Here is a 227,895-nt window from a genome sequence, read left to right as displayed (position 1 = left end):
CACGGGCGTTCTCGATGCCGTTGATGAGCGCGGCACCGTAGCCGCGACGGCTGGCCGCCGAGACGCGGGCACCGAGGCGGAGAGCGATCTCCTGGGAACCGTCCGTGCTGCCGTTGTCGGAGATGAGCACCTCGCCGTTGATGCCGGTGCGGTCGAGGAATCCCTGCGCCTTCCGGATGCAGACCTCCAGCGTCTCGGCCTCATTGAGGCACGGCATGAGGATCGTCAGCTCGATCGTCGTGTTCGGTGCGGGAGAGGTCACGCAGGGCCTTCTTTCTGTTTCCGTGCTGCGGAATGCGAGCGGGACAGCGCCGTGAGGATCTTCTCGACGGTGCTGCGGATCGTACGCGTCTGGACGGCCGTGTCGTACCATTCGCGGGACGTGCGGCGCATGCGGTCACCGCCGGAGGCGACCGTGATGATCGCATGAGCGATGTCGGCGGCATCAGCGGATCGTGCGACGACACCGTTGATGCCGTCGTCGATGAGCTCGGTCGACGCGTTTCCCTCGTCGGCGACGAGGACAGCGGGGGTTCCGTGCGCGTTAGCCTCGACGACCACCAGACCGTATCCCTCGCGGCGCGAGGGGTTCACGAGGCAGAGCGCTCCGTGCATCAGCGCGTCGAGCTCGTCTTCGCTGACGAAACCGGGGAAATCGATCCAGTCGTCGCCCCCCGCAACCGTGGCGGCGCGGCGGACGTCGGCCGTGCTCGGGCCGCTGCCCAGGATGACGAGACGCAGGTCCGGGATGTCGACACGGGCGGCGGCGACCGCAGCGGGGAGGGTCTCGACGCGCTTGTCGGGAATGTGACGGCCGGCGTAGAGCACATACGGGGGCGTCGCTGCGGGCTGGACAGGCCCGGCATCGACCGCGTTGTCGATGAGCCCGGGGCTCACAAGGGGCTCGTTGCGCAGCCCCTCGGCGCGCAGTCGGCGCGCGCTGAGCTGCGAGTGGCAGGTCGCGAGGGGGGTGGCGGCGATCGCCAGGCGCTGCAGTGCCCACGCCACGAATCCGGTGACCCCGCCGGAGTACTCCTGCCACTGTGAGCGCGGCCACACCTCGAGGTAGTCGACGGCGACGCGGGTGCCGGAACCGAGGAGCGCGAGACGGGCGGCGAACACGTTGAACACCGGGAGCCCGCTGACGAGGATCGCTTCGTAGCGGCCACGCCGCCGGACGAGCGTCATGAACAGGCCCGCTGCGAACCGCAGGGCAGCGGGGATCCGCCGCGTGCCATCGGAGTTGTAGAGCGTCAGGCGCGGCGTCACAGTGATGACGTCGAACCGTTCGAGCGGCGGCGCGGACGCGTCCCATTGGCGCGCGGTCAAGTACTCGACTTCGTGGCCGGCGTCGATCATGGCCTCGGCGAACGCGCGGTACTGGCGCTCGCCGCCGCCGGTGGAGAAGGGGAACAGGCAGTCGTAGGCGACGGCGATCCTCGGGTTTCTGATCACGTCGTCAACATCCCTCGATGCGGAACAGGCGCGCGTCGGTACCCTCGGAGTCCACGAGCACCAGGTGCTCGCCGGGGTCGAGATCCTGGACGCCGTCGTACGCCGGGGCGAGGGACTGGTCCATGACGTCATGCCGACCGAAGTCGAGGACGTAGTCGATTCCCAGCCTGTCGACCACCGAGCACACCTGCGGGTCTTCGTCGATGTCCCGCAGGTGTCGGTTCAAGAACAGCAGGTCCTCGGACGGGGATCCGAATACGTGGCGTTCCGTCACTTCTCGCTCAGCGAACGCGAGAGCCAGGGACGCGCCGGTTCGAGGGCTTCCGATGATGAGGGCATCCGGGGGAGTCGTCTCATCCAGGCGTTCGAGCAGAGCCTGCTCCTCCTCGGTGAGGATGGGTGCTTCCTCGGTGTAGGCGTATGCCTCGCGGACCTCTGCGAGCGCGATGCGGGCATTCGGGCCGAGCGCGACCGTCGCCAGCAGGGCGAGCGCGACCGCTCCCGCGAGCTGGCGTGACCAGCGGGGCAGACCCAGCCGTGCTGCGAGGCGGCGCGACGCATCGACGATGACGACGGCGCCCAGCGTCGCTGCGGGGACGGCGGCCAGGGGGATCAGCGCCGCGAGGCGATTCGAATCGTTGTACCAGGGATTGGTCAGGATCTCTCGCACCGGGTGATCGATGCGCAGACCCGAGGCGACGACGAAGAGGAGCACGGCCACGGCGAACGGGAGCACCGAAGGGAGCAGTCGGGGGCGACGGGCGACCGCCACGGCCGCCGCGATCAGAAGCACGGCGATCGTCACCGTGGGTGTGAAACCTCGGGGAGCGACGAGGAGACCCTGCCCGAAGGCCTGCGCCGGGTCCTGCCACGGAGACCACCACGAGTGCTCCGGCGAGGTGCGGAACACGGTCCATACGGCGACCGAGACGAGAGCAAGGCCGGCTGTCACCGACGCCAGCAATACCCAATCCACGCGTGTCGGGTTCGAGACCGCCCGCGCCGTGAGCGAACTCACGACGAAGACGGTGGCGAACGCCAACAAGGCGAGGAACGCGTTCGGGTGGCCGAGGAAGACCCCGCCACCGATCAGCGCCGCCAGAAGCAACGCGCGGACCAGCCCGCCGCGCCGCTCCTCCATGCTCAGCACGACGGCCGCGAGCCCGGCGGGCACCATCGCGTACCCCATGAGGTTCGGGTAGAGGACTCCCCAGTTGAAGAAGAGCGCGGGGAAGGCTCCGAAGCCGGTGGACAACGCCGCGGAAGCGATGAACACCAGGCGTCGCTGACGGAACAGAGCAGCCGAGAGCGCCATCGCGGACGCGGGCCACAGGATGGCGACGATCGCGAGATTCGCGACGTTGACCCCCACGGGAACCGAGCTGCCGGTCAGCTCGACGACGAGCGCCGTGAACGCGTGCCATCCGTTGGGATAGGCCGAGATGTCCGAGGTCGCACCGATCTGGAACGGAGACGCATCGCCGACCTGGGTTGCCAGACCGATGGCGTTGAGGTGAACGATGTTGTCGAAGCGCTGCGCGATGTTGGCGGGTGCGCCGAAGGCGCGGGCGAACAGCACGGTGTTGACGACCGCCGCGAAGGCGAGCGACAGCAGAGCGGTCACGTCGGCGCGGCGCGGCGCGGTCAGCGGATCAGGGCCGGCCAGCCGCCGGAGCAGAACGGCTATGCCCGTGATGACGACCGTCATGACCAGCATGGGCCACACGCCCCACGGAAGTCCCACGAGAGGGGCGACCGTCGCGGCGCCCGCTGCGATCGTCACCGATACGGCCGGTGCGAGCAGCCACCGCGTCGGAGTACGCAGCCCCCATCCCGCGGCTATGACGACGAGGCCCGGGACGATGAGGATCACGACGGCGATGAGCAGTGACGGAAGCACGCTGAACCAGCTACCCATTCGATCCCGTCTCCGTTACTGCGTTAAATTCGACATGTCATCGTAGCCGACGCCCCCTTGGCGCTTACTCAACGCCCGCTGTCTCTCAGGGTCGGTCGCTTAGGCTTGATGATGCCACGCACGGGCTGCGCCCGTCCTGACACGAAAGACGCCCTTTCATGGATCTCCTCATCGTCGGTTCCGGATTCTTCGGCCTCACCATCGCCGAGCGCGCTGCGGCCGCCGGCCGGAAGGTGACGGTCATCGACCGCCGGCATCACATCGGTGGCAACGCATACACCGAGAACGAGCCGACGACCGGTATCGAGGTCCACAAGTACGGCGCGCACCTCTTCCACACGTCGAATGCGACCGTGTGGGAGTACGTCAACCGGTTCACGGCCTTCACCGACTACGTCCACCGTGTGTACACGACCCATAAGGGCGTCGTGTACCCGCTGCCGATCAATCTCGGCACGATCAACCAGTTCTTCCAGGCCGCCTACACGCCGGGTGAAGCTCGCGATCTCATCCACGAGCTCGCGGGTGAGTTCGACCCGAAGAGCGCCCAGAACCTCGAGGAGCGCGCCATCGGGCTCATCGGGCGCCCCCTGTACGAAGCGTTCATCCGCGACTACACCGCGAAGCAGTGGCAGACCGACCCCAAGGAGCTGCCGGCGGAGATCATCTCGCGGCTTCCGGTTCGGTACACCTACGACAACCGCTACTTCAACGACACGTGGGAGGGCCTGCCGGTCGACGGCTACACCGCCTGGCTCGAGCGGATGGCGGACCACCCGAACATCGACGTACAGCTGAACACCGACTTCTTCGACGAGTCCCAGCCGCTGAACAAGGCGGCGACGGTCGGCCAGGTCCCGATCGTCTACACCGGGCCCGTCGATCGCTACTTCGACTACACCGCGGGCGAGCTGTCGTGGCGCACGCTCGACTTCGAGCAGGACGTGCTCGACATCCCCGATTTCCAGGGCACGAGCGTCATGAACTACGCCGACGCCGACGCGCCGTACACGCGCATCCACGAGTTCAAGCACTTCCACCCCGAACGCGCGGACCGCTACCCGACCGATAAGACCGTCGTCGTGCGGGAGTACTCGCGGTTCGCTACGCGCGAGGACGAGCCCTACTACCCGGTCAACACGGCCGACGACCGCAACGGTCTCCTCGCTTATCGCGATCTCGCCAAGGGAGAACCGGACGTCCATTTCGGTGGGCGCCTGGGCACCTACCAGTACCTCGACATGCACATGGCGATCGGCTCTGCGCTGTCGATGTGGAACAACCAGCTGGCGTGAGGGCGCGTACCCATGGTGCGCACGCCCGCAGTAGCAGCGGACGCGATCGGAAGTCGCCGGCGATACGCGGAGCTGCGAGCGTATCGCGCTGACATCGACGGGCTGCGGGCGGTGGCCATCCTCCTCGTCGTCACCTACCACATCTGGTTCGGCCGCGTCTCGGGAGGCATCGACGTCTTCCTCATGCTGTCGGCGTTCTTCCTGACAACATCTTTTTTGCGGCGCGTCGACACGGGACGGGCCGGCGGCACGGCGGCTCGTCTCGCGGCGACTTTCCGCCGGCTCCTGCCCGCGGCGGCGGTGACGCTGCTCGCCGTCCTTCTCGTGGTGCGTGCGGTGTACCCCGCGACGATGTGGCGCGACATCTGGGCGCAGACGTGGGCGTCTCTCGCGTACGTCCAGAACTGGTGGTTGGCTGCGGATGCGGTCGACTACTACGCACGGTCCGAAGCGGTCAGTCCGCTCCAGCACTTCTGGTCGCTCTCCGTTCAGGGGCAAGCCTTCGTGCTCTGGGCTCTGCTCTTCGCCGTCTGCGCTGTGGTGATCCGCCGGACGCGGCGCTCGTCCACGCTCGTCCTCGGCGGCGTGTTCGGCGCGGTCTTCGTCGTTTCGCTGACCTATTCGATCGTCCGCACGGCCACGGCGCAGCAGCCCGCCTATTTCGACACCGGGGCCCGCCTGTGGGAATTCGCTGCTGGATCGCTGCTCGTCGTGGCGCTCCCACACGTGCGGCTAGCGCCGGCGGCCGCCGCTGTCCTCGGATGGGGTGGCCTGAGCGGGTTGATCGCGACGGGTGTGATCTTCGACGTGCAAGGGGGGTTCCCCGGCTATCTCGCGCTGTGGCCGATCCTCTGCGCGGCAGCGGTCGTCGTCTCGGGGGCGACTCCGACGGCCTGGGGGCCAGCGCGCGTCCTCGCCTCGCGGCCGTTCCGCTTCGTCGGTCGCGACGCCTATGCGCTCTACCTGGTGCATTGGCCGATCCTCGTGACGTGGATGGTGCTCCGCGACCGTACGGAGATCGGTCTGTTCGGCGGAGCCTTCCTCCTCGTTCTCTCGCTCGCCTGCGCGCGGGTGCTGACGGCCACCGTCGATGAGCCCATGCGCGCGTGGCGGCGGGGCGCACCGGGGCTGCGGGCACCTTTGACAGTCCTCGCGGTCGCCTCGGCGGCGGTCATCGCGCCGCTGACGGCGTGGCAGGCGATCACGACGCACCAGGTGCGCGTCGCTACCGAAGCGGCCGTGGCCGCCAACCCTGGAGCCCGAGCCCTGCTCACGCAAGACGTCGTGCTCCGCACCACCGACGCCCCGCTGATTCCGCTGCCCACCCAACTCGACGCCGAGTGGGTGCAGCTCGAACGGGAGTGCGCGGGGCCGTTCGCGGCGGAGGACCCGCTCCTCACCGGCACCTGCTTCCAGACGGCGGACGCGGCGCGGTCGTCCGATGTGATCGTCGTGATCGGTGACTCCCATGCTCAGCAGATGACCGGCGCTCTGCTGCCGGTTGCCGAGGAGCATGGCTGGGGCGTCATCACCCTGATTTCGCGGCGGGTGCGCCATGGGGCTGGCCGAGCCCGGGTTCGATCCCGAGATGTGCGGGCGGTGGCGTGAGGCGGCGATCCGGCACGTCGAGTCGATCCGCCCCGACGCGGTCATGACCATCGTGACTCGAGCGGACCCCGGCGAGGAGGACGAACAGCTGCGGCCGGGCATCGTGGAGTTCATCGAACGGATCGACGCGGCCGGCATCCCGCTCGTCGCTGTGCGCGACAACCCCCGCTTCGAGCACGATATGTTCTCGTGTCTTCTGACGGCGGACGAACCGAGCGACTGCGCCGTTCCGCGTTCTCAGTCTCTCGCGGCTAGTAATCCCGCGCTGGAGCTCCCGCACGAGCACCTCGTCCACGTGGACCTCACCGACTGGATCTGCCCCGATGATCTGTGCGAACCGGCGATCGGCAACATCGCGGTCTTCCGCGACGACAACCATCTCAGCCCTCCTACGCGCGCAGCTTGGCGCCCGTCCTCTCACAGCAGCTGGGGAGCGGCCGCTGAAGCGGCTACGGCCGGACAGCGCCCGTAGGATCGAATCTGTGAGTCCTGCCGTCGTCGGCGCCCCCGGATCGCCGCGGCGCTATTTCCACTCGTTGTGGCTGCTGTCGGCGCGCGACCTGCGGGTGCGGTATTCGACGAGCGCGCTCGGATACCTCTGGTCGGTGCTCGATCCACTCGTCATGAGCGGTATCTACTGGTTCGTCTTCACACAGGTCTTCCAGCGCGACGTCGGCGAGACGCCGTACATCGTCTTCCTCATCACGGCGCTGCTGCCCTGGGTATGGTTCAACGCCGCCGTCACCGACTTCACTCGCGCGTTCAACAAGGATGCGCGGCTCGTGCGCTCGACATCGATCCCTCGGTCGATCTGGGTGGGCCGTATCGTGCTCAGCAAAGGCGTCGAGTTCCTCTTCTCGCTGCCCGTGCTCGCGCTCTTCGCGATCTTCGGAGGTGCCTCCGTCACCTGGGGACTCCTGCTGTTCCCTGTCGCCGTGCTGCTCCAGGTGGCGCTGCTGGTCGGGCTCGGTCTGATCGTTGCGCCGCTCTGCGTCCTCTGGGGCGACCTCGAGCGAACGACCCGCCTCGTCCTGCGAGCGCTCTTCTATGCGTCCCCCATCATCTACGGCGTCGCCGACCTGCCCGGCGTCTTCAGGGAGCTCGGAGCGTTCAACCCGTTGGCCGGCATCCTCACGCTCTACCGCGTCGGTTTCTTCCCCGACCAGTGGGACACACTCTCGGTCGTCGTCGGCGCCGTCTCCAGCATCCTCGTGCTCGTCCTCGGGGTGTTCGTCTTCCGCCGGCTCGAACGCCCGGTCCTGAAGGAGCTGTGATGAAGCCGCTCGCCATCGACGTGCGCGACCTCGGCGTGCGTTTCCGGCGCAACCGCCGGGGACGGCGCAACCTCAAGGACCTCTTCGGTGGCTCGTCGCGTCGTAGCCGCCCCGGCGAGTTCTGGGCGCTGCGGGGCGTGACGTTCTCGGTAACCCCCGGGGAATCGATCGGCGTCGTCGGTCGTAACGGGCAAGGCAAGTCGACGCTGCTCAAGCTGGTCGCCGGCGTGCTGCTGGCCGACGAGGGCTCGGTCGACGTCAACGGCGGCGTGGCTCCGCTTATCGAGATCACCGGTGGCTTCGTCGGTGATCTGACCGTTCGTGAGAACGTCCGGCTGACGGCAGGCCTGCACGGGATGTCGAAGGCCGAGGTGAACCGCCGGTTCGACGACATCATCGACTTCGCGGAGATCGGCGACTTTGTCGACACTCCGTACAAGCACCTCTCGAACGGCATGAAGGTCCGACTGGCCTTCTCGGTCGTGTCGCAGCTGGACGAACCGATCCTGCTGGTCGACGAAGTGCTCGCCGTCGGCGACCGCGCTTTCCGCGCGAAGTGCTACAAGCGCATCGACGAGCTGCTGGCCGAGGGGCGCACGCTCTTCTTCGTCAGCCACAACGAGAAGGATCTGCGCCGATTCTGCACCCGCGGTCTATACCTGGACAAGGGTGCACTGGTCTTCGATGGGCCGATCGGCGATGTGCTCGACCGATACAACGAGGATCACAACGCCGGCTAACCGCGCGGATCGGTGCCAAAGATCCGCGCCCAGCTCTCGGTCGAGGTGATCTCGGGCAGCGCGCGTCGGTACTCCGCGGCCAGGCGCGGCCAGTTGCGCCGAAGGCTGGCGTGCAAACGGATGCTGTCGACGAAGAGCGCCCGGAACTTCCTCCGGTCGCGCGTGTAGATGTTCTTGCCCGAGCCGTCGGCCGCGCTCACGAGGGCGCTGTCGTAGCGGGGGATGCGCCACCAGTTCGCATCTCCCTTGCCGAACTCGGCCTCAGGCTGGGCGACGTTCTCTGCAGCGGGTTCGTGGAACCAGTGTGCGACGACGGTGCTGAGGGTGAACCAGCGCAGCGAGAAGCCGGTCGGGCTGTCGAACACGTTCCGACGGTAACGTCGGAACACCTGACGCCCGCGCCGCGAGCGCAGCGGAATCCCCGAGTCGCGGTGGATGACGGTCTCCGGGAACCGTGCTGAGAGAGCGCGAGCCGCAGGCATGGCGGTGGCGATGTTCTCGGCCATGTGGCCGGGACCGCGCAAGACGTCACGCAGCGCACGGTTGCGCAGTGCTACCGGGTAGTACTGCATCATCATCAGGTGCTTGAGGTCGACACGGCGGCTGTGACGGATGAGCGTGCCCCCGCGCTCCGAACGGGAGTGCAGCAGCGCGGCGACGATCCGGTTGCGGGCGTGGAAGTAGGCCTGCCAGTCGATGGAGTCGTCCTTGCCGGCCCAGGAGACGTGCCAGAGCGCGACGCCCGGTAGCGACACCGTCGGGTAGCCGGCGTCGCGAGCCCGCACGCAGTACTCCGCGTCATCCCACTTGATGAATGCGGGCAGCGACAGGCCGATCTCGCGCAGAATCTCCGTCGGGATGAGGCACATCCACCAGCCGTTGTAATCGGCGTCGAGGCGCATGTGGAGAATCGGCGACTGCCGCAGGTTCGTGATCGAGAAGTCGTGTGGCATCTTCTCCTGGAAGAGGTTGCGCCACATGAACGCCTTATCGTCGACCACCTCGGCCCACGCGTGCAGCTTGGGACGGTCGAGGAGGTCGAACATATGAGCACCGACGATGGTCGGTGTTGTCGAGAACCGTCCGAAGACGATCGATCGACGCAGCGATTCCGGCTCGAGCCGGACATCGTCGTCCAGCAGCTGCACGAAGTCGCTCTCGGGGCGCGCGAGGGTCTCGACCATCGCTCGGGCGAATCCGCCCGAGCCCCCCAGATTGGGTTGCCGGATGACATGCAGGGTGTCGCCGAGCGAGTCGGCGGCCTCGGCATAGCCCGTCTCATCGGCGACGAGCTGCGTCCCCTGGTCGATGAGGAAGATGCGGTCGATGAGTTCGAGCACATCCGGGGCGGCGGCGAGCGCCCCGAGCGTCTGAACGCAGTAGTCCGGCTTGTTGTACGTCGTGATGCCGAGGGAAGCCTTGCCGGTTCGTACCGGCTCGTCCGTGGTGGTCCACTCCGCGCCCTCGAAGCGGGCGGCCTCTTCGTCTGCGACTATGTCGAACCAGATCCAGCCGCCGTCGCTGTACTGGTTGAGGACGAGGTCGAAGTGCGACTCCACCGTGCCGACCACCTCGCGCGTCTCGAGGCGCTGGCGCACTCCGCCGCCGTTCGAACGGTAGACCAGGATGGTCGCCGGACCGGAGGTGCGCACCGTGAGCGTGATGTTGCGCACGGACGTCCAGTGCTGCCAGTACGAGGCGGGGAAGGCATTGAAGTAGGTGCCGAACGACACGCGCCGGCCGGGGACGATGCGTGCGCTGTGCCGGTCGATGATGTTCGCGAGCTGCGCGCGTGACGAGACGCGCACGGCCTCCTCGTCGATCTCTGTCCAGGTCTCGGGGTCGACGTAGAGCGGAATCAGATCGGGGTCCCGTTCGAGCGGAAGCACGACATTCTGCAGAACGTGAGGCAAGACAACTCCGAACGACGAAGGGGGGACACGACCTCGTGAGCTTACCGTGCCCGGCTCGGAGGCATCTTCCGGCGGCTCCGATAGGATCGTCCGATGCGGCTCGATGCTCCGAAGGTGTTGATCACGGGTGGGGCCGGTTACATCGGCGCCACCGTCGCGAGCGCCTGCCTCGACGGCGGACTCATCCCGATCGTGGTCGACGATCTGTCGACGGGCCTCGAACGCCACGTCCTGAATCGTCACTTCTACCGCGGCGACATCGCGGATGACGGCGTCATCGACCGTGTGCTCGATGAGCACGGGGACCTGTATGCGGTCATACACTGCGCCGCCCGTGTCGTCGTCCCCGAGTCGGTCGCCGATCCATTGGCCTATTACGCCTCGAACGTGGCGGCGAGCGTCGCGCTGCTGCGGCGGCTGAGCGACCGCGGTATGAGCCGTTTCATCTTCAGCTCCTCCGCGTCCGTGTACGCGGAGGTCGAGGGCGGGGTGACAGAGGACGCCCCGCTGCATCCCGCGAGCCCCTACGCCCGAACGAAGGCCATGACGGAGCAGATCCTGGCGGATGCCGCTGTGGCCGGCCAGATACGCGCGATCAATCTGCGCTACTTCAACCCGGTAGGCGTCGACCCGCAGCTGCGCACCGGCCCCACCTCGCGGCACCCTTCGCACGTGCTCGGTCGCATCATGGCGGCCGCCGAGGAGGGATCCGCCTTCACGATCACCGGCAGCGACTGGCCGACGCGGGACGGTTCCGGGCTACGCGACTTCGTCCATGTCTGGGACCTCGCGCGTGCACATGTTCAGGCCGTCCGCCGGTTCGACGCAATCGTGGACGACGAATCACCCATCGTCACGCTCAACGTCGGCACCGGTACCGGCACCACCGTGCGCGAACTCGTCGACGCCTTCGTACGGGTCACCGGCGTCGAGGTAGACGTCCGCATGGGTGAGCGAAGGCCTGGTGATTCCGCCGGCGCATACGCTGTCGTGGATCGCGCACGCCGGCTGCTCGAATGGCGAGCGGAGCGCACCGTCGACGAGGCGATCGCCGACGCGTGGGCATGGACCCGCGCGCAGGAGGACTAGGGGACTACGCGGCCGGCTGATCCACCAGCGGCTGCATCGGCCGCCACGTGCGGTCACGGGCGATGCGCCGGCCGTCGCGGAGGCCGCGGAAGAGATTCGAGGTGCCTCGCACGGTGCGCTCGACGAGGAAGAGCCGGATGAGCTCCTTGCCGAAGGTCAGCGTCGTCCCGAGGCCGAACAGCACCGGGTTGTAGACGCCCTTCGTCCGGTAGTACTGCTTGATGTGCGCCCGGTTGCGCATGATGTAGTACCGGTAGGCGTCGCTCGAGGCGTTCATGTGGCGGATGCCCATGTCCCACTGGCGGATCTCGCGCGTGCGGCGCAGGACGAATTCGTCGACGATGACCGACGTCGTGATTCGCGAGGCGAGCCAGCCGTAGAGCTGGTCGTCCCAGTAGATGAAGAAGCGCGGGTCGGGCAGTCCGATGCGGGCGACGATGTCGCGGTGGATGAACATGCCCTCGAAGCAGCCGGAGTTCATCTCCTTGTACCCGGACTCGCCGAAACCGGCGGGCGCGAAGGGGATGGGGATGCCCATGCGTTCGGCGATGCGGTACTGCCAGTAGAACTCGCTGCCGTCGTAGTCGTACCGGCGACCCTGAATGCTGCGGAACCGCGGCGCCCAGCGTCCCATCTTGGCGAGCCCGTCGGGCAGCACCTCGACGTCGTCGTCCATGAGCCAGATCCACTCGGACCCGAGCTCATAGGCCACGCGCACGCCTTCGCTGAATCCGCCGGATCCGCCGGTGTTCGTCTCGAGGCGCCGGTACACGAGCTCGGTGCCCAGTCGATCGCGGAACGACTCGACGACCGCGGTCGTGTCGTCGGTCGAGGCGTTGTCGATGATCACCACGCGACCGGGCTTCGGGTCCATCCGGACGACGCTCTCGAGCAGCCGCGACAGAAGCGCGGAGCGGTTGAAAGTGACGACGGCGATGGTCGCCGATGTCGGGTCGAAAACCTGCGCGCTCACCGGCCCGATCCTACCGTGCGATGCCGTGCGTTCCCGTCGAGGTGTCGTCGGGCAGCCCGGCGGCGGGCGATCCCGGCCGCGCGGCGTCCCGGATGTTCTCGCGCCACGACTTCGATTGCCCGGCTCGCAGCGCGCAGAGGACGAGCATCAGCCAGCCGTACCCGTGGAGGGGGAAGCTCTCGAAGAGGGCGTCGACGAGGACCGTCACGAGGATGAGGGGAGTCCAGGCGTAGAGGATCGACCGGCGTTCACTCGCGACGAGCCACGCCCGTCCCAGGGCCAGTCCGGCGAAGGCGATGAAGATGAGCAGACCGACCCACCCGAGCTGGAGCACGACGTCGACGTACGCGTTCAGCGCCGAGTTGTGGCGGTCCCCGAGCGCGAAGTTGATCGCGTTGAAAGGGAAGTCGGTACGCGACCACGGCCCGAACCAGCCCCATCCGCGCACCGGCTCGACGCGAACGAACGAGGCGACCTGGTCCCACAGCTCGGCCCGGATCGAGAAGTCCGTCCCGGCTCCGATCCACGCGATGATGCGCTCGCGCAGCAGATAGCCGACCATCGCGCTGACGATCACGGTGGCACCGAGCACGGACTGGACGGTGCGTCGGAGTGCGTGTCGGGTGCGACGCACGAGGCCGAGTGCCGCCGTCGCGACGGCCGTGGCGACGGCGAGGACGAGGACGGTGGGGGAGTCGGAGAGTGCGGCGAGGAGCGCGGCCAGCACGGCCGAGAACAGCGAGACACCGGTTCGCACCGACACCGTGCGCCACTCGATGTAGAACGTGATCAGTGCCAGGACCGCGATGAAGCCGAGGGAGTTGCGCGTGCCGAAGATGCCCTGAACCGGCCCGAGAGCGGCGATGTCCCCTTCGATGCCGAGGAAGGTGAACGGCATGTCGAAAAAGACACCCGAGAGCAGCTCGAGCAGGAGCGACAGCACCAGCAGCACCCGGAAGACGTCGGCCAGCGCGCGGACCGTCTGCAGGGTGTCGCGCGTGTTCGCTATGACGACGGCGAGGAACGCGATCGCCGCGAGCGCGAGCCAGCCGCTGACGGTCCCGGAGGTGTCTGTCGTCCACGTGACGCTCGCGAGGGCCCAGCCGAGGAACAGCACGAGGGTCGATGGGATGAGGCGCACGAGGGTGAACTCGCGACGGCGGACCAGCAGCACGGCCGCGCCGACCGCGCACAACCCCGCGATCACGGTGAACCAGGTGACCCGGCCCGCGGTGCGGTCGACGAGGTGCTGAGCGAACACCGCGGCGATCGCCGTGTGTGCGAACGCCTGCGCGAACGCCGCGGAGTCGAGGGTGCGGACGACCCAGGAGGCGGACAGCCCGGGCGGGGTCGTCACGCCACGCCTTCGACGGGCGCGCCGCGCTCGATCGGGGCACCGCCCTCGAGGGGCCACGCGGCAGCGAGTGTCGAACGACGCCGGACGGGTGTGCCGCGAACGGAGGCGGGGGCCTGCTTGATGGCGAAGGCGAGCATCACGAGCAGGAACCATCCCCAGTTCAGCAGAGGCGACGACTCGGTGATGCTCTGGACGAGAAGGATCGTCGCCACGAGCGCGGGGATCAGCAGGAGGCGCGACCGCGGTTCCCGCTGGGCGCCGGGGCGGGGGATGCGGCCGAGCGCCAGGAACCATGCGCGCCAGGTGAAGGCGCCGAGGGCGACGGCGAACAGCACCACGCCCACCACCCCGAGCTGCATGGCGACGTCGAACCAGGTGCTGTGCGCTTGCATCACCGTGACGCCGCGGTCGACGATCCAGCCGTCGAAGAAGGGATCCGTGGGCACCCACGGCACCGAGTAGCCCCAGCCGATGATCGGGCTCTCGGCGAATCGCTCGCCCACCGTCGCCCAGATCTCCTTCCGACCGCTGAGGTCGGAGGAGCGTCCGAGCATCTCGAACAGGGCTTCGCGGACGAGCCACAGGGTCGTGATGAGGGCGACGCCCGTGACGGTGAAGACGATGTAGAGGATGCGGCGGGTGCGCGCTGTGCGCGCGCGTCGCATGAGCAGGACGACCACGATGACGATCGCGATGGCGATCGCGCACATCGCGGCAGTGGCCGACGAGCCGCGCCAGAAGCAGAAGGCTGCCAGCAGCGTCCACACCACCAGCGGGCCCCGGCGGCCGGCGCGGGTGTTGATCTGCAACCCGAAGACGACGAGTCCGAGCAGCGCGATGTAGGCGAGCGAGTTCGCGTTGCCGAAGATCCCCTGGATGCGGTCATCCGTGAAGAGCTTGTCGCGAGACCAGAACATGATCGGGTCGCCCGTGAAATCGGGCCCCGGGCGGACGAAGCCCGGGAGGATCGGCCCGCGCCAGATGAGCGAGACCCACAGCTCGAAGGCCAGGGAGAGCGCCAGCATCCACTTCACCGCCGCAGCGATCGCCTCGATGATCTGACGTCCCGTGAGGACGGACGCGACGAAGATGGCCTGCGCGGTGGTCGCGAGCAGCAGCGCCAGCGTCATGGCGGTCGCGCGCGGCCATTCCGTCCACAGCAGCGAGACCACCGCCCACCCGACGTAGGCCAGGGCGAACCACGGCAGGCGGCGCCAGCGGCGGCGGGGTCGCTGAATCAGCCAGATCGCCGCTGACACCGTCGTCGTGACGGCGACCACGACGGCCGAGCCGCCGACCCCGATCGCCATGAGCCAGGCCGTGCCCGCCATCGAGGAGGCGATGATCAGGGTGCACCAGGCTCGCACGAGCCGGAGCGGGAGGCGCCGCGGCGATGAGGTCGTCGCCGCATCCGTTCCGGATTCCCCGCGCGTATGACTGGCCATGATGCTCTCAGATTAGCCGCAGGGGCTGAGAGCCATCACGTACCCCGGAGCGCCTCCGGCTGCTCGGGAAGGCGGTCGCCCTGCTCCGCGTCGAGACGTTGCTCGGCCGGACCGCGCCCGACGAGCGGGGCCTGCTTGATCTTGAACGCGAACAGGATGATGAGGAACCATCCCCAGTTCAGCAGCGGTGCCGACTCGGCGAGCCCCTGGACGAGCAGGATGGTCGCGACGAGGGAGGGAACGAGCGTCAGAGCCGTATACGGGCGATCGGCCACGAGGTCCCACCGGGGCCGATCGACGGCGAAGAACCAGGACCGCCAGACGAACGCCAGCAGGGCGAGCGCGATGAGAGCGACGCCGATGAAGCCGAGCTGGAGCGCGACGTCGAGCCACATGTTGTGCGCCTGCATGACGCTGACGCCGTGGTCGACGATCCAGCCGTCGAACGCCGGGTCCGACGGAACCCAGGGGGTCGAGTAGCCCCACCCGATCAGCGGCCGCTCGGCGATGCGCTCGCCGACGGCGTCCCAGATCCGCTGACGTCCCGTCAGATCGGACGAGCGGCCGAGCAGATCGAACACCGTGTCGCGCGCGAGCCCCACGACGGCGCCGCCGAGGCCGGCGACGACGAGGTACATGACGTAGAAACGCGTGCGCTCGCCGGGGCGGCGCGCGGTGCGCATCAGCAGGATCGTCACGAGCACGACCGCCACAGCGATGGCGCACAGGAGCGCGGTGGCCGAGGCCGCCCGCCAGAAGAGGGAGACAGCGAGCGCCGTCCAGAGCCCGAGCAGGAACCTGCGCGGCGCGCCCGATGCCATTCGCACGATGAAGACGATGATCGCCAGGAGGGCGATGTAGGCGAGGGGGTTGGCGTTGCCGAAGATCCCCTGCAGGCGGCCGCCGTTGAAGAGGTTGTCGCGTGACCAGAGGGTGATGGGGTGGCCGGCGTAGTCGGCATCCGGTCGGACGAAGCCCGGGAGGATGTCACCCCGCCAGATGAGGGCGACCCACAGTTCGAACATGATCGACAGGGCCAGCATCCACTTGAGCGCCGCCGCGACCGCGCGCAGGATCTCGCGCCAGGTCAGCACCGCGCCGACGAACATCGCCTGCACGGTCGTCGATACGAGCAGCAGCAGCGTGAGCTCGGTGGCACCCAGCCACGCGGACCACAGCATCGACATCACGGCCCACGCGACGTAGGCCAGCGCGAACCACGGCAGGCGGCGCCACTGCACCCGCGGCCGCAGAGAGACCCAGAGGACCGTCGACACGAGTCCGGTCGCGACGACGACGACGCCTGCGACCGCCGGGCCGAACGCCATCAGCCAGCTCGTGCCGGCCATCGACGCGGCGATGACGAAGACGCACCACGCCCGCAGGAGGAGATGCCCGGTGGTCTCTCGCGCGGGCGCCGCGGGAGGCGCCGAGACGGGGTGGCGTGAGTAGACGGCCATGGTGCAGACAGGCTATCGCGGCGGCGCGTCCGGCACCCGATCCGACGGTGCCCGCGCTCTAGGCTGGGCTCGTGCTGATTCCGATCTCGAACATCGCCAGAGACTACGCATGGGGCTCCCAGACGCTCATCGCCGAGCTGCAGGGTCGCGAGCCGTCGGGGGAGCCCGAAGCGGAGATCTGGTTCGGTGATCATCCGGGCAGCCCGTCGCGCGTCGACGACGGCACGGGACGCCCGCTTGACCTCGCCCTGTCCGAGGCTGGGCTCGAGCCGCTTCCCTACCTGCTGAAGATCCTCGCGGCGGCGACATCGCTGTCGATCCAAGCGCACCCTTCCCGAGAGCAGGCAGCCGTGGGATTCGCGCGCGAAGAGGCGGCGGGCATCCCGCGGGATGCCGGGGACCGCCTCTACCGCGACGAGAATCACAAGCCCGAGATCATCGTCGCCCTCTCGGAATCGTTCCGCGCGCTGGTCGGATTGCGGCCGATCGCCGACACCCAGCGCCTGCTCGCCGCTCTGGGTGAACGTGCGGGCGTCGTCGCGTTGGCCGCTGCGCTCACGCCGACCGACGCCGAGGACGAGTCTGCGGCGCTCCGCCGCGTCATCGGATGGGCGCTCTCCGGCGAGGCATCGGATGTCGTGACCGACCTCGCCGCTGCGCTCGATCGATCCGTGGGGGCGGGCCGCTCGGACTCGGACTTCGCCGCCGAGACGGCCGTGCTCAGCGAGATCGCGGGTGCATTCCCTGGCGACCCGGGGCTCATCGTGGCGACCCTCATGAATCTCGTCGAGCTGCGACGAGGCGAGGCGCTCTTCGCGCCGGCGGGTGTGCTCCACGCTTATCAGGAGGGCCTCGGAGTCGAACTGATGGCCGCCAGCGACAACGTGCTCCGCGGTGGCCTCACGCCCAAGCACGTCGACGTGACGGAGCTGCTGCAGATCGTCAGCACCGACAGCGGTCCCGCGCCGATCGTCGAGCCCATCGAGGTCGCTCCCGGGGTGTTCGGCTATGACGTCGGCGTGCCGGACTTCCGTCTCGCGCGCGTCGAGACGACCTTCGAGGCGGTCACCGAGATCGCGCTCGCCGGCACGGCGATCGTCCTCGCGACCCGCGGCGACGTCGTCGTCGAAGCGGACGGTAAGCGCGTGGAGCTCGTGCCCGGCACGGCGGCCGTCGTCGCGGCGGCGTCCGTCGCGATCGGCGGCGCGGGGGAGGCATTCGTCGCGCAGCCCGGCGCCTAGCGAGTCGCGACACGCCGATGGAGCGTCGCGAAGCTTAAACATGGGCTTGAGGGTTTACGATCCGCGACTTGACCCAGAGGAATCACACGGGTGTAATTAATGCGAGACACGCGGCTCGCGTGCCGGCCGGCGAGGAGGGGACACGATATGACGGCATACCGTTCGGGCGTTCCCGACAACTGGTTCGTCGATCCGGTCAACCTGGGCGTGCCCGGTGTTCGCCGCGTCGACACCGACGGTGACGACAATGCGCTCGCCTGGCAGACCGACGCGCTCTGCGCGCAGACCGACCCCGAGGCGTTCTTCCCCGAGAAGGGCGGCTCGACCCGCGACGCCAAGCGCATCTGCACGTCGTGCGACGTCCGCGGGGAATGCCTCGAGTACGCCCTGCAGAACGACGAGCGCTTCGGCATCTGGGGCGGCCTCAGCGAGCGCGAGCGCCGCAAGCTGAAGCGTCGCGCAGTCTGACGAGCTCCGGCGGCCGGGGTCGCTGATATCGGCGAACCGCCTCGCCGCTGTCGAGCTCGCTCAGAATCGCCACCTAGGCTTGCTCCGTCATGCCCGCCCGTGTTCATGCGCTCCTGGTCGTGCGTCCCGATGGACGCGCACCGGCGGCCTTCCATCTCACGCGCACGCTCGCCGCGCTGCGCGATCAGACGCGCGCCGTCGACGCATTGACGATCGTGCTGTGCGGCGGCGACGACCGTCTGCGCGCTCTCGCGGAGGAGTCGGGTGCCGAGGTGGTGATCGCCGCGCCGTCCCGAACGGGCTTCGCTGCCGCGCTCCGGCTGGCGTCACGACGTCTCGACGGTGACGCGGTGTGGCTGCTGGCGCAGGACGTCGCGCCCGAGCCGCAGGCGCTGCAGCGGCTGGCCGCCGCCCTCGAGACGGCGCCGTCCGTCGCGATCGCCATTCCGAAGCTCGTCGAGTGGGATGACAACACGCGCATCGTCTCGCTGGGACGCTCGATGACGAGGTTCGGCGCTGCGGTCGGTCTCGCTGACGGTGAGCACGACCAGGGCCAACACGACGGTACGGACGACGTCCTCGGCGGTGATGTGCGCGGCATCCTCGTCCACACCGCGGCGTGGCGGGAGCTCGACGGGCTCGACGATGCCCTCGCCGGTGCCGACGAGGGGCTCGATCTCGGCGTGCGTGTGCGTCTGGCCGGCGGCCGCGTGGTCCTCGCGCCCGGGGCGCGCATCGCCGTCGCGCACGACGGCGTGGCCGGCCCCCCAGCACCGCGGACCACGGGCGCCCGCGCCCGCGTCACGCATGCCGCACGCGTCGCGCAGCTGCATCGGCGATTGGTTTACGCCCCGCCGCCCGTCGTCGTACTGCACTGGCTCACGCTCCTGCCACTGGCGCTCTGGCGCAGCGTCGTCGACCTCGTCGGCAAACGTCCCGCGCGGATCGGCCCGGAATGGTCGGCCGCCGTGACCGTGCTGGTCCGGTTGCGTGCCGTCGCCCGCGCCCGACGTCGGATCGCTCGTCACCGGCGCGCATCCTGGTCGCAACTGGCGTCGCTGCGAGTCAGCTCACGGGTCATGCGGCAGCGTCTCATCGAGGATCAGCCCGCCGGCGACGGTCCGCGTCGGACCGAGCTCGGCTTCTTCTCCGGCGGTGGTGCGTGGGCAGTCCTCGCAGCCCTCGTCGTCTCGATCGCGGCGATGCCCGCGGCATTGAGCTGGCCCTCCATCGGCGGCGGAGCCCTCGCTCCGCTCGCCGCCAACGCGGCCCGCGCCTGGTCCGAGGCGACGGGTGCGCAACGACCGCTCGGGTGGGAAGCGGTCGGCCCCGCTGACCCGTTCAGCGCCGTTCTCGCTGTGCTCGCATCGTTCTCGCCGACGGACCCGTCGCGCGCGCTCGTGGTGCTGTGGCTCCTCGCCCTCCCGCTCGCGGTGCTCGGCGGATGGTTCGCTGCCACGCGCGTCACCGAGCGTGCGGCGCTGCGCATTGTCGGTGCCGCGATCTGGGCACTGGCGCCGATGTTCCTCGTGGCACTGGTCGACGGGCGCCCGGCATCCGTCATCGTCCACCTCGTGCTGCCGTGGCTGGCGTTCACCGCTGCCGGCGCTCACCGTTCGTGGGGCAATGCAGGTACGGCTTCGATCCTCCTCGCCGTCGTCTTGGCCTGCTCCCCGGTTCTGTCCGCTCCCGTCGTGATCATCTGGGTCTTCGCCGTCGTGCTGTCGATGGTGCTCCGGGGCCGGCGCGCGGCGTTCCGGTGGCTGTGGATCATCCTCCCGTCGCTCGCGCTGTCGGCACCGCTCGTTCTCGCGCGGCTCCGCGCCGGAGACCCGTGGTCGCTGCTGGCCGACCCGGGGGTGCCGTGGAGCGGCCCGCGATTCGCCGATGATGTCGTCGGGAGATTCCTGTTCGCCGCCGGGTTCCCTGCGGATGCGGGGTGGGCGGCCTTCACGGGAGCCTCCGGCCCGGTGTGGTGGTTGCTGCTGTTCACCGCGCCTCTGCTCGCGCTCGCGCTCGCCGCTGCCGCGTCGACGCGTCGCTTCGTCGGAATCGTGCTCCTGACCGTCGCGGGTCTCGGAGTCGCGACCGCCTTCGCCGCGGCAGGCCTGGCAGTCGCCATCGACGGGACGACCGCGATCCCGCTCTGGCCGGGCGCCGCCCTCAGCCTCGCGTGGATCGGAGTCGTCGGCGCGGCGCTGTTGACGCTCGACAGCGTGGTGCCGGTTCGAGCGGTCCGGACGGTCGCCGCCGCGATCGCCGTCGCCGGTCTGGTCGTCGCAGCCGTCCCGACGCTGACCGCTCACGCGCGGGATGCCGCGGCCGTCGGTCGCGGCGAGACGAGCACCCTTCCCGCATTCGTGGCGGCCGAGGGGGCGAACACGCCGGGACTCGGAACCATCGTGCTGACTCCCACCGACGACGGTGTCGCGGTCGATGTCGTCTGGGGCGGCAGCGCGACCCTCGGCGGCCAGTCCTCACTCGTCACCGCGCGCACGGAGCTGACCGATGCCGATCGGGAAGCGGCGCAGGTCGCCGCCGACCTCGTCGCCGATACCGCGAACGACGTCGTAGGCGAGCTGCGCGACCACGGTGTCGCGTTCATCCTGCTCGCGTCGAACGGCGACGACGAATCCGCGGCGGCCCGCAGCACACGCCTCGCGGCGGCGACGGCGCTGGGCAGCCGCGACGGCTTGGACGCCGTCGGCTCGACGGACAAGGGCGAGCTGTGGCGCCTGTCCGGTGAGGTGGCTCCCCGGGCGGACGCGCCGGCATCCGCGCGCGCATTCGCCGCCGCAGCGTGGAGCGGCATCGCCGCGGTGTTCGCCATCGCCCTGCTGCTGGCCCTGCCCACGCGGGGCAGCCGATCGGCATCTCGGGCCGCTCCGCGTCTCGTGGGGATACGCGCGCTCCGCAGGAGGGACCGATGACCACGCGAACTGCACTCGTGACCCGTCTCGCGGCGGGAGCCGTGACCGCTGTCGTCATCGGCGGCGGCGTGATCGCTGCCGCTGCCGCGCCGTGGCCGACCCTCACGCGCGAGCCGATGTCGCTCGACGTTGTGCCCGAGGCGGCGCGCTCGGTCGCGGCGTGCGACGGGCCCCTGCTCGCGCTCGGCCGTGACGCGACGGCCGCGAGCGCGATCACCAGCGCCGCGTCGTCGACCGTCGTCGCGGCTGCCGACGGGGCCGAACCCACCGAGTACACCCTCGCTGCTCCCGACCGCGCCGACGACGGCGCGCCGCCGGCGGCCTTCTCGGCAGAGCCGACGGGAGGTCGTCCGACGGATCTCGGCGCGGCGTCGGCCGCATCGCTCGACGAGGCCGACCTGCGCGGACTCGCCGTCTCGGCATGCACGCGTCCCGCGATGGAGTCGTGGCTGGTCGGCGGATCGGCGGCGACGGGCGCCAGCGACCTGGTCCTCCTGACGAACCCGGGCGATGTCGCCGCGACCGTCGACCTCCGCGTGTTCGGCGCCGACGGTATGCAGGAACCCGTCGCGGGCCAAGGCATCGTCGTCGGGGCTCGCTCGCAGCGGGCCATCCCCCTCGCGGCTCTCCGTCGCGGCGAGCAGAGCCCGGTCGTGCAGGTCACGGCCCAAGGCGCCCCCGTCCGGGCCTCGCTGCAGTCGACACTGACCCGCACGCTCATCGCGGGCGGAGTGGACCAGATCGGTGCGAGCGCGCTCCCCGCTCCCCAGCAGGTGATCCCGGCCGTGAACGTGACGGTCGCACCCGACTCCGGCGCTTCGGCCGGAGGGCTCTCGGTGCGCCTGATGGCCACAGCGGCCGACGCAGGCGCGAGCGTCACGGTGCGTTCCGTCGCGGACGGCGGTGTGGTGTCCCAGCAGGATGACATCGCCCTCACGGCTGGCCGACCGGTCGAGCTCGAGGTGACGGGGATGCCCGTCGGCGACTACACGGTGACCGCGACCGCGGATGCGCCTCTCGTGGCGGCGGCATGGACATCGACCGACCTGGCGGCCCCTGCCGACTTCGCCTGGGCGGTGGCAGCGCCGCTCGTCGAGGCCCCCACTCTCGTCGCCGTCGCGCCGGCCCCCGGGCCGACGCTCACGCTGACGGCCGACCGCGAGACCATCGCCACGGTGACGCCGGTGAGCGGCGGAACGCCCCGGACGGTCGAACTCGCCGCCGGGCAGTCGCGGACGATCGAGGTCGAAGCCGGAACGATCTACCGGATCGATCCCGGGGCCGGCGGCATCCGCGGTTCCATCGGCTTCTCGGGCGACGGACAGCTCGGAACCTACCCGGTGGCCGGTTCCGCCGCAGCGGCGGCCGAACTCACCGTCTATCCCTAGGCGTCGGTCAGAGGAAGCGGAAGCGATCGGGCCCGAGATCCCACGGGTCGCGATCGAGGTACTCGGCCGCAGCGCGGAAGACGCAGCTCTCGACCATCATCCGGCGGTGCAGGTCGTCGTTCCGGTGCAGTCGGTTCAAGCGCTCTATCGGCAGGCGGTACAGCACGATCCGTTTCTCGGCGGCGAAGACCTGCCAGCGAGGGATGCCGTCTTCGTCGCTCGCCGCGGGCATCCCGGCGACCTCGAAGCGGACCTCCCGCAGCTCGGGCCAGGCGCTGCGCAGGAACTCAGCAGCGGTGCCCACCGACAGATCGAATCGCTCGGAGCGCGTCTCGAGGGGAGGGAGTGGCGGCCGCACGACGGGGCTCCGGTCATCGCGGCCATGACGGCCGTGCCGCGACGGCCGGTTCCGCCGCGGCGGGACGGGTCGGGAACGACGCCGGATCATGAGGCCATCCTATGCCGCGAGGGGCGGAGGCTCGGCGCGGCATCCGGACGTACGGGGTACACGGCGTTACCGTGGATGCGATGCGCGAGAGACTGTGTTCGAAGGTGGGCTGCGCCCGCGAGGCCGTGACGACCCTCACCTTCGACTACGGCGACCAGATGGCCGCCCTGGGTCCGCTCGGCGGCGGAACGGACCCGCACGCGCACGACCTCTGCGCCATCCACACCGAGCGCCTGTCGGTGCCCAAGGGCTGGGTCGTCATCCGGCACGAGACCCTGCGGGTCTGACCGGGAATCCGCGCGGCGTCCCCTGGGCCGCGCCGACGAGCGCCGCTGCGCGCTCGTCGGTTCGCATGATCGCGGCGTACTCGCGGTCGCGTCGCACCGCCACGACCGCTCGCACGAGCGTCTCCGGGTCCGAGTGCGGCAGGGGTGAGACGAAAGGTGCGATCTCGGCGGCGATCATCGCCGCCGAGCGCGAGCGCGCCCCCGGTTCCATGCCCTCGGCCGAGCGTGCGAACTGAGTCGCCCGTCGGGCGATGCGGTCGGGCAGTCTTCCCACATCGGCCACCTCCGCCCATTCCTGCAGCTGACCGGGGACGGGCCCGGCGGGGGTCGGGAGGCGGGGCGCGCGCGTGCGTTCGCAGTACGTTCCCGCGACCATGTCGCCGAGGCGGGTCGATCGCGGGGTGAACGTCGCGACGATCCCCGCGAGTGCGCCGAAGGTGAACCAGATCTCCAGCACACCGACGAGGGCGCGGATGAAGGCCTGTCGGAATCCGGTGGCGCCACCGTCGGTGCGGACGATGCGACCGCCGACCGCCAGCTTCCCGAGGCTGCGGCCGCGCGTGAGCGTCTCGATCGCCGTCGGGATGACGACGAGCACGAGGACGAGCGCCGAGACGACGAGGATTCCGGACAGGTTCTCGAGGCCGAGGCCCCCGACAACGAAGCCTCCGACGAAGTAGGACAGCAGCAGCAGCGCGACGCCGCAGAGGACGTCGATGAGAGCTCCGAGCGCGCGGAGGAAGAAGCCGAGGGGCTGAACGTCGAGTGCGACCGCCTCGCCGGTGAGGATCTCGTCCTGGGCGATCTGCACCGGGGGAGCGGGCGTGGTCATGGGTACAGTTAAGCAAATGGACCTCGACGCCCTCGTCGCCGCGCGTCGCGCCGAATGGGATCGGCTCGACGCGCTCGGCCGCGCCCGCCGCTTGTCGAGCGACGAGGTCGACGAACTGGTCACCCGCTATCGCGCGGCGTCGGCCGATCTCGCCGACATCAAGACCTCGGCGGGTCGCAGCGTCGAGGGCGATCGGCTCTCGATGATCCTGTCGCGCGCACGTCTGCGGCTGACCGGAGCCCCCGAGAACGTGCTCCGGCAGCTGCCCCGCTTCTTCCTGCAGCAGCTGCCGGCCGCGCTGTACCGCGTGCGCTGGACCACGCTGGCGGTCGCCGTCGGCTTCGTCGTGATCAGTGCCCTCGTCGCCTTCTGGGTCTCGGGCGATCCGGCCGCGGTCGCCGCCCTCGGCTCGCAGGCGCAGCTCGAGCAGTATGCCGAGAACGACTTCACCGCCTATTACAGCGAGAACCCCGCCGCGGTGTTCGCGGGAACCGTGTGGACGAACAATGCGTGGATCGCCGCCCAATGCGTGCTGTTCGGGATCACCGGCCTGTGGCCGGTCATGGTGCTCATGCAGAACGCCGTCAGCATCGGTCAGGCAGCGGCGATCCTCATCTCGTTCGACCGCGGCGACGTCTTCCTGCTGCACATCGCACCGCACGGCCTGCTCGAGCTCACCTGCATCTTCGTGGCCGGGGCGACGGGTCTGCACATCTTCTGGGCGTGGGTCGCGCCCGGGCGGCGCAGCCGCGGCGAGGCGCTCGCAGCCGCCGGCAGATCCCTCGCGACGGTGGCGATCGGACTGATCCTCGCCCTCGCGCTCTCCGGGCTCGTCGAGGGCTTCGTGACGCGTCAGCCCTGGCCGTGGCCGATCAAGATCGGCATCGGTGCACTGGCCCTCGCCGTGTTCCTCGCATACATGCTGGGCCTGGGCCGCATCGCGGCGCGGCGGGGCGAGACCGGTGACCTCACCGAATACGAGGCCGGCACCCCGCGTCTCGTCGCGGGCTGACGAGCGCGTTCACCGCGGCTTAATTTGATCTGATCAAAAATGCCGGATACGATCGGGGCATGACGATCGCGACCGCTCCCGAGGCCATCCGCGCCTTCGGTCTGCGTGTGACCGAGTCCCGCTCCGCCGTCTACGACGCTCTGCATGCGAGCCCCCACGCCAGTGCCGACGAGGTCTATGCGGCCGTCGTCCAGCGGATGCCGCAGACCAGTCGGCAGTCGGTGTACAACGCCCTCAACGACTTCGCCGACGCCGGTCTCGCTCGGCGCATCGAGCCCGCCGGCCGCTCCATGCTGTTCGAGCTGCGCGTCGGCGACAACCACCACCACCTCGTGTGCACCGAGTGCGGCCGGGTCGAAGACGTCGACTGCGCCGTCGGGCACACGCCGTGCCTGCACCCGTCCGACGACCACGGGTTCGAGGTCGCCTCGGCCGAGGTGACCTACTGGGGTCGGTGTGCGGCGTGCGCCGCATCCGCGCCCCCGGCAGCATCCTGATCTTCTCTCTCTCCCGAAAACCCCCAACGGAAGGATCCCCATGAGCGATCGCGACCAGCAGTCCGCGCCCATCGGCGAGGACGTGACCGACACCGACCAGGCGGTCACCCCCATCGACACACCCGAAGACGAGCGCGCCGACGGCGAGACCCGGCCGCGTTCCAACGACGCCGGCGGCTGCCCCGTCATCCACGGCGGCGAGCAGGGACAGGGGCACGGCCACGGATCGCACGGCGGACAGCCTCACCCGACGGTCGGCAACGCCAACCACGTCTGGTGGCCGAACCAGCTCAACCTGCGCATCCTGAAGAAGAACCCCGCCGTGGCCAACCCCGTCGGTGAGGACTTCGACTACAAGGCCGCGTTCGAGTCGCTCGACCTCGCCGCCGTGAAGAAGGACATCGAAGAGGTCCTGACCACGTCGCAGGACTGGTGGCCGGCCGACTTCGGTCACTACGGCCCGCTCATGATCCGTATGGCCTGGCACTCGGCCGGCACGTACCGCGTCACCGACGGCCGCGGCGGCGGTGGGGCCGGCCAGCAGCGCTTCGCCCCCCTGAACAGCTGGCCCGACAACGTCAACCTCGACAAGGCTCGGCGCCTGCTGTGGCCCGTCAAGAAGAAGTACGGCCAGTCGATCTCGTGGGCTGACCTCATGATCCTCGCCGGCAACGTCGCGCTGGAGTCCATGGGCTTCTCGACCTTCGGCTACGCCGGCGGCCGTCCCGACGTCTGGGAGCCGGACGACGACGTGTACTGGGGCCCCGAGACGACGTGGCTCGCCGACGAGCGCTACTCCGGCGACCGTGACCTCGAGAAGCCCCTCGCCGCCGTGCAGATGGGCCTCATCTACGTCAACCCCGAGGGTCCGAACGGCGAGCCCGACCCGCTGAAGTCGGCCCGCGACATCCGTGAGACGTTCGGCCGCATGGGCATGAACGACGAGGAGACCGTCGCCCTCATCGCCGGTGGCCACACCTTCGGCAAGACCCACGGCGCGGCCCCCGACTCGAACCTCGAGGACAACCCCGAGGCCGCGGGCGTCGAGATGCAGGGCCTGGGCTGGAAGAACAACTTCGGCACCGGCCACGGCGACGACACGATCACGTCGGGCCTCGAGGTCACCTGGACGTATCACCCCACCCGCTGGGACAACGAGTTCTTCCACATCCTCTACGCCTACGACTGGGAGCTCATGCGCAGCCCCGGCGGCGGACACCAGTGGCGTCCCGTCAACGGTGCCGGTGCCGACATGGTGCCGCTCGCGCACTCCGACGGCCGCCGCGAGCCGCGCATGCTCACGAGCGACCTCGCGCTGCGCATGGACCCCGCCTACGACGAGGTCTCGCGTCGCTTCAAGGACGACCCGGTGGCCTTCGGCGACGCGTTCGCCCGCGCCTGGTTCAAGCTCACGCACCGCGACATGGGCCCCATCGCCCGCTACCTCGGACCCGAGGTGCCGCAGGAGGAGCTCATCTGGCAGGACCCGCTGCCCGCCGTCGACCACGAGCTGATCGATGACGCGGATGCCGCCGACCTCAAGGCGCGCATCCTCGCGACCGACCTGACCGTGAGCGAGCTCGTCTCGACGACGTGGGCCGCGGCCTCGACGTTCCGAGGCAGCGACAAGCGCGGCGGCGTCAACGGCGCCCGCATCCGTCTCGCCCCGCAGAAGGACTGGGAGGCCAACAACCCGGCCCAGCTGCAGCGCGTGCTCGGCGTGCTCGAGAGCGTGCAGGCGTCGTTCAACGACGGCCGTGCCGACGGCAAGAAGGTCTCGCTGGCCGACCTCCTCGTGCTGGCGGGCAACGCCGGTGTCGAGAAGGCCGCCCGCGACGGCGGCGTCGAGGTGACGGTTCCCTTCCGTCCCGGACGCACCGACGCCACCGCGGAGCAGACCGACGAGCTGTCGTTCAGCCACCTCGAGCCGGTCGCCGACGGGTTCCGCAACTACTACGGCCCGAACGCGTTCCTGCCGGCGGAGCACCACCTGATCGACAAGGCGAACCTGCTGACGCTGAGCGCTCCCGAGATGACCGTGCTCGTCGGTGGCCTTCGCGCCCTGGGAGCGAACTACGACGGATCGTCGTTCGGCGTGTTCACCGAGCGTCCGGGCGTGCTGACGAACGACGTGTTCGTGAAGCTGCTCGACCTCGGCGCCACCTGGAAGCCGCTCGACCCCGGCTCGCACGCCTTCCGCGGCGTGAACGCCGACGGTTCGGAGATCGGCATCGGCACGCGCGTCGACCTGCTGTTCAGCTCCAACTCGGAGTTGCGCGCCATCGCCGAGGTGTACGCCTCGGATGACGCGAGCGAGAAGTTCGTGCGCGACTTCGTCGCCGCCTGGACCAAGGTCACCGAGCTCGACCGCTTCGACCTGCGCTGACCCGCAGCATCCCTGCGAAGGCCCGTCCCGATTCCCCGGGGCGGGCCTTCGTCGTCGCTGCTCGCGCTGGTTCGGGTTCGGGTTCGGGTTGGCAGTTGGGGCCCCAACCTGGGTCTCGTAGGGGCGCGAGCTGCCAGGTGAGCAGGGGCTGCGGGTTTGGGTTGGCAGTTGGTGCCCAAACTTGAGGCTCGAGAGGGCGCGAGCTGCCAGGTGAAGGGGATGCTGCAACGCGGGGCCCGGGGTGGGGCGGGGCTGCGGGTTTGGGTTGGCAGTTGGTGCCCAAACCCGGCTCGGAAGGGGGCGCGAGTTGCCACGTGAGCAGGGGCTGCGGGTTTGGGTTGGCAGTTGGGGCCCCGACCTGGGGCGTGTAGGGGCGCGAGCTGCCAGGTGAAAGGGATGCCGCAACGCGGGGCCCGGGGTGGGGCGGGGCTGCGGGTTTGGGTTGGCAGTTGGTGCCCAAACTTGAGGCGCGAGAGGGCGCGAGCTGCCAGGTGAAAGGGACGCTGCAACGCGGGCACGGGTAGAGCACGGCTGCGGGTTGGGTCAGAGGCGGCCGGCGGCCTTCAGTGCGAGGTAGTGGTCGGCGATCGCGGGGGGCAGCACGTCGGGCGTCGCGCTGAGGGCGGCGCCGCCGGCGCGACGGATCGCCGCCGCGACCGACTCCGAATCACGCGTGGCGTGCGCGATCGCGGCTTCGCGGTAGACGTCCTCGGCGGTACGCTCAGCCGGCGCAGCCTCGGGTGCATCCTGTGCCGACCCGACGAGAACGGTGGCGCGCTCCGTCAACGATGGCAGGGCTCCGAGGAAACCCCGGGCGGCATCGGGGGCGTCCTGCGCGGTCAGCAGCACCACGAGAGAGGGCCGCGACGTCAGCGCACGCACCTCCGTGAGGACGGCGTTCCAGTCGGTGTCGATGAGCGTCGGCTCGACCGGTGCCATCGCGTCCACGAGGGCAGGCAGCAACCGCGGGCCGTCGATGCCGGTGACCCGCGCGCGCCGAGCACGGTCGAACATGAGCAGATGGACATGGTCGCCGGCACGTTGGGCGAGGGCGCTGAGCAGCAGCGCCGACTCCATCGCGGCATCCAGACGGACACCGTCACCCACGCGCGATGCGCTGGTGCGGCCCGTGTCGATGACGATCACGACGTGTCGATCGCGTTCCGGACGCCAGGTGCGCAGCATCGTCGTCCCGGCGCGGGCGGTCGCACGCCAGTCGATGGAGCGGACGTCGTCACCCCGCACGTATTCGCGCAGGCTGTCGAACTCCGTGCCGCGCCCGCGCACCTGGACGCTCGTGTTGCCGTCGAGCTCGCGCAGCCGGGCGAGCCGCGACGGCAGATGCCGACGCGAGGCGAACGGGGGCAGCACGCGCAGCGCACCCGGTGCCGCGATCACCCGCTGCCGCCCCGCGAGCCCCAGCGGGCCGCGGCTGCGCAGCGCGACGAACGCCGAGCGCAGCTCGCCCCGGCGCCGGGGGAGGAGCGGCATGGCGACAGCTCTCCGCTCACCCGCAGGAAGGTCGACGGCGGCGCGCGCGTCGCCGGCACCGGCGGTCGGCTGCCAGCCGTCGCGAAGGAGACCACGGATGCCGCGGGCTCCAGGATTGCGCAACAGGATGCTCGTCTCGACGGGCTCGCCCGCCCGCGCGCGTGAGGGGATGCGACGCTCGATCTCAACGGTGCGCAGCGGTCCGGCGGCTATGACGTCGACGGTGGCGAGGACGAGGCACAGCCCGATCCACGCGAGCGCCGCCCACGCCGCATCGAGCCCCGCCGCGGGGGCGAGCACGACGGGCACGACGCCGGCGGCGACGAGCAGCACGAACAGGCCGGAGAGGTACACGACGCCTCAGATCGGTACGCGGGTCTGCTGCAGCACGGAGCTGAGGATCGTGTCCGCGGAGACGCCCTCGATCTCGGCGTCCGGGCGCAGCTGCAGCCGGTGGCGCCACGCGGGAACGAGCATCGTCTGCACGTGGTCCGGCGTGATCGCCGGGTAGCCGCCCAGCCAGGCCCACGCCTTGGCGGCGGCGAGCAGCGCGGTCGCGGCACGCGGGCTCGCGCCCAGCTGGACCGAGGGGGACTGCCGGGTCGCCCGGGCGAGATCCACGACGTAGCCGAGGACGTCGTCGGAAACCGCCACAGCGGCCGCGGCCTGCTGGGCGGCGCGGATCTCGGCGGCGGTGACGACCGCCGACACGCCCGCGCTCTCGAGGGATCCGGGTCGGAAGCCGTCGGCGTGGCGGCGCAGCACGGCGATCTCGTCGTCGCGCGCGGGCAGGTCGATCACGAGCTTGAGGAGGAAGCGGTCGAGCTGGGCCTCGGGCAGGGTGTAGGTGCCCTCGTGCTCGACCGGGTTCTGCGTCGCGGCGACGAGGAACGGATCGGGCAGCGGACGCGAGACGCCGTCGGCCGAGACCTGGCGCTCCTCCATGGCCTCGAGCAACGCGGCCTGCGTCTTCGGCGGCGTGCGGTTGATCTCGTCGGCGAGCAGCACATTGGTGAAGACGGGTCCGGAACGGAACTCGAACTCCCCGGCGCGGGCGTCGTAGACGAGCGATCCGGTGACATCGCCCGGCATGAGGTCGGGGGTGAACTGGATGCGGGCGGTGTCGAGGCCGACCGCTCGGCTGAAGGTGCGCACGAGCAGCGTCTTGGCGACGCCGGGCACGCCCTCGAGCAGCACGTGTCCGCGGCCGAGAAGCGCGATCAGGAGGCCCGTGACGGCCCCGTCCTGTCCGACGACGGCCTTGCCGACCTCGAGCCGGACGCGGTTCATCGCCTCGCGCAGGTCGCCGGGTGCGGTCTCGCTCATGGGGTGTTCCTTTCGGGACGGACGGATCGGAGGACTGCTGCTTCCACCTCGCGCAGACGGTCGGCGGCGTCGACGAGGTCGCGATCGTTACGGGGGAGGTCATCGAGCAGGATGCCGCGGACGCGCGCGCGATCGTCTCCGATGCGGCTCGCCGCGGCATCGGCGATCGCGCCGGCGTCTGCGGCGCCGAGTCCCAGCAGTCGCGCGATGCGGCGCAACGTCTCGCGGCGGAGCTGGTCGAGCGCGTGCACGGGGTCGGCTGACGCGGCGTACAGGCGTGCCCGCCCCTCGGTGGTCTCGGACGCGCGGACGGTGACGGGCAGATTCTCCGCCACGAGCGGGCCGAAGCGCCGGCCCCGCCAGATGGCGGCCGCGACGGCCGAGGCGACGAGCAGGAGAATCGACGGCGTCACCCAGGGAGGCGTGAGCTCACCCAGCGACGGCGCGGCGGTGAGGGAACCGTCACCGATGGACGGCAGGTACCACACGACAGTGCCGGTGCCGCCCAGCAGATTCAGGCCGAGCGCGGCGTTGCCCTCTTCGGCGAGCCGTTGGTTGACCAGCAGCGCGGTCGCGTCCAGAGCGACGACGGTGTCGGCGCCGCGGTCCGAGACGATGAGGCCGTAGCCGTCGCCGGCCGCGTAACAGGTGCGGTCTGCCCCCTCTCCGCTGAACACCTCGCCCGGCCGGACCGGTCCGCTGACGGCGGCGGCGGGCAGGTCGCACGAGGGTGCGGCGGCTGAGCCGTCGCCGAAGCCGGCACTGCGCGGGTCTCCGAGGAGCACACGCAGATCGCGCGTGCGTGGCTCGAGCAGGACGACGCCGGAGGCGGCATCCCGCAACTCCCGGAGGTCGTCGTCGTCGAGGGGTGCGGTGTCGGCTATCGCGAGCGTCGCGTCGCCGCCCTCGAGCGCCTGGAGGGCTGCCGTGCGGTCGCGGGCGATCTCGACCTCGACGCCGCGATCGCGCAGCAGTTCGGCCAGTGCGCGCGAGCCCTCCGGCCCCGCGGCCTCCGGATCGAGGAGGCCCTGTGCCGGCATGGTGTTGATGCCGGCGATGGCGGCGACGGCGATGCCGGCGACGAGAAGGCCGGCGGTCACCGCCGCCCAGCCGAGCACCGAGCGCGATCGACGGGCGACGGGCGGCGTCGCGACCCCCGCGCTCATACGGGCACCTCGACCCGCGCGCCGGCCAGTCGCTCATCGAGGGCGCGCACGGCGGCGTAGCCCTCGGCTGTTCCCGGGCGTCGAAGGTAGCGAACGTCGTCGAAGGTCCGCGCCACCGCTTCGAGCTCCACGCTCTCTGCCGGGAAGGCGCGCCCCGCCTCAGCAGCGAAGCGATGCACGGTCGTGCCCGGGGCCGGGTCGACGATCGTCCGCTCGGCGAGTCCACGGGCGAGCGCACGCATCCGCAGCACGATGGCTTCGTCCCACGCGCTGCGGCGCGCGGCATCCTCGGCGTCCGAGCGCAGCTGAGCGGCGCTTCTCGTCTCGTCGTCACCGAAGAGCGGCACGCTCGCGCGCGAGCGGACGACCGCGCGGGGACGCCCCCAGATGAGGATCGCCACGGCGACCAGCACCAGCAGCACCACGATCGCGCCGACCGCGAGCCACGGGCCGAGCGTCGCGGGTACCTGCCCGCTGAAGAGAGCCGCGAAGAAGTCGACGACGCCGCGCGCGAAGCGGTCGATCGGGGTGGGCTCGGCTTCCTGGTACGCGGTCTTCGACAGTTCCTCTTCCGCCCATCGACGGGCTTCGTCCGGGTCGGGCGCGATCGGGGTGGCGAAGAGCCTCATGCGCGGTCAGCGCCCGGAGCGGTCCAGTCGGTCGACGACGGGCGGTCCGCCGGTGCGACGGGGGGCTCGGCTGCCGCGGCGGGCTGTTGCGGCGCGGGCGATCCGGCGGGCGGGGACTGAACGGGCTGATAGCCGGGGTACTGTGTGGGCGGCGGCGGGTAGCCCGGCTGCGTGCCGGCATAGGCCCCGGGTGGCTGCCAGCGTCCGTCCATCGCGCGTCCCACGTTTCGCCGATACGGATCGGGCGCGGGCGTGCCGGCATCGCGCTGATCGATGTACGCCGACAGATCGAGGTCGAGTCCCTCGCGGCGCATCCGGCAGTCGATGTAGACGAGCGCGCCGGCGGTCGACTGGACGATGACCGCGATGGTCTGGATGAGGGTGACGAACGCCTGGGCGAACAGCGTGCCGACGAGCAGGGCGATGATCTGGCCGGGTTCGGGGTCGCCGGTCGGAGTGATGACCGATGTCAGCCCCATCGTGACGAACGAGAAGGGCACGCTGATGACCTGCGCGAGGATGCCGAAGCTCATCGAGATGATGACGATGATCCCGAGCGTCGGCCAGAACCGGCCGCGGGTGAGCCGCCAGGATCGCCCGATCGCCCCGAAGACGCTCGCCTGCTCGAGGACGATGACCGAGGGCACCAGCAGCAGCTTCGTGCTCAGCCACAGGCTGAGCGGTATCGCCGACAGGGCCAGGAGGATGGCGAGGACGATCGCCGCCGGCCCCACGCTCACGGCGAGCCCGATGACGCCCGCGGCGAGGACGCCGATGACGACGGCCACGATGAGGAAGACCAGAGCGGAGTATGCGATCAGTCGCCACGCCACCGGCTTCACCCGCCGCCACAGCGCGCCGAGCGTGTGCTTCTCGGCGACGACGGCATGGGCCACCTCGCTGACCACGACGCCTTGCACGAGTACGCCGAGCGCGCCGGAGGCCAGCGACAGCACCAGCGCCGTCGCCCCGCTGATCGCGATGGACCCGGCCAGGACCGTCTCGAACTCGTCGGTGCCGGGGCGCAGCGACGCGAGTCGGCCGAAGGTCGCGAAGCCCACCGCGACGATGCCCGCGGTGGCGACGAGGATCGCGACCGTCTGCACGACCAGCGCGAAGCCCAGCAGCACCTTGGGGTTCTGCCGTAGGGCGGAGAACGAACGGCCCAGGATCACCCCGAACGAGAGTGGATGAAGCGGGATGATGCCGGGACGCGGCGCCGGCGTCCACGCGGGGTATGACGTCACGATGCACTCCTGGAACAGTCGGCTCGGTCGAACCCATCGTGTCACACGAGGGCGCGGCATCCGGAGTCGCGGGTCCGTGGGTCGGGTACGGTGAATACGCGCACGTCGCGCGCGAGCCCGAGCCGAAAGACGAACGCCGCCCATGACTTCTCGCATCCTGGTGGTCGATGACGACACCGCACTGGCGGAGATGATCGGCATCGTGCTGCGCACCGAGGGGTTCGACACCGTCTTCTGCGCCGACGGCGCGGCGGCTGTCGAGACCTGGCGCACCGAGAAACCCGACCTCATCCTCCTCGACCTCATGCTCCCCGGCGTGGACGGCATCGAGATCTGCACGCAGGTGCGTGCGGAGTCGGGCGTGCCGATCATCATGCTGACCGCGCGCACCGACACGGCCGACGTCGTGCGCGGGCTCGAGTCGGGCGCCGATGACTACATCGTCAAGCCGTTCAATCCCAAGGAGCTCGTCGCCCGCATCCGCACGCGCCTGCGCCCCGCGGTCGCGTCGGCCTCCGAGTCGCTGCGCATCGGCGATCTCGTCGTCGACGTCGAGGGCCACGAGGTCCGGCGCGGCAGCGACGCCATCGCGCTGACGCCGCTGGAGTTCGAGCTGCTCGTCGCGCTCGCCTCGAAGCCGCAGCAGGTCTTCTCGCGCGAGATGCTCCTCGAGCAGGTGTGGGGCTACCACTACAAGGCCGACACGCGGCTCGTGAACGTGCATGTGCAGCGGCTGCGGGCGAAGGTCGAGATCGACCCCGACAACCCGCGCATCGTGACGACCGTCCGCGGCGTCGGCTATCGCGCCGGCGCCGTCATCTGACGCTCCGATGCCCATCCGCACCGTCACGACGGCGACGGTCGCGACGCACGGCTGGCGGTCCTGGGGGCGGCGGCTCGCCCGGACCTGGCGACGATCGCTGCGGTTCCGCACCGTCGCGATCACGCTGGGTGCCACGGCGCTGACGATCACCGTGGCGCTGGTGTGGATGTCGCTGGCGATTCAGAACGACCTCTTCGAGTCGCGCACCTCGCAACTCCTCGGAGAGGCTCAGCGCGCGACCCAGTCGGCGCAGGCGACCCTGGATGCCGCCGAGGTCGGGGGCGATGTCGTCGCGGTCGACAACCTGATGGAGAGCGTGCGCACGTCCATCCAGCGGCAGTCCTCGACCGATCGCATCGCCGCCTTCCGGATCTCCTCGGAACCGTCCGCCATCGCGCCGCAGGACTTCGACTCGGCGGGTCTCCCGGCCGACCGCATCAGCGACGCGCTTCGCGCACAGGTGCAGAGCGACGACGAGCTGCAGTGGTGGCAGCCCGTCGGCTTCGCCGTCTCCGGCGGCGGGCAGGTGCCCGGCATCGTCGTCGGGCAGCAGATCGTGCTGCCGGAGGTAGGCGCCTACGAGCTGTATCTCGGGTACGACCTCGCCAGCGAGGCCCAGACGCTCGGCTTCGTCCAGATCACGCTGTGGATCGTCGGCGTGGGGCTGGTCGTCCTCATCGGCGCGATCTCGTGGATCGTGCTGCGCTCGGTCACCGAGCCGATCGCCCAGGCCGCCGAGAGCAGCTCGCGACTGGCGGCGGGAGACCTCGCGGTGCGGCTGCAGGTGCGCGGCGAGGACGAGTTCGCGACCCTCGGACGGTCCTTCAACGCGATGGCCGACAGCATCGAGTCCCAGATCAAGGAGCTGGCGGAGCTCTCGCAGGTTCAGCAGCGCTTCGTATCGGATGTCTCGCACGAGTTGCGCACGCCGCTGACGACGATCCGGCTGGCCTCCGACATGCTGAACGATCGGCGCGAGGAGTTCGATCCGGTGGCGGCGCGCGCCGCGGAGCTGCTGCACGACCAGGTGCACCGGTTCGAGGTGCTGCTGACCGATCTGCTCGAGATCAGCCGTTACGACGCGGGCTCGGTGCAGCTCGAGAGCGAGCCGACGAGCATGACGCAGCTCGCGGAGGATGTCATCGCATCGATGGAGCAGCTCGCGGAGCAGCACGGCAGCGACGTGCGCCTCGTGGCACCCGGGGGCTACTCGCCCGTGGAGATGGACCCGCGACGCGTGCGCAGGATCGTCCGCAACCTGCTGGGCAACGCGATCGAGCACGGCGAAGGCCGACCGATCGTCGTCAGCGTCGACAGCGATGCCCGAGCGGTCGCGATCGGCGTGCGCGACTACGGCCTCGGGATGCGCCCGGCCGACGCCGAGCGCGTCTTCGACCGTTTCTGGCGCGCCGATCCGTCACGCAAGCGCACCATCGGGGGCACCGGCCTGGGGCTCTCGATCGCCCTCGGCGACGCGCGGCTCCACGGCGGCACCCTGGCGGTGTGGTCCGAGCTCGGGCGCGGAACGAATTTCGTCCTCACCATCCCTCGACGCAGCGAGCCGCTCGACGGGCACTCCCCGCTCCCGGTCGATCCCGGTGAGGATGGCGTACCCTTCGACGACCTGGGCCTGACCCAGCCGATCTCCCTTCCTCGTTCCGCGAAAGGCTCGTCGTGATGCGTCTGCGCCCGGTCGCCGCCGTCCTGGGGATGCTGTTCGTGCTGCTGCTCGCGGGCTGCACGGGGCTGCCGACCTCCGGTCCGGTCGTCGCGGGCGCCCCGATCGATCAGGAAGCCGGCTCGGTCGACTTCTCGTTCCTGCCCGACGATCCGCCCCCGGGAGCAACGCCGCAGCAGATCGTCGCGGGCTTCCTCGCGGCCGGGTCGGGGCCTCGGGACGACTGGGGGACCGCCCGGCAGTTCCTCGCACCGGACTTCCGATCGTCGTGGCAGCCGACCGCGCGCGCCACGATCGACCTTCCCGGCGAACGGGTGTACACCGTCGCCGGCGACGGGACCGTCACGGTCTCCATCACCCCTGAGGCCGCGGTCGACGCGTCCGGCGCACTGTCGGTGACCGACGGCGGATCCATGCCGCTCGACTTCGCTCTCGTCGAGGTGGACGGCGAGTGGCGCATCTCGGACGCCCCCGACGGCGTCGTGCTCGACCGTGCCCGGTTCCAAGCGGTCTTCCGCGAATACTCCGTGATGTACTTCGATCGCTCGTGGACGTATCTCGTGCCCGATCGTCGCTGGTTTCCGGCGACCAACGCGGCCACCCACATCACCGAGGCCCTCATCGACGGCGACCCGAGCCCGTGGCTGTCCGGCGCGGTGTACTCGGCGTTCCCCGAGAGCCTCGAGCTCGCGACCCGCGCGGTTCCGCTCGAGGGGGGCGTTGCACAGGTGCCGCTGTCGCAGTCTGCGCTCGCGATCGTGCCCGAGACCCGCAACCGGATGCAGGCGCAGCTCGACGCGAGCCTCCAGTCCGCCGGCATCCGCGGCGCCCAGATGTCGGTCGACGGTGAGCCCGTCGCTGCGCAGGCGGTGGACGTCCGTCCTATCCGCGTCGACGTCCGACCCGCCGTGCTCACCGAAGACGCTTTCGGGTTCCTCTCCGGCTCCGAGATCGAGCCGCTGCCCGGGCTGTCGACCGTCATCCCCGAGCTCGACCCCGAGTCGATCCAGGTGGGGACCGACCGGAGTGCGGCCGCTGTGCGCACGGCCGCCGGTGCCGTCGTGCGCGCGCGCGATGACGCCACCTTCGAGATCGTCGACGAGCGGGCGGGCCTGATCGACCCCACGATCGATCCGCAGGGATTCATCTGGAGCGTTCCCGCCAGTGCGCCGTCGGGACTGACGGCGACCGGGGCGGACGGAACGGTCGTCTCCATCGCGAACGCCTGGCCGGGCGCATCGCAGATCTCGAGCATCGAGGTGTCACGGGACGGAACGCGCATCGCCGCCCTGGTTCGCGACGGCTCGCGCCCGGCGCTGTGGATCGCCGGCATCCTCCGCGACGACGACGGCTCGCCCGTCGGGCTCGGCGATCGTGAGACCGTGACCCAGCTGCCGGGTACGGGCATCGACGCGAGCTGGGTCGACGGTTCGACCATCGCGGTCCTCGCCGAGGACGGCGACGCCGATGTCGTCATCTCGCAGTCGGTGGGCGGGTTCGGCGAGCGGATCACGGCGCCGGCGGGGCCGGTCGCCATCGCAGCGACGAATCAGTTGCGCGCCGTGCGGCTGCTCGACGGCGAGGGCGTGCTCTACGCGCAGAAGGGCCAGGCCTGGCCGACGGTCGCGGGCGGCATCCGGGTGCTCGCCAGCCAACAGGGTTCGCCGCGCTGACTCCTCCCCACCGACCGTGTCGGCGCTCTCTTCCACAACGGGGAGGTTCGGTGCCAGGGGCGACGCGAGCGCCTCGACAGCATGGAAGCGTGCAGCCGATCGCCTCCCGTTCCGAGTCCTGGCGAGAACACCTCGCGGACGCGCTCGACCTCCTGATGCCCGTCTGGTGCGCCGGATGCGACGCACCGGGACGCGCGCTCTGCGCGACGTGCGTCGCGGAGCTCCCGCGACCGCGCCGGCGCGATGCCGACGGTCTCGACGTCCGGAGCCTCGCGCGGTACGAGGGCGCTGCGGCACGCATCATCCGAGCGCTCAAGGAAGACGGCCGCACCGGATTGTGCCGCCCCCTCGGCCGTCTGGTGGCAGGCCTCGTCCGCGATGCGGGGTGGGAGGACGCCGTGCTCGTTCCCGTTCCGCCGTCTCGGGCGGCCCTGCGACGACGGGGGTACGCCGTGCCCGAGATGATCGCACGGCACGGCGACGTCCGCACGGCACGTCGGCTCCGCGTGCGCGGCCGCGTCCTCGATCAGCGCCGCCTCGACCGCGCCGAGCGGCAGCGGAATGTCGCGGGCTCGTTCGTGGCACGGCCCGGGACGACGGCCGCTGTCATCGTCGACGACGTCATGACCACCGGGGCGACGCTGCGCGAGGCGCAGCGTGCGCTCCGCGAGGCCGGCTCACGCGTCGTCGGCGCCGTCGTGCTCGCGGACACGCCCTTGCGGATGACGGTCGGAGATATTCCTGGCGGTTCATGAGTGACATTGCTCGCTCGCCGCACTAGCGTGGGGGAGACCAAGGCGAACGAAGGTCCGCCCTTGAACCGGGCGGACCGGAGCAAGGAGGTCAGGATGGAAACCAGCATCGTCGGCGTGGGAGTCGGGATCACGGATCGCTTCCGCACGGTGGCTGAAGAGAAGTCCAGTCGCATCGAGACGCTCGCACCCCGTGCGCAGCGCCTCGACATCAAGGTCACGCATCACGCCTACCGCAACGGGCGCATGGATGATGAGACCGTCGAACTGACCCTCACCGGAAAGGGACCGATCGTTCGGGCCGAGGCCACGGACGGCGACAAGTTCGTCGCCCTCGACCTCGCGGTCGACAAGCTCGTAGAGCAGGTGCGTCGCGCCAAGGACAAGCGGGTCGACGCGCGGAACCACCCCCGCGGGGCCAAGCTCGACAAGGGAACCGGAGCCCTGGAAGGCATCGACGTCGAACCGGCGTCGGTCGACGTCCTGCGCGCCGTGGCGACGGGCGAGGTGCCCGTCATCGGCGACTCGGCGGAGGAAGAGGACTACACGCCCGTCGTCATCCGCACGAAGGAGTTCGGTGCTGAATGGATGACCGTCGAGGAAGCCGTCGACCGGATGGAGCTCGTGGGCCACGACTTCTTCCTGTTCATCAACGCGCGCACCGACCACCCGAGCGTCGTGTATCGCCGCAAGGGCTGGGACTACGGTGTCATCTCGCTGACCGCAGCCGCCCCGCCGGAGGCCGAGCTGGCGTCCTGACCTGAGGACGACGACGGGGGCGGGTGCCATCACGGCATCCGCCCCCGTCGTGTGCCGGTCGAAACCGGGCCGTCAGTCGAACATGCCGTCGAGCATGCTGCCGATCACGAGACCGCCCAGGATGCCGCCGACCATGTTGCCGCCGCTGCCGCGACCGCCCCAGCCGCCGCCGTATCCTCCGGGGCCGCCCCAGCCGTCGTTCGGGCGCGAGCCGTCGATGTCGCGCTGGGCGAGCTGCAGGGCTTCGCCGGCGAGAGCGGCGCAGCGCCGCGCGTCGGCCAGCGCCTTCTCGCGATCGTCCTCGGAGATCGGACCGACCGGGGCGAGCCCGAGTCGCAGGCTCTCGGCCTCGGCCAGTCGCGTGCGCGCGTCCGCACCGATCCAGCCGCGGTGTCCGGCGATGACGCTGCGCGCGACGGACAACTGTCGGTCGGCGTCGTCGATGGCGTGTCGCACGTGGCTCTCGGGCGGGATCGGGCGGGCCGCCCGCTCGCGGGCGGTGTCGACGGCGACGTCCAGCGCGGCGTTCTTCTCGCGGAGCATCGACAGCTCGGCGAACGGGTCGCCCTTCGAACCGGCGGGGCTGACGCGGGTCAGCGCCTGCTGGAGCTCCGCCATCGCGGTGGTGACCGCCGGGGTCTGCGGTGCCGTCCGCGCGGCGACGAGGTCGTCACGCGAGTCGGCCACGACATCGGCGAGCGTCGACTGCGCTCGCAGCGCTTCGACCTCGAAGTCGTCGACCGCGTCGAGCAGCGTGCGCGCGCGGCGCACCGCTTCGGTCGCCGTCTCCAGCGCGATGTTGGCCGGCCCGCGCTCGCCGGCAGCACGCCGGCGCTCGGCGACATCCGCCCCGTGCTCGGCGAACTCGAGGAGTCCGGCGGCCTCGTCCGCGTTCCCGCTGACCCGGTTGAGCGCGTCGGGGTGATAGCGGCTCGAGACCCGGTCGATGACGGCGCGTGCGGGGTCGATGCGCTCGCGCAGAGTGGCGACGTCGGCGCGGATGCCGGCGAGGATCTCGGGCGCCCGCCGCGCGCGCTCGATCGCCTCCGACAGGGCCGATACACGGTCGTCGAGCAGATCCTGAGCCCACTCGCACAGCTGGACGATGCGCGCGTTGCGCGTGCGCACCTCTTCCGGCGTGTCGGGGATCTCGTCGTGGTTGAGCTGCTTGAGGTGGAACGCCTCACCGAGGTGGTGGCGCACGGCGGCGATGGCCTCGCGCAGAGGAGCCGTGGCCTCCTCGCCGAGCTCGGCCTCGGCGAAGACCATCTCGTCGCTCGTGACGCGCAGGCGCTCGTCCGCCCCGACGAGGGCGATGTCGGCCTCGCGTGCCAGGTTCGCGTCCGCGTCCGCGACGTCCTGCTGTTCCCGCTTGCGTCTGCCCCAGAATCCAGCCATGTTCCGATCCTAGGTCTCGGCGGTCGGCGGAGGAGGGGATGTCGTCGTCTCTCGCAGGCGACGCCAAGGTCACGGGCCGATAACATGGCTCCATATGCCCGTGCGTACGCGCGGGCGCGGCCGACGTGGCGTCGGCGCACCCGACAGATGGAGATCCGCTGTGGCCAACCCTCTCGAGAAACTGCTCCGCGCCGGTGAGGGCCGTGTGCTGCGCCGCCTGCAGCAGATCGTCAAGGCCGTGGGCGCGCTCGAAGAGGACTACGCCCGCCTCACCGACGACGAGCTGCGGAACGAGACCGCCGAGCTCCGCACGCGTCACGAGGCCGGCGAGACGCTCGACCGGCTGATGCCGGAGGCGTTCGCCGCGGTCCGCGAGGCCGCCAAGCGCACGCTGGGTCAGCGCCCCTACGACGTGCAGGTCATGGGCGGTGCGGCCCTCCACCTCGGGAACATCGCCGAGATGAAGACCGGTGAGGGCAAGACGCTGACGGCCACCTTCGCGGCCTACCTGAACGCCATCGCGGGCAAGGGCGTCCACGTCATCACCGTCAACGACTTCCTCGCCTCGTACCAGTCCGAGCTCATGGGTCGCGTCTATCGCGCGCTCGGCATGACGACGGGGACGATCGTCTCGGGTCAGACCCCCGAGGTCCGACGTGAGCAGTACGCGGCCGACATCACGTACGGCACCAACAATGAGTTCGGGTTCGACTACCTGCGCGACAACATGGCGTGGCGCCGCGAAGACCTCGTGCAGCGCGGCCACTTCTTCGCGGTCGTCGACGAGGTCGACTCCATCCTCATCGACGAGGCCCGGACCCCGCTCATCATCTCGGGGCCGTCGTCGGGGGAGGCGAACCGCTGGTTCGTGGAGTTCGCGCGCGTCGCCCTCACCCTCGAACCGGGTGTCGACTACGAGGTCGACGAGAAGAAGCGCACCGTCGGAGTGCTCGAGCCCGGTATCGAGAAGGTCGAGGACTACCTCGGCATCGACAACCTCTACGAGTCGGCGAACACCCCGCTCATCTCGTTCCTGAACAACTCGATCAAGGCGCGTGCCCTGTTCAAGCGCGACACCGATTACGTCGTGATGAACGGCGAGGTCATGATCGTCGACGAGCACACGGGTCGTATCCTCGTCGGCCGCCGCTACAACGAGGGCATCCACCAGGCCATCGAGGCGAAGGAAGGCGTTCCGGTCAAGGCCGAGAACCAGACGCTGGCCACCGTCACGCTGCAGAACTACTTCCGCCTCTACGACAAGCTCTCGGGCATGACCGGTACCGCCGAGACCGAGGCGGCCGAGTTCATGTCGACCTACAAGCTCGGCGTCGTCCCGATCCCGACGAACAAGCCGATGATCCGCAAGGACCAGCCCGATCTCGTCTATAAGAACGAGACCGCGAAGTTCGCGCAGGTAGTCGAGGACATCGTCGAGCGTCACGCGACGGGTCAGCCGGTGCTCGTGGGCACGACGAGCGTCGAGAAGAGCGAGTACCTCTCGCGCCTGCTCGCGAAGAAGGGCGTCAAGCACGAGGTCCTCAACGCCAAGAACCACGCCCGTGAGGCCGAGGTCGTCGCCCGCGCCGGCCGCCTGGGCGCCGTCACGGTCGCGACCAACATGGCCGGTCGCGGTACCGACGTCATGCTGGGCGGCAACGCGGAGTTCCTCGCCGTCCAGGAGATGAAGTCGCGCGGGCTCGACCCCCTCGAGACCCCGGAGGAGTACGAGGCCGCGTGGGACGAGGTCTTCGCGTCGGTCCGCGAGACCGTCGCCGAAGAGGCCGAGAAGGTCGTCGCAGCCGGTGGTCTGTACGTCCTCGGCACGGAGCGTCACGAGTCGCGCCGCATCGACAACCAGCTGCGCGGTCGTTCGGGCCGTCAGGGCGACCCCGGTGAGAGCCGGTTCTACCTGTCGCTGACGGACGACCTGATGCGTCTGTTCCAGTCGGGCGCGGCCGAGGCGATCCTCGCGCGGACGAACTTCCCCGAGGACGTCGCGATCGAGTCGTCGATGGTCTCGCGGGCGATCAAGAGCGCGCAGGCGCAGGTCGAGGCGCGCAACGCCGAGATCCGCAAGAACGTCCTCAAGTACGACGACGTGCTCAACCGTCAGCGTGAGGCGATCTACGCCGACCGCCGCCAGGTGCTCCACGGCGACGACCTGTCGGAGCGCGTGCAGCACTTCATCGAAGACGCCATCAGTGCCGTCATCGACGACCACACGTCGTCGGGCCACACCGAGAGCTGGGACTTCGACGCTTTGTGGACCGAGCTGAAGACGCTCTACCCCGTGGGTGTCACGATCGACGAGGTCGTCGCGGAAGCGGGGAACAAGGGGCGGATCACCGCCGAGGTGCTCAAGCGCGAGCTGCTCTCCGACGCGAAGATCGCCTACCAGAACCGCGAGGAGGCGCTCGGCGAACCCGCTATGCGTGAGCTCGAGCGGCGCGTCGTGCTGCAGGTGCTCGACCGCCGCTGGCGCGACCACCTCTACGAGATGGACTACCTCAAGGACGGGATCGGCCTGCGGGCCATGGCTCAGCGCGACCCGCTCATCGAGTATCAGCGCGAAGGCTACGAGATGTTCCAGTCGATGATGAGCCAGATCAAGGAGGAGTCGGTCGGCTTCCTCTACAACCTCGAGGTCGAGGTGCGCTCCGCCGAGAGCGGCGAGGTCGACGCCAAGGGGCTCACCCCGACGCCCGTCGAGACGCAGAAGCTCGAATACTCCGCCCCGAGCGACACCGGATCGGGCGAGGTCGAGGTACGCAACGACCGCGGTCAGGTGCAGAAGAGCGCCACGGCGAAGGCCCGTCAGCACGCCGCGGAGCAGGAGGCGCCCGCCGACGCACCGCGCGGCGCGTTCGGCCAGAAGACAGGCACGGCCGAGGACGCCGGCGACGCGGGCAACCGCGCCGCACGACGCGCCGCAGGCAAGAAGAAGTGATCCGGCGAGCGGGCCACGCATCGTCGATCGGCCCGCTCGAGCCCCGGATATCCTGATCGGATGAACCGCCGAATCCTCGATCAGTCATCGAAGCTCAAGGACGTCCTGTACGAGATTCGCGGCAGCGCCCTGGCCGAGGCCGACCGACTGGAGGCCGACGGCCACAGGGTGCTCAAGCTCAACACCGGTAACCCCGCCATCTTCGGGTTCGAGGCCCCCTTCCAGATCGTCCGCGACATGATCGAGTCGGTGCCCAACGCGCACGGCTACAGCGACAGCCGCGGCATCCTCTCCGCGCGGCGCGCCGTCGTCTCGCGGTACGAGGAGGTTCCCGGGTTCCCGCACGTCGATCCCGACGATGTCTACCTCGGGAACGGTGTCTCCGAGCTCATCACGATGACGATGCAGGCTCTCCTCGACGAGGGCGACGAGGTGCTGATCCCAGCGCCCGACTATCCGCTGTGGACCGCCATGACGAGCCTCGGCGGCGGCAAGCCCGTGCACTACCTGTGCGACGCGACACAGGGCTGGGAGCCCGACCTCGACGACATCCGCTCGAAGGTGACCCCGCAGACGAAGGCGATCGTCGTCATCAACCCGAACAACCCCACGGGTGCGGTCTACAGCCGCGAGGTACTCGAAGGCATCGTGCAGATCGCCCGTGAGAACTCGCTCCTTCTGCTCTCGGACGAGATCTACGACCGGATCCTCTACGACGAGGCGACCCACATCCCGCTGGCGACGCTCGCTCCCGATCTCCTCTGCCTGACCTTCAACGGCCTCTCCAAGACGTACCGCGTCGCCGGATACCGGTCGGGCTGGCTCGTCATCACCGGGCCCAAGGCGCACGCGAAGGGCTTCCTCGAGGGCATCCAGCTGCTCGCATCCACGCGGCTGTGCCCGAACGTGCCGGCGCAGTTCGCGGTTCAGGCGGCGCTGTCGGGCGTGCAGTCGATCGAGGCGCTCATCGCCCCGTCGGGGCGGTTGCACGAGCAGCGGGATGCCGCATGGCAGGGTCTCGAGAGCATCCCCGGCGTGACCTGTCACAAGCCCGAGGGCGCGCTGTACGCCTTCCCGCGCCTCGACCCCGAGGTCTACGACATCCATGACGACGGCAAGCTCGTCTACGACTTCCTCGTCGCAGAACACGTGCTGCTGGTGCAGGGAACCGGCTTCAACTGGCCCGATCCGGATCACCTGCGCATCGTCACGCTGCCCGAGGCGCGCGTGCTGACCGAGGCGATCGAGCGGCTGGGCAACTTCCTCTCGTCGTACAAGCAGTAGCCCGTCACAGCAGGGCGAGCGACGTCGCGCGCCACCGCCCGTCGAGGCCTTCGAGCCGGAGCGCGACGGCCCGCGTCCGATGCGGAGTGGTGACGACCACCGTGCCCTCGACGACGCCGTCCGCCGGCTCGCACGTGCGGACCGAGACGATCGAGTGGACAGGCCGCGCCGGCGTCACCTGTCGGGCACTGCGTGCACGCGCCGCGAGATTCGCGCGCGTGACGAGAACGCGGAAAGCGTCCTCGCTCAGCCACCGAGCGAGCTGCTCGACCTCGCGCACTCCCGCCAGCACCTCGAGGACCCCGCGGGTCAGGTTGCGGATCAGCGGCTCGGGATCGGGCAGATCTGCCGTCGACGTCGGCTGCGCTGCGAAGTACTCGGCGACGTCGAGCGAGGACCCGATGCGGGGGTACCGGCGGGGCTGGTTCGCGCTCATCGACGTCATCGCACGCTCCTCCTTCCATCGGCTGTGTCAACGCCGACGAGTACAGCACACCGCCGAATCTGGCCGGATGAGAATCCTCCAACCTGTGGAAAGCGCCCTCGGGGTGCGCCGCGTCACCGCTAGCCTCACGGGGTGCGATGGCAGCGGTTCTTCGAGGATCTCGAACACCAGCTCGACTCCGAGTGGGAGGCCGAGCGAGCGGCGCTCGACACCGAGGCCGAGCGGTTGCGACTCTCGCGGCTGACTCTGCGCGAGCGGCTTCAGGAATCGATCGGCGCAGAGGTGACCGTCGATGTGGCCGCCGGTGATCCGATCCGCGGCCGCCTGACGGGGGTGGGAGCCGACTGGGTGGGCCTGGACCGCGCGGACGGCCCCGGTGCCGCCGTCGTGCCCTTCGCCGCTGCGTCGTCGGTCGTCCTCGCGGAACCTGATCTGCTCCGCAGCGCGCGCCCCGCGGGACGCGGCTCGGCGCTGTCGGAACGGATGACGCTCGGGTTCGTGCTGCGTGACCTGGCGCGCCGTCGCGTCCCCGTGCACATCGTGGTCGCGGGCGGAAAGACCTGGGCGGGGACGATCGATCGCGCGGGCGCCGACCACCTCGATCTCGCGCTGCACGACGCAGCTGAGCCGCGGCGACCGAGCGCTGTCACGGGGCACCGGATGATCGCCTACTCGGCTCTGCGGGTCCTGCACCTGCAGAGCGGCCACGGCTGAGAAGTCAGTCGCTGCGGTTCCGCCGCCCCCACAGCTCGGGGAAGCTGGCGACCTGCGACTGCTGCCACAGGGCGGCGCGGCGGGCGTCCTCGACTTGCGCGTCGAGGTAATCCTCGACGCTGGACGACTCGATCCGCCAGCGGGGCGGTGTTCCGACCTTCGCTCCGACGAGACGCCCCTCGACGGCGAGCGCGACCACTTCGTCGACCTCGATCTGCAGCATCTCCGCGACCTGGGAAGGCGTCAGGAAGCGCGCGCTGTCGGGCGTGGCGGGCATGGTCCCATTATCCGCGGGCGAATGTTCGCCCGCTCGGCTCTTGACAGCCCTGTGGACAACCAGCACGGCCGTGGCACCGCCTCGCCCACGATGGTGGCATGGTCGCACGTACCTCGTTCCGTAACCGCATCCGTCGCGCCGACGCACGCGTCATCATCGGCGTCGTCCTCGTGTCGATCTCCGTCGCGGGGGTCTGGGCCGTGGTGTCAGCGGCGCGGCAGACGTCGGCGGTCCTGACCGCGGCGCGGACCATCGTCGTCGGCGAGACCGTCGAGGCTGCCGATCTGCGCGTCGTGGAGGTGGCGCTCGGATCGGCTGACGACATCTATGCCGCACCGGGTGCGCTCGAGCCGGGCGGTGTCGCGACGCGGACGATCCCCGCCGGCGAGTTCGTGCCGCGCGCCGCAGTCGCATCACCGGACGACGTCGAGGTGACGACCGTCGTCGTGCAGACAGCCGGTGCCGTGCCCGGCTCCGTGTCGCCGGGGACCCGGGTCGAGGTGTGGAGTGCGCCGCAGCGCGAGCGAGGGGTCTTCGGTGAGCCGCGCATCCTCGTCCGAGAAGCCACGGTGCGCGCCGTGCAGGCCGGCGACGGGCTCATGGCACAGCAACGATCCGCCGCTGTCGAGCTGGTGGTGGCGCGCACGGACGTCTCGGCCGCGCTCGCCGCTGTCGCGGCCGGTGACGCGGTGTCGGTGATCCCGGCCGCGGGCGGGACGCGCTGATGCGTATCGTCGTGGCGATTCCCGATGCCGCGCCGTTCACGGAGCGACTGCGCGCCGGAGGTTTCACCGAGGTCACCGCGCTCGCGCCCGAGGATGTGGCCGCGGCAGCGCACGACGCGACCTCCGCATGGTCCGCTCCACAGGCGCGCGAGCTATCCGGTACCGCTGCCGTGATCGCAGGCGCGGACGTGCTCCTTCTCGCAGCATCCCGTTCGTGGCTCACGCGCGACGTCGTCGAGTTGTGCGACCGCACCGCGACCAGGATCGTCGCGTGGAGCCGGGGCGCGGCCGAGCATCGAGCGGCCGAGATCCTCGGGGTCGCGGTCGTCGATTCGACCACTGATGCCTTGGACGCCGTCACCGCCGTTCCCGCATCGACTCCGCCCGTTCGGTCGCGCGGGAGGGTGATCGTCGTGTGGGGCGCCTCGGGCGCGCCCGGTCGCACGACGATGTCGATCGAGATCGCTCGCGAGACGGCGCGCGATGGGCGCAGCGTCGCGCTCGCGGACGCGGACGCACACGCGCCCGCCGTCGCCGTCGCGCTGGGCGTTCCCGACGAGGGGCCGGGCCTGGCCGGCGCGTGCCGACGTGCGTCGCGCGGCGAACTGACACCGGCGGAACTGGCTCGCATCGCGGAGCCTGCGGGCGCCGTCGATGTCCTCGTCGGCATCAACCGGCCGGCGCGCTGGCCGGAACTCGGGTTCGAGCGTGTCATGCGCGTCCTCGAGACCTGTCGTGACTGGGTCGACGATGTCGTCGTCGACGTCTCGGCATCGCTCGAACGGGATGAGGCGATCGTCAGCGATCTCGACGGGCCCCGGCGCAATGCCGCGACCCTCGCCGCGCTCGAGTCGGCCGACCTGGTCGTCGCGGTCGCTGCCGCCGACCCCGTGGGGCTCTCGCGGTTCCTGCGGGCTTACCCCGAGCTGCGCGCGACCGTCGGGGCCGTGCCCGTCCACGTCGTCGTCAACAAGCTCCGGGGCGGGCCGCTCGGGATCGATCCACGAGGCCAGATCCGCCGCAGCTTCGAGCGGTACGCTGGGATCGAGCGATGCTGGTTCGTCCCGTGGGACCCGCGCGCCACCGATGCGGCTCTGCTGGCGGCCCGGCCCGTCGGCGAGGGGAACGGCCGAGGCCCCATCCCGGCAGCCGTCCGCCGACTCGTCGGTGAGGCGATCTCGCCCCCGATGCGCGCGGTCGCGGCGTCGCGCCGCCATCGTGTGACGGCGCACGCCGCGTCGGCGGGATCGGCCCCCTAGTCTGGGATGGTGTCGACCCTCAGCGATCTCGTCCATGCTCAAGGACTGTCCACCGACGCCGACGTCGAGTGGCTCCACCGCCTCGCCGGTGACGGTCAGCTGCTGGCCGATCTCGCCTTCGCCGACATCGTCATCTGGGTGCCTACCGCGGACGACTCGTTCATCGCCGTCGCGCACACCCGGCCCGGGGGAGCCGCGACCCTCTTCTACCGCGACATCGTCGGCGATCGCGTGCGCCCGCAGTGGCGCACGCAGGTGAAGGATGCCTTCACCCAGGCGCGCATCGTCGATTCGGCCTCGCCCGACTGGTTCGAGGAGACGCCGACCCGCGTACGCGCGGTGCCGATCGTCCGGGAACGGGCGACCGAGGGGCGCGCCGCGCACGTGGTCGGTGTCCTCACACGACACACGAACCTCGGCGAGGCACGGACTCCCTCGCGTCAGCAGATCACGTTCAACGACTGCGCCGACGACCTGTTCGGGATGGTCGCCTCGTCCGACTTCCCCGATCTGAACGCCCCGACGGCTCCGCGTCGCGGCGCTCCGCGCGCATCCGACGGGCTCATCCGGCTCGACGTCGACGGCATGACCACCTTCGCCAGCCCGAACGCTCTCTCGGCCTTCAACCGGTTGGGCTTCGAGGACGAGCTCGAGGGCGAGCCTCTGATCGAGGTGGCAACGGCGATCCTTCCCAGCAAGCGCGAGTTCGACGAGTCGCTGCCGATCGTGATGGCCGGCCGTGCACCCTGGCGCGCCGACATCGAGGCCCGCGGCGTCACGGTGTCGCTGCGCACCATCCCGCTGCGCGACCACGGCACCCGCATCGGCGCGATCGTCCTATGCCGCGACGTGAGTGAGATCCGGCACCAGGAGCAGGAGCTCATCACGAAGGACGCGACGATCCGTGAGATCCACCATCGCGTGAAGAACAACCTGCAGACCGTCGCCTCGCTGCTGCGTATCCAGGCCCGCCGGACGCACTCCGAGGAGGCGCGTGACGCTCTCACCCAGGCGATGCGCCGGGTGTCGGCGATCGCGGTGGTGCACGACACCCTGTCGGAGGGGCTGGCACAGAACGTCGACTTCGACGAGGTGTTCGCGCGCGTCCTCAAGCTCGTCGCCGAGGTGGCGGCCGCGCCGAACACCCGCGCTCGCACGCGGTCGTCGGGGCGCTTCGGCACCTTGCCGAGCGAGTACGCGACGCCGCTCGCGCTCGCGCTCACCGAACTCGTCACGAATGCCGTCGAGCACGGGCTGGCGGGCACGGAGGGCGATGTCGAGATCGTCGCGGAGCGTTCCGCGGAGCGCCTCGAGGTGAAGGTGCGCGATTCCGGCAGCGGCTTGCCGGAGGGGCAGGTCGGGCGCGGCCTCGGCACGCAGATCGTCCGCACTCTGATCCAGGGCGAGCTCAGCGGCACGATCGACTGGCACACGCTCGTCGGCAGCGGAACCGAGGTGACCATCGAGATCCCGCTGCGCTACATCGAGCGCGACGCGGGCTGAGCGCGTCGCGGGGTCCCCGTCAACGCGCGGACCCCGCGCCGACGTGTCGGCAGCGGGGTCGGGGAGCGGGTCAGGACGCGCGGCGAGCGCGTGCAGCGCGGCGCTTCAGTGCGCGACGCTCGTCCTCGGACAGGCCGCCCCAGACGCCCGAGTCCTGGCCGGTCTCGAGGGCGTACTGCAGGCAGATCTCCGTCACGGTGCAGCGGGCGCAGACGGCCTTCGCCTTCTCGATCTGGTCGACGGCGGGACCCGTGTTGCCCACGGGGAAGAAGAGTTCGGGGTCGACGGTCAGGCAGGCAGACTTGTCGCGCCAATCCATGTGGTGCTCCTTGGGGTGGTGATTCTGTCGGGCCGGACTCGGGTAGTCCGGTACCCTGGTTAAGTGTGCGAGCGGATGCTCGCCCCACTTCGCTGTGGGAGCACACGGCTTGATCTATCGTCCCATAGCCCGGACAGATGAATCAAGGGTGAACTGCGGATTTGCTCGCCGCCGGGCCGTGAATACCGGTATCGCGCGGCTCTGATCGAAGGTCGGATGCCATGGCCCCCACTGCTGTCGAACGTCTCGCGGGAGCCGTGCTCGCCGCAGAAGCCATCGCGTTGCTCGCGGTCGTCGGCTGGGAGATCGTCGCGCTGGTCGGCGGCGACACCATCGACGTTCCCAGCTCCGTCGCCCTCATCGTGTTGACCGCCATCGGTGCCGTGGCCCTCGCAGCATTCGCCGTGTCGGTCTGGCGCCGGGTGTCGTGGGGCCGTTCGGGCGGCATCGTCGCGCAGCTTCTGATCCTGGCGGTCGCCCTTGGCGCTGCCACGGGTCAGTACGCCGACGCCGGCACCGCTGTGCTCATCGCGGTGCCGGGCGTGGTCGGCTTCGTGCTGCTGGTGGCCGCGACCCGGCGTGCAGCACGCGGCCGCGGCGACGCCTGAGTCGTCGAGGCCCTCAGTCGAGACCGAGCAGCGCGCGGACTCGCGCGACGTGACCCGTCGCCTTGACGTTGTAGAGCGCGTGCTCGATCCGGCCGTCGGCGTCGATGACGAAGGTGGATCGGATGACGCCTTCGACGGTCTTGCCGTAGTTCATCTTCTCGCCCCATGCGCCGTACGTCTCGTGCACGGCGTGGTCGGGATCGCTGAGAAGCGGATAGGTGAGCTGCTCCTGCTCGCGGAAACGGCGCAGCTTCGCCTCGTCATCGCGCGAGATTCCGATGACCTCGATGCCCGCTGCGCGCAGCGACTCGACGCTGTCGCGGAAATCGCAGGCTTCCCGCGTGCAGCCGGGAGTCATGGCCGCCGGGTAGAAGAACACGACCGTGCGCCGTCCGCGCAGGTCCGACAGCGAGAGCGTCGAGCCGTCCTGGTCGTCGAGGGAGAATTCGGGGGCGAGGTCACCCGGTTGCAGACGCGTCATGATTCCAGCCTAGAACGGCGAACCGCCGGGTCGACCCCGGCCGAGAAGGTGCCGAGCAGGCGCTGAAGCGAGTCGAGTCGCGCCGGGCCACGTTCTCCCAGCCGGCCCTGCGCGACGGCCTCGACGATCGCGCAGTCGGGCGCATCGGGAAGATGCGTGCAGCCCCGCGGGCACTCCTCGGCGACAGCGGCGAGGTCGGTGAACGCGGCGAGGATGTTGGCGGGGTCGACGTGCCCGAGGCCGAACGAGCGGACCCCGGGCGTGTCGATGACCCAACCGCGCCCCTCGGGGCCGAGATAACGAAGCGATACCGTCGAGCTCGACGTGTGGCGACCTCGACCGGTGACTTCGTTGACGTGTCCGGTCGCCCGCGCGGCTGTCGGCACCAGGGCGTTCACGAGGGTGGACTTGCCGACGCCGGAGTGACCGACGAACACCGTGGCGTGGCCCACGAGCTTCGCGCCGAGCTCGTCGACCGGCATCCGTCCCCGCCCGCTCGTGAGCACTTCGAGGTCGTCGACCCCCTCGAAATGCGCGAGGAACGCGGCCGGGTCGGCGAGATCGGTCTTGGTCACCACGAGCAGGGGATGGATGCCGGCGTCGAGCGCCGCGATGAGGTAGCGGTCGACCAGGCGCGGGCGGGGCTCAGGGTCGGCTGCGGCGACGACGATGACCATCTGATCGGCGTTGGCCACGACGATCCGCTCCACCTGGTCGGTGTCGTCGGCGCTGCGGCGAAGCAGCGTCGTGCGTGGTTCGATGCCGACGATGCGTCCGAGAGTGCCTTCGTCTCCCGACACGTCGCCGACCACGCGTGCCCGGTCGCCGCTGACGATGGGCTGCTTCCGCAGCTCGCGAGCGCGCACCGCGAGCGTGGTGTGCTCGTCGTCGCCGTCCTCGTCGATGAGCACGGTGTAGCGGCCGCGGTCGACACCCACCACGCGCGCCACCTGGGCGTCGCTGTGGGCGGGTCGTCGCTTGGTGCGCGGCCGATTCGCCTTCGGGTTCGGACGCATCGGGATGTCGGACTCGTCGTACTCCTCGTCGAGGTCGTCGTCGCCGCCGAGCCAGCTCACCCGGCGACCTGCGCGTCGGATCCGAGCATCTCTGCCCACAACTGGGGGAACTCGGGCATCGTCTTCGCGGTCGTGCCGATGTCGTCGACCTCGACGCCCGGGACGCGCAGGCCGATGATCGCCCCCGCCGTGGCCATCCGGTGGTCGTGGTGCGCCCGCCAGAGCCCGCCGCGCAGCGGCGTGGGCGTGATGCGGATGCCGTCCTCGAGCTCTTCGGCCGAGCCGCCGAGCGCTCGGAGGTTGCCCACGAGAGCGGCGATGCGGTCGGTCTCATGGCCGCGGATGTGGCCGATGCCGTGCAGTGTGCTCGGCGAGTCGGCGAACGCCGCGAGCGCGAAGAGCGACGGGGTCAGCTCGCTCGCCGCCGACAGGTCGAGGTCGACGCCGCGCAGCTCGCCGGTGCCGGAGACCGCGAGAACACCGCTGCGTCGCGTCACGCGGGCGCCCATCTCGGTCAGGATGTCGACGAGCAGCGCACCCGGCTGGGTCGAGTGCACGGGCCAGTGCGGGATCGTCACCCGCCCGCCCGTCAGCGCGGCCGCGGCCAGGAAGGGGGCCGCGTTGGACAGGTCGGGCTCGATCGTGAGCTCTTTGCCGCGGAGCGGACCGGCGGGGACGAGCCACTCGCGGTCGCTCGGACGCTCGACGTTCACGCCACGGTGGCCGAGGGCCTCGACCGTCATGTCGATGTGCGGCAGGCTCGGCAGGCGGTGACCGTCGTGCACGAGGCGGAGCCCGACATCGAACCGGGGCGCCGCCAGCAGGAGCCCCGACACGAACTGGCTCGAGGCGCTCGCGTCGATCGTGACCTCGCCGCCGCGAACGTGGCCGTGCCCGTGCACGAGGAACGGCAGCGTCCACCGGCCGCCGTCGTCGATGTCGACGCCGAGCTCGCGGAGGCTCCGGATCATCTCCGCCATGGGCCGGTGCAGGGCGCTCTCGTGGGCCGTGACGGTGACCTCGCCGCGCGCGAGTCCGGCGAGGGGAGTGACGAAGCGCATGACGGTGCCGGCTTGCCCGCAGTCGACCACGGCATCGGCCGGTTCCGCCCCGAGCGGCGTCACGACGAGGTCGGGGCCGAAACGGCCCTCGCCGGGCACGGCTTCGATCTGGGCGCCGAGAGCTCGCAGCGCGTCGATCATGCGCGCGGAGTCGTCCGAATGCAGCGGCGCGATCAGGCGCGAGGGAGTCTCGGCGAGGGCCGACAGCACGAGCTCGCGGTTGGTGAGCGACTTGGAGCCGGGCACGGCGACCTCGGCCCGGACGGGGCTCTCAGCGACGGGCGCGCGCCACGGCGCGCCGACGTCGGCGGTGCGGGGGGAATACGCGGCGGTGGTCATGGGTTTCACAGTATCGAACGCCCTCGTGCTGTCGAGGTCGTTGGTCCCACCGAGTGAGAGGAGCCCATGATCGCACTCGCCGATCCTGCGGTCGCGCCGTGGGACGCCCACGTAGACTGGCCGCTGATGGAAGAGCAAGCGGTCACCGATCCGAGCGCCCAGTTCGAGGAGCAGGCGCTCCCGTTCATGGACCAGCTTTACGCCGCCGCCATGCGGATGACCCGCAATCCCGCTGACGCAGCGGACCTCGTGCAGGAGACGTTCGTCAAGGCGTTCGCCTCGTGGTCGTCCTTCACGCAGGGGACCAACCTCAAGGCGTGGCTGTACCGGATCCTGACCAACACCTACATCAACACCTACCGCAAGAAGCAGCGGGAGCCCTACCAGGGCACCATTGACGACCTCGAGGACTGGCAGCTGGGAGGAGCGGAATCCACCACCGCATCCCGGAGCCGCTCCGCCGAGGCTGAAGCGATCGACCACATGCCGGCGTCCGCGGTCAAGGACGCGCTGCAGTCGATCCCCGAGGATTTCCGGTTGGCGGTGTACCTCGCGGACGTCGAGGGCTTCGCCTACCAGGAAATCGCCGACATCATGAAAACCCCGATCGGCACGGTCATGAGCCGTCTGCACCGTGGCAGACGCCTGTTGCGTGACCTGCTGGCCGACTATGCGAAGGAGCGGGGCATCGAGATGCCCCCCACGAGGAGCAAGAAATGAGTGACTGCGGCTGCGAGAAGGCGCGACGCGATCTGGAAGAGTACCTGCGCAACGAGGTCTGCAAGACCGAGCACGCCGACATCCGGGAGCACCTCGAGTCATGCCCGGCTTGTCGCGACGAGGCCCTGGTGTCGCGCACGCTCACCGAGGTTGTCGCCCGAGCGTGCCGGGAATCGGCACCCGAGGAGCTGCGCGACCAGGTTCTGGCGCGTCTGCGGGAGGTCCAGGAGGCCGCTCACGCGTGAGCGCGCTCCGCGCCCGAGCCCGATGACGGCCTGAGCTCGGCCGTGAGAGCAGAAAGGGGCGGACGTTCGCACGTCCGCCCCTTTCGCTACCGCTGCCTCAAAGCGTGAGCGCCTGCTCGATGAGCTTCGCCTGCTCCACGGCGTGCACCTTCGGCGAACCGGTCGCCGTCGACGCCGCCGCAGGCCGGGTGATGCCGCGCACCGAGCGGCCATCGAGCTTGGCGGCGGCTTCGAGGGCGATGAACGGCCAAGCGCCCTGGTTCTCGGGCTCGTCCTGGACCCACACGACCTCGGCGTTCGCGTAGCCCGCGAGGACCGCCTTCAGCTCGTCGATCGGTGCCGGATAGAACTGCTCGAGACGCACGAGCGCGATGGCCGGGTTCGGCTTCTTGTCGAGCTCGGACTTCAGGTCCCAGTGGATCTTGCCCGAGTGCAGCAGCACACGCTTGACCGCGCTCTTGTCGGTGATCGCGCTGTCGTCGATCACGGGCTCGAACTTGCCGCGCTGGAAGTCCTCGACCGGGCTCGTCGCACCGCGCAGGCGCAGCATCGCCTTCGGCGTGAACACGACGAGGGGGCGGCGCGGACGTGCGTAGGCCTGGCGGCGCAGCAGGTGGAAGTACGACGCGGGGGTGGAGGGCCGAGCGACCGTCATGTTGTCCTGAGCGCACATCTGCAGGTAGCGCTCGATGCGAGCCGACGAGTGATCCGGCCCCTGGCCCTCGTAGCCGTGGGGGAGCAGCAGGACGACGCCCGACTGCTGGGCCCACTTCTGCTCGGCCGACGAGATGAACTCGTCGATGACCGACTGCGCGCCGTTGGCGAAGTCGCCGAACTGGGCCTCCCAGAGCACGAGCGAGTCCGCGCGCTCTACCGAATAGCCGTACTCGAACGCCATGGCCGCGTACTCGCTCAGCAGCGAGTCGTAGACGTAGAAGCGGCCCTGGTTCTCGGACAGGTTCGCGAGCGGCAGCCACTCCTGGCCGTTCGAGCGGTCGTGGAGGACGGCGTGACGCTGCACGAACGTTCCGCGACGCGCATCCTGACCGGCGAGGCGGACGTTCGTGCCCTCCATGAGCAGCGAGCCGAACGCGAAGAGCTCGCCCATCGCCCAGTCGATGTTGCCGTTGCGGCTCATATCGTGGCGCTTGTCGAGCAGCTGCTTGAGCTTGCCGTGCACCGTGAAGTTCTCGGGGGCGTTGACGAACGCGTCGCCGATCTGATGGATGACGTCTTCACCGACACCCGTCGTCTCCGGGGCGCCGACGGCCTGATCGATCGGTCCCGACAGGCCCACCGGGCCGGACGCGCCGGTCTCGGCGGCGTGCGTCTCGGCGAACGCGACCTCGAGGCGGTCCTGGAAGTCGCGCTTGGCCTGCTCGTACTCTTCCTCGGTGATGTCGCCGCGTCCGACCAGCGACTCGGTGTAGAGCCGGCGGACCGAGCGCTTGGCCTCGATGAGGTTCGTCATGAGGGGCTGGGTCATCGACGGGTCGTCGCCCTCGTTGTGACCGCGACGGCGGTAGCAGACGAGGTCGATCACGACGTCGCGCTTGAACTCCTGGCGGTAGCGGAACGCGAGCTGCGCGACGTGGACGACGGCCTCGGGGTCGTCGCCGTTGACGTGGAAGATCGGCGCCTGGATCGTCTTGGCCACGTCCGTCGCGTAGACCGAGCTGCGGGCGTCGAGGGGGAGCGTCGTGAAGCCGACCTGGTTGTTGACCACGACGTGGACCGTGCCGCCGGTCCGATACCCGCGCAGCTGCGACATCTGCAGCGTCTCGACGACGACGCCCTGACCGGCGAACGCGGCGTCGCCGTGGACGAGGATCGGCAGCCACGAGAACGAGCCGATCGGGCCGCGGTCCTGCTTGGCGCGCACGATGCCCTCGAGAACGCCGTCGACGGTCTCGAGGTGCGACGGGTTCGCGGCGAGGTACACCGGCAGTTCGTCGCCCTCATCACCGACGAAGGTGCCCTCGGTGCCGAGGTGGTACTTCACGTCGCCCGAGCCGCTCTTCGAACCGATCGCGACGGAGCCCTCGAACTCGCGGAAGACCTGGCCGTAGGTCTTGCCGGCGATGTTCGTCAGGACGTTGAGACGGCCGCGGTGGGCCATGCCGATCGCGGCGCCCTCGAGGCCCGTGCGCGCCGCGCCCTGGAGGACCTCGTCGAGCAGCGGGATCAGCGACTCGCCGCCCTCGAGGCTGAAGCGCTTCTGGCCGACGTACTTGGTCTGCAGGAAGGTCTCGAACGCCTCGGCCTGGTTGAGCTTGCCGAGGATGCGCAGCTGCTCGTCGTGACCGGGCTTCTGGTACTTGACCTCGACGTTGTCCTGGAACCACTTGCGCTGCTCGGGATCCTGGATGTGCATGTACTCGATGCCGATCGTGCGGCAGTACGAGTCGCGCAGAACGCCGAGGATCTCGCGGAGCTTCATGACGCGCTTGCTGCCGAACCCGCCGGTGACGAACTCGCGGTCGAGGTCCCAGAAGGTCAGACCGTGCTGCTCGATCTCGAGGTCGGGGTGCGTGCGCTGGCGGTACTCGAGCGGGTCGATGTCGGCCATGAGGTGGCCGCGCACCCGGTAGGAGTTGATGAGCTCCTGCACGCGGGCCGTCTTGTCGACGCGCTCGGCGAGGTCGACGTTGATGTCGGTCGACCACTGGATGGGCGCATAGGGGATGCGCAGGGCGGCGAAGATCTCGTCGTAGAAGCCGTTCTTGCCGATCAGCAGTTCGTGAACGGTCTTGAGGAACTCGCCCGAGCCGGCACCCTGGATGACGCGGTGGTCGTAGGTGCTGGTGAGAGTGATGGTCTTGCCGATGCCGAGGTTGACGAGCGTCTTCTCGCTCGAGCCCTGGAACTCGGCCGGGTAGTCGAGCGCGCCGGCGCCGATGATGCTGCCCTGGCCGCGCATGAGCCGCGGAACCGAGTGCACCGTGCCGATGCCGCCGGGGTTGGTCAGCGAGATCGTCGTGCCCTGGAAGTCGGCAGCGGTGAGCTTGTTCTTGCGAGCACGGCTGACCAGGTCTTCGTAGGCGGCCAGGTACTCGCCGAAGCTGAGCGACTCGGCGCGCTTGATGCTCGGCACCATGAGCGCGCGCGTGCCGTCGGGCTTGGGGAGGTCGATCGCGATGCCGAGGCCGACGTGCGCGTGCGCGATCACCGACGGCTTGCCGTCGACCTCTGCGTACGAGACGTTCTGGCTCGGGAAGGCCTTGAGCGCCTGGATGAGCGCCCAGCCGATGAGGTGGGTGAAGCTGATCTTGCCGCCGCGCGTGCGCGACATGTGGTTGTTGATGACGATGCGGTTGTCGATCATCAGCTTGGCGGGGATGGTGCGCACACTCGTCGCGGTCGGCACCGTGAGCGAGTCGTCCATGTTCGCCGCGAGGGTCTTCGGCATGCCGCGCAGCGGGGTGACGACATCCTCGCGCTGCTCGACCTCGGCGGCGGGGGTCGTCGGGGCCTGCGCGGGCACCGGCTGCGCGGCGGCGGGCCGAGCCGTCGTGCGCGCGACCGGCTGCGAGCCGACCGTCGGCACCGGGGCCGTCACGGGGTGCGCCGCCGCCGCGGGCTGTGCGGGGGCGGGTTGCGCGGGAGCGGTGCCGGCGGGCTGCGCCGGGGCGGACCCGGCGGGCTGGGAAGCGCCGCCGTTCACGTGAGCGGCGTAGGCCTCGAGCGTCGGCCACCACTCCTTGTCCACCGAGTTCTTGTCTTCGCGGAACTGTTCGTACAGTTCCGCGACGAGCCATTCGTTCGCCCCGAACTCGCCGTCGTTCGAGGTTCCGATTCCGGTCGCCTGGCTGGACACGGCAGATCGCCTGCTTTCATCGGTGAAGATCGGTTCTCACGGCGGTCGTCCGCCGCCGCGCACAGTCTCCTAGGGTAGCCCAGATCAACCGACCGGATGCCGCGGCGACACCCGTGGTATCGCATCGTGATGGAGCCCGCCCGGCCCTCTCGCCGCACGCCCGGCTGTCTGTCGGGTCCGCGGCGTAGCGTATGGAGCATGCGTTTCTCCGGTGCTGAGCCCACGGTCGACCTGACGTACTCCGACGTCTTCCTCGTGCCCCGCCGATCGGCGATCACGAGTCGGCTCGATGTCGACCTCGCCCCCGGCGACGGCACGGCGGCCACGCTGCCGATCGTCTCGGCGAACATGAACTCCGTCACCGGCCCGCGTCTGGCCGCCACGCTCGCCCGCCGCGGCGGACTCGGCGTGCTGCCGCAGGACATGCCGCTGCAGGACCTCGACGCCGCCATCCGGTGGGTCAAGGACCAGCCGGTCGCATGGGACACCCCCATCGTGCTCTCACCGGACGCCACGGTCGCCGAGGTATCCCGCATCCTTCCCGCGCTGGATGGGCACGGCATCGTGGTCGCGGACCCGTCGGCGCCGACGCTGCGTATCGACGACATCACCGGGATCGTTCCCGCGGCCCGCCTGGCCACCGCACTGCCGGACGCCCGCCTGGGCGACCTGGTACGCGACCGTGCGACCGCGATCGACGCCGATGACGTCTCCGGTCCTCGCGCCGCCTTCGACCTCATCGACGCGGCCGATGTACCGGTCGTCGCAATGCTCCATCAGGGTGCGCTCGTCGGCACGCTGTCGCGTCGCAGTGCGCTGCGCACCGCGATCTACCGCCCCGCCGTCGACGGCGACGGGCGTCTCATCGTCGCGGCAGCGATCGGGATCAACGGCGACGCGGCAGCCAAGGCGCGGGCGCTCGCGGCCGCGGGCGTCGATGTGCTCGTCGTCGACACCGCCCACGGGCACCAGGAGGGGATGCTGCGCGCACTGCGCGAGGTCGCGGCGCTCGACCTCGGTCTGCCGATCGTCGCGGGGAACATCGTCACGGCCGACGGCGTCGCAGACCTCGTCGAGGCGGGTGCCACGATCCTCAAGGTCGGCGTCGGCCCCGGGGCGATGTGCACGACCCGCATGATGACGGCCGTCGGACGGCCGCAGTTCTCCGCCGTGCTCGAGACCGCGCAGGCGGCGGCGGAGCGCGGGGCGCACGTCTGGGCCGATGGGGGAGTCCGCTATCCCCGGGATGTGGCGCTGGCGCTCGCCGCGGGCGCGGCATCCGTCATGATCGGCTCCTGGTTCGCCGGCACGATCGAGTCGCCCGGCGAGGTCCAGCTCGACGACGAGGGGCGTGCGTTCAAGGAGTCGTGGGGCATGGCTTCGACGAAGGCCGTCGTCGGCCGGTTCGGGCGCCTCGACGCCTACGAGCGAGCCCGCAAGGAGCTGTTCGCCGAGGGCATCTCGTCGTCGCGGATCTACCTCGACCCGCTGCGCCCGGGCGTCGAGGATCTGCTCGACATGATCACCTCGGGTGTGCGCTCGTCCTTCACCTACGCAGGAGCCGCGACGGTGGCAGAGTTCCACGAGCGCGCGACGGTCGGTCTCCAGTCGGCCGCCGGCTACGAAGAGGGCAAGGCGCTTCCCGTCAGCTGGTAGAGCTCGCCGCCTGCGCCGGCCTCTGGCCAGACGACTCCCATTCGTCGCGCAGTACACCCATGACGACCGAGTCGTACCGTCGGCCGCGTACCTCGCGCGCATCGCGGAAGCGCGCCTCCTCGACGAAACCGAGACGGTGGCCGACAGCGAGCATCCGCTCGTTCCCCGACCAGGTCGCGAAGTCGAGCCGGACGACGGAGGTCGTGCGGAAGAGGTACTCGGTCCAGAGGCGCAGGGCCTCGGTGCCGACCCCGCGGCCGCGCTGGGTCGGGTCGTGGACCGTCAGGCCCATCCGCCGCCAGTCCGAGACCTCCGACTCCCAGTGCCACGAGACCGTGCCGAGCATCGTCGCCGGATCGTCCGCCGTGACGATGACCGCCCGCGTCAGCGGGGCGTGTGCGCCGTACGAGCCGTCGGCGATGCTGGATGCGAGTCGTGCGCACGCGGCATCCACCCCCGCGACGTCGAGCTTCGGGAAGTAGGGGCCGTCCCAGCGATGCCAGTCCTGATGGGGCTGGAGCCACCTCCGGTAGGGCTCTACATCGGCCGGCACGAACGGACGAACCCGGATGCCACGGCTCTCGCCGATGGCCGTGGTGCGGTCTTCCGTTCTCCCCGGCGCGCTCGTCGAATCTGTCATGAGTCGATTGTCGCGGCTGCGCCCGGCGCGCGCCTCGGACAGGCGTAAGATCGGGCGCACGATGGACGACCCTCCTAGTTGCCGACCCTCGCCCCGCCGACCCCGACCGATCGGGGGTGACGCCTGATGGATTTCATCATGCTGGGCGTGGGGCTCCTGCTGACCGTCGGCACCGGTCTGTTCGTCGCGAGTGAGTTTGCGCTCGTCAACCTCGATCGCGCGGACCTCGAGGCCCGCCAGGCGGCGGGCGAATCGCGCCTCTCGATGACGATCGCGGCGCTGCGGATCACCTCGACGCATCTGTCGAGCGCGCAGCTCGGCATCACGCTGACGACGCTGCTCACCGGTTACACGATGGAGCCGGCGATCTCGAACCTGCTGTCGCCGGTCTTCGAGGCGTGGGGCTGGGCCGAGACCGTGTCGCGGCCCGTCGCCGCCGTCGTGGGCGTGTCGATCGCGACGATCTTCTCGATGATCCTCGGCGAGCTCGTCCCGAAGAACTTCGCTCTGGCGATCCCTCGTCAGACGGCGAAGCTCGTCATCCCGTTCCAGACCCTCTTCACGACCGTGTTCCGGCCGGCCGTCACGGTGCTCAACGGCAGCGCGAACGGAGTGCTCCGCTCGATGGGCGTCGAGCCCAAGGAGGAGCTGTCGGGGGCCCGTTCGGCGGAGGAGCTGTCGAGCCTCGTGCGCCGGTCCGCGAGCGCGGGCGTGCTCGAGAAGGACACCGCATCGCTGCTGGACCGTTCGCTCACCTTCGCTCGGCTGACCACGGCCGACGTCATGACGCCGCGCCCGAGCCTGCACGCGGTCGCTGCGGGCGACAGCGTCGAGGACGTCATCCAGCTCGCGCGGCGCACGGGCCACAGCCGGTTCCCGGTCTTCGGTGACTCGATGGACGACATCACCGGAATCGTCCACGTCAAGCAGGCGGTCAGCGTCCCGCGCGAGCGCCGCGCAGACGTTCCCGCCGCCGCCATCGCGGAGGATCCGCTGCGGGTGCCCGAGGCCGTGCATCTCGACGCCGTGCTCAGCGAACTGCGCGCCCGGGGGTATCAGATGGCCATCGTCGTGGACGAGTACGGCGGCACGGCCGGTGTCGTGACGCTCGAGGATCTCGTGGAGGAGATCGTCGGCGAGGTGCTCGACGAGCACGATCGCAACCGCGCCGGGGTGCTGAGGGTCGCCGGCGGCATCGTCTTCCCCGCCGAGCTGCGTCCCGACGAGGTGCTCGACCGCACCGGCATCCGGGTTCCCGAGGGCGACGTCTACGACACCGTCGGAGGGTTCGTGATGAGTGTGCTGGAGCGCATCCCGGTCGTCGGCGACACCGTCGAGATCGAGGACGGCACGCTCACCGTGCAGCGGATGGACGGCAGGCGGGTCGACCGCGTGCGTTTCGAGCCCACCCCGGTGCCCGAGGAGGCACCGACCGCGTCCGCGGTCGAGCCGATGCGACCGGCGCCGCGCCGCGAGGACGGTGATCGTCGATGAACGACTGGGCGGGACTGGCCTGGCTCGTCGTGCTGCTGGCCTTCAACGCGTTCTTCGTCGCGAGCGAGTTCGCCGTCATCTCCGCGCGCCGATCGCAGATCGAGCCCCTCGCCGACAAGGGGTCGCGCTCGGCGAAGACCGCGCTGTGGGCGATGGAGCACGCGACCCTCATGCTCGCGACGTGCCAGCTGGGCATCACGATCTGCTCGCTGGTGATCCTGAACGTCTCCGAACCGGCGATCCACCACCTGCTGGCCGTGCCGCTCGGGCTCACCGGGTGGGGCGAGGCGGTGGTCGATGTCGTCGCCTTCGCCGTGGCGCTCATCGTCGTGTCGTACCTGCACGTCGTGTTCGGCGAGATGGTTCCGAAGAACCTGGCCTTCTCGCTGCCCGACCGAGCCGTGCTGCTGCTGGCGACGCCGCTGCGGTGGGTCTCGCGGCTCTTCTACCCGATCATCGTGGCCCTGAACTGGATCGCCAACCACGCGGTGCGTCTGTTCCGGGTCGAACCGAAGGACGAGGCGACCTCGACCTACACGCTCGACGAGGTCGCGACCATCGTTGCGACGTCCCGTATCGAGGGCGTGCTCGACGATGCGTCCGGAACGGTCGCGGCCGTCGTGGAGTTCACCGACAAGAAGGCGGCGGATGTCGCCGTGCCGTTCGGCGAGTTGGTGACCCTGCCCGAGACCGCGACGCCCGAAGACGTCGAGCGCGCCGTCGCGCGGCACGGCTTCTCGCGCTACGTCATCGTCGATGACACCGAGCAGCCGGTCGGGTACGTGCACCTGAAGGACGTGCTGCGAGAGGCGGAGGATGCCGACGGCGCGGCATCGCGGCCGATCAAGTCCAAGCGCATCCATCTCATGGTGCCGGTCGCCGAGACGACCGACCTCGAGGACGCGCTTGCTCTGATGCGCCGATCGAGCCGTCACCTCGCTCAGGTTCGGGATGCTGAGGGGCGGACCACCGCGGTGCTCTTCCTCGAGGACATCATCGAGGAGCTCATCGGCGAGGTGCACGACGCCACGCGCCGCGCACCTCGCTGGGCCTGAGCCTGGCCGGGTGACGACGCTCGCTCAGCGGCGCCGCGCGCGGACGTACTGGGGCGGCCAGACCGAGGCGTCCTCGCCCAGCTCGTCGGCCGCACGGAGCCCGAAGTGGGGGTCGCGCAGCCACTCGCGGCCGGCCATGATCGCGTCGGCGTCTCCGGCGGCGAGGATCTCCTCGGCCTGCGTGCCGGTCGTGATCTCGCCGACCGCGCTGACGGGCAGCCCGGTGGTCGCGCGGATCTGGCTCGCGAAGGGCACCTGGTAACCCGGTCCCGTGGTGATTCGCTGGTGTGCGACGAGGCCGCCGCTCGAGACGTCGATGAGGTCGGCGCCGCGCTCGTGCGCCCAGGCCGAGACCGTCGCCGTCTCGGCGACATCCCAGCCGCCCTCGGCCCAGTCGGTCGCCGAGAAGCGCACGAACAGCGGGGCGTCGGGAGCGGCGGCGCGAACCGCCTCGACGATGAGCAGCAGGAGCCGGGCGCGGTTCTCGAGCGACCCGCCGTACTCATCGGTGCGCTGGTTCGACAACGGCGACAGGAACTCGTGCAGCAGATAGCCGTGGGCCGCGTGGATCTCGAGCACGTCGAAGCCGGCTTCGCGTGAACGGCGTGCCCCATCGGCGAACGCGGTCACGAGGGCGTCGATCTCAGCGCGCTCGAGCTCGTCGGGCCGGGCGTAGCCGTCGAAGGCGACGGCCGAGGGGGCGAGTGCCTGCCAGCCGCCCTCCGCCTCCGGCACGGTCCCGCGCTCGGCGGCGAACGGCGAATACGTCGACGCCTTGCGGCCCGCGTGCGCGAGCTGGATCGCGGCCACGGCGCCGCGGTCGTGGATCGCCGTCACGATCGGGCGCCAGGCGTCGCGCTGCTCGTCGTTCCAGATGCCGGTGTCTTCGGGGGTGATGCGACCCTCGGGCACGACCGCGGTCGCCTCGGCCATGACGAGTCCGGCGTCGCCCGAGGCGAACTGCGCGAGGTGGACGTGATGCCAGTCGTTCGGCATGCCGTCCTGCGCCGAGTACTGGCACATGGGGGCGACCCAGAGGCGGTTGCGCACCTCGACGGTTCGGATGGTCAGGGGGCTGAACAACTGGCTCACGCCGGGCTCCTTCGGGGCGCCGATAGGGTGGCGCCATGGTCGAGATCCACGAATGGGATGCGCGCGACACGGTCGCGCTCCTGCGCAAGCCAACTGCCGACGACCACAAGTATTCCCGCGGGGTGCTCGGTGTGCGAACCGGATCGCAGGAGTATCCCGGTGCCGCCGTGCTCGGTGTCGAGGCCGCCTGGCGGACGGGCATCGGGATGGTCCGCTACCTCGGCCCCGAGCGTCCCGCCGACCTCGTGCTCCAGCGCCGGCCCGAGACGGTCACGGCGCCCGGCCGCGTGCAGGCGTGGCTGATCGGATCGGGGACGGATGCCGCGACCCGGCCCGCCGCCGAGACCGCACGGCTGGGAGAGCTGCTGCAGGGCGACCTCCCCGTCGTCGTCGACGCCGGGGCCCTCGACCTGGTCCCCGGCGCGACCGCCCCGCTCGTCGTCACGCCGCACCAGAGCGAGCACGCGCGCCTGCGCGGGCTGCTCGGCCTCGACGACGTGACACCGACGTCACTGACCGACCGCATCGAGGCCGCCCGCGAGACCGCGGCCGCGGCCGGGATCACCGTGCTGCTCAAGGGCGCCGAGACCGTCGTCGCGGCCCCCGACGGATGGACCGCCGTCGTCCGGGCCGGCACCGGGTGGCTCGCCACCGCGGGCACCGGTGACGTGCTCGGCGGCATCCTGGGTGCTGTCGTGGCGGCCCGGGGCGCGCAGCACGATCTGGATGCCGCGGCCCTGGCACCGCTGGCCGTCGCGGCGGCGTACATCCACGGACATGCCGGTCGCGGTGCCGGTCCCGGCCCGATCACGGCGCTGGACGTCGCCGAGGCCGTACCCGCCGTGATCCACGTGCTGCTCGCCGGCGGCGACCCGGCCGCCCGCTGACACCACCGGTGGGCCCCAATGGCCTCACCGTAGGATGTGACGGTGTCGAGACGGGGAACGCTGTGGGTCGCGTTCGCGCTCGTCCACGTCGTGGTCTCGGTGCTCGGATTCGTGCTCCCGAATCAGCCGATGGGGGATGTCTACCTCGTCTACGAACCCTGGTCGCAGCGAGCGCTCGCCGGTGAGGGCATCGTCGGGATCGACGACGACTGGGTGTACCCGCAGCTCGCCCTCGTCCCGCTCGTCCTCGCCCACGGGTTCGCGTGGATCGCCGGATACACGGTGGGCTGGGCCATCTTCGTCACGGCTCTGGACGCCGTCGCCTTCGCGGTCCTCGTGGGCCGCGCGCGGTCGCGCGGACGCGTGACGGCGGCGTGGTTCTGGCTCGCGGCGATCCTGCTCCTCGGCCCGGTCGGCCTCTACCGGCTCGACGCCGTCACCGTCGCGCTCGCCGTCATGGGTGGCCTGTGGCTTCGCGGACGGCCCTGGCTGGCCGGCATCCTGCTCGCCGTGGCGACATGGATCAAGGTCTGGCCCGCGGCGATCATCGCCGCCGCGGTCATCGCGCTCCGGCGGCGGTGGGCGCTCGTCGGTGCCGGGCTCGTCGTCTCGGTCGCGACGCTCGCGGCCGTCGTCGCCGCCGGTGGCCTCGACCATGCGCTCGGGTTCATCGGAGATCAGACGGGGCGCGGTCTTCAGGTCGAGGCGCCCGTGAGCATGTTCTACCTGTGGGGGCAGATGCTCGGCATCCCGGGGTTCTTCGTCTACTACTCGACCGAGATCCTGACGTTCCAGGTGACCGGCACCGAGATCGATCCGGTCATCGCGTCGATGACTCCGATCCTCATGATCGGGGTGGGGGCCGTGGCGGTCGTCGCCGCCCTCAAGGTGCGCCGTGGCGCTGCGGTGCGCGACCTTCTGCCCGTCGCGGCGCTCGCGATCGTCACCGTCTTCATCGTGCTCAACAAGGTCGGTTCGCCGCAGTACCTGTGCTGGCTCGTCCCGCCCGTCGTGCTCGGACTGGTCGTCGCGCGCCGCGCCTGGGTGCGACCGGCGATCCTCGTCCTCGTGCTCAGCGCGCTCACCCAGCTCGTGTACCCGGTGTTCTACGGCGAGGTCCTCGCGGCGCATCCCCTCGGCGTCGGCATCCTCACCGTGCGCAACGCCCTGCTCGTCGTCCTCGGCGTCTGGATGGTGGTGCGCCTGGTCCGGGTGCCGGTCCCGACGCCGTCATCCATCCCCGTCTGATCCGGAGGTCCATCATGCTCATCGCCTTCTCCGTCGCTCCCAGCGGCACCGGCAGCAATCCCGACGGCTCGGTGCACGATGCCGTCGCCGCAGCCGTGGCCGTCGTGCGGGCATCCGGCCTGCCGCACCGCACCACGTCGATGTTCACCGAGGTCGAGGGGGAGTGGGACGAGGTGATGGCCGTCGTCAAGCACGCGACCGAGGCGGTCATGCCGTTCGGGTCGCGCGTATCGCTCGTGCTCAAGGCCGACATCCGGCCGGGCTACAGCGGCGAGCTCGACGGCAAGATCGAGCGCCTCGAGGGCGCGCTCGAATCGATTCGACACGAGGGGGAGCGCGGCGCTACGCTCCCGGAGTGACGACGCCCGCCATTCCTCGCCCGACCGCCCGCCGGGCCCTGCTCTCGCTCGCGATCGGCAGCTTCGGCATCGGGATGACGGAGTTCGTCGTCATGGGCCTTCTGCCGGAGATCGCCGGCGAGCTGCTGCCCTCCGTCTACGCGAGCGATCCGGAAGCCGCGATCGCCCAGGCGGGGTGGCTCATCACGCTCTACGCCGCCGGCGTCGTCGTGGGGGCGCCGACCATCGCAGGAGTCGTGGCGAAGTATCCGCGGCACCGGGTCATGGTCTTCCTCGCGCTCGCCCTCACCCTCGGCAACGCGCTGACGCTCGTGCTGCCGACGTTCGAGCTCGTCGCGGCATCCCGGTTCCTCGCGGCCCTGCCACACGGTGCCTACTTCGGCATCGGCGCTCTCGTCGCCGCCGACGTCCTGGGTCCGGGCAAGCGTGCGCAGGGCGTCGCGTTCGTGCTGACCGGCCTCACGATCGCCAACGTCGTGGGTGTTCCGCTCGGCACCTTCCTCGGGCAGCAGTTCGGTTGGCGGGCCGCGTTCCTCGTCGTCGCGGCGATCTTCGCGCTGGCCACCGTGGCGATCGCACTGACCGTCCCGCATCACGCAGGGGAGCCGTCGCGCACCCTGCGCGCCGAACTGCGGGTCTTCGGCATCGGCCAGGTGTGGTTCGCGCTCGGCATCGGGGCGATCGGCTTCGGCGGCTTCTTCGCGGTCTACAGCTACGTCGCGACCCTCGTCACCGAGGCGGCCGGCTCGCCGCAGTGGGCGGTGCCGATCGTGCTCGTCGTCGCGGGTCTCGGCATGACCGTCGGGAACCTCGTCGGAGGCAGGCTCGCCGACAACGATCTGCGGCGCAGCCTTCTGGGCGGCCTGCTCGCTCTTGCGGCGGTTCAAGCGCTGCTCGCACTGACGGCCGGCTGGATCGTGGCGGTCGGCCTGTTCGTCTTCCTGGTCGGGTTCTTCTCGTCGGCGTTGAGCCCGACCATCCAGACGAGGCTGATGGATGTCGCGGGCGACAACCAGTCGATCGCGGCGGCGCTGAACCACTCGGCGCTCAACATGGGCAACGCGTTGGGTGCGGCACTCGGCGGGGTCGTCATCGCCGCCGGGCTCGGGTTCGTCGCGCCGGTCTGGGTGGGGGTCGTCCTCGCCCTCGCCGGGTTCGGGGTCGCGTGCGCGAGCTTCGCCGTCGAGGCTCGTGCGCGGCGGCGCTCGCCTTCGCTGATCGACCGATCCGACGCGCCTGCGCCGACACGCTGAGACGTCAGCTTTCCAGCAGCCGTCGCAGGTGAGCGCCGACGATCGGCGTCTCGATCAGGAAGGCGTCGTGCCCGAAATCGCTCGAGATCACCACCGCCGCCTCGTCGATCGTCGATCGGATGCCGCGGGCGATGCGGTGCTGGCCCTCGACGGGGAACAGCCGGTCGGAGTCGATGCCCAGCACGAGGGTGCGCGCGGTGACGCGTGCCAGGGCGTCGTCGATCCCGCCGCGGTCACGGCCGACGTCGTGCGAGTTCATCGCCTCGACGAGCGTGATGTAGCTGTTCGCGTCGAAGCGTCGCGTGAACTTGTTGCCGTGGAAGTCGAGATAGCTCTCCACCGCGAAGCGTCCGCCGAGACCGAGCGGGCTCTTGCCTGACTGCCACGTGCGCTGGAAGCGCAGGTTCAGCTCGGTCGGGCTGCGGTAGTTGAGCAGAGCCATGCGGCGCGCGAGCGCGAGACCGCGGTGCGGCCCGTCGCCGTCTGCCGCGTCGTAGTACTCGCCGTCCTGGAACCTGGGGTCGATGCGGATGGCTTCGAGCTGGACCGAGTTCAGCGCGATTTGGTCGGCGGTGTTCACGGGCGGGGCGGCGAGGATCGCGAGTCGCTCCAGGCGGTCTGGGTGTCCGATACCCCACTCGAGCGCGTGCATGCCGCCCATCGATCCGCCCACGACCGCGGCCCACACCTCGATCCCGAGGGCGTCGGCCAGCCGGACCTGCGCGGCGACCTGATCGCGGATCGTGAGGTACGGGAACCGAGCCGCCCATTCGTAGCCGTCGGACGAGATCGACGAGGGGCCCGTCGACCCCTGGCAGCCGCCCAGCATGTTCGGGGCGACCACGAACCAGCGGTCGGTGTCGATCGCCAGGCCGGGACCGACGATGTCCTCCCACCAGCCGGCCGTCGGGTGCCCCGGGCCTGCCTCGCCGCGCAGGTGGCTGTCGCCGGTGAGGGCGTGCAGCACGAGCACCGCGTTGTCGCGTTCGGGTGAGAGCTCGCCCCACGTCTCGTAGGCGAGGCGGAAGCTCGGCAGCTGCTCGCCGCTCTCGGTGATGAGCGGACCGAACGCGCCGAAGCTCCGGTGGCCGACGGGGTCGCCGTCGCGCCAGGCGCCCGTGGCGGGCGGGCGTCCGCGCAGCAGGCGCGCATCGGCCTCCGTGATCGGCGCGCTCGGCACCGTGTCCTCGGAGGTCTGCCAGTCCATGTCGCCATTCTCCCGGGTCGTGGCGCACGCTGCTCGCGTGTTACGTCACGACCGGAACGGAGACACCTCGTAGGTCGCGCCGTGCTGGCCCGCGAGTGCGACGGGCATCCCGTCGATCGTCTGGACGAAGCTGCCGGTACGGTCGACGCCGTGCGGCATCCGTCGGTCGATCTCCGGCAGGGTGCCTACCGTCTCGTTCGAGATCCAGACGACGCGGCGGTTCACCCGTTTCCCGAGGGTGCTCACGAGGTCGGCGAAGCGGCGACGTTCGTCGGCATCGAGGTAGAGGAGCACCGCGCTGTGGAAGACCACGAGCGTCGCCTCGGGCGGGCTCTCGGCTGCGACCTCGGGAAGGAGTTCGAGGATGTCGCCGGCGACGATGTGCGGTGGGTCGGCCCGCGCCACCTCGACGGCAGCGCGGAGTCGCCCGATGCGCTCGTCATGGACGGGGCCGGGCCAGATGAGCGTCTCGAGCCAGGCGATCGCATCGGCGTCGCGCACGTCGATCGGGGCGAGGTCGATGCCGGCGCGCCAGACGATGTCGGGAAGGGACTCGGGCACGGCGCCGGGGTTGTCGATGCGGCAGCGCAATAGCGGGCGCGGAGCGGCATCGGGTCCCGCGGGCACGATGGTCCGGGGGTGCTCGCAGCCGGGAGACGAGTACTCGTACGCGTACCGATCGGGATAGAGGCAGAGGCCGGCGGCGGTGCCGGTCTCGAGCAGGGCGATCGGGCCGTCGATGCGCGAAAGGGGAGGTAGGAGGGTGGCGCAGCGTCCGACCTCGTTGGTCTGCGTGCGGCGCTCCGCGGTGATGGCGGCGACCCGGTCCCACTCCGAGATCAGCCGCTCGCGCCAAGCGGCGAACGGCCCGAGTCCGCAGCCGGCCCATCGCGCCGCGGCGAAGACGAGATTCGGCTGGCCGCGCCGCTCGCCCAGGAGCGCGATCCGCTCGGTGAGATCGTCGTCGCCGGCGATGCCCTCGGCCCATTCGGCGTAGAGCGGCGAGCTGCCCCGGGCCCAGTCGGCGAACGCATGGTAGCGGCGGGAGGTGTCGGCGTCCATCGCTTCAGGGTAGATGCGCTGAGCGTCACGATCGTCGCGTAAGATACCGCGAAGCAAGGGGAGTACTTCCGCCTGCGGCGCTCTCGTCATTACGGATCCGACGTCGGATTCCGGGACGCCGGTCCCTCCGGGGATGAAGGAGACCTGGCCGTTCGCTACTGTCGACCCCTTGGAGCCTTCGTGGACATCACTCCGCTCGTGTGGATCATCACCATCGCGGTGACCATCGCCTTCTTCGTGTACGAGTTCTTCGCGCACGTGCGCACTCCGCACGAGCCGACGATCGCCGAATCGGCGCGCTGGTCGGCGTTCTACATCGGCCTCGCGCTCATCTTCGGCGTGGTCATCGGCTTCGTGCCGGGCTGGGGCTGGGTGTTCGCGGGCGAGTACTTCGCCGGTTACTTGACCGAGAAGGCCCTGTCGATCGACAACCTCTTCGTCTTCCTGATCATCATGACCGGCTTCGCGGTGCCGAAGAAGTACCAGCAGAAGGTGCTGATGATCGGCATCGTGATCGCGCTCATCATGCGCGGCGCGTTCATCGCCATCGGCGCGGCGCTCATCGACAACTTCTCATGGATTTTCTACATCTTCGGTGCGCTGCTGCTCTTCCTCGCCTACCGTCAGGCCTTCTCGCACGGTGACTCCGACCCGGCCAACGGCAAGTTCATGACGTTCGTCCGCCGCCACCTTCCCGTGACCGACGAGTACAACAGCGACAAGCTGACGGTGCAGAAGGACGGCAAGCGCTTCGTCACGCCGATGCTCCTCGTCATCATCGCGATCGGCTTCATCGACCTCGTCTTCGCGGTCGACTCGATCCCGGCGATCTACGGTCTGACCAACGAGGCCTACATCGTCTTCACGGCGAACGCCTTCGCCCTGATGGGCCTGCGGCAGCTGTTCTTCCTCATCGGCGGTCTGCTGGAGCGTCTGGTCTACCTCGCGCAGGGCCTGGCGGTCATCCTCGCCTTCATCGGCGTGAAGCTCGTGTTCCACGCGCTCCACGTCAACGAGCTGCCCTTCATCAACGGCGGCGAGCCGCTGTTGTGGGTTCCCGAGATCCCGATCTGGTTCTCGCTGCTGTTCATCGCCGCTACCGTCGCGGTCGCCACCGTCGCGAGCCTCGCCAAGACGCGCGGGGACAAGGCGAAGAACGATCGCGAGCAGGTTCAGGGCGAGCAGATCACGACGGCCACCGACGCCGACTGACGGCGCCGCGAACGACGGATGGCCCCGGCCCCACCGCTCACGGTGGTCCGGGGCATCCGGTCGTTCTGAGGAGGAACGATCAGGCGCGCGCCGCCTCGGCGACGTTGCGCGCGGCCGCGAGGGCCTGCTCGAGGTCGGCCTTGAGGTCGTCGATGTTCTCCAGCCCCACCGACAGGCGGACGAGGCCGGGGGTGACGCCCGTCGTGAGCTGCTGCTCCGGGGTCAGCTGCGAGTGCGTCGTCGACGCGGGGTGGATGACGAGCGACCGCACGTCACCGATGTTCGCGAGGTGGCTGAACAGCTGCAGCGAGTCCACGAACGCGCGGCCGGCGGCGACGCCGCCCTTCAGCTCGAACGACAGCACCGCCCCGACGCCCTTCGGCGCGTAGCGGTTGGCCGCGGCGTACCAGGGCGAGGTCGGCAGGCCCGAGTAGTTGACCGAGGCGATGTCCTCATGGTTCTCGAGCCACTCGGCGATCTCCTGTGCGTTCTGCACGTGGCGCTCGATGCGCAGGGAGAGCGTCTCGATGCCCTGGATGAGCAGCCACGCGCTCTGGGGTGAGATCGCCGCGCCGAGGTCGCGCAGCAGCTGGACGCGGGCCTTGATGACGTAGGCGAGGCCGTCGCCGACAGCCTGCGTGTAGACGGCGCCGTGGTACGAGGGGTCGGGCGTCGTGAGCCCCGGGAAGCGCTCGGAGTGCTCCGTCCAGGGGAAGCTGCCGCCGTCGACGATGACGCCGCCGATGACCGTGCCGTGGCCGCCGAGGAACTTCGTGGCGGAGTGCACGACGATGTCGGCGCCGTGCTCGAAGGGACGGATGAGGTAGGGCGTGGCGATCGTGTTGTCGACGATGAGCGGCACGCCGGCCTCGTGGGCGACGTCGGAGACACCGCGGATGTCGAGGACGTTGATCTGCGGGTTGCCGATCGTCTCGGCGAAGAAGAGCTTGGTGTTGGGCCGCACTGCGCGGCGCCACTCCCCGAGATCGTCCTGGTTCTCGACGAACGTGACCTCGATGCCGAGCTTGGCGAGCGTGTACTTGAACAGGTTGTAGGTGCCGCCGTAGATCGAGCTCGAGGCGACGAAGTGGTCTCCGGCTTCGGCGATGTTGAGGATCGCGAACGTCTCGGCGGCCTGACCCGACGCGACGAGGAGGGCCCCGGTGCCACCCTCGAGTGCGGCGAGGCGCTGCTCGACGACATCCTGCGTGGGGTTCTGGATGCGCGTGTAGATGTTGCCGAACTCCGCGAGCGAGAACAGGTTCGCGGCGTGGTCGGAGTTGTCGAACACGTACGAGGTCGTCTGGTAGATCGGCGTCGCCCGTGCCTTGGTGACCGGGTCCGGTGCGGCTCCGGTGTGGATCTGCTTCGTCTCGAAGCGCCAGTTCTCGGATGCGGACATGCGTGGCTCCATCGGGTCGGGAAGCGGCGACGGTCGCCGGCCTGGGTCGAGCGTACGGAAACCGGGTGTGCCCGACAATGCGCGGGACACGCTGCGTAACCTGACGGCTACGGTGGGAGCATGACGCGACGTGCAGTGGTCACCGGTGCGAGTTCGGGAATCGGCGAGGCGGTCGTCCGCGCGCTGCGGGCGTCGGGGTGGGAGGTCGTCGGCGTCGCCCGGCGGGCGGAGCGCCTCGAGGCGCTCGACGCCGAGGTCGGCTCCGCCTCATTCGCCGCGGATCTGACCCGCGAGGGGGATGTCGCCGCCCTCACCGAGCACCTCGCCGCCTCCGGCGATGTCCACGCCCTCGTCCACGTCGCCGGCGGTGCCCGCGGCACCGACCGCGTCGAAGACGGCGCGGCCGAGGACTGGCAGTGGATGTTCGAGGCGAACGTCCTGTCGGCGCAGCGGCTGACCGCGGCTCTCCTCCCGCTGCTGCGACGCGCCGTCGCGGCGGGCTCCGGCCATGCCGACACCGTCTACGTCACCTCGACCGCCGCTCAGACGGCCTACCCGGGAGGCGCCGGCTACAACGCGGCGAAGGCGGGGGAGTCGATGCTCGTCCACGCGCTGCGGCTGGAGCTGAACGGCGAGCCGATCCGTGTGGTCGAGATCGCGCCCGGCATGGTGCGCACCGAGGAGTTCACGCTGAACCGTCTCGGCGGCGACCAGGAAGCGGCGGACCGCCTGTACGAGGGCGTCGAGCAGCCTCTCGTCGCCGAAGACGTGGCGGATGTCGTCGCGTACGCCCTGAACGCGCCGGGGCACGTCAACCTCGACCTCGTGACGATGCGTCCCGTCGCGCAGTCCGCGCAGCACCTGCTGGCGCGCGGTCCGCTGCGTCCGCGGTCGACCGGAGCCTGACCGCCGGGCGATCAGCCTCCTCAGCCGCGGGGCTGGGCGATGGTCCCGTCCGTGCCGCCCGCGGGCTGCGGAGCGGCATCCTCAGCGTCGGCGAACGCCACGCGCGGCACGACGAACAGCAGGACCGCTGCGACGAAGCCGCCGGCGGCGCAGATGGCCCACACCGTGAGGTAACCGCCGAGGGAGGCGGCGGTCTCGCTCGCGACGACACCCGCGCCGGCAGCCAGCACCACACCGAAGATCGCCGACGAGAACGTTCCGCCGACGGTCTTGGTCGTGTTGGTCATGGCCGACGCCACACCGGTCTGCCCGCGCGGGGCGGCCGCTGCCGCCGCAGCCGGCATCGCGCCGACGAGCGCGCCACAGCCCAGGCCCGCGATGCAGAGGTTGAGCAGAACCTGCCAGAGCTCCCGGTGGAACGGCAGGAAGAGCGCGTACCCGATGCCGACGAGCAGCGCTGCGCCGATGAGGACGACCCGGGGACTCGCTCGGCGAGACGTGACCGCGAACAGTACGGCGCCCACGATGAGCGACACGAGGTAGACCCCGATGATGTTCGACCGGTCGGTGGCGTCGAGCCCGAGACCGTAACCGAGCGCAGGGTCCGTGCCCGCATAGGTCGACAACGGGCCCTGGGCTCCGAGCAGACTGATGCCGACGAGGAACGCGGTGGCCTGCACCGGCCACATCTCCGGGCGGGCGAGCATCCGAATATCGACCGCGGGGTCGGGCTGGCGCAGTTCGAACCGTCCGAAGACGACGAAACCTACGATTCCCGCGAGGAGCAGCGCCCACACCCAGAAGGCCGCGGGGCCGTTCAAGCGGAGGAACGTTAGGGCGCTGGTGACGAACAGCAACGAGACCGCGAGGAGCACGAAGCCACGTGAGTCCAGCTGCCGCCGGCCCGGCTCCGGCTTCGACTCGGGCACCCAGAGCCAGATGACGATCGCGACGAGGGTCACCGCCACCGCCGGCACGATCAGCGTCAACGTCATGTCGCCGGCTGTGGCGGCGTAGATCCGGCCCGCGGCCAATGCGCCCATGATCGCGCCGGCCTGAAGCCCGACGACCAGGAGCCCCGCCGCGCGCCGGGTGAGCGAGACGCCCCGGCTCTGCCGCCTGCCCCGTTCGAAGATGAGCGCGATCTCGAGGGGGAGCCAGACGACGTAGAAGCCCTGCAGCGCCCAGGCGATGAGGAAGGTCCAGAAGGATGCCGCAAACGCGAGCCACCAGGTCGCCGCGGCGGTCAGGACAGCTGCGACCAGCAGGATCCGCTTGTGCCCGTACATGTCGCCGAGCTTGGCCAGCACCGGTACGACGAGCGCCGACAGCAGCAGTTGCGCGGCCTCGAACCAGTTCACGTCCGAGTCGTGGATCCCGAGCTCGGCGACGATGTCACTGAAGAGCGGAACGTAATAGCCCTGCAGGATGCCGCTGACGATCTCGACCAGGATGAACCACCCGATCAGACCCGCGGTGACGCCCAGAGCGGAGGTGCGCAGCGTCGTCGACACGGGGCGAGCATACCGGCACGACCGGCCTACCCTGAGAGGGTGACGCCCCATTCCCTGCCCGAGCTCGCCGCCGCCGGTCTGATGGCCCCCGAGTGGGCCGAGGCGCTGCAACCCGTCGCCGGTGACATCGCGTCGCTGGGTGACCGGCTGCGCGCCGAGACCGCCGCCGGTCGCGGGTACCTGCCGGCGGGCGACCGCGTGCTGCGCGCCTTCCAACGGCCGATGGCCGACGTCCGCGTCCTGATCGTCGGTCAGGATCCCTACCCGACCCCGGGGCATCCGATCGGACTCTCCTTCGCGGTCGACGCCCACGTGCGGCCATTGCCCCGGAGCCTCGGGAACATCTATCGGGAGCTCGAATCGGACCTCGGCATCGCCCCCGCGCCGCACGGCGACCTCTCCGCCTGGAGTGATCAGGGCGTGCTGCTGCTGAACCGAGTGCTGACGGTCGCCCCCGGGGCACCGGCATCCCACCGGGGGTGGGGCTGGGAACGCGTGACGGAGCACGCCATCCGCGCGCTGGTAGCGCGGGAGCGCCCCCTCGTGGCGGTTCTCTGGGGGAAGGATGCCGCGACCCTGCGGCCGCTGCTCGGCGACGCGGCGATCGTGGCGTCGCCGCATCCCTCACCGCTCTCGGCGAACCGTGGCTTCTTCGGGTCGCGCCCCTTCTCGCGCGTGAACGAACTGCTCGTCGCGCGGGGTGGCGAGCCTATCGACTGGCGCATTCCGGAGGCCTGAACCGCCGTCGTCATCGGCGCGAAACGTCTGCGCCGTAGAGTTGCTGCATGCTCGAGGAGGACTCCAACCGCGACCGCCGACGCCTGCCGCGGCACCTGCGCCGTCCGGCCGAAGCCGAACGGCCCTTCTCGTACGAGATCCGGCCGGCGCGCCCGGATGACCTCCCCGACATCCGCGAGATCTACAACTACTACGTGACCAACTCCGTCGTGACCTTCGACGAGAAGAAGTGGTCGCTCGCGCAGTGGCGCGAGAAGTACGACTATCTGACGAAGCTCAAGCTGCCGTTCCTCGTCGCGGTGTCGCCGACGGGGCAGATCCTGGGATACGCACTCGCGTCGCCGTGGAACGGCAAGACCGGATTCCGCTACACCGCCGAAACGTCCATCTACCTCGGTCAGGCGGCCACCGGGAAGGGCCTCGGGCGTGCGCTGCTCGAGGCACTCATCGACGCATGCCAGCAGCTGGGACTGCGCGAGATCGTCGCGGTCGTGAGCGACAAGGGCGCCGAGGCGTCGATCGCCCTGCACGAGCGTTTCGGGTTCGTCGAGGTCGGCCGGATGGGGCGCGTGGGCCACAAGTTCGGCCGGTGGCTGGGCACGATCTACCTGCAGAAGTCGCTGGAGCAGCCGAAGAAGGGGCTGCGCGGGCTTTTCACTCAGAAGTCCGGCTGAGGCCTCACCCCGCGTCGTCGGCATTCGGGTCGGGTTCGGCCGGGTGACCGGTTCGCACCGCCTCGACGAGCGATCGCCACGGTTCGTCGAGGTCGTCGTTCAACTCGGCCTGACGCGTCGTCTCGCTGTCGGTGACGGCGATCCGCCAAAGGAAGCGGTCGGCCCCGCCCGATCCGGTCTTGCCTGCCGGTGCCGACGCGTCGATCTCCTGCCAGGGGCACCGCCCTATCAGCTCGCGCCACCCGTCGCGGTCAGCCGGCGTCGGCTCGACGCGCCACGCCCGGGTCAGGCCGGCGAAACCGCCGGTGCGCTCCACGACGATCCGCAGCTGCGCCGCGGAACCGTCGTCACGGGTGTCAGGCATCCTCCAGCACGCCGACGCCCTGCCATCCGGCACGCACGGCGGCGACCTCCTCCGTCTCCTCACCGTACTCGTCGACGGCCTGGGCGATGGTGGCGGCGGCGAAGGCAGCGAAGTCGGAATCGGGGGAGAGCGCTCCCGAGGTGAGTGTGCGATACCAGATGAGTCCCGCGCGTTCCCAGGCGTAGCCGCCCAGCCGCGCTGCGACGAGGTGGAACGCTCTGTTGGGAATGCCCGAGTTGATGTGAACCCCGCCGTTGTCGCTGGTCGTCACGACGTAGTCGCGCATGTGCCCGGGCTGCGGGTCGCGTCCGAGAACATCGTCGTCGTAGGCCGACCCGGGTTCGGCCAGCGACCGGAGGGCGCGCCCCTGGACGGCATCCGTGAATATGCCCGCGCCGATGAGCCACGACGCCTGCTCGGCGCTCTGGCCGAGTCGGTGCTGCTCGGTGAGCGCGCCGAACACATCGGACAGCGACTCGTTGAGAGCGCCGGACTGACCCGCGTACGTCAGGCCTCCCGAGAACTCGGTGATGCCGTGGGCCAGCTCGTGGGCGATGACGGTCAGCGACCCGGTGAACCCGGTGAACACCTCGCCGTCGCCGTCGCCGAAGACCATGCGCTCGCCGTTCCAGAACGCGTTGTCGTACGCCTCGCCGTAGTGGACGGTGGCCGCGAGCACACCGCCTCGCCCGTCGAGCGAATCGCGGCCGTAGGCGTCGCGGAAGAACGAGAACGTCGCGCCGAGCCCGTCGAAGGCCTCGTCGACCGCGCGATCGCCGGTGGGCGGGTCGTCTTCGCGGCGGACGAGGACGCCCGGAAGCTCTTCGCGGCCCTGCGCGTCGGATACGGCCCGGTCGGCTGCGGCGATGCGCTCGGCGACGAGAGTGCCGCCCGGCTCGACGGAGAGACGCAGCTGCGAACGTCCGGCCAGATCGGACGGACGCGCGGCGAGGGTGGTCCGCGCGGCGACCGCGGCCCGCGCGAGGTGGGGCTCGCGAGCGGAGGCGACGCGGGCGAGGAGGTATGGGGGGATGATCGCGCGCATGGCCTCACGGTAGCGGCGGTCACCGACATCGAGTGCGGAAGGGGACGTCTAGTCCTGCGTGCGATGCGGGTCGATCACGGGCACCGAGGCGAGGAGGCGACGCGTGTAGGCCGCCTGCGGCTGGAGCAGCACCTTCTCGGTGGGGCCCTCCTCGACGATGCGCCCCTCGGTCATCACGATGACCTCGTCGCAGAGGTTCTGGACCACGCCGATGTCATGCGAGACCAGCAGCAGCGTCATCCCCTGTTCCGCACGCAGACGGCGCAAGACCTCGAGGATCTGCGCCCGCACCGTCACATCGAGCGCCGACAGCGGCTCGTCGCCGACGAGGATCGCCGGGCGGTGCGCGATCGCGCGGGCGAGCGCGATGCGTTGGCGCTGACCCCCCGAGAACTCGTGCGGGTAGCGCTCCGCCGCGTCGGCATCCAGTCCGACGTCCGACAGCACCTCGTGGACGCGCGCGCGGCGGTCGCCGGGAATGTCGAGCGCCCACAGGGGCTCAGCGATGATGCGGCCGACGCTCATGCGGGGATCGAGCGAGGCGTACGGGTCCTGGAAGACGATGCCGGTCCGTCGGCGGAGCCAGTGCAGGCTGCGAGCCGACGCGCGGGCGTCCACGGGACGCCCGTCGATCGTCACCGTTCCCGTCGAGGGCGTGTCGAGGCCCAGGAGGAGCCGCACGAGGGTCGACTTGCCCGACCCCGATTCGCCGATGATCCCCAGCGCCGAGCCCGAGCGGACATCGACGTCCACGTCGTCGAGCGCGACGGTCTCGCGTCGTGGCGCACCCGCACCGCCGGCGCGCACCCGATAGCGCTTGCTCAGGCCGCGCGCCGAGATGAGCACCTCGCCTGTCATGCGTCTCCCTCCGGCCGCCAGACCGTGGCCGTCGCGTCGCGGAGCAGGCCACGGGTGACCTCCGACTGCGGAGCGGTGAGCAGGTCGGCGACCGTGCCGTCCTCGACGACGCGACCATGCTCGAGCACGACCGCCTCCGACGCGACCTGAGACAGCACGGCGAGGTCGTGGGTGATGAACAGCAGCGACATCCCGTCGTTCTCGACCAGCTCTCCCAGGAGCGCCAGGATCTCGGCCTGGATCGTCACGTCGAGCGCGGTCGTCGGCTCGTCGGCGATGAGCAGGCGCGGCCGAGCGGCCAGGGCCATGGCGATCGCCACCCGCTGGCGCTGGCCGCCCGAGAGCTGATGCGGGTAGCGGCGCAGCGCGCCCTCGGGGAGCCTCACCCGATCAGCATCGGCCTGAGCCCGTGCGAGAGCCTCACGCCGGCCGGCGCGGCCGTGGATGCGCAGGGGCTCCGCGACCTGCCGGCCCACCGTCCGCAGCGGGTTCAGGGCGGTCTGAGGCTCCTGGAAGACGATGCCGATCTGCTCGCCGCGGAGAGCGGCCAGCTCGCGGTCCGGCAGGCCGATCAGCTCCCGCCCGTTCCACCGGATGCTGCCCTCGACCTCGGCGCCGTCGGGAAGCAGCCCGAGCACAGCCAGGGCGGTCAGCGACTTGCCCGACCCCGATTCCCCGATGAGCCCGACCCGCGCGCCGTCGGCGACGCCGAACGACACGTCGTCGACCACGCGGCGCCCGTCGAGCACGACCGACAGGCCCTCGACCTCGAGACTCATGCGACCACCGCCGGAGTATGCGATGCGGCGGGGGAGCGCCGCCGGGCGAGCGTCGGGTCGGTCGCCTCGCGCAGACCGTCGCCGAGGAGGTTGAGTCCCAGCACGGTGATCGTGATCGCGAGCCCCGGCCACACGACGCTCAGCGGATGCGCCGTCAGGTACGTCTGCAGCTCGCTCAGCAGCAGCCCCCACGAGGGCTGCGTGGGGGGAGCGCCGAAACCGAGGTAGCTCAGGCCCGCCTCGGCGAGGACCGCGACCGCCATGCCCCACGACAGCTGCACGATGAAGACGGGCGCGACGTTCGGGAGCAGGTGGCGCAGGGCGATCTGCGACGGCGTGAGGCCGTTGGCGCGCGCCGCGAGCACGAAATCGCTGTGCAGCGTGCGGCGCAGCTCCGGCCGGGTGACGCGCGCGATGTTGACGCCGAATCCGATGCCGACGGAGATGACGACCACCCACAGTGAGCCACCCCACACCGCCGAGATCATCATCGCGATCAGCAGCACGGGAAAAGCGATCAGGATGTCGACGAGCACGGCGACGACCTCGCGGGTCCAGCGGCGGGTGAGCGCGCCGAGGCAGGCGAGTGCGATACCGATCAGCGTGGCGACGACGCCCGCGCCTGCGGCGACGAGGACCGTCGTGCGCGCCCCCGCGATCAGCAGCGAGAGGATGTCGCGACCCGACGCGTCGGTGCCGAGCAGATGCGGCCAGCTCGGCGGGCTCCACCGCGCCGGGATGTCCACCCGCTGCGGGTCGAACGGGGTCCAGACGAGCGAGACCGCGGCCACGACCCCGATGGTGACGACCACGATGAGCCCGAAACGGCCGGCAGGAAGCGACCACAGTCGCCGCAGCCACGGCAGCCGGTCGTTCATGAGGCCTCCCGCTGTCTCGGATCCAGACCGCGATGCACGAGGTCGACGATGAAACCGACGACGAGAACGACCGCCGTGAGCGCGAGGAGCTCGCCCTGGACCTTCGGCAGATCGCGCAGGCCGACATCCGAGACCAGCATCCGGCCGATACCCGGCAGGGTGAACAGCTGCTCGATCACGACCGCTCCCACGACGATGCCCGCGACCTGCAAGCCCAGGACGCTGATGATCGACAGGCCGACCGTCGGCAGGCCGTGGCGAAGCAGCGCGGCACGGCGCGTGAGTCCCTTGGCAGCTGCGGTGCGGACGAAATCCTGCCCCATCGCCGAGAGCGTGGCGCTGCGGACGAACCGCATCAGCATCGCGCCCTCGACGACGCCGATGGTGACCGCGGGAAGGATCAGTGCGGCGAAGGCCCGCGCCGGGTCGCCCCACCCGCCGCGCGGGAAGCCCTGCGCGGGCAGCCAGCCAAGCCAGATCGCGAACACGACGACCAGCATCATGCCCGCCCAGACCACGGGTACGGCGGCGATCGCCTGCGCGCCGAACGAGAGCGCCGTGCCGTCGGCGCGGCCGCGACGGATGGCCGCGATCACGCCGAAGGGAAGCGCGATGATCAGTGCGACGAACATCGACATGAGCCCGAGGGGAACGGTGACCTGGGCCTTGGCCGCGAGTTCGGCCGCGACCGGCGAGCCCGTCACCAGCGACGTGCCGAGGTCGCCGCGCAGCAGCCCCGACACCCATTCGAGGTACTGCGTAGGCAACGGCACGTCGAGACCGAGGCGTTCACGCAGCGCCGCGACCTGCTCCGGCGTGGAGTTGGTTCCGGCGATCTGCTGCGCGACATCGCCGGGCAGAACCCGCAACGTCACGAAGATCAGCACGCTGGCGACGACCAGACCCAGCAACAGCAGGGCCAGTCGCGTCAGCGCGTAACGGATCACCCGTCGCTCTTGGCGATCTCGGCGAGGTTGATGCGCGCGTTCACGTTGTCGACGGGCATACCCGAGACGTTCGTGGCGACCGCGACCACTGAAGCCCAGTTGTAGAGCCAATCGGCGGCGTGGTCCTCGGACACGATCCGCGCGGCCTTCTTCAGGAGGTCATCGGCGGACTGCTCGTCCGTCGCGAGCAGCGACTGCGCGTAGAGATCCTGCACCTCGGCGTTGTCGTAGGTGAAGTAGTAGTCGGGATTCGCCCAGTTCTCGAAGTCGCGCGGCTCGGCGTGGTTGACGACGCTGAGCTCGTAGTCCTTATTGGTGTACACGTCGCTGAGCCAGGTGCCGAAGTCGACGGGGTTGACCTTGAGGTCGATCCCGACGTCGTTGAAGTTGGAGACCAGGATCTGCGGGAGCGTCGTGCCGTAGGCCGACGGGATGGTCAGGGTCAGCGCGAGATCGCTGACGCCGGCCTCACTCAGCAGCGCCCGGGCTGCCTCAGGGTCGTAGGAGACGACATCCGAGAGGTCCTCGTATCCGGGGTCGGCCTCGGGGATCGGACCATAGAGCGTCTGCCCTGCACCGACGGCCTCGACGATCGCGTCGTGGTCGATGGCGGTTCGGATCGCCTCGCGCACCCGGACATCAGCCAGGGGCCCCGACGTGGAGTTCATCGCGAGCACGCTCTTATCGGTCGCGCTGCCGGTCTCGACGACGAAGTCGCCGCCGCCCTCGACCTGATCGGCGAGGTTCGCGTCGAAGCCGACGACGACGTCGATCTCGCCGGCGAGAGCGGCGTTGATGGCTGCTTGGTTGTCGGGGATGAAGTCGAACGTGACGTCGGCTACCTGAGCCGCATCCCCCCAGTACGCCTCGTTCCGCTCGAGCGTCAGGCTGGCGCCCTGGCGCCAGTTGGCCAGGCGGAACGGGCCGGTGCCGTTGGCGGCGGTGTTGTAGTCGACGGTGTCGCCCTCTTTGAGGATGATGCCCGCGCGGCCCGTGAGGTTCCACAGCAGCGACGAGTCGGGCTGCGACAGCGTCAGCACGATCTTCTGCCCGTCGGCGGTGACCGACGTGACGTTGGCGAGTCGTTCGCTGTCCGCCCATTCGGCGGTGGCCTGCCGGGTGGTCAGCGACGACACGACATCCTGAGGCGTGAGGGGTTGGCCGTCGTGGAAGGTGACTCCCTCACGCAACGTGAACGTGTAGGTCAAGCCGTCTGCGGAAACCTCGTGGGCGCTGGCGAGCGCGTCGACGATCTCGCCCTCCGCGGTGCGGGCGACGAGGCCCTGATAGACGTTGTCGATGAGCGTCTGATCGAGCGAGATGCCCGCGGTCTGCCGGATGTCGAGGTTCGAGGGCTCGAGCACCAGGCGGATGTTGACGCTGGCGTCCGGGTCAGGGGCGCCCATGGTGGCGGACGGCCCGGGCTCGGTCGACCCGGTGCAGCCGGCGAGGAGGAGGGTGCCTGCAGCCAGCAGTGCGGCGGCGGTCACGGTGGTGCGGCGGAGCATGTGGAGGAGGGTTCCTTTCGCAAGGGCGGTGGCATCGTTGCTGTCCGATGCGCGTCCGCGAACTCAGTGCGGCATACAGCCTAGGGTCCGCCACGACCGCGAGACGCATTCACCGACGTCCAGCGTCGCACGGCGACTCCCTATTTCATCGAGAGCGGGCCGTGCGCAGGCTGAGCGCGGGCTGCGGGGCGGGTGAGACGGCCGCAGGCCGGTTGAGCCTGTCGGCGGTACGGCTTGGCCGGTGGAGCTCGCCGCAGTAGCGCAGACCGGGCCGATCTCCGCCGACCAGACGCGCCCTCCAACCCGGCGATGCCCGCTGTTCGCGGGGGTTCCGTCGCCAGGATGAACAGCTGAATCGCGCGACGCAGCTGGGCCACGCGCGCGTTGAGCCTGTCGGCGGCACCGCAGCACGGCTTCGCCGCGGCGCCGCGGCCGTTGACAGGCTGAACAACCCTCCTGCGGCGCCCGGGTGCCCGTGACGTCGGCTCCGCCTGTTGACGGCACAAAGCCCGCAGTATGCGGGGGAGTCAGGCGGTGGCGGCGTCGCGGATGATGCGGGCGAGCTCGGTCGGGAGCTCCTCCTGCACGTTGTGGCCCGATTCCACCGTGACGATGCGCGCTGCGGGAAGGCGCTCGCCGAACCGATCGACGTCGGCGTCGGTCAGATAGCCCCGTGTGCCCCGTACGAGCGTGATGGGCGCCGCCACGGCGGCGAAGTCATCCCAGCCCGATGCCGCGAGGGCCGGAGCCAGCGCATCCTGCCGCTCGGATGCCGCGGCCGCGGCGCCGGGGTCGCCGGCGAGCCCGTTGGCGATGCGTGCGAAGTGGTGCTTCCACTCCACGCGGCCGTCGTCGCGCACGCGCGAGTTGAGGAAGACGCCGCGCTCGGCCGCGGTGCGGTCTCCGCCGAGCCCGAACGACAGTGCACGCTCGACCATCTCCGCGCGAGAGGCCCAGCTTGTCGGTCCGGCGAAGAACCGCCGGATCTGCGACGCGGCTCCGGCGGGGTCGAGCCCGGGCGCGATGTCGACGATCACGAGGGCACGCACGAGCTCGGGGTGCGCTGCGGCGAGGGCCGCGGCCGTGAGGCCGCCGAGCGACTGCCCGACCACGACCTGCGGAGTCGTCGTCCACTGCGCGAGCGCCGGTGCGATGTCGGCCGCGAGCGTCCGTCCCGTGTAGTCGGCGTCGTCGCGCCACGCGGAGTCACCGTGTCCCGGCAGGTCGATCGCCAGCGCCGGCCGCCCGAGCGCGAGGACGGTGCGATCCCACGTATGGGCGTTGAGGCCGGCCCCGTGAAGAAGGGTGACCTCGGGCTCGCCGTCGCCGAGTCGGAGCGCGCTGACCGGTCGCCCGTCAGGGGCGAAGGTGAACAGCCGCTCGGCCGCGGGTGTCGGAACGCCGGCCTCAGCGGCCTGGACGGGCAGGAACGAGAACTCGTCGAACGTGTCGTCGTGCACGGTGATCCTTCGCATCGGGGAGGGACCATTCTCCCGCGACGGGGGAGGGCGGTGGATAGGGTTGACGCATGAATCCGGAGCGGCGCATCCATCTCGCCAAGGCGGCTCGTCCGGCCTACGACGCGCTCGACGCGTTCGCCCGCACGGTCGGGACCATCGCGCAGGATGCCGGCATCGACGAGCGTCTGAAAGAGCTCGCGCTCGTCCACAGCTCGCAGCTCAACGGCTGCGCCTACTGCGTGCGTGTGCATGTGGGTCGGGCGGTGGCTGCCGGTGTGACGGCCGACGAGATCGCCCAGCTCGCCACCTGGCGCGAGTCGGGGGTCTTCGACGAACGCGAGCGTACGGCTCTCGAGCTCGCCGAGGCGTATGTGCACATCGCCGACGAGGGCGTCTCGGACGAGCTGTACGACCGCGTGGGCGGGGTCTTCTCCGAGGCGGAGTACGTCGCGCTGAGCTGGCTCTTCATCTCGATCAACGCGTTCAATCGCCTGACGATCGCGGGCCGGTACCCCGTGCCGCCGCTCCCGCGTCCCGGCGGATGAGCGGCGCGGCATCGCTGTCGGTGCCGGGAGCCCTGAACTTCCGCGACACCGGCGGCCTGCGGGCGGGAAACACCTCGACACGATCGGGCGTGCTCTACCGTTCGGGCAACCTCTTCCGCGTCGACGACGCCGGGCGCCGCGCTCTCGGCGCGCTCGGGCTGCGTCGCATCATCGACCTGCGCGACGACGACGAGGTGCGCTCCGAGCCCACGGTCCTCGGAGATCTCTCCATCGAGACCCAGCGGGTGCCGCTGTTCCTGGGGTCGGTCGCCTCGCTGTTCCGCGCCGACATGTCGCTCGAGTCGATGTATCGTTCGCTCATCGACGACTCGGCTCCGCGCGTGCTCGAGGTCGTCCGCGGGGTCATCGCCGATCAGCCGGTGCTCGTGCACTGCACGATCGGCAAGGACCGCACCGGAGTGACGATCGCGATGATCCTCGCGGCAGCGGGAGTGGACGAGGATGCCGTCGTCGACGACTACGCCCGCACGGAGACGTTGCTGCCGGCCGAGCGCAACGCGCCGATCCTCGCGTATCTCCGCGCGCACCACCCCGACGCCCCGCAGCTGGTCGACCTGGCCACGCGGTCGCCGGCGCCGGTGATGCGCGCGCTCCTGGCCGACCTGCGCGAGCGATTCGGTTCCCCGGCCGACTACCTCCGGTCGCATGGACTCGCCGACGACGAGCTCGCCGAGCTGCGCCGCATCATCCTGATGTGAGACCTCGGGGGGCCGTCCGGTTTCGGCTACGTAGGTAAGGCATGCCTACACCGCGGGTATAGTGGAGTCATCATGACCGAGCTCCACAGCGCCGCCGCCTGCCGCGCCTCGAAGCACGTCCGGGTGCAGCACCTGGTGACGGCCGACGAGCACTCGCTCGCCGAGCTCGAGGCGCTCCTCGCCACCCTGCCGCTGTGCTCGATCGGCCGGGTCTTCATCGAGGTGCCCGACGCCGCTTGGATCGGCACCGTGTCGGCGCCGGCCCGCATGGTCGTGACCTGGCTCGACCGTTCACGCCGAACCGGTGCTCCGGGTTCGGGCCGGGGCTGCGGGTCGGGCGAGGCGCTCTCTCGCGCGGTCACCGCGTGGGCCGACGAGATGCTGTGCACGGATGCCGCGAAGGCGACGCGCGTGCACCTGCTGGGCGGGTTCCTCGGCACGGTCGACATCGTCGATCACCTCACCGCGCGCTGCGGAATGACCGCCGCGTCGATTCACACGCCCGAGCGCTTCGGGCTCGCGACCGCCCGCTGAGGTCCGTCAGCGGCTCTCGGCGCGCCGGGGGATGTAGTTGCCGTCGGCCAGTCCCGCGTCGATCTCGAATCGGTTGCGCAGGGGATCGCGGCCCGCGATCAGGTAGAGCAACGGCATGAGGAGCCCGTATCGCCGCCACTGCCGAGCGTGCACGGCCTCGTGCGTGAGGATCCGCTCGCTCGGTTCACGGTCGCCGGTCAGGAAGCACGACCCGACGCAGACGCCCCCGCGGCCGAACGTCCATTCCGGCATCCCGCGGAAGACCCACAGCCCCTGACGTCGCTCGACGCGGCCGGTCGACCACAGCGTGCCCCAGACGAACCCGAAGGCGGTGCCCGCCCGGGCGCCGAACTCGCTGACGGGGGAGTCCAGCAGCATCCGGGGGATGAGCCGGTCCACCGCCGCGCCTCGCGCGACCGCCGCGTCGGCTCGCTGCCGCCATCCGGCGGGCGGCATCCGGACGCTGCTCACGCCAGAGCCCCGACGACCCGCAGCACGGAGCCCATGTCGTCCACGACGGCCTCGGGATGCGGCGGAGCGAATCCGGAGACGGACGCTCCGGCGAACGAGAACCGCCCGCGCAGGATGCCGATCGCGTTGGTGAGGGTTGGGATGTCGATTCCGAACGGCACGGCCGTGCTCACACCCGTGATCGCCGCGGGGTCGAGGACGTCGAGATCGACGTGAACGTAGACCGAGCCGGCGCCGGTGGCAGCGACCGCGTCCGCCAGACGGGCGGGATCGGCCAGATCGTCGACGCCGAGATGCGTCAGACCCGCGATCTTCGCCGCATCGGTCTCTGCGTCGTCGAACTCGCGGGCGCCCGCAAGGACGATGCGATCGGCGGGCACCGCGGCATCCGGTGACAACGGGGTCGTCTCGAACACCGCGCGCAGGGCCATCCCCGCGAACGCACCCGAGGAGGACGATTCGGGGGTATGCAGGTCGGCGTGCGCGTCGAACCAGACGACGGCCATGTCGGGATGCAGCGCGGCCGCATGCGCGATCGCCGGCACGGCCACTCCGCAGTCGCCGCCGACGACCAGCACGTGGCCGCTCGGGCTCGCGCCGTCCGCGGCACCGTCGGCCTCGGTGAGGGCGGCCGTGACCAGGTCGCGGGTGCGCTGGAGCGAGCTGAACCGCCGGATGCCGCTGCCGAGCGCCTCGCCGGCCTCGATCGGCACGTCGACCCGGACGGTCGCGCTGCGCGGGAGGTCGCCCGCGATCGCGTCAGCGCCGTCGATCAGCGTCATCGATCGAGTTGAGGGCGAGCCCTGCCATTGCGGGACCACGATGAATCGGGTCATTCCTTCGTCCTTCGTCGGGCGTTCTCAGCGGTTCGAGCGTCGACGCCCGGGCGGCAGAGCCGGCCCGGGCGTCGACATCGGCACTCAGCGCTCGATGGCGCCGGCGGCTCCGCCCGTCTTCAGCGCGGCGAGTCGCGCCTCCACCTCGGTGAGCTGGCCCACGTCCTCGAGGCTCTCGAACTGCGCGTCGAGGCTCGAGGCGGCGAGTTCCTGCTTGCCGGCGGCGAGCGCCTCCTGGCGGCGGACCTTGTCTTCGAAGCGTCCGAGCTCGCTCGTCGGGTCGAGTACGTCGATCGACTTGACGGCGTCGTGGACGCGGTTCTGCGCCTCGGCAGTCTTCGCGCGCGCGAGCAGCTCGGAGCGCTTCGCGCGGAGCTGGTCGAGCTTGACCTTCATGCCGTTGAGGCCGTCCTTGAGCTTCTCGACGACCTCGGTCTGGGTCGCGATCGTCGGCGCGATGGTCCGGGCCTCGTTCTCCTCGCTGATCTGACGCTGCAGCGCGACCTTCGCGAGGTTGTCGAACTTGTCGGCGTCGGCGGTGTTGCCCACCGCGCGCAGCTCGTCGGCCTTCCGGCTCGCGGCGAGGGCCTTGTTGCCCCACTCTGCCGCGGCCTGGACATCCTCCTGGTGGTCGCGCTCGAGCAGGCGCAGGTTGCCGATCGTCTCGGCGATCGCCGACTCCGCGTCGGCGATCGAGTTGGTGTAGTCCCGCACGAGCTGGTCGAGCATCTTCTGCGGGTCCTCGGCCTGGTCGAGGAGGGCGTTGATGTTCGCCTTCACGAGCGTCGAGATGCGACCGAAGATGGACTGCTTTGCCATCGGGGTTCCTTTCGTGGGTGGTCGGGAAGAGGGAGAAGTCGTCAGAATCGGCCGCCGCCGCGCCGAGAGCGGCCGCCACCGAACCCGCCGCCGCCGCTGCGACCGCGTGAACCGCCGCCGAACCCGCCGCGCGAGCCGTTGAAGCCGCCGCCGAAGCCGCTGCCGCCGAAGCCCGACGAGCGGCGTCCGGACGACCCGCCCCCGAGGAGCGAGTTCAGCACCATGCCGCCGATCATGGCACCCATCATGCCGTTCGAGTTCGATCCGGGGGAGCCGGTTGCGAAGCCGCCGACATCGGTGCGTGCCGCGTCGATCGCGAGTCCGCTCAGCTGCGTCGCACGTGTTGCGTCGGCCAGCGCGCGCTCGGGGTCGATCTGCGCGGTCGCCTCCGCCCGGTCGAGCGACGCGCGAGCTTCGGCGACTCGCGTGCGGGCCGTCGCCCCGACGGCTCCGCGTCGCGTGCCGATGTAATCCTCGGCGGCCGATACTTGCGCCCGGGCCTGCTGCAGCTGCTGTTCGAGCGTCTGTCGCGCGCGGGCGGCTCGCTGCGCGGCATCCCGGGCTCCGGCCAGCGCGGCGTCGATCGCCGAGTTCGCGCCCAGCAGCGTGGACAACGCGGCCTGCGGGCGACGGTGCTCGCCGGTCAGCTGGGAACGGGCGGCGTCGATGTGCTGCCGGGTGGCGGAGGCGACCGCGGCGAGCGTGCCGTCGGGGTCGGGTACGCCGACCGCTGCCGCAACGTCCTGTTCGAGGTCCGTGATGAGCGCCGCAGCGTCGCGCTCGGCGGTGGCGAGATCCGCGGCGACCTTCTCGACCGCGGCCTCCAGCTGAGCGGCCTGCGCGACGGCTCCTTCGGCGGCACGCAATGACACGGCCGCCGCAGCGCCGTCGCCCGCGGCGATCGCACGCTGCGCCGTCGCGAGCTGCTCGTCGGCGTAGTCGAGGCGGCTGCGCGCCTGCTCGGGGTTGTCGCCGATGGTGGCGAGTTCCTCGGGGGCGTACGCCGATCGAAGCCGCTCGAGAGAGGCGACCGCTCCGTCGAGCCCGGTTCCGGCGGCGCCGCGTTCCTGCTGGATGCGAACGAGCGCTTCGGGGGCGTTCTGCTCGAGGTCGCGCAGACGGTCGAACTCCTCGGCGCGCGCGTCGAGCTCGGAGTCGGCGTGCGCGCACAGCTCGAGGATGCGGGTGTGGACCGCGCGGACGTCCGCCTCGGTGTCGGGCTGATCGTCGTCGAGGCGCTGCTGCAGCGTGAACGCCTCGTCGAGGTCTCGGCGTGCCTGCGCCAGGGTCTCGGCGAAAGCGGTTGCCGCCTCGTCGCCGAACTGCGCCGTCGCGAAGCCGAGCTCCTGCTCGCTCGTCCGGATGGCGTCGTCGGCTGCCACGAGCGCGCTGGCGGAGCGCCGGGCGAGCTCCTCGATCGGCTCGGCGGCCGCGCCACGGGCGGAGCCGGGGCCGGCGCCCGCCCGACGACGGCGCACCAGGACGACGATGACGGCGATGACGGCACCGACCGCGAGAATTCCGAGGACGATCGTCAGGCCCGACATGCCCGAGCCGCCCGTCGCGCCGCCGGATCCGCCGCCGGATCCACCGACCGCCGCCGCGAGTCCGCCGGCGGCGGCGAACGCGGCGCCGCCCCAATCCTCCGACCGGAGCTCTGGAAGGATGTCGCGCGTCTCGATGTCGCCGAGCGTCTCGCCGTCGACGGGGCCGTTGGTGTCGCCCGACAGGTAGAAGTTTCGCTGCTCGGTCGCGATCGCCAGTACGTACTGGTCCACGCCGAGGCCGCCGCGCTGGGCGACCGCGTTGGCCCAGCCCTCGGCGTCGGACGGGCTGGTGAACGCGTCGACGTACACGACCCACAGGTCGATGCCCGCCTCCGAGCTCAACGCGGTGAGCCTCTCGTCGACGGCACGCTCTTCGCCTGGAGTCAGCGCGTCGGCGTGATCCACGACGCGTCCCGAGCCGAGGTCGACCGGGTCGGTCGCCCAGGCCGCGGCGGAGCCGCCCGCGACGAACATCAGGCTCGCCAGGATCGAGAGCGTCACCGCTCGGAGCACGCGCATCCGTTCCCCTTCCGAGGTCGGAGGACCGGCCTCGTCTCCACTCTATTGAGGGCGTCGTGCCTGAGCCTATGCCGGGACTGTGAATCAGCGGCCAGCGGAATCGCGGCGCGGATACCCGGCGACGGGAACGGCCGCGGTTACGCTGACCCGCGGCCCGACGGGGCGCGAGGCGGGAGGAACCATGGACGACAGATACGGCACCGATGTGCTCGCAGCCGGATGGCGCGATGCCGGACGCAAGGTGGTGCCGGAGGTGCCCGCCGATCCCGATCTCGTCGTCGAGGTGGCGGCCGACGGCTACTGCGGAGCGGTCGTGGCCGTCCGCGGCGGGAACGTGGAACTCGAGGACCGCCTCGGCAAGGTGCGTCTGTTCCCGCTCGGGGGCGGCTTCCTCGTCGACGGCGAGCCCGTCAAGCTCGTCGCTCCGAAGGCCGCACAGCCCGCGGGTCGGCTGCGTACCGCTTCGGGGTCGTTCGTCGCGCCGCAGCAACGGGCGCGCGTGGCACGCGCGTCGCGCATCCTGGTCGAGGGACGACACGACGCCGAACTCGTCGAGAAGGTCTGGGGCGCCGACCTCCGCGTCGAGGGCGTCGTGGTCGAGTACCTGCAGGGGATCGACCTGCTGGAGGACCTCCTCCGAGACGAGCCGCCCTCTGCCGAGCGTCGCTACGGGGTGCTCGTGGACCATCTGGTCGCGGGCTCGAAGGAGACCCGCATCGCGGAGCAGATCCTGCGTGGTCCGCACGGTGCCCACCTCAGGATCGTCGGGCACCCCCACATCGACGTCTGGCAGTGCGTGCGCCCCGAGGCCGTCGGCATCCGCGCGTGGCCGCAGGTGCCGCGGGGCATCGAGTGGAAGACCGGCGTCTGCCGGGCGCTCGGCTGGCCCGCCGAGGACCAGGCCGACATCGCGCATGCCTGGCAGCGCATTCTCGGATCGGTTCGGACGTACCGCGACCTGGATCCTGCGCTGCTGGGCCGGGTCGAGGAGCTCATCGATTTCGTCACGGCCTGACGCCCCGGGTCCGCTCGGCGCACCTCCCGTCGCTCGATACCCTGGACTCATGCCGCAGACCGACGCGCCCGACACCGGTGACGAACCCCGCTACCGCGAGCGGCCCGTGTCGTTCGCCCGCCGCAGCGGGCGGATGAGCGACGGACAGGAGCGCGCCTGGAACCAGCTCGGCGGCTTCTACAACGTCCCCGTCGAACGGGATCAGGCTGTGCTGAGCGTCCGGCCGGGCTCGGAGGTCGACCCCGCCGCGCTGTTCGGTCGCAGTGCGCCGCTCGTGGTCGAGATCGGCTCCGGCCAGGGGCACGCGATCGTCGCGGCTGCACAGGCCGCGCCGGAGACGGATTTCCTCGCCGTGGAGGTGTTCCGGGCGGGGCTCGCCCGCACCATGCTCGACGCCGATCGTGCGGGCGTGCGGAACCTCCGCCTCGTCGAAGCGAACGCGCCCGAGGTACTCGAGCACCTGCTGCCCGCGGCATCCGTCGACGAGCTCTGGATCTTCTTCTCCGACCCGTGGCACAAGACGCGTCACACGAAGCGGCGCCTCATCTCGCCCGACTTCACGCCGCTGGCGGCGCGGGCGCTCAAGCCCGGGGGCGTGCTCCGACTCGCGACCGACTGGGAGGACTACGCGCGCCAGATGCGCGAGGTGATGGGGGATGCCGCGGGCTTCGTCCCCGACTTCGAGGATGACTGGGCGCCGCGTTTCGAGGGCCGCGTGATGACGGCCTTCGAGCGGAAGGGCATCGCCAAGGGGCGCGACATCCGCGACCTCGCCTATCGCCGTACCGACGCGGTCTGACGGAGGGCGGACGCCGTGAAGACGCACCCGGGACTGGCCGCCCGCCCCGTCGTCTCGGCGAGCACCGTGCCCGCCCTTCTGGTCTGCCTGGCGGCGCCGGCGTTCTTCGTGCTGCTGCAGCCCTGGCTCGGGTGGACGCTGCTGGTCCTGGGGCTCGTCTCGGCTCTCGGCGTCGACCGCTGGCGGGTGGGTGAGGAGACGCGGCCCTCGCTGGCGCGCGATCTCTCCCTGATCGCCCTCGGTCTCGTCGTCGTGAGCCTCATCGACCTGAAGGCCGAGCTCGACAACCTCGCGATGCTGCGCTTCACCCTCGCGCTGGGCGGGGCGGTGCTGCTGCCGTACCTCGTCTCGCGCTTCGTGTATCGCGATCACGCCATCCGCTTCCCCTGGCGCGGCGGAGGGCGCTGGACCACCTTCCAGTGGGTCTGGCTCGCCGCGGTCCTCGTGCTCGGCTGGCTGATCCTGCCGTTCTACTTCATCACGTCGGGCGTTTACACCAACTGGCCCGTCGTCGACACCCCCGACCTCATCGCGCGCCTCTTCGTCGGCGTCGGCGCCGTAGGCATCTGGGACGAACTGTTCTTCATCTGCACCTGCTTCGCGCTGCTCCGGCGGCACTTCGCCGATGTCTCGGCCAACGTCCTGCAGACGATCGTGTTCGTCTCATTCCTCTGGGAGCTCGGCTACCGCGCCTGGGGACCGGTGCTGACCATCCCGTTCGCGCTCCTGCAGGGCTACATCTTCCTGCGCACGCGGTCGCTCACCTACGTCGTGACGGTGCACCTTCTCTTCGACGCGGTCGTCTTCGGCGTGCTCGTCCACGCGCACAATCCGGGTCTCCTCGACGCGCTGTTCCTCGTCCCGGCGCCCTGACCCGCGGCTACGCTGGGTCGCGGGGCCCCGACGCGGGGCCCGCGGACGAGGGAGCAGTACCCGCAACGGACAAGACTGACTCGGACAGGTCTGTCATGGCATGGGTGATCCTGATCGCAGCCGGCGTCCTCGAGGCGGTATGGGCTGCCGCGCTCGCGGCATCCGAGGGATTCCGCCGCAAACGGCCCGCGTCGCTCTTCGTCGTCGCGCTCGCCGCGAGCATGGCGGGCCTCGCATACGCGATGACCGAGCTGCCGACCGGCACCGCCTACGCCGTCTGGGTCGGGGTCGGAGCGACGCTCACTGTCGTGTGGGCGATGGTGACCCGTCGCGAGCGCGCGTCGACCGCGCGCATCCTCCTGCTTCTGCTCCTGGTCGCCTGCGTCGTCGGCCTCAAGGTGGTGAGCTGACATGACGCGTGCATGGACGATCCTGCTCGCCAGCGCGGTCTGCGAGGCTGTCTGGGCGACGGCCCTGGGCGAATCGGACGGGCTACGCCACCCCGTGCCGAGTGTCGTGTTCGCCATCGGTCTGCTGCTCAGCATGCTCGGGCTCGGACGCGCTATGAAGCACATTCCGATCGGTACGGCCTACGCGGTCTGGGTGGGGGTGGGCGCGGCGCTGACCGTGACCTGGTCGATCGCGACGGGCGCTGAGGCGTTCGCTCCGGGCAAGGTGGTCTTCATCGCCGGCATCGTGGTCGCTGTCATCGGCTTGAAGCTCGTTCCGGCCACGAGCAGGACTGCGGCGCGAGGGTCACAGCCGAGCGAGGAGCGCGGGACCGAAGACGAGAGCGGCGGCGATCGGCACGACGAGCGCCGCTAGGGCGATGATGCCGAGGATGGCGATGTTGCCCAGGATCGAGCCGAGCAGGGCGCGACCGCGGCCGGCGGCGAGGTGGATGCGGTCGAGGGGAGAGAGGGGAGCGGCGGTCACAGTTCGACGCTACGAAGCGGTGGCCCTGCGACGCGTCGGTCGATCGGCTGAGAAGCATCCCCCTGCGGGATGATCCGTGCCTCACGTGTGTCAATACCCTCGGTCCGCGCCGGCTCGGTGCGTAGCGTCGCGGTCACGCAACGACGAGAGGACGAACACATGAGTGACCGAGAGCGTCCCGACATCCCCGGCGACGACATCGAGACCGGAACCGCCACCGGCGGGGCATCGGCCTTTCCGGGGGCTCCGAGCGCGGCGCCCGACGAGCCCGCACCGGAGGGCCATGGTGGAGATGCCGACACGACGACCGATGGCGACGGTCAGCCGCTCGAGAACCCCTCGGGCGGTTGAGGGGTCGCGCGACTGTCGCGCATCGAGTCGGCTGTCAAGACGGCGACCGAGGGCTGGTCCCGGTGCGAGCCTGGACCCACGGATGACGACCACGCCAGATCGGATGACGACCACGCCAGATCGAAGGAGAAACGATGAGTGACAACGAAGACCCCCGCGCGATCCTGGCGGAGCTGCTGCCCGAGTTCCGGTTCGCCATGGTGACGACGGTCGACGAATCGGGGAAGCTCACAGCGCGCCCGCTGACGGTGCAGGAGGCCGAGTTCGACGGAGACCTCTGGTTCGTCGTCGACCGCGGATCGTCCGTCGCGACGCACGTGGCCTCGCGGCCCGCCGTCGGCGTCGCCCTCAGCAAGGACGACGCGTGGGTCTCGCTCGCCGGTGAGGCGACTGTCGTCGACGACCGCGCTCGCCTCGAACACTACTGGTCGAGCACTCTCGAGGCCTGGTTCCCCGACGGCCCGGACGACCCCAGCATCACGCTGCTGCGGGTCGACGCGATCTCGGGGGAGTACTGGAGCAGTGCCGGCGGACGCATCGCGACCGCCATCGGCCTGATCAAGTCGAAGATCACCGGTGAGACCTATGAGGGCCGCAACGAGAAGCTGGACCTCTGAGTCTTCGGGCCTCTACGCCACGATGGGCCGTCGCCGCTGCTGCGGGACGGCCCATCGTCGTCGAGCGGAGCAGGCCTACTTCGCGAGGAAGGCGAGCAGGGCGTCGTTGAACTCGCGGGCGTGGCTCACGTTGAGGCCATGAGGTGCGTCTTCGATGAGCGCCAGCTCACTGCCCGGAAGCTGCTCGTGGGTCCGCTTGCCCGAGCCTTCGAAGGGGACGGTGCCGTCGCCGTCGCCGTGGATGATCAGCGCGGGCACGGTCACCGCGGCCAGATCGCGGCGGAAGTCGGTCGTCGCCCACGCCTCCATCGACTTCAGTGCCGCGTGGTGGTCGGCCTGGCGCGCGAGCGCGAGGGCCTCCTGGCGCTGCTCCTCCGTGACCTTGAGCTCGCTGTCGACGGAGAAGAAGGCGGTCGTGAAGCCGTCGTAGAAGGTCGCTTCATCCGCGCGGAGGCCGTTCTCCATTTCGTCGGCGGCCTCCTGTGTGAGCGCGCCCTCCGGGTTATCGGGCGTCTGCGCGAGGTACGGCGGCACCGCGGCGGCGAACACGACGCTCCGCAGCCGATCCTGGCCGTGATTGGCGACATAACGGGCGACTTCGCCGCCTCCCATCGAGAAGCCGACCAGGGTCACGTCGCGCAGGTCGAGGGTGTCGAGGACGGATGCCAGGTCCTGAGCGAACGTGTTGTAGTCGTAGCCCGAGCGAGGCTTGTCGCTGCGCCCGAAGCCGCGGCGGTCGTAGGCGACGACGCGGTACCCGGCGGCGGTGAGCGCGGGAATCTGCTCGGACCACGATTCCGCCGACAGCGGCCAGCCGTGGATCAGCACGACCGGGCGACCCGATCCGCCGGTGTCGTCGACGTGCAGCTCGATGTCGTTGAAGAGGCCCTTGTGGGCGGTGATCTCAGTCATGCCCACATCGTCATCGCTTCCGAAGCGTTTTTCGAGCAGTTGACGGTTCTCGGAGCCGAGGCTAGGCGCCCGCGGCAGACTGGAGGAATGAGGTCGGCGTGATGTCCGGGGGAGCCCGTGCCGGAAGGTGACAGCGTCTTCCGCATGGCAGCCCGGCTCCGGCCTCAGGTCGTGGATCGGACGATCTCGTCCGGAGAACTGCGCTCTGGCCCGGCGGCCGGGACATCCCTCGCCGGTTGGCGGATCGCGGGGCTCGAGACCCGGGGCAAACATCTGATCACCTGGCTGGATCCCGATTTCGCACTCCACACGCATCTTCTGATGCAGGGGTCGTGGACGGTCACCCGTTCGGGGCGCGTCGTTCCCGTGCGCGTGCAGCCGGCCGTGCGTGTGCGAGCCGAGTTGGACGACGGCGCGACGCTGTGGGGCATCGACATGCCCGTCGTCGAACTGCTGCGCGCGAACGGCGTCGCGACTGCGCTCGGTCACCTGGGGCCGGACCCGCTGCGCGACGACTGGGATGCCGTCGAGGCCCTTCGGCGGCTCGATGCTCGTCCGGATCGGACGTTCGCCGGCGCTCTGCTCGATCAGCGCAACATCGCGGGTCTGGGAAACCTCTGGGTGAACGAACTCGCGTTCCTCTCGGGTGTCCACCCGTTCGACCCCATTGCGACCGCTGACCTCGAGTCGCTCGTCGCCCGTGCCGCGCGCGCTCTGCGCTTCTCCGCGACAGTGCCCGGTATGTATCAGGTGACCACCGGCACCGCGCGTCGGGGGAGCGCGCACTGGGTGGCCGGCCGCGCCGGCAAACCGTGCCTCAGGTGCGGGACGCGCATCCTCGTGCGCGCCGAGGTCGCGGGCGATTCGGAACAGCGGCGCACGTGGTGGTGTCCCGCCTGCCAGCCGCGTCGAAGCTGACGGATCAGCCGGCCGGCGCTGCTCCGCGCTGGCGCTGCAGACTAGGGGCCGGTTCGACGGAGTCGACCGCATCTTGCATCCGCGAGAGGAAGTCGATCACGGCCGCGGTCGCCTCGGGCGTGGTCTCGTCGGCCACCTGATGCATACGGTCGTGCATGGCCGACAGTGTGGAACGGACCTCGTCGTCTGCGCGTTCCGTCGGTTCGAGATAGACGCTGCGCCGGTCGCTCGGATGCGGCACGCGACGGAGGTAGCCGGCGGACTCGAGGCGGTCGAGAAGGCTCGTCGTGCTGGCCGTGGAGATGCCGAGGTACTTAGCGACGTCCCCCGGCTTCACGGGAACGTTGCGCGACTGCGCGCGCAGAAGCTGACGGATGACCAGCAGCTCGTTCTCTCCCATCGACATCGACTCGCGCGTGCGGCGTCGCATCGCCGCCTCGGCCGCTTGGTAGAGACGCAACGCCTCGAGCGCGCTGGTCGCGCGCTGACGATCGTCGTTGTAGAAGAAGCCGCTCATCTGCACACCTCCGCGGTCCTGGCTGATGCGTTTTACCTTACCAGATATCTAACTTGACGAGATACTTTCCCAACTAGTAGCGTTCCCAACAAGTCATCCAGCATCTGTGAGGAGCAACAATGGGCCAGCTGTTCTACGGCAACGCGTCCGAGTCGATCGAGATCCCGGACCGCCTGCTCGCGCACCTCAAGGTGCTGACCGCGACCAAGCTCCGCCGCTCCGAGAGCTTCACGCTCACCTGGCGTCACGGCGCCGACATCGCGGCGGGGCGTCAGACCATCTGGCTGCAGCCCGCGATCCCGCTCCGCTTCGTCTTCGGCGGGGCGGAGATGGAAAAGCTCGACTCGGCGCTGCTCACCGAGATGGCACGGGCGGCAACTTCCTCCACCGGCCTCGTCGTCGACTTCGCGGACTTCGACGCGGCTCCTGCTGCCCCGATCGCCGCTGCTCCCGCCGCTGCCGAGAGCATCGCAACCGCTCCGAGCGCGCTGGCGACGGCAGCATGACCCTGCTCGAGCGCGCCCCCGAAGCGCCGCGCATCCTCACCGCCCGAACGATCACCTGGTCGACGGTCGCCCCCGGTTTCTACGTCGCCTCCACCGACGGGGAGTTCGTCGGATCCGTCGACACCTCTTCTGACGGGCACTTCATCGCGTTCGACGGTCAGGCCACCCCCATCGGCCGCTTCGCAACGCTGAAGGAAGCGCAGCACTCGCTTCTGACGACCGAGGCGCCCGGAAACCGGGCTCGGAAGTCCCGCGCACGTCGTCATCTGCGGATGACGGCCACCGCCTCGGGCGCTGTCGCGGGCGCACTCGCCCTGACCGCCGGAGCACTGGCTCCGTTCATCTGAGACCGGACGGCATCGGCCGTCGCCGAAGAGAAGGAGAACGCCATGAGCAACGATGACACCCGTCGCGAGACCGACGAGAACGCTTACGAGGGACCCGACGTCGAGGTCTCCACGGCCGACACCGACGGCGACGGTACGCGCGAGCCGGGAGGTCTCGGCAAGGACGGCACCATCCCGAGCAACCCGGACGGCGTCGCGGCCGGACACACCGGAACCGCCTCGACTTTCGAACCGGAAGAAGACGAGAAGTCCTGACCCGATCGATGTGCCCGGAGACCTGCTCTCCGGGCATTTTCGCGTTTTCGGGCGGCTCCACCGGACCTGGCGGATTCTGATCGCGAAAGATCCCGCCGATAGGGTCGGATGGTGCTCCGCCTGATCTTCTTCGCAGCTGTCGGCGCGCTCCTCGGTGGCGCGGTGGTCGAGTACGTCGGGCCGCCGGACGCCGGCTGGGCGATCATCAGCATCGCGCTTCCGGTCGCGATCATCAGCGGGACGTTCATCCTCATCGGCCGATCGATGGCCGGGGGAGTGGCGGTATCGAAGGACGATCTCCGTCGCGCTCTCGATTCGCGGCGGCTCGGCCTCGCCCGCGTCGATGCGATCCGGCAGACCGGTACCCAGATCAACGATCAGCCGTTGTGCGAGATCGACCTGACCGTGCGGCCGATCCAGGGGGAGGCGTACGCGACCACTCTGCGCACCGTCGTCGTCCTGACGGAGCTTCCCGCGTTCCAGCCCGGAGTTCAGCGCCAGGTCGCCATCCTTCTCGACGGCGGACCCGAGGTCGCCTTCGTCGACGGTGAGCTCTCACCGTCTGAGGTCGGCAACCTCACGGTCCCCGATCGGTCGTCGGTTGGGTTCGTCCCCATCGCGAGCCACACCCGGATCTCCGGCGGGCGCCGCAAGGGGCCGCTGATCGGCGTGGGCAGACGCGGCCGGCCGCTGCGCCTGCTCGTGTTCACGGCTGTCGCCGTCGCGGTGGCCGTCGCTGTCGTCGCGCCCTATCGGGAGGCGGTGGCACAGACCGTCGAGGCGGTGCTCGACGGCAGGGCGCACGTCGACATGCGTCAGCCCGGGCCGCTCGCCCAGGCCCAGGCCGCCCTCGAACGCGAGATCGGCCACGACCGCGTGAGCTCGATCTACGTCACCCCGGATTTCGTCATCGTCGAGGCTCCCGTCACCGCCGGCACCACGCATACCGACAGGTGGATGTACCGCGGTGGTCAGGTGGAGCATTCCGGCGCCGTGTCGATTCAACCGAAGTCGGCCACGGAAGCGTTCTCATGGGAAGACGTCGATCTTGCAGGCATTCTTCCGGCCATGGAAGAGGCTGCGTCCCAGAGCGGGCTCCCCGTCGATGACGCGGGGGCGACGGTCATGCGCACGTGGGGTGGCGCCGAAGCGGTGTCATCCGGAGAGAAGTCGGGGCCCATCGAGATCAACTTCTCACTCGAGGACGACTACGAGACCGCGTCGTTCCGGATGTCGGCTGACGGCAGCGGGCTCACCCGCGACTGACCCCCAGGCCGGCGCGACTCACGGGCGGGCGAGGTCGTCCGACCCGAGCCGAGTGAGCGCGGAACGAACGCTGCTCTCGGCGAGAGCGTCGTCGGGCGGGGCGTACGGCGGCAAGAACATGCGTGTGATGAGGGGGCCCATCAGCATGTCGTAGACCTGATCGGCATCCACGTGCGGGGGCTCGGTCTCTCGTCGCGCAAAAGCGGCATCGATCACCTGCTTCACGCGGGCGCGGCGCGGGCGGATGAACTCCGCGTCGAGCAGCGCCGAGAGATCTTCGTCCGTCCTTGCGACCCCCACGAGGTCGACCACGCTGTTTCGAGCGACCGGGTCGGAGAGCACAGCGATCCCCTCCCGCTGGACCGCCCGAAGGTCGCCGGCAAGCGAGCCGGTATCGGGCAGCGGCCCCGGTTCGAATCGGCGAGACAAGACGGCGACGGCGAGGTGGGCCGTGCTTCGAAACCGCCGATAGAAGGTGGGGCGCGTCGACCCGGCCCGGCTCACGAGGCCGTCGACCGTGAGAGCGCAGAAGCCCTCCTCGGCGAGGACCCGCTCGCCTTCCCGGAGAAGTTCCTCGGTGATGTCCTCGACGCGCGGGCGACCGACCCTTTTCCCGGACATGCCCGTCACTGTAGCTGTGGTCTCTTCGCGCATGTCCGCGACGCTTCGTGGTGCGGATCGTTCGGCGCGGGTTCCGGTGCCCCGTGCCGCGCAGGCCTTGGCCCGGTCTCGCCGACGGCCCGCTATCCTGTGAGTGCCCACCCGTGCCCTATCGAGAAAGAACACCCGTGAGCAATCGCCATTCCTCCACCGACCAGGAGGGTCGATCTTCGTACCCCCTCGCTGAGAGAGGGGGTGAATCCGAATGATCGAAGCAGTCCTGACGCTGCTGTTGGGAATCCTGCTGACACTGGCGATCATCGCCGCCTGCGGCTTCTTCGTCGCGCAGGAGTTCGCGTACATGTCCGTCGACCGGTCGCGCATGGCCGCCCGTGCCGAGAAGGGCGATGCCCAGGCGGCACGTGTGCTCGCGATCACCAAGCGCACGTCGTTCATGCTCTCGGGTGCGCAGCTCGGCATCACGGTCACCGGCCTGCTGATCGGTTACGTGGCGGAGCCCCTCATCGGCGAGTCCATCGGCACGCTGCTGGGCGGCGTCGGCATCGATCCGGCTGTCTCGGTGCTCATCGGAACGGTGGGCGCGCTGCTGCTGGCCACCATCGTGACGATGATCTTCGGCGAGCTGTATCCCAAGAACCTCGCCATCGCCAGCCCGGAGCCCCTGGCCCGCGCCCTCGCGGTTCCGACCCGCATCTACCTGATGCTCTTCGGCTGGCTCATCACGGTGTTCGATGTCGCCGCGAACGCCCTGCTGCGGCTGCTGCGCATCGAGCCGCTCGAAGATGTCGACGAGAGCGCGACCGCGCGCGACCTCGAAGCGATCATCGAGGAGTCCCGCGCGAGCGGCGATCTGCCCGACGATCTGTCGATGATCATCGACCGCATCCTCGACTTCCCGCAGCGCGACGTCGAGCACGCGATGGTCCCGCGCTCGCGCATCGACTCGATCTCGCCCGACACGACCGTCGGAGAGGTGCGCGTGCTCATGGCGACCGGCCACACCCGCTATCCCGTCATCGGCGAGGAGGACGACCCGGTCGGTGTCGTCGAGCTCATCGACCTGCTCCGCGGCCGCCACGACGACGACGCGCCCGTCTCGACGATGATGCGCGAGGCGGTGGTGCTGCCGACGACGATGCAGCTGCCGGTCGCCCTCGACCGCATGCGGCAGACGCGCAACGAGCTCGCCTGCGTCGTCGACGAGTACGGCAACTTCGACGGCATCCTCACCATCGAGGATCTGACCGAGGAGGTCATCGGCGAGATCTCCGACGAACACGACCTCGAGGTCCACGAGATCGTGAACGTCGGCGAGGACCATTGGCGTCTGCCCGGCGACGTCCATCTCGACGAGGTCGAGCGCCTGATCGGCTTCGACCTGCCGCGCGACGACGCCGAGACCATCGCAGGTCTCATCATCAGCGAGCACGGTGACCTGCCGCCCGAGGGCGCGGTCGTGCGCATCGACCTGCCCGAGCGGGCGTCCGAGACGGTGCAGGGGCTGCGGATGCAGCGCTGGCTGGATGTCGAGGTCGCCGAGGTCGCCCGTCTCGTGCCCTCCGAGCTCGTCGTGCGTCTGCACGAGGTGGATCTGGATGCCGTTGAAGCCGGCCCCGAGGTCGGCGTCGATGCCGTCGTCGCGGCTGGCGCGACCGAGGAGGTCACCCGATGAGCTGGTGGGTCGTCACGATCATCACGATCGCGCTCATCCTGGCGAGCGCGTTCTTCGTCATCGTCGAGTTCGCGCTGCTCGCGGCTCGGCGCCACCGCCTGGAAGAGGAGGCCGACCGCAGCGCGTCGGCGCGTGCCGCTCTCCGCGGCGTCAACGAGCTGACCGTCATGCTCGCGTTCGCCCAGCTCGGCATCACGGCGTGCACGTTCCTGCTCGGTGCCATCACGAAGCCCGCGATCGACTACGCGCTCGCTCCGGTGTTCGAGCAGTGGGGACTTCCTTACGTGCTCGCCGACATCATCGCGTTCATGCTGGCGCTCATCGTGGTGACGTTCCTGCACCTCGTCATCGGCGAGATGGCGCCCAAGTCGTGGGCGATCGCCCACCCCGAGGTGGCCGCGAAGGCGACGGGCATCACCGCCCGTGCGCTGACCTGGCCGCTGCGTCCCTTCCTGCTGTGGATCAATCACATCGCCAACCGGCTCGTGAAGGCCTCGGGTGTCGAGCCCGTCGAGAAGGCTGCCGCGGGCGGTCAGGACGCCGACACCATCCGCGAGATCGTCGCGCACTCGCGCGCCGCGGGAACGCTCGAGGAGCAGTACTCCGAGCCGATCGCACGCGCCATCGCCCTCGGGTCGCTGACGGTCGGCGACATCGTCCGTACCGACCGAGTGCCCACCGCGGTGCCGGCGACGGCCAGTGCCGCCGATGTGCAGGCGGCCGCCGCATCCTCCGCGCACCTGCGCATCCTCGTGGGGGAGGGGCCTTCGAGCCGCGTCGCGCACGTTCGCGACACGCTCGCGGTGGCTCCCGAGACGCCGGCGCTCGAGATCGCCCGTGACGCGCTCGTGCTCGCGCCCGATGCGTCGGCGTACGACGCGCTCGCGCGTATGCGCCGGGGTCATGTGCAGCTCGCGACGGTCGTCGACGGTGACCGTCTGCTCGGCGTCGTCACACTGGACGACCTGCTGCGCGAGGTGCTGCCCGGCGCCGCTGAGGCGGAGTTGGTGGCGCCCGCGAGTTGACCCGACGGCGCGAGCTCGTTCAGTTGGCAGGTCCCGCCCCATCCCGCTCGATGTGGCGGCGGGAACTGCCAGGTGAGCGCCCATCGTGCCGAGACCCCCACTAAGCTACTGGTAGTAACTTAGCGGGAGGCGTGATGAGCGACGGTGCGCGACAGCGGCGGATGCCGCGGCGCGAGCGGCGCGCGCAGCTGCTGGCGGTCGCTCGCGAGCTGATCCGCGAGCGCGGGACCGACGAGTTCACGCTGGGTCGGCTCGCCGAGCGCGCGGGGGTGACCAAGCCCGTCGTGTACGACCACTTCGGCGATCGCGCGGGCGCCCTGGCCGAGCTCTACCGGGAGTTCGAGGAGCAGCAGCGGGCGGCTCTCACCGCGGCGCTCGCCGACGAGCCGCTCGCGCTCGATGCCGTGTGTCGCGCCGTCGCGGGAGCCTACATCGACTGCTCGCTGGCCGAGGGGCGCGAGCTGGCGGACGTCGTCTCGGCGCTCGATGGATCCGCGATGCTCGTCGAGGTGCGGCGCGAGGCGCAAGGCGCCTACCTCGCGTTGTGCGATGACGTGCTCGCCTCGTGCGGCGTTCGTCTCGATGACGCCGGCGCGCAGGCTCTCGTCGGGGCCGGCGACGCACTCTCGCGGGCGGCGCTGGACGAACGCGTGAGTCCCGCGGCCGCGCGCTCCACCCTCACGCGCGTCCTGCGCGCCCTCGTGACATCAGCCACCGAACCGGAGGAATCATGACCATCTCGCACGAGCCCGCGCCGGGCGTCGCCCACTGGGTGCTCGCCCATCCGCGATCGACCTCTTTCAACGCCCGGCTCTTCCGTGACGGGGTCGCCGAGCTGTCGCGAACGCGCAGTGTCGAGACATCCGATCTGTACGCGCAGCGGTTCAATCCGGTGTTCCCCGACAGTGAGCTCGACGTCACGCTTGGGCGGGCGGCGGGCCCTGCGGGGGGCGAGTACGGCGGCGTCCCCTTCCCGGACGACGTGCTCGAGGAACAGCGCAAGCTCGCTGCCGCGGAACTGCTCGTGCTGCAGTTCCCGCTGTGGTGGTACGGGCCGCCCGCGATCCTCAAGGGGTGGATCGACCGCGTGCTCACCAACGGCTTCGCCTACGGCGACATGGATCCGGAGCTCGGTGTCCCGCGGCGCTACGGTGACGGCGGGCTGGCCGGCCGGCGTGCGCTCGTCGTCGTGACGGTGGGAGAGGACGAGCGCTCGATCGGGGAGCGCGGAATCAGCGGCGACCTCGACTCGCTCCTGTTCCCGCTGACGCACGGCGCGCTCTGGTACGTCGGGATCGAAACCCTCGACCTTCACGTCGTCTACGACGCCGACGGGTTGGATGCCGCGGGCGTCGACCGCGAGGCCGAGCGCCTGCGTGCCCGCATCGCCGGGCTCGACAGCGAGACGCCGCGTCGCTACCGGGCGCTCCGCGACGGTGATTACCGCGGCACCCGGTCGCTGCGCAGCGACATCCATCCGGGGCGGACCGATTTCGGCATCCACCTCGCCGACTGAGCCGGACCGTGCCCACGATGGATACACCTCTGGGTACGCAGAAGGGCAGTCGAACCCTCGACTGCCCTTCTGCTCACTGGTGCCCCCGACAGGAATCGAACCTGCGACCTTTGGTACCGGAAACCAACGCTCTATCCCCTGAGCTACGGAGGCGTGCCGATCGAGACTATCACCGCGGAGGCGACCGGAACGACCGTGGGAGAGGTGGCAGCATTGGCTTTACAACTGTTAAAGTCGTTGCATGACGCAAAACAGCTTCGCTTACGATGACGCAGCCCGCATGGTCGCCATCGGGACGAAGGCCGAGAGGGATGCGCGTCGCGCGACGCGCTGGTTCCGGATCTTCGTCGTGGCGCAGGCCGCGTACGCGCTCGCGTTCACCCTGTCGATCGACGTCGCCGGCGTCGGCTACTGGAAGGCCTTCGCACCCTTCCTCCTCGCCACGCTCTGCATCTGGACCATCGCGTTCCGCTACCAGCGGTCGGTGCCCCGCAACGGACTGCGGAACATGGGGATCGCGGTCGCGACCTGGTTCGCGCTCTACACGCTGATGCTCGACCCGGCGCTCCAACTGCTCCAGCTCTCGTCGCCGTGGTGGTGGGTTCTCGCGGGAGTCGTGTCAATCTCTCCGATCTTCGCCTGCCTCTTCCCGAGCTCACGCCGATGAGTCACCCGCGCAAGGACATCGACGCCCTCATCCATTCGCCCGTGCGCTTCTCGCTGCTAGCTGCCCTCCGCAATCTCGAGGACGTCGACTTCCGCTTCCTCGCCGACCTGCTCGAGGTGAGCGACTCGACCCTGTCGCAGACGCTCACCGTGCTGGCCGACGCGGGGCTCCTCGAGGTGCGGAAAGAAGCCGTCGGCCGGCGGACGCGGACGTGGGTCGGCATCACGGATGCCGGTCGCGAGGCGTTCGCCCGCCACCTGGCGACGCTGCAGGCGATCGTCGAATCCGGTTCCGCGACGCCGACAGCACCGGCATCCGACCGCAAGCAACCCAAGGACGCACCCGCATGACACCTCGCACTCGTCTTGCCGCCGAGAACGAACTGGATGCCGCCGCCGACGCTCTCGCGGAGGCGTTCGAGCATTACGCGTGGACACGCCATGTCATCCCCGACGATGACTACGCGTGGCGGCTCCGTGAGCTGCAGCTCGTCTACCTGCGGCACGCGCACGCCCACGGCTTCGTCGGGGTCGCGGGGCCCGCTGACGGAGTGATCGCCGTGCTCCCGCCGGATGCGCCCGACCCGGCACCGGCCGTCGTCGACCGCATCGTTCAGCTGCACGGCGACCGACTCGGACGACTCGGCGACGCCGCTGACACGCCGTCCGAGCCGGACTCGTGGCGGATCGAGACGGTCGGCGTCGTGCCCGCCCGTCAGGGGCAGGGCCTCGCATCCGACCTCATCCGGTTCGCGCTCGCGGAGGGCGGGCGACGGGGTGCCGACCGCTTCGCGCTCGACACGTCGGACGAGCGCAACGTCCGGCTCTACGAACGACACGGCTTCTCGGTCGTCTCGCGGGTCGAACCGCGGGACGCGCCACCGGTGTGGAGCATGAGCGCCGTCGTCGGCGCCGCCGCTCCGATGAACGAAAGGACCAAGACATGACCGCATCCGAGACGCTCGCCCGCTACATCGCCGCGACCAACACGCATGACTTCGACGAGGTTGCACAGGTGCTCGACGCGAGCGCGGTGTACTACTTCGGCGATGCCACCTGCGTCGGCCTCGCTTCCGTCCGCGCCTACTTCGAGCGGACGTGGACGCTGATCCCCGATGAGGTCTACGGGGCGGAGGACGTCGAGTGGGTCGTGGATGCCGCCGACGCGGCGGTGGCCGTCTACACGTATCGCTGGAGCGGACACATCGACGGACAGGCCCGAAGCGGTCGCGGTCGGGCGACCAACGTCTTCCACCGCACCGGCTCGGGCTGGCGCCTCGTGCACGAGCACCTCAGCACGGGCCCTTCGCCCCACAGCGGCGCTTAGGCGGCGAGACCAGCGGGTCAGGGGACGAGCGGCTCGGGAACGGGCTCGGCGGCGACGGCCGGTGCATCCGTGATCGCCGCGACGTCGGCTGCGAGGCGATCGGCGAGATACGCGTGCCCCGCTGTCGATGGGTGGTCGCGCCCCGTGGCACTGGTGTCGATGACGTCGCTGTAGTTGGCGTCGGTGATCCAACCCTCGGCGATGGGGGAGAGGTACCACCAGCCGCGGGCGCCGGCGAGCTCGGCGAGATCCCGGTCGATGCGGGCCGTCTCACTCTCGACCGGGAGCACCTGCGGTGCGGGGCCCAGCACGACGATGCGCGCTTCGGGGTAGGTCGCCGCGAGATCGTCCCACGCCGCGTTCACGGCGTCGCGGTACCCGGCGGCACCTTGCTTGCGGTCGTTGATCGACCCCTGGATGATCACGAGGTCGGGATGGAGTGCGGGGTCGAGCGCGGCGATTCGGTCGCCGAACGCGGGACCGTCGATGCCCGGCTTGAGGTAGCCGCTGCCGCGGACGCCGTCGACGATCGTCGTCCACCCGGTTCGCTGGGCGACGACATAGGCGTATCCGAGGGTCGGATCGGATGCCGCGGAGCCGTAGGTCCACGAGTCGCCGAAGATCAGAACGCGAGCCCCCGTGGGAAGCGCGAGAGGCGGCGCCTCGATCCTCGCGACCGCGCCGGGTCCCGCCGCCACCGGTGCCGCCGTGGGAGCCGCCCAGGGCCGCAGGAACGCCGTCAGCGCCAGCGCGACGACGGCGGCCGAGATCGCCGAGACGGCCCACACGCTTCTGCGGCGGGGACGGGCGTTTCGGGTTCGCACACGCTGAGGGTACGTCATCGGACGGGGTGCCGGGACGCCTGCGTGGCAAGACCGCGCGGCCCGAGGCTCGACCCCTCAGTCGCGGACGGCGGCGACGGCTTCGATCTCGACGAGCTGATCGTCGTAGCCGAGCACCGTCACGCCCATCAGCGTGCTGGGCACGTCGTGGTCTCCGAAGGCGTCGCGCACCACCTCCCAGGCGGTGACGAGGTCGGCCTGCGAGCTCGACGCGACGAGCACACGCGTGCTGATGACGTTCTCGATCCCCGCGCCGGCGGCAGCCAGGGCGACCTTCATGTTCTCGATGCAGGATGCCGCCTGGGCGGCGTAGTCGCCGACGCCGACCGTCGACCCGTCGGCGGCGAGCGGGCACGAACCGGCCAGGAAGATGAGGCGCGCGTCGGCGGGCGCGGTGGCCGCGTACGCGTATTCGGCGGCATCCGACAGGGATGACGCGCGGATGAGGGTGACGGTCTTCGACATGAGGGCTCCTCGTTTCATGGCCGACCACCAGCCTCTCATCGCGGCCGATCCGATCACCGCCGGGAGCGGCCCGACGGCGCTTCGCTGCGTGCGAGGATTACCCGGTGCAGCGCATCCTGACGGCCGAACTCGACCTCCAGCTGACCGGTCCCGTCGACGTCATCCTGCAGATCGCCGCGTCGCGCGCGGCGTCTTTCCGCAACGAAGAACTGAGCGTCACGCTCGCCGGCCGCTCGCTGTCCGTCTCCGAGATCGTCGACCCGCCCGCGTCTCCCGCGGGCACGCGCATCCATCGCCTCGCGGGAGAAGCGGGCACGATCTCGGTTCGGTACCGCGCTGTCGTCGACGGCTCCGCCGCCCCGGCGCCGACGAGCGAGCTCGAGACCATCGCGTACCTGCGGCCGAGTCGCTACGCGCAGTCCGACGAGGTGTTCGCGCACGCGCGTCGGCAGTTCCGGGGCCTGCAGGGCCGCGAACTCGTCTCGGCCATCAGCGACTTCGTGGCCTCGAACACGACCTACGCGCCGGGTCTCAGCCTCGGCACCGACTCCGCGGTCACGACCCTCGCGACCGGACAGGGGGTGTGCCGCGACTACGCCCACCTCGTCATCGCGCTGCTGCGCGCGATGGACGTTCCCGCGCGCTATGCCGCCTGCTACGCGCCGGGGCTTCGCCCGATGGATTTCCACGCCGTCGCCGAGGCGTACGTCGACGGCGCCTGGCACGTCATCGACGCGACTCGGCTGTCGAACCGCCGCGGGCTCGTCCGGATCGCGACCGGCCGGGATGCCGCCGACTGCGCGTTCCTCAGCTACTACGGCGGCAACGTCGCGCTCACGCATCTGCGGGTCGATGCCGAGGTCGCCGGGGGAGACGCCGCCGTCGACGATCCCGCCCGAGACGATCACGAGGCTTTCATCACCCTCGCGTGATGCCGTCCGCGAGACGTTCAGCATCGGGCCCGTGGCCGCCCGCCTAGAATCGGAGGGCTATGAATCCCGATGCTCTTGCCGAAGCCCTCCTGTCCGTCGTCGCCCCGCTCGCCGAGGCGCGACGCCCCGGCTCGAGCGATGGTCTCACCGCCGCCGACTTCGTGTTCGAGCGCCCCAAGAACCGGGACCACGGCGACTGGGCGTCCAACGCGGCGATGAAGCTGGCCAAGCGTGTCGGTGCGAACCCGCGTGAGTTCGCCGCCGAGATCGCCGCGGCGCTCGCCGAGACGCCGGGGGTGGCATCCGTCGAGGTCGCCGGCCCCGGGTTCATCAACATTCGCCTGGATGCCGCCGCCGCCGGCGCGCTCGCCCGCGAGATCGTCGAGGCGGGGGCCGCGTTCGGCCGCAACGACAGCCAGGCCGGCAACTCGATCAATCTCGAGTTCGTGAGCGCGAACCCCACCGGTCCGATGCACATCGGGCACACGCGCTGGGCGGCGCTCGGCGACGCGATCGCCCGTCTCCTGCTCGCCAGTGGGGCCGAGCTCGTCCGCGAGTTCTACATCAACGACGCGGGAGCGCAGATGCAGCGGTTCGGCCGCTCCGTGCTCGCGAGCGCCAAGGGAGAGCCCACGCCCGAGGACGGCTACCCCGGCGCGTACATCGACGACCTCGCCCAGCGGGTGCTGTCGGCGCGCCCGGATCTGCTGACCCTCGCCCTCGAGGAGCAGGAGCAGGTCGCTCTCGACCTCGGCTACGAGCTCCAGATGGCCGACCTCAAGGACTCGCTCGAGAAGTTCAACGTGCACTTCGACGTGTTCTTCAGCGAGCGGCTGCTGCACGCGACCCCCGCCGACGGTGGACCGAGTCTCGTCGACCAGGCCGTGGACCGGCTGCGTGCGCAGGGACACGTCTTCGATCAGGACGACGCCGTCTGGGTGCGGACGACCGACTTCGGTGACGACAAGGACCGCGTCATCCGTCGTTCCAACGGCGAGTACACCTACTTCGCCGCCGATGCCGCCTACTACCTGAACAAGGGCGACCGCGGTTTCGCGCACAAGATCTACCTGCTGGGCGCTGATCACCACGGCTACGTCCACCGTTTGAAGGCCCTCGCAGGCGCGGCCGGTGACGACCCCGAGAAGGACATCGAGGTGCTGATCGGCCAGCTCGTCTCGGTCAACGGTGCGCGTCTGTCCAAGCGTGCGGGCAACATCATCGAGCTCGACGACCTGCGCGACTGGCTCGGCACCGACGCGCTGCGCTACTCGCTCGCGCGTTACCCCGCCGACTCGCCGCTGACCCTCGATCCCGAGATCCTGCAGAAGCGCACGAACGACAACCCCGTGTTCTACGTGCAGTACGCGCACGCCCGCACGCACAACGTCGCGCGCAACGCCGCCGACTCCGGGGTCACCCGCGATGCGTTCGCCCCGGAGCTGCTCGACCACGAGACCGAGTCGGCTCTCCTCGGCGCGCTCCAGGAGTTCCCGCGCATCGTGGCGTTCGCTGCCGAGCTGCGCGAGCCGCACCGGGTCGCCCGGTACCTCGAGGAGCTCGCGAGCCTCTACCACCGCTGGTACGACACCTGCCGTGTCACGCCGCTCGGAGACGAAGAGGTCACCGACCTCCACCGCACTCGCCTCTGGCTCAACGACGCCACCGGGCAGGTGCTGCGCAACGGGCTCGACCTCTTGGGTGTCAGCGCCCCCGAACGGATGTGACCGACGTGAGCGGTGCCACTCAGCCCACCCTTCCGCTGCCCGAGGCTGTCGCCGTGCCGCCGAAGCGACGGCGGCGGGCGCTGCCGTGGATCATCGCTCTCGTCGTGGTCGTCGGCCTTGCGATCGCCGCGTGGTTCGTCGCTGAGAGCATCACGCGCAGCATCCTCACGAATACCGTGCGCGAGCAGGTGATCACCCGGCTCGCACTGCCCGAGGACCAGCAGATCGACGTCGGCTTCGACGAGCCGGTGCTGCCCCAGGTCATCGGGGGCCGGCTCGACCGTCTCGATGTGGCGAGCGACGGGATCCCGCTCGGCGACGTCGTGGCCGACGTGTCGGTGCGCGCGACCGATGTTCCCATTCGAGCCGACGGAGGCGACATCGGATCGGCGGGGGCGACGGTGGTCTTCGCGGAGGACCAGCTCGAGACCCTGCTATCGCAGGTCTCCGGCGTCTCAGGTGCGGGGGTCACGCTGGATCCGCCGAACGTGACGGTCGACGTCGAGATGCCGCTGTTCGCCCTCTCGGTTCCGCTCGGGCTCGACCTGACGCCGAGCGCTGCAGACGGTGACATCGTCCTGACGCCCACTGCTGTCCGGCTCGGTGGCGCGGCGCTGACCGGCGACGATCTCCGCCAGCGATTCGGCTCGGCCGCCGACGGCGTGCTGCGCGACTACCCGATCTGCATCCGCGATCGCCTTCCCGCCGGGCTGACGCTGCGCGAGGTGCGCGTGGAACCCGGCGCGCTGGTGGCCGAGGTCGATGTCGACGGAGCGATCATCCGCGATCCGGCGCTTCAGGCCGACGGCACCTGCGCCTGAGCCGGCCGCCCCACCCGGACGCCTGCCCCGGCTCAGTGGCCGTGAGCGAGGAGAAGCGCGACGGCGACCGCCGCGACCAGCCCGAGCAGCAGCGCGGATGCGACCAGGCGCTGCAGCGCGGTCAGGCCCGTGCGCGCACTGGCGAGCAGCACGACACCGACCAGCACCGCCGCGTCGGCGATGATCCCGATGATCAGCGCCGTGTCGAGGTCGATGAGGTCGAGCAGGGCGAGCAGCAGCGCGAGCAGGGGGAGCGACGCGGTTCCGAGGGCGACCACGGCCGTGCGCGCCATGACCGCCAGCTCTCGTCCGCTCGGGAACTGGCGATGCCCGATCTGATGGGCGATGACTTCGGCGACGAAGCCGGCGGCCGCGATCGCGAAGATGCCGACCGCGAGGGCGAAGATCGACTCGGTGACCGTGACGTGCTCGGCCGTGAGGAGTCCCGCCAGGATCGCCAGCCCGGTCACCGTCGCATAGATGCGTTCCTTCAGCGCACCGATACGCTCGTCGAGTCCGGCCGGTTCGCGCGTTCCATTGCCCATCATCGCCTCCTGCGCCAGGCTACAAGCGTGGAGTGCTCATGACAGCGGACGACGGAGGCCCGGCTCTCCTCGTCGTCTCGGATGCGGCCGCGTGGCGAGCCTGGCTCGACGCGCACGAGTCCGACTCCGACGGCGTGCGGCTGGTGCTCGCGAAGAAGAACGTGACGGAGCCGACGTCGCTGACGTACGCCGAGGCGCTCGACGAGGCGCTCTGCAGCGGCTGGATCGACGGGCGGCGCAACTCCCGCGATGAGGCCACCTTCCTGCAGCTCTTCACGCCGCGCCGCGCCCGTTCGATCTGGTCGCTCCGCAATGTGGGGATCATCGAGCGGCTGGTCGCGGAGGGGCGCATGCGTCCCCGCGGCCGGATGGAGGTCGAGCGTGCGCAGGCCGACGGGCGCTGGGAACGCGCTTACGCAGGCCAGGCCGGGGCCGCGGTGCCGGCGGACCTCGAGGCTGCGCTCGCGGCGTCGCCCGCGGCATCCCGCCGGTTCGCCGCGCTCCGCGCCGCCGAGCGGTACTCCGTCCTGCATCCTGTCCTGAGCGCGCCGTCGGATGCTGCGCGGGCGGCGCGGATCCGCCGGGCCGTCGCCCGGCTCGCGGAAGAGGACGCGCCCTCGTCGCTCTCGTGAGCGGGCTCACGGCCGCGTCTGTCGCGGGCGGTCACACCGGCGGAGCCCGCGCGGCGGGTGTCCTAGACTGGCGGCACCGTCGCGGCCCCGTCTGCCGGACGGTCAGCGTCTCTCCCGATTGGTGTTCCCGTGTCCGCGTCCGACGTCCGCCCTGCCGTACCGGAATGGCTGCTCCCTCCCGCTGACGTCAACGAGCTGGTCGAAGCCGTCTGGCCGCCCCGCGCCGAGCGCGACGACCTCGGTGCGCTGTCCATCGGCGGCATCGCGACGACCGACCTCGCCGCTCAGTTCGGCACGCCGCTCTACGTGCTCGACCAGGATGCCGTCGTGGCGCAGGCGCGTCGCGTCCGTCAGGCATTCGACGCCGCCGCCGCACGCCACGGCACGAGCGCTCGGGTGTACTACGCCGGCAAGGCGTTCTTGAGCACCGAGATCGTGCGATGGGTGACGGCGGAAGGGCTCGCGGTCGACGTCGCGACCGGCGGTGAGCTCGCCGTCACCCTGGCTGCGGGAGCGGATCCGGCGCGCATCGGACTGCACGGCAACAACAAGTCGCGCCTCGAGCTCGCGCGCGCCGTCGAACTCGGAGTCGGTTCCGTCATCGTCGACAGCCTCGTCGAGATCGACCGGCTCGCCGAGATCGCCGCCGCACGCGGGGCGGTCCAGCCCGTGCTGGTCCGGGTCAACAGCGGCGTGCACGCCGAGACCCACGACTTCCTCGCGACGGCCCACGAGGACCAGAAGTTCGGCTTCGCGCTCACGGATGCCGAGGCCGTGGTCGCTCGCATCCGCGAGCTGCCCTCGCTGCGTTTCCTCGGGCTCCACTGCCACATCGGATCGCAGATCTTCGGTACGGCGGGCTTCGCCGAGTCGGCGTCACGGCTCGTGGCCGTCCACGCCCGCCTTCTCGGCGGCGGCGAGGTTCCGGTGCTCAATCTCGGCGGCGGCTTCGGCATCGCCTATACGAGCGTCGACGACCCGACCCCGATCGAAGAGCTGGCCGACGGCATCGTCGCGGCCGTCGCTCGCGAGTGCGAGGCCCACGGCATCCCGCTGCCGATGCTCGCCTTCGAGCCCGGTCGGGCCATCGTCGGCCGCGCCGGGGTGACCCTGTACGAGGTCGGCACCACCAAGCCGGTCCGCGTCAGCGACGAGCTCGAGCGCCTGTACGTCAGCGTCGACGGCGGCATGAGCGACAACGCACGGCCCGCCCTATACGGCGCGGCCTATTCGGCACGAGTCGCGAACCGTCGCAGCGACGCGCCCGCCGCGCTCTCGCGTGTCGTGGGTCGGCACTGCGAATCGGGCGACATCGTCGTCGACGCCGAATACCTGCCCGCCGACGTCACTCCGGGCGATCTGCTGGCTGTCCCGGCGACGGGTGCCTACTGCTACTCGCTCGCCAGCAACTACAACTACGTCCCGCGCCCGCCCGTCGTCGCCGTCTCGAACGGCGTAGCCCGGGTGATCGTCCGCGGCGAGACGATCGACGACCTGCTCGCCCGCGACGCGGGCATCCCCACAGAAGGAGCCGAATGACGGACTACCGCCGCCTGCGCGTGGCCCTGCTCGGAGCCGGCGCCGTCGGCTCGCAGGTCGCCGCCCTGTTGCTCAAGCACGGAGACGAACTGGCCGATCGCGCCGGAGCCGCCCTCGACCTCGTCGGCATCTCGGTGCGCGACATCGACGCGCCGCGCGACGTCGAGCTGCCGCGCGAGCTGCTGACCACCGATCCCGAGCCGCTCCTCGTCGGCTCCGACATCGTCATCGAGCTGATGGGCGGGATCGAGCCCGCGCGCACGAGCATCCTGAAGGCCATCGGCGCCGGAGCCGACATCGTCACGGCGAACAAGGCGCTGCTCGCCACGCACGGACCCGAGCTGTTCGAAGCGGCCGACCAGGTGGGCGCGTCGATCTACTACGAGGCTGCGGCCGCCGGCGCCATCCCGATCATCCGCCCGCTGCGCGACTCGCTCGCCGGCGACCGGGTGCAGCGCATCATGGGCATCGTCAACGGAACGACGAACTACATCCTCGATCGCATGGACCGCGAGGGATCGGACTTCGCCGACGTCTTGGCCGACGCGCAGGCGCTCGGGTACGCCGAGGCCGACCCGACCGCCGACGTCGAGGGGTACGACGCTGCTCAGAAGGCCGCGATCCTCGCGTCGCTCGCCTTCCACACCGCCGTGCCGCTGAATGCGGTGCACCGCGAGGGCATCACCCAGATCGACGCCGACATGATGGATGCCGCGCGCAAGGCCGGCTTCGTCATCAAGCTCCTCGCCGTGTGCGAGCGCCTCGCCGATGCCGAGGTGTCGCCGTCGGGCGAGACGATCTCGGTGCGCGTCTACCCCGCGCTCGTGCCGCGCGAGCACCCGCTCGCGAGCGTGCACGGAGCCAACAACGCCGTGTTCGTCCAGGCGGAGGCCGCGGGCGACCTCATGTTCTACGGCGCGGGCGCGGGCGGGGTGCAGACCGCGTCGGCTGTGCTGGGCGACGTTGTATCGGCGGCCCGCCGCCACATCGCCGGCGGTGTGGGCGTGGGGGAGTCGACGCGGGCGAACCTGCCGGTCGTCCCGATCGGTCACGTCACCACGCGCTACCAGATCACCCTCGAGGTCGACGACCGCTCGGGCGTCCTCGCCGCGGTGGCGGGACTGCTCAGCGACGGCAACGTCTCGGTGGCGACGCTCGAGCAGACGATCGTCGCCGACGGCGACGTGCAGACGGCCCGCCTGGTCATCGGCACGCACACCGCCCGCGAGCAGGACCTCAGCGACGCTGTCGCCTCGCTCGGCGAGAGCGGCGTCGTCAAGCGCGTCGTCTCGGTGCTCCGGGTCGAGGGAGACTGACATGGCACACGTGTGGCAGGGGGTCCTGCGCGAGTTCGCCGACCGTCTCGACGTCACCGAATCGTCGACGATCGTGACGCTCGGCGAGGGCGGTACGCCGCTGGTGCCCGCTCGCGAGCTCTCGCGGCGCACCGGCGCCGACGTCTGGGTGAAGTTCGAGGGCATGAACCCGACGGGGTCGTTCAAGGACCGCGGGATGACGGTCGCGCTCTCGCGCGCCGTCGAGCACGGGGCGAAGGCCGTCATCTGCGCCTCGACGGGCAACACGTCGGCCTCTGCTGCGGCCTACGCCGCCCACGCCGGAATCGCAGCTGCCGTCCTCGTCCCCGAGGGCAGGATCGCGATGGGCAAGCTGAGTCAGGCGGTCGCGCACGGCGGCCGTCTCATCCAGATCCGCGGCAACTTCGACGATTGTCTCGAGATCGCGCGCGAACTGGCCGACCACTATCCGGTGCACCTGGTCAACTCCGTCAATCCCGATCGCATCGACGGGCAGAAGACCGCGGCGTACGAGATCGTGTCGCAGCTGGGCGACGCGCCGGACTTCCACTTCGTGCCCGTCGGCAACGCCGGCAACTACACGGCCCATGCTCGCGGCTACCGCGAGGAGGCGGCCCGCGGGGCGGCGACGCGCGTTCCGCGGATGTTCGGCTTCCAGGCCGCCGGATCGGCGCCGCTCGTCCGCGGCGAGGTCGTGAGAGACCCCGACACCATCGCGACCGCGATCCGCATCGGCAACCCGGCCTCGTGGCACCTCGCCCTCGAGGCCCGTGACGCGACGCAGGGCTGGTTCGGCGCCATCGACGACGACCGCATCCTCGCGGCGCAGAAGCTCCTCGCGAGCACGGCCGGCGTGTTCGTCGAACCCGCGTCCGCGATCACCGTCGCCGGCCTGCTCGACCGGGCCGAGGCGGGCGTCATCCCCGCGGGCTCGACCGTCGTGCTGACCGTCACCGGTCACGGCCTGAAGGACCCGCAGTGGGCCCTCCGCAACGCGGACGGCACTCAGGCCGAGCCGATCGTCGTCGACGCGGCGACGTCGGAAGTGGCATCCGTGCTCGATCTCGCGCCGGAGGCGACGGCATGACCCGCTCGGTTCAGGTGCGTGTTCCCGCGACCAGCGCCAACCTCGGTCCCGGCTTCGACACCCTGGGTCTCGCGCTCAGCGTCTACGACGAACTGATCGTCACGGAGCTGCCGGCACCCGGCCTCGAGATCACCGTTTCCGGCGAGGGAGCCGCCGACGTCCCGACGGACGCCTCGCACCTCGTCGTGCGGGCGATGGCCTACGCGTACGAGGCGTTCGGGCGGACGATGCCCGGCGTGCGCCTCGAAGCGGTCAACGCGATCCCGCACGGGCGGGGGATGGGCTCGTCGGGCGCCGCAGTCGTATCGGGACTCCTCGCGGCGAAGGGCCTCCTCGCGGGCGACGTGGAGATCGGTGCCGACGCGCTGCTGCGCCTCGCGACAGAGCTCGAGGGCCACCCGGACAACGTCGCGCCGGCCCTGTTCGGCGGCCTCACGATCGCCTGGGTCGACGAGCACGGCCCGCAGCACAAGAAGCTGCTCGTGCACCGCGGCGTCGCGCCGCTGGTGTTCGTGCCCGACTTCACGATGTCGACCTCGGTGGCGCGGGGGTTCGACCCTCTGCAGGTCACGCGCGAAGACGCGATCTTCAATCTCTCGCGTTCGGCGCTGCTCGTCGCGGCTCTCACGCAGAGCCCTGACCTGCTGTTCGCGGCCACCGAGGACAAGCTCCACCAGTCGTACCGCGCCCAGGCGATGGTCGAGACCGACAAGCTCGTCCGGGCTCTGCGTGCCGAGGGGTTCGCGGCGGTCGTGTCGGGTGCCGGCCCCAGCGTCCTGGTGCTCGCCGACGGGCCGGGGCAACGTCTTGCGGCCGCCGAGGTGGCCGCGCATACCACAGACACCCCGTGGGACGCGCGGATGCTGGCGGTCGATGTGCGCGGTGGTATGGTGAGGGACCATACGGAGGGTTCCACACCTTTGTGATCTGAGCCTCCGTCGCAATTCTGCGAATCACCGCGAACACCCCTGATCCATACCCCGTGCCGTCGGCCGGACGCGTGTGGCAGGTGGATGGCGCCCGCCGTGGACGGCGCTGGACGCGGTTCTGTCATATCCACCGTTTAAGAGGAGCACTCGTGGAGTCCAACTCCGAGAACCCGACGATCGACGAGACCGTCGACGCCCCAGCCGAAGAGGCGACCGAGCAGCAGGATGCCGTCGTCGAGACGCCCGCTGAGGAGGCCGCCCCCGTCGAGGACGCTGCCCCCGCTGAGGAGGCCGCCCCCGTCGAAGAGGCGCCCGTCGAGCAGGCGCCCGCCGAGGTGGCCGCCCCCGCCGAGGTGGCCGAGCCCGCTGAGGCGGCTGAGCCCGCCGAGAAGCCGGCGAAGGCGCCGCGCAAGCGAGCACCCCGTCGCGCGAAGAGCACGGATGCCGCGCCTGCGGCGGCCGCTGACGAGACCCCGGCCGCCGCCTCCGAGGCAGCAGCGGAGGAGCTCTCCGCCGCCACCGATGCGCCGGCCACCGCCGATGCTCCCGCAGCCGACGCCGTCGCCGCCGACGCGCAGCCGGCCGCGGATGAGAGCGCGTCTGACGCCACGGCCGAGGCCGTCGAGGCGGAGCCCGCGGAGGCGCCGAAGAAGCCGGCGCGAGGCCGTGGCCGCGGACGCAATGCCAAGAAGGAGGCCGAGGCCGAGGCTGAAGCCGCCCCCGCGGGCGATGCGGCCACCGAATCCGCTGACGCTCCGTCTGCGGAGGGTGCCGTCGACGCTCCCGCCGAGCAGGCGCGGGACGCCGACGCCTCCTCCGACGACTCGTCGAAGTCCGACTCCGGCGAGGGCGAAGGCGAGTCGACCGGCCGTTCGCGCAGCCGTTCGCGCAGCCGCAACCGCAACCGCAACAAGGACAACGCGCAGGGCAGCCAGGGCCAGGCCGGCCAGAACCAGGGCGGCAACCAGAACCAGGGTGGCAACGGCCAGGGCGGCAACAACAACGCCGCCGATGATGACGACGCCTCGGGACAGAACGGTCGGGGACGTCAGCGCAACAAGCGCCGCGGCCAGGGCAGCGGCGACGAGTTCGAGACCGAGATCAACGAGGACGACGTCCTCATCCCGATCGCCGGCGTGCTCGACGTTCTCGACAACTACGCCTTCGTGCGCACGACCGGCTACCTCCCCGGTACGCAGGATGTCTACGTCTCGCTCGGACAGGTGAAGAAGTACAACCTGCGCAAGGGTGACGCGGTCGTCGGCGCGATCAAGCAGCCGCGCGAGGGCGAGCAGTCGAGCCGTCAGAAGTACAACGCGCTGGTCAAGGTCGACTCGATCAACGGCCTGTCCGTCGAGGACGCCGCCGACCGGGTCGAGTTCGGCAAGCTGACGCCGCTGTACCCGCAGGAGCGTCTGCGCCTCGAGACCGGCCCCGAGAAGCTGACGCAGCGCATCATCGACCTCGTCGCTCCCATCGGCAAGGGCCAGCGCGGTCTCATCGTCGCACCGCCCAAGGCCGGCAAGACGATCGTGCTGCAGCAGATCGCCGGCGCGATCGCGCAGAACAACCCCGAGGTCCACCTCATGGTCGTGCTGGTCGACGAGCGGCCCGAAGAGGTCACCGACATGCAGCGCACGGTGAAGGGCGAGGTCATCGCCTCGACCTTCGACCGTCCCGCCGAGGACCACACGACCGTCGCCGAGCTCGCGATCGAGCGCGCCAAGCGTCTCGTCGAGCTCGGCCGCGACGTGGTCGTGCTGCTCGACTCGATCACGCGCCTCGGTCGCGCCTACAACCTGTCGGCCCCGACGTCGGGCCGCGTCCTGACCGGTGGTGTCGACGCTTCGGCGCTGTACCCGCCGAAGCGCTTCTTCGGTGCAGCGCGCAACATCGAGAACGGCGGCTCGCTCACGATTCTCGCGACGGCGCTGGTGGAGACCGGCTCCAAGATGGACGAGGTCATCTTCGAAGAGTTCAAGGGCACGGGCAACAGCGAGCTGCGCCTGTCGCGTCAGCTGGCCGACAAGCGCATCTTCCCCGCCGTCGACGTCAACGCCTCCTCGACGCGACGTGAAGAGATGCTGCTCTCCTCCGACGAGGTCAAGATCACGTGGAAGCTGCGCCGTGCCCTCGCGGGTCTCGACCAGCAGCACGCGCTGGGCGTCATCCTCGACAAGCTCAAGGAGACGCAGTCCAACGTCGAGTTCCTCGTGCAGATGCAGAAGTCGATCCCGGCGCCGACCACGCACTCCGGCGGGCACGACAACAGCATCCGCTGATCGTGTTCGAGTCGGTCCGGGGGCTGCTCGACGAGCACCGCGCGGTTCAGGAGGAGCTCTCCGACCCCGCGGTGCACGCCGACGCTGCGCGCGCGAAGCGCGTGAACCGGCGGTACGCCGAGCTGTCGCGGATCGTCGCGGCCCACGACGCGTGGGTCGCGGCATCCGACGATCTCGCGGCGGCTCGCGAGCTCGCCCGCGAGGACGAGGCCTTCGCCGCGGAAGTGCCCGCGCTCGAGGAGGGGCTGCGCGAGGCGCAGGAGCGGCTTCGCCGTCTGCTCATCCCGCGCGATCCCGACGACGCCCGTGACGTCATCATGGAGATCAAGCAGGGCGAAGGGGGAGCGGAGTCCGCTCTCTTCGCCGCCGACCTGCTGCGGATGTACATGCAGTACGCCGCCTCGCGCGGATGGAAGACCGAGCTGCTCGAGCGCAACGAGTCCGACCTCGGCGGGTACAAGGACGTCCAGGTCGCCATCAAGGGCTCGTCGTCCGACCCGTCGCAGGGGGTGTGGGCCCACCTGAAGTACGAGGGCGGGGTGCACCGCGTGCAGCGTGTGCCGGCCACCGAGTCGCAGGGGCGCATCCACACCTCGACGACCGGCGTGCTCGTGTTCCCCGAGGTCGATGAGCCCGAAGAGATCACCATCGACCCGAACGACCTGAAGATCGACGTCTTCCGTTCGTCCGGCCCGGGCGGGCAGTCGGTCAACACGACCGACTCGGCCGTCCGCATCACCCACGTGCCGACGGGCATCGTCGTCTCGATGCAGAACGAGAAGAGCCAGCTGCAGAACCGCGAGGCCGGCATGCGCGTACTGCGCGCCCGGCTGCTCGCGAAGCAGCAGGAGGAGCGGGATGCCGCGGCATCCGACGCCCGCCGCTCGCAGATCCGCGGGATGGACCGCTCCGAGCGCATCCGCACGTACAACTTCCCCGAGAACCGCATCGCCGATCATCGGACCGGGTACAAGGCCTACAACCTCGATCAGGTGATGGACGGCGCCCTCGCGCCGGTCATCGACAGCTGCATCGCCGCCGACGAAGAGGCCCGCCTCGCGGCTCTTGCCGACGACTGAGCCCCGCTCCCCCTCCCGCCAACAGGGCGGACAGGGGAGGGGGGAGTCAGATGTGGTACTCGGGGGCGGTCAGGACGGCGCGGGTGTCCTCGCCCTCGCGGCGGACACGCGGCCGGGCGGGGACGCCGACGAGCACCGAGTCGGCCGGGGCATCCTTCGTGACGACCGCATTGGCGCCGACGACGCTTCGGGCGCCGATCGTGATCGGACCGAGGATCTTCGCGCCGGCGCCGACGGCGACGCCGTCCTGGAGGGTGGGATGCCGCTTGCCGGCATGACGGGTGCGGCCGCCGAGGGTGACCCCGTGGTAGAGCATGACGTCGTCACCGATGACGGCGGTCTCGCCGATCACGACGCCCATGCCGTGGTCGATGAAGAACCGGCGGCCGATGCGCGCCCCCGGGTGGATCTCGATCCCCGTGAGCCAGCGGGTCAGCTGCGACCCGGCGCGCGCGAGGAAACGCGCGCGCCGGAGCCACAGCCGATGCGTGATGCGGTACGACCAGACCGCGTGCAGCCCCGGGTACAGCAGCGCGATCTCGACGCCGCTGCGAGCCGCGGGATCGCGGAGCTTCGCGGCGGCCAGGTCTTCGCGGATGCGTGCTCGGAGCGTTCCCATCAGTCTTCGCGCAGGTCCTCGAACAGCGGGGTTGAGAGGTAGCGCTCACCGAACGAGGGGATGATCACGACGATGTTCTTGCCCTCGGACTCGGGACGTGCCGCGACCTGGAGCGCGGCCCAGACGGCGGCTCCCGACGAGATGCCGACGAGGATGCCCTCCTTCTGCGCCACCTCGCGCGCGACGCGGACAGCGTCGTCGAAGGTGACGTCCTGCACCTCGTCGATGACGCCCTGGTCGAGGATCGGCGGGATGAAGTTGGGCCCGATGCCCTGGATCTTGTGGGGGCCGGGCTTTCCCTCCGTCAGGAGGGGCGAGTCCTTCGGCTCGACCGCGACGACCTTCACATCGGCGACGCGCTCCTTGAGCACCTGGCCGACGCCGGTGATGGTGCCGCCCGTGCCGATGCCGGCGACGAAGTAGCCCACCTGGCCATCGGTGTCGCGAAGGATCTCCTCCGCGGTCGTGCGGCGGTGGATGTCGGGGTTGGCCTCGTTGGCGAACTGCTTCGCGAGGACGGCGCCCGGCGTCTCGGCGGCGATCTTCTCCGCCTCCGACACGGCGCCCTTCATGCCCAGCGACGGGTCGGTGAGCACGAGCTCGGCGCCGTAGGCCTTGAGCAGGAGGCGACGCTCCATCGACATGGAGGAAGGCATCGTGAGGATGACGCGGTAGCCCCGCGCCGCGCCGACCATCGCCAGGGCGATGCCGGTGTTGCCGCTCGTGCCCTCGACGATCGTGCCGCCGGGCTGCAGAGCACCGGCCTTCTCGGCCGCATCGACGATGGCGATGCCGAGACGGTCCTTGACGGATGACGCGGGGTTGTAGAACTCGAGCTTCGCGAGCACCGTGCCCGGCAGGCCCTCGCTGACGCGGTTCAACCGCACGAGAGGCGTGTTGCCGTACGCGGTGGTGATGTCGGGGTGGATGCCGTGAGTGACCGGGTCGGACATGTCTGCCTTTCGGGTTTTCGAGCGGATGCCGCGTCGCGGCGGGATCGTCGCCCCAGCCTATTGTCGCCCTTCGCCACGGGAGCCGAATGTGACGAATACGCACTCGTGATTAGGCTTGTCGGCGCCATGAGCACCGCGCCCCGTCCCGCACCGACCCTGACCGAGGTCCTGCGTGCCGCGACCGCCGAGCTCGAGGCCGCCTTCGTCCCGACCCCGCAGGTCGACGCCGAGCTCCTCGCCGCACACGTCCTGGGAGTCGGCCGCGGCGAGCTGTCGGCCGCCGTCTTCCGCGGCGATGCGATCGGCGCCGAGGATGCCGCGCGACTGGCTGAACTGGTCGCGCGTCGCGCGTCGCGCGAGCCCCTGCAGCATCTGACCGGCGTCGCGCCGTTCCGCCACCTCGAGCTCCGCGTCGGCCCCGGTGTGTTCGTGCCGCGCCCCGAGACGGAGTCGGTCGCTCAGATCGCGATCGACCTGCTGCGCGCGGCGGCCGGCCCCGAGCCCGTCGCGGTCGACCTGGGCACCGGTTCGGGAGCGATCGCCCTCGCTCTGGCGACAGAGGTGCCGCACGCACGCGTCTACGCCGCCGAGAATTCCGTCGACGCGTTCATCTGGACGAAGGAGAACTTCGCCCTCGTCGGGGCTCCGAACGCCCGCCTCGCCTTCATCGACCTCGAGCGCGCGTTCCCGGAGCTCGACGGCACCGTCTCGGTGCTCGTGTCGAACCCGCCGTACGTGCCCGACGACGCGATCCCGCGCGATCCCGAAGTGCGGCTGTGGGACCCGCCGGCGGCGCTCTACGGCGGCGCGGACGGCCTGGACGTCGTGCGGACCCTGTCGCGCGTCGGGCTCCGCCTGGTGCACCCCGGGGGCAGCATCGTCATCGAGCATGGCGAGCTGCAGGGGGCCGCGATCCGCGGCATCCTGGCCTCCGACGGGTGGTCGGCGACCGCGACGCATCCCGACCTCACGATGCGCGACCGCACCACGACGGCCGTCCGCTCCTGAGTGCGGCCGGGGTCCGCCGTACACTGGAGCGGTCATGTCTCCCGTTTTCGACTGCCGCGACGAGACCCAGGTCCTCCCCGGCATGCGCCAGGCGCGCCAGGCCATCGGTCGCGGCGATCTCATCGTCCTGCCCACCGACACCGTCTACGGTGTCGCCGCCGACGCCTTCAGCGCCTCGGCCGTCGCCAAGCTGCTCGCCGCGAAGGGACGGGGTCGTCAGTCGCCGCCCCCGGTGCTCGTCGCCGGCATCGCGACGATGCGCGCGCTCGTGGCCGAGGTCCCCGAGCCCGTCGAACGGCTCGTCGAGGCCTTCTGGCCGGGCGGCCTGACGATCGTCCTGCCGGCACAGCCGTCGCTGTCGTGGGATCTGGGGGAGACCCGCGGGACCGTCGCCGTGCGCATGCCCGCCGACAGGTTCGCCCTGGAGCTCCTGGAGGAGTGCGGGCCCTTGGCCGTCTCGAGTGCGAACCTCACCAAGATGAACGCCGCCGTCACGATCGACGACGCGGTGCGGATGCTGGGCGACAGCGTGTCGGTCTATCTCGACGGCGGCCCCGCGGCGACCGGCGTCGCATCGACGATCATCGACGCGACGCCCCTCGTCGGCCCCGACCCCGCCCCGGTGCGCGTGCTGCGTGACGGGGCGGTCACACGTGAGGCTCTGCGCGACGTCCTCGGCGACCTGCTCGAGCCCGACGTCGAGCCGGAGCATGCCGAGGCGGCGAATCGCACGCCCATGGAGTCGGGCTCGGCCGGTGTCACCGGCGGAGAGACCGCCGGCGGCAGCGTCGCGTGAGGCTCTACCTGGCCACCTTCGTGGTCACGGCCCTCGTCACCTTCGGGCTGACCTGGCTCGTGCTGAGGGTGAGTCTGCGCTACAAGCTCTATCCGGAGATCCGCGAGCGCGACGTCCACAAGACACCGACACCGAGGCTCGGCGGCGTCGGGATGTTCCTCGGCGCCACCGCCGTCATCCTGACTTCGTCGCAGATTCCCTTCTTCTCGATCTTCTGGGCCAGACCCGAGCCCATCTGGGCCATCCTGGCGGCGACCGCCCTCATCGTCGTCGTCGGCGTCGCCGACGACCTGTGGGACCTCGACTGGCTCATCAAGCTCGGCGCGCAGTTCGGCGCCGCAGCGATCGTGGTCGGGTTCGGGGGCGTGCAGATGTACACGATCCCGCTCGGCGGGCAGACTGTCGTCTCGAGCGCCGCGAGCTTCACGATCACGGTCTTCTCGATCGTCGTCGTGATGAACGCCGTCAACTTCATCGACGGTCTCGACGGCCTCGTGGCGGGCGTGGCACTGATCGCGAACGGGGTGTTCTTCACTTACACCTACCTGCTCGGTCGCGACTTCGGTGCGAGCAGCTACGCGAACCTCGCCTCCTTCCTCGCCGTGGTGCTGCTCGGGGTCTGCGCGGGCTTCCTGCCGCTGAACTGGAACCCTGCGAAGCTGTTCATGGGCGACTCCGGAGCGCTCATGATCGGGTTGCTCATGAGCTGCTCGGCCATCCTCGTCACGGGCACCCTCGTCCCGGCTACGGGTGACAACGACGTGTTCGGCCGCTCGCAGCTGCTGGGTGCGTTCATCCCCATCCTGCTGCCGGTCGTCGTGGTCCTCCTGCCGCTACTCGACTTCGGGATGGCGGTCATCCGCCGCATGTCCCGGGGCAAGTCGCCGTTCTCGCCCGACCGCAAGCATCTCCATCACCGCATGCTCGACATGGGTCACAGCGACCGCGACGCCGTCCTGATCTTCTACGCCTGGACCACGGTCGTCAGCCTCTCGGTGCTGCTGATGTACATCGGCACGACCGCCGCCTGGCCGGGGGACTACCTCTTCGGCCTCGGCTTCCTCATCCTCGGCGTCGCCGCGTGCCTCGTCGTCACCCTGATCCCCGCTCGGTCCGCGCGGGATGCCTCACCCGTGGAGAACTCATGAATCAGAAGACCCTCTCGAGCACGCCGATCCTGCGTGCCGCGCTCACCTGGGGCCTCATCGTCGGTGCCGTCGTCGCTGTCGTCGCCGCCGTCGCGGGCGCGGTCGTCGCCGGACCCGAGGGTGCGTGGAGCGGAGTGATCGGTGCGGCGGTGGGAGTCATCTTCCCCGCACTCACCGCGCTCAGCATCCTGATCGCCAACCGGTGGTACGGGCAGGACACGTTCCTGCCGATCTACTTCGGCATCGTGATGGGCGGCTGGGTGGTCAAGTTCGCCCTCGTGCTCGTGGCGCTCCTGGTCATCAGTCGCATCGAGTGGATCGTGTCGCCGATGTTCTTCTTCGCCCTGGTGGCTGCGGCGATCGGCGCGATCACCGTCGATCTCGTCGTGATGGCGCGGATGCGACTGCCGCACGTGTCGGACACGACGCTGCCGGAGACGAACCCCGAAGTCTGAGGTCCAGGCATTCGGATGACGGGCAGTGCCCGGTTGTTTGATAGGCTGACACAGCACTTCACGGATGGTGGGCAGCGGCGACGCTGAGGCCCCGTGGAGATCTCTTCTCATACTTACCGAGCTGGTTCACGCTGGCACGAGAAGCTGGAGCCAACCCGTTGACTCAAGCGGCAATGATCGCCATGGCGGCCGACAACGAATTCCACCCGCCCTCCATCAGCGACTTCTTCCCTGAGGTCCTGCTCTTCGAAGGCACTCCGTTCGCGTTCACGCGGATCTCGATGGTGCAGTTGATCGCGACCGCGGTGCTGGTGCTCATCCTCGTGATCGGCGCACGGCGCATGACCGTCGTGCCGGGACGCTTCCAGAGCGTGCTCGAGCTGGGCTTCGGCTTCGTGCGCGAGCAGGTCGCCTATCAGGTCCTGGGCGAGAAGGACGGCAAGCGGTTCCTTCCGATCCTGACGTCGCTGTTCTTCGGGATCCTCTTCCTGAACCTCACGGGCATCATCCCGTTCCTCAACATCGCGGGCACCGCGGTCGCGGGCGCGCCGCTGATGTTCGCGCTGGTCGCATACGTCGTCTTCGTCTACGCCGGCCTCAAGAAGCACGGCCTCGGACGTTTCCTGAAGAACTCGCTCGTGCCGAGCGGTGTGCCGATCGTGATCGTGCCGCTGATCGCCCTGATCGAGCTCATCTCGATCTTCGTCGCGCGGCCCTTCTCGCTGTTCCTGCGACTGCTCGCCAACATGATGGTCGGCCACCTCATGCTCGTGCTGTTCTTCGCAGCCACCCAGTTCTTCCTGATGAGCTTCAACTGGTTCTCGATCCTGTCGGCCGGTACCCTCGCGATGGGTTTCGCCTTCACCCTGTTCGAGATCTTCGTTGCCGCCCTGCAGGCATACATCTTCACCATCCTGACCGCGGTCTACATCCAGCTCGCTGTCGCCGAAGAGCACTGACGATCAGCCACCCGGCTGCTCGCCCTACGAAAGGAAAAATCCAGTGGACGCTACGACGATCCTTGCCGCCGTCACCGGAAACATCGCAACCGTCGGCTACGGCCTCGCCGCCATCGGTCCGGCCATCGGCCTCGGCATCATGATCGGCAAGACCATCGAGTCGACGGCCCGTCAGCCCGAGCTCGCCGGTCGCCTCCAGGTGACGATGTTCATCGGTATCGGCCTCATCGAGATCCTCGCGCTGATCGGCATCGCCACGCCGTTCATCTTCAACGCGCTCTGATCCGCTCGTCATTCACCAAGAGGGAGGCATGATGGTCGACGCACTGCTCACCGTCGCCGCCGAAGAGGGCTCCGGCAACCCGCTGCTGCCCGCCTACTACGACATCATCTGGTCGGGCGTCTGCTTCGTCATCATCGTTCTCGTCGTCGTCTTCTACGCGCTGCCCCGTGTCACCACGGTGCTCGACGCGCGCAGCGCGGCCATCGAGGGCAACATCGCCAAGGCTGACGAGGCGCAGCGCAAGGCGGAGGCAGCGCTCGAGGAGTACACCGCTCAGCTGGCCGAGGCCCGCAAGGAGGCCGGTGAGATCCGCGACGCCGCGCGCGAGGACGGTCGCAAGATCGTCAGCGAGGCGAAGCAGAACGCATCGGCCGAGGCCGAGCGTCTCACCGCTGCCGCGCACACGCAGATCGAGGCCGAGCGCCAGGCTGCCGTGGTCTCGCTGCGCAGCGAGGTCGGCACGCTCGCTCTCGACCTGGCCGGCGGCGTCATCGGCGAGACCCTGTCCGACGACCAGAAGGCGCAGGCCGTCGTCGACCGCTTCCTCAGCGAGCTCGAGGCCTCTGAGAAGGCGTCGAACTGATGGGCAGCGCGACCACTCAGGCACTCGTCGCGACGACGGCGGCCATCGCCGAGACCCCCGGGCTCACGCTCGACGTGTCCGGTGAGCTGTTCGTCGCCGCGCGGGCTCTGGCGGACTCGCCGCAGCTGAGCGGCGCGCTGACGGACAACGCGGCTTCGCCGCAGGCTCGCGACAAGGTCGTCGGCGACGTGTTCGGTCCGTCCTTCGCGGCGCAGACCGTGTCGCTGCTGCGCACAGCCGTCGCGCAGCGCTGGTCCTCGGTCGACGACTTCGTCGACGCCGTCGAGGAACTGGCGATCCGCGCCGCAGCCGTCGCCGATCAGGGCGATCTCGAGAACGAGCTGTTCGGTGTGCTGCACACCGTGTCGGCGAACCCCGAGCTCGAGCTCGCTCTCGGCAGCCGGCTGGGGGAGGCCTCGGCCAAGGGGGCGCTCATCGAGCGCCTTCTCGACGGGCGGTTCGGTGCCGCAACCCGTCTCATCGCTTCGTCGATCGTGCAGCGTCCGCGTGAGCGCCGTGTGCGGCAGCTGCTCGAGCGGGCGATCCGCATCGTCTCGGACCAGCGCGGCCGCGTCGTCGCGAGCGTTCGCACGGCGACCGCTCTCAGCGATCAGCAGCGCGCCCGCCTCGCCGAGACCCTCTCGAACCGCTACGGCACGCCCGTCGCGCTCAACCTCGTCGTCGACCCCGCGGTCGTCGGGGGGCTGCGCATCGAGATCGGCGACGACGTGATCGACGCGACCGTCGCCTCTCGCCTCTCCGATCTCCGCCAGCGACTGGCGGGCTGACCCACCTCACCGCCCGCAGGGGCGCACCGGCCGGATGCATCCGGACCCTCAGACTCAGGACCGAAGGAACACCATGGCAGAACTGTCCATCAGCCCGGATGTCATCCGTGACGCGCTGAAAGACTTCGTCGCCGCGTACGAGCCCACCGGGGCCGCCGCGACCGAGGTCGGCACCGTCGTCGACGCGGCCGACGGCATCGCCCACGTCGAGGGTCTGCCCGGCGTTATGGCGAACGAGCTCGTCCGCTTCGAGAACGGCGTCGAGGGCCTCGCGCAGAACCTCGACGAGCACGAGATCGGTGTCGTCGTCCTCGGCGACTTCGCCGGTATCCAGGCGGGCCAGAAGGTCACGCGAACCGGTGAGGTGCTCTCGGTCGGAGTCGGCGAGGGCTACCTCGGCCGTGTCGTCGACCCGCTCGGCAACCCGATCGACGGTCTCGGCGAGATCGCCACGACCGGCCATCGCGCACTCGAACTGCAGGCGCCCGGCGTCATGCAGCGCAAGTCGGTCCACGAGCCGATGCAGACCGGCATCAAGGCCATCGACGCCATGATCCCCGTCGGCCGCGGTCAGCGTCAGCTGATCATCGGCGACCGCCAGACCGGCAAGACGGCCATCGCGATCGACACGATCATCAACCAGAAGGCCAACTGGGAGTCGGGCGACGTCAACAAGCAGGTCCGCTGCATCTACGTCGCGATCGGCCAGAAGGGCTCGACCATCGCTTCGGTGAAGGGCGCGCTCGAGGACGCCGGTGCCATGGAGTACACGACGATCGTCGCGGCTCCCGCATCCGACCCCGCCGGCTTCAAGTACCTCGCTCCGTACACCGGCTCGGCCATCGGCCAGCACTGGATGTACGAGGGCAAGCACGTCCTGATCATCTTCGACGACCTGTCGAAGCAGGCCGAGGCCTACCGTGCGGTCTCGCTGCTGCTGCGCCGTCCGCCGGGCCGCGAGGCGTACCCCGGTGACGTCTTCTACCTGCACTCGCGTCTGCTCGAGCGTTGCGCGAAGCTCTCCGACGACCTGGGTGCCGGATCGATGACGGGTCTGCCCATCATCGAGACCAAGGCCAACGACGTCTCGGCGTACATCCCGACCAACGTGATCTCGATCACCGACGGCCAGATCTTCCTGCAGTCCGACCTGTTCAACGCCAACCAGCGTCCGGCGGTCGACGTGGGCATCTCGGTGTCGCGCGTCGGCGGTGACGCTCAGGTCAAGTCGATCAAGAAGGTCTCGGGAACGCTGAAGCTCGAGCTCGCTCAGTACCGCTCGCTCGAGGCGTTCGCGATGTTCGCGTCGGACCTCGACGCCGCGTCGCGTCGTCAGCTGGCTCGCGGTGCGCGTCTGACCGAGCTGCTCAAGCAGCCGCAGTACTCGCCGTACCCCGTCGAGGAGCAGGTCGTCTCGATCTGGGCCGGCACCAACGGCAAGCTCGACACGATCGAGGTCGAGGACGTCCTGACCTTCGAGCGCGAGCTGCTCGACTACCTCAAGCGCAACACGTCGATCCTCGACACGCTGCGTGAGACGAACGTGCTGGGCGATGACACCGTCGCCGAGCTCGAGAAGGTCGTCGACGAGTTCGTGCTCGAGTTCCAGGGCGGAAAGGGCCAGGCCATCAACAAGCCGGGCCACGAGGAGACCGCTGCCGCCGAGGCCGACGACGTGAACCAGGAGCAGATCGTCAAGGGCCGCCGCGGCTGACGCGGAGGACGACACACACTTATGGGCGCACAACTCCGGGTCTACAAGCAGAAGATCAGTTCTGCTCAGACGACCAAGAAGATCACGAAGGCGATGGAGCTCATCGCGGCTTCGCGCATTCAGAAGGCGATGGGACGCGTCCGCGCATCCTCTCCCTTCGCGCGAGCTGTGACGCGCGCCGTCTCCGCGGTGGCGACCCACTCCGACGTCGAGCACCCGCTGACGACCGAGCGCGAGACGATCCGTCGTTCCGCGGTCGTCATCTTCGCCTCCGATCGCGGCCTCGCCGGCGCGTTCAACTCGCAGATCCTCCGCGAGGGTCTCGAGCTGGCCGAGCTGCTGCGGTCGCAGGGCAAGGAAGTGGACTACTACCTCATCGGTCGCAAGGCCGTCGGGTACTTCCAGTTCCGCCGGATGCGGGCTGCGGGCGAGTGGACGGGTGACACCGACACGCCGCACTTCAGCACGGCCGAGCAGGTCGCCGGGGCTCTCCTCGACGCCTACGCTCAGGGCGGCGAAGACGGCGGCGTGGACGAGATCCACCTCGTGTACAACCGCTTCGTCAGCATGATGACGCAGACACCTGAATCAGTCCGTCTGCTGCCCCTCGAAGTCGTCGAGGCCGATGCGGCGACGGCGGACCAGGCTCCGGTCTATCCGCTGTACGAGTTCGAGCCCGACCCCGAGACGGTGCTCGACGCGCTGCTGCCGGTGTACGTCCAGAGCCGCGTGTTCAACGCGCTGCTCCAGTCGTCCGCCGCGAAGCACGCCGCGACGCAGAAGGCGATGAAGTCGGCGAGCGACAACGCCGACAAGCTCATCACCGACTACACCCGCCTGCGCAACAACGCTCGCCAGGCCGAGATCACTCAGCAGATCGCCGAGATCGTCGGCGGCGCCGACGCTCTGGCGTCGGGCAAGTAAGACCAACCGAAAGAGACAGACATGACTACCGTCACTGCCGAAGCCACGTCGGTCGTCGGCCGCGTTGCGCGCGTCACCGGCCCCGTCGTCGACATCGAGTTCCCGCACGACTCGATCCCCGACATCTACAACGCGCTGAAGACCACGATCACGATCGACGGCGAGTCGACCGAGATCACCCTCGAGGTCGCTCAGCACCTCGGCGACGACCTCGTTCGCGCCATCTCGCTGAAGCCGACCGACGGCATGGTCCGCGGCCAGGAGGTGCGCGACACCGGCGGCCCCATCACGGTCCCCGTCGGGGACGTCACCAAGGGCAAGGTCTTCAACGTCACGGGCGACGTTCTCAACGCCGCCGAGGGCGAGACCGTCGAGGTCACCGAGCGCTGGGGCATCCACCGCCAGGCGCCGAGCTTCGACCAGCTCGAGTCGAAGACCCAGATGTTCGAGACGGGCATCAAGGTCATCGACCTCCTCACCCCGTACGTCCAGGGTGGAAAGATCGGCCTCTTCGGTGGTGCCGGCGTCGGCAAGACCGTCCTCATCCAGGAGATGATCCAGCGCGTCGCGCAGGACCACGGTGGTGTGTCGGTGTTCGCCGGCGTCGGTGAGCGCACCCGTGAGGGCAACGACCTCATCCACGAGATGGAGGAGGCGGGCGTCTTCGACAAGACCGCCCTCGTCTTCGGCCAGATGGACGAGCCGCCGGGGACGCGTCTGCGCGTCGCCCTGTCGGCCCTGACGATGGCGGAGTACTTCCGCGACGTGCAGAAGCAGGACGTGCTGCTCTTCATCGACAACATCTTCCGCTTCACGCAGGCCGGTTCCGAGGTCTCGACGCTGCTGGGCCGTATGCCCTCGGCCGTGGGCTACCAGCCCAACCTCGCCGACGAGATGGGTGTGCTCCAGGAGCGCATCACCTCGACGCGCGGTCACTCGATCACCTCGCTGCAGGCGATCTACGTCCCCGCCGACGACTACACCGACCCGGCTCCGGCGACGACCTTCGCGCACCTCGACGCCACGACCGAGCTCTCGCGCGAGATCGCGTCGAAGGGTCTGTACCCGGCCGTCGACCCGCTGAGCTCGACGAGCCGCATCCTCGACCCGCGCTACATCGGTGAGGACCACTACCGCGTGGCCACCGCCGTCAAGCAGATCCTGCAGAAGAACAAGGAGCTGCAGGAGATCATCGCGATCCTCGGTGTCGACGAGCTCTCCGAAGAGGACAAGATCGTCGTGTCGCGTGCACGCCGCATCCAGCAGTTCCTCTCGCAGAACACCTACATGGCGAAGAAGTTCACCGGTGTCGAGGGCTCCACGGTCCCGATCAAGGAGACCATCGAGTCGTTCGACGCGATCGTCAAGGGCGACTTCGACCACGTGGCCGAGCAGGCCTTCTTCAACGTCGGCGGTATCGGCGACGTCGAAGAGAAGTGGGCGAAGATCCAGAAGGAGAACAGCTGACATGGCTCTGACGGTCACGCTCGTCTCCGCCGAGGCGGAGGTCTGGTCGGGCGAGGCGTCCCTCGTCGTGGCCAAGACCGTCGAGGGCGAGATCGGCTTCATGGCGGGTCACGAGCCGGTGCTCGCGATCCTCGCCGAAGGTCAGGTGCGTATCACGCAGCCCGGCGGCGAGAAGATCGTCGCCAATGCGCAGGACGGCTTCCTGTCGATGGAGGGCGACGAGCTCACCATCGTGGCGGGTAACGCCGCGCTGGCCTGACCCGCACCGCGTCTACGAGAGACCGCACCCTCCGGGGTGCGGTCTCTCGCGTTGAAGGGAGATTTCCGGATGCTGCTCCTGCTGCCGCCGTCCGAGACCAAACGCGCCGGGGGTACCGGTGCGCCGCTCGACATCGACGCCCTGGCCCTGCCGCAGCTGGCGCCCGAGCGCCGCGCGGCCGTGGACGCGCTCGTCGCGTTGTCGGCGGATCCGGACGCCGCGGCGCGGGTGCTCAAGCTCAGCGCGCGTCAGCTGGGCGAGGTGGCGGTGAACTCCGCGCTCATGACCTCTCCGACGATGCCCGCCGTCGACCGGTACACCGGCGTCCTCTTCGATGCTCTCGATGCGGCCGCGCTCGACGCCGGGGCGCGGGGCTGGCTCGGCGAGCATGTGCTCATCCAGTCGGCGCCCTTCGGTCCCGTCGCCGCGCTCGATCCCATCCCGGCGTATCGGCTGGCGGCGGGCACGGCGCTTCCGGGCATCCCGCCGCTCCGCCGGCATTGGGCTGCGGCGAGCTCGGCCGCCTTGATGGGGGCCGGGGCGCCGTTCGTGCTCGATCTGCGCTCGGAGGCCTACGTGGCCCTGGCTCCGGTCCCCGCGGCGATGCCCTCCGCGTTCGTCCGCGTGGTCTCCGCCGGCGCCGATGGAACAGTGCGCGCCCTCAACCACTTCAACAAGCACGCGAAGGGCGAGTTCACGCGTTCGCTCGCCCGTTCGGCTGCGACCGTGAGCTCTCGAGACGACCTTCTCGCGTGGGCCGCGTCACACGGATGGGTGCTGCGCGAGACGGCTGGATCGTCCGAGCTCGAGCTCGTCGTCTGATGCCCCATGCCCGGTGCTGTCGAGGTCGCACGCCGGGTCCGGTGTTTCGCTAGCATGAGCGGCGACCCACGGCGCGAGCGCTTCGTGCCGGGTCGCGACTGAGGAGGTCGTACATGTCGGGTTACTACGACGATGGTGCGGGCGCGGGCGCTTTCCTCGCCCTCATCCTGCTGATTCTTCCCATCATCCTGATCATCGTGCTCGCGGGCTACATCATCAGCTCGTTCTTCTACATGAAGATCTTCGAGAAGGCCGGCGTGCAGGGAAAATGGCGCGCCTGGGTTCCGGTCTACCGCGAGATGGTCTTCGCGAAGCTCGGTGACATCTCTCCCTGGGTCATGCTGGGCGCGCTCGTCGCGACGGCGGTGCTGAGCAACATCCCGGCGATCGGATTCATCTTCAGCTACCTCGCGATCGTCGCGCTGGCTCTGGCCAGCGTTCGCGTCGGTCAGAAGCTCGGCAAGGACTGGCCGCTCGTGCTGCTGTACATCATCCCCGGCATCGGCGGGCTGATCTGGCTCGGTATCGCCGCGTTCTCGAGCTCGCCGTGGAATCCCCACGTGCAGCCCTCGCCGTGGCGCACCTCGTTCCTGCGCGACACGACGGTCTGGCAGGGCATCCCGGTCCAGCCCGACGGCGGCGCGGCACCCGCACCGGGCGCGTACGGCTCCACCGGTGCCGGCTATGCATCTTCCTCCGCTCCCGCCGCGCCGCCGGCCGGTTCGTACCCGCCGCCGGCCACGCCGCCGGCGCCCCCGGCCGGTGCCTACCCGCCGCCGGCGGCACAGCCGCCCGTGACGCCTCCGACCACCGAGCCCCCCGCGCCGGACGCCCCGCGGCAGTGAACACCCGAGGAACCCTCGTCGTATGACGGGGGTTCCTCGCCGTAGCGGGCGCCGACCCCACGGATTCGGGTCTAGCGTGGAGGGATGGACGACGCAGTGCACACCCGCCGACTCGGAACCTCCGGCCTGCTCGTCTCGGCCGTCGGGCTGGGATGCAACAACTTCGGGCGGCGGGGAACTCCCACGCAGACTCTCGACGGCACGGTCGCGGTGCTCGACGCCGCTTTCGACGCCGGCATCACCTTCTTCGACACCGCCGACATCTACGGCGGCGAGCCCGGTCTGTCCGAGACGCTGATGGGTGAGGCCCTGCGGGGACGTCGCGACCGCGTCGTGGTTGCCACGAAGTTCGGTCACAGCGCCGTGGACCTCGGGCTGCCGGGCGCGAAAGGATCTCGCGCCTACATCCGACGCGCGGTGGAGGCCTCGCTCGAGCGCCTGCAGACCGACTGGATCGACCTCTACCAGCTGCACACCCCCGACCCCGAGACGCCTATCGAAGAGACGCTCGACGCGCTGTCGGAGCTCGTACGGGAGGGCAAGGTCCGCTACATCGGACACTCCAACTTCGCGGGTTGGCAGATCGCCGAGGCCGAGGCCGTGGCGCGTGCACGCGGTGATGTGCCGTTCGTCTCCGCGCAGAACCACTACAGCCTGCTCGCACGCGCCGCCGAGCGTGAGGTCCTGCCGGCCGTCCGTCATTTCGGGAGGGGATTCCTCCCGTACTTCCCGCTGCACAACGGCTTGCTCACCGGGAAGTTCACCCGCGACCACATCCCCGCCGACTCGCGGGTCGCGAGGGAACGGCGTCATCTGTGGGAGAACGCTCCCTGGGACGCCATCGAGGCGTACCGGACCTTCTGCGACGAGCGTGGCATCACGATGGTGCAGGCGACCTTCGGCTGGCTCCTGGCGCAGCCGGCCCTGAGCAGCGTGATCGCCGGCGCGACCTCACCCGAGCAGGTTCACTCGAATGCGGCAGCCGCCTCGGCGTGGCACCCCGATGCTGCCGAGCTGGCCGCGATCGACGCGCTCTTCCCGTTGCCGTCCGACCCCGCCGCGGGGTGAAGAAATCACGCTCAGCGGGTGCGTCCACTAGAGTGTGACACGCCCATCCGTCGACGAAAGAAGAGTGACAGCGTGCCCGACCCCACGACCCAATCCCGGATCGTGGACGTCCCGTCCGGTGCGATCGAACTCCGGTGGGCCGCCGCGACCGACACCGGACGCCGCCGCGACAGCAACCAGGACGCCGTCCTTGCGCAGTATCCGCTGTTCATCGTCGCAGACGGCATGGGCGGACATATCGGCGGCGAGATCGCGAGCGCGAGCGCCGTCGACCGGCTCCGTGGTGTCGCCGAGCGCGGAGTGGTGACTCCCGAAGACATCGAAGAAGCCCTCGAGCGCGCCGTCGGAGACATCGCGGATCACCCCGAGACGACGGATGACGGAACGGGAACGACCGTCACCGGCGTGTACCTCGACATCGTCGACGGCGAACCGCAGTGGACGACGTTGAACATCGGCGACTCGCGGGTGTACCTGCTGCGCGACCAGGCGATCGCCCAGGTCACGACGGATCACTCCGTGGTGCAGGAGCTCGTGGCGGCCGGCCGGCTCAGCCCCGAAGAGGCGGAGCAGCACCCCTACGGGAACGTCATCACCCGCGCGGTGGGACCGAGCGACGGAGTCACCCCCGACTACGTTCGCCTCGATGTCGTCGACGGCGACCGCTTCGTGATCTGCAGCGACGGGCTCACGAAAGAGCTCACCGACTACGGCATCCTGCACTTCCTGCTCGAGAACGCCGATCCTGCGGCGGCCGTGTCGGCGATGATGACGGCGGCGTTGGAGAACGGGGGCCGTGACAACGTCACGGTCATCGTGCTCGACGCGCACGTGCGTGCTTCGAACGACGACTCCTCCCCGAACCAGGGCTGAGCCCGATCCTCCACCGCGGGCCGTGGCGCCTCTCCGGCGGCGTCTCGTCATCGCTTGACTGGGGTGCGTGCACTCCTCAGCCCGACTCGACGACCCCATCCGGCTGTCCACGTCGCTGACGCAGACGCAGGCGCGGCGATCATCCTTTCCGCTGTGGGCGGTGGTGGTCCCCATCGCCGGGGCGGTGATCCTGTGGCAGGTGACCGGCTCGCCGACGGTGCTCTGGTTCGCTGCGCTCGGTCCTCTCGTAGCCACCGCCACCATGCTCGATTCTGCACGCGTCGCGCGGCGGGAGCGGCGGCGGGCCGCGAAGCACGCAGCGGCGAGCATGCACAGAGCGCGCCTCGAGGTCGACGAGCGGCACGCGCTCGAGCGCGCGGAGCTCTGGCGTGCCACGCCGGATGTCGCGCGGCTGCTCGACGACCCCGACGAGCTGTGGCGCCCGAGGGCGGTACGCGATGTGCTCGTGATGGGAGCGGGCGATGCGCGGTCGTGTGTGCGGATCGAGGGCGAGCCGACGCCGGAGCTCCGGCATGCCGCAGGGGTGCTCCGAGATGCACCGGTCACGATCCCACTGACTGCAGGAGTAGCCGTCGTCGGACCGGCTGCGGCGCCAGCGGCGATCGCGCGCGCTCTCGTGATGCAGATCTGCCTCGTCCACCCGCCCGGTGAGGTGTGGGTGGTCGGCGCCGCTGAGGACTGGGCCCGTGACCTCCCGCACGCATCGACTCCGGGCGGCCGGCGCCTGTGGTGGGGGACCGGGGTGCCGCCTGCCGATGCCGACATCGTCATCGTCTCCGCGGGCTCCGGCGCACCGCCGCCGCAGTGTGCGGCCGTGCTCCGCGTGGGGGACGCCGACGCGGCGGTGCTCGCGTACAGCGGTTCGTCGCGGCCGATCCGTCCGGAGCCGCTCGGACGGGAGCAGGCTGCTGCGGTGACCGCCCTGCTGCGGGAGCGCGCGGAGGCGATGGGTGGTGACGCGGCGGCACCTCCGTCATTCGATGATCTCCCCGTCGTCGGAGGGGCCGGCCTCGCTGCCGTCCTCGGGGCGGGGCCCGACGGCCCGCTGGCGATCGACCTGGTCGACGACGGGCCGCACGCCGTCGTGGTGGGGGTCACGGGCAGCGGCAAGAGCGAACTGCTCGTGACGTGGATCGCCGCGCTCGCGCGGAGTCTGCCGCCCGAGCGGGTGAATTTCCTGCTCATCGACTTCAAGGGAGGTCGGGCTTTCGATGCCCTCGCGTCGCTGCCCCACGTGACCGGCGTCGTGACGGATCTCGACGAGCGCAACGCGGTGCGCGCGATCGAGAGCCTCACCGCGGAGGTGCGCCGTCGCGAGCGCGTTCTCGCCGGCCTCCGGGCCCGCGACATCGCGGATGTGCCGGACGCTCTGCCGCGATTGGTCGTCGTCGTCGACGAGTACGCCGCGCTCACCTCGACACACCCCGCGATGCACGATGTCTTCGCCGACATCGCCGCTCGAGGCCGCGCACTCGGGATGCACCTCGTGCTCGCGACCCAGCGTGCTGCGGGCTTCCGTGAGGCGGTGCTCGCGAACGCACCGTTGCGGGTCGCGCTTCGCGTGACCGACGTCGCGGATTCGCGCGCCGTGCTCGGTTCGGGCGACGCCGCCATGCTTCCCGGCGGCCGCGACGAGCGCGGGACCGCGCTGGTGATGCGTCCGGCTGATGTCCATCCGCACGTGATTCGGGTGAGCCGGTGCCCGTTGCCGGCCATCGAGTCGATCGCGCGAGCCGCGGCGGGTGCGGCCCCCGCGCGTCGGCCCTGGTTGCCGCCCTTGCCGGATGGCGTCGCGCTCGCCGACCTGCGGGGCGAGGGGTCCGTGGTGCTCGGTCTGGCCGACGAGCCGGATGCGCAGCGTCAACGTGCGGTGACGCTGGACCCTGGAGCGCCGGGGGTGGCGGTGCTCGGACGAGCCGGAGCCGGGCGCACGACGGTGCTCCGGACCATCGCTGCCCAGGTGCCCCACGATCGGGTGTGCTGGCTGCCCGACGATCTCGAGGCCGCGTGGGACGTCATCGTCGGACTCGACGACATCCCGCCGGGGTGGCTCATCGTCGTCGACGATCTCGACCGTGTGCTGGCGAGGCTGCCGGATGACTACAGCGCCGCCGCCGCGGCGATCCTGGAACGTGTGGCGCGCGACTCGCGGTCGCGTGGCGTTCAGTTCATCTGCTCTGCACAGCGGATGACCGGCGCCGTCGGCAGGATCGTCGACCAGCTTCCCGATCGCGCCGTGCTCGCCGCCGTGTCCCGGTCGGAGCATGTCGCCTTCGGCGGTGAGGGGGCTCACCATGACCCGACGGCCCCAGCGGGCCGCGGGAGGTGGCGCGGCATACTCGTGCAGTTCGCGGACGCCGGAGCGTTCGACCCCGCGCGGGAGCGGGCCCGGCCGCCCGACGTGTTCGAGCCGCGCCACGCCACGGCGTTCGTCGCGCCGCCCACCGCCGCCACGCGTGCCGCGCTGGAGCATTGGAATCGTCGGGGCTTCGAGATCGCGACCGTCGAGCAGACGACGTCGCTGCGGTCGAGGAGGGTGGTCTGGGGCACCCCGGACGCCTGGATCGGTCGGTGGCGCGCAGCGGCGACCGCCGCGCAGACCCGATGCCAGCTCGTCATCGATGCCTCGTGCGTGGGGGAGGTGCGGCTTCTGACCGGCAACAGAGATCTGCTGCCGTACGCCGCTCCCGGGCGCGGCCGCGCCTGGGTCATCGACACGCGGACGGATCGGGTCCGGCGGGTGGTGCTGCCCCTCAGCTCAGCGCGTCATCCAACGACCCCGCGGTGATGCCGTGCGCCGCCGCGACGCCGGAGTTGACGACGTGGCCTCCGGCGGTGTTCAATCCGGCGGCCAGGGCGCCGTCTGCCCGCAGGGCAACGCGCCAGCCGTGGCGGGCGATCTGCCGGACGTAGGGCAACGTCGCGTTGGTGAGCGCGGATGTCGAGGTATTCGGCACGGCGCCCGGCATGTTGGCGACGCAGTAGAACACGGTGTCGTGCACGCGGAAAGTCGGGTCGGCGTGGGTCGTCGGTCGCGTGTCCTCGAAGCAGCCTCCCTGGTCGACCGCGATGTCGACGAGCACCGAGCCCGGCCGCATCCGTGCGACGGTCTCGTTGCGCACCAGTTTGGGAGCCTTCGCCCCGGGGATGAGCACCGAGCCGATCACGAGATCGGATGCCACGACCGCACGTTCGAGATCGAGCGGGTTGGATGCCGCGGTCTTGACGCGCCCCTGGAAGTGATCGTCGAGGAAGCGGAGACGCTGGATGTTGGTGTCGAAGATCGTGACGTCCGACCCGAGACCCGCCGCGATGTACGCCGCGTTGGCCCCGGCGACCCCGCCGCCGATGACCGTCACCGCGGCGGGCCGGGTTCCGGGAACGCCGGACATCAGCAGTCCGAGGCCCCCGGCGGAGCGCAGCAAGGTTGAGGCCCCCACCATCGGGGCGAGGCGGCCGGCCACTTCGCTCATCGGGGCGAGGAGCGGCAGGCCCCCGCCGGGCAACTGCACCGTCTCGTAGGCGATGGCGGTCATGCCGCTTTCCAGGAGCCGGTCGGTGAGCGGACGGTCGGCTGCAAGATGCAGGTAGGTGAACAACACGAGGTCGTCGCGGAAGCGGTGGTACTCGCTCGCGATCGGCTCCTTGACCTTCAGCAGCAGCTCCGCGCGTGCCCAGACTTCGTCGGGGTCGTCGAGGAGCACCGCGCCGGCGTCGGCGTACTCGGAGTCGGGGAGCGACGATCCTGCGCCGGCCCCGCGCTGGACGAAGACCTCATGACCTGCGACGACCAGGTCGTGCACGCCTGCGGGGGTGAGGGCGACGCGGTACTCGTTGTTCTTGACCTCGGTGGGAACGCTGATGCGCATGGCAGTCCTTTCTGCGCTCCCTCGTGAGGAGCCGCTACACCGTCGGCCGGATGATGCCGACGTTCTGTCCGCCGCCGAGCACGGTCAGCGGAAGATGAGAGATCACGCGGGCCACCGGCGCCGCTTCGAGCGCACCGGCCTTCACGAGGAGCGTGAGTGCGATCGCCGTCGCGGCTCTCCCGTTGCCGTCGAGCACCTTCAGGGCCACGGTGGTGCCGTCGGGGGCCACCATCACGAGCACACCCTCGGCACCGGTCTTCGCGAAGACGCCGAGGCGCTCGATCGCGACGGTGTCGGGCCGGCCGGGGCCGTCGATCGTCCACGGGTTCTCGCGAACTGCTCGGACGAGGGCGCCGGCCATGCGGTGCAGCGCGAAGGGCGACCGCTCGCTCGCGGTGCCGATGCGCTGGATAGCGCGTCCGAGCGCGATGAGGCTCATCGCGTAGACGGGGGCGCCGCAGCCGTCGATCGCCATCGCCGACGCCTTGGTGCCGGTGAGTCGCTCGATGACCTCGCGGGTGTGAACCTGAAGCGGGTGGTCGGGGTCGAGGTAGGTGGTGGTGTCCCATCCGCTCGCGACGCAGGCAGCCAGCATCGCGGCGTGCTTGCCGGAGCAGTTCATCCGGATGCGGGTGGGGGAGCCGAGTTCGCGGACCATCTCGTCGCGCGTCGCGGTGTCGCCCGGCCAGGCGGGAGGGCAGCCGAGGTCGTCCTCGCCCAGCCCGACGTCGTTGAGGATGCCTCGGACGACGGAGACATGCCGGTCGGTGCCGGAGTGGCTGGCCGTCGCCAGGCCGAGTCGCTCACCCTCGAGAGAGGCCCCGGCGGTCAGGCTGGCGAGGGCTTGGAGGGGCTTGAGCGTCGAGCGCGGCAGGATCGGGGCGTCGACGTCGCCGAGGGTGCGGATCGGTGCGCCGTCGGCGCCCAGGACGACCGCTGCACCGGCATGTCGCGACTCGATGAAACCGCTGCGCTCGACGACCGCGAGCTCGACAGCGGCGGGAACGGCGAAGGTCTGCGGCACCCCGACAGCCTACCGTCGCGGACCCCGCGATGCCGCGTGCCAGACTGTCCGCATGTTGGGTGAGCATCACTACTCCGTGCGGGCTGAGTGGACCGGCAACCGCGGCACCGGGACGAGCGGCTACCGGGACTATGACCGGGCCGTGACGTTGAGCATCGAGGGCAAGCCGCCCCTCGCCGCGTCGAGCGATAAGCCCTTCCGCGGAGACCCGAGCCGGTGGAATCCGGAGGATCTTCTGCTCTCGGCGCTCTCCGAGTGCCACCTGCTGTCGTATCTGCACGCCTGCGTGACGACCGGCGTCGTCGTCGTCGAGTACACGGACGACGCCACCGGGATGATGCGCGAAGACGGGCGTGGCGGCGGTGCGTTCACGGAGGTCGTTCTGCGGCCCCGCGTCGTCGTCGCTGAGGAGTCGATGCGCGAAGCAGCCATCGCGGCGCACGCGCAGGCGAACGAATGGTGCTTCATCGCGAACTCGGTGAACTTCCCGGTCCGGCACGAGCCGACGATCGTCGTGTCGGGCGAGGGATGATTCGCTGCGTCAGCGGCGCTCGTGGGGCAGGGCCTGCTTGATCCGTTCGACGGCGTTCTGCGGCGGGGCCTCGTTGTAGGCGCCGGCGAGCTCCTGACCCGACAGGGCGTGGATCGCGGCCATGATCTCGTCGGTGGCATTGCGGCGCGCGCGACCGGAATCCGCCGACCCGTGGTGGCTGAGGTCGAGCGGCTCGCCGAATCGCACGGTGACGCGTGGGCGCAACCGCGGGAACTTGGCGCCGACGGGCATGATCTCGCTCGTGCCGATCAGTCCGACGGGGATGACCGGTGCGCCGGTCTGCAGAGCCAGGAAGGCGACCCCGGTGCGGCCCTTGTACAGGCGGCCGTCGAGTGACCGCGTGCCTTCCGGGTAGAGAGCCGTCGACCATCCCGCGTCGAGCATCTTCTTCTGCTGATCCAGGGCATCCAGCGCAGCCTGGCCGGCACCGCGCCGGACCGGGAACGCGCCGGCGGCGTAGAAGAACTCGCGCGAGAGCCACCCGCGGAAACCGGTGCCGTCGAAGTAGCTCGACTTCGCCAGGAACCGCACCGGACGCGGCGAGGCCATCGGGATGACGAAGGAGTCGATGAACGAGAGATGGTTGCTCGCGAGGATGACGGCGCCCTTGCGAGGGAAGTTCTCGCGGCCCTCGATGCGCGGGCGGTAGAGCATGCGCGCCAGCGGCGCGAGCACCCAGCGGCCGATCACGTAGGTGAGACCGATTCCGGGAACGGCTTCGACGGCGGCTGCGGCTTCTTCGTGCTCGCCGGGCTCGCCGGACTGCGGCTCGGTTGCGTCAGCGTTCACCAGACGAGGCTACTGCGGAACGCATAACTCCGTGGACATGTTGTCCCAGCGCGCGCACCCGCCGAGCGCGCGCGCCGAACTCGCGGAGCGGGCCGAACTCGCGGAGCGCGCGTCGAAGGGTGGACTCGTCAGAATGGCGGAACTCCCGGTCCGGGCGGAGCCGCGACGGTGAAGGCGACGAGCGGTGGTGGTGCGTCCTCGCGGTAGACCCGCCCCGTCGGTGATGTCCAGATCAGCCGTCCGCCGGGGAGTTGTCGTACTCGCCATCGGGTGTGGTGTTTGACGTCGTGATGGCGTTTGCAGAGGTTGGCGAGATTGCACACGTGGGTGGCACCGCCGTCGGATGCGGCGATGGTGTGGTCGAGTTCGCAGCGGATGGCGGGTTGCCGGCATCCGGGGAATCGGCAGTGCCGATCACGGGCCCGCAGCAGCCTGACCATGGCGGCGGTGGGCCGGTAGCTGTCGCACTCGAGCACGGTTCCCGTGACCGGGTCGGTCATCAACCGATCCCACGCGGTCGCGTTGCCCGCGAGCTCACGTGCAGTGGCGGCATCGATGGGGGAGCGGCCGGCCAGGTCAGCCGGCCCCTCGTCCTGACCCATCAGCGTGAGTGCCGATACCGCGACCTGCACGTGCGCGCGGATCGCCCCGAGGGTTCCGTTCCCGTCACCGGTGCCAGTCGGGTCGAGGGTCGGCGAGCCGGCGAGGAGCAGGTCGGAGAACACATCGGCGCGCACCTGATCGATCGTGCGGGCATCGTCGACGAACGACGACCCGTCGCAAATCGTCGTATCGGCATGGAGCGCGCCACCGCTCGCGTCGGTTCGCGCGTCAGGGACGTCGGCTCGTGCTTCGGGGGCGCCCGCGCCACCCGCCGCGTCGCCCTGCACCCGCGCATTGATGATCTCCCGGGCCTGGCGCGTCAGCCGGTCCACGATTCCGTCGGCGATCACGGTCGGCAGCGTCGCGATCAGGTCCGACATCCCATCCGGCCCGGGCTGCACCCGCACGCACCGCCCCGCGGCGGCGTCTTCGTGCCGCTCGGTGAACGTCCGCGGGTTGATCCGCTCCGCCAGCATCCGCAGCGCTTCGCGCACCCGGTTGGGCGTCTCGCCCTCGCACTTCTCGATCGCGGCGCGTTCGAACTCCGCCCGGCCCTCTGCGGGCACGAGGCATCCGACCTCCTGAATCACCCGCACATGCCCGCGGACGATGCGCCCGTCCTCCCACGCGGCCATCGCCAGCGGGAAGTTGTCGACCAGATCCCGGGCCTCGTCGATGCGGCGCTGCAACGTCCGGTCGGTCGCGACGAACACCCCGGCGAGCTCCGCCGCGATCCCCCGCAGCGCCATCTCGCGCGCCTTGACCTTCTCGGACGCGCCCGCGGCCTGCTTCTCCGCGAGCACCGAGGCCGCGGCGAGCACCCGAACCTCACGCACCTGACCAGCCCGAACGACGTCCGCCGCTCCTTCGGCATCCGCGACCAGCTCCGCGAGCGCATCGACGTCTGCGTCACTGCCCATCCCGCCGCTCAACCCGCCATTCGAATGCATGTTCTAATATTCCCACGGACCTCCGACATCGCCCCGCGGTTCTCCACAGCCCGAAGGGGCACGTGCATCCGCCGCTCTCAGCGCACACCGATGCTCGTGCGAGAGGATGAGAGCTCCCACCCCCGATCGAAGAGGTTCTTCCGTGCGTCTGCGCCCGTTCGCCGCCCTGTCCGTCGTCGCCGTTTCGGCGCTTGCGCTCGCCGGTTGCGCGAGCGGTGACACGGCCACCGAGTCGCCCAGCCCGAACGCCTCCGGTGCGTCGGAGCAGTGCCTCGTGAACGCCCAGCCGGGGGAGTCCTCCGACAGCATCGAGGTCTCGGGGTCCGCACCCGAGCTCACGGCGAAGGTCAATCCGGGCCTCGAGCCCGCCGAGATCGAGCGGACGCTCACGACTCGCGGCGACGGCGAGGACCTCGTCTCGGGCGATCTCGTCTCCGGCTCCTACGCGATCTACGACGGCGCGACGGGCGAGCTGCTCGAGCAGTCGCGCGACACCTCTCCCGATGACTCCGGTCTTGTGCCGGTGCTGCTCGACCCGCAGCAGTACTCGGTGTTCGTCGCGGCTCTCGAATGCGCGCCGCTCGGCTCGACCGCCGCCCTCGCGATCCCCGGCTCGGCCTTCGGTCAGGATCGGACATCAGTGGTCGTCGTCGCCGAGGGGGTCGAGAAGCTTCCGACGCGAGCCGACGGCGCCGACCAGGCCCCCGTCGACGGAATGCCGACCGTCGCCCTGGCCGACAACGGCGCCCCCACCATCACCCTCCCCGGCACGGACGCGCCGACCGAGGTGCAGCTGGCCAACCTCAAGACCGGTGACGGCGCCACCATCCAGCCCGGTGACACCGCGTTCGTGCAGTACACCGGCGTGAAGTGGTCGGACGGCTCGGTGTTCGACTCGAGCTGGGACCGCGGCCAGCCCGCAGCGTTCGAGACGAATAAGGTCGTCGCCGGCTTCCAGCAGGCGCTCGAGGGGCAGCAGGTCGGCTCGCAGGTGCTCGTCGTCATCCCGCCGGCCGCGGGTTACGGTGCGCAGGAGGGCAGCGAGCTCCAGAACGAGACGCTCATCTTCGTCGTCGACATCCTCGGCGTCCAGCGCACCCCGGCCCCCGCCGCGGGCTGAGGTCACCCACCGCCGCGGCAACTAAACCGGCACACCCGCAGCACCTAGGCTGACGGCATGCGTCGCGTCCTCATCCTCGGCTCCACCGGCTCGATCGGAACGCAGGCGCTCGACGTCATCGACTCCCGTCGAGACCGGTTCGAGGTCGTGGGACTCGCCGCGGGCTCGAACGCTCGGATGCTGGAAGAGCAGGCGGCGCGGTTCGGTGTGACCCACACCGCACTCGGTGCGGCCGACGCGGAACGTCTTGTCCGTGACGTCGAGGCCGATGTCGTGCTCAACGGCATCACGGGGTCGGTCGGGCTGGGCCCGACCCTGGCCGCCCTGGAGTCAGGTCGCACCCTCGCGCTGGCGAATAAAGAATCGCTCATCGTCGGCGGCGAGCTCGTCACGTCGCTCGCTGCGCCGGGTCAGATCGTTCCTGTCGACTCGGAGCACTCCGCCATCGCGCAGGCGCTGCGGTCGGGCGAGCCTGACGAGGTCCGGCGGCTCGTGCTCACGGCATCCGGCGGGCCGTTCCGCGGCCGTTGCCGCGACGAACTGGCCTCCGTCACACCGGACCAGGCCCTCGCTCACCCCACGTGGGACATGGGACGCGTCGTGACCACCAACTCCGCGACCCTCGTCAACAAGGGGCTCGAGGTCATCGAGGCGCACCTGCTGTTCGGCGTGGAGTACGACCGCATCGACGTCGTCGTGCATCCCCAGTCCGTCGTGCATTCGATGGTCGAGTTCCTCGACGGGTCCACCATCGCCCAGGCCTCGCCGCCCGACATGCGCCTGCCGATCTCGCTCGGTCTCGACTGGCCGCGCCGGGTCGCGGGCGTCGGCGCTCCGCTCGACTGGACGCGCGCGAGCGCGTGGACCTTCGAGCCGCTCGACGACGCCGCGTTCCCGGCCGTCGCCCTCGCCAAACGCGTGGGTCGCGAGGGCGGAACCTATCCGGCGGTCTTCAACGCCGCGAACGAGCAGGCCGTCGAGGCGTTCCATGCGGGCGCGCTGAGCTTCCTCGGCATCGTGGAGACCGTCGAGCGCGTCGTCGAAGCGCACCGCCCGCCGAGCGAACTCTCGCGGGAGTCGCTCGCGGAGGCCGAGTCGTGGGCCCGGAACGCCGCTGACCGGGCGATCGGTGCGACGCGATGACGACCGCCGTCAGTAGACGGTGAGGCCTCGCGCGGCGAACTGACCGCGGACCCGGGCGAGCAGCTCGGCATCCGGCGTCGGTCGCCCGGCGAGCGGATAGGGGATGCCCAGACGCTCCCACTTCGACGTACCCATCTGATGGAACGGCAGCACCTCGACCCGCTGCACGTTCTGCCACCGGGCGACGATGTCGGCGACGGCGTCGACGTTCTCCGCGGCATCCGTGAGTCCGGGCACGAGCACGAACCTGATCCACACCGGAGTGCCGCGGGCCGCGAGGCGGTCGCCGAACTCGATCGTCGGCTGCAGGTCGCGGCCGGTGACCTCGCGATAGGTGTCGGGCAAGCCCGACTTCACGTCGAGCAGGACGAGTGAGACATCGTCGAGCAGCGCATCGGATGCCGCGCGGCCGAGGTTGCCGGAGGTGTCGATGGCGACGTGCACCCCGAGCTCGGCGGCGGCTCGGGCCAGGCGGGTGACGAAGGCCGACTGCTGCAGCGGCTCGCCGCCGGAGATCGTGAGCCCGCCGCCCGTCGCGCGGAAGACCGGCAGGTACCGGCGCAGCCGGGCGACGATGTCGTCGAGAGCGGTGAGCTCGCCGTCGCGCTGACGCCAGGTGTCGGGGTTGTGGCAGTACTGGCACCGCAGCGGGCATCCCGCGAGGAAGAGGGTCATCCTGGTGCCGGGGCCGTCCACGGAAGTGACGAGCTCCCAGGAGTGCACACTCGCGACGTGCCCGGACCGTCGTGCGGCGAGACGGTCATGACGGGGATCGCTCAGATCGGCGGTGCAGGCTTCGCCCGGCACCAGGATGGCGGACACGGGAGTCAGACCCCCGTGTGGAAGGTGCGGCTGAGCACGTCGAGCTGCTGCTCTCGGGTCAGTCGCACGAAGTTGACCGCGTAGCCGGACACCCGGATGGTCAGCTGCGGGTACTTGTCGGGATTGACCATCGCATCCTCGAGCGTCTCGCGCGTCAGCACGTTGACGTTGAGGTGGTAGCCGTCCGACGCCATCTGCGCATCGAGCAGCCCCACGAGGTTGCGCACCCGTTCCTCGGGCGTGCGCCCGAGACCGCTCGGCGTCACCGTCGTGGTCAGCGAGATGCCGTCCTGGGCCTGGTCGAAGGGCAGTTTCGCGACCGACAGTGCCGCCGCCAGCATCCCGTGCGTGTCGCGCCCGTTCATGGGGTTCGCGCCCGGGGCGAAGGGCTGACCGGCACGGCGACCGTCGGGGGTGTTGCCGGTGGCCTTGCCGTACACGACGTTCGACGTGATCGTCAGCACCGACTGGGTGTGCACCGCATCACGGTACGTCTGGTGCTTGCGGATCATCGACATGAAGTCCGACACCAGCTCGCGGGCGATCTCGTCGACGCGGTCGTCGTCGTTCCCGAAAGTGGGGAAGTCGCCGTGCACGAGGTAGTCGACGACGAGCCCCGACGCATCGCGCACCGGCTCGACGGTCGCGTACTTGATGGCCGAGAGCGAGTCGGCGGCGACCGAGAGCCCCGCGATGCCGCATGCCATGGTGCGCAGGACGTTGCCGTCGTGCAGAGCCATCTCGAGACGCTCGTAGGCGTACTTGTCGTGCATGAAGTGGATGCAGTTGAGCGCGTCGACGTACGTCTCGGCGAGCCACTCCATCATCACCCGGAAGCGCTCGCGCACGTCGTCGTACCCGAGCACGTCTCCCGAGACGGGGGCGGCGGCCGGTGCGATCTGCTTGCCGCTCACCTCGTCGCGTCCGCCGTTGATGGCGTACAGGAGAGTCTTGGCGAGGTTGACCCGAGCCCCGAAGAACTGCATCTGCTTGCCGACCGTCATCGGCGAGACGCAGCACGCGATGGCCGCGTCGTCGCCGCACAGTGCGCGGATGTGGTCGTCGGACTCGTACTGGATCGACGAGGTGTCGATCGAGACCTGCGCGCAGAACTCCTTGAAGCCGTCGGGCAGGGCGTCGGTCCACAGCACGGTCAGATTGGGCTCGGGTGCGGGGCCGAGGTTGTAGAGCGTCTGCAGGAAGCGGAAGGCGGTTTTGGTCACGAGCGTGCGTCCGTCCTCGCCGACGCCGCCGATCGACTCGGTCACCCAGGTCGGGTCGCCCGAGAACAGTGCGTCGTACTCGGGTGTGCGCAGGAATCGCACGATGCGCAGCTTGATGACGAGGTCGTCGACGAGCTCCTGGGCCTCGGCCTCGGTCAGGATGCCGCGCGCCATGTCGCGCTGGATGTACGCGTCGAGGAACGCGGTGTTGCGCCCGAAGCTCATCGCGGCGCCGTTCTGCTCCTTCACTGCGCCGAGGTAGGCGAAGTACAGCCACTGGATCGCCTCGCGGGCGGTGGCGGCGGGCCGGGTGATGTCGAAGCCGTACGAGGCGGCCATCTCGGCGAGCTCGTGCAGGGCGCGGATCTGCTCGGCGTTCTCCTCGCGCGAGCGCAGGATGTTCTCCGTCGAGGGGTGCATGTCGAGCTCCGCCCGCTCGACGTTCTTCGCCGCCACGAGTGCGTCGGTGCCGTACAGGGCGACGCGGCGGTAGTCGCCAATGATCCGGCCGCGGCCGTAGGCGTCGGGAAGGCCCGTGATGATGTGGCTGCTGCGGGCGCGGCGGACGGCCGGCGGGTAGACGTCGAACACACCGTCGTTGTGCGTCTTGCGGTACCGCGTGAAGATCGTCTCGAGGGTCGGATCGACCGGATAGCCGTATGTCTCGAGGGCGCCCTTGACCATGCGCCATCCGCCGTTCGGCATGATCGCCCGACGGAGGGGCGCGTCGGTTTGCAGACCGACGATCAGCTCGTCCTCTCGCCGGATGTAGCCCGGAGCGTGCGACGTGATCGTCGAGGGGGTGAGGGCGTCGACGTCGTACACGCCGCGCTCGCGCTCCGCCGGGAACATCTCGCTGAGCGTCTGCCAGAGCCCGGTCGTGCGGGCCGTCGGTCCCACGAGGAACGATGCGTCACCGGTGTAGGGCTCGTAGTTGCGCTGGATGAAGTCACGGACGTCGACGTCGTCCTGCCACGGGCCCGGGGCGAAGCCCGCCCACGCGGCGGGGACCGCGTCGTCGTCGTGTGCTGTCGTGGTCGGGATGACTGTGCTCATCGTGGGTCCTTCGTCCTGTCGGAAGGCCCGCCGGGGAGCGGGGAAGGCGCTGGTCGTGCCTGCCGCGGCGTGCCTGTGGCCGACGCTACGCCGCACCCGCACGTGGCGGAGGAATCGTGCACGCGAGCGACAGGACGGCGGGAGACCCCTGATTTTTCACAGTGGTCCGACCACAAACGCGCTCAGTCGGCGTAAGGCACGGCCCAACTCGGTTCGGGCACGGGCCAGCCGGCGTCTCGGAGCGCGCGACGGGCGAGCTCTCGAGCGGAATACGGCGTGCGGACTCCGCGGATGTCGCGATAGTCCTGGTGTCCCGGCCCCGCCCACAGGATCGCGTCGCCTTCTCCGACGAGCGAGACGGCCTCGATGATCGCCTTCTCGGGCGGCGACGACTCGCGGATGTCGGCATCCGGTCGCGCTCGCCGAGCGCCCTCCAGGAGAGTGGCCCGGATCGCGTCGGGATCCTCGAACCGCGGGTGGTGGTCGGTCACGATCAGGATGTCGCTGCCGAGGACGGCAGTGGCACCCATGTCGTGCCGCTTGGTCTTGTCGCGATCGCCGTCGGCCCCGAAGACCATGACGACGGTCCCGGGGGTGACGCGCCGCACGGCGGCCAGGGTCTTCTCGAACGCATCGGGGGAGTGCCCGAAGTCGACGTACACGGCCGGGCCGCGGTCACCCGAGACGCGCTGCGTGCGCCCCGGCAGGTGAGCGTCGATGCGTCGCCCGTCCAGCACGCGCACGAGCTCGTCCCACGCGTAGCCGCCCTCGAGCAGCATGACGATCGCGAGGCCGGCATTCGCGGCCATGTGCCGTCCGATGACCGGAACCGTCGTGGTGAGCTGTCGTTCGTCCGGCCCGACCAGGCGGAACTCGGTGCCGCTCTGCCGCTCCGCGACGATCTCGACCGTCCAGTCCGCGGTCGCGGAGGGCGACTCGGCGATCGCGGGTGTGACGATCGTCGTCACGGGGATCTCGGCCCGCGCAACGATCTGGGTGCCGGCTTCGGAGTCGAGGCAGACCACGCCCCGGCGCGCACGGTCGGCACGGAACAGGGGGAGCTTGGCCTCGAAGTACTCCGCCATGTCGCGGTAGTCGTCGAGGTGGTCGTGCGTGAGATTGGTGAAGCCGGCGACGTCGAAGACCACACCGTCGACACGGTGACGTGTCAGTGCCTGCGCGCTCACCTCGACGGCGACCGCCTCGACGCCGCGTTCGCGCATGAGGGCGAGCAGCGCGTGGAACTCCGAGGCCTCGGGCGTCGTGAGCCGCGAGACGATGACCTCGCCCGCGATGTGGCGCTCTGCCGTGGACGACAGCCCGGTGACGGCTCCGAGCTGACCGAGGATGCCCTCGATGAGGTGCGACACGCTCGTCTTGCCGTTCGTCCCGGTCGTGCCGAAGAGAAGAGGAAGGCGGTCGTCACGGCCTGTGCCGTAGACCCAGGCAGAGAGCTCGCCCAGTCGGGCCCGGGGGTCGTCGACGACCACGATGGGCAGGCCGGCGTCGGCGGCGAGCTCGGCCCCGCGGGTGTCGGTGACGATCGCGGCGGCGCCCGTCGCGGCGGCCTGCGTCGCGAACTCGGCGCCGTGCCGCGCCGCGCCGCGGATCGCGACGAACGCTTCCCCCGGACGCAGGTCGGCCGTCGCGAGGGTGATACCCGTGACCGAGACGTCGGATGCATCGCCGACGATCCGGCCGCCGACGTGGGCGGCGAGCTCGGCCAGGGAGCGGCGCGGCGGCGTCTCGGGTCGGAGGACGGGAGGGAGGTTCGGGGCGTCGGTAGGCATTCCCACCATTGTCTCATCCCGGTTCCGGGGCGGCCGCGCCGATTGACGCGCCCGCCCCGGCTGTGCTCACGCGCGTCGGCGGGTGATCGCCAGGACGAGCGCCGCAGCCGCGAGGACGAGTGCGCCGGCCGAGAGCCAGATCGGCAGCGGGTCGGCCGCGGGCGCGGCCGCGGCCGTCGCCTCGGCATCGGCCGCGTCGGACGTGCCCGCGGACGAGTGGCCGCTCTCGGAGTGACCGCCGTGCGCGTCGGCTGCGGCCGCCCCCACAACCACGACGGGAGCGGGGTACTCGAGGTCGTCCGGGTCCTGGCCGTCCTCGGCGACCTGCACCCAGGCAGCCTCTCCCGCCTCGCACTGCTGCGTCACGGGGAAGGCGAAGCTCTCGCCCTCGGCCGATCCCGGGAAGATCACGTTCATGCCGGCGGAGGCCGCGTAGGCGTCGGGGATGGGCGCCACCGCTGTGTACGTGACGCGCGTGGGGATGCCGTTCTCGCCCGCTTCGGTGGTGATGGTCCACGCGCCGTCGATGACGGGGGTCGCTCCCTGTGCCTCGGCGGGGATGTCGACGACGAGCGCCGTCGTGGGCGATCCGTCGCAGCCGTGGCTGAACGAGAAGTCGATGCGGGTCGAGCCGTTGGCGGCGACTTCCTCCGGCGTCACGTGGACGTGCGCGGAGGCGGCCAGCGGAAGGGCCAGGGCGAGTGCGGCGCCGGCGGTCACGCCGACGGCCAGGCGCGCACGGCGGCGCGCGGTGATGGTGAGGGTCATTGTCGTCTCTCGGAACATGCGGGCGGCGTCGTGCCGGCCGCTACGGGAAGGGGGGGTCACGCGGTGGCGACCGGCGGACCCCGCAGCGACAGAGAGGAACGGAGACGACGTGCCGGGACGACGCGCGTGCTCCCGACGGCGGGACGCAGCAGGGGCGTCCGCGCGCGAACCGACGGCGACATCAGACGCACGAACCGACGGATGCCGCGATGGATGAGGCGCACGAGGCGCTCGCCGACGACGAGCGTCGCGACGGTGACGGCGGCCGCGACGACGTGCGTGGCGGTCATGTTCATGCCGAAGGCGTGCGTGTGCGCGACAGGCCCGAGCGCGGCGAGCGTTCCGCCGTGGACGTGCCCGAGGGGCGCCGTCGGGTCAGTGGAGCCGGCGATGGAGAAGAACGTGTGGAACAGGCCCTGGCTCGCCAGCACGACGAGGCAGGTCCGCCATGCCGAGGGTGCCCTGCCGGCGAGCCAGACGGCCGCGGGGGCAGCGAGCAGCGTCGCGACGACGATGAGCCAAAAGGGCGCGAGCCCGCCCGAGATGGTGTGGGCGGTGGCGGCGAAGACGGTGGCGATCGCGGCGGAGGCGGTTCCGCGCAGCGCGCGAGCACGCCGCACTGTCGCACTCTGCGCCCGCTCCATAGTGGGAGTTTACGGCCTGGGCCGATTCAAAGACTCGGCGGGTACTCTGAGTGGTCGTGACCGTCCTCGCTTTCGTCATCGGCGTCGTGCTGCTCGTCGTCGGGCTCGCCGTGTCGATCGCGCTGCACGAGGTCGGCCACCTCGTGCCCGCCAAGCTGTTCGGCGTGCGCGTCGGCCGGTACATGATCGGCCTGGGGCCGACGCTCTGGTCGCGGCGCTTCGGCGAGACCGAGTACGGCGTGAAGGCGCTGCCTCTCGGCGGCTACATCTCGATGTCGGGCATGTACCCGCCAGCACCCGACGAGCCCGACGCCGCCACCCGGCGCAGTGGTCGCTTCTTCGGGGCGATGGTGCAGGACGCCCGTCTCGCCAACGCCGAGACCCTCGTCGAGAACGACGCGCGTCCGGCGTTCTACCAGCTCTCGGTGTGGAAGCGCATCGTCATCATGGTCGGCGGGCCGCTGATGAACCTCGTGCTCGCGATGGTGCTCTTCGGCATCGCGCTGAGCGCCATCGGGCTGCCGAGCGTCTCCACGACGATCGCCGGTGTGAACGAGTGCGTCGTTCCGGCCGGCGTCGAGCGCACGACATGCGAGCCCGGCGATCCCGTCTCACCGGCCGCGGCCGGCGGCATCCGTCCCGGGGACGTCATCGTCGCCGTCGACGGGACCGAGGTGTCCGGCTATGTCGAGGCGACCGCGATCATCCAGGCGTCGCCGGGACGCACGATCCCGGTCGTCGTCGAGCGCGACGGCGACCGCGTCACGCTCGAGGTCACCCCGATCGCCGCGGAACGTCCCGTGACGACGGCGGACGGCGCGACCGAGGTCAAGGAGGTCGGGTTCGTCGGCATGACGGGAACACGGGTCAACGTGCCGCAGCCGATCTGGACGGGGCCGCAGGCCGCGGTCGAGCGGCTGGGTGCCGTCGCGAGCGTCATCTGGCAGCTGCCGGTCAAGGTCTACGAGACCGGAGTCGCCCTCGTGACCGGTGGGGAGCGCGATCCCAACGGACCGCTGTCGGTCGTCGGTGCCGGGCGTATTGCCGGGGAGGTGGCCGCGACCGACGCGCCGATTCAGGACCGTGCCTTCCAGGTGCTGAACCTGCTCGGCTCGCTCAACATCGCGCTGTTCATCTTCAACCTGCTGCCCCTGCTGCCTCTCGACGGCGGACACGTCGTGGTGGCCCTGTGGGACGGGATCAAGCGCGCCTGGGCGAAGCTCTTCCGCCGCCCGCCTCCGCGCCCCGTCGACGCCACGAAGCTCGTGCCCGTCACCTTCGTCGTCGTGATCGGGCTCATCGTCATGGGCGGCACGCTGATCCTCGCCGACGTCTTCAACCCGATCTCGATCCTCGGCTGACGCGCTCGCCGCCGACGCGGCGCGATCAGGCGGAGACGGGCTCGAGCGCGAATCCGATGAGCCGCTCGAGTGTCGGCAGACCATCTCGCGACAGGATCGACTCGAGATGCCCCTGCACGGAGGCGTACGCCGGTCCCCGGAGCGCGTACACGTCACCCGACGACGGGTCCGCCGCGATCTCGGTGTCGCCCAGGCGTTCGGTGCCGGGGGCGACGCGTGCCGTGAACGTGTTGTAGAAGCCGATGGACGCGGGTTGTCCGAACACGTCGACGCTCTTCTGCAGGCCCTGATGGGGCGACGCGAGGGGGGCCAGCGCGATCCCGAGCCGGTCGGCCAGGATCTGGTGGCTCAGGCACACGGCGAGCAGCGGCCTGCCCGCGTCGGCGCGCCGGCCGACGAGCTCGCGCATACGGGCGATGCGAGGGCTGGCGCCGTCGCGCGGATCGCCCGGGCCGGGGCCGAAGACGACGAGACCGGCCTCGTCGACCGCGGCATCCGTGACCTCGTGCCAGGGAGCGATGCGAACGGCGAACCCGAGGTGGTGCAGCTGGTGCCCGAGCATCGTGGTGAACCGGTCCTCGGCGTCGACGACCAGCACCTCGCGGCCCGCGTAGGGGCCGCCCCCCGCTGCTTGCGGGTCGAGCCAGAACTGCGCGAGACGCGCGTTGCGCGAGGAGAGCAGGGCCGCGATCGTCGGATCGTCGCCGAGCCGCGGGCGGTGCGCGGCGGGTGCGTCCTCGTCGACCGCCGTCGTGTCGGCGATCGCCGCGGGCGCTTCGTCGCGGTCGACGGCGCCGATCGCGCCCAGGACGCCTGCCGCCTTGCCGTGGGTCTCGCCCACTTCGCCCGCCGGGTCGGAGTGCCGAACGAGCGTCGCTCCGACGGGCACGCGCAGCCGGCCGTCGACGAGATAGGCCGTGCGGATCAGGATGGGGGCGTCGAGGTCGTGGCCGCCTCCCGCCGCGGGGGTGAAGAGGGCGGCGACACCGGAGTAGTAGCCGCGGGGCGTCCGCTCGTGCCGCGCGATCACCGTGCAGGCGTTCTGCATCGGCGACCCCGTGACGGTGGGTGCGAACATCGTCTCCCGAAGGATGTCGCGGGGGTCCATGGTGCTCGAGCCGCGCAGCATGTACTCGGTGTGGGTCAGGCGCGACATCTCCTTCAGATGAGGGCCGGTGATACGGCCCCCGTCGGAGCAGACCGCAGACATCATCTTCAGCTCTTCGTCGACGACCATGAACAGTTCCTCGGTCTCCTTGGTGGAGGAGAGGAACTCCGTCAGCGTCTCGGCGGTCGCGCCACCGCGGGGATGGCGGAAGGTGCCGGAGATCGGGTTCATCGTGACGATGCTCGTGCCGGGCTCCGCGGGCGCCCCGCTGCGCGCGCTGACATGGGCCTCCGGGCTGGCGCCGACCGCGACGTGACCGTCGGTCACGACGAGGAAGGTCCAGTAGGCGCCGCGCTCGTGCTGCAGCAGCGCCCGGAACCAGGTGAGGCCGGCGGTGACGGCATCCGTCTCGACCGTCGCGGTGAAGTCGCGCCGGATGACGAAGTTGGCGCCCTCGCCGCGGCCGATCTCGTCGGCGATCACGCGACGGACGATTTCGGCGTAGTCCTCGTCGGAGATGTCGAACCCGGCGTCCTCGAGCGGCACCCGCTCCGACGGCAACTGGCGCAGTGCCTCGGCCAGGGGCAGGGAATCGTGGTCGGCGACACGCAGGCAGCGCAGCGGTGCCCGGTCGTCGTGGCAGACGAAGCCGCGTTCGACGACCTGGCGGAACGGCACGAGGGCGAGCACTTCGCGCGGTGTGCCGTCGGGATCGTCCAGCGGGATGTCGGCGAGCCGGTCGACGTCGACGACGTCGCCGCGGAGCACCTCGACGGTCGCCCCGTCGCGCGCGATGAGCGCGAAGGGCGCACCGCTCGCCGCGAGATCGGTCAGGGTCGGGAGAGAACCGGTCATCGTCGTCTTTCTTCGTCGGAGCGCCCGCCCCACGAAGAAGACCGCCGGGCCTTCAACGCCGGGCGGTCTGAAACGTGTGCACGTCGAACACACCGCCTAGGCGGTGTGCCACCAGGAGAGGCGCGTGTGCATGGGCCGAAATTATCACACCCGCGCCGGGGACGCGGTGTCGCGCGGCTCCCAGCCCGTCTGCGGCGGTGCCGCGTAGGCTGTGCCCGTGCCAGCTGTCAATCTCGGGATGCCCCAGGTTCCGGACGTCCTCGCCCCTCGCCGCAAGAGCCGGCAGATCCGCGTCGGGAAGGTGCTCGTCGGGGGAGGAGCCCCCGTCAGCGTGCAGTCGATGACGACGACGCCGACCACCGACATCAACGCGACGCTGCAGCAGATCGCCGAGCTCACGGCATCCGGCTGCGAGATCGTGCGCGTGGCCGTTCCCTCGCAGGACGACGCGGATGTACTGCACATCATCGCCAAGAAGAGCCAGATCCCCGTCATCGCCGACATCCACTTCCAGCCGAAGTACGTCTTCCAGGCGATCGACGCCGGATGCGCCGCGGTGCGCGTGAACCCGGGCAACATCCGGAAGTTCGACGACCAGGTCGGTGCGATCGCGAACGCGGCGAAGGCCGCCGGCGTCTCGCTGCGCATCGGCGTCAACGCCGGCTCTCTCGACCGGCGCCTGCTCGAGAAGTACGGCAAGGCGACGCCGGAGGCGCTCGTCGAGAGCGCCGTCTGGGAGGCCTCGCTGTTCGAGGAGCACGACTTCCATGACTTCAAGATCTCGGTCAAGCACAACGACCCGATCGTCATGGTCAAGGCCTACCGGCAGCTCGCCGAGCGCGGCGACTGGCCCCTGCACCTCGGGGTGACCGAGGCGGGGCCGGCGTTTCAGGGCACGATCAAGAGCGCCACCGCGTTCGGCATCCTGCTGGGCGAGGGGATCGGCGACACGATCCGCGTCTCGCTGTCGGCGCCGCCGGCCGAGGAGGTCAAGGTCGGACACCAGATCCTGCAGTCGCTCAACCTGCGGGAGCGCAAGCTCGAGATCGTCTCGTGCCCCTCGTGCGGGCGTGCGCAGGTCGACGTCTACACGCTCGCCGACGACGTCACCGCGGGTCTGAAGGATGTCACCGTGCCGCTGCGCGTCGCCGTCATGGGCTGCGTCGTCAACGGGCCGGGCGAGGCGCGGGAGGCTGACCTCGGCGTCGCGTCGGGCAACGGCAAGGGGCAGATCTTCGTCAAGGGCGAGGTCATCAAGACCGTGCCCGAGTCGGAGATCGTCGCGACCCTCATCGAAGAGGCCCGCCGTATCGCCGACGAGCTCGGTCCCGACGCGCCGCTCGGCACGGCGCAGGTCGTCACCGCCTGAGATCGGTTCCATAAAGCTTCGACGGCGGATGCCGCGGCCGGCATGCCGGTCCTGCCAGGCTGGCTGCGTGCTTCGCCGTCCTGCCGCGCTCCTGTCCCTCGCGCTCGCCGCAACTCTCGCGGTGGGGTGCGCTCCCGTCGACCGAGCGGCGGAAGCACCGACGCCGGCGCGCCCGTCCTCGGACGCGCCCTCCCCGACGCCCACGCCGACGCCGAACCTCGAGCCCGTTCGGGCCTTCGACGGCGACTGCGAGCAGATGCTCACGGGTGAGCAGCGCGACGAGCTCCTCGGTGCGGGGTCGCTGACCCGGGCCGAACAGTACCTCGCGTGGGACGCGGAGCGTCCGGTGGAGGTCGACGTCGAGCCCCTCGGGACGCTCGGGGGCCTCGCCTGTACCTGGTTCGCCGGTGAAGGCGCGGATCTTCCCGAAGGTATCGGCAGCCTCACCATGACAGTGGTTCCGGCGGTGGAGGTGAACAACGAGTTCGCCGCTCGCTACTCCGTGGCGACCTGTGAGCCCAGCTACGACGCCAACAACTGTCGCCTTGGGCGTGTCGTGGCCGATGTGTGGGTCGGCGCGAACGCCGGATGGGGTGCTGTCGAGACCCCGGACGAGCTGCTGAACGCAGCCATCGAGGCGGTCGCAGCCAACCTGCCAGCGGCGACGCAGCCGCGGCGCGCTGCCGCCACCGACGACGTCTGGGCGATTCCCGACTGCGTGGATCTCGGCGAGTCCCTCGGTCTCGAGGAACTCATCGGTCCGTACCGCCACGGCTACTGGGAGGGTTCCGAGCAGCCGGAGGAGGTCCTGCTGGCAGCGGCGGGTGTCTTCCGAGCGTGTCCGCTGTTCTCCGACGGCGAGCGGATAGATTACGAGACGGACGAGTTCCACATCCTCTCGCCGCAGGTCGCGCCGGGCCTGGGGTGGCAGTGGGACGAGTTGCGCGGGCGGGCGGCGGAGTCATCGGTTGTCGAGCTGGACGTGGCCGGTGCGACCGACGCCTTCGCCACAGATTGGGGTTACGGCTCGTACAAGGCGTTCGCGACCGACGGAGTGAACGTGGTCAGCCTCTACGACGAGAATCTCGACCTCGCAGGGCAGGTCCTCGGGCGAATGCTCTCCGCGCTCTCGAGCTGACGAGGCAGCTGCCTCTCACCAGATGGAGCCTGCCGCGTACGAGTGGTCCACCTCGGTGTCCAAGGAGGTGCGGATGGCGATGCGCAACGCTTGCGCAATGTCCGAGAGCGGCAGCGACGGCTGGCCCTCGGGTGCGTTCTCGGTGGCGTAGGGAACGTGGATGAAGCCGGCGGCGCGATCGCCCGGCTCGCCGCCATCCAGGGCCGTGAACATCACGTGGTTGCAGACGAAGGTGCCCGCCGAGTATGAGACCGAGGCAGGGATGCCCGCCGCCATGATGTCCGCGGCGATCGCTTTCACGGGCAGCGTCGCGAAGTGTGCGTCGGGCGCGTGCCTGACCGACGGCTCGTCGACGGGCTGCTCGCCGCTGTTGTCCGGGATTCGCGCGTCCTTGAGGTTGAGCGCCACTCGTTCGACAGCGATCCCCGTGCGGCCCCCGGCCAGGCCGGTCGCGATGATGACGTCGGGGGAGTGCTCGACGATGAGCTCCAGCAGCTGCAACCTGGCCCCGTGGAAGGTCACCGGCAGCACCGCCATGACCAGGTTCTCCGGGCCCGTCCAATGGTCGGCGACCAGGTTCACCGCGTCCCCCGATGGGTTCGTCGCGTCTCCGGCGAACGGCTCGAATCCAGTCAGCAGCACGGTTCTCATGAGTTCAGGCTAGGCGGCCGCTCCGACATTCGACCGGGGCGAGTCGCTGCTCCACGGCCTCCGGCACGGTCGTCATCCGCTCAGATTAGTTCGCACGACCGCGAACCTTCTCGGTGGTGCCGGACACTACATGGTGTGGGAGATGATGAGGCCGCTGCATGGCAGCGACTGCGGGCGGGCGACGAGTCCGCGCTGGGAGACCTGTTCGACAGATACGAGTCGCGACTGTTCCGGCACGCGACCCGGCTGCTGACCGATCGCGAGGATGCGAAGGACGCGGTCGCCATCGCGTTCTTCGAGCTCTGGCGCAGGCGCGCGAGCGTGCGCCTGGTCGACGGGTCGCCGCTGCCGTGGCTCTTGACGACCGTCGCGAACGCGGCTCGCAATCTCGAGCGAGCGGGGCGGCGCTACCGAGCGCTGCTGGCGAAGACCCCTGCGGCGTCCGCATCCGCGGCACCGTCCGCCCACGACGAGAGCGGTGTACTCGCGGCGCTCAAGCAGCTGCCGGCCGGTGAGCAGAGCGTCGTCGTCCTCAGCGTGCTCGAGGGCTACCCGGAACGCGACGTCGCGCAGACCCTGGGCATCCCGGTCGGCACGGTGAAATCACGCCTCTCACGGGCGAAGAGCCGGCTACGAGACGAGATGACGGCGTTGGAGGCATCGTGGACCTGAACGATCAGCTCACCCCGAACGAGCACGGCGATCTGCGCGATCGTGTCGTCGGGGGTGTGAAGCGGCTGCGCGCCGCCCGCGCGCGCCGCTCGCGCATCGTCGCGGGAGCGGCCGCGTCCGCCCTCGTGGCCGTCGTCGTCGCGGGCGTCGCCTTCGCGGCCCTCCGCCCGGACGACCGCATCCTGACTCCGGTCGAGACGTCCACGCCGACGCCGACGCCCACACCCACGCCTTCCCCCACTCCGACGGCGGAGCCTTCGCCCACCCAGACAGCGACTCCGGATGCGGAGCCGCAGCTGTCCGCGCCGACCATGGCCTTCAGGGGCGATTGCACACAGGTGTTCGATGCGAGCGCGCTCTCGTCGGCTGTCGGGGTCGAGCTCGGCCCCGCGACGGACCTCAGCACGCCCGAGGTCCGGACGCTCGGCGGTCTCGATTGCTCGTGGGAATCCAGCACTTTCGAATCCGTGCAGGTGTCCGCCCTCCCCGCGGACGTTGTTCCCGCGAGCGTCGTCTCCACGTACTCCGACACGGTCTGCGAAGGTTTCCGCTACGACAGCGAGGGTTGTCGTCGGGCGGTGTCCGATGGCGACACCTGGATGCTCGTGACGGTCAGCGGCGTGTTCGGTAACGCTGACGGGGTCAGCAATGACGTCGTCACGGCCCGACTCGACGCGGTTGCCCCGCTCTTCATGTCAGCCCTCGAGAATGCCGGTCGTCCGATGCCGGCGGCGCGCACTTCCTCGTGGTGGTCTCCGATGACGTGCGATGAGCTGCGGGAACGGGTCTCGGTGGCCGACATCCTCGGCACGACCGACTTCGTCGAGGGGTACCCCTCGGCTTTCGGCACAGACGTTCACATCGAGATCGCGCGCGACGCGGGGCTCGGCACCGTCTGCCGCTGGTACGCGCCGAACTCAGCCCGTCTCGACGCGGTCATCGTGACGATCTATCCCGGAGGCGCATGGGAATGGAATCGACTCGCCGCAGGTGACGGCCGACGCGACGTCCCGGTGCCGGTCGACGTCGCGGGCGCGACCGAGGCCGTGCGGGGCGTCGGGGCTATCCGTCCTGACAGCTCCTACCTCCTCGCGACAGATGGCGTGAACGTCGTCGAGATCATGGAGGCGCCGGACGTCGTGGATGCCGCGGAGCGCGTGCTGTCGGCGATGCGGGACGCGGCGGGGTGAGGAACGATCGCGCGCGCATCGCGGCCCCGCGGCATCCGTAGACTCGACTCGTGGTCACCCGTATGTCGCACCTGTTCCTCCGCACGCTCCGTGAAGACCCCGCGGGCGCCGAGGTCGCCAGTCACAAGCTGCTGATCCGCGCCGGCTACATCCGACCGCAGGCGGCGGGCATCTTCGCCTGGCTGCCTCTCGGCCTGCGCGTCAAGGCCAAGATCGAGCGCGTCGTGCGTGAGGAGATGGCGGCGGCCGGTGCGCAGGAGGTGCACTTCCCGGCGCTGATGCCGCGCGAGGCGTACGAGGCGACGGGACGCTGGGAGGAGTACGGCGACCTGCTGTTCCGCCTGCAGGACCGCAAGGGCGGCGACTACCTGCTCGCTCCGACCCACGAGGAGGCCTTCACCCTCCTCGTCAAGGACCTTTACTCGTCGTATAAGGACCTGCCGCTGACGATCTACCAGATCCAGGACAAGTACCGCGACGAGGCCCGTCCCCGTGCCGGCCTGCTGCGCGGCCGCGAGTTCACGATGAAGGACGCGTACTCGTTCGACGCGAACGACGCCGGGCTCGAGGCGAGCTATCAGGCCCAGCGCGACGCGTACGAGCGCATCTTCCAGCGCCTCGGTCTCGAATACGTCATCGTGCAGGCGGATGCCGGGGCCATGGGCGGCTCCCGCTCGGAAGAGTTCCTGCACCCGACCCCCGTCGGCGAGGACTCGTTCGTGCGATCCGCGGGCGGGTATGCCGCGAACGTCGAGGCGTTCACGACGGTCGTGCCCGAGGCCGGGCCGATCGACGGGCTGCCGGAGCCGGTCGTCTTCGACTCGCCCGACACCCCCACGATCGAGACGCTTGTCGCACACGTCAACGCGAACCTCGAGGGTGAGTTCACCGCGGCGCATACGCTCAAGAACGTCGTGCTCGCTCTCACGCACCTCGACGGCACGCGTGAGCTCGTCGTCGTGGGCCTGCCCGGCGACCGCGACGTCGACGACAAGCGTGTTGAGGTCGCCTTCGCGCCGGCCGAGGTCGAGCCGGCGACGGCCGAGGACTTCGCCAAGAACCCGCTGCTGGTCAAGGGCTACATCGGCCCCTGGTCGCCCGAGGGCCCGGTGCTCGGCGAGGAGTCGGGCACCGGCATCCGCTACGTCCTCGACCCCCGCGTCGTCGACGGGACCTCGTGGATCACGGGCGCGAACATCGACCAGAAGCACGTGCACTCCCTCGTCGCGGGCCGCGACTTCACGGCCGACGCGTTCGTCGAGGTCGCCACCGTGCGCGAGGGCGACCCGGCGCCCGACGGCTCGGGCCCGGTCTCGATCGCGCGGGGCATGGAGATCGGTCACGTCTTCCAGCTCGGCCGCAAGTACGCCGAGGCACTGGGGCTGAAGGTCCTCGACGAGAACGGCAAGCTCGTCACGGTCACGATGGGCTCGTACGGCATCGGTGTGACCCGCATCCTCGCGATCATCGCCGAGCTCAACAACGACGAGCGTGGACTCATCTGGCCCGCGTCGGTCGCTCCGTTCGACGTGCACGTCGTGGCGACCGGCCGGGACGCCGCGGCCTTCGAGCTGGCCGAGCAGCTCTCGGGCGAGCTCGAGGCGACGGGCCTGGAGGTCGTCTACGACGACCGCCCGAAGGTGTCGCCCGGCGTGAAGTTCGGCGACGCCGAGCTGGTGGGCGTGCCGCGCATCCTCATCGTCGGGCGCGGCGCGGCCGACGGCCAGGTCGAGCTGTGGGACCGTCGGACGGGCGAACGCGAGACCCTCGCCGCGGCCGACGCGGTCGCGCGACTCACCGCCCGCTGATCTCAGCACCCGGTCGCCGGATGCCGCGCAGGTTGCGGCATCCGGCGCACGTGTTCCTGCGCTCGACAGGCCGAGGTGCGCCCGCAAGCGGGCAGCCGCCGAGAGACCCGGGGGTCAGAGGTCGGCGTAGCGCGCGCGGAAGACCGTGAACACGCCGTAGGCGATGAGCCCGGCCCCCACGACGACCACGATCTCGGGGCCGAAAGCCAGGTCGAGCAGCGCCCGGATCGCAGCATCCAGGCTGCCGGCCTGGTCGGCGCGCGAACGCACGGCGGCGACGATGAGCACACCGCCCAGCGACCCCAGAGCAATGCCCTTCGCGATGAAGCCGAGGATCCCGAGGCCCTCGACGGCGCGACCGACCGCTCCGTCGGGGATCGTCATCTTCGAGTGGAAGGAGCGCCGCACGCCCATCACGACGAAGACCACTCCCGCGATCGCGACACCGGCCCCGACGAGCACGATCGCGAACACGCCGCCCGGAAGCGCGAGGATGCCGCGGCTCGCGTCGCGCGCGGCTTCATCGGCCTGCGGGCGTGCGCCGAGCGCCACGGCGGCGGACAACCCGCCGAAGAACAGGAACACGACGGCCTGTCCCCATTCCGAGACCCGCAGCCCCCAGACGGCGGCGCCGCGCCGGCGCCGCGAGGCCAGCATTCCCTCGGCGAGATGCCACACGCCCAGCGCGGTCAGGAGAGCGGCTGCGGCCCACAGCGCGACGAACCCGAGCGGAAGCTCGGCGACCGCGCGGAAGGCTCCCGTCTGGTCGGCGTCGCGGTCGCCGCCGAAAGCGACCGCGACGATGAGCGACCCGATCAGCAGGTGCACGAAACCGTTCGCGACGTAGCCGCCCCGGGCGAGCACGCGCGCCGCGGGATGCCGTTCGACGGCGCGCGCCGCGTCGTGCACCCCGTGTTCGGCCATCCCGCGAGCCTACGACGGCACGGGCCGGAGAGGGCGGCGGCGGGCCGGGACGCGACGGATGCCGCCGCGCCCCGGCCCGGGGGATCAGCCGCGAGCGATGCGTCGGCGACGCAGCGCCAGGAGCACGCCACCGAGGACGGTGAGCACGGATGCCGCCACGGCGACGGGCATCAGGATGCCCGAGTCGCCGCCGGTGGCGGCCAGCGAACCGTCGACGTCCGCGGCAGGTGCGCCGGTCGGCACGGCGCCTCCCGGCGCGGTCCCGCCGGGAACGGTCCCGCCGGGAAGGGCGGGCGTCGTCGGAGCCGGAGCGGGCGCAGCGGCCGCGATCGCGAAGTCGACGCGCTGCGGCGTGATCGAGCGCGCTCCGAGAGCCTGCGAGAGTTCGACGGCGTGCTCGCCGGCGGTCAGGCCCGAGGTGACGACGATCTCCCACGTGCCGTCCGCCGCCACGGCGGTGACGGCGCCGCCGAGGTCGGCACGTGCCGCCACGCCCTCGGCGGCGGGCGCCAGGCGCACCTCGGCGCCGGGGAAGCCGACGCCCGCGAAGCGCACGGACGACACATCGGAGGCGAGCTCGCCCGACGGCGCCTCGCGCACCCCGAAGCCGGTCAGGTCGGCGCGCTGCGTCAGCCACTCGTCCGGCGTGGTCGGGCGGTCGATGATGCGCGTCTCGCCGATGCAGCCATGCCATCCGTTGCGCGCGGCGTCATCGGTCCAGTCGGCCCCGAGGATCCACGAGTGTCCCTCGTGCCAGGCCATACCGCCGACGTTCGTGGCGTTGCGCAGCACCGGGGCACCGTCGACGTACATGGTCGTCGTGCGCGACTCGGGGTCGTTCACGATCGCGACGTGCTGCCATTGGTCGACCATGATCTCGCCCGACCAGTTGACGCGGTCGCCGAGCGTCGCGTCGGCGTCGAGGCTCGTGTACTGGAACTCGCGCAGGTTCGAGATGCCCAGCGCGGTGGGGGAGGCGGTCCAGTCCCAGCGGGTCTCGGGCACACCGATCTGCGACCGGTTGCCGGTGCGGGTCAGGGCCTTCGACCATCCGTTCGCCGAGGCGTTCCAGTCGGCGTCCATCTTCACGAAGGTCTCGATCGTGTACCCCTGCGACAGGTCTGCCTCATTGATCGGGGCGTCGGGGGCCGTCGTCAGGTAGCTGAAGCGCGATCCCGACGAGTCGTCGAAGCACACGGCCGCCGCGTCCGACGAGTAGCCGTGCACGTCGGAGGACTGGACGGTCACGTCCTCCCAGAGCGTTCCGACCGCGTTCGTGTCGGCGGGGTCGGGACGGGTGAGGTCGTTGTCGCCGGCGATGTCCTCGATCACCGTGTCCGCGTCGACGACGCCGTCCTGACCGTTGAATCGCCAGTGGGCGAGCGTGCCCTCGGCCTCGACGAAGTCGAGTTCGTTGCCGGGGGCCTCGGTCGAGATCGGATCGGGGCCCTCGAAGCCGTCGAGGAGGATCGCGCGCGCGGCCTCCGTCAGCTTCGGCTCATCGGCGGAACCGGCGGTGAACCCGGGAGCGAAGCCGGCGAAGCGTTCCCGGAAGTCGATCGGAACCGAGAAACGCTGATGCTCACCGTCGAGGAGGGGCTGGTCGTAGCTCGTGAGGCTCTCCTGCGGCTTCTGCACAACCCACGGCGACCCCGTTTCGAGCGACAGGCGGCCGTTGGTGAGGTCGAACTCGACGAGGCCGAGGTAGCCGTTGCCGCCCTCGTACGCCATCTGATAGTCCATCAGCACCTGATGCACGTCGTGGCCGAAGTCGTTCTGCTTGACCTGTCGCGTCGCGCCATGGAAGTGGCCGTTGAAGGTCAGGAAGATCTGGTCGTTGCCCCGGATGAGGCGGTCCCACATCCGCTGGCTGTCGCCGGTCTCGACGGGGGAGGTCTGGTCGGCCGCGACGTTGATCAGGGCGTGCGAGGTGAGGATGACCGGGACGTCCGGGTGCGCGTCGAGCACGCTCTGGGCCCAGGCGAGCGTTGCGTCCGAGGCGTTCCAGGCGACGGCGAGCGACATGAACCGCTGGCCTTCGGCCTCGAAGATGTGGAACTGGCTCAGCCCCAGCGGGTCGCTGCCGCCGTACGTGCTCTGCGTCGCCGCCCGTGTCGCGCCGAACCAGCGGTTGAAGGGCTCGTTCGCGACGTCGAGCTGGTCATCGCGGACGCCACTGTTGAGCACGTCGTGGTTGCCGGGAAGGATCGAGTAGGGCGCAGCGGCCTCGTCCATGGTGCGCATGGCGGCGTCGGCCGCACGCCACTCGGCCTCGACCCCGGCGCGGTCGACGATGTCCCCGAGGTGCAACGTGAAGGGAATGCGCAGGTCGTCCGCGTGAGCCGTCAGCCACTCCGTCTGCGTCGCGAACGGGTCGGTGCCGTAGCGCGGCAGGAACTGGTCGGCCGAGTAGCGCGAGTAGAACTGCGTGTCGGGCAGCACGGCGAGGGTGAAGCGGGAGGCGAGGTCTTCGGCGGGAGGCGCGGCGGCGGTCGCCGCGGTGGTTGCGGGCGCGGCCACGGCGAGACCGGCGGCGAGGCCCGCCACGGTCAGGGCGGCGGCGGTGCGACGCGTGCGGGTGGCTGACGGAAGGCGTGAGGACACGCGGGAGCTCCTGTTCGACGGGGAGGGCGGCGCGATGTGCGCCGATCCCGACTCTGGAGAGACTCCGTGACGGCTAGGTGTCCGAGGGGCGACCGCCGGGTGGCTCAGCGATGGCCGAAGTCGTGCCGCCAGACGGAAGGAACCGGGCCGGAACGCGCAGCGATGTGCGTGCTCCGGCCCGATCGGCGTATCCGGGCCGTCAGTCCATGACAAGGACGGCCTTGACCGCCTTGCCCGACTGCGTGTCGGCGATGGCTCGCTCGATCTCCGAGAACGGGTACTTGGTGATGAGCTGGTCGAACGGGAAGCGTCCGGCCTCGTGCAGCGCGAGCATCTCGGGGAGGAACTTCTGCGGCACCGCGTCACCCTCGATCGCGCCGACGAAGGTCTTGCCCGAGCCCGAGATGGACGCCAGCGCGATCTCCGTGCCCGGCTTCGGCACACCGACCAGCGCGATCTTCGCGCCGAACGCGGTGGCGGCGACGATCGTGTCGACGACCGCGGGAACGGCCGTGGTGTCGACGGCGAAGTCCGCGCCGACCCCGCCGGTGATCTCGAGGATGCGCGCCACGGCGTCTTCGTCCTTGCTGTTGACCGTGTGGGTTGCGCCGAGCTTCGCCGCGAACTCGAGCCGCTCCGGGATGATGTCGACCGCGATGATCGTCGTGGCGCCGGCCACCTTCGCGCCCATGATCGACGACAGCCCCACGGCGCCGGTGCCGGTCACGATGACCGATGCGCCGGCGGGAACGTCGAGCGAGTTGAGCACGGTGCCGGCTCCGGTCTGCACGCCGCAGCCGAGGGGGCCGGCGATCTCGACGTCGGCGGTCGTCGGCAGCTTCACCGCGTTGCGGGCCTCGACGATGACGTGGCTGGCGAACGAGGACTGACCGAAGAACGAGCCGTGCACGGCGGAACCGTCCGCGGCGGTCATGGTGGCCGAGCCGTCCTCGCGCGCCCCGCCGAAGTTGAGCGCCATGAAGTTGCGGCAATAAGCCTCGCGTCCCGTGAGGCAGTTGGTGCAGTGGCCGCACGAGGCGAACGACACCGCGACCTTGTCGCCGACGGCGTAGCCGACGACGGCATCGCCGACCTGCTCGACGGTGCCCGCGCCTTCGTGGCCCAGGACGAACGGGAACGCCGCGGGGATGTGACCATGCTGCACGGCGAGGTCGGTGTGGCAGAGGCCGGTGGCGGCGACCTTCACGAGCAGTTCGTTCGGACGGATGTCGTCGAGGGTGATCTCCTCGAATGTGAACGGTGCGTCCTGGCCGTGGAGAACGGCGGCGTGCGCGTTGGTGGTCATGAGAGGTTCCTTTCGCGTTGCGGTCGCGGCGGCAGAGCCGTCGTCGCGACCGATGTCACGATCGGGCGTGGTCTCCCGCAGCGCGGGCCGCCCGGTCCTCAAACAGTATGCGCCTGAATCGATACAGGGGAGGCGACCCGGAACCACGCGGGCCCCAGCGGCAGGATGCTGCGACCGAGCGTTCGCGCGTAGAACTTCTCGAGCAGCATGTACGCCGCGAGCGCGGAGGCCAGGAGCAATGCGACCGAGCCGGCTGCTCCGACGGCCGGCGGCCCGCCGAACGCGGTGACCGTCTGCAGGCCGAGGCCGGCCGCGACGGCCAGCAGTGTCACCGGCAGCACGGTGTTGCGCGATGCCGCCGAGAGGGCGAACACGAGGGCCAGGATCGAGAACATGAGCGTGAACACGCCACGCGCGGGCCCCTCGACCTCGAAGAACCCGAGCTCGCCGCCGAGCAGGAAGCCGGGCATGCAGATCCAGTACCACCCGAAGGCGTTGTAGACGATGAAGTGGAAGTCGTCGCCCGCGAAGTACGACAGCATTCCCGCGGTGACCTGAACCACGCCGCCGAAGACGGCACCGACCCAGAACACCGGGCTCTCGTTCTGCAGTCCGAGATGCTCCAGCTGTGCCGTGAGCGTGGCGATCACGAAACCGAGCAGTCCGATCAGTCCGGGGTCGGCGAGGCGGGGAGCGCGTTCGGTCATGCCCCCAGTATCCCGAGATCGCCCGCTCGACGTGGCGTCCTCGGCGCCGGGCAAACACGTTCCCCGCCCCATCGGGTAACGTGGGATGGATGCCGGGAGCGCGAAACGCGCCCGGACAAGAGCTGAATATGGAGGGCCCCCATGGACATCGATCTCTCACTGCTGCGCACCGTCGAGCGAGAGAAGGAGATCCCCTTCGACGAACTCGTCCGCATCATCGAGCAGGCGGTCCTCACGGCGTACGCCAAGCACACCTCGCCCGACGGCGAGCTGCCCGAAGGGGCTCGTGCGGAGCTCGACCGCAAGACCGGCCACGTCGCCATCTACGTGCCCCTCCGCGATGACGAGGGCGCGGTCGTCGGCGAAGAGGAGTCGACTCCCGACGACTTCGGCCGCATCGCCGCCTTCGCCGCGAAGCAGGTCATCAGCCAGCGCCTGCGCGACATCGCCGACGACGCCGTGCTGGGGGAGTTCCGGGGCAAGGAGGGCGACATCGTCGCCGGTGTCATCCAGCAGGGGCCGAACCCGCGCATGGTGCACGTCGACCTCGGCACGATCGAGGCCATCCTCCCGCCCGAGGAGCAGGTCGCGGGCGAGGAGTACCGGCACGGCTCGCGTCTGCGCGTCTACGTGACCTCGGTCTCGAAGGGCACCAAGGGCCCCTCGATCACCGTCTCCCGCACGCACCCCGGACTCGTCCGCAAGCTCTTCGCCATGGAGGTGCCCGAGATCGCCAACGGTCTCGTCGAGATCACCTCGCTCGCGCGCGAAGCCGGTCACCGCACGAAGATCGCGGTCAAGGCCAACGATCCCTCCATCAACGCCAAGGGCGCCTGCATCGGCGAGTTGGGCCGCCGCGTCCGCGCCGTCACCGAAGAGCTCGGCGGCGAGAAGATCGACATCATCGACTACAACGCCGACCTGCCGGCGTTCGTGGCCAACGCCCTGTCGCCGGCCAAGGTCACCTCGAGCTTCGTGCTCGACGCGGCCACGAAGGCCGTCCGGGCGCTCGTCCCGGACTACCAGCTGTCGCTCGCCATCGGCAAGGAGGGGCAGAACGCCCGCCTCGCCGCGAAGCTGACCGGCGCGAAGATCGACATCCAGCCCGACTCGATCCTGGAGTCCTGACGAAACCGGGACGTCGGTCGAGGGGGTAGAATGGAACCTGTTCGAACGTGCGTGGGCTGTCGCGCGCGTGCCTCCCGGTCCTCACTCCTACGAGTCGTGGCCCGCGACGGCGTCTTGATCGCAGATCGAGCCGCGTCGCTGCCGGGCAGGGGCGCGTGGGTGCACGAGACGCACGAATGCATGGATGCCGCGTTGCGGCGCCGCGCGTTCGGACGAGCCCTGCGGGTGTCCGGCCCACTGGACACGCAGGATTTCCCGATTGATCACCAGCGCAAAGGCTGAACGGCTATGGACACGAAGTGAACGGCTCGAAATGAGACCCGTCCGCGCTTAAGCGGTCCGCCCTGTCCGAGGGTGGGCCTTCAGACAGGAGAATTGTGGCAAAACCACGCGTACACGAGATCGCTTCCGAACTCGGCGTCGACAGCAAAGTCGCGCTCGCGAAGCTGAAGGAGCTCGGCGAGTTCGTCAAGAGCCCCTCGTCCACCATCGAGCCCCCCGTGGCTCGCAAGCTGCGGGCTGCGCTCGAGGCTGAGGGCGGCTCTGCCGCCGCGGCTCCCGCTCCCGCTGCGTCGGGCGGCGCCAAGCCCGGTGCCGCTCGTCCGGGTGCTGCGCGCCCCGGCGCCGGCAAGCCCGGTCCCGCCGGAGCGAAGCCCGGCCCGGCCGTCAAGCCCGGCCCCGCGAAGCCCGCCGCGCCCGCAGCTCCGGCTGCCCCCGCGGCATCCGCCCCGGCAGCTCCTGCTGCGCCTGCCGCGCCGTCGGCGACCCCTGCGGCGCCTTCCGCTCCGTCGGCCCCGACGCCCGGCGCCGGCAAGCCCGGTCCGGCCAAGCCGGCAGGCCCGACGCCCGGCGGCTCGCAGCCGCCGCGTCCGGGTGGCGCACGCCCCGGCAACAACCCCTTCGCGCCCTCGCAGGGCATGGGCCAGCGTCCCGCCGGTCCCCGCCCCGGCAACAACCCCTTCGCCTCGGCGCAGGGCATGGGCCAGCGGCCTACGCCCGGCAACATCCCGCGTCCGCAGGCCCCGCGACCCGGTGCTCCCCGTCCCGGCGCTCCGCGCCCCGGTGGCGCCGGTCGTCCCGGCGGCGGCGGTCGTCCCGGTGCTCCCTTCCAGCAGCGTCCCGGCGGTCCCGGTCGTCCCGGCGGTGCCGGCGGCTTCCAGCGTCCGGGTGCTCCCGGTGGCGGTTTCGCCGGTCGTCCCGGTGGCGGCGGTGGTCGCGGTCGCGGCCCCGGCGGCGGCACCGCAGGCGCCTTCGGCAAGGGCGGCGGCAAGTCCAAGCAGCGTAAGTCGCGTCGGGCGAAGCGGCAGGAATTCGAGATGCGGTCGGCGCCGGTCGTCGGCGGCGTCAACGTCCAGAAGGGCAACGGCGAGATCATCCGCCTGCGCCGCGGTGCATCGATCGCCGACTTCGCGGACAAGCTCGAGGCGCTGCGCGGCTACACGGTGCAGCCCGGCACGCTCGTGACGATCCTGTTCAACCTGGGCGAGATGGCCACGGCCACCGAGTCGCTCGACGAGGCCACCTTCGAGGTGCTCGGCGAGGAGCTCGGCTACAAGATCCAGATGGTCTCGCCCGAGGACGAGGACAAAGAGCTCCTCGAGGGCTTCGGTCTCGATCTCGACGCCGAGCTGGAAGCGGAGAGCGACGAAGACCTCGAGATCCGTCCTCCGGTGGTCACCGTCATGGGCCACGTCGACCACGGTAAGACGCGACTGCTCGATGCGATCCGTCAGACCAACGTGGTCGCGGGCGAGGCCGGCGGCATCACGCAGCACATCGGTGCGTACCAGGTCTGGACCGAGCACGAGGGCATCGAGCGTGCGATCACCTTCATCGACACCCCGGGTCACGAGGCGTTCACCGCCATGCGTGCCCGTGGTGCGCAGGTGACCGACATCGCGATCCTCGTGGTCGCGGCCGACGACGGCATCATGCCGCAGACGGTCGAGGCCCTGAACCACGCGCAGGCCGCCAACGTGCCGATCGTGGTCGCGGTGAACAAGGTCGACAAGCCCGACGCCAACCCGGCCAAGGTTCGCCAGCAGCTCACCGAGTACGGTCTGGTCGCCGAGGAGTACGGCGGAGACGTCATGTTCGTCGACGTGTCGGCTCGACAGGGCACCAACATCCAGGAGCTCCTGGACGCCGTCCTGCTCACCGCCGACGCCGGTCTCGACCTGACGGCGAACCCGAACAAGGCGGCGCGCGGTGTCGCGATCGAGGCCAAGCTCGACAAGGGCCGCGGTTCGGTCGCCACGGTGCTCATCCAGTCCGGAACGCTCCGCGTCGGCGACGCGATCGTCGCGGGAACGGCCTACGGTCGCGTCCGCGCCATGATCGACGAGAACGGCGACGCGGTCGACGAGGCCTACCCCTCGCGCCCGGTGCAGGTGCAGGGTCTGAACTCGGTGCCCCGAGCCGGCGACGTGTTCATCGTCACCGAGGAGGACCGCACCGCGCGTCAGATCGCGGAGAAGCGCGAGGCTGCCGAGCGCAATGCCCAGCTGGCCAAGGCCCGCAAGCGCATCTCGCTCGAGGACTTCACCCGTGCTCTCGAAGAGGGCAAGGTCGAGTCGCTCAACCTCATCATCAAGGGTGACGTCTCGGGTGCCGTCGAGGCCCTCGAGGAGTCGCTGCTCAAGATCGAGGTCGACGACTCCGTCCAGCTGCGGATCATCCACCGCGGCGTCGGCGCCATCACCGAGTCGGACATCAACCTGGCGACGATCGACAACGCGATCGTCATCGGCTTCAACGTCCGTCCCGACACGAAGGCGCGGGAGCGTGCCGCCCGCGAGGGTGTGGACGTCCGGTTCTACTCGGTCATCTACAACGCGATCGACGACGTCGAGCAGTCGCTTAAGGGCATGCTCAAGCCGGAGTACGAAGAGGTCCAGTCGGGTGTGGCCGAGATCCGCGAGGTGTTCCGCTCCTCGAAGTTCGGCAACATCGCGGGTGTCATCGTCCGCTCGGGCACGATCACGCGCAACGCCAAGGCGCGCGTCATCCGCGACGGTGTCGTGATCGCCGATGGTCTCGCCATCGAGTCGCTCCGCCGGTTCAAGGACGACGTCACCGAGGTCCGTACGGACTTCGAAGCCGGTATCGGCCTCGGCAAGTACAACGACATCCAGATCGGCGACGAGATCGAGACGACCGAGATGGTGGAGAAGCCGCGCGGCTGACCCATCGTTGGTTGCTACGGCGACGGATGTCGCTCGGATAACAGGACCCCCAAGACCCCGACTATCCGAGCGACATCCATCGCCTCCGCAATCGCCGGTCCGCCGATGAGCGGGCCTGAGTAGGGAGAAGAAGGTATGTCCAGCGAACGTCAGTCGCGTCTGGCCGATCGCATCCGCGTGCTCGTCGCGGAGCGGCTCGAGAAGGGCCTGCGCGATCCGCGCCTCGGCTTCGTGACCATCACCGACGTGCGTGTGACGGGTGACCTGCAGCACGCGTCGGTGTTCTACACCGTGTACGGCTCCGACCAGGAGCGAGCCGACTCGGCCGACGCCCTGCGCGCGGCGACGGGCATGCTCCGCAGCGAGGTCGGTCGCAAGCTCGGCGTGCGGGTGACCCCCACGCTCGAGTTCATCCTCGATGCCATCCCCGAGAACGCGGGTCACATCGAGCACCTGCTGCGCGAGGCGCGCGAGCGGGATGCCGCCACCGCGGCCACCGCGACGGGCGCGAGCTACGCGGGAGAAGCCGACCCCTACGTCAAGCCTCGCGAGGCCGACGAGGACGAGGACTGAGAAGAGGGATGCCGCGCTGCCGCGGCATCCCTCTTCCGTCCCGTCACCGGGGGAGGCGCAGCCGGCCGTCGACGGCTTCGACGAGGCCGTCTGAGACGAGCGAGTCGATCGCGCGGTCACGCTGAGCGGCGTCGGGCCAGTCGCCGATGACGTCCTCGGCGGCGACGTCGTGCGTCGTCGCAGCGCGCAGGACTCGGAGGATCGCGCCTCGTGCCTGCCGGTCGCTGCCCTCGTACCGCGCCTGCTTCACGCGGGTGTCGCCGGTGTCGGGATAGCCGGCGGCGCGCCATGCGCAGCGGTCGGCCAGCGGGCACGCAGCGCACCTCGGTACTCGGGCTGTGCACACGAGCGCTCCCAGCTCCATCGCCGCCGCGTTCACGACGGCCGATGCGGCGATGTCGTGGGGCAGGATCTCGGTCATGTCGGCGAGGTCGCGCTTCGCCGCCGGCCCGGGCTGCGAACGCCCCTGCACGGCTCTCGCCAGGACGCGGCGAGTGTTCGTGTCGACGACCGGATGCCGGTCGCCGTACGCGAAGACGGCGACGGCACGCGCGGTGTAGTCGCCGATGCCGGTCAGCGCGAGCAGGTCGTCGACGTCGCGGGGGACGACGCCGGCGTGGCGGTCGCGGATCTCGACGGCGGCACGGTGCAGCCAGAGCGCGCGCCGCGGATAGCCCAGGTTGGCCCATTGCCGGACCGCGTCGGCTGGGGCCGCGGCGGCGAGATCCGCCGGTGTCGGCCATCGCTCGAGCCACGCCTCCAGCAGGGGGATCACCCGGGCGACGGGAGTCTGCTGCAGCATGAACTCACTGACCAGGGTTCCCCAAGCCCCGAATCCCGGGCGTCGCCACGGGAGATCGCGCGCGTTGTCGCGGTACCACGCGCTGAGCGGCGAGGCGAGGTCGGGCATCCGTTCAGCCTACGATGTCGTGGCTGTGCTCCCTCGTCGCGGGGTGCGCCGCAGTCTCAGGGTGACGGGCTCATCGCGCAGCTCGACGACGCGCGCGCTGCCGTCCGCGTTGTCCTGCTCGTCCCGCCACGTGAACCCCGAGCCGGAATGCACCATCGTGGTTCCCGCCGGACACAGCCACGAGGCTGCGGGGAGTCTGCGCAACTCGACCGTCGCCGAGGCCTCATCCCACGCCAGGCGGTCGATCACGATGCCGCCGCGCGCGCGGAGCCCCGTGACCTCGCCACGCGGCCACCGTGCCGGAAGCGCGGGCAGCAGATGGAGGGAGTCCATCGTCGACCGAGTGAGCATCGACGCGACGACGACGGGCAGCGCTCCGCTGGCGTCGAGGTTGAAGATGCTGTCGGCGTCGTGGGTCGTCGTGAGCGACGGCCGCCAATGCAGGAGTGCGAGCCATTCGACGCAGCGCACCGCCGCCTCCGCATCGCCGAGAGCGGCAGCCGCCTGACCGAGCTGACCGAGCCCGAACGCCATCTCCATCCGGCCCGGCGGGGGAGCGGGATCATGCGCACGCCAGGCGATCTTCGCGTCGATCGTCCGACGAGCGGCCTCCCGCAGCGCGGCGGACGAGGGGCTGTCGGCGGCGAACATCTCGTCGGCGTCGTACCAGAGCGGGTACAGCTGCGAGACGTGTCGGTGCGCGATGTTCTCCGGTACCGCCGGATCGAGCCACTCGGCCAGCGTCCCGTCGGGCGCGACCGCCAGGTCGGGGAGGCTGTTCGCCAGCGCGTCCCACCGCTCGTCGAGCGAGCCGTCTGCCCGGGCTCGACCGAGCAGACGGGCCGCGCGGGCGGCGTCGCGGTAGGCGGCGACGTCGACGGCGGCGTCGATCGCGAGCGGCGTCGCCCACCCGGCCGGAGTGTTCTCGGGTGAATAGCTCGGTGAGAAATGGCGGATGCCGTCGACGACGATCGTCGCGGTCTCGCCGAAGGACAGCACCCCCTCGACGAGCTCCCAGAGGCGATCGTCCACGATCGAGCGGTCGCCCGTGAGCGCCAGGACGTCGGCCGCGATCCGGAGGACCCAGGGGCCGGCGCCGGCCCAGAAGACGTGCGGGTAGGCGCGGTCGACATGGTTGGCGATGCCGTGCGTCGACATGCGCGAGGGGAGCAGCATCCCGTCGGCGCCGTAGATCCGCCGCGCATTCTCCCGGTAGTCGTCGAGGTGCGGAAGGACGAGCCCGAGGAGCGAGAGCGCGAGCTCGGGTGTTCCCGTCACGCCCACGCCGGCAAGGGCCCCGTTCTGCACGTTGCCGTTCATCGTGTAGTCGGCCGACCATGCCGGCCTCCAGGTGCCCTGCCAGACGCCCTGGAGGGTCGGCGGCAGCTCTCCGGCCGACGAGATGATGTTCGACCGGCCCGAAACATAGGCGATCTCGATCGCGCGACGGACGGCGTCGGCGCTTCCCGATCGGGCGTCCCGCCACAGCTCACCGGTCGTCGCCGTGCCCACGCCGGGTGCGACGTCGAGGTCGAGCAGCGATGAGGTGACCAGGGAGCCGTGATCGCGCTCCTGCGAGCGGAGCCGGTCCTCCCAGTCGGCAGCGCGCGCGGGAGCGAACGGCTGCCCCACGACCGATAGATCGACGCGCACCGTCCGCCTCACCCTCGCGGGTACGAGCACGCGAGCCTCGAGCGCGTCCGCATCCTCCCGCCAGGCGACGCCCGGCTCGGGGATCGCCGCGGTCACGGTGGCGAGGAGTCGACCGGCGACGTCGACGATCTCGAGGCATCCGGTGTCGCCCGCGCGCAGGCGCCCCGTGACGGTTCCGGTGTAATCGGGGGCGAACGACGCGGCGGGGGTGTCGTCGACGGGAGCGAGTGCCAGGCGGATCCGCATCTCGGTGTCGGTGTCGGCTTCGAGGGCGAGCTCGATCGTGTCGGTGTCACGCGGGGCGACGACGCTGACCCGATGGGACGCGCCGGAGTCGTCGCGCCAGGCGACGCTCGCCACGCCGCGGACGAGGTCGATCTCGCGCGTCTCGGTCGAGCATCCCCCCGTCGTCGCCACCGTCAGCGAGCCGCACAGCGCGAGCGGGTCGGTCCAGACGAGCTCGGCGAACCCGGCTTCGGTCAGCGCGGCGTCGAAGATCTCGGCGGCCAGCGCCGGGTCGCCGCTCCCGAGGGCCGCCCGCAACCGCGGCAGGGCGGGATGCAGCCGGGGTGCCGGTGGCCGCGGGTTCGCGGGCAGGAAGAACCTCTCGTGGGCCATCGAGATGCGCAGCTCGTCGCCGGGTCCGTGGACGACGGCGCCGACACGACCGCTTCCGACGATGAGGCCGTGCTCCCACGACTCGGCGGGCTCCGTGCTGCGGAAGACCAGATCCGGGTCGGCTTTCACGAGCGCTTCGAGGTCACAGCGATTCCCGGTGCATGAGCGAGGTGGGCAGCACCTGCACACGCTCGACGTCGTCCCCGCGGATGGCGCCCAGAAGCGTGTCGGCGGCAGCACGGCCCATCTCCTCGAGCGGTTGGCGCACGGTGGTCAGCGGGGGGTCGTTCGCTGCGGCGAGCAGGATGTCGTCGAAGCCGACGAGCGAGACGTCGGTGGGCACACGCCTACCGGCCGCTTGCAGCACGCGCATGGCGCCCGCGGCCATGAGGTCGGAACAGGCGAACACCCCGTCGAGGGTCGGGACGCGCTGCAGCAGCCGGGCCATCGCCGCCGTGCCGCTGTCGAGGGTGAAGTCGCCGTGGACGATGGGTCCGGGCTCGATGCCGTGGCGCGCGAGCTCGTCGGTCCATCCGCGGGTGCGCTCGCGCGCCTGATCCATGTCGAGGGGGCCCGTGATGATGCCGATGTTGCGGCGCCCGTGCTCGACGAGCGCCCGTGCGGCGAGGACCCCGCCGCCGTAGTTGTCCGAGTCGATCACGATCGGGTCGGGGCCGATCTCGCCGCGTGGGCGGCCTACCCACGCGATGGGCACCGGCGAGTCGGCGAGCCGGTCGACGAGGTGGGTGATCTCGTGCTGGAGCACGACGATGGCGCCATCGAGTGCTCCAGATCGCAGGAACCGCGGGATGCGATCGAGGTCCTCGTGATCGGCGGGAAGCAGGACCGGTTGCACCTCGCCGGCAGAGAGGCCCTTGGCTGCGCCCTTCATGACCGCGGTGAAGAACGTGCCGCTCAGCCCGCCGAGCTCGTCGAAGGCGATGACGAGTCCGATCGCGCCGGCGCGCCCGCCGCGCAGCACGCGCGCGGCGAAGTTCGTCTCGTAGCCCAGGCGCGCGGCCTCGCGGCCGACGGCGGCCGCCATCGCCGGGTCGACGTTCGTCGCTCCAGCCAGGACGCGCGCTGCCGTAGCGCGTGAGACGCCGGCCGCGCGGGCGACGTCGACGATGGTCGGTCGAGACATGGCTCCCTCTTCCTAGGTCGGGTTCAGCGAGCGAAAGATCGATCTCTGACGCGATGATCTTCGCACGACAGCAGCCGCTGCGCGCAACCCATCCGTTCATGGTCCCGGTCTTGCAGTGCGTGTGACGGAACTGGCGGATGCCGCGGCTTGCCAGCTGTTCGATCTCGGGATACTGTTTCCCGGCATGAGAGAACGATCTCTCAGTGGGGTCTCTGATCGCCCCGCGCACATCACATGTCCCCAAAGAAGAGGAGCAGTTGTGAATCGTCGCAGACTGGCCCTGCCCGTCGCAGCTCTCGGCGTCGTCGCGATCGCGATGACCGCGTGCACGTCCGGTGGATCGGGCGGCGGGTCAGACGACCCGAACGCCGAGTTCGAGTTCTGGTCGTTTACGGGAATCGGGCAGCAGGACTCCGTCAACCAGTACCTCGAGCAGAACCCGGACGCGAAGGTGAAGCTGTCGGAGGTCGGCAGCACCGCCGAGACCGCGACCGCGCTCACCGCGGCCCTGGCCGGCGGACGCGTCCCCGACCTCGTCATGATCCAGAACGACGAGTTGCCGAAATTCATCGAGAACCCCGGGAACTTCATCGACCTCCGCACGCTGGGCGGCGACGACATCGGCGAGGGCTACCTCGACTGGGCCATCGCCGAGGCGACGGGTGAGGATGGCTCGATCATCGGCATCCCGACCGACATCGGCGGGCTCGGCTTCGCCTACCGCGCAGACCTCTTCGAGGCGGCAGGACTGCCGACCGACCCGGACGAGGTCGCCGAGATGTGGTCGACGTGGGACGGCTTCATCGAGATGGGCAAGAAGTACACGGCCGCGACCGGAGAGCCCTTCGTCGACAACGTCGAGACGAGCGTCTTCTTCTCGACCGTGAACCAGGTCACCGAGAAGTACTACACACCGGACGGCGAGCTCATCTTCGACACCAACCCGCAGGTGGAGGAGGCGTTCGACGTCGCGGTGCGCACCTACGAGGCGGGCATCAGCGCCGGCATCGCCGCCTGGTCGTCGGGCTGGGCTCCGGGCAAGGCGAACGGCGCGTTCGCGGTCAGCACTGCGCCCTCCTGGATGCTGTCCGGCTACAAGAACGACGCTCCCGACACCGAGGGGCTCTGGCGAGTCGCCGCGATCCCCGGCGTCGGCGGCAACTGGGGTGGCAGCGTCATCGCGATCCCCGCCCGCGCGAAGAACCCGCAGGCCGCGTGGAAGTACATCGAGACGATGCTCTCGCCGGAAGGACAAACGGCGCACTTCGCCCGCACCGGCACGTTCCCGGCGGCCAAGAGCGCTCTCGAGAGCAGCGAGGTGACCGGCTACACCGATCCCTTCTTCGGGGACTCCCGGATCGGCGAGGTCATCAGCAACTCGGTGCTGCAGTTCCAGTCCTTCCACAACGGGCCGGACACGAGCGCGATCGGGGCGGCGCTGCTCAATGCCCTCGTCGACATGGAAGCGGGCAACGTCGCGCCGCGCGACGCGTGGCAGACCGGCGTCGACAGCGCCCGGGCCGCGATCGGCGGTTGACCTTACCCGCTCGGTGGTGGTCCGCCCGTGGGCGGGCCACCACCCTCATCGAGGACGCATCATGACCGCGACAGCCACCGCCACCGCCATCACCATCGACAAGAAGACCGCTCGGCGCGAGCGTCCGCCGAGACGCGCCATCCGCCAGCCGCTCGCGGAGCGCATCGCGCCGTACATCTACATCGCCCCGTTCTTCGTGATCTTCCTGATCTTCGGGCTGTTCCCCCTGCTGTTCACGTTCTACGTGGCCTTATTCGACTGGAACCCGATCGGGGAGCAGACGTTCGTCGGTCTGGCGAACTTCGAGCGGCTCGTCCAGGACTCCCGGTTCTGGAACGCGTTCGTGAACACCTTCGGGATCTTCCTCATCTCCACGATCCCGCAGCTGCTGCTGGCGCTCGGCCTCGCGCACCTGCTGAACCACGCCACCCTCAAGATGGCGAACTTCTTCCGCATGGCGCTGCTGGTGCCCTACATCACCTCGGTCGCCGCGACCGCCCTCGTCTTCGCTCAGATCTTCGACAAGAACTTCGGGCTCATCAATTGGGTGCTCGACCTCTTCGGCATCCCGGCGGTGAACTTCCTGTCGTCTCAGGTCGGCTCGTGGATCGTCATCTCGTCGATGGTGATGTGGCGATGGTTCGGATACAACACGCTGCTCTACCTCGCCGGGCTGCAGGCGCTCCCGCGCGAAATGTACGAAGCGGCCTCGGTCGACGGCGCGTCCGGCTGGCAGCAGTTCATCCACCTGACGATCCCGTCGCTGCGGCCCATCATCATCTTCACCGTCATCATGTCGACCATCGGCGGGCTGCAGATCTTCACGGAGCCCCTGCTGGTGGCTCCCGAGTCGGGGCTGACCTGCGGCGGCGGGCGACAGTGTCAGACCCTCGCGCTGTTCCTCTACGAGCAGGGCTTCGGCCAGTTCGAGTTCGGCTACGGTTCGGCGATCGGTGTCGCCCTCTTCGTCGTGGTCGTCGTGGTCTCGGCGATCAACTTCTTCCTGACCACCCGCACCCGAAAGGCCCGATGATGTCCGACGCCGTCGACACAGCTGTGCCGCGTCCCCTCGATCCGACCGCGCTGAGCGCGCCCCGCAAGCGTCCGCGGCGCGGAGGCGGGCGCGTCGGCCGCGTGCCCTGGCCGGTCTACGTGCTGCTCGGGATCGCGGTCGTGATCAGCGTCTTCCCGCTGTACTACATGTTCGTGATCGCGTCGGTGGGTGCCTCCGCGGTCACCTCGATCCCGCCGCGCTTCTACCCGGGGCTCAACTTCTTCGACATCGCGACGAAGGTGTTCGACACGGTGCCGTTCTTCCAGTCGCTGCTGAACAGCGCGATCGTCTCGCTCTCGATCGCCGTCATCGCATCACTGCTGTGCGCGCTCGCCGGTTTCGCCTTCGCGAAGCTGCAGTTCCGGGGCCGGAACGCGCTCTTCGTCATCGTGCTGCTCACCATGACGGTGCCCGCTCAGCTGAGCGTCATCCCGCAGTACCTGATCATCTCGTGGCTGGACTGGGTCGACACCCTGCAAGCGATCATCGTCCCGGGGCTCGCCAGCGCGTTCGGCATCTTCTGGATGCGGCAGCACATGGCGACCACCCTCAACGACGAGCTCATGCACGCGGCCCGCATCGACGGGGCGAACAGCTGGCAGATCTTCTGGCGCATAGGGTTCCCGGTCGTGCGGCCGGCGGCCTTCGTGCTCGGCCTCATCACGTTCACCTCGGTGTGGAACGACTTCATGTGGCCGTTCATCGTGCTGAAGTCGCCCGAGCTGTTCACGGTGCAGATCGCCCTGAAGCAGCTGCAGGCGAACCGGTCGATCGACCTGGCGCTGACGATGGGCGGGTCGTTCCTGGCAACCTTGCCGCTGCTCATCGTCTTCTTCGTCGTCGGGCGCCGCATGGTGGCGGGCATCATGGACGGGGCGTTCAAGGGGTGACGGGCACGACATCCACCCCCATCCGCGTGCTGGTGTGGGGCGAGAACCATCACGAGAAGCATCACGACATCCCGCGCGCCCTCTATCCCGAAACGATGCACGGGACCATCGCCGCGGGCCTGCGGCGACTGCTCGGCGACGCTGCCGTCGTCGAGACGGCGACGCTCGACGATCCGGAGCACGGGCTGAGCGAGGAGCGCCTCGCGCAGACGGATGTGCTGTTCTGGTGGGGGCACCTCCTGCACGACGAGGTCGACGACGTCGTGGTCGAGCGGGTCCATCGGCACGTGCTCGGCGGGCTCGGTTTCGTGGCGCTGCATTCGGCGCACTTCTCGAGGATCTTCATCCGTCTCATGGGGACGACCTGCGCGCTGCGCTGGCGGCAGGCGCATGACCGGGAGCTCGTGTGGACGGTCTCGCCGTCGCATCCGATCGCCGCCGGCGTGCCGCAGCCGATCGTCATCCCCGAGCAGGAGATGTACGGCGAGTTCTTCGACGTGCCGCAGCCGGACGAGCTCGTCTTCGTCTCGAACTTCTCGGGCGGCGAGGTGTTCCGCTCGGGCATGACGTTCTTCCGCGGTCACGGGCGGGTGTTCTACTTCTCGCCGGGTGACCAGGACTATCCCGTCTACCATCAGCCCGAGATCCAGCTCGTCCTCGCGAACGCGGCGCGATGGGCTCGGAACGACCGCCCCCGCGCCGCCGCCCGTCTGGCGATGCATCGCACGGGGGAGTGGGACGTTCCGCGGGAGTGGGACGGCGAGGAGCAGTCGTGACGGGGCGCGCCCGTCGTGTCGTCATCGTCGGGGCGGGAGCGATGGGGAAGGCGTGGATCGACACGGCCGCTCGTCGTCCTGATCTCGAGATCGTCGGGCTCGTCGACATCGTCGCCGACGCCGCGCGGGCCGCGGCAGTCGAGCGGGGACTCGATGTCCCGAGCTTCGGCTCGGTCGATGATGCGCTCGACGCCGTCGACGTCGACCTGGTCGTCAACGTCACGATCCCGCAGGCGCATCTCGAGGTGAGCGCCGCGGCGCTGCGGGCGGGTGTTCCCGTCCTGAGCGAGAAGCCGGTGACGCCGACCGTGGCCGAGGCGCTGCTGCTGTCCGCCGTCAGCGCGTCGACCGGGACCCTGATGGCGACGAGTCAGTCGCGTCGGCACTCCCGCGGGATCCGGGCGTTCCGCGACGCCCTGGCCAGCCTCGGCGGGGCCGAGCAGCTCGACGTCCGCTTCTTCCAGAACCCCCGGTTCGGAGGTTTCCGAGACGAGATGCCGTCGCCGTTGCTCGTGGACATGGCGATTCACCAGTTCGACCAAGCCCGGTACCTGCTCTCGAGTGAACCCGTGTCGGTCTTCTGCGAGGAGTTCTCGCCCAGCTGGAGCTGGTATCGCGGCGCCGCCGCGGCCGAGGCGATCTTCCGCTTCGCCGATGGACGTCGGTTCTCGTACTCCGGCAGCTGGTGCGCCGACGGTCTGACGACCTCGTGGAACGGCGACTGGCGGGGAAGCGCTGCCCATGGATCCGCTGCCTGGGACGGAGAGACCGACGTCGTGATCCAGCCACGTGAGGGCGGCGCGCAGGCTGCTGTGCTGGCGGACGGGGCCGAGGGGCTGGATGCCGCCCTCGCCGAGTTCGTCGCAGCCCTCGACGGCGGTCCGGTGCCGTCCGGCGAGATCACGCGCAACATCGGCAGCCTAGCCATGGTCGAGGCTGCCGTGGCGTCCGCGGCCGCCGGCGTCCCGGTCAGGTTCGACGACCTGTTCGAGCGGTCATCGGCGCGCGCCGCGGAGCTCGCTCGCGTCGGTGGCTTCGATGACGCCGTCGGCAGACTCGGGATCGACCCGCGCCGCGCGTCCTGACGGTCAGCCGAACGCGAGCAGACGCGTGTCGTCTTCCGGCGGTGCGGCCGGCGGCCGCGGGCATGATGGACGGCGCTCTCGCGGTGTGACGGGCACGGCAACCACCCCCTCCCGCGGGCTGGTTCAGGGCGAAGACGATCCCGTCAGAACGGCGGAGCGGACCCCCGAGGCGCGTCGGGTCGCCCCAGTGATCGTGGTGGGGGAAACGCTCCGGGTGGTGCTTGATCGCCTCGGCGATCGGTTGGCTCGTCGATGGTGAAGGCGACGAGTGGTGGGGGTGCGTCTTCGCGGTAGACCCGCCCGGTAGGTGAGGTCCACACGAGCCGCCCACCCGGGAGTTGTCGGACATGCCATCGGGTGTGGTGTTTGACGTCGTGGTGTCTCTTGCAGAGGTTGGCGAGGTTGCACACGTGCGTGCCCCCGCCCTCGGATGCGGCGACGGTGTGGTCGAGTTCGCAGCGGATGGAGGGTTGCCGGCATCCGGGAAACCGGCAGTGCCGATCCCTCGCCCGTAGAAGTCGCACCATGGCGGCGGTGGGGCGGTAGCTGTCGCACTCGAGCACGGTTCCGGTGACGGGGTCGGTGAGCAGCCGGTCCCACGAGGTCGCGTTGCCCGCGAGCTCGCGTGCGGTCGCGGCATCGATGGGGGAGCGGCCGGCTAGATCGGCCGGCCCCTCGTCCTGACCCATCAGCGTCAACGCCGACACGGCAACCTGCACGTGTGCCCGGATCGCCCCGAGCGTTCCGTCGCCGTCACCGGTGCCAGTCGGGTCGAGGGCCGGCGCCCCCGCGAGGAGGAGGTCACTGAACACGTCGGCGCGGACCTGGTCGATCGTGCGGGCATCGTCGATGAACGACGACCCGTCGCGAATCGTCGTGTCGGCATCGGGTGAGCCGCCGTTCGCGTCGGCTCGAGTGTCAGGCGTGCCAGGCGCATCAGCCTGCTGCCGCGCGTTGATGATCTCCCGCGCCTGTCGGGTCAGCCGGTCGACGATCCCGTCGGCGATCACCGTCGGCAAAGTCGCGATCAGGTCGGACATCCCATCGGCGCCGGCCTGCACCCGCACGCCCCGCCCGGCCGCTGCTTCCTCGTGCCTCTCGGTGAACGACCGCGGGTGCATCCGCTCGGCGATCATCCGCAACGCGTCGCGCACCCGGTTCGGGGTCTCGCCCTCGCACCGTTCGATCGCGACCCGTTCGAACTCTGCCCGTTCCTCCGCGGGCACGAGGCATCCCGTCTCCTGAATCACCCGCACGTGCCCGCGGACGATTCGCCCGGCTTCCCAGGCCGCCATCGTTACCGGATAGTTCTCCACCAGGTCTCGCGCCTCGTCGATGCGCCGCTGCAACGTCCGGTCGGTCGCGACGAAGACCCCGGCGAGCTCCGCCGCGATGCCACGCAGCGCCATCTCGCGCGCCTTGACCCGCTCCGCCGCCCCAGCCGCCTGCTTCTCGGCCAGCACGCCAGCTGCCGCGAGCACCCGAACCTCACGAATCTGCGCCAACCGCGCAGCATCCGCCGCCCCCTCCGCATCCGCGACCAGTTGAGCGAGGACGTCGACATCAGCGTCGCTGCCCATCCCGCCACTAAGCTCGCCCTTCGAATGCATGTTCTAATGTTGCCACGGGCCTCCGACATCGCCCGTGCCTTTCCACAGCCGGCCCGCTCCTCCTCCCGACGGTCAGCCGAAGACAAGCAGCCGTGTGCCGTGAGCCGGCACCGTCAGCGTGACGCGTCCGTCGGCGACCTCGACGCTCGTCCCGCTCCACACATCCGTGCACGAACCCGCCGTCCCCATGCCCGCGAGCCCGAGCCCGAGCCCGAGGTCGGCGAGGTGAAGGACGAGCTCCTGCTCATCGTCGCCGAGCCAGAACACCGCACGGTACTCGCGCGCGCCCACGCGCGCGCTCCAAATGACCAGATGTCCGTCGCGCACGATCTCGCGCGACTCCTCGCCGTCGCGCAGCGCGAGGACGCCGGGATTACGCAGCAGCGCGAGCGTCTCTGGCGGAGTGTCGGGCAGGTGGCCGCCCATCATGAGCGGTGAGCGCATCATGCTCCACAGCGTCATGACGGTGCGCTGCTCGTCGACCGACAGGCGGCTGAGACGGTCTTCGCCGACGTGTCCGCGCACGCCGATGCGTCCGAAAGGGAGCATGTCGGCATCCGCCCACGCACCGCGCCGCTGGAACGGCGCCCAGCGGGCGGCGCGCTGGAACTGTTCGACCACGTGCGCCCAGTCATCCCAGAAGTCGTCCGAGATCCGCCACATCTGGCCGTGTTCGCGCAGCGTCTCGAGGTGCGCGAGCGACAGTCGCTTGCCGGGCGACAGGCTCAGGACCATCGCCCGTCCCGACCGATCGATTGCGCGCGAGATCGCTGCGATCTCGGCGGTCTCGACGGGCGGGTAGAGCACATCGTCGAGCTTCACGAAGTCGACGCCCCAGGCGGCCAGTTGCGCCATGACCGAGTCGTAGTACTCCTGCGCACCGGGTGCCGTCATATCGACGCCGTAGTTGTCGGGGTTCCACACGCAGACGTTCGAGCGGTCGGCGATCGAGTCGCACGTCGCGTCGGGATGGCCAGAGACGGGCAGAGCCGCATCCGCTGCGGCGCGCGGCACGCCCCGCATGAGGTGCACCCCGAAGCGCAGGCCGAGCTCGTGGACGCGGTCGGCGAGCGGCTGGAAGCTCCCGTCCGCCGCGGAGGGGAAGCGTCCCGGCGCGGGGAGCGGCCGGCCCCAGGCATCCAGCAGCGGCCGAGAGACCTCGCGATAGTCGTGCGCCCCCGGATCGGGTTCGTACCACTGGATGTCGACGACGATCGTGTCCCAGCCGAACGCGAGCAGGTGCTCCGCGACGTATTCGGCGTTCGCCAGCACCTCGACCTCCGTCACGGACGACCCGAAGCAGTCCCAGCTGTTCCACCCCATCGGGGGACGGGATGCCGCGGCCCGGCGCTCGCCGATCACGGCGCTGCCACCGCCGCGAGGTGAACGACCGCCGCGCGGTCGGGGTGGAACGTGGGGAACTCCAGCCCCACCCGTGCGAGCACGGTACCCGCGATGACCGGGCCGTCACCCACACGCTCGCCGTCACCGTCACCGTCACCGCCGAGCTCGGGGCTCTCCCGAAGCCACGCCGGAACCTGCCAGGGCGGTCCGAAGGAGTCCGAGCCGCTCACCGACACCCGGTAGCTGCGGTCGGTCGACAAGCCGGGGAACCGCACGCGGGCGATCGTGTCGGCCGAGGTCGTCGGCGTGACGATCGTGAACAGCGCCTCCGACCCGTTCGGCGCGACCACGCCGCGCACCTGCGGAGCCGCGGCGTCGAGCTCACCCGAGCCGACGGTGCGCCCCGTCGCGATGAGGTGGCGGTGCCGGCGGTATCGTGCGATCCAGTCGCCGAGGACGCGCCGGTCGTGCTCGTCGAGATCGCGGATGTCCCACTCGATGCCGAAGTGGCCGAGGAAGGCGACGGCGCACCGGAACTGCAGGTCATGCGCGCGTCCCGTGACGCTCGACACGGGGGAGGCGACGTGCGATCCCATCATCTCCGGCGGCACCAGGAGTCCCGTCCAGCGCAGGATGCCGAAACGGTCGTGGGGGTCGTGGCTGTCGGAGGGATGGATCCGGTCAGTCCGTTCGAGGATCCCCAGGTCGACCCGCCCGCCGCCGGAGGCGCAGCTCTCGATCTCGAGGTCGGGATGGCGACGGCGGAGCTCGTCGATGAGGCGGTACACCGCGAGGGTCTGCTCGTGAACGGCAGGGGCGCCCGAGGCGGGGTGCCCGGCCGCGATGAGGTCGCGGTTGTGGTCCCACTTGAGGTAGCTCACGCCGATGTCCTCGATGAGCCCGTCGAGCACGCCCAGGATGTGGTCGAAAGCGGCCGGATGCGTGAGGTCGAGCACCTGCTGGAACCGCTGGCGCGGCGGCAGCTCGGGCCCCGCCCGAAGGATCCACTCGGGGTGCGCACGGGCGAGATCGGAGTCCTCGTTGATCATCTCCGGCTCGACCCAGAGCCCGAACTCCATGCCGAGAGAGCGCACCTCGTCGGCCAGTGGGCGGAGGCCGTCGGGCCACGCAATCGGGTCGGGCGCCCAGTCGCCGAGCCCCGCGCGGTCGTCATTGCGCCCCCGGAACCAGCCGTCGTCGAGGACGTAGCGCTCGACGCCGAGCTCGGCGGCGCGGGCCGCCAGATCGACGAGCACGCGGTGGTCGTGGTCGAAATACACCGCCTCCCAGACGTTCATCGTCACGGGGCGGGGGCGGCGCGACGAACGCGAGCGCTCACGCAGGTAGGAGTGGAAGCGCGCCGCAGCGCCGTCGAGTCCGCGCCCGTAGCTGCCGAACACCCAGGGGCCGGTGTACTCCTCGCCGGGCGTCAGCCGGATCTCGCCGGGAAGGATCGACTCGCCGCCCCGAAAGTGCAGGCGCCCGTCGGTGCGCTCGATCGTGTGCTCGTGGTCGCCGCTGAATCCGACGTGTCCGATCCATACCTCGCCGGAGCCGGCGGAGAACCCCGGCGTGCCGACCGCCTGCACCAGCGTCGCGTCGAGACCGGTGCGGCCGCGCCGCGAGACGCGCGAGTGATCACCGCGGACGACCGGATGCCGCTGGGGGATGCGCTCGTGCCCCCATCGGCCGGTGAAGTCGAGCACCTCCTGCGCCCACGTCGGTATCGGAAGGGCGACGGCGAGGGACTGGATCTCGAGCGGTGCCGCCGCCTCGGTTGCGCCGGCGGTGTTCCGGACCCGAGCGCGGGAACGCACGAGGCCGTCTCGTGTGAGATCGATCTCTACACCGAGCTCAATCTCAGCAGCATCGTCGTGGAGGACCGCGTCGACCCGCCCCGCTCCGCCGGACGTCACGCCCGGTCCGGCCTCGGCGCCGTCGAGAGCCAGCGAGCGCAGCACGAACCGCGGCGCCCACCCCGAGCCGTCGCGATGTGCGGACAGCCCCGGGGCTCCGAACCACCCGCGGCTGTGCTCGGGCAGCACGCTCGCGCGGTACGGAACGTCGGAATCACCGGTCATCCCGTTCCGCTGCTCGGCCGCGACGAATGCGAGGAGGTCGGGCTCCGCCGACGTCACCGCCTCGCCCCAGTGGACGATCTCCGGCATCCCATCGTCCGCCGTTGCGATCACGACGGAGACGTCCTCGGCGTTGAGGTGGATCACGCGCATGGAATCCATGCTCCTATTCTGCTGACATCGCTCGGGCGGTACAGTCAGAGATCGATCTCAGCACATCGAAGGAGATGTCACAACCATGACCGCATCCGCCCTTGCGCCCGATGCCTCCCGGCTGCTCCCGGGAACCTATGATCGTCGTCGCCGCACCAATCGCACGTACCTCGTGTCGCTCGACGAGCACGCTCTCGTGCAGAACCACCGCATCGAAGCGGGCATCGGCGATCAGGCCTGGCACCTGAAGCCGTCCGTCACACCGGGCGTCGAGAACGGCTGGGCACGTCATTGGGGCTGGGAGACGGCCGGCGCACTCTTGCGGGGCCATTTCGTGGGGCACTGGATGTCGGCGGCCGCGCGCGAGATCGCCGTCACCGGCGATCCGGTGCTGCGGGGCAAGCTGGCCGTTGTCCTCGACGAGCTCGAAGCGTGCCAGGATGCCGGCGCGGGCTGGGTGTTCGGCATTCCGCAGACGTTCCTGCGCCGGCTCGCCGAGGGGCGCGAGGTGTGGGCGCCGCAGTACAACATCCACAAGACCTTCATGGGTCTGGTGGACGTGTACCGAGACCTCGGCGACGAGCGAGCCCTGCGCATCGCCCACCGCGCTGCGGCGCTGATCGCGGAGTGGGCGCGGGAGTTCGAGCGCGACGAGTTCCAGGCCATCCTCGAGGTCGAGACGGGCGGCATGCTCGAGGTGTGGGCAGACCTCCTCGAGGCCACCGGCGACGACATGTATCGCGAGCTCCTCGACCGATACGACCACCGGTCGCTCTTCGACGGTCTGCTGGCGGGCGAGGACATGCTGACCAACATGCACGCGAACACGACCATCCCGGAGGTGCTCGGTGCCGCGCGGGCCTTCGAGGTCACGGGTGAGGAGCGCTGGCGACGCATCGTCGAGGCGTACTGGGACTGGGCCGTCACACGACGCGGAACCTTCTGCACGGGCGGACAGACCTCGGGTGAGATCTGGACGCCGCCGTTCGCCTTCGCCGCGCGACGGGGCACGAAGACCCAGGAGCACTGCGCCGTCTACAACATGATCCGGCTGGCCGACGTGCTGTTCCGATGGACGGGCGAGGCGTCGTACCTCGACTACATCGAGGCCAACCTCGTCAACGGCATCCTGGCGCAGCAGCATCCCGGCACCGGCATGGTGAGCTACTTCCTGCCGCTGCAGAGCGGAGCGCGCAAGGAGTGGGGATCGCCCACCGAGGACTTCTGGTGCTGCCACGGCACGGTGGTGCAGGCGCACACGCGCCACTCGTCGCTGGCGGTGTACAGCGACGGCGAAGCCGTCACCGTCGCGCAGTACATCCCCGTCCGCGCCGACGTCGCCACGGCAGCAGGCCAGCTGGTCGTCGAGGTCCGCACGATCGACGACGCCCTCTACGTCGGTCCGGACGCGAACGCGGGCCCCGGCGGCCCGGCGCATCGGCCGCACGCTCTTCGGGTCTCGGTGGTGGTCGAGTCGCCGCCGACCGTTCGGGGCCGCGTCCGGACGCGTGTGCCCGCCTGGACCGCGGGTGAGGTGCACGTCCGGTCGGACGTCGCCGTCGTGCGGCGCGGCAGCTTCGTGGAGATCGATCATCCCGGCGGGCGCACCGAGATCGAACTCGGTTTCGGATTCGAGCTGCGGACGGTGCCGATCCCGGATGAACCCGAGACCGTCGCCTTCGTCGAGGGCGCCGTGGTGCTCGCGGGTCTCGTCGACCGTGAGACGCCGCTCATCGGCGACAGCTCCGACCCGGCGACGCTGCTGGCTGCCGACGACGAGAGGCAGTGGTCGCAGTGGCTCACGCGATACCGCAGTGTCGGCGGCTCGGCCGGCATCCGATTCGTGCCGCTGAACGAGATCGTCGACGAGCGCTACGCCGTGTACTTCCCGGTCGTCGCGCCCGCGTGAGCCCCGTCGGTGGCGGCCTCGGTCAGCGCGGACGGCCGGTCGAGCCGCGGGCCACGAGAACCGTCGGCAGCTCGACCACCTCGTCGGCGAGCTGCGCACCGCCCGCCATCTGAGCCAGGAGCGTGACCGCCGCGGCGGCCATCTCGCGGATGGGCTGACGGATCGTGGTGAGCGGCGGATGCAGCCACCGCGCGCCCCGCACATCGTCGTATCCCACGACGAGAACGTGGCGCCCCACCGCGAGCCCAGCCTCGGCGATCGCCCGGTAGGCGCCCGCGGCCATCTCATCGGAGCAGGCGAAGAGCCCGATGGGGCCCTCGCCGCCGAGGTCATCGAGCGCCGCGGCGCACGCTCGTCGCGCGTCCGCCGCACCCCAGTCCGCCGTCGTCAGGATGCGGGGCGCAGCCGGGGCCGTCTCGTCGAGCGTCGAGAGGAAGCCCTCGATCCGCGCACGACCGTAACGGTACGACGGAGCCCCGCCGATGACGATGAAGCGCCGCGCGCCCTGCGCCAGCAGGTGCTCCGCCGCCGCCGAGCCGCCCGCGTGATCGGTGTTCCGCACGCTCGGCACGTGCTGGGTGGTCCCCGACGGAGGCTCGAGCAGGACGACGGGGATGCCCGCGCCCTGCACGACCTCCAGCTGGGCCGCGGTGGGCAGGATCAGACCGAGCACGACCCCCGCCGATCCCCGGGAGCGGATGCGGGCCGGCCAGTCATCGCCCGGATCGTCGCGCTCCGCGGTGAGGACGAGGTCGTAGCTCAGGCGCGAGGCCGCCGTGTGAGCCCCGGCGACGACCTCGTCGGTGTAGGGGTCATGGAAGTGCCCGAGAACCAGATCGAAGATGCGGGACGTCCCGCCGCGGGGCCGGCCGCGCGGTGTCCCGCTTCGCGTGTACCCGAGCCGTTCTGCCGTCTGCAGCACACGCGTGCGGGTCTCGGGCGACAGCTCGCCGCGGCCGCGGAGCGCCCGTGAGACGGTCGCGACGCTGACGCCCGCGGCCGTGGCGACCTCGGTGAGGCTCGGTCGGGAAGACGGCATGCACCTATTTTGCGCAAAGCCCGACGTCCGCGTCGAGAGGCTGTGACATCGTGGTCCGCGATCACACGCACCGGTGCGGAGGGAGACGAGGATGTCGAGACGATTGCGCATCGCGATCATCGGGACCGGGTTCATGGGACGGATGCACGCGCACGCCTGGCGCACCGCTCCGCGGTTCTTCGATCTGCCGGTCGAACCGGAGGTGGTCGTGCTCGCGGGCAGCGACGCACAACGCGCGGCCGACGCCGCATCGCGGTTCGGCATCGCCGAGTCGAGCGACGACTGGCGAAGTGTCATCGCACGCGACGACATCGACGCCGTCGACATCTGCACCCCGGGCGACACCCACGCCGAGATCGCGCTCGCAGCCCTCGACGCCGGCCGTCACGTGCTGTGCGAGAAGCCGCTGGCCAACGACGTCGCCGACGCCAACCGGATGACGGATGCCGCCGCCGCGGCGGCATCGCGCGGGGTCGTCGCGATGTGCGGGTTCAGCTACCGCCGCACGCCCGCCCTCGCTCTGGCGCGACGTCTGATCGAGGAGGGACGCATCGGCCGCATTCGGCACGTGCGCGCGCAGTACCTGCAGGACTGGCTCACCGACCCGGACGCGCCGTTCACCTGGCGTCTCGATCGCGGTCGCGCGGGATCGGGTGCGCTCGGCGACATCGGGGCGCACAGCATCGATGCCGCCCAGTGGCTCACCGGCGCGCGCATCACGAGCGTCTCCGGCACACTCCGCACCTTCGTCGACGAGCGCCCGGTCCTCGACGAGCGCGTCGGGCTCGGCGGCCGAGCCGGTGCCGGAGCCGCAACTGAACGCGTGACCGTCGACGACGCCGCGGCGTTCACCGCATCGTTCTCCGACGGCGCCCTCGGCATCTTCGAGGCCACGCGCATGGCCACGGGGCACCGCAACGCCAACCGCATCGAGATCAGCGGTGAACGCGGAGCCGTCGCCTTCGACTTCTCGCACCTGAACGACCTGCTCTTCGCCGACGCGACGCTCCCTGCCGGTGAGCAGGGGTTCCGCCGCATCGACGCGACCGAGCCCGAGCATCCCTATGCCGGAGCCTGGTGGCCGGCAGGACACGGACTCGGCTACGAGCACTTGTTCACCCACCAGAGCGTCGACTTCGTCCGCGCCGTCGCCGGTGAGATCGAAGCGCACCCGTCGTTCGCCGAGGCCGCGGGCGTGCAGCGCGTCCTCGCGGCGGTCGAGGAGAGCGCGGCATCCGACAGCAGAAGCATCCGAGTGGAAGGGGTCATCTCATGACCGCGAGACAGGCGCTCATCGTCCGAGGCGGCTGGGAGGGGCACAAACCCGTCGAGGCCACCAACCTCTTCGTGCCCTTCCTCGAAGAGAACGGCTTCGAGGTCCGCATCGAAGAGGACAATGAGGTCTACACCGACCGGGCGACGATGGAACGCACCGACCTCATCGTGCAGTCGGTGACGATGTCGAAGATCTCACGCGAGGCCTTCGCCGGCCTGCGCGACGCGGTCGAGCGCGGAACGGGGCTGGCGGGCTGGCACGGCGGCATCGCCGACTCGTACCGCGACAACTCCGACTACCTGCAGCTCATCGGCGGCCAGTTCGCGACGCATCCCGCGAAGCACCCCGATGCCCGCGTCGGCGACGAGACCGACAACTACCTCTGCTACACCGTCGACCTCACCGACGCAGGTCGCCGCTCGGAGATCATGGCGGGCCTCGAGGACTTCACGCTCCGCACGGAGCAGTACTGGGTGCTCTCCGACGACCTCAACGACGTGCTCGCGACGACGACGCATCCCGTGCAGCCGTACCACCCGTGGCACCGCCCCATCACCTCGCCTGCCGTCTGGACGCGCGAGTGGGGACAGGGCCGCATCTTCGTCGCGACGCCGGGGCACAGCCTCGTCGTGCTGCGCGACGTCAACGTCCGCACCATCATCGAGAGGGGGATGCTGTGGGCGAGCCGCACGGCATCGGTGTAGTCGGCCTCGGGGTCATCTCGGGCCAGTATCTGGAGACGCTGGGCGATCACCCCGCCGTCCGTATCGTTGCGACGGCCGACCTCGACGTCGACCGCGCCCGGTCGGTCGCCGAGCGGTTCCCCGGAGCCCGCGCCCTATCGGTCGCCGAGCTCGTCGCCGACCCGGCGGTGCAGACCGTGGTCAACCTGACGATCCCCGCCGCTCACGGCGAGGTCGCGCGCGCGGCGCTCGCCGCGGGCAAGAACGTCTACGGCGAGAAACCGCTGGCCGCGACCTTCGACGAAGCGCTCGGGGTCATGGCCGGCGCGGCCAGCGCCTGGGTCGGCGGGGCCCCCGACACCGTGCTGGGATCCGGTGTGCAGACCGCGCGAGCGGTCGTCGACGCCGGCGAGATCGGCCGACCGGTCGCGGCCGTCGCGACGTGGCTGTCGTCGGGCCACGAGGCCTGGCACCCGCATCCTGACTTCTACTATCGCGAAGGCGGCGGACCACTCTACGACATGGGGCCGTACTACCTCACGGCGCTGTTCCACCTGCTGGGACCCGTCGTCAGCGTGTCGGGTGCTTCGTCGCGATCACGCGACGACCGCACGATCGGTTCGGGCCCGCGAGCGGGGGAGCGCATCCCCGTCGAGATCGACACGCATGTCACCGGCGTGCTCGAGCACGCCGGCGGCGCGGTCTCGACGGTCACCTTCAGCTTCGACGCCGCCGCAACCCACGCCGCACCGATCGAGGTGCACGGCGAGAGCGCATCGCTGACCCTGCCCGACCCCAACTTCTTCGACGGCGACGTGACCATGCGGCGACCCCGCGCGGAGGAGTGGACGGCCATCGCGCCGCGCGCGGGCTATCGAGGCGCGGGCCGCGGCATCGGGGTCCTCGACTTCGTACGCGGCGGCTCCGGCGCGGGGCGTGCGAGCGGTGAGGTCGCCCTGCACGTCCTGGAGATCATGAGCGCCCTCACGCGGTCGGCGCGAGAGGGACGCCGCATCACCCTGACCACGACCGCGGAGCGTCCTCCGCTGGTCCCGCTCACCGAGCACGAGCACTGGAGAACCACATGACCTCGTCCGCACGTGCGGTCATCGACCTCGACGTCGTCGGCGATCGCATCAGCCGGCACATCTACGGGCACTTCGCCGAGCATCTCGGACGCTGCATCTACGACGGCTTCTGGGTCGGCGAGGATTCGGCGATCCCCAACACCCGCGGCATCCGCACCGACGTCGTCGAGGCCCTCCGCGCGCTCGACATCCCGAACCTGCGCTGGCCGGGCGGTTGCTTCGCCGACACGTACCACTGGCGCGATGGCATCGGTCCGCGCGAGCAACGGCCGAAGATCGCCAACACGAACTGGGGCGACGTCGTCGAGAGCAACCACTTCGGAACCCACGAGTTCATGGATCTGTGCGACCTGCTCGGCACCGAGGCGTACGTCAACGGGAACGTCGGCAGCGGCACGGTGCAGGAGATGTCGGAGTGGGTCGAGTACCTCACGCGCGACGACGACAGCCCCATGGCGCGTCTGCGCCGCGAGAACGGTCGCGACGAGCCCTGGCGTGTGCCCTTCTGGGGCATCGGCAACGAGCCGTGGGGATGCGGCGGCAACCTGTCTCCCGAGTTCTACGCGGAAGAAGCGCGGCGCTACGCGACCTATTGCCACGACCACGGCGAGAACAGGTTGACGCTCATCGCCGCCGGCGCCAACGAGGACGACTTCGAGTGGACGCGGGTGCTCGTGAAGACGCTCGTCGAGTCGCACGCCGCGAACCTGTACGACAAGCATCCGTACCAGGCGATCTCGTTCCACTACTACACGCACACCGGATCGGGCATCAATCGCGAAGACGCGACGACCTTCACCGACGAGCAGTTCTACGACACGATGGCCTACGCCCGCGACTTCGAGCGGGTCGTCCGCGGACACGTCGCGGTCATGGACTCGTACGACCCCGAGAACCGGGTGAGCCTCGTCTGCGACGAGTGGGGCACGTGGTGGAACGCCGAAAAGGGCACGAACCCGGGCTTCCTGTTCCAACAGAACACGATCCGCGACGCGCTCGTCGCCGGCATCCATTTCGACATCTTCCACCGGTACGCGCGGCGCATCTCGATGGCGAACATCGCACAGACGGTGAACGTCTTGCAGGCGATGATCCTCACCGACGGCGAGAAGCTCGTTCTCACGCCGACCTACCACGTGTTCGAGATGAACAAGGGGCACCAGGACGCCCGTGCGCTCGCCGCCCACGTGCTCGACGCGCCCGCGACGACGGCGCGCGGGGGAGAGCTGCCGCTGGTGTCGATGTCGGCCTCGACGAAGGAGGGGGCGGCGCTCATCTCGCTCACCCACCTCTCGGTGGACGACGAGTGCGAGGTGCGCATCGACCTCCGCGGACGTGGCGCCCGCGTCGTGCGTGCCCGGGTGCTGGGAGCAGAGAGCGCGACGACGTACAACGACGCCGACGTGCCCGCTCGTGTCGAGCCGCGGCCCCTCGCGACCGCCCTCGATGGGGGCGAGCTCGTCGTGACGATGCCGCCGCACTCCTTCGCGACCATCGAGCTGGCGCTGGACTGACCGCGGACGGGGCCGACGGGGCGTCACCGTAGGCTGGGAGACATGCCCGAACCCGCGCCCCGCGGCATCCTGCTCGTCGACAAGCCGGGCGGGATGACCAGTCATGACGTCGTCGCCCGAGCCCGTCGAGCCCTCGGCACCCGCAAGATCGGCCACGCCGGCACTCTGGATCCGATGGCGACGGGGCTGCTCGTCCTCGGTGTGGGGCCGGCGACCCGCCTGCTGACCTACATCGTGGGGCTCGGCAAGACCTACGAGGCGACGATCCGCCTCGGCGTCTCGACCGATTCCGACGACGCCGACGGCACCGTGACGGAGCACGCGACGAACCAAGCCCTCGCCGCGGTCGACCGCGCCGGCATCGATCGCGGCATCGCGGCGCTCACCGGCGAGATCGACCAGGTGCCGAGCCGGGTGTCGGCGATCAAGGTCGGCGGGAAGCGGGCGTACGACCTCGCTCGCGCGGGCGAAGAGGTCGAGCTGAAGGCGCGTCGCGTCACCGTCTCTCGCTTCGATGTGCGCGACGTCCGCGACGTCGTCCTGAACGATGTCGCGGGCGGATCCCGCGCGATCGACGTCGACGTCATCGTCGACTGCACGAGCGGTACCTACATCCGCGCCTTGGCCCGCGACCTGGGAGCAGATCTCGGCGTCGGCGGGCATCTGGCGGCGCTCCGGCGCACCCGCATCGGACCTTTCGATGTGTCGGATGCCGAGGCCGAGATCGCCCCGGACGCGACGCTGCTGCGCGACGCGGATGTCGCGGCCGCGGTGCTCGGCGCCTTCGAGGTGACCGCCGACGAGGCGCGCGACCTGCGCCACGGCAAGCGTCTCGTCGGAGCGGCGGCGCGCCTGTCGGCGCCGCACCCGGCGGCGATCGACCCCGATGGGCGACTGGTGGGGATCGTCGAGCGTCGCGGCGACGACGTCAAGAGCCTGATGAACATGGCGGAGGACGCATGATCACGGTCTTCACCATCGTTCAGGTGGCGGTGGCGGTCGCCGCCGGTCTGCTCTGTACCGTCCTCGGCCTCGCGAACCGCCGCCCGAGCGACCTCTCGGTCGGGTCGCTCGCCCTCGTCGAGGTGCTTCTCATCACCCAGGTCGTCGTCGCGATCATCGCCCCGCTCGCAGGCAACGCCCCTTCGGGCAGTCTCCTGGAGTTCTGGGTGTATCTCGTCTCGGCCGTCCTGCTGCCGCCTGCCGCTGTGTTCTGGGCGCTCATCGAACGCAGTCGCTGGAGCACCGTCATCCTCGGCGTCGCCGCCCTGTCGGTCGCGATCATGGTGTGGCGGATGCAGGTGATCTGGACGGTTCAGGTCGTCTGAAGCCATCCGCGCGACGCCTATCATTGGTGGGGTCATGGATCATCCCCGCCCTCGAATGACCGGCATCGGCCGCGTCCTCGTGGTCGTGTACGCCGTGATGGCGCTCGCCGCGACGGGACGCTCGTTCGTCCAGATCGTCGAGGACTTCTCCAACGCACCGCTCGCGTACTCACTGTCGGCGGCCGCGGCGCTGGTGTACGTGCTGGCGACCGTCGCGCTGGTGAAGTCGGGCTCGCGCACCTGGTACGCGATCGCGTGGGTCGCGATCTGCTTCGAGCTGGCCGGGGTGCTCGTCGTCGGCACGCTCAGCCTCGTGCTGCCCGACCTGTTCTCGCACGACGCCACCGTCTGGTCGGGCTACGGTTTCGGCTACTTCTGGGTTCCGCTCGCCCTGCCCTTCGTGGGGATCTGGTGGCTCGTGTCGCACCGCAACGGTGCCGGAGAGAGCAGCGAGCGCCCGGCCGTCCTGGAGGGATCGTCATGGTGACCGTGTACCGAGACCCCGCGGAGGTCCCCGCGGACTTCGGCCCGAGCGTCGTGGCCATCGGCAAGTTCGACGGCGTGCACTCCGGGCACCGCGCGGTCATCGACCGGGCCCGGGTGGATGCCGCCGCCCGCGGCGCGCGTGTCGTGGCGGTCACCTTCGACCGCAACCCGCTGAGCCTGCTGCGTCCGGAGCTCTGCCCCGAGCCGCTCGTCGCTCTGGATCAGAAGATCGGGCTCCTCGCGGCGGCCGGGGTGGATGCCGTCCTCGTGCTGCGGTTCGACGCCGAGCTCGCAGCGCTCTCGGCGCGTGACTTCGTCGAGAGCATCCTCGTTCGCGCGCTCGGTGCCGTCGGCGTCCTCGTCGGCGACGACTTCCGCTTCGGTCGAGGCGGCGAGGGCGATCCCGAGGTGCTGGCCGCACTCGGGCGCGAGCACGGTTTCGATGTCGACGTCGTCACGGACGTCCGCGCCCGCGACGCCGGCCGGCGCGTCTCGTCGACGTGGGTGCGCGATCTGCTCGCGGCCGGCGATGTCGCCGGTGCCGCCCGCCTGCTCGGCCGCCCTCACGCGGTCGAGGCCGAGGTCGTCCACGGACTCAAGCGCGGCCGGGAACTCGGGTATCCGACCGCGAACCTCGCCACCGACGCCGCGGGCTTCATCCCGGCCGACGGTGTGTACGCCGGCTGGCTCGTCGACCTCGGGATGCCGGGTGCCGACGGCGCGATGCCGGCAAGTGTCATCCGGTATCCGGCGGCGATCTCGGTGGGCACCAATCCCACGTTCGACGACGTGCCGCAGCGACAGGTCGAGGCGTACGTGCTCGACGAGACGGATCTCGACCTCTACGGTCACCGCGTCGAGGTCCGCTTCACGGCCCGCATCCGCGGGATGGTCGCGTTCGCGGGTATCCCGGCGCTCATCGAGCAGATGGACGACGATGTCGTCCGCGTGCGCGAGGCCCTCGCCTGAGGCCAGCGCCTCGCGCGCCCGTGCGGGCCGCAGCCCGCGGGATCAGTACGACGACTCGTCGACCGCGCCGGTGGCTGCGCCGCCGGCCTCGAGTCGGCGCGCCTCGCCGAGAATGGTCGCGCTGCCGCTCGTGCCGAGGCGCGTGGCGCCTGCGTCGAGCATCGCGACGGCGTCAGCGAAGCTGCGCACGCCGCCGGAGGCCTTGACCTGCACGGCCTCGCCGACGTTCTCGCGCATGAGGCGGACGTGGGGAACTGTCGCCCCGCCGCCGGCGAAGCCGGTCGAGGTCTTGACGAAGTCGGCGCCGCCGGCCTCGGTCAGGCGGCTGCCGCGGGCGATCTGCTCGTCATCGAGCAGGCTCGTCTCGAGGATGACCTTGACGATCTTGCCTTCGGCGGCCTCGACCACGGCGCGGATGTCGTCGACCACGACGTCGTCGAAGCCCGAGCGCAGCGCGGCGATGTTGACGACCATGTCGAACTCTGAGGCGCCGTCCGCGGCGGCCTGACGGACCTCGGCGACCTTCGACGCCGTGGACGTCGTGCCGTGGGGGAAGCCGATGACCGTACCGACGGCGACACCGGTGCCCGCGAGACGCGCGACAGCGTGCGGGATGTCGGAGGGGCGTACGCACACCGAGAAGACTCGCCACTCGGCGGCGATGTCGAGCTCGGCGTCGACCTGGTCGCGGGTCAGCTCGGGCTTGAGGATGGCGTGGTCGAGGGTCGCGGCGAGCTCGCGCTCGGAGATCGTGGACATGCTTTCAGCGTACGCCGTCCGGATCTCGAGGCATCGACGGGAATACCCCTGGGGGGTATCCTGTTGTCGTCGCTGAACCACGAAGGAGCATCATGACGACTCAGACCTACACCGTCGAAGGCATGACCTGCGGGCACTGCGCCGCAGCGGTGACCCGCGAGCTCGGGCTCGTCCCGGGCGTCTCCGACGTCGCCGTCGACGTCGACGCCGGCACCGTCGCGGTCACGGCTGTGCAGCCGCCCGACGACGACGTCGTCTCGGCCGCTGTGGCCGAGGCGGGCTACACGGTCACCGGACGCCGCTGATGAGCGCGGACACCGCCGGGCGGGAGAGCAGCCATGCCGTCCTCGACATCGAGGGGATGACGTGCGCGAGCTGTGTCGCCCGGGTCGAGAAGCGGCTGCAGCGCCTGGACGGTGTCCACGCGACGGTGAACCTCGCGACCGAGTCGGCGCGCGTCGAGCATCCCGCCGCCGTCTCGGTCGACGACCTGGTCGAGGCCGTCGGCCAGGCGGGGTATACCGCTCGAGTGCGCTCCTCTCCGGCGCAGCATCCGGCGGAGCATCATGACGCTCCGGGCCACCAGCACGACGTCGAGGACATGCCGGGCCAGACCACTCTGCGCACCCGGCTGATCTGGGGCATCGTGCTCGCCGCGCCCGTCGTGGCGCTCGGCATGGTGCCGGCGTGGCAGTTCCCCGGCTGGCAGTGGGTGTCGCTCGTCCTGACCGCGCCGGTCGTGTTCTGGGCGGGTTGGCCGTTCCACCGCGCCACCTTCGCGAACGCGCGCCACGGCGCGCTGACGATGGACACGCTCGTCACATTGGGCACCTTCGCGGCCTTCGCCTGGAGCCTGTGGGCGGTGCTGTTCGGCTCCGCCGGGCGCATCGGCATCCGTCACGACGTCGTCCTCTTCGGCCCCGTGCACGACCCGACATCGCTCGTCTACTTCGAGGTCGCCGCAGCGGTGACCGTGCTCATCCTGCTCGGTCGCTACATCGAGCAGCGCTCGCGGCGACGTGCGGGCGCCGCGCTGCGCGCCCTGCTCGAGCTCGGGGCGGCGGATGTCGAGCTGCCGGACGGGCGTCGCGTCGGCATCGACGCGCTGCATGCGGGCGACGAGTTCATCGTGCGGCCCGGTGAGAAGGTGGCCACCGACGGCATCGTCGTCGACGGCGCGGCGGCGGTGGACGAGAGCATGCTGACGGGCGAGTCGGTGCCCGTCGACGTCGGCCCCGGTTCCGAGGTCACCGGCGGCACGATCGCCTCCGGCGGACGGTTGCGGGTACGCGCCACCTCGGTCGGCGACGAAACCCGCCTCGCGCATCTGGCGCGGCTGGTCGACGAGGCCCAGTCGGGCAAGAGCCGCGTGCAGCGTCTCGCCGACCGCGTCTCGGCGGTGTTCGTCCCCGTCGTCATCGTCGTGGCAGTGCTGACCCTTCTCGGCTGGGTCATCGCCGGCGCACCCGTCGCCGCGGGCTTCACCGCCGCCGTCGCGGTCCTGATCATCGCCTGCCCGTGCGCGCTCGGGCTCGCGACGCCCATCGCCGTCCTCGTCGGCACCGGCCGAGGCGCCGAGCTCGGCATCCTCATCACCGGTCCCGAAGCCCTCGAGGCCGCCGAGCGCATCGACGTCGTGCTCATGGACAAGACCGGCACCCTCACCGAGGGGCGGATGTCCGTCGCCTCGGTCGTCACCGCGGCCGGAGCCGATCGCGACGACGCGTTGCGGGCGGCCGGCGCCGTCGAATCCGCCTCGGAGCACCCGATCGCGCGCGCGATCGTCGCAGCCGCTGGCACCGTGCCGCCGGTGACGGAGTTCACGGGCGTCGCCGGAGGCGGCGTCAGCGGCGTAGTCGAGGGGCGCGAGGTCACCGCGGGGAGCGTCGCCTTCGTCACCCAGCGACTGGGCGAGCTGAGCTCCGAGCTCGATGAAGCCGCGCGCGACGCCGCGGCATCCGGTGCTTCCGTCGTCGCCGTCGGCTGGGACGGGGCGGTCCGTGCGGTCATCGCGGTCTCGGACCGGGTCCGCGACGACGCCCGCGAAGCCGTGGCGCGGCTGCACCGCACCGGGGCCTCGGTGGTCCTGGTCACCGGCGACAACGCCGGCGCCGCGGGGGCGGTCGCCCGCGAGCTGGGCATCGACGACGTGGTCGCCGACGTGCGTCCCGAGGGCAAGCTCGAGGAGGTACGGCGCCGCCAGGCCGCGGGGAAGCGCGTCGCGATGGTCGGCGACGGCGTCAACGACGCGGCCGCCCTCGCCGCTGCCGACCTCGGCATCGCGATGGGCGGTGGCACGGATGCCGCCAAGCACGCCAGCGACATCACGCTCACCGCTGGCAGCCCCCGGGCCGTGGCCGAGGCGATCGAACTCAGCCGCCGTACCCTCGGCATCATTCGCGGCAACCTGTTCTGGGCCTTCGCCTACAACGTCGCCGCCGTGCCGCTCGCGGTGGCCGGTCTGCTCAACCCGATGGTCGCCGCGGCCGCCATGGCGTTCTCGAGCGTCTTCGTCGTGCTCAACAGCCTGCGACTGCGATCGGCGTTGCGGCCCGCGCGCCGGAGCGCGTAGCCGACCCGGCTCGTTAGGATCAGTTCATGGCCGTCAGACACCGCACAGCTCTCCGCTTCATCCCGGTCGTCACGGCGGTCGCGCTGCTGGCTACGGCATGCGCGACTCCCGCCGGCGGAGCTGCTACACCCGCTCCGTCCGAGTCGGCCGCGACGCCGTCGCTCGCGCCCACTCCGTCGGAGACGCCAAGCCCTGTCGAGACGCGGTCGACAACCGACGAGATCAATCTGCCGTCGTCATGCGACGAGCTCTTCACGGGCGATCTGCGCGCCACGCTCGACGCTGAGATCGCCCCGCTGAACGACCCTGGCGTGACGATGTACTCGACCGAGAACGCCGAGGCCCTGACGGTGCTCGAATCGGGGGTGCCGAGCTTGCGTTGCACGTGGGGAAAGCCCTCCGACCGAGGCATCGCGACCACCGTGGCACTCGTCTCGCCCGCCCAGTCCGAACTCATCGCTGACGCGTTGTCCACCGCGGGCTTCGGCTCAGAGGAAGCTTCGGGAGGCGTTTACTTCCGGACATCGCAGCAGATGCTCTCGATGGACGAAGAAGTCGTCGACTTGGGTGAGACTCACTTCCTTCGCGGGAACGCCTGGGTGTCGACGCGGTGGGTCAACTACAGCCCCGATTCCTACACCCCCGGCATCGTCGCTCAGCTCTGGCGCTGAGTAACGCCCCGCATCGCGGGGCGCGCCGGTCATGGCATAGAATGGTGAGCGGGGACATCGTCGGGTTCGACGCCGCAGCTCGCTGAAGCGAGTGCCCGTGGCCGACCGACGCGAACGCCCTTCGCTCGCATGACGCTCCGGTGTCCGTTCGAGCGGCACCTCGTACGTTTCCGTCACGACGGAACTCCGGCACTCAGGCTCAGGAGGAGCATGCCGACCATGGCCACCGCCGCAGCGACCGCCAACCGCCGACGGAGATCTTCGTCCGCCCGACGCGATGATGACGCGCCGCTGATCCCGATCTTGGCGCGCAAGGTGCGCGAGGTCGAGGCCAAGGCCCAGCGCGGAAAGCTCGGACCCACGAACCGCGTCAAGTTCCAGGTCATCGCCTTCTTGGTGCGCGAAGAGCGCGCGCGGGTGAAGGCCGACGAGAACGTCTCCACCGCCGCCCGGGCGGAGCTGCTCAAGCGGCTCGACGGCGTCGCCACGATCCTCGCGAAGACGGCCGCGCGCGACACGTCTCTCATCCAGCTGCTCGAGGTCGACCAGGCGACGTCGCCGGTGGCGAAGCGGATGCGGCGCGACTGGCTTCTCGAGTCGGGTGCCGAGCTGCCGGAGGACGAGCTCATCATCACCGATGCCGCTCCGGTTCAGGCGCCCGTCGTGCCCGCGGCTCTCGCCGACCGGCAGGTCACACCGCCGCAGGTGATCGCACGACGCGAGGCGAACCCCTTCCTCGCGCCCGACCTCGAGCTGCACGCGCCGCACGACACCCCGCGTCGGAGACTCGACGGCTGGGAGTTGATGGGGCCGCTCTACAAGGCGTTCGAGTCCGGCGCCGGCGGGGCGGCTGCCTCGATGGACCTGCCTCCCGTGCCGGAGTTCGACCGCCTGTCGCCCAAGGGTCTCGAGATCATGCCGCACCAGTCGCGGTTCCTCGAGTCGGTGCGAGCCGGTCACCGCTCGTTCCTGCTTGCCGACGAGCCGGGTCTCGGAAAGACGGCGCAGTCGGTGCTCGCAGCATCCGTCGCCGGCGCCTATCCGCTGCTGGCCGTCGTGCCGAACGTGGTCAAGATGAACTGGGCGCGCGAGGTCGAGCGCTGGACGCCGCAGCGACGCGCGACCGTGATCTCGGGCGACGGCGATCAGATCGACGCGTTCGCCGACGTCTTCATCGTCAATTACGAGGTGCTCGACCGCCACCTCTCGTGGCTCGGTTCGATCGGCCTGCGCGGCATGGTCGTCGACGAGGCGCACTTCATCAAGAACCTCAGCTCGCAGCGTTCGCAGAACGTGCTCGCCCTCGCGGGCCGCATTCGCGAGCAGGTGCGCGACCCGCTCATGCTGGCCCTCACCGGAACCCCGCTGATCAACGACGTCGAGGACTTCGACGCGATCTGGCGGTTCCTGGGGTGGACCAACGGCGAGAAGCCCGGCCCCGTGCTCATGGAGCGTCTGGACGAGACCGGCCTCACGCCGGCCGACAAGGCGTTCTATCCCGCTGCCCGCGACGCCGTCATCTCGATGGGCATCGTGCGCCGCAAGAAGAAGGACGTCGCCGCCGACCTTCCCGACAAGCTCATCGCCGACCTGCCCGTGCAGCTCGACGACGAGTACGGCCGGTCGATCCGCCAGGCCGAGCACGAGCTCGGCGAGCGTCTCGCCGCGCGGTACCGCCGGATCATCGAGGCGCGCGGCGACCGTGTGCTCATCGGCGAGGCCGACTCCGACATCGTGCGCCTCGTCGCGACGCAGGAGCTCGAGGAGTCGAAGGCCGCGGGCACCGGCGCCGAGAACGTCTTCACGATGGTCCGCCGCATCGGCCAGGCCAAGGCCGTGCTCGCCGCCGACTACGCGGCCCAGCTGCAGCGCTCCGTCGGCAAGGTCGTGTTCTTCGCCAAGCACATCGACGTCATGGATGCCGCTGAGGCCCACTTCGCGGCCGCCGGGCTGCGGACCGTGTCGCTGCGCGGCGATCAGAGCGCGACGGCACGCCAGGACGCGATCGACGCGTTCAACAACGATCCCGATGTCGCCATCGCGGTGTGCTCGCTGACGGCTGCCGGCGTCGGCGTGAACATGCAGGCAGCCTCGAACGTCGTCCTCGCCGAGCTGTCGTGGACGGCGGCCGAGCAGACGCAGGCGATCGACCGGGTGCACCGCATCGGTCAGGAGGAGCCCGTCACCGCGTGGCGGATCATCGCCGCTCACACGATCGACACGAAGATCGCCGAGCTCATCGACTCGAAGCAGGGTCTCGCGGCTCGGGCGCTCGATGGTGAGGCCGTCGACCCGACCTCGAGCGACTCGGTGCAGCTGTCGGCTCTCATGCACCTGCTGCGTCAGGCGCTCGGCGCGGACTGAGCCGTCCTCTCCGCTGTTCGTCGGTGGTCGGAGGGCGCGCCTGGTCGCATCCGCACGGGCCTCGCGAGTTCTCCCGGCGGGCTCGCCTGGCAGCACCCGCGCCGCGACGATAGTCTCGACCTGAGGCAGCGTCGCCACACTCCACCCTGAGCAACAACGAAGGATCTCCCCATGAAGATCGGCATCCTCACCAGCGGCGGCGACTGCCCCGGACTCAACGCTGTCATCCGAGGCGTCGTGCTCAAGGGCACCACCTCGTACAACATCGAGTTCGTCGGCATCCGCGACGGCTGGCGCGGCGTCGTCGACGGCGACTTCTTCCCCCTCACGCGCCACGAGGTGAAGGGCCTGTCGAAGGTCGGCGGAACCATTCTGGGTACGAGCCGCACCAACCCGTACGAAGGCCCCCGTGGCGGCGCCGAGAACATCGCGGCGACCCTCGACAAGCACCGCATCGACGGCATCATCGCTATCGGCGGCGAAGGCACGCTCGCTGCGGCCAACCGTCTCGCCAACGACGGCATCAACGTCCTCGGTGTGCCGAAGACTATCGACAACGACCTGAAGGCGACCGACTACTCGTTCGGCTTCGACACCGCCGTCAACATCGCGACCGACGCGATGGACCGCCTGCGCACGACCGGTGACTCGCACCAGCGCTGCATGGTGGCCGAGGTCATGGGCCGTCACGTCGGCTGGATCGCCCTGCACGCCGGCATCGCCGCCGGCGCCCACGTCATCTGCATCCCGGAGGTGCCGATGTCGATCGAGGAGATCACGGCGCAGGTGACCAAGGCGTTCGACCGTGGCCGCGCCCCGCTCGTCGTCGTGTCGGAGGGCTTCAAGCTGAAGGGTCAGGACGAGGCCTACAGCGACAAGGGCCTCGACGCGTTCAACCGTCCCCGTCTCGGTGGCATCAGCGAGGTGCTCGCTCCCGAGATCGAGCGCCTGACCGGCATCGAGACGCGCGCCACCGTGCTCGGTCACATCCAGCGCGGCGGCTCGCCGTCCGCGTTCGACCGTGTGCTGGCCACGCGCCTCGGGCTCGCGGCGGCCGACGCGCTCGTCGACGGTGCCTGGGGTCAGATGGTCTCGCTCAAGGGCACCGACATCGTCCGCGTCTCGTTCGACGAGGCCCTCGGCGAGCTGAACACCGTTCCGCTGTACCGCTACGAGGAGGCCGCCGCGCTGTTCGGCTGATCTCCGCGTCGCTTCGTCTCGGCCGCGTCCGCGGCAGGTTCCCCGCCTGCTCGTGACGCGGCCGTTTCGCTTCTCTCGGTTTCAGCGCACCCGCGCGCGCGCACGGATGACCGACCCCAGCGACGCGCGGAGCGGCTGGCCGAGGTAGATGCCGAGCGACGCGCCCACCGCCAGGGCGATGCCGACGGTCGCGGCTGCCGCGAGGGTGCTGAATCCGGTGAGCAGGGTCGCCGGGCTGTCACCCGACTCGACCACGCCGAGGAGCCCGCGGAACACCGCGGCACCGGGGACCATGGGCAGGATCGCCGCCGTCGTGATCGCGACAGACGGAACGTGCAGACGATAAGCGGCGAGAATGCCGACGAGGCTCCCGACGAACGCGCCGACGCCGCTCGCCGCCGCCGTCTCGAAGCCGAGCGAGGCCGCGGCCACGTATCCGAGCCACGCGACGATGCTGAGCGCGACGCTGACGACGATGATGCGGAGCCCGGCCCCGTTGATGACGGCGACGGCGAGGGCGATCAGACCTGCGCCGAGGAACTGCAGCGGCACGGGTCCGAGCGGCAGCGCCTCCGTCGGGGCCTCCAGGCCCAGCCCGATGACTCGCGCGGTCTCGATGCCGGCGAGGATGCCGAGCACGACGCCGAGAGTCTGCGTCACCAGCTCGAGGATGCGGCCCATCGCCGTCAGCGCGAAACCGTCGATGGCGTCCTGAGCCGCCCCGACCACGGTGAGGCCCGCCAGCATCAGCACGATGCCCGAGGCGACGATGACGGAGGGGCGCATGGTCATCGCGGCCTCCCACCCCGTCGCTCGAAGAAGCGGGGAGGCCGCGGCGACGATCGTGAGCACGAACGCCCCGGCGATCTGACTGAAGAAGAACGGCACGCGCGCCCGGCCCAGGAGGAACTGGGTCACCGCCGCCGACCCCGCGGCGAGGAACGACAGCACGATGACGAGCCAGTTCGCCCCGAACATCACCGCGACCCCGACCGCCAGCAGCGCCTGCGCGGCGACGGCGACGGGCTGCTGATACCGGAACGGTGTGCGACGGATGCCGCGGAAGCGCAGGGCCGCGGCATCCAGGGGGAGTCCCGACCGGATCTCGGCCACGAGCGCCTGCAACCGCTGCAGCCGTGCATGGTCGGGCGCGGCGCCGCGGACCACGCGCATGAGCGTGATCGGTCGGTCCTCGCCGCTGCGATGGTGCGCGACGGTGATCGAGTTGTACGTCACGTCGACGTGCACCGGGTCGAGGCCGTAGACCCCCGAGACCCGCACGATCGTGAGGGTCACTTCGCTGGCCGGCGAGCCCGCCACGAGCATCGTCTCGCCGAGTCGGATCGCCAGGTCGAGCACCCGCACCGCGAACGCGTCGTCGATCACCGGGAGCATCTCCGTCGCCGGGCCGCCGGCCGGATCGGAGGTGTGGACGAGCGCATTCAGCGCCGTGAAGAGCGAGCGGCGTCCCATGGGTTCCAGCCTAGGTCCGTGCGCCCGGGGCCTCGCTCCCGGACGGGTCGTCACATGGCGCTGCGCGCATGGGACGCTCCGTAAGATGGTCCGGTGGGCGCGGCATCCGGGCGCCCGTAGCAATCGCGCCGGCACCGGCATCCGGGAGTCCCACATGGCATTGATCGTGCAGAAGTACGGCGGGTCGTCCGTCGCCGACGCGGAGAGCATCAAGCGGGTCGCGAAGCGCATCGTCGACACCCGCCGCGCCGGTCATGACGTCGTCGTCGCGGTGAGCGCGATGGGCGACACCACCGATGAGCTGCTCGATCTCGCGAACGAGGTCGCACCGATCCCGGCTCCCCGCGAGCTCGACATGCTCCTGAGCTCGGGCGAGCGCATTTCGATGGCGCTCCTGGCGATGGCCATCCACTCGATGGGCTTCGAGGCGCGGTCGTTCACCGGCAGCCAGGCGGGCATGATCACGGATGCCACGCACGGTGCCGCGCGCATCGTCGACGTCACGCCCGTGCGGCTGCGCGAGGCCCTCGACGAGGGAGCGATCGTCATCGTCGCGGGGTTCCAGGGGTTCAACCGCGACACCCGCGACATCACGACGCTCGGCCGTGGCGGATCCGACACCACGGCCGTCGCGCTCGCCGCAGCGCTCTCGGCCGACGTCTGCGAGATCTACAGCGACGTCGACGGCATCTACACCGCCGACCCGCGCGTTGTGCCTAAGGCTCGCAAGCTCGGCGTCGTCTCGGCGGAGGAGATGCTCGAGCTCGCCGCGAACGGCGCCAAGGTCCTCTACATCCGTGCGGTGGAGTACGCCCGCCGTCACGGCGTCATGATCAACGCCCGGTCGACGTTCAGCTCGGGGTCCGGCACGTTCGTGCTCGGTCCCGGGATGACGCTGCCCGAAGGCCGAAAGGAAGAAGAGATGGAAGAGCCGATCGTCGCGGGCGTCGCCACCGACCTCAGCCAGGCCAAGATCACCGTCATCGGCGTGCCCGACGTCCCGGGCAAGGCTGCCGAGATCTTCAAGATCGTGGCGAAGTCGGGCGCGAACGTCGACATGATCGTCCAGAACGTCTCGGCGGCCACGACGGGTCGCACCGACATCTCGTTCACGCTGCCCAAGACGGATGCGACCGTCGCGCTCCGCGCCCTCGCGGGCGAGCAGAGCGAGGTCGGCTTCGAGAGCCTCGTGCACGACGATCAGATCGGAAAGCTCTCCGTCGTCGGTGCCGGGATGCGCACGCACTCGGGCGTCTCCGCGACGCTGTTCGAAGCGCTGTCGAACGCCGGGGTGAACCTCGAGATGATCTCGACCTCGGAGATCCGCATCTCCGTCGTCGTCCGCGGCGACGAGCTCGCCGAGGCGGCTCGCGTCGTGCACACGGCGTACGGGCTCGACGGCGACACCGAAGCGGTCGTCTACGCCGGCACCGGGCGCTGACGCCCCGCCGGCCGTCGACGCCCCGCCGACGCCGGGCAGGCGCGGCACCTGCGACAATCGAAAGCCGTCCCCGACCCGTCACCGAGGAGCCCCGCGTGCTGTACATCTCGACCCGAGGCGGCGCTGAGCCGCTGCCGTACTGCGACGCTCTCCTCGAGGGGCTCGCGACCGATGGCGGTCTCGCCGTGCCGCAAGAGATGCCCTCGGTCTCGCCCGAGACCCTGGAGCGCTGGCGTGCCCTGACCTACCCGCAGCTGGCCACCGAGGTCCTGGCGCTCTTCGCCACCGACATCGAGCGCGACGACCTCGCCCGCATGACCGAGGCCGCATACGCTCCCTTCCCCGATGCTGTCGTGCCGCTGCGGCGGATCGGTGGCGGGATCACGCTGGTCGGGCTCTCCGAGGGCCCCACGCTGGCCTTCAAGGATCTCGCGATGCAGTTCCTCGGTCAGGTCGTCGAGCACGCTCTCGCGCGCACGGGGTCCGTGCTCAACGTTCTCGGTGCGACCTCGGGCGACACCGGATCGGCCGCTGAGTACGCGCTGCGCGGCAAGGAGCGCATCGCCGTGTTCATGCTGTCGCCGCAGGGCCGCATGAGCCCGTTCCAGCGGGCGCAGATGTTCTCGCTCGACGAGCCGAACATCCACAACATAGCCATCGAGGGCGTTTTCGACGACTGCCAGAACCTGGTCAAGGAGCTCGCGGGCGACCTCGAGGTCAAGCGGTCGCTGCGCCTCGGCGCGGTCAACTCGATCAACCTCGCCCGCATCACGGCGCAGGTCGTCTATTACTTCTGGGCCTGGCTGCGCGCGACGGACGCCGACGGCCACGCCGAGGTCTCGATCACGGTGCCGTCCGGCAACTTCGGCAACATCCTCTCGGGGTTCTACGCGCGCGAGATGGGTCTGCCGATCCGCCGGCTCGTGCTGGCGGCGAACGAGAACAACGTGCTCGACGAGTTCTTCCGCACCGGCATCTACCGTCCGCGCTCCGCCGCGCAGACGTTGCAGACCTCGAGCCCGTCGATGGACATCTCCAAGGCCTCGAACCTCGAGCGCTTCATCTTCGAACTCGTCGGGCGAGACCCCGAGCGCGTCGTCGCGGCGTGGAAGGATCTCGAGTCGCAGGGTTTCGCGGACTTCTCCGCCGACCTCGCTCGCTTCACCGCCGAGTTCGGCATCGTCAGCGGAACGTCCACGCACGCCGACCGCCTCGCCACCATCCGCGCGGTCCACGAGGAAGCGGGCGAGATCATCGACCCGCACACCGCCGACGGAGTCACCGTTGCTCGCCAGTACATCGAGCCCGGCGAGGCCATGCTCGTCCTCGAGACCGCCAAGCCCGAGAAGTTCGCGGAGACCATCCGTGAAGCCATCGGGATCGACATGACCTACTCCGACGAGCTGCAGGCGATGCTCGATGCGCCGCAGCACGTCGTCGACCTGCCCGACGACGCCGCCGCGCTGACGGCCTTCATCCGCGAGCGCGCCCTGAGCTGATCCCGCTCGTCCGCAGTCGGCCCCGCCGCGGCGTGGCGGTGGCGATACACCTGCAGGACCGGTGGTGCTGGTGTCGCCTCCGCGTGACTCTGAGTGCGCGTGGGCACCACACATCCGACGGATGTATCGCGCCCGGCCAGGGGTTGAGCGTCAGCTCGCGGCGCGGAGCGCGACGATCGCGTCCCAGATTGCGCGCGCGACGGCGTCCTTCGGACCGGAGGCTTCGGCGACAACCGTGCCGCCGTGTCCGATGACGGCGACGGCGTTCTCGCCCGCACCGAAACCGGCGTCCCACCCGACCTCGTTCACGACGAGGAGGTCGACGCCCTTGCGGTCGCGTTTGCGTCGCGCGCGCTCCAGCAGGTCGTCGTCCCGGGTCTCGGCGGCGAACCCGACAACGGTCTGACCGTCGCGGCGAGCGGCGGCGAGCCCTGCGAGGATGTCGTCGTTCGGCACCAGCTCGATCGTCTCGAGCGGACCGTCCTCCTTCCGCAGCTTGTGCTCCGACACCCGAGCGGCGCGATAGTCGGCGACGGCTGCGACCATGATGACGATCTCTGCCGCGGCGGCGGCATCCGACATCGCCCCGCCGAGCTCAGCCGCGGTCTCGACATGCTGGACCGTGATGCGCGGGTGCGCGATGGCGGCGTCGAGAACGCCGGCGTCGACGGATGCCGCGACGAGCGTCACCGTGGCGCCGCGCCGCGCCGCCTCGACGGCGATCTCCGCGCCCTGACGACCGCTCGACCGGTTGCCGAGGAAGCGCACGGGGTCGAGCGGTTCGCGGGTGCCCCCGGTCGAGACCGCGACGTGCAGGCCGTCGAGGTCGGTCGGCGCGGGGGACACCAGCGCGAGAGCCGCCGCGACGATGTCCTCTGGCTCCGACATGCGGCCCGGGCCGCTGTCGCCGCCGGTCAGCGGGCCGTCCGCGGGCCCGACGAGCAGCACGCCGCGCTCGCGGAGCGTGGCGACGTTGGCGGCGGTCGCCGGGTGCCGCCACATCTCGGTGTGCATCGCAGGGGCGACCACGACGGGTGCCGTGGTGGCGAGGAGCGTCGTGCCCAGCAGGTCGGATGCCAGACCCGCGGCCATCGACGCGATCGTGTTGGCCGTCGCGGGCGCGACGATCACGAGGTCGGCGCTCTGCCCCAGGGCGACGTGCCGCACACGCGCGACGTCGTCGTGGACGGACGTCGTGACGGGGTTGCGGCTGATCGCCTCCCATGTCGTCAGGCCGATGAAGCGCAGCGAGTCCTCGGTGGGGATGACGTGGACGTCGTGCCCCTGCTGGACGAGCAGCCGTACGAGCTGGACGCTCTTGTAGGCGGCGATGCCACCGGTGACCCCGACTACGATGAACATGCCCCCGATCCTCCCACGGCCCCGGGCGGGGTGCGCGGATCGACCACCGGCCGCCGAGAGCGAGTGATCCCATGTGCACCGTCGTCATCCAGGTGCCCGCCGATCCGAGCCGGCCGGTTCGGCTGCTGGCCGTCCGCGACGAGGATCCGTCGCGTGCGTGGGACCCGATCGGTCCCTGGTGGCCCGACACGCACGCCGATGTCGTCGGCGTGCGCGACCGTCGCGCCGGCGGGGCCTGGCTCGCCGCCGACCCGGCCGCTCGCCGGCTGGCCGTCATCCTGAATCGAGCCGACGTGCTCCCGGATGGCGCGCCGGCGCTGTCGCGCGGCGGCATCGTCCTGGATGCGGTCGCGGGCTCGCCGCCGACGGGCGCCCCGCCCACGCACGGCTTCAATCTCGTCGACGTCTCGCCCGGTGGGGTCCGCGTCTCGATGTGGGATGCCGCGACCCTGCGGACGGTCGACCTCCGTCCCGGCACCCACATGATCGCCCACGACGACGTCGACGATCCGCGCACCGCCCGGATCCGTCGCTGGCTCGGCGAGTTCGCGGCGGCCGCGCCGGAGCTCGATCGCGCGGACGGCCTGCAGCCCTGGCTCGACGTGCTCCAGGACACCGCGGCCACCCCGGCCACCGACGACGCCGCGATCATCCGCGACAACCGTCCGTACGGCGTCCCGACCTTGTCGCTGCTCGTCTGCACCGCCTCCGTCGGCACTGGCGGGGTCGACCTCGCTTACGGCGCCCTCGACGTGCCGGGGGAGTGGAACCGCCCCGAGATGGCGTGAATCGCGCGGTCATCGGCCGTCACGTGCGTCGGACCCGCCCCGGTGCGCCGATAGAATCGCCGAAACCCGATCACGCTCCACGCAAGGAACCGCTATGACCCGCATCTCCGATTCCGGACTCTCCGTCGCCGTCGTCGGCGCCACTGGCCAGGTCGGAAAGGTCATGCGCGAGATTCTCGTCGAGCGGAACTTCCCGATCCGCGAACTGCGCTTGTTCGCCACCGCGCGCTCGGCGGGCACCTCGATCGAGTTCGCCGGGCACGATGTGATCATCGAGGACATCGCCACCGCAGACCCCGCCGGCATCGACATCGCGCTCTTCTCTGCGGGGGCGACCGGATCGCGCGCGCACGCGCCGCGCTTCGCAGAAGCGGGCGCCGTCGTCATCGACAACTCCAGCGCCTGGCGCATGGACCCCGAGGTTCCCCTCGTCGTCAGCGAGGTCAACCCCCACGCCACGGTTACCCCGCCGAAGGGCATCATCGCGAACCCGAACTGCACCACGATGGCCGCGATGCCGGTGCTGAAGGTGCTCGACACCGAGGCGGGGCTCGAGCGCCTCATCGTCTCGACCTATCAGGCGGTCTCGGGCTCGGGCCTCGCCGGCGCCGAAGAGCTGCTCGGCCAGGTCGAGGGGGTCCTCGCTCAGGGACACACGCTCGATCTCGTGCACGACGGCTCGGCGGTCGACTTCCCGCAGCCCGAGAAGTACATCGCCCCGATCGCGTTCGACGTCATCCCGTTCGCCGGCAACCTGGTGGACGACGGCGACAACGAGACCGATGAGGAGAAGAAACTCCGCAACGAGAGCCGCAAGATCCTCGAGCTGCCCGACCTGCGTGTCGCCGGCACCTGCGTGCGCGTCCCCGTGTTCACGGGTCACTCGCTGTCTATCCACGCCGAGTTCTCGCGCGACATCACGCCGGAGCGGGCGCGCGAGGTCCTGGCCGCGGCGCCCGGTGTCGTGCTCGAGGAGGTCCCGACGCCTCTGCAGGCAGCCGGCAACGACCCGAGCTACGTCGGCCGCATCCGCGCCGACCAGTCCGCGCCCGAGGGCAAGGGACTCGTGCTGTTCATCAGCAACGACAACCTCCGCAAGGGTGCCGCGCTGAACGCGGTGCAGATCGCGGAGATCGTCGCCGAGCGTCTCTGACGTCAAGGCGGGGCGGCGGGATGCCGCGCGCCGCCACCGGGATAGACTGGTGCATCGTGAGTGAAAAGGTCGACGTCGTCCTGATCGGCGGGGGCATCATGAGTGCCACGCTCGGTGTGCTGCTGAAGCAGCTCCAGCCCGATTGGAAGATCGAGGTGCACGAGCGCCTGTCGGATCTGGCGCAGGAGAGCTCGAACCCGTGGAACAACGCGGGCACGGGCCACGCCGCGCTGTGCGAGCTGAACTACACGCCCGAGGCGTCGGACGGCTCGGTAGATCCCGGCAAGGCGATCACGATCAACGAGCAGTTCCAGCAGAGCCGTCAGCTCTGGGCCTCGCTCATCGAGCGCGGCATCCTCGACGAGCCGTCGACGTTCATCAACGCGACGCCTCACATGACCTTCGTCCGCGGTGAGAAGGACGTCGCGTTCCTCAAGCGCCGCTACGAGGCGCTCAAGGACCAGCCCCTCTTCGCGGGCATCGAGTACTCGGAAGACTCGCGCGTCATCAACCAGTGGGCGCCGCTGCTGATGCAGGAGCGCCGCAAGGGCGAGCCGTTCGCGGCGACGCGCGTCCCCGCCGGCACGGATGTCGACTTCGGATCGCTCACCCGGCAGCTGTTCTCGCACCTGCAGGAGCAGGGCGTGGAGGTCATCACCGACCGTGAGGTGCGCACGCTGAGCCGCCAGAAGGACGGCTCGTGGCGGGTCTTCTGGCGCAATCGCCTCGGCAAGACCCCCGGGCACACCGACGCGCGCTTCGTCTTCGTCGGGGCCGGCGGCTGGGCGCTGAAGCTGCTGCAGAAGTCGGGTATCCCCGAGATCAAGGGCTACGGCGTCTTCCCGATCGGCGGGCAGTTCCTCAAGACCACGAACCCCGCCGTCGTCTCGCAGCACAAGGCCAAGGTGTACTCGCAGGCCTCGGTGGGTGCTCCGCCGATGTCGGTTCCCCACCTCGACACCCGCGTCGTCGACGGCGAGGCCTCGCTGCTGTTCGGACCGTTCGCGACGTTCAGCCCGAAGTTCCTCAAGAACGGCCGCATCACCGACATCGTGTCGCAGGTGCGCCCCCACAACCTGCTGCCGATGCTGAAGGTGGCCGTCGACAACCCGAGTCTCATCTCGTACCTCGTCGGCGAGCTGCTCAAGAACCACCGCAAGAAGGTGGAGTCGCTCCGCGTCTTCATGCCGACCGCGAAAGACGAGGACTGGGAGCTGATCCAGGCCGGTCAGCGTGCTCAGGTCATGAAGAAGGACCCGAAGAAGGGCGGCGTGCTGCAGTTCGGCACCGAGGTCGTGACCTCTGCCGACGGGTCGATCGCCGGTCTGCTGGGGGCCTCGCCGGGCGCCTCGACTGCGGCATCCATCATGCTCGGACTTCTCAAGACGTGCTTCCCCGACCGCATCGCGGGCTGGGAGCCCGAGCTGAAGAAGCTCATCCCGAGCTACGGGCAGCCGCTGAACCCGCGGGCGGATGCCGCTCGCGCGTCGATCGAGGCGACGGCCGAAGCGCTCTCGATCAATCCCTGACGGGCATGGCCAAGCTCTACTTCCGTTACGGAGCCATGAACTCCGGCAAGTCGACGGCTCTCCTGCAGGCGGCTTACAACTACGAGGAGCGCGGCCAGCACGTGCTGCTCGCGAAGCCCGAGATCGACACGAAGGGCGCCGGCCAGATCGCAAGCCGGCTGGGCGTCGAGCGAGACGTCGACTTCCTCGTCGGTGCGGACGACGACCTGCGGGCCGTCTTCGGCGTGCATCGTGAGCGCGTGCGCGCCGAGACGGGAGCGGATGTCGCCTGCCTCCTCATCGACGAAGCGCAGTTCCTGACGTCGGAGCAGGTCGACGATCTGCTGCGGACCGTGGTGGAGGAGAACGTCCCGGTGCTCGCCTACGGCATCCGCACCGATTTCCAGACCCGCGCCTTTCCCGGTTCGGCGCGTCTGATGGAGCTCGCGCACAGTCTCGAAGAGCTGAAGACGATCTGCCGCTGCGGGCGGAAGGCCCTCTTCAACGCACGTCTGGTCGGCGGACGCTTCGTGTTCGAAGGCGACCAGGTGGCGATCGACGAGCTCGCTCTCGACCGGGTGACGTACGAGTCGATGTGCGCTGAGTGCTATCTCCGCGAGTCGGGTGGTCGCCTCGCCTGAGGCATCCGGCGACTGATACGTTTCACGACGCGCCTGTCCAGGGCTTTGCGCGGTCAGACCACAAGATGTATCGTGGTCCGGCCACCAAGGAGAGGGGCGTCATGGCTGACGGAACCCCGGCGCGCGCCTGGCGCGTCGTATTGGAGAAGATCGAATCCGATCTTCTCGCCGGCAAGCTCGGTCCCGGCGACCGACTGCCGTCCGAGCGCGACCTCGTCGCGCAGCTCGGGGTCGGGCGATCCAGCGTGCGCGAAGCGCTCCGCGTGCTGGAGGTCATGGGCCTCATCCGCACCGCGACGGGATCGGGGCCGAGCGCGGGGGCCATCGTCGTGGCCCGCCCGACCGGCGGCATGCAGGCGCTCCTTCGGTTGCAGGTCGCCGCGCAGGGCTTCGCCATCTCGGATGTCGTGAACACGCGTCTCCTGCTCGAGGAGTGGGTCGCCGGTGAGCTGGCCGGCTCGTCCGACGTCGATCTCGAGCGGGCGCGCGAAGCGCTCCGTGCGATGGATGCCGCCGACCTCAGCCCCGCCGACTTCCTGGTACTCGATGCGCAGTTCCACGTCGCCTTGGCCGAGGCGTCGGGCAACGAAGTCGTGGCGGCGATGATGGCGGGCCTCCGATCGTCGATCGAGGACTACGTGCTCCAGGGTGCCGCGCGCATCCCGGATTGGGACAGCGCGGTGGACCGCCTGCGCGACGAGCACAACGCGATCGTGGCGGCGATCGACGAACAGCGGGTAGACGATGCCCGCACCGCCGTCCACGACCACATCACGGGGTACTACGCGTCCGCGAACCCCGTGCGCCCCGAATCCACCTGAACCCATCCGGTCCGACCCCGTCGGCCCCGCCGGAACTGAGGAGAGAATATGGTCACCCGACAGTTGCCCAAGATTCCCGAGCTGCTCGAACTGATGCAGTTCAAGGCCCCCGATCTCAATGGACGCCGCCGCCGACTCACGTCGGCCCTGACGATCGATGATCTGCGGACCATCGCGAAGCGCCGCACGCCCAAGGCGGCGTTCGACTACACCGACGGTGCGGCGGAGGGCGAGATCTCGCTCGCGCGAGCACGGCAGGCGTTCCAGGACATCGAGTTCCACCCCGACATCCTGCGTCCGGCGGAATCGGTCGACATGTCGACCGAGATCCTCGGCGGGCGCTCGGCGTTGCCGTTCGGAATCGCCCCGACCGGATTCACCCGGTTGATGCAGACGGAAGGCGAGAGCGCGGGGGCATCCGCCGCGGGCGCGGCCGGCATCCCGTTCACCCTCTCGACGCTCGGGACGACGTCGATCGAGGGCGTCCGGGCGGCCAACCCGCACGGACGCAACTGGTTCCAGCTCTACGTCATGCGCGATCGTGAGATCTCATATGGTCTCGTCAAGCGGGCGGCCGAGGCGGGCTTCGACACTCTCATGTTCACCGTGGACACCCCGGTTGCGGGAGCGCGCCTGCGTGACAAGCGCAACGGGTTCTCCATCCCGCCCGCGCTGACCGTCGGGACGATCGTCAACGCCATCCCGCGCCCCTGGTGGTGGATCGACTTCCTCACGACGCCCAAGCTCGAGTTCGCGTCGCTCACGACCACCGGCGGCACCGTCGGCGAACTCCTCAACGCCGCGATGGACCCGACCATCAGCTACGACGACCTCGAGGTCATCCGCAGCATGTGGCCCGGGAAGATCGTCATCAAGGGCGTGCAGAACGTCGAGGACTCCAAGCGGCTCATCGACCTCGGAGTCGATGGCATCGTGCTCTCGAACCACGGCGGCCGCCAGCTCGACCGCGCCCCCGTGCCGTTCCACCTCCTGCCGCAGGTCGTGCGCGAGGTCGGGAAGGACGCCACGGTCATGGTCGACACCGGCATCATGAACGGTGCCGACATCGTTGCCTCCATCGCGCAGGGCGCGAAGTTCACTCTGATCGGACGCGCTTACCTCTACGGGCTGATGGCGGGCGGCCGTCAGGGCGTGGACCGGACCATCGCGATCCTGCGCAGCGAGATCGAGCGCACGATGCAGCTGCTCGGCGTCTCGAGCCTAGAGGAGCTCGAGCCGCGTCACGTCACGCAGCTGCAGCGGCTCGTGCCGATCACAGGCTCAGCTCCGCGTCGCGCCGCCACGCGGGCCAAGACGGCGTCGCGAGCCTGACGACGGGACGCGAAGCAACGGGCCCCGGTGCCGGCAGTCGTCAGGCTGCTCGGCCCGGGGCCCGAATGCGTGGCGCGGTGTCGCCCGCGTCAGTGGGTCAGCGCAGCGGAAGCGTGGGGATGAGCTGGTCGAGGAAGTCGGCGGTCTCTTCCCAGCCCTCGACCGCGTGGCAGGCCACGCCCATCGCGAGCACCGGATAGTCGTTGCCGTTCTCGTCGAGACGGTCGCCGACGAACAGGATGTCGTCCTGCGGGATGCCGCTCTGCTCGATCAGGCGCGTCATGCCGTAGGCCTTGTCGATGCCGCGCTCGGTGATGTCGACCGACGTCGAGCCGCCCGCGCGCACCTCGAGGTCGGGGATGCGGTCTGCCACCGCCGCTCGCAGCGCATTCTTCTTCTCGCCGGAGGGATCCCACGCCATCTTCGCGTCGACGGGAGCTTGCTGGCCCAGCGCGGAGAACGTGATCTGAGACCCACGGTCCTCGAGGATGGGGCCCCAGGTCTCGCTCTCCCACAGGCCGAGCCGACGCGCCTCTTCCTCGACCGCGGCGAGGGCGCGGGACTTCTGGTCATCGGTCAGCGAGCGGGCGTAGACCGTCTCGATGCCGGCGGGGGAGAGGCGGTAGTACTGCGTTCCACAGGTCGGCAGCAGGTGGAAGTGCGACAGCAGGTCTGCATCCGTCTCGGGCAGCTGGTCGACGACCTGCGCGGTGAACTGCGCGAGCTGTCCGCCGGAGATGATCGCGACCTCGACGCGGGCCGCAAGATCGAGCAGCTGGCGCCCGATACGCGGGTTGATGGCGCTCTTCGAGGGAGCGAGGGTGTCGTCGAGGTCGAAGGCGACCAGTCGGGGGATGGGCATCCGTGCTCCGTTCTCCGGTGGCATGAAAGAGGCCCCGCCTTGCGGCGGAGCCTCTTCGCTGTCGGGGTGACAGGATTTGAACCTGCGGCCTCGTCGTCCCGAACGACGCGCGCTACCAAGCTGCGCCACACCCCGTGGCAACCCTCCAAGCTTACCCCGATCCGGCTCGGAAGACGAATCGGCTCACGCCCGAGCGCGGAGGACCAGCACGGAGGCCTCGGGGCGGCACCCGAAACGCACCGGCGCATAGATGGAGTGACCGAGGCCCGCGCTCACATTGAGTGGGACACGGTCCGCACCCCATGAGCTCAGGCCGCGCGCCTGATCGAGCGGAATATCGCAGTTGGCGACGAGGGCGCGCGAGGCGAAGGGGATGCGGACCTGCCCGCCGTGAGTGTGGCCGCCGAAGACCATGTCCGCCCCCAGATCCACGAAACGGTCGAGCACGCGGCGATACGGGGCGTGGGTGACGCCCAGGGTCAGGTCGGCGCTTCTGCGGCCTTGCAGGGCCGCCAGAGCGCCCGGCAGCACGTCGAGGTCGTCCCAGTCGCGGTGCGCGTCGTCGACCCCGACGCCGTCGATTCGCATGCCGGCCACGCGCACGGCAGCGGCGGCGTTGTCGAGCTCGGACCAGCCGAGGTCGTCGGCGAAGAACGAGTCCATCGCCGCGGTGTCGATTTTCGGCGCCGCTTTGGCGTGACGCGAGGGGCCCGTGAAGTAGCGCAGCGGGTTCCGCGCGCTCGGCTCGAACACGTCGTTCGACCCGTGGACGAAGAAGCCCGGCACGCCGCGGAGGGGAGCAAAGGCGCGGCGGATGCCGGCGAGGCCGCGGGCATGGCCGAGGTTGTCGCCCGTGTTGATGACCAGGTCCGGCTGCGTCGTCTCGGCCAGCTCTGCGATCCACCGCTGCTTGCGCTGCTGCCACGGCGCCATGTGGGCGTCGGAGAGGTGCAGCACGGTGATGCTGGGGCTGCCCTCGGGCAGCACGTGGACTTCGTGGCGACGGACGGTGAACAGATGGCGCTCGATGCCCACCCCCCAGACGACCGCACCGCCGGCGCCCAGGGCGCCGGCGGTGGCGATCGTGGAGAGCGTCCTGCGGACGCCTGCCATCAGCAGTTCTTCGCGGTGTACTCGATGGTGATCTGCGTCCCGCGGCCGACCGCCTCGCCTGCGGCAGGGCTGGTGCCCGTCACCGTCGGCTGCGGCGGGTCGTCCTTCTCGGTACACGCCGTTGTCACGCTCGTGAAGCCGGCGGCTCGCAGTTGGCGCTCGGCCTCCTGCGGGTTGCCCGTCACCGGCGGCACCGTGGCGCCCTGACCGTTGCTCGGTGTGATCGTGATGGTCGCGCCGCCCGCGGCGCGACCCGCGCCCGGATCCTGCGACACGATCCGGCCTTCGGGCTCGGTCGAGTCGGTGGGCTCGGCGACGTTCACCGAGAAGCCGGCCGCCTCGAGGATGCCGCGCGCCTCATCGACGTTCTGACCGACGACGTTCGGGAGCTCCGTGAGGGTGTTCTTCGTAAGGTTCGTGTCCGGGGTCGGGAACCGATCGCCGCCGAACTTGGCGTTCGCCGCTCCCTGCATCTTCGGCCAGATCGCGTTTCGGATCTGATCGAGTCGCCAGCCGTTGACGCGGTACTCGTTGAGCTTCGCGAAGCCGTCGACGTTGCCGACCCAGACCACGGTGGCCACCTTGGTGCTCGCACCGTCCATCCAGGTGTGCTCGTACTCGTGGATACCGGTCTTGCCGAACACCGGCACGCCGTCGAAGATGCGGGCGCCCTGGCCCGTCGCGTTCATGACGCCTTCGAGCGCGAAAGCGGCAGTGGCGGCGACGTTGGCGGAGATGGCCTGGTCGCAACTCGTCTGCGGCGTGATGTCGGTGCCGTCGGACTTGACCGCACGGTCGATGACCTTCGGCTCGCACCGCGTGCCTCCACCGGCAATCGCCGCGTAGGCCTCCGCCATGTCGATGGGTGCCACCGCCGCGGATCCCAGCACATCATAGGGGTTGTTGTTGACGTCCAGCGGGTCGCCGTTGGACTGCATGACGCCCATCTTCATCGCGACCTGGTTGGTCGAGCACACCGAGATGCGCTCGGCCATCGCGAGGAAGCCCGAGTTCAGCGAGTCTTCGGTGAACTTCTTGATCGTGCCCGAGTAGCCGTTGCTGCTCTGGAAGTTGCCGATCTCGTTCGGGCGGCCGCTGTTGCCGGTGCGGACGTTCTGGGTGGCGCCGTCGCAGCTCGTCAGCACGCGCTTGTTCCCGACACGGCCGTTGATCACTTCGTTCACGGAGTGCCCCTGCTCGAGCCAGTTGATGAGGCTGAACACCTTGTAGGTCGAGCCCGCGGAGTGACCACCGCCGCCGTCCTGGTTGCGCACGTTGTAGTTGACCGGGGTCACCGTGCCGGCGTCGTCTCCGGTGGGCGCGAACGGGCGATTCTGCACCATCGAGAGCACGCGGCCGGTGCCGACCTCGACCTGGACGCCAGAGGCGCCGAGGTTCAGACGGTCGTCGGTCGCGGGCACGACGGACATCGCGTCGAGCGCGGCATCCTGGAGCTGCGGGTCGAGAGTGGTGTAGATCTTCATGCCGCCGCGGCGCAGGTTCTGTTGGCGCTCCTCGAGCGACTCGCCGAAGGCCGGGTCGTCGAGGACGATGTTGCGGACGTACTCGCAGAAGAACTCGGCGCCGGCGGCGAGCTGGCAGCCCTGCGGGCGCTCCTGGATGTTCGGGGTGATCGGCTCCGCGATAGCGGCATCCCGCTCTTCCTGCGTGATCTTGCCATCCGAGAACATGCGGTTCAGCACGTAGATCTGACGGTCCTTCGTCAGCTCGTAGCCGTTCGCGGCGCCGTTCGACTCGCTGTCGGGACGATCCAGACGGTAGGTGTTCGGCTCCTGCACCATGCCCGCGATCGCCGCGGCCTGGCCGATCGTGAGCTGCGAGGCGGGCACGCCGAAGTAGTACTGCGACGCCGCGCCGATGCCGTAGACGGTGCCGCCGAAGTGCGCGATGTTCAGGTAGCCGAGCAGGATCTCGTTCTTCGGATACCGCTTCTCGAGCTGGATCGCGTACCGCATCTCCTGCAGCTTGCGCTCGATGCCGTCGGTGCCGGAGGAGACGGTGGTCGAGCGGAAGCACGCCTCGACCTCGTCCTGCGACTTGGCTTCCTTCTCGCACGCCTGTTGCAGCACGTTCTTGACGTACTGCTGGGTGATCGACGAGCCGCCGCGGGTGTCGCCGCCGCGCAGGTTGCCGAACACCGCACTCGCGGTGCCGAGAAGGTCGACGCCGCCGTGCGTGTAGTAGTTCTTGTCCTCGCTCGACGTGATCGCGTCGAACATGACCGGCGCGACCTCATCCCACGTGACCGGGATGCGGTTCTGGTCGTAGAACTGCGTCATGAGGACGTCGTTGCCGTCTGCGTCCTTGCGGTAGAACTCGGTCGGCAGCATGAGCTCGTCGACTTCGAGGTAGCTCGGCATGTTGTCGAAGACGTCGATCGCGCTGGTGGCTGCGTAACCCGACACGGCGATGGCGGGGGTCACGGTAGCCGTGACGAGGATCCCGGCCACAGCGCTCAGGCCGACCAGGCCGGCGAGACCGCCGAGCACACCGGTGGCCGTGCGTTTCTTGTGAGGCATAGGGTGATCGTAAGCGAGATACCTGGGCATCCGCCTCAGGACCACCCCTTGCGCGCGTGCGTCCGCGCATGCCGGCGCGCGAGCGAAAGCCACAGATCGGAGCCCCGATGACGACGTGGGAGTACCTCACCACGCCCCTGCTGATCCACAACACCGCGGCGATCCTCAACAACTGGGGCAAGCAGGGCTGGGAGCTCGTGCAGGTCGTCCCTGGACCCGAGGGCGGGCTCGTCGCCTACTTCAAGCGTCCCGTGGGCGGGGGAGCAGCCAACGCCGGTCTCGGGGCGGCCCACCAGGCTGCCCAGCAGTTCGAGGGCACGGGCGCATGAGCGTCTCGGCGCGTCTGGCCGAGCTCGGCATCCAGCTTCCGCCCGTCGTCCCGCCCGTCGCCGCCTACATCCCCGCGACCGAGCACGACGGTCTCGTCTACACCTCCGGGCAGCTGCCCATGGTCGACGGTGCGCTGCCCGCGATCGGCAAGGTCGGCGAGGGCGACGGTCTCGTCGCCGCCGACGCGGCCAAGCAGCTCGCGCGTCAGTGCGCGCTCAACGCCATCGCCGCCGCGGCGGATGTGGCCGGCGGTGTCGACAACCTCGCTCGGGTCGTGAAGGTGACCGGGTTCGTGGCGTCCGTCCCCGAGTTCACGGGACAGCCCGGTGTCATCAACGGTGCGAGCGAGGTGCTGGGCGAGATCTTCGGCGACGCGGGTCGTCACGCACGGTCGGCGGTCGGGGTGCCGGTGCTGCCGCTCGACTCCCCGGTCGAGGTCGAGGTCGTCTTCGCCCTGGTCTGATCGCCGGGCTCTCCGCCCACCGCGAACCTCGGGCGGAACACCGCCCGTCCGGTCGCCCGCGGCTCTACGCTCTGGTGTGGACCACGCGGAAGGGCGGTAGGGATGCAGGGACTCGAGGTCACGGTTCTGCTGGGCATCGCCCTTCTCGTCGGAACCGTCCTGGCGCCGCGGTTGCGCGTCGCGACGCCGCTGGTGCTGCTCGTGATCGGTCTGCTGCTCGGATTCGTGCCCGAGCTGCGGGCGATCGAGCTGCCGCCGGAAACGGTGCTGCTGCTCTTCCTGCCGGTGCTGCTGTTCCGCGAGGCGTGGACGACGTCGCTCCGCTCAGTCCGCCGCTCGCTGCGCTACATCGTGCCGATGAGCACCCTGCTCGTCGTCGCCTCGGCGTTCGCCGTCGCGGCGGTCGCGACCTGGCTCGGCGTGCCGTGGGAGGCCGCCCTCGTGCTCGGGGCTGCGGTCGCGCCGCCCGACGCCACCGCGGTGGCCGCGCTCGGCAGACTGCTGCCCGCCCGCACCTTCATGAAGCTCAAGGCCGAGAGTCTTACGAACGACGGCACTGCCCTCGTCCTCTATGCCATCGCGGTCTCGCTCCTGCTCGGCGACCAGGTCAGCGCCCTGTCGATCACGGGCATGGTGCTGCTGTCGTACCTCGGCGGCGCTGCGGCCGGCATCGCCGTCGCGGCGCTCGTCTTCCTCGCACTGCGGCGGATGCAGTCGACCCTGACGATCAACCTGACGCTGCTGCTCGTTCCGTTCGTCGCGTTCCTCATCGCCGAGCTGATCGAGGCGTCCGGCGTGCTCGCCGTGGTCTTCGCCGGGCTCATCATCGCCTGGGTGTCCCCGCGCATCACGACGGCGATGTCGCGCCGTGCCGCCGATGCCACCTGGCCGTTCGGGGTGTACCTCCTCAACGGAGCGCTGTTCGTGCTCATCGGCCTCGAGGTCCAGCTGGTGCTGCATGAGATCTCGCCGTCGGAGATCGGCATCCTGCTTCTCGTCACTCTCGCGGCGTGGGTCGCCCTCTTCGTCGTGCGCTACCTGTTCCAGTGGCTGTTCTCGCCCTTCTCGCGCCCGGCGGCCGGGTCGAGCAGATCGCTGCGTCATCGCTCGCGGGTCGTCAGCACGGTGTCGGGGTTCCGCGGCGCCGTGTCGCTCGCCATCGCGCTGTCGGTGCCGATCACGACGGCTTCGGGGGAGCCGGTCGAGGGACGCGACTCGATCGTGTTCGTCACCGCGGGGGTCATCGTGCTCACGCTGCTCGTGCAGGGGCCGTTGCTGCCCGTCGTCATCCGGTGGGCGAAGCTCCCTGCCGACGATGCGGCGATCGAGGAGTACGAGCTCGCCCAGCGGGCCATTTCGGGCGCCGCTCTCGCAGCGCTCGACGACCTCGCCGCGGAGCACGGGGTCAGCGATCGTGTCCGCGACCGTGCCCGGCACGAGGGCTACGAACGCCTCGAGCTCGCCAACGCCCGCGCCGTCGCGCGCCAGCGGGCGGCGGAGGAACGCGACCCGGATGCCGACATCGACGACGACTCGCCCGACGAGGATGCCTCGCGCATGGGCCCCGTGCCGCCCGGGCCGTCGGACGGGGACGGGCATCGGCCTGCGCCGCAGCTCGAGATGCTCGCCGTGAGCGACGACATCGACCTGACGCAGCGCTCGCCGCTCATCCGGCACCGGGAGGCGACGCGGCTGCGGCTGGCGATGCTCGATCGCAAGCGCGAGGTGCTGCTGCGCCTGCGGCGCGACGGCACGATCGACGACCTCGTGGCACGCCGCATCCTCGCCGACCTCGACATCGAGGAGATCCGGGCCCGCGGACTCGATCGCGACGCCGAGTGACGCGATCGAGCCCGCGCGCGGGCTACTTCAGCTGTGCGCTGATGACCGACATCACCGCGGTGTCGGCGAGTGTCGTGGTGTCGCCGACCTCCCGGCCCTCGGCGACATCCCGCAGCAGTCGTCGCATGATCTTGCCCGAGCGGGTCTTCGGCAGCTCGCCGACGATGTAGACGTCGCGGGGCCGTGCGATGGGTCCGATCTGCTCGCCGACCCATTGCCGGAGCGACGTCGCGAGACCGTCTGGAGAGTGGGCGTCGAGGTAGCTCTGCTTGATGATCACAAAGGCGACGACGGCCTGGCCCGTGGTCTCGTCGGAGGCTCCGACGACGGCTGCCTCGGCGGTGGATTCGTGCGCGACGAGTGCGGACTCGATCTCGGTCGTCGACAGGCGGTGGCCCGAGACGTTCATGACGTCGTCGACGCGGCCCATGAGCCAGATGTCGCCGTCGTCGTCGAGCCGGGCGCCGTCGCCGGCGAAGTAGTAGCCCTGCTTCTGGAACTTCTCCCAGTAGGTCTCGACGAAGCGGTCGGGGTCGCCCCAAATGCCGCGCAGCATGCTCGGCCAGGGCTCGGTGATGACGAGCAGCCCGCCGTTGCCCTCGCCCACGCGGTTGCCCTCCTCGTCGACCACATCGATCGAGATGCCGGGGAGAGCGACCTGCGCCGATCCGGGCTTGGTCTCGGTGACCCCCGGCAGCGCGGAGATCATGATCGCGCCGGTCTCGGTCTGCCACCACGTGTCGACGATGGGCGCCTTCTTGCCGCCGATGACCTTGCGGTACCACATCCACGCCTCGGGGTTGATGGGCTCGCCCACCGAGCCGAGGAGGCGGATGCTCGACAGGTCGTACTGCGCCGGAACCTGACGGCCGACCTTCATGAAGGACCGGATCGCGGTGGGGGCGGTGTAGTAGATCGTCACGCCGTACTTCTGGATGATCTCCCACGAGCGGCCCGAGTGGGGCGTGTCGGGGGTTCCCTCATAGAGCACCTGTGTCGCGCCGTTGGCGAGCGGTCCGTACGTGACGTAGCTGTGGCCGGTGACCCACCCGATGTCGGCGGTACACCAGTAGACGTCCGTCTCGGCGTGCAGATCGTGCACGACGCGGTTGGTGAACGCGGCTTGCGTCAGGTATCCGCCGGAGGTGTGCAGGATGCCCTTCGGCTTTCCCGTCGTGCCCGAGGTGTACAGGATGAACAGCGGGTTCTCGGCGGGGAACGCCTGCGCCTCGTGATCGGGGGATGCCGCGGGCACGACGTCGTGCCACCACAGGTCGCGCTCGTCGTTCCACTCGATGTCGTTCCCGCCGCGCCGCACCACGATGACGTGCTCGACCGTGAGCTGCGGACCGGCGCCCCGATCGGCCAGCGCCTGGTCGACGGCGGGCTTGAGCGGCGAGACCTTGCCCTTGCGATAGCCGCCGTCGGCGGTGATCACGAGCTTGGCGCCGGCATCGTCGATGCGGGTCCGCAGGCTGTCGGCCGAGAACCCGCCGAACACGACCGAGTGCACCGCGCCGACGCGGGCGACGGCGAGCATCGCGGCGACGGCCTCGGGGATCATCGGCATGTAGATCGCGACGCGGTCTCCCTGCTCGATCCCGAGCTCTGTCAGGACGTTGGCCAGGCGCTTGACCTCGTCGGTGAGTTCGCCGTAGGTCACGGCGCGGTCATCGCCCGGCTCGCCCTCCCACAGCAGCGCCACACGGTCGCCGAGGCCGGCCTCGACGTGACGGTCGAGGCAGTTGTACGCGACGTTCAGCTCACCGTCGGCGAACCACTCGGCGAACGGGGGATTCGACCAGTCGAGTACCTGCGTAAAGGGCTTGTGCCAGTGCAGCTCCCGGGCCTGGTCTGCCCAGAAGCCCTCGCGGTCGGCTGCGGCGCGCTCGTAGAGCTCGGCGGTGCCGACGGCGGATGCGGCGAACTCGGGCGACGGCGCGAACCGCCGGGTCTCGGTCAGCAGGTGGTCGATCTGGCTGCTCATACGGCACGCTCCTTCGCGGTCGATGGCGCCCGCGCGCGGGCGGCGTGCGGTCAATCTAGACCGCGGCGAGATCAGGAGACTACCGCCGATAGTGGGTGGTCATGCCGAGGGTGGTGTGGGCGCGCGGTGATTGGGTAGCAGCCGGTTCGACAGCGTAAGCTGATCCGTGGCTGCGACATCGTTCGCGCCCGTGGCGGCCCGACCTACCCCCCAAGCGGCGGGACGTTG

At 70.2% G+C, this 227,895-nt stretch carries 211 protein-coding genes, 2 tRNA genes and 1 riboswitch (1 of these 214 cut by a window edge); of the genes, 132 read left to right on the top strand and 81 right to left on the bottom strand.

All coding sequences use genetic code 11. The features are described from left to right. The 3 genes in view from P6897_RS12395 to P6897_RS12385 are tightly spaced (at most 4 nt apart) and all read right to left on the bottom strand, a layout consistent with a single transcriptional unit that may run on beyond the window. Positions 1-262, bottom strand: the 5' portion of a protein-coding gene (locus P6897_RS12395; protein WP_282501367.1) for a glycosyltransferase family 2 protein. It extends 938 nt beyond the left edge of the window; the window shows 262 of its 1,200 coding nt (coding positions 1-262); its start codon is at positions 260-262; the stop codon falls past the left edge of the window. After that, entirely contained in the window at positions 259-1,455 is a 1,197-nt protein-coding gene (locus tag P6897_RS12390) for a glycosyltransferase family 4 protein (protein ID WP_282501366.1), read from the bottom strand. Before P6897_RS12390 ends, P6897_RS12395 begins: the two co-directional genes overlap by 4 nt. A 4-nt stretch (positions 1,456-1,459) precedes the next feature. After that, complete coding sequence (locus tag P6897_RS12385) at positions 1,460-3,373, bottom strand: DUF6541 family protein (RefSeq protein WP_282501365.1); 1,914 nt, start codon at positions 3,371-3,373, stop codon at positions 1,460-1,462. Positions 3,374-3,531: 158 nt separating this feature from the next. Here P6897_RS12385 and glf point away from each other — a divergent pair, with 158 nt between their 5' ends. The 5 genes from glf to P6897_RS12360 are packed head-to-tail and all read left to right on the top strand — an operon-like array spanning position 3,532 to position 8,290. Then, complete coding sequence (gene glf, locus P6897_RS12380; RefSeq protein ID WP_114588536.1) at positions 3,532-4,668, top strand: UDP-galactopyranose mutase; 1,137 nt, start codon at positions 3,532-3,534, stop codon at positions 4,666-4,668. Between the two features lie 12 nt (positions 4,669-4,680). Next, positions 4,681-6,276 carry an acyltransferase gene (locus P6897_RS12375; protein ID WP_282501364.1) on the top strand — a complete coding sequence of 532 codons (1,596 nt, stop codon included), beginning with the start codon at positions 4,681-4,683 and terminating at the stop codon, positions 6,274-6,276. Continuing rightward, positions 6,224-6,748, top strand: a complete 525-nt coding sequence (locus P6897_RS12370) for an SGNH hydrolase domain-containing protein (RefSeq protein ID WP_282501363.1) — start codon at positions 6,224-6,226, stop codon at positions 6,746-6,748. Before P6897_RS12375 ends, P6897_RS12370 begins: the two co-directional genes overlap by 53 nt. A 10-nt stretch (positions 6,749-6,758) precedes the next feature. Then, positions 6,759-7,550, top strand: coding sequence for an ABC transporter permease (locus P6897_RS12365; RefSeq protein WP_114588534.1), 792 nt, complete (start codon positions 6,759-6,761; stop codon positions 7,548-7,550). Further along, positions 7,550-8,290, top strand: coding sequence for an ABC transporter ATP-binding protein (locus tag P6897_RS12360; RefSeq protein ID WP_282501362.1), 741 nt, complete (start codon positions 7,550-7,552; stop codon positions 8,288-8,290). The genes P6897_RS12365 and P6897_RS12360 overlap by 1 nt, the downstream gene beginning before the upstream one ends. Here the strand turns inward: P6897_RS12360 and P6897_RS12355 are convergent. Then, on the bottom strand, positions 8,287-10,203 hold the full coding sequence (locus P6897_RS12355; RefSeq protein WP_282501361.1) for a glycosyltransferase: 1,917 nt from the start codon (positions 10,201-10,203) through the stop codon (positions 8,287-8,289). The two genes, P6897_RS12360 and P6897_RS12355, sit on opposite strands and share 4 nt — an antisense overlap. Before the next feature lie 93 nt (positions 10,204-10,296). Between P6897_RS12355 and galE the strand changes: the two genes are divergently transcribed. Next, complete coding sequence (galE, locus tag P6897_RS12350; RefSeq protein ID WP_282501360.1) at positions 10,297-11,292, top strand: UDP-glucose 4-epimerase GalE; 996 nt, start codon at positions 10,297-10,299, stop codon at positions 11,290-11,292. Between the two features lie 4 nt (positions 11,293-11,296). Here galE and P6897_RS12345 read toward each other — a convergent pair whose 3' ends face one another. Genes P6897_RS12345 through P6897_RS12330 form a run of 4 tightly spaced genes read right to left on the bottom strand, consistent with a single transcriptional unit; the run spans position 11,297 to position 16,527 of the window. Next, positions 11,297-12,265 (bottom strand): glycosyltransferase, encoded by a 969-nt coding sequence (locus P6897_RS12345; RefSeq protein WP_282501359.1) that lies wholly within the window; start codon positions 12,263-12,265, stop codon positions 11,297-11,299. Positions 12,266-12,275: 10 nt separating this feature from the next. Next, positions 12,276-13,622, bottom strand: a complete 1,347-nt coding sequence (locus P6897_RS12340; RefSeq protein WP_282501357.1) for an O-antigen ligase family protein — start codon at positions 13,620-13,622, stop codon at positions 12,276-12,278. Continuing rightward, positions 13,619-15,067 (bottom strand): O-antigen ligase family protein, encoded by a 1,449-nt coding sequence (locus P6897_RS12335; RefSeq protein ID WP_282501356.1) that lies wholly within the window; start codon positions 15,065-15,067, stop codon positions 13,619-13,621. Before P6897_RS12335 ends, P6897_RS12340 begins: the two co-directional genes overlap by 4 nt. 35 nt (positions 15,068-15,102) lie before the next feature. Beyond that, complete coding sequence (locus tag P6897_RS12330; protein WP_282501354.1) at positions 15,103-16,527, bottom strand: O-antigen ligase family protein; 1,425 nt, start codon at positions 16,525-16,527, stop codon at positions 15,103-15,105. Between the two features lie 71 nt (positions 16,528-16,598). Between P6897_RS12330 and manA the strand changes: the two genes are divergently transcribed. From manA to P6897_RS12310, 4 genes are all read left to right on the top strand, one after another. Next, positions 16,599-17,768, top strand: a complete 1,170-nt coding sequence (manA, locus tag P6897_RS12325; RefSeq protein ID WP_282501353.1) for a mannose-6-phosphate isomerase, class I — start codon at positions 16,599-16,601, stop codon at positions 17,766-17,768. A 147-nt stretch (positions 17,769-17,915) separates the two neighbouring features. Continuing rightward, positions 17,916-18,236 (top strand): WhiB family transcriptional regulator, encoded by a 321-nt coding sequence (locus tag P6897_RS12320; RefSeq protein ID WP_023955405.1) that lies wholly within the window; start codon positions 17,916-17,918, stop codon positions 18,234-18,236. 89 nt (positions 18,237-18,325) lie between these two features. After that, complete coding sequence (locus tag P6897_RS12315) at positions 18,326-21,166, top strand: glycosyltransferase (protein WP_282501352.1); 2,841 nt, start codon at positions 18,326-18,328, stop codon at positions 21,164-21,166. Continuing rightward, positions 21,163-22,554 carry a DUF5719 family protein gene (locus tag P6897_RS12310; protein ID WP_282501351.1) on the top strand — a complete coding sequence of 464 codons (1,392 nt, stop codon included), beginning with the start codon at positions 21,163-21,165 and terminating at the stop codon, positions 22,552-22,554. The genes P6897_RS12315 and P6897_RS12310 overlap by 4 nt, the downstream gene beginning before the upstream one ends. Before the next feature lie 7 nt (positions 22,555-22,561). On the opposite strand, the gene P6897_RS12305 is transcribed toward P6897_RS12310, so the two are convergent. After that, positions 22,562-23,002, bottom strand: a complete 441-nt coding sequence (locus tag P6897_RS12305; protein ID WP_023955399.1) for a metallopeptidase family protein — start codon at positions 23,000-23,002, stop codon at positions 22,562-22,564. Between the two features lie 80 nt (positions 23,003-23,082). On the opposite strand from P6897_RS12305, the gene P6897_RS12300 reads away from it, so the two are divergent. Beyond that, complete coding sequence (locus P6897_RS12300) at positions 23,083-23,289, top strand: DUF3499 family protein (RefSeq protein ID WP_036305938.1); 207 nt, start codon at positions 23,083-23,085, stop codon at positions 23,287-23,289. Here the strand turns inward: P6897_RS12300 and P6897_RS12295 are convergent. After that, complete coding sequence (locus P6897_RS12295; protein ID WP_274178867.1) at positions 23,261-24,121, bottom strand: RDD family protein; 861 nt, start codon at positions 24,119-24,121, stop codon at positions 23,261-23,263. The genes P6897_RS12300 and P6897_RS12295 overlap by 29 nt on opposite strands. Positions 24,122-24,137: 16 nt before the next feature. On the opposite strand from P6897_RS12295, the gene P6897_RS12290 reads away from it, so the two are divergent. From P6897_RS12290 to katG, 3 genes are read left to right on the top strand one after another with little or no spacing between them, the layout of a single operon-like run. Further along, positions 24,138-25,133 (top strand): stage II sporulation protein M, encoded by a 996-nt coding sequence (locus tag P6897_RS12290; protein WP_274178866.1) that lies wholly within the window; start codon positions 24,138-24,140, stop codon positions 25,131-25,133. 59 nt (positions 25,134-25,192) lie between these two features. Beyond that, positions 25,193-25,630 carry a Fur family transcriptional regulator gene (locus tag P6897_RS12285; RefSeq protein WP_274178865.1) on the top strand — a complete coding sequence of 146 codons (438 nt, stop codon included), beginning with the start codon at positions 25,193-25,195 and terminating at the stop codon, positions 25,628-25,630. 40 nt (positions 25,631-25,670) lie between these two features. Then, positions 25,671-28,016, top strand: coding sequence for a catalase/peroxidase HPI (gene katG / locus P6897_RS12280; RefSeq protein WP_274178864.1), 2,346 nt, complete (start codon positions 25,671-25,673; stop codon positions 28,014-28,016). Between the two features lie 543 nt (positions 28,017-28,559). On the opposite strand, the gene P6897_RS12275 is transcribed toward katG, so the two are convergent. Genes P6897_RS12275 through P6897_RS12255 form a run of 5 tightly spaced genes read right to left on the bottom strand, consistent with a single transcriptional unit; the run spans position 28,560 to position 33,875 of the window. Next, positions 28,560-29,861: a DUF58 domain-containing protein gene (locus P6897_RS12275; protein WP_274178863.1), complete on the bottom strand. Its 1,302-nt coding sequence runs from the start codon at positions 29,859-29,861 to the stop codon at positions 28,560-28,562. Positions 29,862-29,867: 6 nt separating this feature from the next. Then, the gene (locus P6897_RS12270; protein ID WP_269267817.1) at positions 29,868-30,833 is read right to left on the bottom strand and encodes a MoxR family ATPase; all 966 of its coding nucleotides are present in this window, start codon (positions 30,831-30,833) and stop codon (positions 29,868-29,870) included. Next, on the bottom strand, positions 30,830-31,999 hold the full coding sequence (locus P6897_RS12265) for a DUF4350 domain-containing protein (protein WP_282501350.1): 1,170 nt from the start codon (positions 31,997-31,999) through the stop codon (positions 30,830-30,832). Before P6897_RS12265 ends, P6897_RS12270 begins: the two co-directional genes overlap by 4 nt. Next, complete coding sequence (locus P6897_RS12260; RefSeq protein WP_282501349.1) at positions 31,996-32,628, bottom strand: DUF4129 domain-containing protein; 633 nt, start codon at positions 32,626-32,628, stop codon at positions 31,996-31,998. Before P6897_RS12260 ends, P6897_RS12265 begins: the two co-directional genes overlap by 4 nt. Continuing rightward, entirely contained in the window at positions 32,625-33,875 is a 1,251-nt protein-coding gene (locus P6897_RS12255) for a hypothetical protein (RefSeq protein WP_282501348.1), read from the bottom strand. The genes P6897_RS12260 and P6897_RS12255 overlap by 4 nt, the downstream gene beginning before the upstream one ends. Positions 33,876-34,017: 142 nt before the next feature. Between P6897_RS12255 and mtrA the strand changes: the two genes are divergently transcribed. The 5 genes from mtrA (at position 34,018) to raiA (ending at position 39,560) form a co-directional block, all read left to right on the top strand. Further along, complete coding sequence (gene mtrA, locus P6897_RS12250) at positions 34,018-34,698, top strand: MtrAB system response regulator MtrA (RefSeq protein WP_112617343.1); 681 nt, start codon at positions 34,018-34,020, stop codon at positions 34,696-34,698. A 7-nt stretch (positions 34,699-34,705) separates the two neighbouring features. Then, complete coding sequence (gene mtrB, locus P6897_RS12245; protein ID WP_274178859.1) at positions 34,706-36,376, top strand: MtrAB system histidine kinase MtrB; 1,671 nt, start codon at positions 34,706-34,708, stop codon at positions 36,374-36,376. Continuing rightward, positions 36,376-38,049, top strand: a complete 1,674-nt coding sequence (locus tag P6897_RS12240; protein ID WP_114588516.1) for an LpqB family beta-propeller domain-containing protein — start codon at positions 36,376-36,378, stop codon at positions 38,047-38,049. The genes mtrB and P6897_RS12240 overlap by 1 nt, the downstream gene beginning before the upstream one ends. An 89-nt stretch (positions 38,050-38,138) precedes the next feature. Then, positions 38,139-38,804: a phosphoribosyltransferase family protein gene (locus P6897_RS12235; RefSeq protein ID WP_282501347.1), complete on the top strand. Its 666-nt coding sequence runs from the start codon at positions 38,139-38,141 to the stop codon at positions 38,802-38,804. A 93-nt stretch (positions 38,805-38,897) separates the two neighbouring features. Further along, positions 38,898-39,560, top strand: coding sequence for a ribosome-associated translation inhibitor RaiA (gene raiA / locus P6897_RS12230; protein WP_112617340.1), 663 nt, complete (start codon positions 38,898-38,900; stop codon positions 39,558-39,560). Positions 39,561-39,632: 72 nt separating this feature from the next. Here raiA and P6897_RS12225 read toward each other — a convergent pair whose 3' ends face one another. Next, positions 39,633-40,958 (bottom strand): hypothetical protein, encoded by a 1,326-nt coding sequence (locus tag P6897_RS12225; RefSeq protein ID WP_282501346.1) that lies wholly within the window; start codon positions 40,956-40,958, stop codon positions 39,633-39,635. 160 nt (positions 40,959-41,118) lie between these two features. Here P6897_RS12225 and secA point away from each other — a divergent pair, with 160 nt between their 5' ends. Both secA and P6897_RS12215 read left to right on the top strand, forming a co-directional pair. Next, positions 41,119-43,908 (top strand): preprotein translocase subunit SecA, encoded by a 2,790-nt coding sequence (gene secA, locus P6897_RS12220; RefSeq protein ID WP_274178856.1) that lies wholly within the window; start codon positions 41,119-41,121, stop codon positions 43,906-43,908. A gap of 60 nt (positions 43,909-43,968) precedes the next feature. Then, positions 43,969-45,192, top strand: coding sequence for a pyridoxal phosphate-dependent aminotransferase (locus P6897_RS12215; protein WP_269267808.1), 1,224 nt, complete (start codon positions 43,969-43,971; stop codon positions 45,190-45,192). A 4-nt stretch (positions 45,193-45,196) separates the two neighbouring features. Here the strand turns inward: P6897_RS12215 and P6897_RS12210 are convergent, their stop codons facing one another. Continuing rightward, positions 45,197-45,628: an Rv3235 family protein gene (locus P6897_RS12210; RefSeq protein WP_274179036.1), complete on the bottom strand. Its 432-nt coding sequence runs from the start codon at positions 45,626-45,628 to the stop codon at positions 45,197-45,199. 141 nt (positions 45,629-45,769) lie between these two features. On the opposite strand from P6897_RS12210, the gene P6897_RS12205 reads away from it, so the two are divergent. Further along, entirely contained in the window at positions 45,770-46,351 is a 582-nt protein-coding gene (locus tag P6897_RS12205; RefSeq protein ID WP_269267807.1) for a hypothetical protein, read from the top strand. A 4-nt stretch (positions 46,352-46,355) separates the two neighbouring features. Here P6897_RS12205 and P6897_RS12200 read toward each other — a convergent pair whose 3' ends face one another. Then, entirely contained in the window at positions 46,356-46,628 is a 273-nt protein-coding gene (locus P6897_RS12200; RefSeq protein WP_112617334.1) for a helix-turn-helix domain-containing protein, read from the bottom strand. A gap of 98 nt (positions 46,629-46,726) precedes the next feature. On the opposite strand from P6897_RS12200, the gene P6897_RS12195 reads away from it, so the two are divergent. The 3 genes from P6897_RS12195 to P6897_RS12185 are packed head-to-tail and all read left to right on the top strand — an operon-like array spanning position 46,727 to position 50,115. Continuing rightward, positions 46,727-47,353 carry an SAF domain-containing protein gene (locus P6897_RS12195; RefSeq protein ID WP_112617333.1) on the top strand — a complete coding sequence of 209 codons (627 nt, stop codon included), beginning with the start codon at positions 46,727-46,729 and terminating at the stop codon, positions 47,351-47,353. Beyond that, positions 47,353-48,612: a hypothetical protein gene (locus tag P6897_RS12190; protein WP_282501345.1), complete on the top strand. Its 1,260-nt coding sequence runs from the start codon at positions 47,353-47,355 to the stop codon at positions 48,610-48,612. Before P6897_RS12195 ends, P6897_RS12190 begins: the two co-directional genes overlap by 1 nt. A 9-nt stretch (positions 48,613-48,621) precedes the next feature. After that, positions 48,622-50,115, top strand: coding sequence for a PAS domain-containing sensor histidine kinase (locus P6897_RS12185; RefSeq protein WP_112617585.1), 1,494 nt, complete (start codon positions 48,622-48,624; stop codon positions 50,113-50,115). 70 nt (positions 50,116-50,185) lie between these two features. On the opposite strand, the gene P6897_RS12180 is transcribed toward P6897_RS12185, so the two are convergent. Further along, positions 50,186-50,434: a WhiB family transcriptional regulator gene (locus P6897_RS12180; protein ID WP_023955350.1), complete on the bottom strand. Its 249-nt coding sequence runs from the start codon at positions 50,432-50,434 to the stop codon at positions 50,186-50,188. A gap of 221 nt (positions 50,435-50,655) precedes the next feature. On the opposite strand from P6897_RS12180, the gene P6897_RS12175 reads away from it, so the two are divergent. Then, positions 50,656-51,042, top strand: coding sequence for a histidine kinase (locus tag P6897_RS12175; protein WP_282501343.1), 387 nt, complete (start codon positions 50,656-50,658; stop codon positions 51,040-51,042). A 13-nt stretch (positions 51,043-51,055) separates the two neighbouring features. On the opposite strand, the gene bcp is transcribed toward P6897_RS12175, so the two are convergent. Genes bcp through aroA form a run of 3 tightly spaced genes read right to left on the bottom strand, consistent with a single transcriptional unit; the run spans position 51,056 to position 53,939 of the window. Next, positions 51,056-51,523, bottom strand: coding sequence for a thioredoxin-dependent thiol peroxidase (gene bcp / locus P6897_RS12170; RefSeq protein WP_282501342.1), 468 nt, complete (start codon positions 51,521-51,523; stop codon positions 51,056-51,058). After that, positions 51,520-52,599: a ribosome small subunit-dependent GTPase A gene (gene rsgA / locus P6897_RS12165; RefSeq protein ID WP_282501341.1), complete on the bottom strand. Its 1,080-nt coding sequence runs from the start codon at positions 52,597-52,599 to the stop codon at positions 51,520-51,522. The genes bcp and rsgA overlap by 4 nt, the downstream gene beginning before the upstream one ends. Next, positions 52,596-53,939, bottom strand: coding sequence for a 3-phosphoshikimate 1-carboxyvinyltransferase (aroA, locus tag P6897_RS12160; RefSeq protein ID WP_274178849.1), 1,344 nt, complete (start codon positions 53,937-53,939; stop codon positions 52,596-52,598). The genes rsgA and aroA overlap by 4 nt, the downstream gene beginning before the upstream one ends. Before the next feature lie 126 nt (positions 53,940-54,065). Here aroA and P6897_RS12155 point away from each other — a divergent pair, with 126 nt between their 5' ends. Further along, positions 54,066-54,659 carry a sigma-70 family RNA polymerase sigma factor gene (locus tag P6897_RS12155; RefSeq protein ID WP_112617584.1) on the top strand — a complete coding sequence of 198 codons (594 nt, stop codon included), beginning with the start codon at positions 54,066-54,068 and terminating at the stop codon, positions 54,657-54,659. Further along, positions 54,656-54,904, top strand: coding sequence for a zf-HC2 domain-containing protein (locus tag P6897_RS12150; RefSeq protein WP_282501340.1), 249 nt, complete (start codon positions 54,656-54,658; stop codon positions 54,902-54,904). Before P6897_RS12155 ends, P6897_RS12150 begins: the two co-directional genes overlap by 4 nt. Before the next feature lie 97 nt (positions 54,905-55,001). On the opposite strand, the gene P6897_RS12145 is transcribed toward P6897_RS12150, so the two are convergent. After that, complete coding sequence (locus tag P6897_RS12145) at positions 55,002-58,721, bottom strand: multifunctional oxoglutarate decarboxylase/oxoglutarate dehydrogenase thiamine pyrophosphate-binding subunit/dihydrolipoyllysine-residue succinyltransferase subunit (RefSeq protein ID WP_282501339.1); 3,720 nt, start codon at positions 58,719-58,721, stop codon at positions 55,002-55,004. A gap of 198 nt (positions 58,722-58,919) precedes the next feature. On the opposite strand from P6897_RS12145, the gene P6897_RS12140 reads away from it, so the two are divergent. Next, positions 58,920-60,377, top strand: a complete 1,458-nt coding sequence (locus P6897_RS12140; RefSeq protein ID WP_282501337.1) for a GuaB1 family IMP dehydrogenase-related protein — start codon at positions 58,920-58,922, stop codon at positions 60,375-60,377. Here the strand turns inward: P6897_RS12140 and P6897_RS12135 are convergent. After that, entirely contained in the window at positions 60,367-61,017 is a 651-nt protein-coding gene (locus tag P6897_RS12135) for a GNAT family protein (protein WP_282501336.1), read from the bottom strand. The genes P6897_RS12140 and P6897_RS12135 overlap by 11 nt on opposite strands. Before the next feature lie 126 nt (positions 61,018-61,143). On the opposite strand from P6897_RS12135, the gene P6897_RS12130 reads away from it, so the two are divergent. Further along, positions 61,144-62,511 carry a hemolysin family protein gene (locus tag P6897_RS12130; protein WP_274178846.1) on the top strand — a complete coding sequence of 456 codons (1,368 nt, stop codon included), beginning with the start codon at positions 61,144-61,146 and terminating at the stop codon, positions 62,509-62,511. Then, on the top strand, positions 62,508-63,566 hold the full coding sequence (locus tag P6897_RS12125; RefSeq protein ID WP_114588501.1) for a hemolysin family protein: 1,059 nt from the start codon (positions 62,508-62,510) through the stop codon (positions 63,564-63,566). The genes P6897_RS12130 and P6897_RS12125 overlap by 4 nt, the downstream gene beginning before the upstream one ends. Positions 63,567-63,590: 24 nt before the next feature. On the opposite strand, the gene P6897_RS12120 is transcribed toward P6897_RS12125, so the two are convergent. Beyond that, on the bottom strand, positions 63,591-64,658 hold the full coding sequence (locus tag P6897_RS12120) for an NADH:flavin oxidoreductase/NADH oxidase (protein ID WP_282501335.1): 1,068 nt from the start codon (positions 64,656-64,658) through the stop codon (positions 63,591-63,593). 35 nt (positions 64,659-64,693) lie between these two features. Between P6897_RS12120 and P6897_RS12115 the strand changes: the two genes are divergently transcribed. From P6897_RS12115 to P6897_RS12100, 4 genes are all read left to right on the top strand, one after another. After that, entirely contained in the window at positions 64,694-65,545 is an 852-nt protein-coding gene (locus P6897_RS12115; protein ID WP_282501334.1) for an ADP/ATP-dependent (S)-NAD(P)H-hydrate dehydratase, read from the top strand. A 42-nt stretch (positions 65,546-65,587) separates the two neighbouring features. Continuing rightward, positions 65,588-66,793 carry a glycosyltransferase family 87 protein gene (locus P6897_RS12110; RefSeq protein ID WP_282501333.1) on the top strand — a complete coding sequence of 402 codons (1,206 nt, stop codon included), beginning with the start codon at positions 65,588-65,590 and terminating at the stop codon, positions 66,791-66,793. 14 nt (positions 66,794-66,807) lie between these two features. Then, on the top strand, positions 66,808-67,152 hold the full coding sequence (locus P6897_RS12105) for a thiamine-binding protein (protein ID WP_112617321.1): 345 nt from the start codon (positions 66,808-66,810) through the stop codon (positions 67,150-67,152). 74 nt (positions 67,153-67,226) lie between these two features. Continuing rightward, a complete protein-coding gene (locus P6897_RS12100) occupies positions 67,227-68,405 on the top strand; it encodes an MFS transporter (protein ID WP_282502593.1) in 1,179 nt (392 codons plus the stop codon). Between the two features lie 4 nt (positions 68,406-68,409). Here the strand turns inward: P6897_RS12100 and P6897_RS12095 are convergent, their stop codons facing one another. Next, positions 68,410-69,612 carry a homoserine O-acetyltransferase gene (locus P6897_RS12095; RefSeq protein WP_269267789.1) on the bottom strand — a complete coding sequence of 401 codons (1,203 nt, stop codon included), beginning with the start codon at positions 69,610-69,612 and terminating at the stop codon, positions 68,410-68,412. Positions 69,613-69,657: 45 nt separating this feature from the next. Further along, on the bottom strand, positions 69,658-70,674 hold the full coding sequence (locus P6897_RS12090; protein ID WP_282501332.1) for a DUF2332 domain-containing protein: 1,017 nt from the start codon (positions 70,672-70,674) through the stop codon (positions 69,658-69,660). Positions 70,675-70,854: 180 nt separating this feature from the next. Here P6897_RS12090 and P6897_RS12085 point away from each other — a divergent pair, with 180 nt between their 5' ends. Beyond that, entirely contained in the window at positions 70,855-71,886 is a 1,032-nt protein-coding gene (locus tag P6897_RS12085; RefSeq protein ID WP_112617318.1) for a TerC family protein, read from the top strand. A gap of 79 nt (positions 71,887-71,965) precedes the next feature. Here the strand turns inward: P6897_RS12085 and P6897_RS12080 are convergent, their stop codons facing one another. Beyond that, positions 71,966-73,288: a bifunctional o-acetylhomoserine/o-acetylserine sulfhydrylase gene (locus tag P6897_RS12080; RefSeq protein WP_274178840.1), complete on the bottom strand. Its 1,323-nt coding sequence runs from the start codon at positions 73,286-73,288 to the stop codon at positions 71,966-71,968. Between the two features lie 120 nt (positions 73,289-73,408). Between P6897_RS12080 and P6897_RS12075 the strand changes: the two genes are divergently transcribed. After that, positions 73,409-74,194: an SDR family oxidoreductase gene (locus P6897_RS12075; protein ID WP_274178839.1), complete on the top strand. Its 786-nt coding sequence runs from the start codon at positions 73,409-73,411 to the stop codon at positions 74,192-74,194. Positions 74,195-74,214: 20 nt separating this feature from the next. Here the strand turns inward: P6897_RS12075 and P6897_RS12070 are convergent, their stop codons facing one another. After that, entirely contained in the window at positions 74,215-75,708 is a 1,494-nt protein-coding gene (locus tag P6897_RS12070) for an MFS transporter (RefSeq protein ID WP_274178838.1), read from the bottom strand. A gap of 81 nt (positions 75,709-75,789) precedes the next feature. Between P6897_RS12070 and P6897_RS12065 the strand changes: the two genes are divergently transcribed. Both P6897_RS12065 and P6897_RS12060 read left to right on the top strand, forming a co-directional pair. Next, a complete protein-coding gene (locus P6897_RS12065) occupies positions 75,790-76,446 on the top strand; it encodes a uracil-DNA glycosylase (protein ID WP_274179035.1) in 657 nt (218 codons plus the stop codon). A 47-nt stretch (positions 76,447-76,493) separates the two neighbouring features. Continuing rightward, entirely contained in the window at positions 76,494-77,120 is a 627-nt protein-coding gene (locus P6897_RS12060) for a GNAT family N-acetyltransferase (protein ID WP_274178837.1), read from the top strand. Between the two features lie 4 nt (positions 77,121-77,124). Here the strand turns inward: P6897_RS12060 and P6897_RS12055 are convergent, their stop codons facing one another. The 8 genes from P6897_RS12055 to P6897_RS12020 all read right to left on the bottom strand — a co-directional run bounded on the left by P6897_RS12055 (position 77,125) and on the right by P6897_RS12020 (position 84,959). Beyond that, positions 77,125-77,484, bottom strand: coding sequence for a protealysin inhibitor emfourin (locus P6897_RS12055; protein WP_274178836.1), 360 nt, complete (start codon positions 77,482-77,484; stop codon positions 77,125-77,127). Further along, complete coding sequence (locus P6897_RS12050) at positions 77,477-78,529, bottom strand: M4 family metallopeptidase (protein ID WP_114588492.1); 1,053 nt, start codon at positions 78,527-78,529, stop codon at positions 77,477-77,479. Before P6897_RS12050 ends, P6897_RS12055 begins: the two co-directional genes overlap by 8 nt. A gap of 48 nt (positions 78,530-78,577) precedes the next feature. Then, positions 78,578-79,387: an ATP-binding cassette domain-containing protein gene (locus P6897_RS12045; protein WP_269267780.1), complete on the bottom strand. Its 810-nt coding sequence runs from the start codon at positions 79,385-79,387 to the stop codon at positions 78,578-78,580. Beyond that, complete coding sequence (locus P6897_RS12040; RefSeq protein WP_274178835.1) at positions 79,384-80,166, bottom strand: ABC transporter ATP-binding protein; 783 nt, start codon at positions 80,164-80,166, stop codon at positions 79,384-79,386. Before P6897_RS12040 ends, P6897_RS12045 begins: the two co-directional genes overlap by 4 nt. Continuing rightward, positions 80,163-81,044, bottom strand: a complete 882-nt coding sequence (locus P6897_RS12035; protein WP_274178834.1) for an ABC transporter permease — start codon at positions 81,042-81,044, stop codon at positions 80,163-80,165. Before P6897_RS12035 ends, P6897_RS12040 begins: the two co-directional genes overlap by 4 nt. Next, positions 81,041-81,991, bottom strand: coding sequence for an ABC transporter permease (locus P6897_RS12030; RefSeq protein WP_274178833.1), 951 nt, complete (start codon positions 81,989-81,991; stop codon positions 81,041-81,043). The genes P6897_RS12035 and P6897_RS12030 overlap by 4 nt, the downstream gene beginning before the upstream one ends. Beyond that, complete coding sequence (locus P6897_RS12025) at positions 81,988-83,499, bottom strand: ABC transporter substrate-binding protein (RefSeq protein WP_274178832.1); 1,512 nt, start codon at positions 83,497-83,499, stop codon at positions 81,988-81,990. Before P6897_RS12025 ends, P6897_RS12030 begins: the two co-directional genes overlap by 4 nt. A gap of 527 nt (positions 83,500-84,026) precedes the next feature. Then, positions 84,027-84,959, bottom strand: coding sequence for an alpha/beta hydrolase (locus tag P6897_RS12020; RefSeq protein ID WP_282501331.1), 933 nt, complete (start codon positions 84,957-84,959; stop codon positions 84,027-84,029). Between the two features lie 68 nt (positions 84,960-85,027). Between P6897_RS12020 and P6897_RS12015 the strand changes: the two genes are divergently transcribed. From P6897_RS12015 to P6897_RS12005, 3 genes are all read left to right on the top strand, one after another. Then, positions 85,028-85,504 (top strand): carboxymuconolactone decarboxylase family protein, encoded by a 477-nt coding sequence (locus tag P6897_RS12015; RefSeq protein ID WP_274178830.1) that lies wholly within the window; start codon positions 85,028-85,030, stop codon positions 85,502-85,504. After that, a complete protein-coding gene (locus P6897_RS12010; RefSeq protein WP_282501330.1) occupies positions 85,501-86,223 on the top strand; it encodes a tyrosine-protein phosphatase in 723 nt (240 codons plus the stop codon). Before P6897_RS12015 ends, P6897_RS12010 begins: the two co-directional genes overlap by 4 nt. Before the next feature lie 72 nt (positions 86,224-86,295). Beyond that, positions 86,296-86,757: an SIP domain-containing protein gene (locus P6897_RS12005; protein WP_282501329.1), complete on the top strand. Its 462-nt coding sequence runs from the start codon at positions 86,296-86,298 to the stop codon at positions 86,755-86,757. Between the two features lie 6 nt (positions 86,758-86,763). On the opposite strand, the gene P6897_RS12000 is transcribed toward P6897_RS12005, so the two are convergent. The 4 genes from P6897_RS12000 to P6897_RS11985 all read right to left on the bottom strand — a co-directional run bounded on the left by P6897_RS12000 (position 86,764) and on the right by P6897_RS11985 (position 90,949). Continuing rightward, a complete protein-coding gene (locus tag P6897_RS12000) occupies positions 86,764-87,213 on the bottom strand; it encodes a Fe-S oxidoreductase (RefSeq protein ID WP_282502592.1) in 450 nt (149 codons plus the stop codon). A gap of 11 nt (positions 87,214-87,224) precedes the next feature. Then, on the bottom strand, positions 87,225-88,064 hold the full coding sequence (locus tag P6897_RS11995) for an arginase family protein (protein ID WP_274178827.1): 840 nt from the start codon (positions 88,062-88,064) through the stop codon (positions 87,225-87,227). 84 nt (positions 88,065-88,148) lie between these two features. Then, complete coding sequence (locus tag P6897_RS11990; protein ID WP_112617301.1) at positions 88,149-88,883, bottom strand: PspA/IM30 family protein; 735 nt, start codon at positions 88,881-88,883, stop codon at positions 88,149-88,151. 41 nt (positions 88,884-88,924) lie between these two features. Further along, positions 88,925-90,949, bottom strand: a complete 2,025-nt coding sequence (locus tag P6897_RS11985; RefSeq protein WP_274178826.1) for a TPM domain-containing protein — start codon at positions 90,947-90,949, stop codon at positions 88,925-88,927. A gap of 181 nt (positions 90,950-91,130) precedes the next feature. Here P6897_RS11985 and P6897_RS11980 point away from each other — a divergent pair, with 181 nt between their 5' ends. The 5 genes from P6897_RS11980 (at position 91,131) to P6897_RS11960 (ending at position 94,461) form a co-directional block, all read left to right on the top strand. After that, complete coding sequence (locus P6897_RS11980; RefSeq protein ID WP_269267769.1) at positions 91,131-91,964, top strand: DUF3097 domain-containing protein; 834 nt, start codon at positions 91,131-91,133, stop codon at positions 91,962-91,964. Positions 91,965-92,013: 49 nt separating this feature from the next. Further along, entirely contained in the window at positions 92,014-92,763 is a 750-nt protein-coding gene (trmB, locus tag P6897_RS11975; RefSeq protein ID WP_274178824.1) for a tRNA (guanosine(46)-N7)-methyltransferase TrmB, read from the top strand. Between the two features lie 15 nt (positions 92,764-92,778). Beyond that, positions 92,779-93,636 carry a CPBP family intramembrane glutamic endopeptidase gene (locus P6897_RS11970; protein ID WP_274178823.1) on the top strand — a complete coding sequence of 286 codons (858 nt, stop codon included), beginning with the start codon at positions 92,779-92,781 and terminating at the stop codon, positions 93,634-93,636. Between the two features lie 19 nt (positions 93,637-93,655). Then, a riboswitch (guanidine-III (ykkC-III) riboswitch) is annotated at positions 93,656-93,721 on the top strand. Between the two features lie 10 nt (positions 93,722-93,731). Then, complete coding sequence (locus tag P6897_RS11965; RefSeq protein WP_114588482.1) at positions 93,732-94,046, top strand: SMR family transporter; 315 nt, start codon at positions 93,732-93,734, stop codon at positions 94,044-94,046. 1 nt (position 94,047) lies between these two features. Next, entirely contained in the window at positions 94,048-94,461 is a 414-nt protein-coding gene (locus P6897_RS11960; RefSeq protein WP_282501328.1) for a multidrug efflux SMR transporter, read from the top strand. Here the strand turns inward: P6897_RS11960 and P6897_RS11955 are convergent. Further along, complete coding sequence (locus tag P6897_RS11955; protein ID WP_112617295.1) at positions 94,393-94,572, bottom strand: hypothetical protein; 180 nt, start codon at positions 94,570-94,572, stop codon at positions 94,393-94,395. The two genes, P6897_RS11960 and P6897_RS11955, sit on opposite strands and share 69 nt — an antisense overlap. Positions 94,573-94,731: 159 nt before the next feature. Here P6897_RS11955 and P6897_RS11950 point away from each other — a divergent pair, with 159 nt between their 5' ends. Further along, entirely contained in the window at positions 94,732-94,923 is a 192-nt protein-coding gene (locus P6897_RS11950; RefSeq protein ID WP_274178821.1) for a hypothetical protein, read from the top strand. 134 nt (positions 94,924-95,057) lie between these two features. After that, positions 95,058-95,540, top strand: coding sequence for a pyridoxamine 5'-phosphate oxidase family protein (locus P6897_RS11945; RefSeq protein ID WP_274178820.1), 483 nt, complete (start codon positions 95,058-95,060; stop codon positions 95,538-95,540). 75 nt (positions 95,541-95,615) lie between these two features. Here P6897_RS11945 and P6897_RS11940 read toward each other — a convergent pair whose 3' ends face one another. Next, the gene (locus tag P6897_RS11940; protein WP_282501327.1) at positions 95,616-96,452 is read right to left on the bottom strand and encodes an alpha/beta hydrolase; all 837 of its coding nucleotides are present in this window, start codon (positions 96,450-96,452) and stop codon (positions 95,616-95,618) included. A 144-nt stretch (positions 96,453-96,596) separates the two neighbouring features. Between P6897_RS11940 and P6897_RS11935 the strand changes: the two genes are divergently transcribed. Next, positions 96,597-97,370: a DNA-formamidopyrimidine glycosylase family protein gene (locus P6897_RS11935; RefSeq protein WP_282501326.1), complete on the top strand. Its 774-nt coding sequence runs from the start codon at positions 96,597-96,599 to the stop codon at positions 97,368-97,370. Between the two features lie 4 nt (positions 97,371-97,374). Here P6897_RS11935 and P6897_RS11930 read toward each other — a convergent pair whose 3' ends face one another. Then, positions 97,375-97,887 (bottom strand): MarR family transcriptional regulator, encoded by a 513-nt coding sequence (locus P6897_RS11930; RefSeq protein WP_282501325.1) that lies wholly within the window; start codon positions 97,885-97,887, stop codon positions 97,375-97,377. Between the two features lie 119 nt (positions 97,888-98,006). Here P6897_RS11930 and P6897_RS11925 point away from each other — a divergent pair, with 119 nt between their 5' ends. The 4 genes from P6897_RS11925 to P6897_RS11910 all read left to right on the top strand — a co-directional run bounded on the left by P6897_RS11925 (position 98,007) and on the right by P6897_RS11910 (position 100,261). Further along, positions 98,007-98,393: a hypothetical protein gene (locus P6897_RS11925; RefSeq protein WP_274178816.1), complete on the top strand. Its 387-nt coding sequence runs from the start codon at positions 98,007-98,009 to the stop codon at positions 98,391-98,393. Then, the gene (locus P6897_RS11920; RefSeq protein ID WP_274178815.1) at positions 98,390-98,740 is read left to right on the top strand and encodes a peptide ABC transporter permease; all 351 of its coding nucleotides are present in this window, start codon (positions 98,390-98,392) and stop codon (positions 98,738-98,740) included. The genes P6897_RS11925 and P6897_RS11920 overlap by 4 nt, the downstream gene beginning before the upstream one ends. Before the next feature lie 42 nt (positions 98,741-98,782). Then, entirely contained in the window at positions 98,783-98,995 is a 213-nt protein-coding gene (locus P6897_RS11915; RefSeq protein ID WP_114588477.1) for a hypothetical protein, read from the top strand. Between the two features lie 108 nt (positions 98,996-99,103). Beyond that, entirely contained in the window at positions 99,104-100,261 is a 1,158-nt protein-coding gene (locus P6897_RS11910; RefSeq protein ID WP_282501324.1) for a hypothetical protein, read from the top strand. An 18-nt stretch (positions 100,262-100,279) separates the two neighbouring features. Here P6897_RS11910 and P6897_RS11905 read toward each other — a convergent pair whose 3' ends face one another. Then, complete coding sequence (locus P6897_RS11905) at positions 100,280-100,882, bottom strand: TetR/AcrR family transcriptional regulator (RefSeq protein ID WP_274178813.1); 603 nt, start codon at positions 100,880-100,882, stop codon at positions 100,280-100,282. A gap of 244 nt (positions 100,883-101,126) precedes the next feature. Here P6897_RS11905 and P6897_RS11900 point away from each other — a divergent pair, with 244 nt between their 5' ends. The 4 genes from P6897_RS11900 to P6897_RS11885 all read left to right on the top strand — a co-directional run bounded on the left by P6897_RS11900 (position 101,127) and on the right by P6897_RS11885 (position 105,095). Further along, entirely contained in the window at positions 101,127-102,554 is a 1,428-nt protein-coding gene (locus tag P6897_RS11900) for a hemolysin family protein (protein ID WP_282501323.1), read from the top strand. Continuing rightward, positions 102,551-103,579 (top strand): CNNM domain-containing protein, encoded by a 1,029-nt coding sequence (locus P6897_RS11895; RefSeq protein ID WP_112617286.1) that lies wholly within the window; start codon positions 102,551-102,553, stop codon positions 103,577-103,579. Before P6897_RS11900 ends, P6897_RS11895 begins: the two co-directional genes overlap by 4 nt. Positions 103,580-103,713: 134 nt before the next feature. Next, entirely contained in the window at positions 103,714-104,313 is a 600-nt protein-coding gene (locus tag P6897_RS11890) for a TetR/AcrR family transcriptional regulator (protein WP_274178811.1), read from the top strand. After that, entirely contained in the window at positions 104,310-105,095 is a 786-nt protein-coding gene (locus tag P6897_RS11885) for an NAD(P)H-dependent oxidoreductase (RefSeq protein WP_282501322.1), read from the top strand. Before P6897_RS11890 ends, P6897_RS11885 begins: the two co-directional genes overlap by 4 nt. 77 nt (positions 105,096-105,172) lie before the next feature. On the opposite strand, the gene P6897_RS11880 is transcribed toward P6897_RS11885, so the two are convergent. Then, positions 105,173-105,248, bottom strand: a tRNA-Arg gene (locus P6897_RS11880). An 88-nt stretch (positions 105,249-105,336) separates the two neighbouring features. On the opposite strand from P6897_RS11880, the gene P6897_RS11875 reads away from it, so the two are divergent. From P6897_RS11875 to P6897_RS11860, 4 genes are read left to right on the top strand one after another with little or no spacing between them, the layout of a single operon-like run. Then, positions 105,337-105,762: a hypothetical protein gene (locus P6897_RS11875; protein ID WP_282501321.1), complete on the top strand. Its 426-nt coding sequence runs from the start codon at positions 105,337-105,339 to the stop codon at positions 105,760-105,762. Then, positions 105,759-106,112, top strand: a complete 354-nt coding sequence (locus tag P6897_RS11870) for a transcriptional regulator (RefSeq protein ID WP_282501320.1) — start codon at positions 105,759-105,761, stop codon at positions 106,110-106,112. Before P6897_RS11875 ends, P6897_RS11870 begins: the two co-directional genes overlap by 4 nt. Beyond that, a complete protein-coding gene (locus P6897_RS11865) occupies positions 106,109-106,708 on the top strand; it encodes a GNAT family N-acetyltransferase (RefSeq protein ID WP_282501319.1) in 600 nt (199 codons plus the stop codon). The genes P6897_RS11870 and P6897_RS11865 overlap by 4 nt, the downstream gene beginning before the upstream one ends. After that, complete coding sequence (locus tag P6897_RS11860; RefSeq protein ID WP_274178806.1) at positions 106,705-107,088, top strand: nuclear transport factor 2 family protein; 384 nt, start codon at positions 106,705-106,707, stop codon at positions 107,086-107,088. The genes P6897_RS11865 and P6897_RS11860 overlap by 4 nt, the downstream gene beginning before the upstream one ends. A gap of 17 nt (positions 107,089-107,105) precedes the next feature. Here the strand turns inward: P6897_RS11860 and P6897_RS11855 are convergent, their stop codons facing one another. Both P6897_RS11855 and P6897_RS11850 read right to left on the bottom strand, forming a co-directional pair. Then, positions 107,106-107,912 carry an SGNH/GDSL hydrolase family protein gene (locus P6897_RS11855; protein ID WP_282501318.1) on the bottom strand — a complete coding sequence of 269 codons (807 nt, stop codon included), beginning with the start codon at positions 107,910-107,912 and terminating at the stop codon, positions 107,106-107,108. Positions 107,913-107,987: 75 nt separating this feature from the next. Beyond that, complete coding sequence (locus tag P6897_RS11850; RefSeq protein ID WP_114588469.1) at positions 107,988-108,395, bottom strand: RidA family protein; 408 nt, start codon at positions 108,393-108,395, stop codon at positions 107,988-107,990. 104 nt (positions 108,396-108,499) lie between these two features. On the opposite strand from P6897_RS11850, the gene P6897_RS11845 reads away from it, so the two are divergent. The 3 genes from P6897_RS11845 to P6897_RS11835 are packed head-to-tail and all read left to right on the top strand — an operon-like array spanning position 108,500 to position 111,875. Beyond that, complete coding sequence (locus tag P6897_RS11845; RefSeq protein WP_274178803.1) at positions 108,500-109,327, top strand: transglutaminase family protein; 828 nt, start codon at positions 108,500-108,502, stop codon at positions 109,325-109,327. Positions 109,328-109,386: 59 nt separating this feature from the next. Then, on the top strand, positions 109,387-111,054 hold the full coding sequence (locus tag P6897_RS11840; RefSeq protein ID WP_282501317.1) for an arginine--tRNA ligase: 1,668 nt from the start codon (positions 109,387-109,389) through the stop codon (positions 111,052-111,054). 5 nt (positions 111,055-111,059) lie between these two features. Beyond that, positions 111,060-111,875: a DUF2993 domain-containing protein gene (locus P6897_RS11835; protein WP_282501316.1), complete on the top strand. Its 816-nt coding sequence runs from the start codon at positions 111,060-111,062 to the stop codon at positions 111,873-111,875. A 32-nt stretch (positions 111,876-111,907) separates the two neighbouring features. Here the strand turns inward: P6897_RS11835 and P6897_RS11830 are convergent, their stop codons facing one another. After that, positions 111,908-112,423 (bottom strand): hypothetical protein, encoded by a 516-nt coding sequence (locus P6897_RS11830; RefSeq protein WP_282501315.1) that lies wholly within the window; start codon positions 112,421-112,423, stop codon positions 111,908-111,910. Positions 112,424-112,458: 35 nt separating this feature from the next. On the opposite strand from P6897_RS11830, the gene P6897_RS11825 reads away from it, so the two are divergent. From P6897_RS11825 to prfA, 7 genes are all read left to right on the top strand, one after another. Further along, positions 112,459-113,052 carry a YdeI/OmpD-associated family protein gene (locus P6897_RS11825; RefSeq protein WP_274178800.1) on the top strand — a complete coding sequence of 198 codons (594 nt, stop codon included), beginning with the start codon at positions 112,459-112,461 and terminating at the stop codon, positions 113,050-113,052. Between the two features lie 129 nt (positions 113,053-113,181). Beyond that, entirely contained in the window at positions 113,182-114,591 is a 1,410-nt protein-coding gene (gene lysA, locus P6897_RS11820) for a diaminopimelate decarboxylase (protein ID WP_282501314.1), read from the top strand. Further along, positions 114,588-115,907 carry a homoserine dehydrogenase gene (locus P6897_RS11815; RefSeq protein WP_269267739.1) on the top strand — a complete coding sequence of 440 codons (1,320 nt, stop codon included), beginning with the start codon at positions 114,588-114,590 and terminating at the stop codon, positions 115,905-115,907. The genes lysA and P6897_RS11815 overlap by 4 nt, the downstream gene beginning before the upstream one ends. Before the next feature lies 1 nt (position 115,908). Next, complete coding sequence (thrC, locus tag P6897_RS11810; protein ID WP_282501313.1) at positions 115,909-116,994, top strand: threonine synthase; 1,086 nt, start codon at positions 115,909-115,911, stop codon at positions 116,992-116,994. Further along, positions 116,991-117,920 carry a homoserine kinase gene (gene thrB, locus P6897_RS11805; RefSeq protein ID WP_112617273.1) on the top strand — a complete coding sequence of 310 codons (930 nt, stop codon included), beginning with the start codon at positions 116,991-116,993 and terminating at the stop codon, positions 117,918-117,920. The genes thrC (P6897_RS11810) and thrB overlap by 4 nt, the downstream gene beginning before the upstream one ends. Positions 117,921-118,072: 152 nt before the next feature. Continuing rightward, positions 118,073-120,205, top strand: a complete 2,133-nt coding sequence (rho, locus tag P6897_RS11800; protein WP_282501312.1) for a transcription termination factor Rho — start codon at positions 118,073-118,075, stop codon at positions 120,203-120,205. A 2-nt stretch (positions 120,206-120,207) separates the two neighbouring features. Beyond that, positions 120,208-121,284 carry a peptide chain release factor 1 gene (gene prfA / locus P6897_RS11795; RefSeq protein WP_112617271.1) on the top strand — a complete coding sequence of 359 codons (1,077 nt, stop codon included), beginning with the start codon at positions 120,208-120,210 and terminating at the stop codon, positions 121,282-121,284. A 46-nt stretch (positions 121,285-121,330) separates the two neighbouring features. Here prfA and epsC read toward each other — a convergent pair whose 3' ends face one another. Beyond that, entirely contained in the window at positions 121,331-121,903 is a 573-nt protein-coding gene (gene epsC / locus P6897_RS11790; protein ID WP_282501311.1) for a serine O-acetyltransferase EpsC, read from the bottom strand. Continuing rightward, complete coding sequence (gene cysK / locus P6897_RS11785) at positions 121,903-122,856, bottom strand: cysteine synthase A (protein WP_269267732.1); 954 nt, start codon at positions 122,854-122,856, stop codon at positions 121,903-121,905. Before cysK ends, epsC begins: the two co-directional genes overlap by 1 nt. Positions 122,857-122,982: 126 nt before the next feature. Here cysK and prmC point away from each other — a divergent pair, with 126 nt between their 5' ends. The 17 genes from prmC (at position 122,983) to P6897_RS11700 (ending at position 139,657) form a co-directional block, all read left to right on the top strand. Continuing rightward, a complete protein-coding gene (gene prmC / locus P6897_RS11780; protein ID WP_282501310.1) occupies positions 122,983-123,864 on the top strand; it encodes a peptide chain release factor N(5)-glutamine methyltransferase in 882 nt (293 codons plus the stop codon). A 34-nt stretch (positions 123,865-123,898) separates the two neighbouring features. Continuing rightward, positions 123,899-124,660 (top strand): L-threonylcarbamoyladenylate synthase, encoded by a 762-nt coding sequence (locus P6897_RS11775; protein WP_112617267.1) that lies wholly within the window; start codon positions 123,899-123,901, stop codon positions 124,658-124,660. Continuing rightward, positions 124,657-125,808: an MraY family glycosyltransferase gene (locus tag P6897_RS11770; RefSeq protein WP_112617266.1), complete on the top strand. Its 1,152-nt coding sequence runs from the start codon at positions 124,657-124,659 to the stop codon at positions 125,806-125,808. The genes P6897_RS11775 and P6897_RS11770 overlap by 4 nt, the downstream gene beginning before the upstream one ends. Further along, positions 125,805-126,263 carry a hypothetical protein gene (locus P6897_RS11765; protein ID WP_112617265.1) on the top strand — a complete coding sequence of 153 codons (459 nt, stop codon included), beginning with the start codon at positions 125,805-125,807 and terminating at the stop codon, positions 126,261-126,263. Before P6897_RS11770 ends, P6897_RS11765 begins: the two co-directional genes overlap by 4 nt. A 182-nt stretch (positions 126,264-126,445) precedes the next feature. Beyond that, the gene (gene atpB, locus P6897_RS11760) at positions 126,446-127,222 is read left to right on the top strand and encodes a F0F1 ATP synthase subunit A (protein WP_309300110.1); all 777 of its coding nucleotides are present in this window, start codon (positions 126,446-126,448) and stop codon (positions 127,220-127,222) included. 43 nt (positions 127,223-127,265) lie between these two features. Further along, positions 127,266-127,505: a F0F1 ATP synthase subunit C gene (gene atpE, locus P6897_RS11755; RefSeq protein ID WP_091502856.1), complete on the top strand. Its 240-nt coding sequence runs from the start codon at positions 127,266-127,268 to the stop codon at positions 127,503-127,505. A gap of 31 nt (positions 127,506-127,536) precedes the next feature. Continuing rightward, complete coding sequence (locus tag P6897_RS11750) at positions 127,537-128,088, top strand: F0F1 ATP synthase subunit B (protein ID WP_112617572.1); 552 nt, start codon at positions 127,537-127,539, stop codon at positions 128,086-128,088. Continuing rightward, on the top strand, positions 128,088-128,876 hold the full coding sequence (locus tag P6897_RS11745; protein ID WP_282501309.1) for a F0F1 ATP synthase subunit delta: 789 nt from the start codon (positions 128,088-128,090) through the stop codon (positions 128,874-128,876). The genes P6897_RS11750 and P6897_RS11745 overlap by 1 nt, the downstream gene beginning before the upstream one ends. Before the next feature lie 73 nt (positions 128,877-128,949). Next, complete coding sequence (atpA, locus tag P6897_RS11740; protein ID WP_282501308.1) at positions 128,950-130,590, top strand: F0F1 ATP synthase subunit alpha; 1,641 nt, start codon at positions 128,950-128,952, stop codon at positions 130,588-130,590. Between the two features lie 21 nt (positions 130,591-130,611). Beyond that, a complete protein-coding gene (locus P6897_RS11735) occupies positions 130,612-131,514 on the top strand; it encodes a F0F1 ATP synthase subunit gamma (RefSeq protein WP_112617262.1) in 903 nt (300 codons plus the stop codon). A 21-nt stretch (positions 131,515-131,535) separates the two neighbouring features. Continuing rightward, a complete protein-coding gene (atpD, locus tag P6897_RS11730; protein ID WP_091502862.1) occupies positions 131,536-132,981 on the top strand; it encodes a F0F1 ATP synthase subunit beta in 1,446 nt (481 codons plus the stop codon). A 1-nt stretch (position 132,982) separates the two neighbouring features. Beyond that, the gene (locus P6897_RS11725; protein ID WP_023955192.1) at positions 132,983-133,240 is read left to right on the top strand and encodes a F0F1 ATP synthase subunit epsilon; all 258 of its coding nucleotides are present in this window, start codon (positions 132,983-132,985) and stop codon (positions 133,238-133,240) included. 69 nt (positions 133,241-133,309) lie between these two features. Further along, positions 133,310-134,062: a peroxide stress protein YaaA gene (gene yaaA / locus P6897_RS11720; protein ID WP_282501307.1), complete on the top strand. Its 753-nt coding sequence runs from the start codon at positions 133,310-133,312 to the stop codon at positions 134,060-134,062. A gap of 113 nt (positions 134,063-134,175) precedes the next feature. Further along, on the top strand, positions 134,176-134,907 hold the full coding sequence (locus P6897_RS11715) for a large exoprotein (RefSeq protein WP_112617260.1): 732 nt from the start codon (positions 134,176-134,178) through the stop codon (positions 134,905-134,907). An 84-nt stretch (positions 134,908-134,991) separates the two neighbouring features. After that, complete coding sequence (locus P6897_RS11710; RefSeq protein ID WP_112617259.1) at positions 134,992-135,975, top strand: aldo/keto reductase; 984 nt, start codon at positions 134,992-134,994, stop codon at positions 135,973-135,975. Between the two features lie 72 nt (positions 135,976-136,047). Then, on the top strand, positions 136,048-136,848 hold the full coding sequence (locus tag P6897_RS11705; protein WP_114588455.1) for a protein phosphatase 2C domain-containing protein: 801 nt from the start codon (positions 136,048-136,050) through the stop codon (positions 136,846-136,848). A 67-nt stretch (positions 136,849-136,915) separates the two neighbouring features. Continuing rightward, positions 136,916-139,657 (top strand): FtsK/SpoIIIE domain-containing protein, encoded by a 2,742-nt coding sequence (locus P6897_RS11700; protein ID WP_282501306.1) that lies wholly within the window; start codon positions 136,916-136,918, stop codon positions 139,655-139,657. Here P6897_RS11700 and ald read toward each other — a convergent pair. Beyond that, positions 139,623-140,738 carry an alanine dehydrogenase gene (gene ald / locus P6897_RS11695; RefSeq protein WP_274178789.1) on the bottom strand — a complete coding sequence of 372 codons (1,116 nt, stop codon included), beginning with the start codon at positions 140,736-140,738 and terminating at the stop codon, positions 139,623-139,625. The genes P6897_RS11700 and ald overlap by 35 nt on opposite strands. Before the next feature lie 34 nt (positions 140,739-140,772). Then, positions 140,773-141,762, bottom strand: a complete 990-nt coding sequence (locus tag P6897_RS11690; protein WP_112617255.1) for an asparaginase — start codon at positions 141,760-141,762, stop codon at positions 140,773-140,775. Between the two features lie 52 nt (positions 141,763-141,814). Here P6897_RS11690 and P6897_RS11685 point away from each other — a divergent pair, with 52 nt between their 5' ends. Beyond that, the gene (locus tag P6897_RS11685) at positions 141,815-142,294 is read left to right on the top strand and encodes an OsmC family protein (protein WP_112617254.1); all 480 of its coding nucleotides are present in this window, start codon (positions 141,815-141,817) and stop codon (positions 142,292-142,294) included. Between the two features lie 9 nt (positions 142,295-142,303). On the opposite strand, the gene P6897_RS11680 is transcribed toward P6897_RS11685, so the two are convergent. Together P6897_RS11680 and P6897_RS11675 are read right to left on the bottom strand one after the other, a co-directional pair. Then, entirely contained in the window at positions 142,304-143,020 is a 717-nt protein-coding gene (locus P6897_RS11680; RefSeq protein WP_240309746.1) for a lysophospholipid acyltransferase family protein, read from the bottom strand. Between the two features lie 212 nt (positions 143,021-143,232). Continuing rightward, on the bottom strand, positions 143,233-144,657 hold the full coding sequence (locus P6897_RS11675) for an HNH endonuclease signature motif containing protein (protein WP_274178788.1): 1,425 nt from the start codon (positions 144,655-144,657) through the stop codon (positions 143,233-143,235). A gap of 142 nt (positions 144,658-144,799) precedes the next feature. Between P6897_RS11675 and P6897_RS11670 the strand changes: the two genes are divergently transcribed. Further along, on the top strand, positions 144,800-145,777 hold the full coding sequence (locus tag P6897_RS11670; protein ID WP_274178787.1) for an FKBP-type peptidyl-prolyl cis-trans isomerase: 978 nt from the start codon (positions 144,800-144,802) through the stop codon (positions 145,775-145,777). A gap of 57 nt (positions 145,778-145,834) precedes the next feature. Then, complete coding sequence (dxr, locus tag P6897_RS11665) at positions 145,835-146,920, top strand: 1-deoxy-D-xylulose-5-phosphate reductoisomerase (protein ID WP_274178786.1); 1,086 nt, start codon at positions 145,835-145,837, stop codon at positions 146,918-146,920. A gap of 9 nt (positions 146,921-146,929) precedes the next feature. Here dxr and pflA read toward each other — a convergent pair whose 3' ends face one another. From pflA to P6897_RS11640, 5 genes are all read right to left on the bottom strand, one after another. Then, complete coding sequence (gene pflA, locus P6897_RS11660; RefSeq protein WP_274179033.1) at positions 146,930-147,733, bottom strand: pyruvate formate-lyase-activating protein; 804 nt, start codon at positions 147,731-147,733, stop codon at positions 146,930-146,932. 14 nt (positions 147,734-147,747) lie between these two features. After that, positions 147,748-150,021, bottom strand: coding sequence for a formate C-acetyltransferase (gene pflB, locus P6897_RS11655; RefSeq protein WP_274178785.1), 2,274 nt, complete (start codon positions 150,019-150,021; stop codon positions 147,748-147,750). 182 nt (positions 150,022-150,203) lie between these two features. Further along, entirely contained in the window at positions 150,204-151,811 is a 1,608-nt protein-coding gene (locus P6897_RS11650) for a UDP-N-acetylmuramoyl-L-alanyl-D-glutamate--2,6-diaminopimelate ligase (RefSeq protein WP_274178784.1), read from the bottom strand. Between the two features lie 66 nt (positions 151,812-151,877). After that, a complete protein-coding gene (locus P6897_RS11645) occupies positions 151,878-152,579 on the bottom strand; it encodes a DUF1775 domain-containing protein (RefSeq protein ID WP_274178783.1) in 702 nt (233 codons plus the stop codon). A 56-nt stretch (positions 152,580-152,635) separates the two neighbouring features. After that, positions 152,636-153,199: a hypothetical protein gene (locus P6897_RS11640; RefSeq protein ID WP_282501304.1), complete on the bottom strand. Its 564-nt coding sequence runs from the start codon at positions 153,197-153,199 to the stop codon at positions 152,636-152,638. 80 nt (positions 153,200-153,279) lie between these two features. On the opposite strand from P6897_RS11640, the gene P6897_RS11635 reads away from it, so the two are divergent. After that, on the top strand, positions 153,280-154,584 hold the full coding sequence (locus tag P6897_RS11635; protein ID WP_274178781.1) for a site-2 protease family protein: 1,305 nt from the start codon (positions 153,280-153,282) through the stop codon (positions 154,582-154,584). A 25-nt stretch (positions 154,585-154,609) separates the two neighbouring features. Here the strand turns inward: P6897_RS11635 and P6897_RS11630 are convergent, their stop codons facing one another. Further along, entirely contained in the window at positions 154,610-156,547 is a 1,938-nt protein-coding gene (locus P6897_RS11630; RefSeq protein ID WP_274178780.1) for a chorismate-binding protein, read from the bottom strand. Positions 156,548-156,785: 238 nt separating this feature from the next. Here P6897_RS11630 and ispG point away from each other — a divergent pair, with 238 nt between their 5' ends. Together ispG and P6897_RS11620 are read left to right on the top strand one after the other, a co-directional pair. Next, positions 156,786-157,916 (top strand): flavodoxin-dependent (E)-4-hydroxy-3-methylbut-2-enyl-diphosphate synthase, encoded by a 1,131-nt coding sequence (gene ispG, locus P6897_RS11625; RefSeq protein ID WP_023955151.1) that lies wholly within the window; start codon positions 156,786-156,788, stop codon positions 157,914-157,916. Positions 157,917-157,983: 67 nt separating this feature from the next. Beyond that, positions 157,984-159,054, top strand: a complete 1,071-nt coding sequence (locus tag P6897_RS11620; protein WP_282501303.1) for a hypothetical protein — start codon at positions 157,984-157,986, stop codon at positions 159,052-159,054. A 15-nt stretch (positions 159,055-159,069) separates the two neighbouring features. Here P6897_RS11620 and pcp read toward each other — a convergent pair whose 3' ends face one another. Next, entirely contained in the window at positions 159,070-159,705 is a 636-nt protein-coding gene (pcp, locus tag P6897_RS11615) for a pyroglutamyl-peptidase I (protein ID WP_282501302.1), read from the bottom strand. A gap of 135 nt (positions 159,706-159,840) precedes the next feature. Between pcp and P6897_RS11610 the strand changes: the two genes are divergently transcribed. Genes P6897_RS11610 through P6897_RS11600 form a run of 3 tightly spaced genes read left to right on the top strand, consistent with a single transcriptional unit; the run spans position 159,841 to position 163,375 of the window. After that, on the top strand, positions 159,841-160,377 hold the full coding sequence (locus P6897_RS11610) for a sigma-70 family RNA polymerase sigma factor (RefSeq protein WP_274178777.1): 537 nt from the start codon (positions 159,841-159,843) through the stop codon (positions 160,375-160,377). Continuing rightward, positions 160,368-161,567, top strand: coding sequence for a hypothetical protein (locus tag P6897_RS11605; RefSeq protein WP_282501300.1), 1,200 nt, complete (start codon positions 160,368-160,370; stop codon positions 161,565-161,567). The genes P6897_RS11610 and P6897_RS11605 overlap by 10 nt, the downstream gene beginning before the upstream one ends. 50 nt (positions 161,568-161,617) lie before the next feature. Beyond that, entirely contained in the window at positions 161,618-163,375 is a 1,758-nt protein-coding gene (locus P6897_RS11600) for a proline--tRNA ligase (protein ID WP_282501299.1), read from the top strand. A gap of 114 nt (positions 163,376-163,489) precedes the next feature. Here the strand turns inward: P6897_RS11600 and P6897_RS11595 are convergent, their stop codons facing one another. From P6897_RS11595 to P6897_RS11580, 4 genes are all read right to left on the bottom strand, one after another. Further along, complete coding sequence (locus P6897_RS11595; RefSeq protein ID WP_282501298.1) at positions 163,490-164,299, bottom strand: DUF1206 domain-containing protein; 810 nt, start codon at positions 164,297-164,299, stop codon at positions 163,490-163,492. Between the two features lie 84 nt (positions 164,300-164,383). Continuing rightward, positions 164,384-166,903 (bottom strand): LamG-like jellyroll fold domain-containing protein, encoded by a 2,520-nt coding sequence (locus tag P6897_RS11590; RefSeq protein WP_282501297.1) that lies wholly within the window; start codon positions 166,901-166,903, stop codon positions 164,384-164,386. 199 nt (positions 166,904-167,102) lie between these two features. Further along, complete coding sequence (locus tag P6897_RS11585; protein ID WP_282501296.1) at positions 167,103-168,209, bottom strand: NAD(P)-dependent alcohol dehydrogenase; 1,107 nt, start codon at positions 168,207-168,209, stop codon at positions 167,103-167,105. Positions 168,210-168,307: 98 nt separating this feature from the next. Beyond that, positions 168,308-168,916 (bottom strand): GPR1/FUN34/YaaH family transporter, encoded by a 609-nt coding sequence (locus P6897_RS11580; RefSeq protein ID WP_269267706.1) that lies wholly within the window; start codon positions 168,914-168,916, stop codon positions 168,308-168,310. Positions 168,917-169,057: 141 nt separating this feature from the next. Here P6897_RS11580 and nusA point away from each other — a divergent pair, with 141 nt between their 5' ends. From nusA to rbfA, 4 genes are all read left to right on the top strand, one after another. Then, positions 169,058-170,044, top strand: a complete 987-nt coding sequence (nusA, locus tag P6897_RS11575) for a transcription termination factor NusA (RefSeq protein WP_274178771.1) — start codon at positions 169,058-169,060, stop codon at positions 170,042-170,044. Between the two features lie 30 nt (positions 170,045-170,074). Then, positions 170,075-170,326, top strand: coding sequence for a YlxR family protein (locus tag P6897_RS11570; RefSeq protein ID WP_112617239.1), 252 nt, complete (start codon positions 170,075-170,077; stop codon positions 170,324-170,326). A gap of 95 nt (positions 170,327-170,421) precedes the next feature. Then, a complete protein-coding gene (gene infB / locus P6897_RS11565) occupies positions 170,422-173,229 on the top strand; it encodes a translation initiation factor IF-2 (RefSeq protein ID WP_112617238.1) in 2,808 nt (935 codons plus the stop codon). 135 nt (positions 173,230-173,364) lie between these two features. Further along, on the top strand, positions 173,365-173,802 hold the full coding sequence (rbfA, locus tag P6897_RS11560; protein WP_071919310.1) for a 30S ribosome-binding factor RbfA: 438 nt from the start codon (positions 173,365-173,367) through the stop codon (positions 173,800-173,802). Between the two features lie 43 nt (positions 173,803-173,845). Here the strand turns inward: rbfA and P6897_RS11555 are convergent, their stop codons facing one another. Genes P6897_RS11555 through P6897_RS11545 form a run of 3 tightly spaced genes read right to left on the bottom strand, consistent with a single transcriptional unit; the run spans position 173,846 to position 178,127 of the window. Further along, on the bottom strand, positions 173,846-174,712 hold the full coding sequence (locus P6897_RS11555; RefSeq protein WP_282501295.1) for an A/G-specific adenine glycosylase: 867 nt from the start codon (positions 174,710-174,712) through the stop codon (positions 173,846-173,848). A 9-nt stretch (positions 174,713-174,721) separates the two neighbouring features. Next, the gene (locus P6897_RS11550; RefSeq protein WP_282501294.1) at positions 174,722-177,112 is read right to left on the bottom strand and encodes a glycoside hydrolase N-terminal domain-containing protein; all 2,391 of its coding nucleotides are present in this window, start codon (positions 177,110-177,112) and stop codon (positions 174,722-174,724) included. A gap of 13 nt (positions 177,113-177,125) precedes the next feature. Then, positions 177,126-178,127, bottom strand: a complete 1,002-nt coding sequence (locus P6897_RS11545) for a LacI family DNA-binding transcriptional regulator (protein ID WP_282501293.1) — start codon at positions 178,125-178,127, stop codon at positions 177,126-177,128. Between the two features lie 259 nt (positions 178,128-178,386). Here P6897_RS11545 and P6897_RS11540 point away from each other — a divergent pair, with 259 nt between their 5' ends. From P6897_RS11540 to P6897_RS11520, 5 genes are all read left to right on the top strand, one after another. After that, a complete protein-coding gene (locus P6897_RS11540) occupies positions 178,387-179,664 on the top strand; it encodes an ABC transporter substrate-binding protein (RefSeq protein ID WP_269267698.1) in 1,278 nt (425 codons plus the stop codon). A gap of 61 nt (positions 179,665-179,725) precedes the next feature. Next, the gene (locus P6897_RS11535) at positions 179,726-180,697 is read left to right on the top strand and encodes a sugar ABC transporter permease (RefSeq protein ID WP_112617233.1); all 972 of its coding nucleotides are present in this window, start codon (positions 179,726-179,728) and stop codon (positions 180,695-180,697) included. Continuing rightward, positions 180,697-181,608, top strand: coding sequence for a carbohydrate ABC transporter permease (locus P6897_RS11530; protein WP_112617566.1), 912 nt, complete (start codon positions 180,697-180,699; stop codon positions 181,606-181,608). The genes P6897_RS11535 and P6897_RS11530 overlap by 1 nt, the downstream gene beginning before the upstream one ends. Next, positions 181,605-182,384 carry a ThuA domain-containing protein gene (locus P6897_RS11525; RefSeq protein ID WP_274178763.1) on the top strand — a complete coding sequence of 260 codons (780 nt, stop codon included), beginning with the start codon at positions 181,605-181,607 and terminating at the stop codon, positions 182,382-182,384. Before P6897_RS11530 ends, P6897_RS11525 begins: the two co-directional genes overlap by 4 nt. Next, positions 182,381-183,469 carry a Gfo/Idh/MocA family oxidoreductase gene (locus P6897_RS11520; protein WP_282501292.1) on the top strand — a complete coding sequence of 363 codons (1,089 nt, stop codon included), beginning with the start codon at positions 182,381-182,383 and terminating at the stop codon, positions 183,467-183,469. The genes P6897_RS11525 and P6897_RS11520 overlap by 4 nt, the downstream gene beginning before the upstream one ends. A 143-nt stretch (positions 183,470-183,612) precedes the next feature. On the opposite strand, the gene P6897_RS11515 is transcribed toward P6897_RS11520, so the two are convergent. The 3 genes from P6897_RS11515 to P6897_RS11505 form a co-directional block, all read right to left on the bottom strand. Beyond that, a complete protein-coding gene (locus P6897_RS11515) occupies positions 183,613-185,079 on the bottom strand; it encodes an HNH endonuclease signature motif containing protein (RefSeq protein ID WP_282501291.1) in 1,467 nt (488 codons plus the stop codon). 72 nt (positions 185,080-185,151) lie between these two features. Then, positions 185,152-186,441: a glycoside hydrolase family 27 protein gene (locus tag P6897_RS11510; RefSeq protein WP_282501289.1), complete on the bottom strand. Its 1,290-nt coding sequence runs from the start codon at positions 186,439-186,441 to the stop codon at positions 185,152-185,154. Beyond that, complete coding sequence (locus tag P6897_RS11505; protein ID WP_282501288.1) at positions 186,438-188,663, bottom strand: alpha-galactosidase; 2,226 nt, start codon at positions 188,661-188,663, stop codon at positions 186,438-186,440. Before P6897_RS11505 ends, P6897_RS11510 begins: the two co-directional genes overlap by 4 nt. A 76-nt stretch (positions 188,664-188,739) precedes the next feature. On the opposite strand from P6897_RS11505, the gene P6897_RS11500 reads away from it, so the two are divergent. Then, entirely contained in the window at positions 188,740-190,563 is a 1,824-nt protein-coding gene (locus P6897_RS11500) for a beta-L-arabinofuranosidase domain-containing protein (protein ID WP_282501287.1), read from the top strand. A 22-nt stretch (positions 190,564-190,585) separates the two neighbouring features. On the opposite strand, the gene P6897_RS11495 is transcribed toward P6897_RS11500, so the two are convergent. Further along, a complete protein-coding gene (locus P6897_RS11495; protein ID WP_282501286.1) occupies positions 190,586-191,602 on the bottom strand; it encodes a LacI family DNA-binding transcriptional regulator in 1,017 nt (338 codons plus the stop codon). A 91-nt stretch (positions 191,603-191,693) separates the two neighbouring features. Here P6897_RS11495 and P6897_RS11490 point away from each other — a divergent pair, with 91 nt between their 5' ends. From P6897_RS11490 to P6897_RS11455, 8 genes are read left to right on the top strand one after another with little or no spacing between them, the layout of a single operon-like run. Next, entirely contained in the window at positions 191,694-192,878 is a 1,185-nt protein-coding gene (locus P6897_RS11490; RefSeq protein ID WP_282501285.1) for a Gfo/Idh/MocA family oxidoreductase, read from the top strand. Continuing rightward, positions 192,875-193,582: a ThuA domain-containing protein gene (locus P6897_RS11485; RefSeq protein WP_282501284.1), complete on the top strand. Its 708-nt coding sequence runs from the start codon at positions 192,875-192,877 to the stop codon at positions 193,580-193,582. Before P6897_RS11490 ends, P6897_RS11485 begins: the two co-directional genes overlap by 4 nt. Beyond that, positions 193,555-194,649 carry a Gfo/Idh/MocA family oxidoreductase gene (locus P6897_RS11480; protein ID WP_274178755.1) on the top strand — a complete coding sequence of 365 codons (1,095 nt, stop codon included), beginning with the start codon at positions 193,555-193,557 and terminating at the stop codon, positions 194,647-194,649. Before P6897_RS11485 ends, P6897_RS11480 begins: the two co-directional genes overlap by 28 nt. Continuing rightward, positions 194,646-196,163, top strand: a complete 1,518-nt coding sequence (locus P6897_RS11475) for an alpha-L-arabinofuranosidase C-terminal domain-containing protein (RefSeq protein ID WP_282501283.1) — start codon at positions 194,646-194,648, stop codon at positions 196,161-196,163. The genes P6897_RS11480 and P6897_RS11475 overlap by 4 nt, the downstream gene beginning before the upstream one ends. 42 nt (positions 196,164-196,205) lie before the next feature. Continuing rightward, complete coding sequence (gene truB / locus P6897_RS11470; protein ID WP_282501282.1) at positions 196,206-197,126, top strand: tRNA pseudouridine(55) synthase TruB; 921 nt, start codon at positions 196,206-196,208, stop codon at positions 197,124-197,126. Next, positions 197,123-197,491, top strand: coding sequence for a hypothetical protein (locus P6897_RS11465; protein WP_274178752.1), 369 nt, complete (start codon positions 197,123-197,125; stop codon positions 197,489-197,491). The genes truB and P6897_RS11465 overlap by 4 nt, the downstream gene beginning before the upstream one ends. Positions 197,492-197,525: 34 nt before the next feature. Then, a complete protein-coding gene (locus P6897_RS11460; RefSeq protein ID WP_112617219.1) occupies positions 197,526-197,978 on the top strand; it encodes a hypothetical protein in 453 nt (150 codons plus the stop codon). Beyond that, complete coding sequence (locus P6897_RS11455; protein WP_112617565.1) at positions 197,975-198,946, top strand: bifunctional riboflavin kinase/FAD synthetase; 972 nt, start codon at positions 197,975-197,977, stop codon at positions 198,944-198,946. The genes P6897_RS11460 and P6897_RS11455 overlap by 4 nt, the downstream gene beginning before the upstream one ends. Positions 198,947-198,988: 42 nt before the next feature. Here P6897_RS11455 and deoC read toward each other — a convergent pair whose 3' ends face one another. Beyond that, positions 198,989-199,705, bottom strand: a complete 717-nt coding sequence (deoC, locus tag P6897_RS11450; protein WP_282501281.1) for a deoxyribose-phosphate aldolase — start codon at positions 199,703-199,705, stop codon at positions 198,989-198,991. A 92-nt stretch (positions 199,706-199,797) separates the two neighbouring features. Here deoC and P6897_RS11445 point away from each other — a divergent pair, with 92 nt between their 5' ends. The 5 genes from P6897_RS11445 to P6897_RS11425 all read left to right on the top strand — a co-directional run bounded on the left by P6897_RS11445 (position 199,798) and on the right by P6897_RS11425 (position 206,512). Continuing rightward, positions 199,798-200,010 (top strand): heavy-metal-associated domain-containing protein, encoded by a 213-nt coding sequence (locus P6897_RS11445; RefSeq protein WP_023955083.1) that lies wholly within the window; start codon positions 199,798-199,800, stop codon positions 200,008-200,010. Beyond that, on the top strand, positions 200,010-202,277 hold the full coding sequence (locus tag P6897_RS11440; RefSeq protein ID WP_282501280.1) for a heavy metal translocating P-type ATPase: 2,268 nt from the start codon (positions 200,010-200,012) through the stop codon (positions 202,275-202,277). Before P6897_RS11445 ends, P6897_RS11440 begins: the two co-directional genes overlap by 1 nt. Before the next feature lie 26 nt (positions 202,278-202,303). Continuing rightward, positions 202,304-202,948, top strand: a complete 645-nt coding sequence (locus P6897_RS11435) for a hypothetical protein (protein ID WP_274178749.1) — start codon at positions 202,304-202,306, stop codon at positions 202,946-202,948. A 210-nt stretch (positions 202,949-203,158) separates the two neighbouring features. Beyond that, positions 203,159-205,312, top strand: coding sequence for a DEAD/DEAH box helicase (locus P6897_RS11430; protein WP_112617215.1), 2,154 nt, complete (start codon positions 203,159-203,161; stop codon positions 205,310-205,312). A 171-nt stretch (positions 205,313-205,483) separates the two neighbouring features. Continuing rightward, the gene (locus P6897_RS11425; RefSeq protein ID WP_023955073.1) at positions 205,484-206,512 is read left to right on the top strand and encodes a 6-phosphofructokinase; all 1,029 of its coding nucleotides are present in this window, start codon (positions 205,484-205,486) and stop codon (positions 206,510-206,512) included. A gap of 81 nt (positions 206,513-206,593) precedes the next feature. On the opposite strand, the gene P6897_RS11420 is transcribed toward P6897_RS11425, so the two are convergent. After that, positions 206,594-207,985 carry a threonine/serine exporter family protein gene (locus P6897_RS11420; protein ID WP_282501279.1) on the bottom strand — a complete coding sequence of 464 codons (1,392 nt, stop codon included), beginning with the start codon at positions 207,983-207,985 and terminating at the stop codon, positions 206,594-206,596. A 154-nt stretch (positions 207,986-208,139) separates the two neighbouring features. On the opposite strand from P6897_RS11420, the gene P6897_RS11415 reads away from it, so the two are divergent. Beyond that, the gene (locus P6897_RS11415) at positions 208,140-209,426 is read left to right on the top strand and encodes an aspartate kinase (RefSeq protein WP_112617213.1); all 1,287 of its coding nucleotides are present in this window, start codon (positions 208,140-208,142) and stop codon (positions 209,424-209,426) included. A 95-nt stretch (positions 209,427-209,521) separates the two neighbouring features. Further along, positions 209,522-210,925 (top strand): threonine synthase, encoded by a 1,404-nt coding sequence (gene thrC / locus P6897_RS11410; RefSeq protein WP_282501278.1) that lies wholly within the window; start codon positions 209,522-209,524, stop codon positions 210,923-210,925. Positions 210,926-211,075: 150 nt separating this feature from the next. Here the strand turns inward: thrC (P6897_RS11410) and coaBC are convergent, their stop codons facing one another. After that, on the bottom strand, positions 211,076-212,287 hold the full coding sequence (gene coaBC / locus P6897_RS11405) for a bifunctional phosphopantothenoylcysteine decarboxylase/phosphopantothenate--cysteine ligase CoaBC (protein ID WP_274178747.1): 1,212 nt from the start codon (positions 212,285-212,287) through the stop codon (positions 211,076-211,078). Between the two features lie 71 nt (positions 212,288-212,358). On the opposite strand from coaBC, the gene P6897_RS11400 reads away from it, so the two are divergent. The 6 genes from P6897_RS11400 (at position 212,359) to P6897_RS11375 (ending at position 218,530) form a co-directional block, all read left to right on the top strand. Continuing rightward, the gene (locus P6897_RS11400; protein ID WP_274178746.1) at positions 212,359-213,075 is read left to right on the top strand and encodes an NRDE family protein; all 717 of its coding nucleotides are present in this window, start codon (positions 212,359-212,361) and stop codon (positions 213,073-213,075) included. 94 nt (positions 213,076-213,169) lie between these two features. Further along, positions 213,170-214,228: an aspartate-semialdehyde dehydrogenase gene (locus tag P6897_RS11395; RefSeq protein ID WP_274178745.1), complete on the top strand. Its 1,059-nt coding sequence runs from the start codon at positions 213,170-213,172 to the stop codon at positions 214,226-214,228. 20 nt (positions 214,229-214,248) lie between these two features. Then, positions 214,249-215,757 (top strand): malate:quinone oxidoreductase, encoded by a 1,509-nt coding sequence (locus P6897_RS11390; protein ID WP_181574220.1) that lies wholly within the window; start codon positions 214,249-214,251, stop codon positions 215,755-215,757. Between the two features lie 5 nt (positions 215,758-215,762). After that, positions 215,763-216,377, top strand: a complete 615-nt coding sequence (locus P6897_RS11385) for a thymidine kinase (protein ID WP_274178744.1) — start codon at positions 215,763-215,765, stop codon at positions 216,375-216,377. 101 nt (positions 216,378-216,478) lie between these two features. Beyond that, the gene (locus tag P6897_RS11380) at positions 216,479-217,198 is read left to right on the top strand and encodes a FadR/GntR family transcriptional regulator (protein WP_274178743.1); all 720 of its coding nucleotides are present in this window, start codon (positions 216,479-216,481) and stop codon (positions 217,196-217,198) included. Between the two features lie 48 nt (positions 217,199-217,246). Then, complete coding sequence (locus P6897_RS11375; RefSeq protein WP_112617206.1) at positions 217,247-218,530, top strand: alpha-hydroxy acid oxidase; 1,284 nt, start codon at positions 217,247-217,249, stop codon at positions 218,528-218,530. Between the two features lie 97 nt (positions 218,531-218,627). On the opposite strand, the gene P6897_RS11370 is transcribed toward P6897_RS11375, so the two are convergent. From P6897_RS11370 to P6897_RS11355, 4 genes are all read right to left on the bottom strand, one after another. Further along, positions 218,628-219,392 (bottom strand): HAD-IIB family hydrolase, encoded by a 765-nt coding sequence (locus P6897_RS11370; RefSeq protein WP_274178742.1) that lies wholly within the window; start codon positions 219,390-219,392, stop codon positions 218,628-218,630. A 61-nt stretch (positions 219,393-219,453) separates the two neighbouring features. Beyond that, a tRNA-Pro gene (locus P6897_RS11365) sits at positions 219,454-219,527 on the bottom strand. Positions 219,528-219,575: 48 nt separating this feature from the next. Next, positions 219,576-220,505: a metallophosphoesterase gene (locus P6897_RS11360; RefSeq protein ID WP_274178741.1), complete on the bottom strand. Its 930-nt coding sequence runs from the start codon at positions 220,503-220,505 to the stop codon at positions 219,576-219,578. Continuing rightward, entirely contained in the window at positions 220,505-223,045 is a 2,541-nt protein-coding gene (locus P6897_RS11355) for a transglycosylase domain-containing protein (RefSeq protein WP_274178740.1), read from the bottom strand. The genes P6897_RS11360 and P6897_RS11355 overlap by 1 nt, the downstream gene beginning before the upstream one ends. 107 nt (positions 223,046-223,152) lie before the next feature. Here P6897_RS11355 and P6897_RS11350 point away from each other — a divergent pair, with 107 nt between their 5' ends. From P6897_RS11350 to P6897_RS11340, 3 genes are all read left to right on the top strand, one after another. Beyond that, positions 223,153-223,374, top strand: a complete 222-nt coding sequence (locus P6897_RS11350; RefSeq protein ID WP_094261190.1) for a DUF4177 domain-containing protein — start codon at positions 223,153-223,155, stop codon at positions 223,372-223,374. Further along, a complete protein-coding gene (locus P6897_RS11345) occupies positions 223,371-223,838 on the top strand; it encodes a RidA family protein (protein ID WP_112617202.1) in 468 nt (155 codons plus the stop codon). The genes P6897_RS11350 and P6897_RS11345 overlap by 4 nt, the downstream gene beginning before the upstream one ends. A gap of 102 nt (positions 223,839-223,940) precedes the next feature. Further along, the gene (locus P6897_RS11340) at positions 223,941-225,680 is read left to right on the top strand and encodes a Na+/H+ antiporter (protein WP_274178739.1); all 1,740 of its coding nucleotides are present in this window, start codon (positions 223,941-223,943) and stop codon (positions 225,678-225,680) included. Positions 225,681-225,702: 22 nt separating this feature from the next. Here P6897_RS11340 and acs read toward each other — a convergent pair whose 3' ends face one another. Then, positions 225,703-227,667, bottom strand: a complete 1,965-nt coding sequence (acs, locus tag P6897_RS11335) for an acetate--CoA ligase (RefSeq protein WP_114588410.1) — start codon at positions 227,665-227,667, stop codon at positions 225,703-225,705. Between the last annotated feature and the right edge of the window lie 228 nt (positions 227,668-227,895).

It is taken from the genome of Microbacterium sp. BDGP8, assembly GCF_029991045.1.
GTDB lineage: Bacteria > Actinomycetota > Actinomycetes > Actinomycetales > Microbacteriaceae > Microbacterium > Microbacterium plantarum.
This window is presented reverse-complemented; position numbering and strand designations above follow the sequence as displayed.

Coding starts and splice junctions, on each gene's coding strand:
- P6897_RS11990 (WP_112617301.1), bottom strand. CDS start 88,883: ATGGCAAAGCAGTCCATCTTCGGTCGCATCTCGACGCTCGTGAAGGCG.
- P6897_RS12300 (WP_036305938.1), top strand. CDS start 23,083: ATGCGCGAGAGACTGTGTTCGAAGGTGGGCTGCGCCCGCGAGGCCGTG.
- P6897_RS11570 (WP_112617239.1), top strand. CDS start 170,075: ATGGAACCTGTTCGAACGTGCGTGGGCTGTCGCGCGCGTGCCTCCCGG.
- P6897_RS11750 (WP_112617572.1), top strand. CDS start 127,537: ATGGTCGACGCACTGCTCACCGTCGCCGCCGAAGAGGGCTCCGGCAAC.
- P6897_RS11925 (WP_274178816.1), top strand. CDS start 98,007: ATGGGCCAGCTGTTCTACGGCAACGCGTCCGAGTCGATCGAGATCCCG.
- ald (WP_274178789.1), bottom strand. CDS start 140,738: ATGCGCATCAGCGTTCCCACCGAGGTCAAGAACAACGAGTACCGCGTC.
- thrB (WP_112617273.1), top strand. CDS start 116,991: ATGACCCGCTCGGTTCAGGTGCGTGTTCCCGCGACCAGCGCCAACCTC.
- P6897_RS12240 (WP_114588516.1), top strand. CDS start 36,376: ATGCGTCTGCGCCCGGTCGCCGCCGTCCTGGGGATGCTGTTCGTGCTG.
- P6897_RS11435 (WP_274178749.1), top strand. CDS start 202,304: ATGGCCGTCAGACACCGCACAGCTCTCCGCTTCATCCCGGTCGTCACG.
- P6897_RS12140 (WP_282501337.1), top strand. CDS start 58,920: ATGCGTTTCTCCGGTGCTGAGCCCACGGTCGACCTGACGTACTCCGAC.
- P6897_RS11685 (WP_112617254.1), top strand. CDS start 141,815: ATGTTGGGTGAGCATCACTACTCCGTGCGGGCTGAGTGGACCGGCAAC.
- P6897_RS11725 (WP_023955192.1), top strand. CDS start 132,983: ATGGCTCTGACGGTCACGCTCGTCTCCGCCGAGGCGGAGGTCTGGTCG.
- P6897_RS12265 (WP_282501350.1), bottom strand. CDS start 31,999: ATGAGCGCGGGGGTCGCGACGCCGCCCGTCGCCCGTCGATCGCGCTCG.
- P6897_RS11935 (WP_282501326.1), top strand. CDS start 96,597: ATGGCAGCCCGGCTCCGGCCTCAGGTCGTGGATCGGACGATCTCGTCC.
- P6897_RS12045 (WP_269267780.1), bottom strand. CDS start 79,387: ATGACAGGCGAGGTGCTCATCTCGGCGCGCGGCCTGAGCAAGCGCTAT.
- P6897_RS11545 (WP_282501293.1), bottom strand. CDS start 178,127: ATGTCTCGACCGACCATCGTCGACGTCGCCCGCGCGGCCGGCGTCTCA.
- P6897_RS12035 (WP_274178834.1), bottom strand. CDS start 81,044: ATGAACGACCGGCTGCCGTGGCTGCGGCGACTGTGGTCGCTTCCTGCC.
- P6897_RS12290 (WP_274178866.1), top strand. CDS start 24,138: ATGGACCTCGACGCCCTCGTCGCCGCGCGTCGCGCCGAATGGGATCGG.
- mtrA (WP_112617343.1), top strand. CDS start 34,018: ATGACTTCTCGCATCCTGGTGGTCGATGACGACACCGCACTGGCGGAG.
- P6897_RS11710 (WP_112617259.1), top strand. CDS start 134,992: ATGGACGACGCAGTGCACACCCGCCGACTCGGAACCTCCGGCCTGCTC.
- P6897_RS11745 (WP_282501309.1), top strand. CDS start 128,088: ATGGGCAGCGCGACCACTCAGGCACTCGTCGCGACGACGGCGGCCATC.
- P6897_RS11885 (WP_282501322.1), top strand. CDS start 104,310: ATGACCATCTCGCACGAGCCCGCGCCGGGCGTCGCCCACTGGGTGCTC.
- P6897_RS11445 (WP_023955083.1), top strand. CDS start 199,798: ATGACGACTCAGACCTACACCGTCGAAGGCATGACCTGCGGGCACTGC.
- P6897_RS12075 (WP_274178839.1), top strand. CDS start 73,409: ATGACGCGACGTGCAGTGGTCACCGGTGCGAGTTCGGGAATCGGCGAG.
- P6897_RS11585 (WP_282501296.1), bottom strand. CDS start 168,209: ATGACCACCAACGCGCACGCCGCCGTTCTCCACGGCCAGGACGCACCG.
- P6897_RS11735 (WP_112617262.1), top strand. CDS start 130,612: ATGGGCGCACAACTCCGGGTCTACAAGCAGAAGATCAGTTCTGCTCAG.
- P6897_RS11815 (WP_269267739.1), top strand. CDS start 114,588: ATGACGGACTACCGCCGCCTGCGCGTGGCCCTGCTCGGAGCCGGCGCC.
- P6897_RS12210 (WP_274179036.1), bottom strand. CDS start 45,628: ATGAGCGCGAACCAGCCCCGCCGGTACCCCCGCATCGGGTCCTCGCTC.
- P6897_RS12270 (WP_269267817.1), bottom strand. CDS start 30,833: ATGAGCGAGACCGCACCCGGCGACCTGCGCGAGGCGATGAACCGCGTC.
- P6897_RS11555 (WP_282501295.1), bottom strand. CDS start 174,712: ATGCCCGACCTCGCCTCGCCGCTCAGCGCGTGGTACCGCGACAACGCG.
- P6897_RS11915 (WP_114588477.1), top strand. CDS start 98,783: ATGAGCAACGATGACACCCGTCGCGAGACCGACGAGAACGCTTACGAG.
- P6897_RS12375 (WP_282501364.1), top strand. CDS start 4,681: ATGGTGCGCACGCCCGCAGTAGCAGCGGACGCGATCGGAAGTCGCCGG.
- P6897_RS12150 (WP_282501340.1), top strand. CDS start 54,656: ATGAGTGACTGCGGCTGCGAGAAGGCGCGACGCGATCTGGAAGAGTAC.
- P6897_RS11430 (WP_112617215.1), top strand. CDS start 203,159: ATGCCGACCATGGCCACCGCCGCAGCGACCGCCAACCGCCGACGGAGA.
- P6897_RS12385 (WP_282501365.1), bottom strand. CDS start 3,373: ATGGGTAGCTGGTTCAGCGTGCTTCCGTCACTGCTCATCGCCGTCGTG.
- P6897_RS11390 (WP_181574220.1), top strand. CDS start 214,249: ATGCCGCGCGCCGCCACCGGGATAGACTGGTGCATCGTGAGTGAAAAG.
- P6897_RS12130 (WP_274178846.1), top strand. CDS start 61,144: ATGGATTTCATCATGCTGGGCGTGGGGCTCCTGCTGACCGTCGGCACC.
- P6897_RS11460 (WP_112617219.1), top strand. CDS start 197,526: ATGGATCATCCCCGCCCTCGAATGACCGGCATCGGCCGCGTCCTCGTG.
- P6897_RS12215 (WP_269267808.1), top strand. CDS start 43,969: ATGAACCGCCGAATCCTCGATCAGTCATCGAAGCTCAAGGACGTCCTG.
- P6897_RS11530 (WP_112617566.1), top strand. CDS start 180,697: ATGTCCGACGCCGTCGACACAGCTGTGCCGCGTCCCCTCGATCCGACC.
- atpB (WP_309300110.1), top strand. CDS start 126,446: ATGGCGGCCGACAACGAATTCCACCCGCCCTCCATCAGCGACTTCTTC.
- raiA (WP_112617340.1), top strand. CDS start 38,898: ATGGAAACCAGCATCGTCGGCGTGGGAGTCGGGATCACGGATCGCTTC.
- P6897_RS11395 (WP_274178745.1), top strand. CDS start 213,170: ATGACCCGCATCTCCGATTCCGGACTCTCCGTCGCCGTCGTCGGCGCC.
- cysK (WP_269267732.1), bottom strand. CDS start 122,856: ATGTCCGACCCGGTCACTCACGGCATCCACCCCGACATCACCACCGCG.
- P6897_RS12000 (WP_282502592.1), bottom strand. CDS start 87,213: ATGCCGCCCGCCGGATGGCGGCAGCGAGCCGACGCGGCGGTCGCGCGA.
- P6897_RS11920 (WP_274178815.1), top strand. CDS start 98,390: ATGACCCTGCTCGAGCGCGCCCCCGAAGCGCCGCGCATCCTCACCGCC.
- P6897_RS11840 (WP_282501317.1), top strand. CDS start 109,387: ATGAATCCCGATGCTCTTGCCGAAGCCCTCCTGTCCGTCGTCGCCCCG.
- glf (WP_114588536.1), top strand. CDS start 3,532: ATGGATCTCCTCATCGTCGGTTCCGGATTCTTCGGCCTCACCATCGCC.
- P6897_RS12080 (WP_274178840.1), bottom strand. CDS start 73,288: ATGTCCGCATCCGAGAACTGGCGCTTCGAGACGAAGCAGATCCACACC.
- P6897_RS11900 (WP_282501323.1), top strand. CDS start 101,127: ATGATCGAAGCAGTCCTGACGCTGCTGTTGGGAATCCTGCTGACACTG.
- P6897_RS11420 (WP_282501279.1), bottom strand. CDS start 207,985: ATGGGACGCCGCTCGCTCTTCACGGCGCTGAATGCGCTCGTCCACACC.
- P6897_RS11630 (WP_274178780.1), bottom strand. CDS start 156,547: ATGACCGGTTCTCTCCCGACCCTGACCGATCTCGCGGCGAGCGGTGCG.
- P6897_RS12040 (WP_274178835.1), bottom strand. CDS start 80,166: ATGAGTCTCGAGGTCGAGGGCCTGTCGGTCGTGCTCGACGGGCGCCGC.
- P6897_RS12305 (WP_023955399.1), bottom strand. CDS start 23,002: ATGATCCGGCGTCGTTCCCGACCCGTCCCGCCGCGGCGGAACCGGCCG.
- P6897_RS11440 (WP_282501280.1), top strand. CDS start 200,010: ATGAGCGCGGACACCGCCGGGCGGGAGAGCAGCCATGCCGTCCTCGAC.
- P6897_RS11595 (WP_282501298.1), bottom strand. CDS start 164,299: ATGGCCGAACACGGGGTGCACGACGCGGCGCGCGCCGTCGAACGGCAT.
- P6897_RS11500 (WP_282501287.1), top strand. CDS start 188,740: ATGACCGCATCCGCCCTTGCGCCCGATGCCTCCCGGCTGCTCCCGGGA.
- P6897_RS11345 (WP_112617202.1), top strand. CDS start 223,371: ATGAGCGTCTCGGCGCGTCTGGCCGAGCTCGGCATCCAGCTTCCGCCC.
- P6897_RS11380 (WP_274178743.1), top strand. CDS start 216,479: ATGGCTGACGGAACCCCGGCGCGCGCCTGGCGCGTCGTATTGGAGAAG.
- P6897_RS12295 (WP_274178867.1), bottom strand. CDS start 24,121: ATGACCACGCCCGCTCCCCCGGTGCAGATCGCCCAGGACGAGATCCTC.
- P6897_RS11645 (WP_274178783.1), bottom strand. CDS start 152,579: ATGACCCTCACCATCACCGCGCGCCGCCGTGCGCGCCTGGCCGTCGGC.
- P6897_RS12155 (WP_112617584.1), top strand. CDS start 54,066: ATGGAAGAGCAAGCGGTCACCGATCCGAGCGCCCAGTTCGAGGAGCAG.
- trmB (WP_274178824.1), top strand. CDS start 92,014: ATGCCGCAGACCGACGCGCCCGACACCGGTGACGAACCCCGCTACCGC.
- P6897_RS11830 (WP_282501315.1), bottom strand. CDS start 112,423: ATGATGGGCAATGGAACGCGCGAACCGGCCGGACTCGACGAGCGTATC.
- P6897_RS12370 (WP_282501363.1), top strand. CDS start 6,224: ATGGGGCTGGCCGAGCCCGGGTTCGATCCCGAGATGTGCGGGCGGTGG.
- P6897_RS12015 (WP_274178830.1), top strand. CDS start 85,028: ATGAATCCGGAGCGGCGCATCCATCTCGCCAAGGCGGCTCGTCCGGCC.
- P6897_RS11895 (WP_112617286.1), top strand. CDS start 102,551: ATGAGCTGGTGGGTCGTCACGATCATCACGATCGCGCTCATCCTGGCG.
- P6897_RS12095 (WP_269267789.1), bottom strand. CDS start 69,612: ATGGACTGGCAGACCTCCGAGGACACGGTGCCGAGCGCGCCGATCACG.
- truB (WP_282501282.1), top strand. CDS start 196,206: ATGCCCGAACCCGCGCCCCGCGGCATCCTGCTCGTCGACAAGCCGGGC.
- acs (WP_114588410.1), bottom strand. CDS start 227,667: ATGAGCAGCCAGATCGACCACCTGCTGACCGAGACCCGGCGGTTCGCG.
- P6897_RS11715 (WP_112617260.1), top strand. CDS start 134,176: ATGTCGGGTTACTACGACGATGGTGCGGGCGCGGGCGCTTTCCTCGCC.
- P6897_RS12360 (WP_282501362.1), top strand. CDS start 7,550: ATGAAGCCGCTCGCCATCGACGTGCGCGACCTCGGCGTGCGTTTCCGG.
- P6897_RS12100 (WP_282502593.1), top strand. CDS start 67,227: ATGACGGAGTTCGTCGTCATGGGCCTTCTGCCGGAGATCGCCGGCGAG.
- P6897_RS11650 (WP_274178784.1), bottom strand. CDS start 151,811: ATGCCTACCGACGCCCCGAACCTCCCTCCCGTCCTCCGACCCGAGACG.
- P6897_RS12125 (WP_114588501.1), top strand. CDS start 62,508: ATGAACGACTGGGCGGGACTGGCCTGGCTCGTCGTGCTGCTGGCCTTC.
- P6897_RS12285 (WP_274178865.1), top strand. CDS start 25,193: ATGACGATCGCGACCGCTCCCGAGGCCATCCGCGCCTTCGGTCTGCGT.
- aroA (WP_274178849.1), bottom strand. CDS start 53,939: ATGACCACCGCCGCGTATTCCCCCCGCACCGCCGACGTCGGCGCGCCG.
- ispG (WP_023955151.1), top strand. CDS start 156,786: ATGCCCCAGGTTCCGGACGTCCTCGCCCCTCGCCGCAAGAGCCGGCAG.
- pflB (WP_274178785.1), bottom strand. CDS start 150,021: ATGAGCACAGTCATCCCGACCACGACAGCACACGACGACGACGCGGTC.
- P6897_RS12055 (WP_274178836.1), bottom strand. CDS start 77,484: ATGCCTGACACCCGTGACGACGGTTCCGCGGCGCAGCTGCGGATCGTC.
- P6897_RS12320 (WP_023955405.1), top strand. CDS start 17,916: ATGACGGCATACCGTTCGGGCGTTCCCGACAACTGGTTCGTCGATCCG.
- P6897_RS11385 (WP_274178744.1), top strand. CDS start 215,763: ATGGCCAAGCTCTACTTCCGTTACGGAGCCATGAACTCCGGCAAGTCG.
- P6897_RS11465 (WP_274178752.1), top strand. CDS start 197,123: ATGATCACGGTCTTCACCATCGTTCAGGTGGCGGTGGCGGTCGCCGCC.
- P6897_RS12115 (WP_282501334.1), top strand. CDS start 64,694: ATGGTCGAGATCCACGAATGGGATGCGCGCGACACGGTCGCGCTCCTG.
- atpD (WP_091502862.1), top strand. CDS start 131,536: ATGACTACCGTCACTGCCGAAGCCACGTCGGTCGTCGGCCGCGTTGCG.
- P6897_RS12335 (WP_282501356.1), bottom strand. CDS start 15,067: ATGGCCAGTCATACGCGCGGGGAATCCGGAACGGATGCGGCGACGACC.
- rbfA (WP_071919310.1), top strand. CDS start 173,365: ATGTCCAGCGAACGTCAGTCGCGTCTGGCCGATCGCATCCGCGTGCTC.
- P6897_RS11475 (WP_282501283.1), top strand. CDS start 194,646: ATGACCTCGTCCGCACGTGCGGTCATCGACCTCGACGTCGTCGGCGAT.
- deoC (WP_282501281.1), bottom strand. CDS start 199,705: ATGTCCACGATCTCCGAGCGCGAGCTCGCCGCGACCCTCGACCACGCC.
- P6897_RS11940 (WP_282501327.1), bottom strand. CDS start 96,452: ATGACTGAGATCACCGCCCACAAGGGCCTCTTCAACGACATCGAGCTG.
- P6897_RS11370 (WP_274178742.1), bottom strand. CDS start 219,392: ATGCCCATCCCCCGACTGGTCGCCTTCGACCTCGACGACACCCTCGCT.
- P6897_RS12310 (WP_282501351.1), top strand. CDS start 21,163: ATGACCACGCGAACTGCACTCGTGACCCGTCTCGCGGCGGGAGCCGTG.
- katG (WP_274178864.1), top strand. CDS start 25,671: ATGAGCGATCGCGACCAGCAGTCCGCGCCCATCGGCGAGGACGTGACC.
- P6897_RS12135 (WP_282501336.1), bottom strand. CDS start 61,017: ATGACAGATTCGACGAGCGCGCCGGGGAGAACGGAAGACCGCACCACG.
- P6897_RS11775 (WP_112617267.1), top strand. CDS start 123,899: ATGTCTCCCGTTTTCGACTGCCGCGACGAGACCCAGGTCCTCCCCGGC.
- P6897_RS11875 (WP_282501321.1), top strand. CDS start 105,337: ATGACGCAAAACAGCTTCGCTTACGATGACGCAGCCCGCATGGTCGCC.
- P6897_RS11485 (WP_282501284.1), top strand. CDS start 192,875: ATGACCGCGAGACAGGCGCTCATCGTCCGAGGCGGCTGGGAGGGGCAC.
- P6897_RS12090 (WP_282501332.1), bottom strand. CDS start 70,674: ATGGACGCCGACACCTCCCGCCGCTACCATGCGTTCGCCGACTGGGCC.
- P6897_RS11515 (WP_282501291.1), bottom strand. CDS start 185,079: ATGCATTCGAAGGGCGAGCTTAGTGGCGGGATGGGCAGCGACGCTGAT.
- P6897_RS12200 (WP_112617334.1), bottom strand. CDS start 46,628: ATGCCCGCCACGCCCGACAGCGCGCGCTTCCTGACGCCTTCCCAGGTC.
- P6897_RS11930 (WP_282501325.1), bottom strand. CDS start 97,887: ATGAGCGGCTTCTTCTACAACGACGATCGTCAGCGCGCGACCAGCGCG.
- P6897_RS12330 (WP_282501354.1), bottom strand. CDS start 16,527: ATGGCCGTCTACTCACGCCACCCCGTCTCGGCGCCTCCCGCGGCGCCC.
- P6897_RS12005 (WP_282501329.1), top strand. CDS start 86,296: ATGACCGAGCTCCACAGCGCCGCCGCCTGCCGCGCCTCGAAGCACGTC.
- P6897_RS11415 (WP_112617213.1), top strand. CDS start 208,140: ATGGCATTGATCGTGCAGAAGTACGGCGGGTCGTCCGTCGCCGACGCG.
- P6897_RS12060 (WP_274178837.1), top strand. CDS start 76,494: ATGCTCGAGGAGGACTCCAACCGCGACCGCCGACGCCTGCCGCGGCAC.
- P6897_RS11905 (WP_274178813.1), bottom strand. CDS start 100,882: ATGTCCGGGAAAAGGGTCGGTCGCCCGCGCGTCGAGGACATCACCGAG.
- P6897_RS12105 (WP_112617321.1), top strand. CDS start 66,808: ATGCTCATCGCCTTCTCCGTCGCTCCCAGCGGCACCGGCAGCAATCCC.
- dxr (WP_274178786.1), top strand. CDS start 145,835: ATGCGTCGCGTCCTCATCCTCGGCTCCACCGGCTCGATCGGAACGCAG.
- P6897_RS12260 (WP_282501349.1), bottom strand. CDS start 32,628: ATGAGGCTCTTCGCCACCCCGATCGCGCCCGACCCGGACGAAGCCCGT.
- atpA (WP_282501308.1), top strand. CDS start 128,950: ATGGCAGAACTGTCCATCAGCCCGGATGTCATCCGTGACGCGCTGAAA.
- nusA (WP_274178771.1), top strand. CDS start 169,058: ATGGACATCGATCTCTCACTGCTGCGCACCGTCGAGCGAGAGAAGGAG.
- P6897_RS11980 (WP_269267769.1), top strand. CDS start 91,131: ATGGACGACAGATACGGCACCGATGTGCTCGCAGCCGGATGGCGCGAT.
- P6897_RS11765 (WP_112617265.1), top strand. CDS start 125,805: ATGAATCAGAAGACCCTCTCGAGCACGCCGATCCTGCGTGCCGCGCTC.
- P6897_RS11890 (WP_274178811.1), top strand. CDS start 103,714: ATGAGCGACGGTGCGCGACAGCGGCGGATGCCGCGGCGCGAGCGGCGC.
- P6897_RS12025 (WP_274178832.1), bottom strand. CDS start 83,499: ATGCTCCGCCGCACCACCGTGACCGCCGCCGCACTGCTGGCTGCAGGC.
- P6897_RS11965 (WP_114588482.1), top strand. CDS start 93,732: ATGGCATGGGTGATCCTGATCGCAGCCGGCGTCCTCGAGGCGGTATGG.
- P6897_RS12050 (WP_114588492.1), bottom strand. CDS start 78,529: ATGCGCGCGATCATCCCCCCATACCTCCTCGCCCGCGTCGCCTCCGCT.
- P6897_RS11910 (WP_282501324.1), top strand. CDS start 99,104: ATGGTGCTCCGCCTGATCTTCTTCGCAGCTGTCGGCGCGCTCCTCGGT.
- P6897_RS11995 (WP_274178827.1), bottom strand. CDS start 88,064: ATGACCCGATTCATCGTGGTCCCGCAATGGCAGGGCTCGCCCTCAACT.
- P6897_RS11340 (WP_274178739.1), top strand. CDS start 223,941: ATGCAGGGACTCGAGGTCACGGTTCTGCTGGGCATCGCCCTTCTCGTC.
- P6897_RS11535 (WP_112617233.1), top strand. CDS start 179,726: ATGACCGCGACAGCCACCGCCACCGCCATCACCATCGACAAGAAGACC.
- galE (WP_282501360.1), top strand. CDS start 10,297: ATGCGGCTCGATGCTCCGAAGGTGTTGATCACGGGTGGGGCCGGTTAC.
- mtrB (WP_274178859.1), top strand. CDS start 34,706: ATGCCCATCCGCACCGTCACGACGGCGACGGTCGCGACGCACGGCTGG.
- P6897_RS11865 (WP_282501319.1), top strand. CDS start 106,109: ATGACACCTCGCACTCGTCTTGCCGCCGAGAACGAACTGGATGCCGCC.
- P6897_RS12315 (WP_282501352.1), top strand. CDS start 18,326: ATGCCCGCCCGTGTTCATGCGCTCCTGGTCGTGCGTCCCGATGGACGC.
- P6897_RS12010 (WP_282501330.1), top strand. CDS start 85,501: ATGAGCGGCGCGGCATCGCTGTCGGTGCCGGGAGCCCTGAACTTCCGC.
- coaBC (WP_274178747.1), bottom strand. CDS start 212,287: ATGTTCATCGTAGTCGGGGTCACCGGTGGCATCGCCGCCTACAAGAGC.
- P6897_RS12190 (WP_282501345.1), top strand. CDS start 47,353: ATGCGTATCGTCGTGGCGATTCCCGATGCCGCGCCGTTCACGGAGCGA.
- yaaA (WP_282501307.1), top strand. CDS start 133,310: ATGCTGCTCCTGCTGCCGCCGTCCGAGACCAAACGCGCCGGGGGTACC.
- prmC (WP_282501310.1), top strand. CDS start 122,983: ATGAGCACCGCGCCCCGTCCCGCACCGACCCTGACCGAGGTCCTGCGT.
- P6897_RS12175 (WP_282501343.1), top strand. CDS start 50,656: ATGGCCCCCACTGCTGTCGAACGTCTCGCGGGAGCCGTGCTCGCCGCA.
- P6897_RS11985 (WP_274178826.1), bottom strand. CDS start 90,949: ATGCGCGTGCTCCGAGCGGTGACGCTCTCGATCCTGGCGAGCCTGATG.
- epsC (WP_282501311.1), bottom strand. CDS start 121,903: ATGGGAACGCTCCGAGCACGCATCCGCGAAGACCTGGCCGCCGCGAAG.
- P6897_RS12065 (WP_274179035.1), top strand. CDS start 75,790: ATGGCCCCCGAGTGGGCCGAGGCGCTGCAACCCGTCGCCGGTGACATC.
- P6897_RS11355 (WP_274178740.1), bottom strand. CDS start 223,045: ATGCCTCACAAGAAACGCACGGCCACCGGTGTGCTCGGCGGTCTCGCC.
- P6897_RS11870 (WP_282501320.1), top strand. CDS start 105,759: ATGAGTCACCCGCGCAAGGACATCGACGCCCTCATCCATTCGCCCGTG.
- P6897_RS11360 (WP_274178741.1), bottom strand. CDS start 220,505: ATGGCAGGCGTCCGCAGGACGCTCTCCACGATCGCCACCGCCGGCGCC.
- P6897_RS12195 (WP_112617333.1), top strand. CDS start 46,727: ATGGTCGCACGTACCTCGTTCCGTAACCGCATCCGTCGCGCCGACGCA.
- P6897_RS11375 (WP_112617206.1), top strand. CDS start 217,247: ATGGTCACCCGACAGTTGCCCAAGATTCCCGAGCTGCTCGAACTGATG.
- P6897_RS11495 (WP_282501286.1), bottom strand. CDS start 191,602: ATGCCGTCTTCCCGACCGAGCCTCACCGAGGTCGCCACGGCCGCGGGC.
- P6897_RS11825 (WP_274178800.1), top strand. CDS start 112,459: ATGACAGCGGACGACGGAGGCCCGGCTCTCCTCGTCGTCTCGGATGCG.
- P6897_RS11950 (WP_274178821.1), top strand. CDS start 94,732: ATGAGTGACCGAGAGCGTCCCGACATCCCCGGCGACGACATCGAGACC.
- P6897_RS11490 (WP_282501285.1), top strand. CDS start 191,694: ATGTCGAGACGATTGCGCATCGCGATCATCGGGACCGGGTTCATGGGA.
- P6897_RS11580 (WP_269267706.1), bottom strand. CDS start 168,916: ATGACCGAACGCGCTCCCCGCCTCGCCGACCCCGGACTGATCGGACTG.
- P6897_RS11675 (WP_274178788.1), bottom strand. CDS start 144,657: ATGCATTCGAATGGCGGGTTGAGCGGCGGGATGGGCAGTGACGCAGAC.
- P6897_RS11400 (WP_274178746.1), top strand. CDS start 212,359: ATGTGCACCGTCGTCATCCAGGTGCCCGCCGATCCGAGCCGGCCGGTT.
- P6897_RS12225 (WP_282501346.1), bottom strand. CDS start 40,958: ATGGCTGGATTCTGGGGCAGACGCAAGCGGGAACAGCAGGACGTCGCG.
- P6897_RS11425 (WP_023955073.1), top strand. CDS start 205,484: ATGAAGATCGGCATCCTCACCAGCGGCGGCGACTGCCCCGGACTCAAC.
- pcp (WP_282501302.1), bottom strand. CDS start 159,705: ATGAGAACCGTGCTGCTGACTGGATTCGAGCCGTTCGCCGGAGACGCG.
- P6897_RS11860 (WP_274178806.1), top strand. CDS start 106,705: ATGACCGCATCCGAGACGCTCGCCCGCTACATCGCCGCGACCAACACG.
- P6897_RS12180 (WP_023955350.1), bottom strand. CDS start 50,434: ATGGATTGGCGCGACAAGTCTGCCTGCCTGACCGTCGACCCCGAACTC.
- P6897_RS11945 (WP_274178820.1), top strand. CDS start 95,058: ATGAGTGACAACGAAGACCCCCGCGCGATCCTGGCGGAGCTGCTGCCC.
- bcp (WP_282501342.1), bottom strand. CDS start 51,523: ATGACGCGTCTGCAACCGGGTGACCTCGCCCCCGAATTCTCCCTCGAC.
- P6897_RS11850 (WP_114588469.1), bottom strand. CDS start 108,395: ATGTCGAAGACCGTCACCCTCATCCGCGCGTCATCCCTGTCGGATGCC.
- P6897_RS11960 (WP_282501328.1), top strand. CDS start 94,048: ATGACGCGTGCATGGACGATCCTGCTCGCCAGCGCGGTCTGCGAGGCT.
- thrC (WP_282501313.1), top strand. CDS start 115,909: ATGGCACACGTGTGGCAGGGGGTCCTGCGCGAGTTCGCCGACCGTCTC.
- P6897_RS11350 (WP_094261190.1), top strand. CDS start 223,153: ATGACGACGTGGGAGTACCTCACCACGCCCCTGCTGATCCACAACACC.
- P6897_RS11505 (WP_282501288.1), bottom strand. CDS start 188,663: ATGGATTCCATGCGCGTGATCCACCTCAACGCCGAGGACGTCTCCGTC.